Consider the following 230,686-nt stretch of genomic DNA (forward strand, 5'->3'; position numbering starts at 1 on the left):
TTTGTGCTTCAATCTTGTCACCATCAGTAACGGCAACATTACGCATCTTGTCCGCAAATGAAGCAACCTTGATCTTGAATGACTCGTTGTATGCAACAGCAACGTCCATCCACTTACCAATCTTAGTTTGAACTTCTTCATCAGCCCAGTGACCATAAACAATCTTGTTGTTTAATTGCAAACGAGCATTGATAAATGCGTATTCACGATCACCGTGAGCTGATTGGTTTGCATTCATGTAGTCAAAGTCGATGTCATCATATGGCAATTCTTCTAGGTATTGTGTTGCGAAGTGTAGCAAAGGCTTTTGTAGCAATTGCGTACCACGGATCCAGTTCTTTGCTGGAGAGAATGTGTGCATCCAAGTAATGACTCCGGCAACAGAATCATCATAGTTAGCTTCCTTCATAACACCAGCAATATTCTCTGAAGTTGTTGCAACCAACTTAAACTCTACTGGGTAAGGCAAGTTTCCTGACTCGTTCAACTTGTTAACGATATCCTTAGCGTCAGCTTCAACTTTGTCTAATACTTCTGGACCATAAAGGAATTGTGATCCTGTGATAAACCAAAACTTGTAATTCTCTGTGTTAAACATGTTCTATTTCCCCCTGAAATATATAATAACAACGACTAGTCCTTAGACTTTTGACCATAATATGCATTTGCACCATGCTTACGCAAATAATGCTTGTCCAACAACGTCTGTGAAACATGGATGTTGTGTGGGTTTAACATAATTGTGTGGTAAGCCATCTTTGCTGACTCTTCCAACACAACTGCATTATATACTGCTTTATCAGCAGATGGTCCCCACGTGAATGGTCCATGATCTTGTGCCAAAACTGCTGGCACAGCCATTGGATCAATACCACGTTTCTTAAACGTTTCAACAATAACATTACCTGTTTCAAGCTCATACTCACCATTGATTTCCTCATCGGTCATCTGGCGAGCTACTGGCACATCACCGTAGAATGTATCTGCATGTGTTGTACCAGCAGCTGGCAAGTCAATCCCAGCTTGGGCAAATGATACTGCCCATGGTGAGTGCGTATGCACGATTCCACCAATTTCTGGGAATGCCTTGTACAAAACACGGTGCGTTTCCGTATCACTTGATGGGTTAAGGTCACCCTCGACAACCTTACCATCAAGATCAACAACAACCATATCTTCTGGCTTTAATTCATCATATGGTACCCCTGAAGGTTTAATGACAAACAAGCCACTTTCACGATCAATTTCAGAAACGTTTCCCCAAGTAAATTTAATCAAGCCATGCTCTGGCAAGGCCATGTTAGCATCATAAACACGTTGCTTAACGTCTTCTAACATTGTTAATTAATCCTCCTTAGATGTCTCAACTGGCATCTTATCAATTGCTTCTTGTTCAATTGATAGACCAGCTTTATATTGATCCATAAACTTACCAAATCCAGCTACATCTTCTGGGTCTGGCTCAATTGTCGTACTTTCTTGAGACTGGAATACCTCATCTTCTAGGTAATCAGCAAGTGATTGACCATCCTTGTGGCTGACAACGAATTGTGACAAAACTGCCATTCCCCAAGGACCACCCTCACCAGCATTCTTCATTAAGGTTACAGGTGTGTCCATTACGCCAGCTAAAATCTTCTGGGCAACAACTGGTGTTGTGAAGATTCCACCTTGAGCAACAACTGAGTCCATGGCAACCTCTTCCTTTGCCAAGACATCCAAACCAATCTTCATAGCACCAAAGGCACTATACAAATGCATACGCATCAAGTTGGCAAGCGTGAACTTAGCATTCGGTGTGCGAACAAACAATGGACGACCTTCGTCCATACCAGTAATGTTCTCACCTGAGTGATAACCGTAGCTTAACAAACCACCAGCATCTGGATCTGACTTCAAAACACTGTTGAACAATGCGCTGAAGATTTCACCACCAGTAACAGTTGCGCCAATGGCAGCCGCAAATTCAGTAAAGACACGAGCCCATGAATTGATTTCTGATGTACTGTTATTAATGTGCACCATGGCAACTGGTGATCCATCAGGTGTCGTAACCATGTCAATGTTCTCGTTAACTTGAGATAGTTCCTTTTCCAAGACAACCATGGCAAATGCTGAAGTACCTGCGGATACATTCGCAGTACGCTTCTTAACTGAGTTCGTTGATACCATTCCTGTACCAGCATCCCCTTCAGGAGCTGCAGCAACGGCACCACTTTGCAAATTACCAGATGGATCAAGTAACTTTGCACCAGCTTCAGTCAAGCGACCAGCTTCTTCACCAGCTAACTTAATTGTTGGCAAGATATCTCGTAACTGCCACAAATATTGTTGCACTGACTTGTATGAATTGAACTTATCCATCATTGATTGGTTATAATCATGAGTCTCCTCATCGATTGGGAAGATTCCTGAAGCATCACCAATACCGATGACCTTTTCACCAGTTAATTGCCAGTGAACATAACCAGCCAACGTTGTTAAGAAACTAATTTCCTTAACGTGTGTTTCTTGATTCAAAATTGCTTGATACAAATGAGCAATACTCCAACGCTGTGGAATATTGAAGTCAAATAATTTCGTCAATTCTGATGCTGCTTCACCAGTAATTGCATTACGCCATGTACGGAATGGTACCAATGACTTATCATTTTTATCAAATACCAAGTATCCGTGCATCATCGCTGCAATTCCAAATGATGAAAGCTTTGTGACTTGAACATCATATTCATCTGCAACAACTTCTGTTAAATTCTTATATGCGCTTTGTAATCCTGACCAGACATCTTCCAAAGAATATGTCCAAACACCATTTTCAAGCTTGTTCTCCCAATTATGACTACCAACTGCAATAACTGATGAATCAGATGCAACTAGCACTGCCTTAATACGAGTAGAACCAAACTCAACACCCAAGGCTGCCTGCCCTGTAGTAATTTGTTCTTGAATCTGTTCTTTATTCATTAATCTGTTCCCTTCAAATGAGAATCAAAGTTATTTTTTGTAACCGTTTACAAGTATTATAATAAAACATTTGTGCGGACAAATCAAGCAAAAAGATAAAAATTTGTACGCATAATTCCATACATCTTTTAAAAACATGATAATACCGCTATTTGTAGCAAATAATTTTTTATTTATTTGCTCAACAGTTCACCATAACTAGGCACCTGTTTGATCATAGGTTATGCTTCATTGCTAAATATCACCATAAACAACTTAATATCAGTGATAAATAGCTTTTTAACCATGTGATTTTTTTGTATAATGAAACTATTATTACGTTTTAGAAATGGAGCTACCAAAACATGGACACGAAATACGACATTGTCAAGAAAGGGCTCCGCAACGATATTATTTCTGGCAAGTTTGCGATTGGTGATAAATTACCAACTGAGGCAAACTTAACTGAACAATACAATGTGAGCCGTTATACTGTAAGACGAGCCACTGCGGGATTAGAACAAGAGCATTACTTATACCGTATCCAAGGGGATGGGATGTATGTTAATGATTGGAAGAAAATTCCAGCTGCAAAAACTGAAAACAAAGTTATTGGTGTCATTACAACGCATTTGGCTGACTACATTTTCCCAGAAATCATTAGTGGTATTGACCAAATAATTTCTGATGCTGGCTATGCTTTATTTATCAGTAATACCCACAATACGTTTGATCGTGAACGACGCAGCCTACTAAGAATCATTGAAACAGGGATCAGTGGTTTAATCATCGAACCAACCATGTCTGCATTACCCAATCCCAATCAAGATTTGTACGATCAAATCAAACAGTTACATATACCGACTGTCTTTATTAATTCTAAATATGAAAGCTCAGACTTCAATTATCTAGAAGTCAATGATATTGATTCTGAAGCGCAACTCGTCCGCCACCTAATTGCGCAGGGTCATAAAAGAATTTTGGGTGTATTTAAAGTTGATGATATTCAAGGGGCTCATCGTATGCAAGGCTTTTACAAAGCTTTTCAAACGCAGCCAGATTACGCGCTGGATAGTAATATCATCATGTACCAATCTGATGATGAAGAAAATAATGCCCTCATCTTGAATAAAATTGAGAGCTATTTAGAATCACCACATCGCCCAACAGCTTTAGCTTTATATAATGATTCGTTAGCCATTCAAGCCATTGACTTGGTTAAATCATTGGGATTCAGAATTCCTGAAGATGTTGCTATCGTAGGTTTTGATGATTATAGCTTGTCAACCTACATGACGCCTAGCTTGACGACGAACCGGCACCCAAAACGAAAGATGGGCCGAGATGCCGCACAAATTCTGCTGGATCTTATCGATGGACAACCTGGTCACGATGTCATTTATGAACCTGACATAATCGTTCGTAACTCGTCCGCAACGCCGTTAATTTCAGATGATGATGATAAAGACTAAAAGATTAAAAAAGAAGTTGGAACAAATGTTTTTGTTCCAACTTCTTTTTGCTTTAATTTAAATTCTCTTCTATTGCTGCTGGTTTAATTAATTGACGTAATCGTTTGACCATTCGCAACCATGCTGGCACCAAGAACAATAATGAACCTAACCAAGCCAACGGATTTGCTAAACTAGCTCCAAAGAATCCTAACCAACCAACTAAGGCAAATGCGGTGATTGTTCGCATGACCATTTCACCCATCCCCGCAAACGTTGGTGTTCGCACATCGCCAAGTCCTTGTAATGTGTACCGTAAAACAAATAAGGTACTCAAAATGAAATAGAATGGCCCATTTGCCCAGAAAAACTCTTGCGCCAAATCCATCACTTCATGTTGGCCTGCACCCACGAATAATGTCACTAAAATACGACCAAAAATAACTTCAATGGCACCTAAAACAAAACTCATACTAATCGACATCTTCAAGGAGCTCTTAACCCCCTCTAGAATACGATCATATTTACCTGCACCAAAATTTTGAGCGGTATACGTTGCCATTGCCACACCAACTGACATCAATAATTGCGTACTGATTTGATCAACTTTTGAGGCCGCAGTATTTGCCGCCACCGCATCAGTTCCCAAAGTATTAACAGCCGTTGCTAATGTGACCGACCCGATGGCAATAATTGATTGCTGAAACCCCATTGGCAGACCAGCCATCATGTGTTGCCGTAAATCACCTTTTTTTAACTTAAAGTCTGACCAACTCAAACGTAATGTATCTGTGTATCGGGTGATGTGCCAATGTGAAATAACCACGGTCACAAATTGTGCAAACACAGTTGCCGTTGCAGCTCCCTCAACACCCCAATGGAATTTAAGAATCAACAGCAACTCTAAGGACACATTTACGATCATTCCAATAATTAAATAATATAATGGCGCTTTACTGTCACCAACGGCGCGTAAGGCATTGGAAATCACATTATATCCCATTGTCATGACCGTCCCTGCTAGAATAATGCCGATGAATAACTTAGCTTGCCCATAAATAGCCGCTGGCATCTGCATAGCATGCATCAAATTGTCGATGAACACCAAACTAACTACAGTTAGAATCAGTGACATAATTAATGCAGCCACAATACTGGCTGCATATGATTCACGAACACCACGAACATTCTGGGCACCATACCGTTGTGCCGTAATAATCGCCATTCCTGAACTAAAACCTTGCACAAAACCCATAACTAAAAATTGAATACTACCCGTTGCCCCTACTGCTGCCAATGAATTAACGCCCAAGGTCTGCCCAACAATCAACGTGTCCGAGATATTATATAATTGCTGAACCATGTTTCCAAGCATTAGGGGAATGGCAAACATTAGAATGACCTTTGCCGGCTTACCACTTGTGAGATCTTGCATGCTTACCGCTCCTTAACTTACCAAATATGTATTAAAATTAAGTATAGAATAGCTTTTATTCGTTTGTCTATTGATAAGTTTGTTTATTTAATAAACAAAAAAACTCGGAAAATATTTTCCGAGTTTTGTTTGATTATTATTAGTTAGATAATCAATTTGATTACTTAGCTTCCTTTTCGGCACCGAACTTTTCGATTTCCTCAAGTGAGTGACCACGTGTCTCTGGTACACGGAACATAACGAACGCAACGGCAACCAAGCAGATAACACCGAAGATAGCGAACACTGCTTCTTGTGACATTGATGCAGTCATAATTGGGAAGATCAAGGCAACCGCAAATGAACCAACCCAGTTCATTGATGAAGCCAAACCTGATGCACGACCACGAATAGCTAGTGGGAATACCTCACCAACTAGAACCCAAGTCAATGGTGCCCAAGTGAAGGCATAGAAAGCAACGAAGATACTTAGGAATACAACGATCATCATTGGATTTGTATCCATAAATGAGTTGATAACTGCTGGCAAGATGAATGATAGACCCATGACAGTACCACCCATCATCAACAAACCACGACGGTTAAACTTTTCGGCGATTGCCATGTATAGCAAAGCACCTAGAACCAAGATAACACCTTGGATGATTGGCCATAACAATGCGTCAGAAGCAGCTTGACCTGAAGCCTTCTCAACAATCAATGGAATGTAGTAGAAGATTGCGTTGGCACCCATGAATTGTTGGAAGAAGGCAACCATAACACCAGCGATAACTAGGTAACGATAGCGACCTTCTAGCAATGAACCCCATGAAGTTGACTTTTCAGCTTTTTGCTCAACCTTTGCAGTTTCATTAATGGCCTTGATTTCGCCATCAATTTCTTCTGGACGACGAATCCAAGTCAACACTTTATGAGCCTCTTCAACACGACCAGCTTTGATCAAGAAACGAGGTGATTCTGGCAAACGCAAAACACCTAAGAACAAAATCAATGCAGGAACAGCAGCCAAAGCAAGCATCAAACGCCAAGCAATATGCTCAGGAAGACCCTTTAGCAAGAAATCAACAACATATGAAATCAACATTCCAGACACGATCATCAATTGGTTAATTCCTGAAAGACTTCCACGCTTCTCAGCTGGTGCCATTTCAGACATATATGCTGGTACCAAAGCAGAAGCAGCACCAACCGCAATTCCCAAAAGCACACGGGTGAAGATCAAGTATGCAACACCATCATGAGGTGAAACACCGGCTAGCAAAGCACCAACCATGAACAACAATGCTGAATACAAAACCATCTTACGACGACCCAAACGGTCAGATAGTTGACCAGCAATCGCACCACCAAATACAGCTCCTAACATCAATGATGATGTAATCCAACCAGTGACACCTCCACCAGATAGATTCCAGTCACTTTGCAAGAATGGTAATGCACCGGTCATAACACCAATATCGTATCCGAATAAGATACCTCCAAAGGCTCCGAAGAAGTAAATAAATTTACTTGAAATTTTCTTCTCAGACATGAACTAATCCCTCCAAAATCATGTTTTCACATAATCCTAAACTTAAAAATTTTAAATTGAAAACGATTACGAGTTCCCCAAAACAAAGTTCAAAAATGAATACCTGCAATGATTTAAATCTAATTGAAACTTTGTGAAAATTTGTAACCGTTTTCATCAACAACATTATTATACATGTTGTGCGGACAAATTAAAAGAGTTTTGTTCAAAACATACAAATTTGCGTACAAATTATTAATGCAAACGCTCCCAAATGTCTGTTAAATCGCGGTTTCAGTCCATTAATAAGCTAAATATTAAAATTTTCTAAACACATTGCATATGCACAAAAAAATCCTACGTACAAATTCGTCAACAGAATTATACGTAGGACGCCATAATGAAAACAAGCCAAAAGCTGGTTTACTTTTCATTACTATTTATTTTTACAATGAAATATTTTTTGCAGCTAATTGTTTTTGTACTTCTGGATGATTCATGAACTCATCATAAGTTGTTTCAGCACGATCGATCACACCTTGATCAGAAACAACAATCACATGATCAGCAATAGTTTGCGCAAAAGTGTGGTCATGTGAGGTGAAAATTAAACCACCCTTGAAATTAATTAAGCCATCATTCAATGACGTAATTGATTCCAAATCCAAATGATTAGTAGGATCATCAAGAATAAGCACATTGGCTTTTGTCAACATAAGCTTTGACAACATCACGCGAACTTTTTCTCCCCCTGAAAGGACATCCAGGGTCTTCTCTGCATCCTCACCCTTAAAGAGCATGCGACCTAGTAAACCACGTAAGAAAGTATTGTCACTTTCTTCCTTAGATGCAAAATCACGTAGGTAGTCTAAGATTGGGCGTTCAGGATTGGGGAAATTCGTTCCCATATCCTTAGCCAAATAATCTTGGCTAGTTGTCACACCCCAAGTTACACGACCAGAATCAGGTTTTACCTTACCAGCAATAATGTCTAAAATCATGGTTGCAGCAACGTCATTTTCAGCCATAACTAAGGCTTTTTCATTTGGATTAACAGTGAATGAAATATTATCCAAAACTTTCACACCATCCACACTTTTAGAAACACCCTCAACACGCAGCATATCATTACCAATTTCACGTAACGTTTCAAAGTTGATATATGGATATTTACGTGATGATGGTTGAATGTCATCAAGCGTAATCTTATCTAATTGTTTTTTACGTGAAGTTGCTTGCTTTGACTTTGATGCATTGGCTGAGAAACGCGCAATAAAATCTTGCAATTCTTTAATTTGTTCCTCTTTCTTAGCATTTGCTTGTGATTGTAAACGCTGAGCAAGTTCTGATGACTGCTTCCAGAAATCATAGTTACCCACAAAGAGCTTGATTTTACCAAAATCAACATCAAGAATCATAGTTGCAACCGCATTCAAGAAGTGACGATCGTGGGAAACAACGAGCACTGTGTTTTGATAATCTGCTAAGAAATCTTCTAGCCAAGCAATTGTCTTCGTATCCAAACCATTAGTTGGCTCATCCAAAATCAAAATATCAGGATTACCAAAAAGTGCTTGGGCCAACAATACCTTAACTTTAGTAACTTCGGGCAAATCTGACATCAATGTTTGATGTTGACTTTCAGGCACACCAATACTTTGCAAAAGTTGTATTGCTTCAGTTTCAGCTGTCCACCCATCTAGCTCTTCAAAACGGGCCGACAACTCACCCACACGAATACCATCTTCGTCGGTGAATGGGTCGTGCAAATAGATCGCATCCATTTCAGTTTTGACATCATATAGTTCTTTGTGACCTTGCATAACAGTATCTAGCACTGTAAATGCATCAAACGCAAAATGGTCTTGCACCAATGATGACATACGCTCATTTGGATCCATCGAGACATTACCAGTAGTTGGTTGCAATTTACCTTCCAACACCTTCAAAAAAGTTGACTTCCCAGCACCATTGGCACCAATAATGCCGTAAGTGTTACCAGGCGTAAACTTTAAGTTAACATCGTCATATAATTTTTTCCCAGTGAATGAAACTGAAACATTCGAAACGGTTAGCATATTTATTTCTTCTCCTACAAATTATCATTTTATTTTTGCATATAAATTATCACTTGTGAAATACAAGCATACCACTAATAACTCTATCAAATGGCTTATTTATAAGCAAGCTTAATGACTTAATAACGTAGGCTAAACTATCTTTTTCTAATGAGACTGCTAAAATAAACACCCGCTTCGATAATGGCAATGAAAAATGATACTGGCAAATTTAACCAATATGACAAAACTAATGCAAGCCAAACACCAAGAACTGAAAAGGTGATTGCTAGACCAATAATTTGCCAAACGGTTCGTCCCCAACGCATCGCCGAACTTGCCGGCAAAATCATCAAAATAAAAATCAATAATGAACCAACAATTTGTGCAGAAACCGCAACCGTCACCGCCATCAATCCGAGGAATAACACCTCAACCAGCTGAATATTTTTTAAACTAAAACTCGCCGTTGTATAGTCGAAGGCAAAGTGGCGCAATGGTCGGAACATCATCAAAGTTATCAAAATAACTAATGTCGCTAGGATAATGACCTCCCAGACATCCGTTTGGTTAATACTGAAAATAGAGCCAAACAAAATACCTGTCGCTGCTGTTGCATTTTTATTAGACAATGACAGAAAGGCAATTCCTAATCCAATTGCCACCGCACTAACTGCGGAAATCAGGGATTCCGAACGCTGCTCTTTCATACCAAGTTCACCCACACTCATCGAGGCAACCACTGAAAATAGTAACATACCAACCAATGGTGACCAGCTCATGAACAGTGCAAATGAAGCGCCAGCAAAACCAATTTCACTTAACGTATGTGCAAGAAATGACATTCGTCGAGCAACAATAAATGGCCCAATAAGGCCACTCATGATTGCAATCAATGTTCCGGCAATAAAAGCATGTTGCATAAAAGGAAAACTAAACAAAATTCTCGCCTCCTTCACGTAACTTTGCGATGTCTAATTGGGCAATATTACCATACTCGCTACCTTGCTTTGTTAATAGTAAATATTCATCTGCATATCGCTGCATAATGTCAATATCATGACTAACCATGATCGTTGTTAATTGATAACGTTTTTGATAGGCAGCAACAACATCCATCAGACCATACTTAGCAACATTATCTAAATTTGCTGTTGCCTCATCTAATATTAAGATATTGGGATTTTGAACTAATGCCTGTGCCAAATAAGCTCGCTGTCGTTCACCACCTGAAGCATGGTCAATTCGTTGTTCAGCAATATTAGTTAAATTAGTTATTTCAAGGATATGTTGCAAGCGGCTTTTTTCTTCTTTAGACAACCAAGGTCGTAGTCCTTGATCAAAAGTTAACGCAACAAAGTCCTTAATACGTAATGGGAAAGCTTGCATATCAGGACGATATTGTGGCACATAGGCAATTTTATGTTGTTCTGCATCGTACCACTTGAATTCACCCGTTGTTAACGGTATTTTACCCAACATCGCACGAATCAGGGTCGTCTTACCGACACCGTTATCTCCAATCAAGGCTAGGTTATGTGCTTGGTTTAATTGGAAATCCACTTTTTGATAGAGCCATCTGTTATCAAATTTGATACCAATGTTCTTTCCATCTAAAATCATCATTTTTGTAATGCCTCATTCAATGCATTTAATTGTTGCATCTGCCATTCTATATAAGTTGTATTAGCTGGTTTAGTCTCACGTGCTTTCACAACAGGTACACCATGTGCCTTGGCATAGTCAACACCTTGCTTAGCCAATTTGCCAGATGCCTGTGGGTTGTCAATCACAACAGCAATTTTACCTTGGTTAATTAGGTTCTGCCACTCTCTAACATCACTTGGTGTCGGATCATCGCCTTCTTCAATGGCACGAGCAAACTTTTGATCTTGCATGTTAGCACCTAAAGCTAATAATGTATTATCAAATACTGGTTCAGTTGCCAGTAACTTTTTACCAGTTAACTGCACCTTCACTTGATTTTGCAAATCGACTAATTTCTTAGCCTTATCTTGATAAGCTTGCGCGTTCTTTTTAAAGTATGCTGCCTTCTTTGGCAATAATTGACTATATTGCTTTACCAATTGATTAGTCAAGCGCGTCGTAATATCTGTCTTGTACCAAAAATGTTCATTACCACCACTTTCACCATCTTTATAATGATAAAGATTCGCAATATTAATTGTCTTCGCATCTTTATTTTGTTTTGCAAAATTCACACTCCAATTATCAAAGCCACCACCATTGGAAATAATCACATCAGCTTTTTGATATTGTTTAGCCACACTGGTAGTGGGTTCATATTCGTGTGGATCCATATTAGGTTTATTGATAATGCTTGTCACACTACCTTGATTACCTAACACCGCCTTGGCCATCTCACCATAACTGTCTAAACTGGTAACAACGTTAATTTTATCCTTATTTGTATCAACGTTAGTTTCTTGGTTTTGCCATGTGTGATAGAAAATTATGCCTATTAAAACAAAAACTAAGATAATTGGCAACCAGATAAAGCGTAATTTTCTATTTTTCATTTGTTATCTCCCTCTAGACGTTCAGATAGTTCGATTAGAAACCGACTAATAACTGCTTGTTCGCTGTCCGAAAAATTCTCTAATAATTTTTGATATTCATCAACTGTTTCACGATGTCGCTGCGTATGGGCCGTCGCTAATGAAATACCCAAAGTTGTTAATGACCATCGACTAACCCGGCCATCTTCTGGATCCGGAATAACATTCACCATCGGCTCATCACGGATGTACAAACTCTTCATTGCCTTTGTAACTGCTGCACCGGATACATGTAAGGCACGTGCTAACTCAGAATTGGTCTGTGGACCATGCTGAGCCAGTAACATTAATAAGTGTCCTTGGGTGGTGGTAATATCGGTTGTATTCTCTCCAATTAAGACTTCTCGTTGATTTTCAGAAAGTAATTTTAAATGATTTAAAAATTGATCAATCTGTTTTGCATATGATTCTACTGTCATTTTCGCATCTCCTTAACTGGTTAATTAACCAGTTAATAATAACACGCACAAAAAGTTAGTGCAACTCTTTTTAAAAATTAAAAAAAGAGCGAGACAAAAGTTGTTTTGAAGCCGATTGTAACAATAATTAGGTGGTTTTGGTTCGTAGCAAAGCGAAGATCCAGAAATCCCTAATTGTTGTTACAGCAAGGCTTCAGACTTTTGGAACGCATTAAAAAAATCATCGACCCACCAGTTTGAACTTGGTAGATTGATGATCTTAAGCGTATTCTAAAAGACTGAAGCCGATTGCAACACTCTCATCGAAACAAATTTCATTTACTTTTTTTGACTTTGTTCAGCCATTGTTTTCGCAATTAAGCTTGCATATTGTACCGAACCATTTGTATTTGGGTGGACATGGTCATCTCCTAACCATTCCGGATGATCCTTAGCTAGCGACGCCCAGTCAACAATGTGTAAGTTTTTATGCGTTTTTGCTTGTGTACTCAAGAAATTATTATTTTGCGTTACCCAGTCACGACTAGCATAGCCATTAATCCAATAAACTTGACGGTCTTTGCCAACAATATCCATAACCTTATTAAAGTCATTGTCACCAATTAGCCCATTGGTCCCAATTGAAATCACAATATTTTGTGACAATAAGTTTTGACTATCATATGATTGTAAGATTTCTGGCACTGAGTATGGTTGCCGACCAACCGTTGCATTAGCAACTGTGTTTGGCATGAGTTCTTGCAAATCAGGTGCAACATCGACCATAACTGAATCACCAACCGCTGTCACGCGATTATCACGGATTGCTGTAAATTGATCAGCGTTAAGACCATATTTACCCATCAAATCACGCTCTTGTTGTGTTAGTGAATTTGGATTGACTTTTTGGCTAGAAGATTTTGCACTACTTTGCTTACTGTTGGATTCTTTTTGCGCCTTTTTTGCCTGTGCAACTGCTCGTTTATTCGCTTCGTTAATGCGACTTTTATTGCTATCTAATCGTTTTTCAAGCGTGTTTTTGGGTTTCGCCTGTGCCGACTCATTTGCCGAGACAGCATAACCCGTACCGGCAATCAACATAACTGCAACAACTAACATCGCTTGTACGGAGTGTGAACCGAAAAATGTTTTGTACCATGAAGTGCCAGAACCTAAGGCTGGCTTCTTGACCCTGCGGAAAACATTTTCAACATAGCGATAGCTAAGTTCTGATAAAATAAGTACAATAATAATTTTTAAAATTCCCATCAAGAATGTATCATGTTGTGGGACTAGCTTATCAAAGAATACAAAAACTGGTAATTGATACAGATAAATACTGTACGAGCGTGTCCCTAGGTAGTTCAAAAATTTATTATCTAATGCATGACTAAGAAACGATGCTGGATGAGCAGTAATGGCAATCAAACTGGTAATGATTGCGGTAGCAACAAACATCAATCCCATATAAGTTGTACGCCATTCTCCATTTAAGCCGAAGAATGTGATGATTGTTAAAGCTAAAGCAATTGCTCCCAAAGTATTTAAATTACGTTTCACACGCGGCGATAGAATATACTTCATACGCCTTGATGGCCACCCAAAGGCAAGGGCTGCTCCAAATAATACTGCAAATATCCGGGTATCTGAACCATAATAAGCACGGTTGATATTCATGGGATCATATAACACACCGAGCAGAATGGCAGAAATTCCTGCTAAACCAATCAATGCTGCCCCAATAGAAATTCTACGAATACGCAAACCCAGTAACAACATGACAATAATTGGCCAAATCAAATAAAATTGACCCTCAATTGATAATGACCATAAATGCGTAAACGGTGAAGAACCGCCCCACGAATCAAAGTAGGAATCACCATGTTTTGTTGCCCAAATATTATAAATATACAGCATATTACTAACTAAAATTGCTCGTAAATTATATAGTAAATCTCGCGCAAATAGTGCAATATATGTTGCCGTTGCAAATAGCATCATCAAGAGGGCTGGATATAACCTCTTCATACGACGACGATAAAAGCTCAACACATCAATATGCCCATTCCGATCATATTCCTGAATTAATAGATCAGTAATCAAGTAACCTGATAGGACAAAGAACAATGGGACTCCCATCCAACCACCAGGCAAAACTTTTGGCCATAAGTGAAAAATAATTACGCCAATAACCGCAATTGCTCTAAGCCCATCAAATCCAGTAATATAACGTGGCTTATTTGTTACATTTTGGTTCATTTTATCTCTTCCTAAATAAATATTCTACTCTAATAAATTAATAACTTAGATGGACTAATTTTAATTATTATTTAAATAACCGTACCTTGCTAATTTTAGCGCTGTTTTGCAGTCACCACAAACAAAACGTGTCGTGTTGATACGACGCTGCCGGTATATTTTATGCCCATTTTCACACACATATATCCAATATTTTTTGGGTTTCTGCGGCTTAGTGACTGTGGGTGCATATCTCAATCCATCAACTTGTTTTAGTAACTGTTTAAAATTTTTATCACAATGCATATGTGGTAGATGACGAGTATGTAGATGATAATGCACTAATTCATGTTTAATAATGCCAATCAGATTATTTAAATCAAACGCCGTAAGCATTAAGGGATTAATTTCAATATCATGTGTTGCTAACAAATACCGTCCACCAGTTGTACGTAAACGTGTATTAAATGTTGCTTGATGTTCAAAAGGCTGTCTAAACTGCTCGACAGATATTTGTTCAACTAATTGTTGTAACTCTTGATTAGTCATCTGATCACTTAATAATTATAGTTCATCATTTTCATCAGCGCGCATCGTTTCCCTATGTACTGTTTGTCCGTTTCGCACCGCTAGATAAAATTCAGCCATAGTTGCCTGATAGTATGGCACCACGAATATTGCCGCAACGCCATAGGTCAATGCCGAGAAAATCCACCACAGAATAAAGCTCACTTGTAACCAGAATAATTTCATCCGATAACCACGCATCATCTCTTCTGATTTTTTCAAATAAGCCGTGATTGATGAAATTTCACGACCAGCACGCACATCATCAGCATATAATAATGGTGCTTGTGAATAAGAATATGTTTTTATAATGCCAGGAACTATCAGCAAAAATGTCCATAAAACAGTGAAGATAAATCGTAGCCCTAACAAAACAACGATGTCCACGATCGTCCGCTTGCTCCAAAATTTAAAACTCTCTTGTAAGGGCTTCTCAGGTGCTTTACCATTCCGACGCCATTGAACAAATGTCCAAACAACTCCTAAAGTAAAAACACCTAGAATCACTTCAGATAACAGACTCGTGGTAAAAATCTGTGTCGCTGCCGCCATTGATTCCCGTGCTAAATCCGAAGAGTATTGAACGGTCGCGCTATCTGAGTTATTGGTCATCTGATTTGTAGCATCTGATAATGCTTGATTATTTTCACGAACTAATGTGACAATTTGATAAATAATTAAGATAGCCGATAATTTTATAGCTGTACCAAAGTTACTACCAAGCACATGCATTTTCGCTTGTTTTTTTAAATCATAATTTGTAAACATGGGTCACCTTTCATTAGTCAATTTCTATTAAGTTTACCATATCTCAGCGTGCATTTTATGGGTTTTAAACAAACATTATATCTTATTGGCAATCAATTTTTTGTATAACCCAAACACTTTAAATGCTGTATTTTGCCAACCAATTTTTTTGATACGCAATAAAAAAACACCTGTTCAACTGGACAGATGCTTTGATATACGATAACTGGGATAGCTGGATTCGAACCAGCGAATACACGGTACCAAAAACCGATGCCTTACCACTTGGCCATATCCCAATGATTGCGACTTAATTATTTTAGTGCAATTTATTTTTACTGTCAATATTTATTATTGTAAATAAAAAGCCAACAAGCGTAATCGCTCATTGACTCTTTGTAGCTGGGATAGCTGGATTCGAACCAGCGAATACACGGTACCAAAAACCGATGCCTTACCACTTGGCCATATCCCAATAATAATGGGGGCTATAGGATTCGAACCTATGAACCCGAAGGAATGGATTTACAGTCCACCGCGTTTGACCGGACTTCGCTAAACCCCCATATTTGTATCAAGCATTTCTGCCCCGACAACTCTTATATCATACCAGTAAAAAAAATAGATTGCAAGCACTTTTTAATAGTTATTTATTAGATCACAAAAAAAGCCACCAATCTACCAATTCTAAGTCGGTAGATTGATGACCATAAATAAGTTTCAACTATATATAAACTATTTCACACCAGCCATCAAACGTTTGATGCGTGGTACCAAGAATACTAATAGAATTCCTAGTACAACTGAAGCTAAACCAAACCACATAAAGTAGGCAACTTCATTGTCTGGTGAATATAACGTTACTAATTGTGCATTCAATGCTGATCCAGCAGATGAAGCCAGGAACCACATTGACATCATTTGTGACATAAATGCCTTTGGTGCAAGTTTAGTCGTGACTGATAGTCCAACCGGAGAAATCAACATTTCACCGATAATAACTAAAGCCCATGACCCAACTAGCCACAATGGTGACACACGTCCTGAGGTACCAAACAACGTACCTGGTAATGCCATCAATAAGAATGAAGAGCCAGCAAACATTAGTCCAATGGCAAACTTCATTGGTGAAGAAGGCTGATTCTTTTGCCATTTCACCCATAGCCAAGCAAAGAATGGCGTATAAAGCATAATGAACAATGGATTTAATGACTGGAACCAGGCAGCTGGGAACCATGAAGTATCAACACGTTCAGCAGCAAATGTTGCCAAAACAATTGAACCTTGTTCCTCAATGGCCCAGAATAATACAGCCGCTAAGAACAATGGAATGTATGAGAATACGCGAGAACGTTCTTCTTTTGTTACTTTGGCTGATGTTGTCATTAATACAAAGTATGAAATTGGCAAAATAATTGCAACAATGGTCAATAAGTTAACATAGTTTTGTAGACTATTCCAACCCATCAAGTTCATCAAAACAACAATCAATACAAAGAATACAATCCCCAAAATGATCTTAATAACTAGAGGCTTAACTTCCTCCTCTTGTAATGGATCAGGTGCATAATTTGAATCTTCATGTAAATGCTTGCCACCAAAATGGTACTGCAACAAACCAAAGAACATACCAATGGCTGCTAGTGAAAATCCAGCATGGAATCCAACACTGTTTTGTGTCCAACCAACTAACAATGGCGAAATAAATGAACCTAAATTAATACCGAACACAAAGATTGAGAATCCAGAATCTCGAGAACTGTCACTGTCTTCATATAATGACCCAACCATTGAAGAAACATTTGGCTTTAGCAACCCAGTTCCTAATACAATTAGAATCATTGAAATAAACATTGCTGTTGATCCAAATGGTAGTGCCAATGCAATATGACCAAACATAATCAGGACACCACCCCAGAACACCGTCCGTCGCTGTCCTAGAATTCGATCGGCAATAAAACCACCAACAACCCCTGATAAATAAACCATTGAAGCATAAATAGCCATAATTGATGCGGCCGTCGCTCTAGTAATATTTAAATCACCAGTGCTAATTAAATGCCACATGTAATATAGCAAGATGGCTTTCATACCATAGTAACTGAAACGCTCCCACATTTCGGTCATAAATAACGTTTTTAGACCGTAGGGTTGTCCCAGAAATTTCTTTTCCGTTTTCATGATAAAAACTCCTCATTCAAATAAACTGTTCTTCTACTCTGAACATGATGACAAAAACGTCACTTGTTAAATTCTACTTGAATTTATAACTTTCTACAAGCGCTACTATCATTTCCTACTAATTTTTTTATCACTTTTGTTATAATCAATTTATGAGATAGTGTGGTATAAGGAGTTTCTATGACTAAAATTATTGTATCAAGTGATAATCATCTTGACGTTAATAAGCAAGATGTTGAAAAAATACTTGTTCAACAAGCAACAGCGCTTCATAAATTACAACCAGATTATTACCTAATTGCTGGTGATTTATTTAATGATTTCGAAAAGTCATTAAAATATGTTCATGATTTACAAGCTGCTTTGGCAACAGAAACAAAAATATTATTTATTGCTGGTAACCATGATATGGGACGTAATATTTCATTTTCAGAATTAGAAACCAATCTCGATCCACTTTATCTTCATAATCAATATGTTGACATTCCTAATTCTAATTGGCGAATTATCGGTCATAACGGTTGGTATGATTATAGTTTTACGCCTGATATTGATCCCACAGCCATTGTACGTTTCCGTTCGGGATTCTACTATGATCGCGTCATCGATCAGCCAATGAGCGATTTAGAACGAATGGCGTTAGGCCATTATCAAATGAAATTACTATTGGATGATGCCGTTAAACACCACAAACAGGTTATTTTCTTTACCCACTTTGCACCAATTAACGACGAAATTTTTTATCCGAATAATAATTCTCGTTGGGCATTGGTCAATGGTGTCCTTGGTTCAACCAAAACAGGCGAATTACTGGCACAATACAATAATGTCCAACATGTTTTCTACGGACATATCCACGTGACCGTCCCACCACGCAAAAAAAATTTGATTACTTATTACAATCCTAGCGTTGGTTATAATCGCCATAAATTGCAAGAATGGACCGCTGATACTTTTTACCAATCGTGGTTAAACAAAATAATTCAAATAGTGTTGACAAGTAAATAAGTATTCTGTATAGTATATATTCGTTGAGGTGATAATTTAATTATTACTTTTCATACATATGGGGGTTTAGCGAAGTCCGGTCAAACGCGGTGGACTGTAAATCCATTCCTTCGGGTTCATAGGTTCGAATCCTATAGCCCCCATTATTATTGGGATATGGCCAAGTGGTAAGGCATCGGTTTTTGGTACCGTGTATTCGCTGGTTCGAATCCAGCTATCCCAGCTACAAAGAGTCAATGAGCGATTACGCTTGTTGGCTTTTTATTTTGTTCTAAAAATGCAAATAAAAAGTTGAAACAAAAGAAAATGTTCCAACCTTTATTAACTAAAAATATATTATATATAAACACGTAAGTTTGATAATCATCCTGTCAGACATTTCACTGCATTGTTTCAGTTTCAAATTGTGCTGGCATTTTTGCTGATTTGATAATTGTGCCCATGGCAACCAACGTCCCAACCATTAAAATTCCTGCCATACCCCAATCATTTGTAAACTGTGATAATGAAACCATCAATCCTGAGATAATATTACCTACGGGACGAGTTGCTGAGAATGCACCAGAATAAGCACCAATTTGCACAGGATTCATCATGTCTGCACGCATGGTCTGACTTGATGGCACATTAATAATTTCTCCCAACGTGAAAACAACCGAAATCATGACCAATGGCCAGAAATCACGCAACAAAAATGAAATAGCAAAACCAAATCCTTGAATAAATGTACCAATTGCAAAACTTCGAATTAACGGCCAACGATTAGTATAACGATTGATCCAATTCATCACCAACACAATCATGACAGTATTTATTACTAGCATAAATGACAGCATACGTTGTCCATAAAAATGAATACCCATGAAGGTGTAATCATGGAAAGATTGCGTTAAGTGAGCAGCTAAATAAAAATCTGGCTGTGAATAGATAACAACTGCAAAAATCGAGCCAAACATAAACAATACGTAGCGCTTATCAGATAACACTTGCCCATAAGATTTGACAGCACTCCAAACGGATGAGTTTGCGTGTACATTATCCATATTCAGCGTCTCCGACATACCAAACTTAATGATTGCCGCATTAATTATGCCCACGACAACCGAACCTAACAACAGTTCAAATAGATAATCACGGAAGAACCAACCACCAATGGCTGCCCCTAACATTACACCAATATTAATAATCCAATAAATCAACGCATAGACAAACTTTCTATTTTTTATCGTTGATGCATCAATCATCATTGCTTGTTCGGCTGGGTCTGCTAATGACGAACCAATTGATGCCATCAAAAACCCGATAAAAGTGATGTATGGATTCGTAAACCATGGTGCATTCATTAACATAGCCAATGCGTAGCCAGATATAATTAATGCCGACCCGGTCAACATTGTTCGTTTACGTCCCCATACATCCGATAAATGACCGCCATACAATCCGGCAATAAAACCAGCCACAGAAACAACCATTAACAAAAATCCAGATACAAAAGCACCAAAATATTGCACATAATAAATTGTCATATTGGGGCCAATTGAACTACCAAGTAAGACTGTTAAAAATACGGTTAACGTTCTTAGCTTTAAATTTCGATTTAAAGCCATAAATTCCTGCATAACAAAACCCCTCCCATACTTAAAACTCAAATTGTACCCATATTATCACAACCTCAGGTCCCTTGTCCCCTTTTCCTCAATAGTTTTAATTTATCAAACAGTAAATTTTTTTAGACCAGATATAACTATCATTTAGTTTCATGGTCTAGGTGTGATATAATATTGAGGTAAAATCTACAATGATATGAGGTTACAACTAATGACTGTAAATACGTTGAAAAAAAATAATTTTGAAGACATCGTTTTCCCACATTGGGATGACCTACCAAATTTTGACCTCTATATGGATCAAGTCGTTGAATATATCAATCAGGTGTTAGCACCACTTGAAATGCCTACTGTTACTTCAACGATGATTAACAACTACGTCAAAAAAAAGATGATTTTAGCACCTGTAAAGAAGAAGTACCAAACACTACAAATTGCTGATATTTTGATTATTTCATTGCTAAAACCAATCTTTTCATTGGATCAAATTCGAGCAGCAATCGATCAAATCACCGTTGATGATTATCCCAAAAAAGCTTATGACTCATTTGTTGATACGCTACTAGGATTTTTCAAAAACCCAACTAATCAACCACTGGAAGGCGTATCATTGGAAACGCAACTCATGCAATCTGCTGCTAGTGTGCTTTTCCACAAACTGGAAGCTGAAAAAATTCTAAGCACTTTGCAACAACAACATCCTATAAAAGAAGTTCCCACAACTAAGTAATAACCGCGTCTGGGACATAAATGTGTATAGATGAAAAAGGAGGCTGGGACAGATGTTGTCTCAGCCTCTAATTTTTGTGCTAAAAGATATTAATTTGGTAATTCATCGTCTTCCGGTGTTAATGGCAAATTAATAATAAAACTAGTGAGTTTATCATCTGATTCAACCCGCACTTGACCACCATGAGCATTGACAACCCCATTGACGATGGCAAGTCCCAATCCTGTACCACCCGTTTTCGTATTGCGCGAACTTTCAACACGATAGAATCGGTCAAATAGGCGCTTGATTGATTCATCAGGAATTTTAGCACCATTATTCGTCACGCGAATCTCCACTTGATTCTCTTCAGTGACTGCCTTTGCAGATAGGCGGACAAAGGTTGCCCCTTCACCATACTTCAAGGCATTATTGATCAAATTCATAAATACACGCGCTAATCGATCAGGATCACCGACCATTTCAATAACAGCCGGATTTGACACAGCAGAAATGACAACACCCTTTTGTTCTGCCTCGAGCTCGTAATTCACCGCAAGTTGCTGTAACATAGCTGCCAAATCTAACGGCGCCCAATGAAGTTTAAAGTCGACTTGATGAACTTGTGTATAATCAAATAAATCTTCAACCAATGATTTCATTTGACCGGACTTATCAAAAGCTGTTTGCGCATATTTCATAATTTCCTCACGGCGCAATTTTTGTTGGCCATTATCATTAATAATTAACCCTAAATAGCCTAAAATCGATGTCAATGGTGTTCGTAAATCATGTGATACATTCGTCACCATTTCATCTTTCGAACGCTCAATCTCATGTTCTTCCATCATCGCTTGTTGCGCCGCTTCAAATACACCGTTAATATTTTCCGCTAATGGTTGCAAACGATGGCCCCAACGTTTAACTTCCAACCCTTTACTCTTTGTATCACCCACTTGTGGCACTAATTTATTTACTGCTATTATCAACTCTGCTAATTTTGTTCGTTCATAAAACTGCCACAGCAGACCCAGCCAGATAATTAATAAGATACCTCCGACAATCGTAACAGTTGCTAGCGATCGTTGTGATATGTTAATTAGTTCTGATACTAAATTATTTGTGTGCCAATGCGGTTGCATCATGAGAATGATACCAATTCCCATGCATACAAAAAGCAGGGCGGAAACCACTGCTTTGACCGTTAACTTTAGCCAACTCAGTACTCTTAGTTTCATCCCCACTGCCTTTCTGTATTAAAGTACTTCAATCTTGTAACCAACACCCCAAACAGTTTGCACAACTTGGTTACCATCAGTTGCATCTTCCAACTTATCACGCAAATGTGACACATGGACCATAACCGTTTTAGCTGAAACAACGGATTCTTGCTGCCAGACACGTTCAAAAATGTCATCAGCACTGAACACTCTATTTGGATGTGATGCTAATAAGTACAAAATACCAAACTCTAATGCTGTTAAATTAATGTCAACACCATCAGCAGTTCGTACTTCATGACTATCCTTATTGATTGTCAATGGACCAACATCTAATACTTCTGGCGTGGCTTGTGCCAACCCATTTTGGGCACGACGTAATAATGCTCGAACACGAGCCATGACTTCTAATGGATTAAATGGCTTGGTCACATAATCATCAGCACCTGTAATCAATCCTTGGATCTTATCCATAGCACCTGATTTTGCTGACAATAATAAAATTGGTACTGGGTTGTCTTTACGAACCTCTTTCAAGACCTCTGTACCACTCATCTCAGGCATCATGATATCTAGAATAATTAGTCCAATATCAGGATTTGTTCGGATTTTTGTAAGTGCTTCTTTACCATCGCTAGCAATAACTGGCTCATAGCCTTCATTTTTCACATAGATTTCTAGCAATTCCGCAATTTCATGGTCATCATCAACAATCAAAATCTTCATTAATTTACCCTCACTGCTTCTTTAGCTATTTCTTTTGAGATTGTGGCTGAGCATTCGCTCCAAGGAAGCCACCCTTAATTCCTGTCTTTGCACGCCAATAGCGGAATCCTAGGAATGCAATCACTGCAATGACAAGATATACCCAACCTGGTAGTAATGGGTTGATTACTGCTGGCAAGAAGGCAAAGCCTAGATATGCTAAGAACCAAATTGCAAAAGCCCCAACTGTAACAATTGCTTTTTTCCAAAATGATACACGCTTGCCGTCTCGACGTGGTGCAAGTGTTAATGTAACAGCTGAGAAGAAGATACCACCTAAGATCGATGTCAAAACCAATGAAGTAATACCGGCTGCTCCAGCAGAACCAGCTGATGATGATTTCACACCACTAAACAATAACGTTAGCCCAAACATGAAACTAAACATCATAAAGAAGGCAATCGCATTATCAATTGCAAGTGGCCAAAAGCCATAGCTTGCATAACCGCGATTATCATCACTCTTTTCTGCCTCAGTCTTCATTCCCATTGCTTCAGCTGGTGAATTATATAATTGCTTTGCTGTGACCCCTGTTTTTTGAGCAGTCAGTAATTTTGCACCAACTTCTGTAATCAACTGTGCCTTTGACTCATCCCCATTAGCAAGAATTACCATCTGACGAATAAATTCCTGATTACGATTGGTCAATCCTGATGTTGCCAGTTCTTGCACTGTTGGCAGCGTTGGCTTAGGCGCTTGTGATTGTGTTTGTTCCTTTGACTCTGTCATAATTTTCCCCAATTAAACGTTAAACAAGAATTCAATGATGTCACCATCTTGTACAACGTATTCCTTTCCTTCTGAACGTCGACGACCAGCTTCTTTAATCGCCTTCATTGACGCATATTTGTCCAAATCTTCAAATGACACCGTTTCAGCACGAATGAATCCACGTTCAAAATCTGAGTGAATAACTCCCGCAACTTGAGGCGCTTTCATACCTGCTCGGAATGTCCAAGCACGTGTTTCCTTACCCCCAGCAGTGAAGAACGTACGTAGGTCAAGCATATGATAAGCAGCGCGAATCAAGCGATTCAAACCGGGTTCCGAAATACCTTGTAGTTCCATAAATTCTGCTTTATCTTCATCATCCATTTCAGCAATTTCTTCTTCAGCACGGGCAGAAATACCAATTACATCTGCACCCTCTGATTCTGCATATTGCTTAATTTGTTGATAATATTCCGATTCTGAAGGATCAGCCATGTCATCTTCTGAAACATTAGCAACATACAGGACTGGCTTTGAAGTCAACAAGAACAAATTATGAATAATTTTTTGTTCATCTTCATCCCAGTCAATTGACCGAGCAGGCTTACCAGCTTCTAATGCTGGTTTCAATTGTTCTAAAACGGCTAGTTCAGCAATAGCTTCTTTATCTTTAGCTGACTTAGCTGATTTTTCAACCCGGCTGTAACGCTTGTCAATAGACTCTAAATCAGCCAATACTAACTCTGTATTGATCGTTTCAATGTCTTCTAATGGGTCGACCTTACCAGAAACATGGGTGATATCATCATCATCAAACGCACGTACAACATGCACGATTGCATTGACCTGGCGAATATTTTCTAAGAATTTATTACCAAGTCCCTCACCTTGCGAAGCACCCTTTACAATACCCGCAATATCAGTAAACTCGAATGTTGTTGGCACAACCTTGTCTGCTGGAATCAATTCTTGAATACGATCCAAACGATCATCAGGTACTTCAACCATCCCAACATTTGGTTCAATGGTTGCAAATGGATAATTCGCCATTTCTGCACCCGCTTTAGTAATTGCATTAAATAAAGTTGACTTACCAACGTTTGGCAAGCCAACAATTCCTGCTGTAAGAGCCATTTTATTTACCCATCTCTCTTTTCATTAATCTTGTGCACTCTTTAATACACGTTTAAATCTTTTGTCAAAATCATGTCGTGTCATGACAACCTGTCGTTGACATCCCTGACACACAATCTTCATATCAGCACCGACACGCATAATTTGCCATTCATTCACACCACATGCATGCGGTTTTTTCATTTCAACAATATCATGTAAGTTGTACATCACTGCCCCCACTATTCCGCATCTAAATCTATGCCTAATGTCTCGAAAATCCGATTAAGATCTTCATCCGACAAATAAGTGATTTCAATTTTCCCACCGCCCTTACGGTTACGGGTCATATGCACCTTAGTCCCAAACTTATTTTCTAAAGCTGTCGTTGATGCCTTGATATAAGGGGACAAACTTGGTTGATTTTTGGTTGCCGTTGACTGCTCATTCAATTTGTTGACTAATTGTTCTAATTGACGAACTGTCATGCCCTCGGCAATCGCACGTTTGGCAACTGGTACAATACGTCGCTTATTACGTAAGCCCAGTAATGTTCGTGCCTGCCCCATGGATAACTGACCTGCGTTTAGCAAATCTTTCACTTCATCAGGCAAGTTCAACAAACGTAAAAAATTAGCAACCGCTGACCGTGCTTTACCTAAACGCTTTGCCACTTGTTCTTGTGTCAAATGAAGACCATCCATCATATCACGATATGCTTGTGCTTCTTCTAGCGGTGTCAAATCTTCACGTTGCAAGTTTTCCAAAATGGCTGCCTGCAACATTTGATCATCATCCAACTTACGTACAATTGCTGGAATAGTTTCTACATTAGCAATTTGCGAAGCACGCCAACGACGTTCCCCAGCAAGGATCTCATACTGGCTACTGTTCTTAGGATTATGCCGTACAATAACTGGCTGCAAAACACCATTTTGCTTAATTGATTCAGCTAATTCCTGTAATTTGTCTTGATTGAATACCCGTCGTGGTTGAAAGGGATTAGCAACCATCTTGTCAACGGCAATTTCACGCACTTCATCACCAGTAGATACCGAAGCATCAAGCCCTTGATCAGCAAATAAAGCACCTAGACCGCCACCTTTTTTACCAAAGCCGCCTAATCCTGTTTTCTTAGATTTCACCATGAGACTCTAGGACCTCCTTTGCTAGTTGTGTGTATACCTCAGCACCCTTTGATTTTGGATCATAATCAATGATAGCCATACCACGAGATGGTGCTTCAGAGAGGCGAACATTACGTGGTATCACAGTCTCATAGACCTCACTACCAAAGTACTCGCGAACATTCTCAATAACATCAGCTGACAAATTTGTACGAGGATCGACCATTGTCATAAGAACCCCTTCAACCTCTAAGTCTGGATTGAAGTGGCGCTTCACTAATTTCATATTATTCATTAGTTGACCCAGCCCCTCTAATGCATAATATTCAGCTTGGACAGGGATCAAAATTGAATCAGCAGCTGAAAAAGTATTAATTGTCACTAGTCCTAGTGAAGGTGGATTATCAATTAAAATATAGTCGTACTGCTCTCGAATATCTCCTAGAGCATTCTTTAATCTCAACTCACGTGCCATTACAGGTGCTAATTCCAACTCTGCACCAGCAAGCCTAATCGTAGCCGGTACAATATCGACCCCTTCATGTGAGGTTGGTAAAATGACATCTTCTAATGGCACGTCATTAATTAACACGTCATAAATATCTTGTTCAATATTCGATTTATGCACACCAGTTCCCGATGTTGCATTACCTTGAGCATCGGTATCAATAATTAATACTTTTTTGCCAAAAGATGCTAACGAAGCAGCCAAGTTGACTGTTGTGGTTGTTTTACCAACACCACCTTTTTGGTTTGCTAATGCAATAATGTGTCCCATTATTTTCCCCTTCCTACAACGGTTTGCGTGCTGGATCTCCTGGTTTGCGAGGATAACGATTTGGTGTCGCACTAACCTTATCAATGATGATAATTGTCCTAGGATCACCATTAGGTAAGTTAACTGGTACTTCTTGACCAATCTTACCACCTAGTTTTGTAATCGCTCCCTGCGCTTCATGCAATTCTTCACTGGCAGCACTACCTTTCATTGCTAGTAATGCACCACCCACCTTAACCAGTGGTAATGTCAGTTCACCCAATACATTTAATCGAGCCAAAGCCCTAGCAGTCGCTACATCAAATTGTTCACGATTTGGCGCTTTTTTATGACCAAATTCTTCCGCTCGCGCATGAACAACTGTCACGTCTTCAAGACCCAGTTCGGTAACTAGCTCCTGTAGAAATTTTATGCGCTTATTCAATGCATCAATGATAGTAATTTTTAATTGTGGAAACGCTATCTTTAATGGCAGTGATGGAAAACCAGCTCCTGCACCAACATCAATCATACGAAGTTGATCAGTTTGTAGCTTAGGATACGCCCATGCTAAAGTTAGTGAATCATAAAAATGCTTCAAATACACATCGTCACGATCAGTAATGGCCGTTAAATTCATATGTTCATTAACCGATACCAAACGATCATAATACGTTTGATATTGTGCCAATTGTTTATCGTCTAAAATAACGTTTTTATCGCGTAGTGCCGCCGCAAATTCTTCGGGGTTCATTATCTTTCTCCAAACTGATTCCAATACTAAAAGAATACCGCAAAATGCCTATCTATTCAATAGATTGACCGAGTTGAATCTAAAAATCAGGGACTAGTGTTTCACGTGAAACACTAGTCCCTGATTTGTTAAATAACAGAAATTTTTGTCATAAATTATTCATTAGGGCGCCATGACTAGATACATTTTAGCTTAACCGTTGCCATATTTTCTCTTGTATTTTAGGCTGTGGGTCACTTTGAATATCCTCAATTGCCCGCCATTGTCCGCGAACAAGTCGCTGCGGTGCCACCTCTGCAGTTAAAATAGTTACTGTCCACTTTAAATGTGTGTATACGTGGGTAACTGGTCGCCCAGCCACTTTCTTTAAATCAGCCACAACACCATAATCTGTTGCCAATCTTTTTTGCGTCGCTGCAATCATTTCTTCTTCGGTCCAGTTTGCATCACTGTCCGTTATAAAATCAGTTAATGCATATAAGGGCATTGTCCAAAAATTCCCCAACAATCCATCAGATGGACGTTGTTCCCATAAATAACCTACTGAAGATCTGATAGCGATGGCAAAATAGGTCACTGGTTTGGGTTTAGGCGCTTTTGTCTTTACTGGATACAAATCCTCGGTCCCATCTAAATATGACGCATTAAATTCCTTAACCGGTGAATGTTCACTATCATAATTTTTTGCACTCATATATGATGATCCCAAATCCATTATCGCTTGATTAAAATCACCTGGACGTTCAGGGTCAATTAATTGTTGGCCCACTTCAAAGAAAATTTTTCTTGTTTTTGCTTGCGCAATATCTGCATCAATTTTGAAAAGCCGTGCAAAAACACGAAATGCATTACCATCAATGGCCGGCACTGGCTCATCAAAAGATATACTAGCAATAGCTGCTGCAGTATATGGACCGATACCCGTTAACTTTTGTAGAGATTGCATATCACTCGGCCAAACACCATCGTAATCATTAACTACTTGTTGCGCTGCTTTTTGCATATTTCGAACACGCGAATAGTAACCTAGCCCTTCCCAAGTTTTTAATAATCGTTGTTCTGGTGCCATTGCTAAGTCTTTTATCGTTGGAAAGTTTTTCATAAATCGTTCGAAATATGGAATGACCGTTTGAACTTGGGTCTGTTGTAACATAATTTCTGATACCCAAACATGGTAAGGTTCCTTGTCTCGACGCCAAGGTAAATCTGCACGGCCTTCTCTATCATACCAATCAAGTAACGTCTGACGGAATGCTTCTATTTTTTCTTCATGCCACATCTCAATCATGAAATTTTGCCACCTTTTTTAAAAGTTATTTATCCAGTGTAACATTTTCTAATTTCATATTTGCCTAAACCCTATTTAATGAGAGATAATAGAAACAAGAAAAAATTTAAGAAAGAGGCATTATCCTTATGGCAGATCAAACTGCACTTAAAAAATTAGCCGGTTATCGTGCAGCTGAATTCGTTGAAGATGGTATGGTAGTAGGTATTGGGTCAGGTTCAACCATTGCCTTTGTTATTGAAGCGCTAGGTAAACGTGTGGCGGAAGAAGGATTGAAAATCAAGGGGATTCCTACTTCTGATAAAACACGTCGTACCGCGGCAAAGCTTGGTATTCCCATGCATAATGTTGACGATGTTGACCACATTGATTTGACAATTGACGGTGCTGATCAAATTGATGAGAATTTTGCAGCAATTAAGGGTGGTGGGGCCGCCTTACTTTGGGAGAAAATCGTTGCCGTTAATTCACGTCGTAATATTTGGGTTGTTGATGACACAAAATTAGCACCACAATTGACTCATTATCTTCCTGTAGAAGTCATCCCCTATGGTGCTGATCAACTATTTAAGCGTTTGAAATATGCTGGTTATCAACCAACTTGGCGCTTGGACCAAAATGGTAACCCAGTTCGAACAGACTCAGCCAATTACTTAATTGACTTGCATTTCACTAAAATGCCTGATCCTTTTAAGTTGGGACGTGAGTTGACTAGCATGGTCGGTGTTGTAGAACATGGCTTGTTCCTAAATATTGTTGACCAAGTTATTGTTGGTCGTGCAGATGAGACGATTGCTGTTTTTGATGCTCACCCCAAGCCTTTAATCTAAACTAATTAAAAAGGGAGTTGAAACAAAATAATTTGTTCCAACTCCTTTTTTGACCATTAGCCAAATTTTAGGATGCACCTTTTTGATTCTTAGGAATTAAAATCTTAAAAATTGTCCCATGTGGTTTGTTATCCAAGATTTCGATCGTCCCACGATGCCCTTGAACGACCCACTTTGCAATCGATAATCCCAGTCCATGACCACCTGTGGAACGAGAACGTGCCTTATCAATTCGATAGAAACGATCAAACAAGTGCTTCTTATCTTCTTCTGAAACACCTTTTCCAGTATCAGCAACCGTTATCTTAATACCGCTACTTGTTGCTGTTGCGGTAATCGTAACACTAGCCCCTTCACCTGCATATTTTTGCGCATTATCCGTAAGAATCACAAGTAATTGGCGCAATCGCTGTGCATCGCCAATAATTGGTAACGTTTTCGGTACATCAACCTTTAGCGTTTGGTTCTTTTCATTGGCATTGTATTCATAAATGTCACCAACCTCACGTACCGTCTCTGCTAAGTCCATTTCCTCAAATGCAAACATTGGAATATCCGCATCGGCCTGTGATAACGTCAATAAATCACCAGTTAAGTGATTCAAATGTCTGACTTCAGTCAACGCATTAGCAACACTTTCAACCTGGTCCATAACAGTATCATTCGGATGCTCTAACATCCGTTCTAAATTATTTTGAATAACCGTCATCGGCGTTTTAAATTCATGAGCTGCATCAGCGACGAAGGTTCTTTGCTGATTCCATGATCGAATAATTGGACGCATATTAGCTCTAGTCAATGCCATTCCCATCAATAGAAGGGCCAGCTCAGATAACACATAAATCCAGAATAAACGTGTCTGGTATGACTCAACCAATTCATGTTCAGCCGTGACATCCACATATGCTAATTCGTCGCCATGTCGATTAAAGAAATACCAACTACCTCGATATTCACGCAAATAAACCCGATTTGCTTTTGGCAAGTTCAATGTGTGTTTAAACGAGTCAACATAGTCAGTGATTTGTGCCGTTTCAGTTTGGACAACTGGACGATCAAAACGATTTGCTTGAATATTAAAAGCATTGTCTACACGTGACTCTGCGTTGCCATACATCACTGTTCGAAACTGACTAATTGAAAAACTACCAATTAAAACGAACACTAATGTAAAACCAACAACCATTAAAATAGTCATTTTAACTTGTTGTGACAACGAAGCGCGGATTCTTTGCAGCCACTTTGGTAATCTCAACTTTTTAAAACGATAACGTCGTTTTTCTGCTGATTTAACTTTAGCCATTAGTCCTCAGTCGTCGCGTTTAGTGTGTACCCCACATTACGCAATGTTTTGATATTAACTTGCGCCTCCGCTTGACGTAAGTTTTTTCTCAAGTTTGACATGTACACTTCAACAACCGTTAATGATGTATCAGAATCAAATCCCCAGAGACGATCAAAAATTTGATCCTTCGTCACAATTTGTCCGACATGTTGTACCAAGTAAACTAGTAGACCAAATTCACGTCCCTGTAAACTAACCTCTGTATCATCAACTAGTACCTTGTGTTGATCCACATAGATCTGCACATTACCAACTTCTAAAGCACCATCTTGTCCCAGCACACCTGTATGACGTAATAGCGTCTTCAAACGTGCCAAAAGTTCTTCTTTATAAAACGGCTTTGTAATGTACTCATCCGCCCCTAAATCAAATCCCTGCATTTTGTCGGCTATTTCACCCTTGGCTGTCAGCATAAGGATTGGCAAATTGGGAAACTGTTCTTTTGCCTTCTTTAAAATAGTAAATCCATCTTGACCAGGTAACATAACATCCAAAACGACCGCATCATATACACCTGATTCAATTTCAAACCAACCTTCGTCCCCATCATGTACTTGAACGACTTCACCTAATTCAGAAATTGTTTCTTTCACCGTATCATTCAATGCATAGTCATCCTCGACAACTAATAATTTAATCGTATTTTCTGCCATAATATTACCGTCCCTCTTGCACTTGTGTTTGTTTTGTTATTTTTAATATAGACGCTGAACCTTAAAAACTGCCTATCCTTAGCTTACTCATACCTTAAATATTTAAGGTTTTTACCTAACATTATAGGATAATTTATTTAACAAAAGAAGAAATAATTATATATTAAAAAGTTATCAATCTACCAATTCAACGAAACTGGTAAATCGATAACTCTTAACTGTGTACCTAAAGATTACATACTTGCTGTCATAACACTTGCGTTATTTTCGGCCAGCGAAGTAACTGATTAAGCCAATAATAACCCAAATTCCCAAAATAACATATTCATATGGCCAAACTAATGACACACCTGTTCCAGGAATAAGCGTTGCCACCGCGATAAGAATAGCAATCACACCACCCAATATTGGTAGCCACAAATGTTTATTACGGAAACCACCCTTTAATTCGGGGTACTTTCGCCGAATAGCACACAGGTTAAAGGCATTGATTCCCCATGCTAAGGCAGTCAAGAAACCACCAATGTCTAGGAAGTAAGTCAATGCACCCTTACCTAACCAGCCAAGTGATAACACCAGTACGAGAGTCATCACAATGGCACGGCTTGGCGTACCATACTTTGGATGTACTTTTGCAAAATATTGTGGCAAAATTTTTTGTTCAGCTAGTGAATAAATCAAGCGTGGTGCTGCTGAGAACAATGCTAGGAAACTTGTTCCTAATCCTAAGAACGAAATCACAAAGGCTGCTGTGCCCAACAATGGGAAACCTTCTGCTTTAAAGGCATCAATTGTTCCCATTTCCATTTTTGCTGTACTCTGCCAAGGATGAATCCAAGCTGATGCTAACAATACTAATAAATAATAAGCTGCCGCAATCATAATGGCAATCACAACAATTCGTCCAATTTTTCGAGCTGGGGTTTTAACCTCTTCAGCCATAACACCAATCGATTCCCAACCTGTCAGGAACGTCATGGCTGGTAGGATAAATCTAAATATCTCAGGTGTCTTTGATTGTCCATCATAGAATGCGGGCCAAAAATTGCTAGGCTTACCATGACTAAAACCAACGACAACCAACACGACCCCAATGATAACCAGTAAGATAAACAATACAATTTGTACGTTACTCGTTAGACTAGCACCGCGGTAATTAATTGCGAAAATAAATAATGTAATCAATACGCCCAATGCCAATTCCGTATAATGAACCTTCATACCAGCAAATGAATAAGCCGGTCCAGTAGCAATTTGTGGAATAATCTGCGAAAGTAACATGCTGGATGCTGTCACGTAAAATGCCAAAGCACTCAAATATGAACCTAGCAATGCCCACCCGGCAAACATACCACCTTTTTCTCCAAATGCTTCATATCCATAAACAACTTCACCACCGGCTTTCGGATAAACCGTTGATAATTCGGCAAATGATAGTGAAACTAAAATCGCGAGTACTGATGCCGCCAATAAGCCAAAAATTTCTCCACCAGCGCCATATTGATGAAAAAACTGACTATTCGTGTAAATCCAACTACTACCAATTACACCACCGGAACCCAAGGAAATAATTCCTAATGTGCTAATACTTGGCTTAAGCCCATTCTGTGCCATAAATAATCCTACCTTTCCCAAAACCACCTTAAACATCATATCCAAGAAGCGAATGTTTTTACCCTAACTTGCCTACTATTAGGGAACCGCTTAGTGACATATAATAATCCCTATTTACCACAATAAAATGCATTTATTAAGACTTATTTTACCAAAAAATCCCAACAATGGGACTCCCTTTAGAAAAAACAAATTATTTATAGTAAAATTTGTTTAATTTGCTCATAACTGTTTGCCGTATAAGTCGGCTGATAGTCAAATGTATTATCCATTTCATTAGGATTGTACCAAATGCTTCGCAGACCCACACGATTTGCTCCCAAAATATCTGACTGTAAACGATCACCAATCATAAATGTATTTTCCCGTGTTAATTGCTGATACTTTTTAAAGATTGGTGAAAAGAATTCTGTACTTGGTTTAGAAAAGCCAATATCTTCAGAAATAAAATAATCATCAAAATATTTCAGTAAACCGGAACCTTCCAGACGATCAAATTGTGTTTTTTTAACCCCATTGGTACCAACAAATAATGTGAAATCATTTTGCTTCAAACTATCTAGTAAAGCTGCTGCACCAGGTAATGTATAAAAATTATGATTTAACATTTCACGATACTCGGCCTCTAATTTCACCCCGTTAGCATCAATGTCAAAAAGAGCTAACGTTTTTGAAAAACGGGTATCCAATAATGGTTGCCGTGGCACGCCACTTTCAATCTGCTGCCAGACTTTTTGATTAATGGTTTGATAAGTCGAAAACCCTTGATGAATATCAGCAACACCATTCGTTTTTAGAATTTTTTTCACTCCTTCAACTTCACCTTTTTGAAAATCTAATAAGGTATCATCGAGGTCAAAAATAATATACTTTGACATACTAGCTCCTTTACACTGAAAATCTGTTTTTTAATATCTTTGTTCCTTATCATAAATAAAGTGCACTAAAAATAAAAGTCATTTCATAATTTATTATGATAAACACAAAAGAGAGCGAGACAAAAGTTGTTTTGAAGCCGGTGTGTAACGTGATTTGCGCAATTTTTGGCCGTAGCAAAGCGAAGGACAGAGATTGCGCAAATTGCGTTACATTGAGGTTTCAGACTTTTGGAACGCGTTTATGCTATCAAACTGACATGCTTTTAATTAATACATTTTTAACAAAAAGAAGTTGGAACAAATTCTTTTGTTCCAACTTCTTTTTGCTAAAAATATACTAATTTATTGTGCACGACGGATAACCGCATCAATTGACAATGTCTGCATGGCTTGCAAGTATTCCGTTGCAGAAACTTCTTTTGTCGTTGCCAATAGATGGAAAACGCCACCAGAATTTTCAGAAAGCAATTGCTTATCCTGGAAGCCATTCCGCATGTAAAATGCATAGCGCTTAACACGTTGTTCTTCGTTTTCTGCTTGTTGGCCAGTTTCTTCAGCCTCCAAGATCAGCCCTTCTGGATAACGTTCCTTCAAAATAGCTAAGGCACGACTACCATAGCCCTTGCTTTGAATTGCTGCATCCATAGCGAAATATAATACAAAAGCCTTCGCTACTCCTATTTCACACAAATACAAGACACCAATTACTTGGTCTTCATCAGTAATTACTTGCATTCTTGTGCCACTCTGTTGCTCAGACATCGCAACTAAATCCGCAATCGGACGTTGCTCATATTCCGGAAAAGCCTCAAGATAAATACGTTCCCAGTCTGCTTCAGTCTTTGGCGTAACATCAATGATTTCCATTTTTAACACCTCATTCTATCGACATAAATTATAAACTCCTCATGATTATAACATGAATCTGCATTTATAAAAAAAGCATCAAGTTCGTCACTTGATGCTTCCGATTATGCTGTTAAATTACAATCCGCATAATCTTTTTAGTAGTTGCCCACTAAACTATACAGAACGTATCGCCCTTGTTTCCTTTTACAAGGGCGATACGTTTTGTTGATTGTGTATATCTGTCAAAACGTATCACCCCCTTTCCTAGATTACCAACCATTATAGTCGCTCATCTCAAAAATTCAAGGTAAATGCTTATTTTACTTCTGATGCTTTCGCAATCAAATGCGGCAATTTATGTCGTTGCACTTTGCCGCTCGCTGTCCGTGGTAATTCTGATACATTATAAAAGTGTGCGGGTACCTTATAATGCGCTAACATGTCTCGACCAAAATTGCGTAACTCTTGTCGAGATAATGACTTACCATCCGTAAACGTAACAAAAGCGACTGGTACCGCACCCCATTTTTCATCGGGTACACCTACCACTGCAATTTGCTTTATTGCATCTAGTTTCGCATAGATTGATTCAATTTCATCAGGGAAGACATTTTCACCACCTGATGAAATCATATCTCCTTCACGACCATCAATATATAAGAAACCTTCGTCATCTAACCAACCCATGTCACTCGTATCAAACCAGCCATTTTCGAATGTATTAGCATATTTCTCTGGTTGATTTAAATAGCCAACCGCTAATGTTGGCGATTTAATTTGGATGCGACCATGACGATTTTCATCCTGATGTGCAATACGAACTGAAACAGGGAACAGTGGCTTACCAGCTGACCCAATTTTCCGTTGCGCATTTGCCGCATCCAAGGCAATCACTTGTGATGCAGTTTCTGTCATACCATATGATTGTACAACTTCGATACCTGCTGCTGTTGCTCGTTGTAAAGTTGTTAAGTCAGTTGGTCCACCACCCAACAACATCGTACGAAAGTTTTTGTGGTAACGAGTTCCTTCTGGCAAATCACTCAGTAGTTGTGTCAACATCATCGGCACAACTGAAATCGTTGTCACTTCTCCACTTAATAAGGTTTTGTTAATGGCATGAACATCAAATTTTTCAAACAGACGCACACCCATACCATAAATAAGTGATCTCATCATAATCGACAAACCACTAATATGAAAAATGGGAACAACTGCCAACCAAACATCCTCAGTCATAATGCCCAAATTTAACGCTGAGCCAATAGCTGAATAAAAATGGTTACCAAAGGTTTGCATGACCCCTTTAGGATTACCGGTCGTTCCTGATGTATACATAATTGATGTTACTTTATTTAAGTCAAATTCAGCAACGGGATTAATTAGTTCAGTAACCGGTATTGCCAATACTTCGGCAAAAGAAACTTGCTTATTAACTGATAGCGTTAAGTGAAAATCATTATCTTGCACGACAACCTGAATACCAGCATCTTGTAATTGAAAATCAATTTCTCGTGCAGATAAACGACGATTAATCAGAACGATTGTTTTACCTAATTGTTGTACAGCTAGAATCATCAAATAGCCTTGCAACTGATTTGAAGTAATTACTGCAATCCGTTCTTCATTTTGAGCAATCTGCGCCAATTGTGTTGCAATATGTTGCACCTGGTCGTTCATCTGCGCAAAGGTCAACTTTGTTTCCTGATACTGAACAGCCAAATGGTCAGGTGATAATTGTGCCCGTTTTGTTAGCCAATTTTCCATGAATATTCCTTCTATATATTTTTAAAGTAAAAATCGAATAAAAAACCCGATAGCTGACATGACCTGTCGCTTACCGAGTCTTCATTATTTTTATGGGAACTTTGGATACTTGGTAAAATCTGGTTGGCGCTTTTCAAGAAAGGCATTCTTACCTTCTTTTCCTTCATCCGTCGTGTAATACAACATTGTGGCATCCCCAGCAAATTGTTGCAAACCAGCTAAACCATCTGTATCAGCATTCATCGCAGCTTTAATGAAGCGCAAAGCAGTTGGTGACTTTTGTAGAATGATATTAGCCCACTCTAACGTTGCATCTTCAACCTCAGCCAATGGTACGACACGGTTAATCCAGTTCATATCGTAAGCTTCTTGTGCTGTGTAGAACTTATTCAAGAACCAAACTTCCTTCGCACGCTTATGACCAATAACACGAGCTAAGTAACCTGAACCATATCCTGCATCAAATGAACCAACCTTTGGTCCAGTTTGACCAAACATGGCATTATCAGCAGCAATCGTCAAATCACAAACCAGTTGCAAAATGTTACCACCGCCGACTGACCAACCCTTAACCATCGCAATAATTGGCTTAGGAATAATACGCATCAAGTGTTGCAAATCCAAAACATTCAAACGTGCAATGTGATCATGGCCAACATAACCACCATTACCACGTACTGATTGATCACCACCAGAAGAAAAGGCTTTATCCCCTTCTCCAGTTAAAATAATCACACCAATTGACGCATCATCACGTGCAATTGAAAAAGCATCAATCATTTCTTGCACCATATCAGGTGTAAACGCATTATGATGACGTGGATTATTCATCGTAATCTTAGCAATTGCATCAGCACGCTCAAAGAAAATTTCTGAGTATTCTTTAACTGTTGACCATTCTACTGTCATATTTATTTTGCCACTTCCTATTTTTTATATCTGTACAATAAACACTACTAGTGCATTATAATCTTTTCTATTATTTTTTCCAAATTAATATTAAAATGAGGATTAATCTGATACTACTTTGAAAACGAGGGACAACCATGGATGCATTACAATTTTTAAACGTTGAAAACAAACTCGTAACTGCTGAAAAAACAATCATTCAACTACCAATCACCGACCAGATCAAGCAACCTTATGGTATCGTGCATGGTGGAATTAATGCTTTTCTTGCTGAAACAGCAGCCAGTCTAGGTGCTAACGCCAGTTTAACAAATCCCAACCAAATTCCTGTTGGTGTTGATATTCATACACATCATTTAAATGCTGCAACGACTGGTACATTACTTGCGATTGCGACACCCATCAAGTTAGGTCATCGCATTCAGACGTGGACGGTAGATACCATTATTGCAGAAACTAAGCAACAAACCTCAACATCAACTGTGACTATTATGATAACCACGAAACATTAATTTTCGCTTCAAGCTAACTTTTTTAAAACTTTGAACAAAAAATACCCCAATGGTTAAATTCACTTTAACCATCGGGATATATCTCAAATTTGGTGTTAGCTTGGGGGAGCTTACATCTCGTCCAAACGACCCCATTTAGGTTGCTCATTTGTTTGTTCATCAGTATCTGCAACATCATCTGTGACATCTGTTACAGGTGCGTGTTCTGCTGCTAATACATTCGTTAATACATCGTACAATGCAACCACCTCATCATGAGATAAGGTTAACCCTTTACCCATCTTACTATTGTCTGGTGACCATGAGCGTAAGTCGAATTTAGGTTTATTTTCACCCCATTGCACAAAGTTTAATTGCAATTCCCAACCACTTTTACTAGTTGATAATGTACCAAATTTTTCTAAAATATCGTATGATAATTTTGCCATTTGCGCCTCCTCTTTAACTGCACATTAGACGAATCCAATATCATGAGCCGTTTGCGTCTGAATCATCTCTGTGATTCTTTGCGGGTCGCGTGTTTGATCTAATACCCACATCAACTTTGCTACGACTGCTTCAGTATTCATATCACCAACTGTAACACCACCGGCATCCGCAACTCGTTTACCGACTTCATACAAATTAATATCTTGACCTTCTTCTAAAATTTGTGTCGTGATAATAACTGGAATATCTGCAGCAATAAGTTTCTCGATACCCGGAATCAAATTACGTCGTTGGAACGGTAAACCACCATTACCAAAACTCTCAATAATGACACCATGTGTATGCGCAACTAGATAATCAAATATATCTACTGAAAGTCCTGGAAAGGCCTTCAAAACAAAAATATTTGGATCCAAAGACGTATGGGCCTTTAATAATGGTTCTTCTGGCTCTGGTTCATATAATGACACCATTTCCCCAGCGTTCACACTTGCCAAATAAGGATAGTTAATACTCTCAAACGCATCATAACTCTTTGTCTTGGTCTTAACAGCGCGCGTCCCCATCATGACCAAACCGTTAAATACGAGATACACCCCCGTCAAATGTGTTTTACTAGCAAACGTGACAGCATCATCTAGGTTTCTAATAGCATCTGACTGCATTTCACCTAATGGAATTTGTGATCCGGTCAACGCAACTGGTTTTTTAATACCATATAGCAAGTATGACAGGGCTGCTGCGGTATAACCCATTGTATCTGTACCATGAGTCACAATAAAACCATCAAATTCGTCCTGATGTTCTAGTATGCGTCCGGCGATAATCAACCAATCTTCAGGTTGCATATTAGTTGAGTCTTTTCCCATGATGTTTTCAACAGACATCATCACATCATCACGTGGTACAACATAGGTCATCAATTCATCAGCTGTCATTCCTGGCGCTAAACCTTGAGCAGTTTTTGTTGACGCAATGGTTCCTCCTGTAGTTAAAACCAATAATTTTTTCATCGGCTTTTCTCCCATCAATTTAAACGACTAGTATCTAATTATTATCGCACACTTATATTTGTGAACATACTACTAATCATAAAAATAATACTATCCTGACTTTACTTAACTATGATGACTACCGTAGAAAAGATACACAATAAACCCAATTACCAACCATCCGACAGTTAAATAAATAGCAGTCGTATTTAACGAACATAGTAATAATAAAGCAGCCAATGCAGCTAATATCGGCAGTATTGGGTACCACGGCATTTTATAACCACTATGATTAATATCAGCCCGTTTACGCAGTTTCAAAACTGCCAAGCCAGCTACAATAAAGGCGATCAACGTACCTGCAGACACCAAATTTGCCAACATGTCAATTGGGAAAACACCTCCCAGAATAATCGCAATTGCTGTAATAATCCCAGTCGCGACTTTGGGTAGCCCCGCATTGTCTAATTGTGCAAATTGACGTGGCATCAGGCCGTCGCGACCAAACGAATACACCAATCGTGACCCACCAATCAATAAAGCAACTAACCCCGAAAACATCCCCACTAATGCGACAACTGACAATAAATTAGCTGTTAATAAATGTCCTGATTTACGCAACGCCCATGCCGCTGGTTCAGCGTTACCAGCAAATTTTTCATATGGATACATCCCCGTTAAAATTGCTGCGACACCCACAAATAAAGCCGTTGCAATGACTAATGTACCAACGATTGCTTGTGGCATTGTTTTCTGTGGATTTTTCACCTCTGCTGAATTAGCTGCAATCGTATCAAAACCGATGTATGAAAAGAAAATTTGCGTTGCCCCGGCAATAATCCCAGTAATGCCACCAAAATGAGTGCCCGTTTGATGATGGGGAATAAATGGCAGCCAGTTTTTCACTTGAACTGCAGTAGCCCCCACCACAATAAAGATAATAATGACAGCAATTTTACCAACGACAAGCCAATTTTCAATTCGAGCAATATTTCTCAGCCCGCGGGAAGCCAGGACACCGACCACTAAAATTGCTATGGCACCAAATAAATCAAAGCCTGTTCCTTTTGCTAAATTGAACGATGCTTGAAAAAATTTTGGTAATTCGAAGCCAAAGCTTGCTAAAAAGCCTTGGAAATACGAGGACCATGCCGACGAAACTAGCGCCAAAGCAATCAAATATTCTGCTAAAATTGCCCATCCCGCAATCCAACCAATGAATTCACCAAAAATAACATTTGCCCACGAATAAATTGAACCAGCAAATGGCATGGCTGATGCTAACTCTGAATAGGCTAAAGCGGATAATCCGGCAATTAATGCTGCAATAACAAAAGAAATCACAACTGCTGGACCGGCATATTCGGCTGCCACAATGCCTGGCATAGTAAAAACACCAGCACCAACTACCGTACCAATCCCCATTGCAATCATTTCTCTTTTTCCTAATACCGGCTGTAGTTTGCCGTCTTTATCTGCATAACTACTCGGATTTTCGCGTCGAATCATTTTTTGCCATAATTTCAATTGTGACATAATTAAACCTCTAATTTCTTGCGTACGATATCGCAAATTTTTAAGACACTTTTTAAATATCTCGAATAACGACTATTTCAATATATAATAGCTAGTTATGATTGATTTTGTTGACTTTTTATTATTATTTAATTAATAAATTAGTCACTCATATCGATGAGATTTTAAATTTTCTCTTGTCATCCTGGCATAATAATGATATTCTTCTAATTATTAATTAATGCACGGAGGAAATCGTTATGTTAGTTTACAAAGTAAAAAACTTAATCTTAGCAGATCATCTAACGACCACCACCTCAACCACCCTTTTGGCTGGTTGGGATATTTAACGTGCTGTTAATAACTATTGATTGTTAACAAACCGTCCAATCAGCTCGACACCCGCTTTGCGGTGCAAGTTGATTGGGCGGTTTTTTGTATACTTTTTTAGGAGAAAGAGGAGTGTCAGATATGAAAAGTGAGCAGATAAAGTCTGAACGTCAGTTAAAACGTTCGTTAACGAGTGGTCAAATGCAAATGATTGCCTTAGGTGGCACAATTGGTGTCGGTCTATTTATGGGATCAACATCAACCATTCAATGGACTGGTCCATCAGTCCTATTAGCCTATGCCTTTGTTGGTATTTTGCTATATCTTGTGATGCGCGCTTTAGGTGAAATGATTTTCATTAATCCAACAACTGGGTCATTTGCTGACTACGCTTCAAATTATATTCACCCTTTAGCCGGTTACCTCACAAAATGGAGTAATGTTTTTCAATATATCGTCGTTGGTATCAGTGAAGTTATTGCTGTCAGCACTTATTTAAATTATTGGTGGCCCCACTTGCCTGGTTGGATATCGGGTGTGGTTGTCATCGCGACATTAACACTCGCTAATCTAACTTCCGCTAAAGCTTACGGTACCATGGAATTTTATTTTGCCATGATCAAAGTGGTAACGATTATTGTGATGATTGTCTTAGGTGCGATGGTCATTTTCCTAGGGTTAGGTAATCATTGGCACGCAATCGGTCTTTCAAATTTATGGTCACACGGTGGCTTCTTCACGGGTGGCTTTAAAGGATTTATCTTTGCCATGTCAATTGTCGTCGGGTCTTATCAAGGAATTGAGGTACTGGGTATTACGGCTGGCGAAGCTGAACATCCTAAACATGCCATTGTTTCATCAATTCGTTCAATCGTTTGGCGTATTTTAATTTTCTATATCGGTGCTATTTTTGTCATTGTGACAATCTACCCTTGGAACCAACTTGATGCAGTCGGTTCACCATTCGTAGAAACATTTTCAAAAGTTGGTATTTCAGGTGCTGCTGGTATCATTAATTTTGTGGTTCTAACTGCTGCCATGTCAGGTGCTAATTCTGGTATCTATAGTTCAAGCCGTATGTTGTTCAAACTATCAAAAGATGGTGAAACAGCTAAGCCATTATCAAAATTATCATCACGTCAAGTACCTTATGTTTCAATTCTTGCCATTTCTGGTGGTATTCTACTGGGATTGATTTTAAATACTGTCTTCTCTGCATATAATAAATCAACTGCTGACTTGTTTGTCTTAGTATATAGTTCAAGTGTATTACCTGGTATGGTGCCTTGGTTTGTTATCCTATTTTCAGAATTAAGGTTCCGGGCTTCTAATAAAACACTGATGGCTGAGCATCCTTTTAAAATGCCGCTATATCCATTAACAAACTATTTTGCACTACTTTCATTGTTGGTTATTGTTGTCTTTATGTTTATTAATCCAGATACACGTGTTTCTGTCAGCATCGGTGCTGGTTTCCTAATTCTGCTATCTGTTATCTTTTTCGTTCAAGAAAGAAAGAAAAATTAAAATATAAAGGAGGCTGGGACAGATGTTGTCTCAGCCTCTAATTTTTATGCTAAAAGATATTAATTAAACGCATGTTAGTTTGACAGCATAAACGCGTTCCAAAAGTCTGAAGCCTCAATGTAACGCAATTTACGACATTTCTGTCCTTCGCTTTGCTTCGGCCAAAAATGACGAAAACTACGTTACACACCGGCTTCAAAACGACTTTTGTCTCGCTCTCTTTTTTCATTGCGTCTATTCAAAATTATTTAACCAACACTACCAACCATCTGAAATTTGATCAATCGGTTCAATTCAACAGCGTACTCCATTGGTAGTTGTTTTGTAAATGGATCTAAAAACCCCATCACAATCAGCTGTGTTGCGGTTTCTTCATCTAATCCCCGACTTTCTAAATAGTAGAGCTTTTCTTCTGAAACTTTGGAAACACGTGCCTCATGCTCGATCGTACCATCACTAGTTGCAATATCATTCACCGGAAATGTATCACTACTGCTTTGATTATCCATAAGAATCGTGTCACATTCTACATGAGAATGTGCGTTTGTCGCTCGTTTTGTATACTTTACCAAACCACGATAATCAGCACGACCGCCGTCATGGCAAATGGCTTTTGAAATAATCGTACTATGCGTGTCGGGTGCCATGTGAATCATCTTGGCACCAGTATCTTGATGCATGTCTTTACCGGCCGCAGCGATTGATAGCATCGAGCCAGTTGCACCACGACCAACTAAATAAATACTAGGATATTTCATTGTCACTTTAGAACCGAGATTTCCATCAACCCATTCCATCGATGCTGCTGCTTCAGCACGTGCCCGTTTAGTTTCCAAGCTATAAACATTTGTTGACCAATTTTGAATCGTTGTATAGCGACAATATCCGCCTTGTTTCACAAATACCTCTACCACGGCCGCATGTAAACTGTCTTCTGAATAATTTGGTGCGGTACAGCCCTCAACATAATTAACCGAACCCCCTTCATCAACAATGATTAACGTTCGCTCAAACTGTCCGGTTCGACCGGCATTAATCCGAAAATAGCTTTGAATGGGCACATCCGCATGCACTCCTTTTGGCACATATAAAAAAGTTCCCCCAGACCAAACCGCCGTATTTAAGGCAGCAAATTTATTATCGCTGGCCGAAATTAAGGTACCAAAATATTGTTGTACCAAATCAGGATGTTCGCGCAGTGCCGAATCTGTATCCATAAAAATAATTCCTTGTGATTCCAAGTCATGTTTCAAATTACTGTACACTGCCTCAGATTCGTACTGAGCTGCTGAACCTGCCAGATACTCTCGTTCAGCTTCAGGGACACCAATACGTTCAAAGGTTTCTTTAATCGTGTCTGGTACATCTGACCATTGCCGCGCCACATGATCTGTTGCTCGTTGAAAATATTTAATATGATCCAAATTAATTTGACTTAAATCAGGTCCAAATTTCGGTAAAGGCATTTTTAAATAGATTTGGTAGGCTTTCAGACGTAACGCTAACATCCAATCAGGCTCATGCTTAGCACCAGAAATTTTACGGATGGTATCCTCACTAATACCAACACCTGTTGAAAAAACTGGATCAATTTCATCGACAGCGCCGCGTTCTTCATTGGCCTGCTGATCTTTCACTGATATGGAATCTTCAGCCATTGGTTGTCCTCCAATCATTAATAATTTCTGACATTGCGTGCCAAGCTAAGGCACCACATCGAACACGTGTTGGAAATTCGCTTAAAGTACTAAAAGCAACACTATCACCTAAATCATCAGCATCAACTGCTTGTCCCATGATTAACTTGCTAAAACTTTGCATACGATCAAGCGCAACATCGACAGACTGATTAATTAATATATCCATTAGCATACTTGCAGATGCTTGACTAATGATGCAGCCATTTCCTGTAAAGGATACGTCAATAAATTGACCGTCAACAATTAGTGCAAATATTGAAATGGTATCGCCACAGTCTGGATTACGACAGGTTTTTTTATAATTTGCCGTCTTGAGTTCACCATAATGATGCGGATAATTGGCATGATCAACGATAATCCGCTGATAAAGTTGTCGAATATCACTCATGTCAATAACTCCTTTACCTGACGAACACCTGCCAATAACTTATCAATTTCAGACAACTTATTTTCAAAACTAACACTGACTCGTACAACACTTTCAGTACCCAAAAAATTCATTAGGGGCTCCGCACAATGGTGACCTGATCGGACAGCAACACCTGCTGAATCCAAAATAGTTGCAACATCATGCGCATGTACATTGTCTACGTTGAAGCTCACAACCCCTTGGTGGTCACTTGCGATTGGTGATCCATACACCGTCACCAAAGGTATTTGAGCCAACCCTGCCATTAAATGATCTATCAATTCATGATCAATCTGAGCAATTGTTTGGTAGCCTTTCTGATAAATATACTTAATCGCCGCACCTAACCCGAGTACACCAGCAATATTTGGTGTTCCTGCTTCAAATTTTAATGGTGCTGGTTGAAAAGTGGCCGTTGTTTTGGTTACTTGATCAATCATTTCACCACCGAACCGCGTTGGATTTGTCTCAGCTAGTAAATCCGCACGTCCATATAGTACCCCGACACCTGTCGGACCAAACATTTTATGTCCGGAAAAGGCCAAAAAGTCGGCAGCCATCGCTTGCACATCAATCGGTATATGGGCAACTGCCTGAGCTGCATCAACTAGTAACACAGCACCAGCTTCATGCACTATTTTTGCGATTGGGTGCATATCTGTATACGTTCCTAAAACATTTGAAACTAATGTTAGTGACACAATTTTGGTATGTTTATTTAGCATTTTTTGCAATGCCATCATATCAATCCGACCATCTGTTGTGATGTCAACAACGCGTAGTTTACTCCCCGTTATTTTGGCAACTTGTTGCCAAGGTACCAAATTAGAATGATGTTCCATGACACTAATAATAATCTCATCCCCAGCATGAAGATGTGTCATACCATAACCAAACGCCACCAAATTCAGCGCATCGGTTGCACCACTAGTAAACACAATATCTGCAACATCGGGCGCATGAATGAAATCAGCTACCTGTTGACGAACCTGTTCATATTGTTTGGTCACCTCATTAGCTAACATATACATGCCACGATGCACATTGACCTTTTGTTTTTGATAATAATTATCAATCACTTCAAGGACGGCATCTGGCATCGGCGTGGTTGCAGCATTATCTAAGTAAGCTAACTGATTATAAACTGTCATGGAGATCTTCACCTGCACCTTCTTCAACTGCTGCTATGACCTTTTGTTGCAAATCATCATTGAGCTCATGGAGCACTGGTGCAATAAAATCATAGACTAAAATTTTTCTGGCTTGTTGTTCAGTAATTCCTCGACTTAATAGATAGTAAAGTTCTTCAGGATCATACTGACCAACACTAGCCGCATGGCCAGCATTGACGTCATTTTCATCAATAATCAATAACGGATTAACGGTCCCTTGAGCACTTTTACCAACCGTCATCAAGCGCCCTTCTTGCTGTGAGTCTGAACCATAGGCACCGTGATAAATTTGCCCGACGCTTGTAAAATTAACCTTTGATTGGCCAAATAACACGCCACGCATGTTGATGCGACTAGTTGTGTGCGTTGCCAAATGATTCACACGTCCCTGAAAGCCACTGTAATCTTGACCGATGCCGATTTTGACCGCATTGAGTTTTGCGACGCTACCTTGACCATTCAAGTTCACGGTAACATCCCCCAATAATTTACCGTAAGTTCCCGGTACCAGTGACCAATCTGCCACGCAATCTCTGGCCACATCAAGTTCCCCAAATAATGATAAGTTGATGGGTGTCTGATTGCTGAGTGCAGTCATTAATTTTAACTGACTATTATCTGCTTGATGCCCAATTATCACACAACTAGCATGAGCTACCTGACCATTAATATTGATAGCCTGTTGCAGAGTCAACTGACTGCCTTCACCAAGGATCAACACTATCGTCAATGCAATTGGTTGGGTATCTCTTAAATCTATCGTCAAATTTAATGGTTGTTTAATAACCACATGATCAGGAATCATAATTTTCAAACCGACGAGCGGTTGTTGAAAATGTTGTACGATGTACTTATTTGTTTGATGTTTCTGTATATATGCTGTGACTTGTTTGGATAACTGTGCCTCATCTTCAAGACGCGCAATTGTACCACCATGGTGCTTAAGTTCTGTAATCGTTGCATCATCTGCTGACCATTGCCAATGAACAGCCTCATTGTGACTAACAAATTCGTAATCCTTTGTTGCATACTTAATGCCCATATAATAAGGATAATTAGCTTGCTCTAAGACATCTGTTGTCATCGCATGATTCACCTCCTCACACCTGATCAAGTCCTTCATAACCATTTTTTTCGAGTGCTAACGCCAATTCTGGTCCACCCGTTTTAATAATGTGGCCACCCATCATAACATGCACAACATCAGGAACAACATAATTGAGCAGTCGCTGATAGTGTGTCACCATCAAACAGCTAAATGATTCACTGCGCATCTTATTGATACCACGGGCAACAACTTTTAAGGCATCAATATCGAGACCAGAGTCGATTTCATCTAGCACTGCCATTGTCGGTTGCAACATCATTAGTTGTAAAATTTCATTGCGTTTCTTCTCACCACCAGAAAAGTCTTCATTTAAACCACGATCAGCATAGTCTTCATCCATATCCAAAAATGCCATATTTTGGTGTAAAGCATTAAGAAATTTTAGTACTGGGACAGCATCATGATTATTGCGAGCGTTCATTGCTGAGTGAATAAAATCTGCGTTCGTAATGCCAGCAACCTCAACTGGATATTGCATTGCTAGAAAAATACCTGCACGGGCTCGTTCATCAGTTGCCATCTCAGTAATATTTTGACCATTTAATAAGATTCGCCCACCCGTAATTTGATAACGTGGATTTCCCATGATGGTTTCTGATAATGTTGATTTTCCCGTACCATTTGGCCCCATCAGTGCATGAATTTCACCATTTTTAATCGTTAAATTAACATCATTTAAAATGGTTTTATCTTGCACAGCCACCGAAAGATGGTCAATGATTAATTCAGCCACTGTTTTCCCTCCTAAACTACCTAACTAATTTATCCCAAATAACAACATCGTCAGTTGCTAAGGACTTTGGTACATCAATGATTCTTTGATTTGAACTCCCACGAAATTGTAACGTCAAATCTTTCTTTTCTTCTAAGAAACGACCATCTACCAAAATATCAATAATGCTTAACAATTCTAATTTGTCATAGGATTCTTGCATCAACTCATCCCAGGTATAACCCGTCCATGACCAAATATCCTTTGTATTTCCAAATTCTTGCCGAATTCGCCGACATAATTTCAAACAAACTTGGGTATTTAAAAACGGTTCGCCACCAAGTAATGTCAACCCTTGGACATAACTATGCGACATATCAGTAATAATGCGATCCTCGAGTGCTTGCGAATATGGTTTACCATAATGAAAATTTTGAGCAACCCGGTTGTAGCAACCAGGACAATTAAACAAACAGCCCGATACATAAAGACTGCATCGAATACCTTCACCATCAACCATATTAAATGGTTTATAACTAGCCACATATTGTAAACTGCGTTCAGATGCTAACCATTCTTGGGGTTTCGGATTGTTTGGTTGTCTAATATGCCGTGGCCGATTAGATTTCGCCATCTTCAAGGCCTCCTAACTGCATATGCTTAACACGTGACACAATTTCCTTATGACGACCATGAACCATTGGACGAATCATTGGATTTCCTAGATAACCACAGGTCCGCTTAACAACATCACATGTTTTTGGATCACGATTACCACATTGTGGGCATTCAAATCCTCTTGCAGTTGGTTTAAATTCACCATCAAAACCACATTCAAAACAGTGATCAATCGAAGCATTTGTTCCTAAGTAACCTACGCGATCATAAGCCCAATCCCAAACTGCTTCTAACGCAGCTGGATTTTGCTTCAAATTAGGGTACTCACAATAATGGATAAAGCCACCTGCTGCATATTTTGGATAGTCTTGCTCAAATGCTAGTTTTTCAAACGGTGTTGGGTTTTTACGAACATCGTAGTGGAAACTATTCGTGTAGTATTCCTTAGCCGTAATATCCGGGATCATACCAAAACGCACAATATCATCCTCACAAAAAGTATCAGTCAATGACTCAGCGGGTGTTGAGTAAACACTAAAGTGATAGCCGTATTGATTCTCCCACTTCAAGCAATAATCATGTAAATACTTAACAATAGCGACTGTAAAATCATGGGCTTCTTGATTATCTTCCCATTCACTACCATAGAAGGCTGTACCAACTTCATATAATCCAATATAACCAAGTGAAATGGTTGCCCGACTATTTTTAAATAATTCATCGACCGAATCCGTTGGCTGCAATCGTTTACCAAATGCACCATTTTCATATAAAATCGGCGCATTTTCTGGTTTTGCTTCCTTACAACGACTTAACCGGTTCAATAATGCCTTTTTAGCTAAGTGAACCCGATCATCCATAATTTCCCAAAATACATCCTTATCACCTTTGGCTTCAATGGCGATTCTTGGCAAATTGATCGTGACCACTCCTAAATTCATACGACCACTATTAACTTCTTGACCATTCTCATCCTGCCAACCTTGTAAAAAGCTACGGCAACCCATTGGGCACTTAAAACTACCTGTCAATTCAATAATTTTGTCATACATTAAAATATCAGGATACATTCGCTTGGTTGCACACTCTACTGCTAGTTGCTTGACATCATAATTTGGATCAGTCTTGTCTAGATTTAATCCTCGTTTAACGGTAAAAATCAGTTTTGGAAAAATTGCCGTTTGATGTTGTTTACCCAATCCCTTAATTCTGACCTGTAAAATGGCTTTTTGAATTTCTCGCTCGATCCAAGAGGTTCCTAGTCCAAAACCAACTGTCGTAAATGGGGTTTGTCCGTTCGATGAAAACAGCGTATTCACTTCATATTCAAGCGCCTGCATTGCATCATAAATATCTTTCTTTGTTTTATCACGCGCAAATGATTCTCGTTTTTCTGGTAAAACCCACTGTTCAGCTTCTGCAAGATGTTTTTTATAATTTAACTCTGCATAAGGTGCTAATACCTCGTCCGTTCGGTCAGATGAACAACCACCATATTGACTTGACGCAACATTCGCAATAATCTGTGACATTTGGGCCGTTGCTGTTTGAATTGACTTAGGTGGTTCCACATTTGCATTCCCAATTTTGAAACCATTGGCTAACATATCTTTAAAATCAATCAAACAACAGTTCGTCATCGATGTCAGGGGTGAATAGTCCAAATCATGATAATGAATATCACCACGTAAATGTGCCTTAGCAACAGTCTGTGGCATTAAAGTTAATCCTAATGATTTACCAACCATCCCTGCTGTTAGATCTCGCCGTGTGCTAAAGATATTACTATCTTTATTAGCATTTTCATGGACAACAGTATCTTGACCGTTAAATAACTGATTCAATTTATGACCAGGATCAATAACAGACTCCCATTTTTCAATATCATGCGTTCGATAATCAACATATTTATCAGCTAATGCAACTTCTCCCATAGAAATCAACGCACTAATAAACATGTCACGAATAGTGGTTGATGATAATTCGTCACCGGCTTCACTAACTTGCGAAAAAATACGTTGCCGTAATTCATCTTTTAATTCATCATTATCCGTCAGGGCATCAATAACCAAGTCAATCTTGTACGCATAAAATGGTGTCTTCTCACCATCACTTTTTTCAACTGTTATTTGCTTTAATAACCGCCAATCAATTTTTTGTACTGTTTCTACATAATCCATAAAATAACTCCTTTCTAGACTTACCAAATGCCAAGTGTTGGTCCAACCATATACATGCCAAAAATCATCACGACGAGACAGGCACTAGTGACAAAAAATCGATACAGACCATGCATCCGATACTCTTTTGGTAATGCTTTTGCTTCTAACATCAATAAAAATCCCAAGACGATTGGTAATAATAACGCGTTCATCACTTCAACTGAAACGGCGATATCAACTAAATCGATATTCATTAATACGATAACTGCCCCAATGATATGAGCTAAACAATAAATGGTGTAAAAACCAACATTTGATTTATTTAGTCGTTCGTTCAAACTATGTCGCCAATTTAGAACCTCAGTAACTCCCCAAGTTCCTGCTAAAGCAACAACTAATGCTGCAACTAACGAACCACCCATCAAACTTAGACCAGTAAAAATCTTTGCTGGTTTCGATCCAATATACGGTGAAATTGCAGTCGCTAGATCACTAACTGAACCTAGCGATACGTGATGACCAACGACACCAACTGTTGCCGCAAAAGTGACAACAAACATGATCATGATTCCCTGTGTTAACAGCGTACCGACCAATGTATCATGTTTTTCTTTTGGAATATCCTTCTTGCTAAGGTGTTTATCAATGACTGCACCTTGTTGATAAAAAATCATCCATGGCATAATAACCGCACCCACATTGGCGGCAACAAGATATAAATAAGAGGAATTTTTCCAAGGAACGGTTGTTAAACCTTGTAAGAAATCACTGGGCTGCGGTTTGGCCATAAACATTGCCACGAGGAAAGCAAGCTCAGCTAGACCGATCATAACCCCGATTTTTTCAACATGATGATAACTACCACAAAAGGCAACCCCAATTAACAATATTGTTGCTGCTGGAATGGTCAACCACTTCGAAACACCAAATAATTCTCCCACACCAGCGATACCAATAAATTCAGTTAATAAAGCACCAACTGCTGATATGCCTAACGTGCCTGCGGACAACCATGCCCAGCCTTTACCAAAATGTTGTCGGATTAATTCACCATGGCCTTGTTGTGTCACGATGCCCAGACGAACCGTCATTTCTTGCGCTGCATACAAGATTGGAATGAGTAGTAATTGTGGTAAAACCATTGCATACCCCCATTGCGCACCAGACTGAGCCGCTGTAATTAGACAACCAGCATCAGTATCAGCTAACATCACAATCAATCCTGGACCATATACTTTTAAAAAATGACCAATTTTTAACTTCACATCCTGATGATTAACAATTGGTCCCTCATTGATAACTTCCGTACTACTTTCTTTCATATTCTCAATCTCCCCTACTTAACTGTTAGGTACTAAGTGTAGTTTGAGAAAAAGAATATATCGCAACGGTATTTTTTATTTTTTGTGAATTTTTTAAAAATAAAATTAAAATGCTTTTATACCAACGTTTACAGCCATTAACGAATACACCGAAAACATAACATAACGTTATCTAATAACAGAAAGGCATAAAAAAAAAGCTGGAACATCAGGAAGTGTTACAGCTCTTTTCGCTAAAAGTGTATTAATTATAAAATTGAAATTTTGATGACAAAACCGCGTTCCAAACCAACTGCTAAACGACTCTTGTCTCGCTCTCGCTACTTAGGTTGCTCGGCAAAATATTGCGTCATGCAATATTTAAAGTTATCAATCAAAAATTGGTTTGCATCATTTGCCAATTCAGCATGCTTAATTATATTGAATGCATGGTAAGCCCCTGAGTATACCTTGAAATACGTTGGCACGCCACTAGCTGCTAAACGATCAATAAAAGTGACTGTCTCACTATAGAATGGATCTAAATCACCAACAAATGAAATCATTGGTGGCAACCCACTTAAATCAGTGGCCCGAGCCGGTGCTGCATACGCTGGTATTGCATGAGTGCCATACAAATCACCCAGGTATAAACGCCACGATACCTCATTTGATTTTGTATTCCAAATTGGTGCATCATTGTTTAACGAGCTTGCTGTTGGTTGATCGTCTAACATCGGATAAAACGCAATCTGAAAAGCAATCGCAATCTCTCCCTTGTCACGAGCATACAAATTAAGTGCTGCTGTCAAACCACCACCGGCACTGCCTCCAGCAACTACCAATTGATCGCTACGAATACCATACTCATCTGTATGATCACGTAGCCACTTTAAAGAGGCATAACAATCTTCTAATGCCGCCGGATAAGGACGGTCTGGTGAGCGCGTATAATCCGGTGCCACGATAACTGCCCCGGTTTCATTGGCTATTTGTGCAAAAGCACTTGCCTCTAATTCCGGTAATTCTAATGCATAACCCCCACCATGAATCCATAAAACACCTGGCACGTTTTCTTGAGGTGTCTGTGGTGAATAAACGCAAATGCGTAGTTTAGAGCCATCCGTACGCGTAATATAATGCTGTTCGTAATTTAAGTTAGTTCGATTAGTACCACGTAGTACATCCGTTGCTTTGTTTATTAGCTTAATTCTAGTTGGTGTAACATACGGCATCATCTGGCGAATTGCTTTCCCTGTTTTGCGTAACTCAGGATCCATCATTTCTTCAGTAATGTGCATTATCCAACCTCCTGATCATTGTGAGTCATCTCAGCTTTTTCATCAGCAGCAATAATTTGGCGTTCAAAAGCATCATTACGTTCTTTAGCGACCTTTAACGCCAAAAATAATACGAGATTACCGATTAAGCTTAATAACAAAGTAACTTTTTTCATTTTTCCCCCTCATATTATAACGATCAATTCTTTAAACAAGTCATTAATGACGCTTGCCAATTTTAGATGTCACACCTTTTGCAATCATCATATCCTCTATCTGATCAACCATTGCCAATACTTCATCATCCCCGATACGTTGTCGCGCACGACTTAAAGTTGATGAACTAAATGGCCGCTGATAAACATAACCAGACTGTCCCACAAAATACTGTAAATAAGGATTCTCTTTAATTTGTTCTAGTGTTTCTTCATCAGTTAATTCAAGTAATTGCTGAATCATCAATGCACCAAACACCAAGCGAAACGGTAATGGTTTAGGTCCGCGATTACTTGTAAAAACCAATGCATATTGTTTCTCTAGATCATGCCATGGAATATTATCTGCGCGCACAACCCAACGATTGTCACGATCGATTGGTAAACCTGATGGCTGATTAAAATCATCAAACGACATCTGTTCATAATTCGTCACATGATACTTTCCCATACTGACATACTCCCTTATTAATAGATTCTTTTACATCTATTATCGCATATTTTGTCAGGAAGCAACTAATTTCTGATTACATGCCTAGAACTATCTGTCTGACTAACCATTAGCGACGCTTTCGTTTGTAATAATAATAAACCGGGATACCAATGGCGACGAAGATAAACGAAATGAGCACCATTGAGAAACTTGCAATTAGGGTATTAATCAATACAAACAATGCACCCCCAATGGCAACTATTGGCATAATTGGATACAAAGGCACTTGAAATAGTAGTTCATTAGGCTTAACAGCAGCTTTTTTGTCCCGTAAACGCAAGATAAATACACCAAAAAATGTTGCTGCATAGAATAACCAAATAACAAAGACAGCCATATCTGATAACCAATCAGCCCCTGACATGACAATTAAAATAGCAGCCAAACCTGCTGTCGTCCATAATGCTGTGATCGGTGCCTGCGCACGGTTAGTCTTTTTTAAATAACGTGGCAACACGCCTTCATTTGCCATGGCATAAACCATTCGTGGAAAGGCAAGCATTTTTCCATTAAGCGTTCCCGCCATAGAAACTAAAATACCAATCGCCAATAATTTACCACCTAATTCTCCAAACGCTTGTCGAGCAACTGTGTAAGGTACTTGATTATCAAGCGAAACGATTTGGTTTGCAGGTACCGCCCGATAGATACCATAAGTCACACCCACATAGACCAGAATAACGATTAGTAATCCGCCAATGATTGCTCGCGGTAAATTTCGACGCGGATTTTTTAACTCACCACCTAAGTTAGCTAATGTCGCCCAACCATCATAGGCAAACAAAGTTGCCAAAATAGCTAATCCAAAATTGCCCGATGTCGTTGCTGTCATATGATGGACTGTTTGACCCAAGGCATCTGCCTTTCCAAAAAACATACCAAAGATAACTAATGCAAAGATTGGAATTAATTTGATTGTTGTTGTTGTCACTTGGAAAGCACCCGCAATCCGATTATCTAATGAATTCATCGCTGTAATTAACAGTAACGTCAGGATACCAATTGTAGGTACCCAATGTGTCGATATGTTAAAAAAATCCGCAAATAATTCTGCAAAATAAGCTGAAACTGATGCAATAATAGCAGGCGCATATATGGCAACTTGTGTCCATCCAGTGAGGAAACCAACAAATTCGCCATAAAGCTTTTTCATATAAATATAAATACCACCAGTTTCTGGTATTCGTGAGCCAACTTCCGATAACGTTAAGCCACCAGCTAGCGTGATTAGTCCACCCACTATCCAAGCAGCCAATCCTGCCGTTGTGCCCCCAGCAGTTTCCAACACTTGACCTTGCTTAAAGAAAATTCCTGAACCCACAACCGTCCCAATAACTACCGAAATACCTGTCATAACGCCCATTGAACGTTTTAAACCATTTTTCCCCGTTTCCATGCTCTTCTCCTTAAATCAAAATAAAAAAGCCGTCCAATCCAGGTAATACAAAAGTTTCATGTATTACCCAGGTTGAACGGTTTTCGTTAGCGACAATTTATTAATCACCTCAAAACACTCAACTGCTTGGTAATACAGTTGAGTCAGAGGACGTCAAAATATTAATTTGTATGTTATCTAAATTAGTCATAATTGATATCCTCTCTTTGTTGCGATTTAACATATATAAATTATCATACCCCTTATAAATTTGCAACTGTTTTTTAATTTATTTTTCATAATCATATGGAAAGTGTTAATTCCCTAAGACATCATTTCTTATAGACAGAAGCATTCGGATGGTCATTTTGATACCACTCTTCAGCTTTTTTAGTTGCTATCGCAATAATCCGTTGCTCATTATATTTTTCTTCTCTTTGTAGCGCATTCATGATTTCAATCGCTTTATTTCGCACTGTCGGTTTAAGATTTTTCAATGAATCTGGGTAATTTTTGTTTGTCCATGGCATGATAAACATCTCCTTTGACGTAATTACTAGTTCAATTGTAAATAATATTCAACATGAAACTACCTGACCGTCTATAATACTATTCTAACGTACCTTTTTGATAAGATAAATTAATTCGGTCTTTTGTCTCACCAATGAAATTAGGTTAGACTATAGTCATATAAGAGAAACTAGGGGGAATTTTTATGAAAGCTATTCAATTAGAAAATTATGGTCCAGTAACTGGCTTAAATGAAATCAATACTGACACACCAAAGTTATTAAAAAAACAGCTTTTGGTTAAAAATCATGCTGTAGCCATTGATCCTTACGATGTTAAGTTCATTGCTGGCAAGATGGGAACTTCAGAAGAACTACCATTAATTCCTGGTTCAAGTGTTGTCGGTGAAGTTGTTACTATCGGCTCAGATGTCACTGATTTTAAAGTTGGTGACCGCATCGCTGCTACTCGCCATCAAAAAACATATGCCGAATTAGTCCCAGTTGGTCAATCTGTCGCAACAAAAGTTCCAGATGGTATTGATGATGTTCATGCTGTAGCTGCTGTCATTGGAGCTGCTACCGGTTATCAAATGATTCATCGCGATTTAAATGTCCAACCTGGACAAAAAGTACTAATTCAAGGTGGTGCAGGTGCAGTTGGTTCGGTTGCTGTGCAAGCAGCTTTAAATATTGGTGCGCAAGTATATGCCACAGCTAAGCCAGCTGATTTCGATTATCTCAGATCGTTTGGGGATGTAACGCCAGTCGACTATCATACAGCATATGAAAATAAATTATCTGGCTTTGATGCAGTATTAGATACTATTGGCGGCTCAGTCTCTGTACAATCAGCAAAAATCTTAAAATCTGGCGGTATTCTACGTGGCCTTGCTGGACTAGATGAGGCTGCCCTGTCGGCTTTTGATATTGATGCTGCTAACACCTTCTCGGATGGTAAACGACCAAATCTTGAAGCACTATTTGCAGACATGGTTGCAGGGAAAATTAAACTTCGAATTGGTCAGATATTACCTTTTACCTTAACTAACCTGCGCAATGTTCATGAGCAAGCCCGTCAACATTCATTGCAAGGAAAAACTGTTTTAACATTCGACACATTTTAAAAGAGTCGGCTTTTTGATACAATAGTGCCATTGTCAAATGAGGGAGCATAATGGGAAATGTTATTTACTGAGCGTGATTACTATGAAGATGTCGTTAAAATGTTACAAGACCGGGGTGTCGAATTACCTGACATCGCTGAATTGGTTGTAGATGGTCAAAAAGACCATATTCCTGATTTATCAATGGCTACAGCAATTGACTCTGTACAACATGTGCTACACAAAACTGAAGTTCAAGATGCCGTAATGACCGGTTTAGCACTTGATGATGTTGCCGAGGCTAAACAGTTGCCTAACCCATTACAAGAGCGAATTAGTGGTGACCACGGGACGTATGGTATCGATGAACAACTTGTCATGTCTATTTTGGGAGTCTATGGTACGATTTCATGGACAAACTTTGGCTACCTAGACCGCTTAAAGCCCGGTATTGTTGGCAAATTAAATGACGAGCAACATAACGGTGGTCGTGTAAATACCTTCATCGATGATATCGTCGCAGCAATCGCTGCCGCAGCTGAAGCAAGAATCGCACATGATTAAAAGAGCTGATAAGCTACCGTTTTGGAGTCTAAAATAAGTGATCAATTTGGCACTCTGCCGGAGTGTCAGCGTAGGCGTGTGACATATTGATTGCTTATTTTTGACGGACTGGTAGCTTATCGCGTTTATGGAGAGCGTGACAACAAGCGTTTAGCGTTCCGGTATAAGACCTGTTTTGTGCCCTGGCGCTGCAAGCGGCTGGGTCAAAAATGGACTTATATAAGGAATACTGCTTGTTGGAGCGCGTTTATGAAAGAGCTGATAAGCTACCGTTTTGGAGTCTAAAACAATCAAAATTTCAATAAAAAATACCAAGGTAGAACGTTATCATTCAACCTTGGTATTTTATTTTGATTTTAGAACTTCACTTATTAACTGGTGCAAAACCTTTCAAGAATACTTCTGTCCATTCTGAAATATATGGTAAGACTTGTTCATAAATTTTGGGATTTGACACGCCTTCAACAAATGATTGAATGTAAAGCAACAAAAACTCATCCGAATACTTCGAATCAATTTTTCCTTCTTTACGCCCACGAGCGAACAAATCTATTATCATATTTGACGTTATATGCGTATACTCATTCATTAATATTGATATATCACTACCTTGTTTCGAAACCATGTAGGCCATCATATCTAAATAAAACTGCCGATTTATTTTTTGCAATAAGCGTGCTTTGTTTAAACTCAATGCAATGAAAGTTTCTTCGAATGAATCATTACGATTAATGATTGCCGTTGCTTCTGTAGTCATCTGATTTATAAATTGTTTAAACACTTCTTGTATAACATTTTCCTTGTTACCAAAATAATTAAAAATTGACGTTTTACTGACGTTTGCCTGCTTAGCTATATCATCAATTTTAATATTTTTTATGCCACAATCAGTGTTCATTAAATCAAAAGTAGCTTGTAAAATTTGCTGTTTTTTTGTTGCTGCCGTTTGTCAAATCCGTTCATATTATTTTTCGCTCCTGGGATATATTTTTGATAAATTAATCTTCAAAAAGTCCATAATTTTCTTTCTATATTATAGAGCCATTTTATGAACTATCAACATAATATTAGTTCATAACCCACCCGTCTTTTAATTGACCATGATTTTTAGCATTACTATAATATAGAAAAAATCATCATAATGAATGACATTATTTATGCCTTTAAGGAGAACGATTATGACAGATGAAATTGTAAGTATTACTAATTTGCAAAAAAATTTTGGTAAATTTCAAGCTCTTTCAGATGTATCTTTTACTATTGATCGTGGTGAAGTTGTTGGTTTTATTGGGCCAAATGGTGCTGGAAAGTCAACAACGATCAGAATTTTACTTGGTGCAATCAAACGTTCCGGAGGTGATGCTAAAATATTCCAAAAAGATGTTTGGCAAAACAGTTTAGCAATTCACGAAAATATCGCCTACGTCCCGGGTGATGTAAATCTATGGGGTAATCTAACCGGTGGTGAAATTATTGATTTATTCATTAAATTACATGGTAAGGGAGACAAATCAAAACGTGATCGCTTAATTAAGCGTTTTGAGTTAGACCCTAAAAAGAAAGCTCGTAGTTATTCTAAAGGAAATCGTCAAAAGGTTGGCCTCATCGCTGCCTTATCAGTTGATGCAGAACTATATATTTTTGACGAACCAACTTCTGGATTAGATCCATTAATGGAAACCATTTTCCAACAAGAAGTCAATGAATTAAAGCAAGCTGGTAAAGCCATCTTGCTTTCATCTCATATCTTGAGTGAAGTTGAACATTTAGCAACTAAGATTGTTGTTATTAAACAAGGAAGAGTCGTTGAATCCGGTTCACTAGCTGACCTACGCCACCTTACTCGTTCAACCATTACTTTGGAGACGAGCCAGCCAGTTAGCCCATTAACATCATTAACATCTGTCCATGACTTTAAAGCAACCACAGATAATACTGCCACATTTTCAGCAGATAGTGCTGCAATTAACGAAATTTTAGTTCACGCGACGAAACTCGGCATTAAGAAAATTGACATTGTACCGCCAACTCTAGAAGACCTCTTCTTGCGTCACTATCAATGATAAGGAGGCAATAGACATGTCTGAAAAATTTGCAAATACTGTCGTTTTATTACGGCACTATCTGAGACGAGATTGGTTAAAGATTGCCCTTTGGGTTATTGGATTAAGTATTTTTTGTAGTAGTTATATTACTGCAATTACCGATGTTTCAAAGGGATCTGCCCTTATTGGTCTCTATGAAACAATGAAAAATCCAGCAATGATTGCCCTGGTTGGTCCATTACCCGTCCAACATGCGGTTGATTATACCGTTGGTGGTATGTACGTTAGTAAAATGTTGATGTTTTGCGTCATCATCTCAATGGTTATCTCAGCTATCCACGTGAATAGCCGTACCAGAAAAGAAGAAGAATCAGGTTTAGCCGAATTAATTCGTTCATATCGAGTTGGTAGATATGCTAGTACATTAGCTGTTATGTGCGAAACACTACTAATTAATCTCTGCTTGGTTGGTCTGATGACTTTGTTTATGATGAGCTTTCATAATAGCCACTTTAGCAATGAAGGAATTTTGCTATTTGCTGCTAGTATCGGATTTGCTGGTATGCTCGGTGCCACACTGACACTGTTTTTTGCCCAATTTTTTCAATCTGCAAGCAATAGTAATGCCAGTACAATGGGTTTTATTGGTTTGCTTTACGCGCTTCGTGCTTACAGTGATTCATCAAATATCCATCTATCTTACCTTAACCCATTTAGCTGGACATATTTGACCTTCCCATTCACAAAAAATAATTGGTCACTTCTTATCTACGGTGCTATTTTCGTCATTGTTTTGCTCATTGTGACATTGATTCTTCAAGGTCATCGTGATTTAGGAACAGGCTACCTTCCCGAACGTGGCGGTCATAGCCATGCAGGTTTTAGTTTACAATCAGTGACCGGACTTTTATGGCACTTAAATAAAGGAAATATATTGGCTTGGATTGCCGGCACAACCTTTTTAGGTATTGTCTATGGTTCAATATACGGCGATATGCATAAATTTGTTACTAACAGTGGCTTAATTGGCCAACTATTTGTTCACAATAACATATCAATCGAAGCATCATTTACAAGTACAATCATTGTTGTTTTGATGGCTTTAGTGGCCGTATTACCTACTTTACTCGTTAATAAGTTATTCACTGAGGAGACTCGTGGCCATTTTGACCAACTATTCGTTTCTAAAGTGACCCGCACACGTCTCTTTGTCACAACCATTATGCTCGCTATTCTAGTCAGTCTCATTAGCACATTATTTGCCACTGGGGGACTAGGGCTAACAGCCATATGGTCTATCCATAAGAACTTTGATCTATCACTAATGGACTTCATCGCATCTGGCTTCAATATGTTTCCTTTTAGCATCTTGTTAATTGGTATCGGTTCTATATTGATTGGTTGGTTACCAAGAATAACTAAACTAACTTATCTATACTTGATTTATGCCGCTATGTTGTCTTATTTCAAAGATTTATTAGACTTGCCTGACTGGTTATCAAACACATCTGCACTTAATTGGTTTGCAACCATGCCGGTTAAAGATTTCGACCTCACACCTTGGTTAATCATCCTAGTAATCGGTATTGTTTTCATCATTATTGGTTACTTTGGCTATCAACGTCGTGATTTAAAAATTGGATAAATTAAAAACCACTTGTTAGCATAAAATCGCCTAACAAGTGGTTTTCTATTGTCATTTATTATAATTAATTATTCTTCTGAACCAAGACCGTACTTAGCAACCAAGGCTGCCAAAGCACCACCGACCAAAGGTCCAATGAAGTATGCAGCAACGTGTGTTAATGAAGTTGCTGAACCAAACATTGCGAAGAATACGGCTGGGCCAAGTGAACGTGCAGGGTTCAATGAAGCACCTGTCACTGAGATACCAACTGTGATCAATGCAGCCAATGTCAAACCAATGATCATTGGTGCAGCAACTGAAGCACCTTCAGCTTTCTTTGAAGTAACCATCAAAATTACTAGTACAAAGAAGAATGTCAAAATCAACTCAATAACTGTTGCGCCGAAAAATGAAACTGGTGTGGTATAGTCAGTTTGACCAAAACCAACTTGCTTGATCATTGCTGCGCTTGCACCAACACCCTTCATAATTGCCCAGACAATTGCTGAACCAGCTAGTCCACCAATCAATTGTGCAATAACATAACCAACAAAGTCCTTCCATGAAATACGACCGTTAATGGCTGCTCCTAATGAAACGGCTGGATTGAAGTGACCACCTGAAATTGGGCCAAAAGCGTAGGCACCAGCAGCTAAGGCGATACCAAAGGCTAAGGCAACAGGAAGTGGACCGGTTTGTACTCCGACCAAAACAACTGCACCAGTACCAACGGCAACTAACAACAAAGTTCCAAAGAACTCTGCTAGGTATTTACGTGTATTACTTTCCATAAAAATAATTGCTCCTTAAATGAGATTGACTTGTTTTTAATAACAAAATAAATAACTAACTCTAACTATATAACACTATTGCACTTAAATTCAGCTTTATTAACTAATTTTTAAACTTAGCGTCCAATAATCGCAAGTGCCTCTTTATCTAAAGTAAACCATGTATTCGTTGCATTAATTTCGAATTGCTTGATAAAATCAGGCCCATCATCCTTTGGTGTTGCTGAACCAACCAGTTCATTATCAATACCAAGGACTTGCAAATCATGAAATGATTCATCCCAACGCACAGTATAATAGTTACCATCCATTTTTTCATCTACGATTGATTGAAAACCTAATTTCAACGCTTCTTTGATGACATCTTCTTCAGATACTGTGAATCCACGTCCCGCCATTAAAGCAACACGGTCACGGACATCTTGCATATCTTCCGGAATTTTTTGCGTATCCATCTCTATCTCCTTTACTAATTTTGCCTACTTAATGTAAAAAAACATTGCACTAGAAACATTTTAACAGTCAGTTGCGATATAATAAACACTGAACGTCATAATTAACAATTAAAATAAAAAAAATTAAAGGAGATTGCTTTTCATGATTGAATCAGTCACTGCACAAGAAATGCAACGATTTAGTCACTACACCACTGATGAAATTGGTGTCCATCCCCTAGTCTTAATGGAACGAGCAGCCATCTCTGTGATGGAAGTACTCGGTGCAGGTACTTTTGACTTAACCAATGTTCTCGTCATTGCTGGGTTAGGTAACAATGGTGGTGATGGTATTGCGGTCACGCGTATGTTGGCACAAAAAGGTGTAAATGTTGATTTATTACTACTCGGTGATGAACATCGTGCAACACCTAATACAGCTAAGCAGCTAGATATTGCTCGTAAGTATGGGATTATGCCACACAATCGTGTTCGTGACTTCCGCCACTATACGGTGATTGTAGATGCCTTATTTGGTGCCGGACTATCAAAGCCTGTCCCTGTTAAACTAGGCGAAATCATCAAACGCGTTAATGCTGCTAACATTCCGGTCGTTTCTATTGATATTCCATCCGGTCTGAATGCAACATCTGGTGCAATTTTAGGATCTGCCATCCGCGCATCAGCTACGGTCACTTTTGCCTATCCTAAAAAGGGATTACTACAGAATGAAGGACTGAAACGTGCTGGCAATATCTATGTTAAAGATATTGGCGTCTATTCCCCAGAAGAATTATCAAATTTTAAGAAAGAGAGCAGCAACCAATGAAGATTGTATTAGTTGGTGCCGGACCACGCAACTTAACCCTATTAGAACGTCTGATGGCTTATGCAAAAGAAACAACAAAGCCTGTAGATATTACTTTATACGACAGCTTTCCCATTGGGGGTCGTGTTTGGAATCCGGATCAAAATCCACTTTTCCTTATGAACACAGTTACTCGTCAATTAACTTTGTTCCCAGATCCCTCAGTACCCAATCATGCAGCCACGGCTACCTATGGTCCAAATTTTTATGAATGGGCAATCACCTATGGTAAAGAGTATGTTCAGCGTCGCCACTTTGTTAATGGTGAACATTTTCTTGATGAAATCGCCCGAATAAATCCTAATCGATTTACTTCTCGTGCCTTATTTGGTGTTTATAGTCAATGGTTTTATGAGCGTCTTGGAACGCAGGTTCCTAGTAATGTCATGTTATCCTACGAACGTAAAATGATTCTAGATGTTACACCACAAGATGATCAGTATGAAATTACTTTGGACGATGGCACAAGCTTTATGGCTGATAAAGTTGTGATGTCAACCGGTATGGTCGACAATGACTTGTCGGAAGAACAACAAACTTTTGCAGATGCCGCTAATGAACATGCAAACATGCTCTATATTGGTCCGACACATCCTGCAGAGGCTAATTTAGATGATATTCCGGCCCGTCAAAAAGTGGTTCTTCGTGGACTAGGACTAAGCTTTTTTGACTATTTAGCTAAACTGACAATTGATCGTGGTGGTCGTTTTGCGCGTGATAACAATGGCGTACTTTATTACTTACCATCTGGTAAAGAGCCACATATTATTGCTGGTTCTCGTCACGGATTACCCTTACATGCTCGTGGTATTAATCAAAAGGTTAACGAAGGCTATCAACCATTGTTCTTTACAAATAAGAACCTTGATGAGCTAGCTGCTGCCAATGATGGTCAATTATCCTATGCTGATTTTTTCAAATTATTGAAAAAAGAGCTAGAATACAAGCATTATCGTAATACAATCAATGACTTTGGTATTACTTGGCCGTTCAACGCTGATCACTTTATGACCGCGCTTGCCGAAAGTGACGATTTGAACAAAACTGCGCGTCAATATGGTGTCGCAGAGGAGTACATCATGGACTGGCAACGTATCCTAAATCCAGTAGCTGATGTTCCTGAAGAAGTCGAATATAGCGATTTCATGATGAACTACTTGACTTGGGATATCAATGATGCCTACAAGGGAAATAATGATGCACCTTATGCTGGTGCGTTTGACATGCTTCGTGATATTCGTTCGGTCATTCGTCATTACTTAGATGCTGGTTATCTAAACGCTGATGAGTACGAAAAGTTTTTGAAGCACTTTAACCCACTAAATACCTTAATTTCTGTTGGACCACCAATTTTACGCATTGAGCAAATGCGTGCCTTGATTGAAACAGGTTTGCTAACTGTTGCTGGTCCTGGACTTAGTGCAACCATTCAGGATAACCACTTTGTTGCCAGTGACAATCGTAACAACAAATGGACTGTTGATAATTTAGTTGAAGCGCACCTATCAGCACCTTCACTAGCACATACCATCAATCCATTGATGAGCAATCTACGTGAAAAGGGCATCCTAAGTGAAGCAACCTATACAAAATCAGATGGCACAACCTATTCTGTTGGTGGTACACGGATGAATAAACAAACGATGACGGTCATTGATACAAATGACCAAGAAGTCCCTGGCTTATTTATTTGGGGAGTTCCAACGGAAGGTTGGTCATGGTTTACAACTTTCTCTCCACGTCCAGGAATTAGCGATAAGAATCTATACGATGCTGAAAACATCGCTCAAACGATTTTCAGATAAATCTATTAAATACCAAAAGAGCCGTTATTCTCCAAATGGAGAATAACGGCTCTTTTTATTAATTATTGGACAACACCTTGATCCTGGTGTTTTAGATTATATACAAAGGCCAAAACCATGCAAATAACAGCAACAATAAAAATGTTACGTAGTCCTGTGTGATAAATATTATGCATAATTGGCACAAGATTATTTGGCAACTCATCAACCGTATGTGGATTAATCATTTTATTAAACATATCCACCGTTACGTGTTTATTCGGATGTTGTGCAACACCATTTTGCAAAGATTGATTCATAACAATTCCAAAAATTGATATAAAAATACTTTGCGACAAACTACGAATCAATGTATTAAATGATGTTGCCATACCGATATGTTTAAGTGGTACAACACTCTGTGAAATAATCGTTGACCCAGTAACTGTAATACCAAAACCGGTTCCTAAAAAGACACCAATAACTAAGAACACAATAAACGGTGTGTTTGCTGGCAAAAATGCTAAGATTGTTCCAGTAACAACTAACAAACCCATACTAATCATTAAAATCTTTTGTGGTGTTAGCCGTGACAGCATCTTACCGGCAATAAATGACCCAACAATCCAAAAGATTGAACTAGGTGTCGTTGCAAACCCAGCAAAGGTTGCTGGCAATCCTAAAATTCCTTGTGTCCATGATGGCACGTATACTTCATAAGCAATTAAGAAAATTGCCATCATACCAGCTGCAAAATTTTGAATGACAAATGTCTTGTTTTTAAACAAATCTAATAAAATAATTGGATCTGCAGCTCTTTTTTCCTGCTTAACAAATAACAAATAACCAACAACGGCTACCATAAAGACAATTAGCACCATTATCCAATTAATTTGCTCTTTATTAATTAATTCAACACCATATAAGATGCCTGAAATCGTCATCGATAACCAGACAATGCCCCAAATATCCAAACGCCCTTTGGTAGCATGTTTTTCCTCTTTAAGGAATAGCAAAATCAAAATCATTGATAATAAGCCGAATGGCAAATTAATAAAGAACACCCAACGCCAACTAAAATTATCAACAATCAAGCCACCTAACAATGGTGCAACCACGGAAGCTATTCCCCAAGCTGAATTATTGATTCCCATAATTTGGGCACGTCTTTCAGGTGGATAAATATCGGCAATAATCGTATTTGAAATTGGTAAAATAGCCCCTGCGCCAATTCCCTGAATTGCACGCCAAATAATTAATTGTGGCATACTGCCCGAAAAGCCACTTAATACCGAACCTGTTAAAAATATAACTAGTCCAGCAATAAATATTGGTTTACGACCAATATTATCAGCCAATTTCCCATAAATTGGTGTAGTTAGAGTACTTGTCAATAAAAAAATTGAAAACACCCAATTCATTATTGAAATACCCTCTAGGTCACCGACAATGGTAGGCATCGCTGTGGATACGATTGTCCCTTCTACCGCACTTAAAAACGTTGCGATGAATAAGGCCAATGTTACCATACCTTTATTCGTTTTTTCCTTCTCCAAAACTACTGCTCCTATTCCCTATAAATTCCATAACAACCAATCTTATCACACGGTAGACAACGACCACAAGCAACATCGAATCAATCCAATGCTTGCAGATTTTTAATATTAGGTTTATCCTAATATTAAGTTAAAATTAACGCTAGGAGGTCGTACACATGATTGATGTTTACCAGCACGAGCCCAGACGTACTATTTTTGTCATTGACTCCAAAAGTTTCTATGCCAGTGTAGAATGCGTTGCTCGTAATAAACACCCTTTACAGACAATGCTCGTCGTCATGAGCCAGCAAGAAAATACAAATGGTGGTCTTGTTCTTGCTGCTTCGCCATTGGCTAAAAAAGTACTTGGCATCAGCAATGTTACCCGACGAAGAGACGTCCCTTACCATCCAGATTTATTAATTGCTGAACCACGAATGAAATATTACATACAAAAAAATCAAGAAATTAATGATATCTATCGTCAATTTGTCGCTGATGAAGATCTTCATATTTATTCGATTGATGAATCTATTCTAGATATCACTGATAGTTATCAATACATTATTTCAAAGTTTGGCAATGGTCACGATTTAACACTACAACAAATAGCGCGCATCATTCAAAAAAAAGTTAAACAAAAAACTGGTATTTACACCTCTGTCGGCATTGGTGATAATCCTGCAATGGCTAAACTAGCACTTGATTTAACCGCCAAACACGCTCATAGCCTGATTGGTGAGTGGCACTATGAAACAATTCCACAATTTTTATGGCCCATCGAAAACCTATCTGACGTTTGGCACATTGGTTCACGTACAGCCAAAAAACTTAATCGCTTAGGTATATTTTCAATGCGGGATCTAGCTTTACATAATCCGTACCATTTGATTGAAAAATTTGGTGTTATTGGTAGTGAACTCTATGCACTAGCTTGGGGGATCGATCGTAGTTTAGTTAGGAAAAAGTATCACGCCAAAAGTCGCTCTTTAAGCAATAGCCAAGTTTTACCACGTGATTATGACAACCCTAATGAAATCGCCGTAATTATTAGAGAAATTGGTGAACAAATTGCTAGTCGTTTACGCTCCAAAAATTTGGTAGCCAATCAAATTTCGCTTGGCTTAGGAGTTGGTTATCATAATCCAATTAATAGTCAGGGGTTTCATGCGCAAGTGACAATAACCCCAACAAATCTTAATTATCCAATCACGCAGGCACTTCATCAACTTTTCATTGCCCATTACCAAGGTGAAGTCATTCGTCACATTGCTGTAAGTGCTGATGGTCTAGAACCTGCTGGTGATGAGCAACTTGATCTCTTTATTTCACCAGATGACCTGATGCAACAACGTCAATTAGATACAACAATTGATGTGATTCGCAAGAAATTTGGCATTGATGCTATCTTTAAAAGTTCAAGTTTAGCAGGTGGTACAATGCTCGATCGTGTTGGTCTGGTTGGTGGCCATAACGGCGGTAATGCTTATGGATAAAACTGACGATATTGACGAGACAACGCTTAAACAAGCCGCAAATTTTTTTAAATATGATTATCATGATCGTGGCATGGTAAAGTGGCAAGGCTACTACTTATCCGACCATACTGAGCATGTTAACAAGGTAGCTCACCAGGTAACTGATGCGAATAACCGTGCCCGTCAACCAGAAATGACGCCTGAAGCCATTGCTCAAATTTTATTTGAAGCATACACCCATAATGATACTGTTACCGCTCAATTAAACACACAATCAGATACTGGGATTATTCCACCGATGATAACCGGTCCCGTCATGGGCTATACTGACGAGTTTATTATCATCGGCAAACAATTTATCCCCCAACATAATTTATGGTGGGTAAGTAAAAATGAACCTTGAGACATAAACAAAAAGAAAGTGTTCTAAAATCCAATCTTCAAATAAGAGATAATTACTTGACTAATAGTAGGAAAGAGGTTGGGACAAAATGTCCCAACCTCTTTGTGCTAAAAGTGTATTAATTATAAGCTTGTAAATTTAATAGCATAAACGCGTTCCAAAAGTCTGAAGCCTCAATGTAACAACAATTATTTATATATCGATTATTGATTCATTCTTGAATGACGAACACCATATGTCGTGTATAAGATAATACCGATAATAAACCAAATTCCTGCAGCAATCAGTGTCTCAACATGTAATTGTGTAATCAAAAACGCTGATAATAATGCTGAAATTATTGGCATTACGGGATAGCCCGGCATCTTATAACCATCATGATTAACATCTTTACGGTGACGTAATGGCAAGATACCTAATGATACAACAACAAACGCCAACAAAGTCCCAACGTTAACCAAATCAACTAATTTATCTAATGGTACTAACCCACTAAACAACGCAATGACAATCGTTGCAATAGTCAACGCACGATTAGGGTTACCTTGTTTGTTTAATTTACCAACACCACCTGGTAATAAACCATCACGACCAACTGCATAAATCAAACGAGATGCAGCGTAGGTCATTGTGTACATCATCGTTGCCATTCCAATTAAGGCACCGATTGTAATAATTAGTGATGCCCAATTTTGACCGACTTGTTGCAATGCAAAGGCTGCCGGATCTGCAACATTTAACTTTGTATAATGTACCATCCCCGTCAAAACAAGGCCCATAATACCATACAATACTGCTGCAATAATCAACGTGCCAATAATACCAATTGGCATATTACGTTTTGGATTCTTCACCTCAGCCGCTGACGATGACAACGCGTCAAATCCAAGGAATGCAAAGAAGACCATTGACGTTCCCGTAATAATTCCTTGCCAACCAAACGCCCCATTGACACGTTTTGGAATTAGCGGATGGTAGTTACTACTCTTGATAAAGAAAAATCCGATGATGATAAATGCCAAAATAATAATAACTTTGAACAAAACCATCGCATTTTCAACACGCTTTGATTGTCGTAAGCCACCTCGTAGCAATAATCCAATTAACAAAACAATAACAACTGCCACAATATTAATGTAGGTACCACCTGCTGGATTATATGCACCTGATAAGGCTGTCGGAATCTTAACTAACGGTGATATCAGGTTGGCGAAGTAAGCCGACCACCCTGTTGACACAGCCGACACACTTAACATGTATTCCAAAATTAAGGCCCAGCCTAATACCCAACCAACGACCTCGCCAAAAATCACATTACCATATGAGTAAGCTGATCCGGCCACTGGCATTGCTGTTGACATTTCAGAATAGGCCATTGCTACCAAACTAGATACCAAAGCTGCCAAAATAAAACTAAAAATAATTGCTGGCCCTGTTGTAGTAGCTGCAACTGTTCCGGGCAAAACGAAAATTCCTGAACCAATCACTGCACCAATTCCTAAAGCAATTAAATCCTTTGCATTTAATGACTTTTCAAAATGGCCATCGCTACGCATATAGGTGTCCAACGACTCCTTTTTAAACATTCTCTGCCACATTCCCATTTATCTAACTCCTTTTCACGGAAAAATATGCTAAAACCCATTCATCATCAATGCTGAAAAAATTCTAAAACAATAAAAAAACACGCACTGGATAGCATTAGTGTATCCAATACGTGTACATGCAGACAATGCATTACAAGTTACTTACTTGCCTTCACACATTTGGATACTTTACCGTCATCCAAATGTACAGCGCAAACAACTCTACGCAGACTTCGGATGACTAGCCGAAATACGTAAAGTAACTAAACGCTTGTGCTACTGACAAATAATTTTGCATATCTACATTTCCTTTTCTTTTAGCTTACCTTGTAGATATTAAGCTCATTTACATGTAAAGTCAATTGTTTTATGAAAAAAATCTCATAAATATATTAATCTACTAATAATTGGTAACCTAGGCGATCACCAAATTCAAACGGTACCATGCCTCTATATGTGAAATCAGTTTTCGTAATAACATTCTGCATAATGATATTTTCTGGAAATGTATCAATACGAATATCACGATAACCACGAGCTCGAGCTAAATTAACCAAATCTCGTGTCAGCGTCTTGCCAACACCTTTCCCACGAATGTGTGAATTAATCGTTACACGATGAATGGCAACATATTCTGGCTCATCGCCAACCCATTCACCTTGTAGAATTTCGTACTCTGCTTCTGGTCCTGGTACTAATGAGCCATAACCAGCAACTTGACCATCATAAATCAGGACAATTCCCCAGCCATTAGCGATATCTTTTTCAAATAAAGCCTTATCTGGTGCACCCTCGCCCTGCCATTGCGATGCGCCTTGCTCGCCCAAGTATGCAACGCCATCTTGAAACGCAGCCCAAATTGCTGGAAAGTCTTCTGGCTGGGCTGGTCTTGTGTACATCAACATAATCGTATCCTCCGCGTCTACCATTTAATTATCTAATCATAGAACGTTTCTTATTTAATACCTACTAATTATTAAATAGCAGAACATTATATTAACAAATTCAAAACAAAAACCCAACCCTTTTTTGAATAATATATTTATTTTTTGGGATTGGTTACTACGACATTTGATGTACTCGTTACTTTCATTAAACCAGCTAAGAATTTCAAATAATGACCCAGTACATAAATGATCATTAATGTAGCAACAATCCATTCAATTCTTGCTAAAATCACTAAACCACTAGCCAGATTTAATTGATTTGATAATACAGTCAAAGCAGTTGATGAAATGACCAACGGAAATGTAAATGCCGCAAAGCTTGGATAAAATTTCAACATTGAATGTTTAGCAGAAATGTAAATTCTTACGATTAAAAACAACGTCGCAAAATATAAACATTGTGCAAAAATAACCAAGCTAATGGCAAAAATATGATTAATTTGACCAAAGCTATTTAAATATCCAGTCAAACAAAGCGATGCCGGTGCTGCCATGATCGTTAATAATGGTAACGCACCTTCGACCATTTCTTGTACCCGTATTAATCGGAAAATAACAATTGGAAAAATAATGATATATAGTGCTAATGCCAACCAGAAAAAGATTTGACCAATCGTCAGATTAAACATCGGTGCACTCACTGGAATCACACCAATACCGACAAACATCACAAACCAACTGGGATAAACTGCTTGCAACTGTGGCTTAGTTTTAATTAAATTCAGCCAACAAAATGCTGCCATAATGACAAGATGAATGATAATTGCAACGGACCACAAAATAATCGCAAAACGTGTAAATCCCCATCGGTGCCAATACATTGCCATTAACATTAATGCCATTGTAAATGTTGGTAACGTTCCTGCTGCCACTGGATTCAATATTTCACTGTAGGCACTCTCGAAAACAAGTACAAGTTTGGCAAGTACCAGCAGCATCAATAACATTCCTGCTATACCAACAATATTACCTATTATCGAAAAATTATTCATAATAAACAAATTACCCAATGCTTCCATACCTAAAATCAAACCGCATAGTGCCATTGGAATTTTCTTTAATGTCTGTATCATGACTCTCTCCTCCAACTTCTTTTCACCTTTAGTATAACTTTCATGTTAAGATAAATAAAATTAATCATTTATATAATAGTTATAAAAATAATTAATATAAAAGGAGCTAAATATGAATCAATATCTTGAAACATTTATTATCGTTTATGAAACGAGAAGTTTTTCTTTAGCTGCCAAAACCCTCTTTGTGACGCAACCAACCATTTCAATTCAAATACAACGGCTAGAAAAAACAATTGGCCACCCATTATTTATCCGTGATCAACATCGCACAATCGAGCCAACAGCCGAAGGCAATTTACTGTATGAAAAAGCTCTAAAAATCAGAAGTATTTGGCAAGAGACACAAGACCAACTGGAGCATTTAACAACTCCTAATCGTAAGTTAATTCGTATCGGATTCTCCCAAACAGTTTCTCAAATGCTTGCCGCCAACTTTTTGAAACTTGCACAAAAAAAGTTACCTACCATTGACTGGCATGTAACCGTTGGCAATTCAAATTATATTGCGAAACAATTAGAACAAAAAAACTTGGATATCGGTATGGTTGAAAAACCACTTCTGATTGACCCAGAAAAAATGTACCGTAAAAAAATTGCAGATGATCAACTCGTACGTATTGGGAAACATACGGGTACCTGGTTAGTTCGCGAACCAGGATCAGGAATTGCCCACTATACGCAACAATTCTTCCAAGAGTACGGCATTATGCCAGAAAAAACAATCCAAATTAATCGAAATGAACTAATTATCTCTCTTGTACAGCAAGATATCGGCGAAACCATCATGTCTCAAAGTGTTATTCCTAATAATTTACCCAATACAATTATCAATGATCATTTCAAAAGAACCCTATATAGTCTCACAGCTAATGACTTAGAAAAATCATTAGCTGATAAAATCAACACATTATTAAAGCAAAGTGTGCCACTTGAATAATCGCTAACGCCATGCTTTTTTCATTGCCAAAAAGATTGCCAGTGTTTCTTTTGCATCCGGTAAGGCCCGATGTTTTTGCTCCCCTAGATCAACGCCATACATTTCTGCCAGATCCATTAATGAAATATCTTGGGGGTTACCTGCAATAGCGCCATGGATTTGTTGTGTATCATATAATTTACCCCGTGTGTCCCATTTGCCAAGGTTATTATGTTGTAGTCCTTCTTTAATCAGTTGGACATCACCATCAACAATTGCATGGCCAACAATTGCATAATCACCAACAAATCGCATAAACCGACTCAATGCACGCTCTTCAGAAATACCATGGCTAATCATATCCAATGTAATCCAACCATTTTTTCCACCCATTGATTTTGTAATGTACTTAAATGATTTCATGGCACTACCAACTGGTGGATTATTTACAATGACCGAAAACTTTTCAATATTTTGGGATCCAGTTACTTTAATCGCACCAATCTCAATAATCTGATTACTACCATTCATTTCCAAGTCAAATACGACATAATTCTTTAAATTTGTGAACAGCATACTTTAATTCTCACCCCCAAAAATATTTACTGTTAGATAAGTTCATTTTAACAGTAATCATGCTAACTTTGAAAATCAATTCTTTTTATTGAATGGATTAGCTAATTTTATTCAAACAACATAAAAAGAGAGAGAGCGAGACAAAAGTCGTTTTGAAGCCGGTGTGTAACGTGATTTTCGTTATTTTTGGCCGTAGCAAAGCGCAGGACAGGAATGGCGTAAATTGCGTTACATTGAGGCTTCAGACTTTTGGAACGCGTTTATGCTATCAAACTAACATGCTTTTAATTAATAACTTTTAGCACAAAAATTAGAGGCTGAGACAACATCCGTCCCAGCCTCTCTCCTTGAGAAAATTATATTAAACTAAGCATGCATCAATAGGTAAATTAACGCAATTGCAACAACGACTTGGAAAATAATCGTTACCAGTCCATAACCCAAGAATTTAGCACCCGATGATTTGATGGTTGCCCATTTTAAATTCAACCCAATACCAGCTAAATTAACAATACCAAAAAAGCTTGTAATACTTTGCGCTGTATGTGTCACAAGATGTGGTAATGACACAAATGAATTAATTAGCATAAAAATAATAAATGCCGTCACAAACCAAGGAATGCCCATCTTTGTTTTAATAGCTGTATCAGTTCCTGCTGATAATTTTGCAGCATGACGTGCCATAAAAATGACAACTACTGACAACATAATCACACGCAACATTTTAAAGATTGGTGCATAAGTGACAACACTACCACCAACAAGTGATGCAGTTCCCGATACTTGTCCAACTGACTGAACAGTTCCACCAATCAACGCACTAACCATCATGTTATTTGGTAACACTGCTGGTCCTAGGATTGGTAAAACAAATAGTAAAACCACACCTGCTAGTGATACCGTGGCCACAGAAGTTCGCCGCTGGTCATCAGTGGCTCCAACAGCGGGTGCAACTGATGCAATCGCACTAGAACCACAAACCGCATTTCCTGCGCCCATTAACATTGCTGAAGCGGGTGCAACTTTAAAAACACGACCACCAAGCCACATTACGAAAAAGATAGTCAATGCCATTTGCAGTAAAATAAACAACACGCCTTGCCAGCCCAGTGATGCCATATTTTTCAAAGTAACATTTAACCCCAGGCAAGCAATACCAATTTCAATTGGATATTTTTCAGCCCATTTAACACCGGCACCCCAACGCTGATTGATAAAAACAGTGTTTCCTAAAACAATCCCCGCTAACATCGCCAATGCTTCCGCACCTAATGTTGGTAAAAATGGTGATAATAATTTTGCAACTAAAGCTAACAGAAATGTTAAAATGATTCCTGCTACCATATTCTTTTTAATAACCATGTAAACTCCTAAATAATTTTTACAGCAAATCGAAATTATTATACACCTTATTAACCATCACACTGATAAAATCATATTATTTGCCCTAAATATGTCTATTATTTACTTTTAAGAAGTTAATATCTTGAAAATTATGCGAAATGTCGCTAATATGGATAAGGTTTTAAAAAAAATAATTAGCACATCAAAAAATACATATTTCATTGAGAAAGGAACTTGAAATGGTCCAAGTAAAATCTCCTTATTGGCAAAAAGTCGTTGATGACGCACAAAAACATCCTGCTGTTCCAGGCTTAGAAACAATTCCCTTCTTCACGATGGCTCCGATGGAAGCTGTTACGGATTCCGTTTTCCGTCGTGTCGTTGCAGCAGCTGGTGGTCCTGATGTTTATTTCACTGAATTTACAAATGCACGCAGCATCACACACTCCAAGGCCAAGTTTACCGTACAAGGTCGTTTACACGTTGATAAATCAGAAAAAATGCCGGTTGCCCAATTATGGGGTGATCGTGCCATTGATTTTGAAGCTGCGTGCTTTGACTTAAAAGAACGTGGCTATGAAGCCGTTGATATTAATATGGGATGTCCTGCTGCAACTGTTGTTAAAAATGGTGGTGGTTCTGACCTGATTCGCCATTTTGATAAAGCTGAAGAAATTATCGCTGCTGCTAAAAAGGCTGGTTTAGCAGTTTCTGTCAAAACGCGCTTAGGTTTCAATCAAATTGACACTTTCGAAGAGTGGATTCCATTTATCTTAAAACAAGATGTACCACTACTAACTGTTCATATGCGTACTCGTAAGGAAATGTCAAAAGTACCAGCGCACTTTGAATACATTGACCGCTTAATCCAACTCCGCGATGAAATCGCCCCTAATACGCTATTGCAAATTAACGGTGATATTAAAGATCGTACCGAAGGACTAGAACTAGTTCGACAACATCCTGGTGTTAACGGCATTATGATTGGTCGTGGTATCTTTGAGAACCCCTTTGCTTTTGAAATCACACCCAAAGAGCATACATTAGATGAAACCCTTACCTTATTGCGTATGCAATTAGACTTGTACGACCAATTTACCGCTGAATTTGGTCCAATGCACTTCCAAAAGTTAAAGCGTTTCTTTAAGATCTACGTACGCCATTTCTCATATGCTTCTGATTTACGAGTTGCATTAATGGATACCACGAACACCACTCAGGTTCGTGAACTACTTGATCAATTTGATGAACAATGGGCTGCTCAAAAAGCCTCAGACACCATTGCAATTACGACGAAGTAACCAAACCAAAAAGCTGATGACCTTCAAAATTTGAAGACCACCAGCTTTTTTATATTACTTTTTACTTTGTTGGTTCAAAAATCAAATGCTCATTAACGAAAGCATTCAAACCTAACTCACTTAACTCTCGACCATACCCTGAGTTCTTAACACCACCGAATGGCAATTCAGGTAATGAGGCCCATCCTGAGTTGATAAATGACATACCAGTCTCAATCTGTTCAGCAACACGTTGTGCGTGGTCAATATCACTTGAGAAAATGGTATTTCCAAGTCCATAACTTGAGTCATTAGCCAATGCAATGGCTTCTTCTTCAGAATTAACCTTATAAACTGAAGCAACTGGACCAAACATTTCCTGATTATAAATCGGATTGTCCTTCGTAATATCTGTCAAAATGGTTGGCTGGAAGAAGAACCCATCCCCATCGACTGGATCCTGGCTATAAACTAAAGTCGCTCCCCCAGCAACAGCAGTATCCACTTGCTTCTGTAACTTCTCTTGCGCACTCTTAGATGATAATGGTGCCACAACAGTTGTCGGATCCATTGGATCGCCAACCTTAGCTTTTGAGAAGGCATCCTTCAGAATATCAATAAACTCATCATACTTGTCAGCTAACACAATGAACCGCTTTGATGACGTGCAAACCTGACCCGCATTATACAAGCGAGCCCCTGGTGCAACGGCTTTAACTTCGTCCCAATCAGCATCATCTAAAATAATGAATGCATCATTACCACCAAGTTCCAGTGTTGACTTCTTCAACGCTTCACCAGCTTCTTTGGCAACAGCTGCACCACCACGTTCAGAACCTGTCAAACAAACACCCGCAACACGTGGATCGTGAATTGCCTTAGCAACTAAATCATAATCAATAAATAGATTTGTCAAAGCTCCTTCTGGTGCTCCCGCTTCAATCACTAAGTCGGCGAATAACTGCGCTGACTTTGGACAAATTGAAGCATGCTTCAAAATGATTGGGTTACCAACAATAAAGTTTGGCGCAAAGACACGCACAACCTGGTACAATGGGAAGTTCCATGGTTCAACCGCAACAATCACCCCAGTTGACTGCTTCACATAGTGAGCATTTCCTGCGGGTGACTCTAGTGGCGTATCAGCCATGAACTCTTCACCCTTTTGTGCATAATAAGAGACAATATTTGCGCACAAATCAACTTCGCCTTCGGCTTCAGTTAATAACTTTCCCATATCATACGTCATTGCCTTAGCTAATTCTTCTTTGTGTGCCACAATTGTATCAGCAATTTTCTGCAAAATCGCAGCTCGTTCACTAACAGGTGTCCCACGCCATGTTTTGTATAATGCATGTCCAGTTGTCAGTGCTTTCTCTAAATCTTCTGCAGTTGCGTTAGCATATTCCTGTAAAACTTCCCCAGTATATGGATACGTTGTCTTGTATGTCATAATATCCCCCTTAGTGTAAATGACAATTATTAACATTGGTCGCTACGCCATCATTATAACGCTAATTAACAAAAAGTGGGCTTAAATATTTTCACAAAGTTATTCTATTTATGTTTAAATAATCACAATTTTCCCTTTAACGGCGCCTTTTTCTGCGACGATCTCTACTTGTGATTTTTTTAAAATTAAACGCTGGCCGCCGTCTAGCTGCAGGTCGCTTAGCAGCTATTGGTATAGGTTCTTTAGGGTTCAGACTAGTAGCAAAAAGTCCTTCTAACCAGGCAATCAAAATCTGCCCAATTACCATGATTGTCCCAATTAAATTTAAATAGACAATTAGCACAAGCAACGACCCTAACGATTGGTAAAAACCAACATTTTTTACAGTAAACTTGGCATACCACCCAAATGAGTAGTTTAAAATAATCATCAAAATAACTTCAACACCAGATCCAATAATCAAAGGTTTTAAAGCAATGCGTTTCGCTGGTAACGCTGCATTAAATACGCACATCATAACCCAGAGTCCTGCTAAAGTAATGATCCAACGTTGCTTAGTAATAAATTCTAGCCAACCGATACCTGGGATTGCTGCAATAATTGCTGGCAAAATCGCACTAACAAGCATTACTACAACCGCTGATACCAAAATAACCATCAACCACAGAAAACTAAAAACACGAGTCAATAAGCCACTGACCCGTTCAGGCACATCATATACAGCATTAAATGACTTACGAATAATTGCTAATACCGAACTGGCTGCCCAAATTGTTGTCAAAATTGAAAATGATAGAATTCCCACGCCACCTTTTAATACCGATTGAATAATCGGCGCTAAAATTGACATAATATTACTAGGAAGTTGCTCTGAAAGTAATGTAATCAAGTCACTTGCATTCATGCCTGCCAGACTAGCAACAGCCCCAACGCTCATCAAAATAGGGACCATTGACAATAAGGCATAATAAGTGATTGTTGGTCCAACCATTTTCAGATTTCCTCGTTTAAAAAAGGTTTGTAGTTGGTCAATCTGAAATTTTTTTGTCAGGCGGTGAACATCAACAAGAATTTGTCGCATGCGTACTTCCTCCTTCACGAAATCTATATCCAGTATCGCAATGTTTGATGTAGATAGCAAATACTAGGTCATTATATTTTTATGTTATTTACCACAAAATAAAAACTGATAACAAATCCATATAAAGATTTATCATCAGTTTAAAAGTTAATTATTTTTAGTTAATTAATGGAATTGCATACCACCATCGACTTCGATAGTCTGTCCAGTAATGTAATTTGAATCTGGTCCAGCTAGAAAGGCTACTGCCGCAGCAACATCTTCTGGTTCTGATAGACGCTTTAATGCAATGTCCTTTGCGAAGGTCTGCATACCCCACTCATCATCCTTACCAGCATTCTTACCAACCTCATGGGCAATATCAAACATCATTGGTGTCTTAACAATACCAGGTGCATATGCATTAACTGTGATGTTTTGCTCAGCTAAATCACGGGCAGCAACTTGTGTTAAACCACGTACAGCGAACTTTGTACTACTATACAAAGCAAGGTTTGGATTACCAACGACTCCAGCTTGTGAGGTTGCATTGATAATCTTTCCACCGTTACCATTCTTCTTAAATTGTTCAACAGCTGCTTGAATACCCCAAATATCACCAGCAACATTGATATGATAAACCTTATCAAATAATTCAGGAGTAATTGTATCAATTGGTGTCGTAGGACCAAGGCCAGCATTATTAACTAAGACATCAAAGCCACCTAATTTTTCAGCCACTTCTTTAACAGCTGCAAAGAATCCTTCGCGATCAGAAACATCTAGCTTGACCGCAATTGCAGTACCACCATTCTTTTCAATATCAGTTGCGACTTCTTTACTTTTAGCTTCATTCAAATCAGCAACTGCAACTGCAAATCCATCTGCACTTAGGCGACGAACAATTGCTTCACCAATACCTTGTGCCCCACCAGTAACCATTGCAACTTTCTTTGTCATTACTAATTCCTCCAATAGTATTATTCGAAACAACTATAGTCTAGCACAATGTTCCTATTTTGTTAAATTTTTCACAAATTATTTTGTTTTAATTTACGCAAAACAAGCACTTAATTAGTGGTAGTTAAACTAATTAGACGCTCGCTTTGGAACTTTATTCACAAAAAAAATTTACAAAACTAAGCTACCACCCCAATATTGGCTGAATGACACTATTATCATCCTATGTTAATTTTCATGGATAATTCTGTACCTTCACTCTTACTAATTAAATCTAATTACTAAAATGCTAACTGCCAAATCAAAACTTTAACAACTAAATTTAGTAAATTTGAAAAATACAGATCAATCTGTTCTACAAAAAAGTATTGATATCATTTTTTATTTGATAATAAACTCGAACTTCCAAATAAACAACAATAGCAAATGCAATATAAGTTCGTAGGGTTTCTTCCAGCACAAAATTATCGCTTTTTATTAACTCACCTACTTGAACACCTGTAATTACTAACAATAAATGTAAGGGCAACAATCGTCGATATTTTTTTGAAAACAGCATGACAATTTTTAATATATCAAAAAAACGACTGATATATTAGTACTCACCTCCTTTACTAAAAATAATGATACCCACTATTTAAATAATTGGATGAATGACAATTGAACGTAGCCTTTTTTATATTAACCGTTAATTGACGTGATTTATTCGTTGCCAAACCTTCTTGAAATTTTGTTTTTTTCGAACAGATAATGGGCACCATATTTGATTTTCATCATCAAAATAGACACGATTCAAACGAATGTCAAAATAATTAACTGACATTAAATTAATAACAAAGCCTTTGTGCGATCGAAAAAAATTTTGATGGCGTTTTTCAATGCTCGATAATGAATCGTTAATCTCAACAATGATATTTTTTGCGTAGAGTACAACTCGATTCACATGATTAGGCTTGGATGCAATATAAAGCACTTCTGACATCGGAATATCATAATAGCGTGCCCGCAACTTATAAACAAATTTTTCTGGATTACTCTTCATATGACTGACAACCAACTCAAGAGCAACGTTAATATCCTGTCGAATAGCCTCTTCAATGACATAAACAGGCTTAATTTTATAAATACAATCTAAAGGTACCAACCGTTGTTCTAAAATTAATGTTGATAAATTATCTTTTTCAGTTATAAAAACAAGACTAGCTAGTGGTAAACAATGCCTAATATACTTTCCTAATTCAACAATATTGTGATCGTTTTCTATCGATCCAACATCTAAAAAAAGCAAAACATTTTGATCAGTGCATAATTGCACAATTTTTTTGATTTCTTGAACATCATTTGTTACAAGCTTAATGTTGGTATCCAATTCTTCAAATTCTGTATATCGCTTAATAAAATTAGATATCCAAGTTAATTTATGCTGCCAATCCTCTAATATTATTATTTCTAGCACCACAGGACCTCCATCTAATTACTTTGTTTAAAATATAATTTCTAATTAAATTTATTTTTTAGGTATGTATAACGCCTATCTATCCATAGAAAGAGAGAATTTTACTAAATTTCTAGCTACTTAAAAAGACTTCTTTAAGGAAAAAAAGTCCAATACAAATAATTTCAACTCTGAATGAGTTCTTTAGTTTTACGTAGCCGTGCTTTTTTATAAAATAGTCATTATTTCATGACAAACCAACTGACCTCCTTCCTACATATATCCTAAAACGCTTTAATCGCATCGTTTAAAAAAATATTAACCGTTCGTTTTTTATTATTTAACGTTAAAAAAGCAGATCACTCTTAGAAGAGTCATCTGCTTTATTGTGAAATGTTCCACGTGGAACATTATTTATTTTTTTCAGATTTATTATCCTTAACGTAATTCCAAAAACTACCAATTGCTGAAACTAAATCAAATCCTGGCAGGATAAGAATGTACAACCATAATGAAAATGTATCAGTTGGCTTAAAAATTACGTACCACAAAATATCAATCATTAATTGCATAAACAATTGCTGTGGCGTTGCTCGAAAAAAAGTTTTACCAAAAGCGCCTATCATTTTATAACCTCAATTTATAGCCATTTTTTTAAAAAATTAGCCTTAATTTCTGTGTTCTCAGGCGTCATATACGCATCCGGTCCATGACCTGTGCCATCAACAATATGGATTTCTGCTCGATCATCGCTAACGACCTTCCGAGCAGCGGCTATCATATTTACCGTCTGTTGATATGGTACAACAAAATCTGCCGTCCCCGCAAATGCTAGTATCGGTGGCATTGCTGGATTAAAATAAGTGACTGGATTATATTCTTTGACTTTATCCGGCACGTCTTTTGGTGCTTGTTTCTTAAACATTTGGCCTTCAAAAGACTCAGCCGTTCCAGTCTCTGGATATTTAGGTATCACACCACTTTCCTCAAACTGATCTGAAAATTTATCAAATTCATAGGGACCATATAAAGCGATAATTGCGTTTACCTTCTCAGATTGATCAGCAGCATCCCCAAATTCATGGTTTGACATGGCATTTACCGAGGCTGTAACACCCGACAATAATGCTAGATGGGCTCCTGAAGATTCTCCCATTAAAGCAACACGATTCATATCTAATTGATACTCATCAGCATGTGCCCGTAAGAAACGAATAGCAGCTTTAACCTCATAAATCTGCGTTGGAAAATCCGCATTCTGAATCCAGGTATACGAAACACTAGCAACTGCATAACCCTGATCCAACAATCGCAATGCTGGTTCTAATTTATGCGAACTTTTGTCACCAAAAATCAAACCACCACCAAAGACGTCCACAATCACTGGAAATGGTCCCTGACCTTCATTTGGTAAATAAATATCTAAGTCATGACGTGCACCAGCCATGTAAGACACATCTTGCCATTGTTGTTTAATATAATCTGTTTTTGCAACCGTGCGTTGATAATCACGATCGATAAATCTCTCTGCCATATTAACCCCCTTAAAAACTATAGACAAAAAGGATAATTGCCTACACAACTATCCTTTCATCATACACTACTTTTTACTCTTTATTCGCAAACTTATGATAATCATTATGACAAACCATACAAGTGCCAAAACCGTTGTTGGCATTGTTTCTGGCGTGAACAACAAAATCAAGAAGATACCAATTAAGAATGCAATCGTTAAATAATTTGTCACTGGTGCACCAGGCATTTTAAACAATTGCTGGCCATTTTTGAAATCTGCTGTTCTACGATATTTCACATGCGCGAACACTAAAACAGCGTACATGACAACAAAGGCTGCTGATGCAATTGATGTTACCAAATCAAAGGCGTTTTTGGGGAAGAAGAAGTTTAACACCACTGCTAATGCAATTAATGCTGTTGAAATGTTAATGGCATTAAATGGAATATAACGTCTATTTAACTTACCAGCGTAACCTTTACCTTTTGACAATGAGAATAACATGCGACCAGTCGTAAAAATGGCACTATTCAATGACGATGCTGCGGCAGTCAAGACAACGAAATTAATAATTCCGGCTGCTCCAGTCACACCAATCCCAGAAAAGACCTGAACGAATGGTGACTTGCCTGCACTGTAGTTTGTCCATGGTTGAATACACATAATTGCTATCAATGCGCCAACATAGAAAATCAAGATACGAACAATAATGGAATTAATTGCTTTTGGAATATTTTTATAGGGATCTTGAGCTTCTGCAGCTGTCATACCCACAAACTCAATTCCTAAGAAAGCGAAGAATACCATTTGGAATGCTGACAATAGGTGACGACCACCGTGAGCCACAAAACCGTGTTGCCATAAGTTACTGATTGTTGTGACACCTGATGACGTCTTTGTATGCAAGACCATCATAATCACCCCAGTGGCAATCATTGCTAGTATCGCAATGATTTTGATCATCGAGAACCAAAACTCTGTCTCACCAAAAGCAGCAACCGCAATAATATTAACACCATATAAAATAGCTAAGAAACATAATTCCCATATCCAAATAGGTATATTAGGGAACCAAAAACTCATATAATTTCCAACGGCTGTTAATTCTGCCATCGCAATGGTGATCCAGCCAATCCAGTATGTCCAACCGATAATGAATCCTGCTTTAGGTCCAACGTATTTTTCAATAAAACCGACAAAAGTTGCCCGGTTTGGATCAGTTAACAATAATTCACCCAATGCCCGCATCATCCAAAACATGAATAAGCCAACAATAATATACACTAGTAAAATAGCTGGCCCTGCGGCACTGATGGATCGACCTGCTCCTAAGAACAGTCCGGTACCAATTGTTCCTCCTAAGGCAATCATCTCAACATGACGGCCAGTTAAACCTCTTTCAAGTTTCTGTGGGGAACCTTTTTGTTGTGACATTTTCACACTTCCTTTTTTATTAAATAATCCATACTTCTCTGCTGAATCTCACACAGACATATTAACTAGTATATAAGAATTTTCAAATTTTTCAAAACCAGAATTAAATTTATCTTTAATTATTTTGAAAAAAATAAGCGCTCATGACGTAAATAATTACTATACAGTAAAAGAGGTTGAGACAAAAGAAAATGTTCCAACCTCTGTGTGCTAAAAATGTATTGATTAATAATTAGGACCAGGAAAATCATCTGGTATTTGTGATTGTAGTCTCTGTAATAAACGACGCAGAATTCCTTTTTCTAGCATTGCGGCCCATAGACCTTCTAAACGAACCTCACCATGGATCACAACTGATGTTACTGCACGTAATTCACGAAAATCATGGCTGGTCCGAGCAATTAAATCAACATTTTCTTCTAATAATTGATCGTGCGCTTTCTGATGTAAGGTACGATCAAAATTCTGATCGTAAAAGTCGGACCACTCAAAAGCTTGTGCTAAAGCTACCATCCGCTTATCGTAATTTGGATACGTTGTCATATGATCCCCAGCTACCCAATCGACTGATACATCCTCAGCTTCAGCTAGATACTTATCCCATTTTTCAAAATCAAATGGATGTTGTTTTCTCACTATCAAAATCCTCCAAGTTGTTTAATAACTAACTGTCATTGTACCACTTATTTAAAGTTAGTAAATATTCAACTCTGGAAACAATTCATTCAAATTTGTTGGTTCCGTCACGACTTCTGCATGGTTGTCAAACTGCAACAACACCTGGTTTGAATCATACTGTCGTACACGTACCCCAGCTACAATCGCATCACGAATCACCTGAGCAAGCGGTCCCTTACCAAAGTAGATCTCGAACAGTTCTTTTTCATGTGTTTTAAAATAATCCGTTCGTTCGTTACCGAGCTTTGTTGCCCATAATTGCATTTCAGTCGCATCAGATGCTGCCACAATCATTTTAGCAGCTGGTGTTTTAGACGGCGTTAACACACGGTCAGTAATTAATGATAAGCCATCATTAAAACGCATCCCAAAATGATCAGCTAATTGCGAAATATCTTGCATGATTGCTAATGCATCTTGTTTATTGAGCAAAGTTTCTGTCGGTTGCTGTAGTGAGATCTTATTTGATAAATCTTCATTATGTTGTAATGCACTTTCGGTTAATTCGTCATCTTTTACCAAAAAGTAAATCAATAACAAATGAATTAAGTTTAAATCATTCTCGGAAATACCAGCAATATCAAATGGATCAGTGTCCAAAATACGAATTTCTAAATATTTGATCTCATTTTCATCATCAATTTTTCGCTTGAATCGGACTGGTCCGTATATTTCATGCTCAGAAAATAGCTTTCCTTGTGATACCAACTGTTCGATCTGTTGTTGATGATTGGCGTAATTACTATCGTATGTTAGTTCTTCACCCTTATCATTGACAAAGCCGTATTCACTTGTGCGTAATGAACGCACCGGTTTGGTAAATTGTGGTGTTCTGGAATCTGAATCATTTAAATTAAATGGTGTTGCACCAAATAAATAATTGAATAGCCAACGGTGCGCAACGATTTGACGAGCAATATGAAAATAAACATCATTTTTAAACGCTTTAAAATTTGTACGGTCACTAGCATTAAATAAATGCTGCAAAAATTCATCCGGCAATGAATAGTTAAGGTGTAATCCTGTCATAATTTCATGGGTCGAACCATATTTATGCTGTAACCAATCTCGATAATCTTGTACCCAGGTTCTCTCAAAAGTTTCATCTAACCATTGCAGATCATCCTTTTTTAGTTCCGGTGGCATACTTAGTGGCCATACCGCCTCATCATCTCCCATATGACTACGTAAGACCCATTGCAATTGCAATAAACGATCACGAGCTTCTTCAAATGAACCAACGGCTTCTGTAACTAATTCCGCTTGTGTCTCACTGTAATCAGTTTGCAGATAAGGATGAATACGTCTTGATCCCAACTTTGATGAATGACTAGCTCGACTCAATCGTCCTTTACGAGTAACCCGGTGCGTCTCAAGTTCAATGCCGAATTTACCGTTAAGGAGTTCCGCATACAAATTATTTTCTTCTACTAGTTTTCCTAAATTTAAATTAGCTCCCATAAGTAACGCCTCTCAATTATCTGACTACAGATAGATAAAAGGCCCAGTCCATGGTAATCTACCACACACCAGGGCCACATTTCGTTGTTTTCTTAGGAATATGTTCTTAATTAATTTGTTTCTTCCTCTACTTCCACTATAGCTGTTTTTGTCTCTACTTCTGGCATCTGTTGTAACTGCCACAATTGCCAAGCATAAACAATAATGGTACGAATAACTGCATAAAATGGTACTGCCAAAATCATACCCGCAATTCCAGCTATATTACCAGCGGCTAATAACAGAACAATGATTGTCAATGGATGAATATGCAATGATGCTCCCATAACACGTGGATAAATCAAATTACTATCAATTTGTTGAACAATCAGTACAACAGCAATCACCCAAACAACCTGCCAAATTGAATCTGTTATCGCAACAAATAATGCTGGCACCAACCCAATATAAGGACCGACATAAGGAATCATATTGGTTATTCCGGCAAAGACACCTAATAGTAAAGCATATTTTTGACCAATGACAAAATAACCAATAGCTGTAAATACACCAACAAAAATCATTTCCACAACTTGACCACTAATATATTGTGCAAGTGTTTTGTTTAAACGTCCTAATATGTCAGAGATTCTTGATCGTTGCCGTTCAGGAAATACCTTTTGAACGAATGGTGATAGTTTATGACCATCATTTAACATGTAAATCGTCATGACAGGTACCGTTATTGCTGTTACTGTAAACCCTGTTAACTTCGCAATCACTGCACTCAAACTAGTCGCCATACCTGATACAACAGTTTTCCCAATATTTTGTACCTCTTGTTGTAACTTATCCAAGTTAAAATCAATCCCATATTCCTTAGAGAAATTAATTTTACTAAGTTGATTACCCCAATGTTGAATGGTGTCTACTAATACTGGAATATTTTTTATCAAACCAGAAATTTGATCAACCAACGCAGGTAGTAATGTTAATACCAAGGCAACCAGAATACCTAATAATAGCAACATAACAATCGTAATTGCCCAACCCCGACTAACATGCTTCACCTTGCCTAATGGAATTTTTTGTAGCGCCACCACTACTGGATTTAGAATATAATACAAAAAGCCTGAAATAATCAACGGTACAAAAACAGCGCCAATAAATTGACCAATCGGTTCTAGAATAAAGCGCAGTTGTGTCACAATCAAAATTAATAACGCAATGGCCAATAATTCTAGTGTCCAAAATAATGTTTTTGATTGCTTTATGTGTTCTAACACTTCACACCCTCACTTTCATTTTTTTCTAATTATAACAGATATTAAGTAATCATAAATTATCGTTCCTTAATTATACATGCACCACCGGGTTTGTGAAACGCATCACTTTCTAATTCGTTTTAACCTAATTTTTATAAAAAGTTTTGCACAGTTTATCCACAGGATCCCATGCTTTAACCAGACTAAAAAAACGTATTTTGATAGATAGTTACCATCAAAATACGTTTTCATTTTTATGATTAATTAAAAATTAACGCTAAAATCAAACCAATTGCTAAGGTCAACGAAATAATAACTGCGTTTTTTATGGCATATGGAAAGTTAGGTTTAATTGGCTTTGCTTGAAATGCCTTGACGTTTTTCATCACAATTGGCAATGAAACCAATGCTACCAAAGACAACCATGGTAAGATACCAAAAATGACGGCAACGATTAACATAAGATAACCAGCCATGTATACCCAGCCAAATGCTTTTACTGCACGATCTTTGCCTAAGTACCAAGCTAACGTATGTCGCCCTTCAGCAACATCTTCATCATAATCACCGATATTGTTAGCGAACATAATATCACCAATTGCGAACCATGCAATAGCAGAAGCAATAACCGCCTTAAATGCTAGTTCCTCATTAAAAGTTGGCGCGATATTAACATAAGTCGCACTCAAAAAAATAAGGTATCCCATGGTCAATCCTGATGCTAATTCGCCAAATGGGGTCCGTGACAATGGTAAAGGCGTTCCAGCATACCAATAAACGACCCAAAACCCAATTAGACCCATAATTAGTAATGGCCAACCGGTTTGTACTGCTAACCATAATCCACCAATTGCCGCAATCAATGCCAAAATCAATAATGTTGCCCAACCTTGACGTTGTGAAATCCCACCATTACCAATAATATTGTTCACACCATTTTTCCATTCTTCACTGGTTGCTGATTTAAAATCTTGTATATTATTCCAAACATTTGCAACCATTTGCAAAGCGAACACAACAATTGCAAAAACAATTGCAAAACCTGTATGAAATTTTTGATATGTGATTGCCGCATATAAATTACCTAAAATTAACGGTAATACGCTAGCAACCAATGATTGAACCTCCACGAATTTCAACCACGTTTTAATACTCATCTCTCATAACCTCCTAAAAACTCTCAACATCTCAGCTTACACGAAAAAAATCAGTCACGCAATGTAACATTGCTGACTGATCTTCATTGTATGCAACTACAACGTTCTGAAACGATGCAAATGTTCATTTACTGGTATATCTTTACTATTAACTGAATCTACTCGTGCATAAGGCGATGGCGATACACTAATCTTTGCCATAAAATCTGATATGGCATCACTTTCTGCCTGTGCTTCAATATGCACAGAACCATCCGTTTCATTCCAGACTCTGCCTTTAACTCCTAATTTATCAGCAATAATTTTTGTAGAATATCGAAAGCCGACACCCTGCACGCGTCCACGTACAATAATCTTTTTCGCAACTAACATTTATATCCCCCCCAATAGCACAAATTGCGTTACATTGAGGCTTCAGACTTTTGGAACGCTTTTATGCTATAAAACTTACAGACTTATAACTAATATATTTTTGGCTAAAAAAGGTTGGAACATATTCTGTTGTTCCAACCTCCATTATAACGTTAAGTTATGGTTTCTTTGTCAAATCTGAACCAAAGTACTTCTCTGAAAGCTTTGCCATCGTACCATCTTTTGCTAGTTGCTTTTGGGCCTTAGAAATTTTCTTTGCTAAGGCCTTGTTCTTCTTGTTTAGCATTGGCGCTGCTGATGTATCACCCAAAACATTCGTTACTTTCGCTGTTAACTTAGTCTCTGGATGCGCTTTTTTATAGACACCCCAAGAATCTTGTGAGTTCAACGTCACATCCGCCTTACCAGAATTAACTAAATCAATAGCTTCAGCAAATCCTGGGACTGACACAACATTGGTACCAGCCTTCTTGGCTGCTTGGCCGAAGTTAGATGATGCCGATTGTGCAGATTTCTTTCCCTTCAAATCAGCAGCTGATTTGATATCTGAGCCTTTTTTAGTGATCATCACTGTCTTAGTATACAAGTAAGGTGCCGCAAAAGCGTACTTCGCTGCACGTTCCTTTGTTTTTCCCATATTGTTGTATACAACATCATACTTGTTTGATCCTAATCCAGCGACTAACGAATCAAATTTTGTTTGTGAATATTCAACTTTTAAGTCTAATTTCTTGGCAACAGCCTTTGACAAATCAACTTCGAATCCAGTCAATTTACCTGACTTATCACGATATGAATAAGGTGAGTAGGTTCCCTCTAATCCAACTGTCAATGTTCCTTTTTTGTGTAAGTTCTTTTGATAAGCTGGTACAGATTTAGCAGATACACTTGGTACAACTACAGAGACACTACTTGCGGCCATTAACGTAACAGCTGCAACAGCTGCGATTTTTGTATATTTATTCATTTTATATTTTCCTAACTGATGTCCATTTTTTAATATTATTTACTGCCCAAAATATTTATTATTAATACACCTGTTAATTTAACATCGCATCCCCAAACTCATTATCGTTACCCCTTTTCGTTTCTGACGCAAATCATAACCCGCTCATTATCCGTTTGTCAACCACTCTCATTTTTTAAAATTTTACTTGCATTTAATTAGTAACACCCCTAAAATGAAATCAGTTAGTAATTCGAAATTTTCAATTTTAGGGAGTATCACTATGATTCACATCACATCAAATTATATTGTTGCTTGTGAAAGCCTAACGCGTTTTTTGCGGTAGGTTATCTTGGTGTACACCAATTTAATAATCGTCAAAAACGTGTTAGGCATCTTACGACTAAGATTGTTTAACACTTTTTTTGTGCTCTTTTTTGAAAGGAAGGCTCATGTTTGAATTCATTGCAACTTATGCACCACAATTAATTATTGCTGGCATTAAATACACTATTCCGCTAGCATTAATTTCTTTTGTGATTGCTATTGTTATAGCAGCTATTGTTGCTGTCTTACGTTCCTACGTTCCACACGCTACCGGCCTGGGTAAATTTGGTTGGCAAATCCTAAAATTTGTTTTATGGTTCTATGTTTGGATTTTCCGTTCAACACCAATGCTAGTGCAATTATTCGTTGTCTTTTATGGCTTACCAAAATTAGGCATCAGTTGGTTATCACCATCTGGTTGGATAGCTGCTATTTGGGTGCTGTCACTCAATACTGGTGCTTATGCTTCAGAAGCAATTCGAGCCGCTATTTCATCAATTCCAGATACACAACGAGAAGCTGCTGCTGCGCTTGGTATGACCGATCGTCAAATTTTTATGCGCATTATCTTGCCCCAAGCCACACGTATCTCTATCCCAACGCTAGCAAATTCATTCATTTCATTGGTAAAGGATACATCATTGGCCTCAGTGGTGACTATCGTGGAGATGTTCTATCTATCACAACAACTTGCTGCCGTTAACTTTGAGCCACTAAAAATGTATTTATTAGTTGCTGCTATCTACGCCTTGTTTGTAACTATCTTGTCAATTCCTCAACGTTATATCCAACGCTGGGCCGACCGTTTTGTAAAAGATCAGAGGTAAATCATGCTGAAATTAGAACATATTGATAAAAACTATGCTGAACACCACGCATTAAAAGATATTAACGTGACATTTAATCCCCATGAAACAACGGTTATTGTTGGACCATCTGGATCAGGAAAGTCAACGCTTTTACGCTCACTAAATTTATTGGAACGTCCAGATAGTGGCCAATATACGATTGATGATCGTGTCATTGACCTTAACAAGCCAGTAACAACAGATACTTTACTTTGGGTGCGTCGTAAAACTGGCATGGTTTTCCAACAACCGCGTATGTTTGATCATCTAACGATTATGGGAAATATGATTGAAGCCCCTGTGCATGTTCTAAAACAGTCGAAAGCTGTTGCCACAAAACATGCACATGAACTCTTATCAGCTGTTGGCTTAGATGAAACGGCTAATCGTTATCCTTATCAATTATCTGGTGGTCAGACGCAACGTGTTGCGATTGCTCGTGCCATGGCTATGGCGCCAGACTACCTGTTACTTGATGAACCAACTTCAGCACTTGACCCTGAACTTGAAGCCCAAGTATTGCGCGTATTAAATAATTTAGCCAACGAAAACCAATCAATGATTATTGTGACCCATAATATGGACTTCGCTCGTCATGCAGCTGACCGTATGTTGTTTTTGGAAGACGGTGAAATTGATTTTGATGGCACTCCTGATGAGTTCTTTAATAAACCTACCGAACGTATTCATCGTTTCCTAAATGCTTTTAAATTTGATCAAGATGAACACTAAAATAATAAAAGCCGCTTTGGAACGCGTTTAAAGGAGAGCGAGACAAAAGTCGTTTTGAAGCCGGTGTGTAACATGATTTTCGCTATTTTTGGCCGTAGCAAGGCGAAGGACAGGAATGGCGTAAATTGCGTTACATTGAGGCTTCAGACTTTTGGAACGCGTTTATGCTATCAAACTAACATGCTTTTAATTAATAACTTTTAGCACAAAAATTAGAGGCTGAGACAACATCTGTCTCAGCCTCTTTCACGTTACATTGTACCTGATCTTATCGACCAGTAATTAATCCAGCAACAAAATTAATAATTATGGCAATCAACATCGTACTAAAGACAAAAGATATTAATGCATGACCTAAAGCAACTTTTCGGAAATGAGTGGTAGAAAAATTATTATCCGAAACTTGGTATGTCATACCAATCGTATACGCTAAATACAAAAAGTCCCACAAATTAGGTGAGTCATCATTATTAAATGTCACCCCACCACCATTTTTATAATAAATTTCTGCATAATGCACTGTATACAATAATTGGATGCTATTCCATGACAAGAAAATACTGAAGATACAAAATATAATTTCTAATTGATTCCGATTGCTAATGTTTAAAAGAAAAAAGACAATGAAGACACTCATAATACCGGCAAGGATGACCAGTAAATCAATCAACGGATATCGAATACCTTTTAGAACAATTTGCTTAGTCTGTTGTCCGCTGGCTAATGGAAAAAACAGATAGATCATTAAAATAAAGAGCATTAATATTGCCATATCCCATCCCAATAAAATTGGAAACATGCCCTGTATAAAAAAAGTAGACAGCCATGAAAAAATAATACCGCAAATCACTGAGATGCTGAAAATGTTACCATGGTTCTGTAACAAGAGTTGCAATTTTTTTCTCTTCATAATCCTATCCTTTCCTAGTTGCCCAGTACAACGAACTGAGGTAGCGCAAAATCGTCTTCATATTACGCCAATTATATACAAAAAAGTGACTGAACTCACGAATAAATTCAGTCACTTGATGCATTATTATATCCTAAAAATCAGCTTGTGAAGCATCTTGATGCGTGCCTGCAACGCCTTCTAGTTGATCTAGCGCTGCAATTTCTGCATCAGTTAACTCAAAGTCGAAGACATCAGCATTTTGGCTAATACGTTCAGCATGCGTTGATTTAGGCAAAGGTAGGAACCCATGTTGTAGCGACCAACGAATGAGAACTTGTGCAGCTGACTTACCATACTTTTCAGCAATGTCATTGATTTCAGGAACTGCAAGTAGCGATCCTGTTCCAAGTGGTGAATAGGCCTCGGTAAGAATATCATGAGCTTCGTTGAAAGCAACAATATCTTGTTCCAAATCAGATGGATTGATAAATAATTGATTAACCATTGGTCTGATGGTTGCCGTCTTGAGTAATGCTTCAACGTGCTCAATTTGGAAGTTAGAAATACCAATGGCACGAATTTTTCCTTCAGTATAGGCATCTTCCATGTAACGCCAAGCTTCTGCATTAGCTTTATCCCAATTACGTCGATTAATTAATGGATTTGGCCAATGAATAAGGTATAGGTCCAAATAATCTAGACCCAGCAATTTTAATGATTTATCCAACGCTATTTTAGCAGCTTCGTAACTGTGGCTGTCATTCCATAACTTTGATGTGATAAATAGTTCTTCACGTGGAATACCTGAGTCTTTGATGGCACGTCCTACTGATGCTTCATTACCATAAGCAGCAGCCGTATCTATATGACGATAACCAGCTTTCAAGGCATCCAAAACACTTTGGTATGCGACATCCCCATCGGGTGTTTGCCATGTTCCAAACCCGACAACTGGAATTTCTACACCATTTGCCAAGGTAAATGTATCTGTTAATGATGAAATAGTCATATACTTACACCCCATATTCAATAAAATTCAGTCATTTTTGCTGACTATCTACCGTCAAGTATAACAAAGAATATTAATAAACTAAATTAGATAGTTTGTATCCATTGAAGAGTTGGGTATAATAATAAGGACAATAAATTGAGAGAGGAAGCAAGATGTCAAAAGTTACAAAAAAAGCAATTTTTGAGGCAACGCAAGCGGTCTTAACAGAAAAAGGTTATGAAAAAGCACGGCTTGCTGATGTGGCACGCAAATTATCAATTACGCCAGCTGCTTTATACAAACATTTTGCCAACCGCGATGCGCTATTTGAAGAAATGGATAAAGATTGGCTCAAAGAAGTAGACGCACCTATTATTGAAGCTAGTGAACGTGTACCAGCGGAGAATCGTGTACAAGCACTTCATGATTGGCTATGGTTACTCTCAACCCGACGTCAAACAAGTTTTGCAGCGGCACCCGAAATGTTAGCATTTTATAAGTTTGAGTTAGGTCGACATGATAGTTTGATCGAACCACGACTGAAAGAATTTGCGACAGCGGTAGAAAAGATTATGGCCTGGGATACATTCCGCCAACAACGTGGCCAAACAGTGATGCAAACATTTACATATTTTTATCATCCATTTTTTGCAGGTCGTTGGGATGATAATTTATTTAAGACTATTTTCGAAACAACTTGGCAAGAATTACTACCAGTTATCCAACAGGGATTAACTGATACACATGATAATTAAAAAACGTTTTAAGAACTTTCGAAACACACTCAAGGTCATCAAATCGCCGACTTCAAATTGGTGGATTGATGACCTTTTCAGTCGGTTAATAACTACCTATATCCCATTGCTTTTTATGCATAAATTTGCATTTTTTATTTTATATAAGAAAAAACTAAAAAATAAATGTGAACAAAATGTGTTTTAAAGAATAAAAAGCGTTACAATAGATTTGTGAAAGCGCTTTCGTTATTATGTTTCTGTTGGTTTTTATACTTGGGAGGTATGATTATGTCGAAGAAAGTTGCCGTAGTTACTGGATCAGCTGGGGGATTAGGTAAAGGTATCGCTGAACGTCTACTTAAAGATGGCTTTAGTGTCATGATTCATGACATTAACCAAGACGCCTTGACTAAGACTGAGACAGAGTTAAAAGACTTAGGTGACGTAGCTAGCTTTGTTGGGGATGTTTCTAAGAAAGCAGACCAAGAAGCATTAGTTGCTGCAACAGTTGAAAAGTTTGGGCAGTTAAATGTTTTTGTTAATAACGCCGGTGTTGAAGCCGTGACACCATTCTTAAAGATCGATGAAAGTGAACTGGAACGCACATTTAAGATCAATGTTTTTGGAACTGTTTACGGTACACAAGCTGCTGCTGAACAATTTATTAAGCAAGGTACACCTGGTAAGATCATTAATGCTTGTTCAATTGCTGGTCATGAAGCTTATGAAGTCTTGGGTACTTATTCTGCTTCAAAGCATGCTGTTAAGGCCTTTACACATGTTGCAGCTAAGGAACTTGCTTCAAAGCACATCACAGTGAATGCTTACTGCCCTGGTGTTGCTAAGACCAAGATGTGGGACCGTATTGATGCGGAAATGGTCAAGGCAGATCCTTCATTGAAACCAGGAGAGCCATTTGCTAAGTTCTCTGGCGAAATCGCTTTGGGACGTTACGAGACACCAACTGATGTTGCTAACTTGGTACACTTCTTAGCTTCTGAAGATTCTGACTATATTACAGGTCAAACAATCTTGGTTGATGGTGGCTTGGTTTACAACTAATCTTAGTTCACCTTGATATCAAGGTGAAACAATTACAGCTAAAAATAGAGCAGGACAGAATTTTTTCTGACCTGCTCTTTAATTTGCTACTATATTAGATATTTTTCTAATACACAACCTTATAGTTCTTTTGCCGCATAATTGATTTCATACAACATTGAACCATCAATGACCTCTGTTTGACCATTGCGCGTTATCTTTAATTCTGTCGATGCAAGATAACGAGTATACGTTGGTTGCAATCCCATGGCATCAAATTGCTTCTTTTGTTCATCTGAAGCCATACCATAGATATTAATTAAATTAATTTCCTTTGGATCATAAATTTTGTACTCAACTTCAATATCATCTTGTGTAAAGATGTAACGAATAGTTTTTGGCGTGACCTTGTTCGTTTCTTTTTGAATATACGTTTCTAAAATATCCACCTGAGCGTTAGCTGAACTAGTATTTTCAAACACACGGTTACCCTTGCTATCATCAATGGTGAACAGTGGAATTTGTGGTTCACCGAAGCGATCAGCTCCAACCATATCATAAATTAAGACGTTATAATCACCAACATTCTGACGACCCCAAATCCAGTGGTGGAAAGCAACTGATGGATGGATGTTAAACCATTGGTGGTTGTAATAAGCAGTTCCGTTGACTTGCTTCTTTTCACCATTAATCGTTACCTCACCACTAACAGTCAAACTTGTCACACAGATAAAGTTATAATAAAACTCATCATTCTCACCAAAAGCAATGTATCCTGAACCTGGTCGGAATGGCTTTACTTGAGCTTCAAAATGTAAATCAACTGCGGTTTTGTGCTCAACAGACTTCTTACCTTCCATCACAATTTCTTGATCAGCTTCTGGTTCAATATGAATATCATAAGTATGCCAGTTATCTCCAACTAGTGTACTAGGACCCCACTTCAAATCTAGTTGATCTTTGCTAGAATGTGCATCCTTGACATCATAAAGACGATAATCATAGAAAGGTTGTCCATCTGCTGATGTATAGTTGATTGCAACATTAGGATTGTCACCCTTATAAACAACTTGATCTGTTGACTTTGGCCGGAATCCTAAGACCAATGTTGACTTATCATCAAAACTACAATCTAAATACCAAACCTCAGCATGTCCTGCCTCGTCAGTATCACGTCGTCCATCTTCCCAATTTTCAATTTTATTAGGATTAATACCCAACTTTTGATAATCTGCTGGACGATCCATAATTCTTCCTTGTGCCATAAATAAGTCCCCCCTTATATCATATACAATACTATTAGTTACTTTTTAGTTAATCATTTTCGTGTAATTCAACATGCAACTCTGGTATTTCTTGCCAAACCACATGTGCCAAGCCAACTTCTTCACCTGAAAAAGGTTTATCAGGTATAACCATATCAATAAACTGTTGGCGGAAATCCCCAGCTGTTACATCACTCTCAGCAGTCTTCATTGTTTCTGCGTACTTCTCATGATTACTTGATTCATCCATCAACATCCAAATTTCTTGTTCAGGATTATCAGGTGCTTCACGGAACCAAGTTCTTGACAAGGAATAATTAATCAAACTAGGATTAGCTTTCTGGTAATCTAAAGCTTTCACTAATGTCTCAATCATCTTGTCATGATTTTTCTTTAAAACTCGATAATGCATTGTTTCAACTTCTGACATACAAATACACTCCTTTTGTGCAAATAATAAAGTGAATATCTGATTAACTAACTGTAGTATAATAGCCATATATCAAGGGTTCAACCAACAAAAACAGCATAAAAGTTTATTATTAACGACCGAGGTACACGATGACAGCCAAAACAGACTTACGCATTAAAAAAAGTAAATATGCGATCGAACACGCATTTTGGAAACTATTACTTGCTGAAGGTTTTTCGAAAATTACTATTCAACAAATTATCGATGAAGCGCATATCAATCGTGCAACACTGTATAAATACTATGCTAATAAATACGAATTATTAGATAGAGTAGAAACGACATTAATTAACGAATTCAAAGATGTCACTGAAAAAGCACCCGATTTGATTAAGAAAACAAACATCAGTCAAGAAAGTCTCCAAAGTTACTATAAAGATATGGTGCGCTATATCTACAGTAACCGCGATAAATTTTCAGCATTACTAGCTTCCAATGGTGATCCTACTTTTATCAATAAATTAATTACTGCTGATGAGGAAGTTTGGCAAAAAAATAATATTACCCAGCATCTGCCAATTCCTGAACACTACGCATCTGCTTCAATAACGGGGATGGTCATTAGTTTAATAGTGGAATGGATTAAATCGGACTTTAAAGAATCAGCCGATGAATTTATGGTTATTTTACAAAATACAATTATGCCCTTATTCTCACAAGAAACATTCTTTAAAACAAAATAATATTCAACATGATAAACAAAATTAGGCGATAAATTGTCAAAAATTGACAACTTATCGCCTAAAATTTTATAATTTCAACTATTTATCCAATGTTTTCTGTTTTCGTCAGTTCAGAAATAACCTCTTCATAACGCTCACGAATGAAACCAGCTGAGGTGTCTAGCTTTGTTTGCGCATCAGATGATAAATCTAATGATACATGATCAATAACCCCTTCACGACCAACAATGACCGGGTAAGAAACATAAACACCATATTCAGGTCGGAAATTAGATACTGGCAGTTCTTCATGACTATCCGTCAAAATGGCTTTTGTTAGCCGGCTAGCCGCACTTGCAATACCATAACTAGTAAACTTCTTACCATGGTAAACTGTATATCCACCAATTCTAACCTCATCATTTAGTTCTGATAGTGGTAGTTCATATGATGTAATTGGCTTGTCTTTTACTGTAACCGTTGACCATGCTGTAAATTGTGAATCACCGTGCTCACCAACATTATAGCCACTAACTGATTTTGGATGAACACCGAGTGCCTTACCTACAGCACGATGCATACGAGCCGTATCCAATAGTGTTCCTGTCCCAATCACACGTTCCTTTGGGAAACCAGTATAGTGTTGATACATTGTAGTAATGACGTCAACTGGATTCGTAATCACAACCAAAATCCCTTTAAATCCAGATGCAACTAATTTTTTAGAAATATCTGCAATCTGAAGCTTATTATACTGTAACTCGACAAAACGATCGTCTGTCGTAATCGTCTCCTGTAATGAAATTTTACCAACTGAAGAAATAACCACGTCAGCATCTGCTAATGCTGACCAATCATTAACAACATAATTTGCATTAAATTCCAAGTTTGCCATGGCATCTTCAAAATCCAATGCTTCGGCATTCACTTTGTTATCATCAATATCAATAAAAACAAATTCGTCAACTGCACCTTGTGCGGTTAAACTGTGGGCAATTGCTGCGCCAACGTGTCCCAATCCAATAATCCCAACTTTACGAGTCATTGCGTTCCCCCATTATTTCACTTGCTTAATAATTTTCCAAAAAATTGCTAATGCGCTTCACAGCCTCATGAAGACTGTCCAAGGATGCGGCGTAGCTAATACGAATGTAACCTTCACCACCGACGTTGAAAACTGATCCTGGAATCACAGCAACCTTGCCACGCTTTGCTAAATCAACACTAAAAGCATAATCATCTTGTTCATATGCTGCTGGTATCTTGGCAAAAACATAGAATGCCCCATTTGGTTGAGGAATTTCAAAGCCTAATTTGCGTAAAGCTGGTACTAAGTAATCACGACGTTCGCGATAAGCCTCACGCATTGATTTAGAATCCAATTTTCCTTGTGCTGATCCTAACGCTTCGGCGGCTCCTGCCATCGCTGGATTCGAAGCGGCAGTAACTGTAAATTGATGTAACACTGCTGCAGGTTGTACGAGTTGCTTAGGTCCGACAATAAACCCGATACGATAACCAGTCATAGCGTGTGACTTTGACACACCATTCAAAATAACTGTTTGTTCTGGTAAGAACTTAGCAATTGAAGTATGCGGTGCATTGTAAGTTAGTTCAGAATAAATTTCATCAGCAATCACGGTAATATTAGTTCCTTGCAATACATCAGCTAGGGCAGATAATTGCTCTGCAGTATAAGTAACCCCCGTTGGATTTGCTGGATAATTCAACAAAACGGTCGTCAACTTTTCACCATACTCATCAATGGCTGCTTGGAGTTGTTCAGGTGTTAATAAGAAGCCCGTATCAGATGTATCAACAAAGACGATCTCACCACCAGCTAACTCGATAGTTGGATCATACATTGAAAAATTAGGTGCTGGCAGTAACACTTTATCTCCTTCATTAATAAAGGCTGTGAAAGTATCATAGATTCCCTCAGTTGCTCCCAATGTCACAATAATTTCAGAATCAATATCATATGATAATCCATAACGATCTAACATAAAATGGTGAATAGCTTTTCTCAAAGCAACTGAACCAGCAGCAGGTGCATAATGTGATTCATCCGCCTCGATACTAGCAATCGCTGCTTTTTTCACATGTTCTGGTACTGTAAAATCAGGTTCCCCAAGAGTCAACTTTAGAATACCTTCAACACCACTTGTCTCATCATCAAATGCTCGAATAGCATTTGGCTTAATTGCGGCAACACGCTTATTTATTCCCATGTTTGTTCTCCTAATTTTCTAAATCTTACGGCCAGGATTCAAAATTCCTAGTGGATCAAATGCCTGTTTCACTTGCTTTTGCAACACTCTGACATTTGCATCTAATTGCTTTGGTACCCATGCATTCTTTAAGCTACCAATACCATGTTCGGCACTAACCGTACCATTAACCTGAATAACGAAGTTCAGTAACTCATCAATAAATTTTTGCGTACCTTCTGGTAATTCGCCATCTTTATCTTCCAAGATAATGTCGGGATGTAGGTTCCCATCCCCAGCATGTCCTAATAACAATAATCGTTGTTGATATTTATCAGCTAACTCCTCTGCCTTATCAGCCACTTTTGCTAACTGTCCTAACGGTACGGCAATATCCTCGACAATTAATCGACCATATTGTGCACCAGCCGCAAAAATATCTTGGCGGATTTTAATAATTTCTGCTGTACGCGCTGCATCTTCAGTAACATCGATCTTGGTTGCACCGTACTCATGTAATAATTTATCAACCTTTTCCAATACACCAGATACAGCAACGTCAATTTGGAAAATCAATAACGCCTGTTCACCATGGCTACCTAGATGACTATGTTCATATTCATCTAATGCCTCAATGGAAACGCGATTCAAAATTTCTAACATTGAAGGGTTCACACCACTAGCCTGCACAGCTTGAACAGCACGCATCAACTCATGGATTGTTGGGAAGGTTGCCAATCCTGTAATGGCACTACCTAATGGCACAGGTACCAAGCGAACCGTGGCCTCAACGATAATTCCAAGGGTTCCTTCTGAACCAACTAACAAATCGGTTAAATCATAGCCAGCATTATTCTTAAAGGTTTTACCACCTAGTGTTACCAATTCACCACTAGCTAATACAACTTTCAACCCCAATACAGACTGCTTCGTTGTGCCATATTTTAACGATGACATACCACCAGCGTTGGTTGCAATATTCCCCCCAACTGAACTGATTCGCTTTGATCCTGGATCTGGTGAGAAAAAATAACCAACTTTGCGGGCTTCAGCATCTAAATCACCATTTAACACCCCAGGTTCAACAACAGCAACTTGATTTTCTGGTTCGATTGATAAAATATGATTCATTCGAGATAAATTCAAAATTAAACTACCAGTTAAACCAGCAGCACTATTCACAATTGATGTTTTGGCACCTTGTGGTACAACTGCAATTTGATTAGCAGCTGCAAAACGAATCGTCGCTTGTACATCTGCAATGGTTTCTGCAAATACCACGGCATCCGGTAATATCTCAGTTGTTATTTCTTGTGTGTAGTGGTTTGTCCCATACTTTTTTAGCGTTTGCTCATCTAATGCAATTTCACCATTTGGCAATTGCAAGGACGAAAAAATTGTCATTGTCATATTGCTCCTTTAATAAAAAAATCCCGTCGTTCCATAATGGAACGACGGGACGATAAAAATCGTGTTACCACCCGTGTTTCAGACTGCATCACCACAATCTGCTTATCAAGTATGACAAACATACTCACATGCGATATCGGTCATCACCGGAAATTACTAATAGTCAACACTACTCATAACTTCAACCACTCCTAGGCCAAATTCATTTGCTGAATCGGTTGCCTTACACCAACTACAACTCGCTTTGCGTATCCATCACAAACTACTCACCTAATCATCATGTTCACTCATATAATGGTAATTCGGTAATAATGAAAAGTCAATAATAAAATTAAAAAAATCTCATTTAACTCACATTTGAAGGAATTATGAAAATGGATACCAGAAGCGACTACCTGTCAGTTTCATCAACAAAATTTCTAGAATGACTAGCACTGCAACACCAATCAAAAAATACCAATCTTGACGTTTAAATTTTTGTTCATAATACCAACTACGTCGTCTTTCTTTACCAAAACGGCGTAAATCCATGGAACGACTTATTTCGTCAATTTTTGATAGTGAAGAAAAGACAAGTGGCATCATGATACCGAAGGCTCCTTTGATTCGCTGTGTAAATGGCGCATGTTTAGACATATCGAAACCACGTGCCTGTTGTGCATGACTAATCGTCACAAACTCTTGTTGAATCGTTGGAATATAACGTAATGTCAATGCAACAGCATACGAAATCCGGTATGAGACACCAATTTTATTCAATCCTGCCGCAAATTCACTAGGATTAGTCGTAAGTAAAAAAATTAATGCCAACGGCAAGCTAAAGAAATATTTCGCTAACACAATAAATTCGTAGAATAATTGCTCTAAGGTTAACGCATAGAATCCATGGCCCAGTAACAGTGTTTTACTATGAAATAAAGTTGTTCCATACTGTGGGGCAAAAATATAAATTAATAGCAAATTCATGAGCGCAAAAACGGCAACAAATTTAACAATTGTTGACACATTTTTCCAATGAATACCAGCTACTTTTAAACCAATAATGGCGATTAACATTAGCAAAACAAGATAACGTACATCAAAGCTTAACATACCACTAATCGTCAACAATAAAAAAATCAATAATTTGGTACCACCGCTTAATTGATGAACAATGGACCGTCCTGGCTGATAGCCAAATATATTATTCATCGCCATCTATCCTTTCCCAATCAACGCAGTTAATCCTGCTGGATTAGCTAAATCATATTGTTGTGCTAACTCATGAATTGTCGTAATATGCAGGTCTGCTTGATCCACTAAGTTTTGATCATTTAGTAATTTAGCTGGCGTTGTATCAGCAAGCACCTGACCATCCACTAATACTAGTGCACGATCCGCAATTTCTAACATCAATGACATGTCATGCGTAATCACGACCACTGTTGTGTTAAATGTCGCATTTAGGTCTTGCACAAATTGCATAATTGCCTGTGCATTAGCATAATCCTGTCCTGACGTTGGTTCATCTAAAATCAATACCTCAGGTTCGAGCGCTAGCACACTAATAATCGTCAATCTTTTCTTTTGCCCATAGCTCAGTACCGTAACTGGCCACTCACGCATGCCATATAATCCCGCTAGCTTTAACAATTGGTTCACACGCTCCTGAATATCACTTTCTGATTTTCCGCGAAGACGTAGGCCACTTGCGACCTCATCATAAATGATAGACTGCGTAACCATATCATTTGGATTCTGAGAAACATAACCAATATAGTCAGCACGCTCTTTAATTGAAAGTTGCGCAAGATCTCCAACACCATTTAGCAGCATTGAACCACTAGATGGTTGCATAAAGCCAGCAACTAACTTACTTAGCGTTGATTTTCCAGAACCGTTCTTACCAACTAAGGCAACCAACTCACCCTTAAATAACTGCAGTGAAACATCTTTAAATAATTGTTGGTCACTATATTGGAACCCCAAATGATTGACGGTTAAAATAGTTTCTCGTTTATTCTCTTGATGCGCTACTTGCGGCCTAGGTACCAATGCTTGCAGTTTACTTTTAACATCCGGTCCCGTCACATTTTCCGGCTGGGTTATTTGTGTTAATGCGGTTAAATCAACACCCGCCAATTCTAACAGTTGCAAATATCCTGGCATGGCCAAGCCATATTGATGTAACGTATTTGAACGTAAAATAGTTTCAGGTGTGCCATCAAAAGTCACTTCACCCTTATCTAGCACAATGACTCGGTCAAGACGGTGTTGTAAAACATCTTCTAAACGATGTTCAATCATGATAACCGTTAAATGATATTTCTCTTGTAGCTCATCCAATAATGCTAACATGCGATGACCACTAGCTGGATCCAAACTAGCCAGCGGTTCATCAAAAAGTAAAATAGGACTATCGTCTATCAAGACACCCGCCATGGCAACCCGTTGTTTTTGTCCACCAGATAGCTCTTGTGGTGCCGCCTTCAGTAATTCATCAAGGTGTAACGTCTGCGCCCACTGCTTCACTTTGGTTAGTAATTCATCATGTCCCACATGATCATTTTCTAATGCAAATGCGATATCTTCAGCAACTGTCAGACCAACAAATTGTGTATCTGTATCTTGTAATACTGTACCAATATCAAAAGAACGCTCAAAAATTGAAGCGTCCTTAATATCATGACCATTAATTTTAATGTTTCCGGTTACCTCACCTTGATAGGCATGCGGGATGAGACCATTAAGTAATTGACCTAAAGTCGTTTTCCCTGAGCCAGATGGCCCAGATAATAACACCCGTTCACCAGGTGCAATCGTTAAATTAATATGATGCAAAGTCGGCTCAGATTGTGAATCATATTTAAATGACACATCCTGCAATTCAATCGCTGCTACCATGTGTAACTCCTTCAATTTCTTATATGTATGAGGAGGTTGCAATAAAAATGCCGTACCCTCCTCTTTTTTCGTGCGCAGTTATAAACTAATCTTTTTCTTTCAATGATCCTTGTTTAACTTGTGTTTTATTGTAAGCAACCAATAGTAAACTACCTAATATTGCCACAGATAAGAAATTGACACCTGTTGAAACAAATCCCTGCAAAAATACCTTAGTTGCAGGTTCACTATAAATTAAAATATCACCTAGTGGCGCAATAATACTCCAAGCGACAATATTCGCAAGCAATTGCCAAATATTGAATGCAACTAACTTTTTAGTTGTCAAATCACCATTCGTCAATTTCAACTTCTGTACAGCGAGTCCCAAAATAACACCGAATAGTGCATCGGCAATTACCCAGGTCCACCAGACCGAACCATACGAAATAGCATCATTCAAGGCATGGCCAATAAACGCAACTAGTCCACCAACAATTGGACCAAAAATAGCAGTAATTAATGACAACCATGCTTCAGCAACATTGATTTGTGTATTAGGAATACCGGTAGGAATAGCAACAAATTTAAATAAAATTAAAAATACAGCAGCCCCAATACCCGTTGCAACAACTGAACGAGTTGACAGTCCTTTGTGTTGTTTCATCATTCTCTCCTCCTGATGTGTTATAAAAAAGGCAACACTAATCATTGTTAGCATTGCCTTCAAGCGCACTCTGTTCATTATCAATAAAATAATCAACTTTATTTGCCGACAACCAACATACTAACATAATAGCATTATCGTCAACATTTGCTGAATCATTTTATTTCTTCGTAAATTTTACGATACCTTCCCAACGTGCCGTTTGCGGGAACATATCAATAGATTGAATATAATCAACGCGATAAACCTTCGCCAAATCAACTAAATCACGGGCAAGGGTTGATGCATTACAAGAAACATAAACAAACTTTTCTGGCTTTGTTTCTAGAATAGTTTGTCGTAAGGCTATATCTAACCCTGTGCGTGGCGGATCAACAACGACTGCATCTGCAATCCACCCTTCTTGCGCCCACTGTGGTATCAACTCTTCAGCTGCACCAACATAATAAGTAGCATTCGTCACGTGATTATCAATAGCATTTTCATTTGCATCATCAATAGATTCTGCCACCGTATCCATTCCGCGAACCTCACCAGCATGATCAGCCAATGAAATACCAATTGTACCAACACCAGAATAAGCATCAATTAGTTTATCTGCCTTAGTCAAATCCAAGGCTTTAATGGCTTCTTGATACAGACGCTGTGTTTGGCGCGGATTTAATTGTAAAAATGCCCGAGGTGATAACTTAAATGTTTTACCATTAATTTCTTCAGTAATATAATCTTCACCCCAGATTTGACGTGTATCATCGCCCCAAATTAATGAGGATTGGCCACGATTAATATTTTGATGAATAGATACAACCTCAGGCAATGCCTGATGAATTCTGTTAATTAGCTCATCCGCATCCGGTAGTGATCGCCCATTGGTTACAATTGTCAGCTGCACGTCCCCAGTGGATTCTGAGACACGTGCAATTAACGTTTTCACAACACCTTTATTTTTCCGCTCATTATAAATTGGTAATTGCATATCTGCCAAGATATCACGTACGCCACGAACAACTTTTAGCGTTGCCGGATGTTGCGTCGTAACAACTGGCAAATCAACCAATTTATGTGAATGACGCTTATACATCCCCACAGCTAACTGACCATCAACCTCACGAACAGGGAACTGGGCTTTATTACGGTATTCCTTTGGATCATCCATACCTATCGTTGGCAATAATTTATAATGTGCATAGCCCGCTGGCTTGTACTTTTCTAATGCCTGCCGGATAACATCTTGTTTGAAGGTTAGTTGACCTTCATACGCCAAATGTTCCAACTCAAAACCACCAACCTCTTGATTATCAACTGGGGTCACACGTTGTTTTGACTTTTGTTTAAATTTATGAATATTTGCTTCGATAAATTTTTCAGTGACGTTCGTTACTTCAACCTCAACAACTTCACCTGGCAAAGCACCTGGAATGAAAGTTATCTTACGCTTATAATAACCAATTCCTTCACCATTAATACCTAACCGTTTAATCGTAATTAATAACTGATCACCAATCGCAACCTGTACTGGTGCATTATTGCGTTTTTTTGTTCCACGTGAAACATGGTCACCCTTCTTAAACCGTTGGTGATTATTATATTTTTTGTGTTGTTTATTGTCCATAATTCGTTCTACAATAGCTCTTTTCTTTATAATTGATGATGTATATCTTGGAAGTTTTGTTCAATTTCAAATAGCGCATTAGCATTGTCTACTAGGTTAGATGCAAATTCTTCCGCACGGTCAACATCTGTCTTATAACGCAATTCATGCTCAAGACTCGCCCACATATCCATACCGATTGTTCGAATTTGAATTTCAACCGGTACTGTTTCAACATCATGAGCTTTAAATACTGGCACCTTTACAACTAAGTGTAAACTGCGATAGCCACTCTCTTTAGGATTTTTAATATAATCCTTACGCTTAATTACCTCAACATCATCTTGTTGTGAGAGTAATTTTTCAACAGTATAGATATCATCTATATAATTCGTGATAACTCGCAATCCTGCAATATCAAAAATATTCTTCTTAATAGAATTAACTGATCGATCAAGACCTTTTTTTTGAATTTTCCCCATTAAACTTTGTGGATCTTTCATACGACCATCAATATGATGAATCGGATTATGATTATAGTTCACTTCAAATTCTGCGTCCAAGTTTTCTAGTTTTGTGGAAATTTCATGTTGTGCAGATTCATAAAGTTGATACATCTGTGCAACGGATGTTAATTGATCTGCTACCCAATCAAGACCAGCTTCTCCACCAATCATTTGACGTATTTTTTTAACACTCATTGTGTTTCGTTTCGTATTCATATTAATAAGTTCCTTCTTTAGTCTGTCACTTTTATCGGACTATCGTAGTCCATTATACTTAATCCTGTCATATTTTTCGCAACACTTGCTCATAAAAGATAGCATATATTGAAAATATACAGTGGCACCAAAGAAGATTCAAAACTACTTCGAACACATTTTTAATACATCTTAGATACACCTGCCGTGACTATTTTGTTGGTATTGTTGGCACTTTAATATCACCATTAATGATTTTACTTTTAGCAAAATCAACCGACTTTTTCTCATCATCGTTTAGATTTTTAGTAACAACACCAACACCACCTTCTTTCAAACCATAATAAACGGTTTTACCACCGGGGAATTTATGATGCTGTGCATCCTCCGTAATGAGTTGTACACCACGTCCGATTCCCGTTAGTGAAGACGTCAATGTCAAATTATCTTGCTTACCATCTTTGGTTTTGTAGTTACCCATGTTTGTTTGATCAAGATCAACACCAATGACCCAAACTTTTTCTTTTGAACCAGAAACCAAAGTCGCACTTTGATCTTTTGCAGCTTGGAATACACCATTACCAACACCACCAGCAGCTTGGAAAATAACATGTTCTCCTTGTGCAATTTTAGCCTTGGCAATCGTTTGGCCCTTCGCAGGATCAGAGAACGTCCCTGCATATGTTGCATCGACCTTAATACTTGGATCAACCGATTTTACACCCGCTTGATAACCCGCTAAAAATGATTCAATTACTGAATTTCGCATACCACCAATAAATCCAACTGTTTTATCACCAACTTCTTGGGCTTTCTTTGCAGCTGCCACACCTACTAAATATGACGATTGTTCCGAATGAAATTTAACTGAAGCAACATTTTTATACTTTTTATCAGCTTGCTCGTCAACCAAAACAAACTTTGTCTTTGGTTGCTTATCAGCAACTGTTTCGACAGAATCCTTGAATGTATTGCCAATGGCCGCTACCAAATCATATTTTGCTGTTGCAGCTTGCGTTAATTGCGTATCATAATCCGCAACTGTCTTAGGCTGGAAATAATCATAGCCATCTTTACCCTTGACTAAGTGATTTTGCTTACCCCATTTTTGCAATCCTTCCCACGCACTTTGATTGAACCCCTTGTCATTCACACCATTTGTGTCAGAAACCATCGCTGCAGTAAAGTGATTTTTACTTTTTGATTGATCACCATTCATTGACGCAATACCGATACCAGCGATAGCAACCACCACGACACCACCAACAATCATCATTCGACGTGAAACCATTTTTATAATACCTCCAAGTATTAAGCCCTCAACCCAACCACTCATTTAAGAGTTCTTTAAGAATATATAATTTTATCTACTATAGCGGTCTAAAAGATGAAATGCAAGCTAATTTTTACATGAATATAAAATATAAATAAACGTTTTACTTAATGAATAAACAATTAATTTACATTAATTTTAGCTATATTAATCATTAGAGATTTTTAATTAAATTGTTACTTTAATAACGAACATTAATTTAAAACCACATTGAAATTTATCACAAATTACGTATAATAGAATTATCAATTTAAATGGGGGATATCATGGCCAACACAGATATACACGATAGTATTCTTGTTTTGGACTTTGGTTCTCAATATAATCAACTCATTTCACGTCGTATTCGTGAATTGGGTGTATATTCTGAATTAAAGCCACACACTATTACCGCAGCTGAAATTAAAGAACTTCAACCCAAAGGCCTAATTTTCTCGGGTGGTCCTAATTCTGTTTATGCTGACGGTGCATTTTCTATCGATCCAGAAATTTTTAACCTTAACATTCCAATTTTGGGTGTCTGCTATGGTATGCAACTAATGGCACACATGTTGCCTGGTGGTAAAGTATTACCTGCAAACAACACATCTGAATACGGTGAAACTGTTTTAAAGGTTACTGATGAGCATTCAACACTATTTGCTGACACACCAGAAACACAAACTGTTTTGATGTCACACGGTGATTACGTTGGATCTGTACCAGATGGATTTACTGCTGTCGCAACTTCAGATAGCACACCAATTGCCGCAATGGAAAACCCTGAGCGTCAACTATACGGTGTCCAATTCCATGCTGAAGTTCGCCACACAGTCTACGGTATGAAGATTCTGGAGAACTTTATTGACCATGCTGTTCATGCAAATCGTGATTGGTCAATGGATGATTTCATTGACGAACAAGTTGCTAAGATTCGTGAAACGGTCGGTGACAAGCGTGTCCTATTAGGCCTTTCAGGTGGTGTTGATTCATCTGTTGTTGGGGTTCTTTTGCACAAAGCTATCGGAGACCAATTAACATCAATTTTCGTTGATCATGGTTTACTACGTAAAAATGAAGCTGATGAAGTAATGGCTGCACTTGGTGGTAAATTTGGTTTGAACATCATTAAAGTTGATGCCCAAGAACGTTTCTTAAACAAGCTAGCTGGTGTTACTGATCCTGAACAAAAGCGTAAAATCATTGGTAACGAATTTATTCGTGTCTTTGATGAAGAGGCTGTTAAACTAGACGGTATTGATTTCTTGGCACAAGGTACGTTGTACACTGATGTCATTGAATCTGGTACTGATACGGCACAAACAATCAAGTCTCACCACAATGTTGGTGGACTGCCAGAAGATATCCAATTCCAGTTGATCGAGCCTTTGAACAAACTATTCAAAGACGAAGTTCGTTCACTTGGTGAAAAGTTAGGTATGCCTCACGAACTTGTTTGGCGCCAACCATTCCCTGGACCTGGTCTTGGTATTCGTGTCCTTGGTGAAGTAACGGAAGATAAGTTAGAAATCGTCCGTGAATCCGATGCTATCTTACGTGATGAAATCGCTAAACAAGGATTGGATAGCGAAGTTTGGCAATACTTCACTGTTTTGCCTGGTGTGCGCTCAGTTGGTGTTATGGGTGATGGTCGTACCTACGACTACACCATTGCTATTCGTGCCATTACCTCAGTTGATGGAATGACCGCTGACTTTGCTAAGTTGCCATGGGACGTTCTAGAAGAAATTTCTCGTCGTATCGTCAATGAAACTGACCACGTTAACCGCGTAGTCTACGATATTACAGCTAAGCCACCTGCAACTGTTGAGTGGGAATAAAAAGTAAACTGAAAAGGGCAAGCTACCGGAAAATTATTCCGTAGCTTGCCTTTTTTCATTTCCTAATTTGTCCTTGACCTAAGATGACATATTTTGTTGTTGTTAACTCTTTCAATCCCATTGGACCACGTGCATGTAACTTTTGCGTTGAAATACCAATTTCCGCACCAAAACCAAATTCAAAACCATCTGTGAAACGCGTTGATGCATTCACATAAACGCAAGCTGCATCAATTTGTTGCGTAAATCGTTGACTATGTTCATAGTTAGTCGTGATGATGGCTTCGGAATGTTTCGTATTATGTTGATTAATATGGCTGATAGCTTCATCCAGTGTATGCACCACTTTAATAGCAATAATATAGTCATTATATTCAGTGTCCCAATCCTCTGACTGAGCTGGACGTGCCTGATCACCCAAGATCTGACAAGTTTGTTCATCACCGCGAATTTCTACATGGCTGTTAGCCAGCGCTGTCGCAATTTGTGGCAAGAAATCAGCAGCAATTTCTGCATTAACTAGCAGTTTTTCAGTTGCATTGCAGACAGATGGTCGCTGTGTTTTCGCATTAATTATAATATTTTCAGCCATTTGCAAATCGGCTGTTTCATCAACATAAATATGACAATTTCCCGCACCAGTTTCAATAACCGGCACAGTCGCATTTTGCACAACCGTCTGGATCAATCGTGCTGAACCACGTGGAATCAATACATCAACATACTGATTCAACTGCATAAATTGTTGTGCTAATTCATGTGACGTCTCTGTAATCACCTGGACTGCATCTTGTGGCAAATTAAATGCTGCTAAAACATCGCGCACGACCGCAGCAATCTTGATATTTGTTTGTAGTGCTTCCTTACCACCACGCAAAATAACCGCATTACCAGATTTAAAACAGAGCGCTGCAGAATCAACTGTCACATTTGGCCGTGCTTCATAAATAATCCCAACGACACCCAGTGGCACCCGCTTCTGACTTATTTCTAATCCTGATTCTGTTGTCCAGCCGCGATCAATATTACCTAGTGGATCAGGCAAGTTAGCCACCTGTCTAACACCATCAGCAATACCAGCAAGTCGATCTGCAGACAACGTTAATCGGTCAATGAACTTATCTTCTAAACCTGTCGTATCTGCTAAATCTTCTTGATTTGCTACTAAAATGTCGGGTGTTTTTTCTTCCAAAGCGTCAGCCATTGCTCGCAACACTTGATTTTTAGTTGTTGTCGACAATTGCGCCAATGCTTGGGCAGCAGCTGTTGCTCGTTGTCCAATGCTATTTAACAACTCTGTCATCATTTGATTCCTCACTATTTTCTTCTGAAATAAAGAGCGTACCAACTTCTTCACCATTCATGATATTAAAAATAATTGATGGGTTAGCCCCATTTGCCAAAACCATCATCTGCTTGTGCTTCAAAATATCGGCAGCTGCTGTTAATTTTGTTGCCATGCCCCCCGTACCAAATACGGTGCCAGCACCACCAGCTCTTTTAAGTGAATCAGCTGTTACTTGATGCAACTCTTTAATTAATTTAGCCTGCGGATCCTTATGGGGATTGCCAGTATAAAATCCGTCAATATCTGACAACATAATCAGCAAGTCTGCATGTGACCGTACCGCGACAATTGCTGATAGTTTATCATTATCACCAAAAGTTGTCCGATGATCCAGCTCATCAACCGCCACGGTATCATTTTCATTAACAACTGGAATAACGCCCCAATCCAGTAACTGTTCCATCGTATTATGAACATACTCTCGGCTCTGCGGATAGTCCAAGACATCATGCGTTAATAGCACCTGGCTAATTCGTTGCCCATAAGCTGCAAAACGTTGTTGATAGACCGTCATCAACTCGCTCTGACCAATTGAAGCTAGGGCTTGTTGTTTTTGAATTTGTTCCGGTCGTTCTGTCAAACCCAATTGACCCATTCCAGCACCAATTGCACCCGAACTAACTAAAATAACTTGTTTCCCTTCGTTAACCAAACCTGTTAATGTGTAACTCAGCTGATCAATTGCCCGCAAATTTAATTTACCATTACCATGCATTAAGGAGCTTGTCCCAATTTTCACAACAATCCGCGAAACGTTTTCCATGTGGCGATTTGACTTCATGGCAATTGCCCTCCATTTCCCAATAAGTTTTATCATAATTTTACAATAGTCGGTAAGAATAACCTAGATATAAATAAATATTATGTATGTTATGTTCCCTAACACAATTACGTGTATTATCATTTCGCCGCGTTATAATAATTTTAAATTTAAAGGTGAAAGGATTGATAGCACATGAACTTAGAAACGTTGGTCACAGAGTATCCCCAAATCAAAGATTTAATCACTGAACAACCAACTTTTTGGCGCAATCCAGACTACGCTTTAAAAGCTGATCTTCCCTTTTCAAAAGCTGATATTTTTGATGCCGTCGCCCGTTTAGACCGCTTTGCACCCTACTTAGCCAAGGTTTTCCCAGAAACAATGGTGACAAATGGCATGATTGAATCGCCATTGATTTCATTGGATAATATGCAGACAGCTTGGGAACAGCAGAATCACCATGAGCTTGCTGGTCATTTATATTTAAAAGCTGACAGTGAATTACCCATCTCAGGATCAATCAAATCTCGTGGTGGTATCTACGAGGTGCTAAAATTTGCTGAGAAAATCGCAATAACTCATGGCAGCTTAGCTTACATGGATGATTATAGTGTTTTAGCCACCGATGAATTCCGTCAGTTATTCGCTGATTACGGCGTCATCGTCGCTTCAACCGGTAATCTTGCCCTCAGTGTCGGTATTGTCGCTGCCACATTTGGATTTAAAACAACCGTCTACATGTCACACGATGCTCGTCAATGGAAAAAAGATAAGTTACGCGAAAATGGTGTCACAGTTAAAGAATTTAACACCAATTTTTCGGCTGTTATTCCAAAAGCACGTGCTGATGCTGCGTTAGATCCTAACATCCATTTCGTAGATGATGAAGGATCGAATGATTTATTCTTAGGTTATGCGGTTGCCGCTGTTCGCCTACAGAAACAATTAAAGGAGCAGCAGATTAAAGTTGATCAGGAGCATCCCGTCATTGTTTACTTGCCAGCTGGCGTTGGTGGCAGTCCAAGTGGCGTTACTTTTGGCTTAAAAACAATCTTAGGTCCACATGTTCATGCCATTTTCTGTGAACCAACCCATGTCCCTTCTGTCACACTTGGGATGATGACAAAATTAAACGACCAGATTTCTGTTTATGATATTGGCTTAGATGGTTTAACTGCTGCTGATGGTTTGGCAGTTGGTCGTCCATCACGTTTAGCTGGTAAAGTCATGCGTACGTTGCTATTTGGCAGTGTCACTTTCCCAGACAATGATATTTATCGATACGTCACTCAGTTACAAGATACCCAGGATATCATCGTTGAACCTTCAGCTGCTGCCGGATTTACCGGTATTGCACCAACCATTAAAAATATGCCAACATTTAACACTCAGAATGCGACCCATATTGTTTGGGCAACTGGTGGTAGCATGATGCCTCAGAGTGAACGTGAGGCAAACTATGCAAAGGGAAAGCAGCTAATTAACCCTATTTTAGCCCATGTATAAACATTCATAATGCTCAAGTGTGTTATTAGCATGCTTAAATCCATTAAAAAACAACAGATAATTACTAGCCATAATAATAAGACTAGAACTATCTGTTGTTTTTATTATTGTACTATTAAATTTGCTATCTTTAATATTGATAAATCAGACTTTAAATAAGAAAACATCATGTGTGTCTATTTCTACTGACTTCGCATCCAACAAATTAATTTGCTTTTCTTGCCAAATATCATATCCTGAGTTAGGCACATTTAACTTATCAATTTCTTCATTACTCAATTCAATTGATACATCAGAAATATTGAAAATAGCATAATACTCATGTTTATCACTTCTACCATACCAAATAATTTTTTCACTATCCCTATAAGTCTGGTATTTTTCAAGTATATTGTTGTCCATATTTAATAACTCAATATTAGTTAGTAATGATTTTGTCCACTCATCTAAGTCGATCAATTCACCACCCATAATTAATGGCGATTGCATCATCGACCAAAGCGACATCATTGTTTTTTGTTCAGCCTTTGTAAATCGCGTTTGTCGATCACCACCAGGACCGTCAACGGACCGAATACCAATATGTCCTAATGGCAACATATCGCAATCTGGCCAATTACCTAATCTTGACAATCCAGACCATCGTTCTGCACGATCAAACATATTTAGTAGTAATGACCAGTCATCCCAAAAATCATCTGTTATACGCCACATGTTAGCATTCTGTTGCAAAAATGATCCATTATCTAGTGGTGCTGGACCTGGTGATAGTGATAAGACCATATCACGCTCACTTTTATCAATTGCTTTTCGTAATGCCTCAACCTCTTTTCTGTGAGTACCGTTATATATAACAGAATTAGCAATATCATCGCATTTTATGAAATCAACACCCCAACTAGCATAAAGTTCAATTAGTGAATCATAATAGGCCTGTCCTTCGGGTAAATCAACATCAACACCATACATATCTGAATTCCATGGGCAAATATTATTTAATGCAATCTCTTTAGCCGTCTTGTCTGTTCCTTTAACCGGCAACCCCTCATACACTGCTTGTCTTGGTATTCCACGCATAATATGAATTCCAAATTTTAATCCCAAACCGTGTATATAATCAGCTAATGGCTTAAAACCCATACCATTTTTCGCTGAAGGAAATCTTTTTTCATCCGGCATTAGCCTTGCGTACTTATCCATGACTAAATGCGCAAAATCATGATATTTAGATGAATTAGCAGTTGGCTCATACCATTGAATATCAACTGTTAAATACTCCCAACCAAATTCTTTTAAATGCTCACTCATGTACTCTGCATTCTGTTTTATTTCTTCTTCACGAACTGAAGCACCATAACTATCCCAACTATTCCATCCCTTTGGCGGTACAGTTGCAAATTTCCTAAAGTCCATCATCAAAATTCCCCCTCTAACGTTCTTAGTTTCCAAGTTCAATTGTGCACAACTTTATAGTAATTTATAAAGAAAGCGGTTACAACGTCGAAAATAATAGATTTAGTGGCAAAATGTACCCTTATTTATACTATTTTATGAGCGCTTTTATAACATATATACAAAAAATGATAGGTTAACATCACCTATCATTTTTTGCTTTTAAGTTTATTTTTTCTTTTAAGTTTAGTTTTGAAGATCAGTTTTACTTTTATTCACGAGACTTTGCTAAATCATCAATAATTGTAGACTCCATCTTTTCATATTTTTTGTACATGATAGCTGGAATAATGGCCAAGCCATAAACAATAATCGTAACCCAATTAAATGAAATTTTAATTCCAGTAAGTGCATTCAATGTCTGTGCATGACCAGCAACATAACCGAAAGCTGACATGATTTTACCATTCAAAGCACCAGCAAGTCCCATTCCCATTGACATACAGAATGCTGAACCAACCGTGGTTAGAATTCCCGCAGCATTAACACCATTCTTCCATTCACCATAATCAACCGATGATCCTAGCATAGCGAATGGCATTGAAACAGCAATTCCTGATCCAACGTTTGCAAGTAACCATCCGATAATGACACCAGCAACATTTAAGCCTGATATAGTAATGACAATTTGACCAGCTACAGCTAACGCTAGCCCCATTGCCCAAATCGTACTCTTTGATAGAATTTTATTCAAGAATGGGATTGAAATAACCCCTAATACTTGAATAATAGCAATTGAATTAAACAACGTCACCATGTCTTTACTATGGAAGTAATACGTGAAGTAGTAAACCATAGACTGTTGTCTTCCTTGTTGCGCAACCCAGAACAAGAAGTTACCTACAACAATAATAAACCAAGGCCAGTTACCCTTCATTGCATGAATACTTTGGGCCAAGTTAACTTTGTGACTATTTGGTACGACAACACGTTCACGAATATGATAGAACGAATATAAAGTACCTATTAAATTCAAAATTGCAAAAATAACAACGAAAATTCTAAATCCTAAAACATCATTTCCTCGACCAAAGAAAGCCACCAAAGGAAGAGTTAGTGAATTAACAACAAAGACACCAAGATTTGATCCGACCATTCGCCAAGAATTCAACACGACACGTTCACGTGGCTTAGATGAGATTAATGGTAATACTGTCGTAACAGGAGCATTAATTCCTAAGTAGAGAATTCCATAAATCATATAAATAATGGCACAGTACCAAATCCTACCGGTCATACTTAGGCTCGGAGCCCAAAATAGTAGAACTCCACTCGCTGCATATGGAATAGATAACCAAAGAAAATAAGGTCGAGCTTTTCCATGCTTACTATGTGTCATATCAATTAACGTTCCCCAAACTGGGGCACCAATTGCATCAACGATACGCGCAACAAGCAAAATTGTTCCTGTTGCTGCGGCTGAAATCATTGCCACATCGGTGAAGAAATACATTAGGTAACTATTTACAATAGTTGCAACTAATTGTCCTGCAAAATCAAGATTTGCATAACTACCGCGTTCCAGAATCCCGACTTTTTCCCTAGTTGATCCCTTGGGATATTTAACAAGATCGGGATTAATAATATTTTTATCTGCCATTTTATTTTCTCTCTTGTTCCTTATAACATCCAGAGTATTAATAAATAGAATCGATTCAATCTATTTGTGCACATTCTTATAATAAGGCGTAAAGAAAGCGGTTACAATGTCGCAAAGTATAGATTTGGTGTCAAAAAGTACACTTATTTTTGATTCTTATTTTGCTTATAATTACGCTTTTCTAAAAAAAATAGTGATGAATTATCCTAAGAAAATTCATCACTAAATATTTTTTAAAACTATTTATTTTAGTGTTACATGATACAATCGAGCAATTTTCGACTGACTAAATGACAACTTTAATGATTCATTGTCATAATTAAATGTACTATGAGGTACATTTACTGGATAAATTTGTTCAATTTTATCTACTTCACCATACTTCTTCAAACCTACCTGATAATCTGTCATGTTAGAATTACCTCGCCATACTGCCAAGTACAACTCATGATCACCTTTTAACCCATAAGTAAACCAACCGTCATCTAATTGGCCTAATCCTTCTGGCCAAATAGGTAACATTTCCGGTATTTTCTCACGATACGTTTTATAAGTTTCAATTCCTTCTTTAACTAGTTCTAAACGATGCCCTTTTACTTCATTCAACAAACCGCTTTGATGAATACGTAACAACATCGTATTAACCATATTAAAAATAACTTCCTCATCATCACCAGATTTCAAAGGATATGACCAGATTGCGCATTGTTCAGGAGCAACAACTGAAGACCCTACAGCAGCAATATTACCATTCCGTACATAATCCGTTTGATCTGTCATTGATTGGATACTGTGTCGTTGTAACATTGCATAATCGTGACGCATACCACCACTACCACAGTTCTCAATAACCAAATCTGGATAACGTTCAAAAACTGAATCAATCCACTGCAAATAAGCCCTATTGTGCTTTAAGAGACCATCCCCATAACTATCAGAATTTTGCTCTGTCCCAATACCGGTTGTAATATTATAGTCCATTTTAATATAGCCAACACCATATTGTTCTACTAATCTATCGATTACATCATTAGCAAAATTTTGAACATCTTGATTTGTAAAATCAAGATGATAGCGGTCAGCATCAATTACTCTTTCACCATGGCGCGTAAAGAACCAATCGTCTGGTAATTTATCAGCTAATGGTGAGTTTATACCAACAACTTCAATCTCTAACCATAGTCCTGGCGTCATACCTTGATCTTTGATGTACTGAATTAATTTTTCAATACCATCTGGAAATCGCTCCTTAGAAGGTTGCCACTCACCAACACTATCCCACCAATATCCTGGCGCATACCAACCACAGTCAATAACAAAATATTCACACCCTACTTTCTTGGCCGCGTTGATCAAAGGTATCTCTTTATCAGTAGTTGGGTCTCCTGACAATCCGTTCATATAATCATTAAAAATCACTGGTAGTGCTTGATTATCATCATTAACCCGTCGAATATTTCGACGATAAGTTGTCATCTCATCAATTGCATCTTCTGCGTCTCCCTGAATTTGCCCAAACGCAACTTTTGCTGTTGTAAAAATATCACCAGGTTGAAGTTTTCTCCACCAATGATTATCTAACTCTTCGGGACCAGATAAACGAATTGCTAATAAGTTTCCCCTACCAATATCAGTTAGTTCATAGTGCCAAGCGCCATTATTTTCAATTTGCCAAATAGCACTTTGTTTCGTTTTCGTATTAACTAATATGCCATTTGGAGAATATTCCGATGCCGACCATGATGAATTATTCGTAATGCTTATCCGCTTTGTAGATGCCTGATTTTTTTCACCATCTACCCAATAGTCCAGCCCTGCCGATTTTAATGTCTCTGACTTCCATTGGGCCTCAGCAGTCCAATTATTATGTGGTAAATAGAATACATTGTCCTCTGAATAATTTCCATCTAAATCATCAGCCTGATTAATGCCTGTTAATGCAAAAGAAGAAACATATTCAACGCCCAATGGCGTCTTACCAACATTCTTAATGTCAACCCATGATTTAATAATGGCTGTGTTTTGATATAGCTGATAATAATTAGTTACTTCAAGTTGCTTGTCGGTATCAATTTGTTGAATAACTAATAACTTTCCCTCAGTGTTTGCATGAATTTCATGATTAATGTATTTTAAATCTTTTCCTGGATTTGTATCAACAAAACTAAGTCCCTTATGATGGAAGTTTTTCCCCGTAATTTGTATCTCAGTTAATGTCATATTTTTCTTTAATTCTAAATCTGATCGCGACAAATCATTAGAATTAACAGTTGTCAGAATAATTTTATTATTTTCTAAAACTTCAAAACCTAATTTAGCAGTCTCAGTTTCAACGATAAAGGTATTCACAATAATTCCACCCTTCTTTTTTTAAAAGCATTGCAATATGTAAATTACACCATTTATTGTAATCGCTTTCACAATTTTGATAAATGGTGTATTCTATACGAAAGGTGTCATTTTATCATCTTTTTTTGGAATATACTTTACACAACGTAACATATGGAGTTAATGCTATGTATACAATATCTTGCCTGCCTGTAAATGAACCCGTTTTACATATATCATCTGGTAAATTTCATACAAAAGCTCATTGGAAACATAAATATATGTATCATGATGGAAACTTTGAAGTTATCATAATTATTAAAGGTACTCTCCATTTAAAAATTGATGATAATTTATATGATATTCATGAAAATGAAATTTTTACTTTACCTCCATACCATCATTTGGAAGGATATAAAGAATCTCCAGCTGATACTGAATATTTCTGGTTCCATTTTTTCGTCAAGGCACCTCAATTCGAAACAATCGAACTAGAGGACAATATAAATTGTTTATCAAGAAACGTATTTAAAACTGATCAAATTGTCCTACCAATTCAATTTAAGGTTGAAGACATGGCACAGATATTTGTTTTATCAAATGAAATACTGGATGTATCTCAGAGTAATTATTTTACTCCAATGTCAACAGATTATATCTTAACAACACTACTTATTGAGCTATCTGAACAGTTTTATCAACAAATACATGATAAATCTACTTCATTTAAATCTGAACGAGTTGAAGAAATAAAAAACTGGATTAAAGCCAATTTAACTAGCAATCTTAGAGTAAGTGACATTGCCAATGCTTTTAATCTAAACACACACTATCTTGTTCGTATTTTTAAAAACGAAACAGATTCAACGGTTATTCAATATATTAACCAACTAAAACTAAAACGTGCTCAGGAACTTCTATTACGAACAAAATTATCTATCAAACAAATTGCTAATTTGTCTTATTATTCTGACGATAAGCGATTTATGAAAAGTTTTAAACAAAGCACCTCATTAACACCTTCAGAGTATCGACAAGCTTATGCTAAAAAATTTTTAGATAGTAGCAATTTTGATCCTGAAATACCTATTACGCGAAATATAGATTCATATAGAAAAAAATTTAACGATTTACAACAAGGGGACTAGCAATGAAAAAACATGCACGACTTATTACATTTATACTTCTAATTATCATCATAGATATTATTTTCATTGCCATATCTTCTTTTATGAAACATTAATTGAAAATAAATTAATAAAAAGAAGATAAATCTTTTTGGCTTAAACAAGAGCCGTTTAGATTTATCTTCTTTTTTATGTGTTGAAATTTATTTTTTTATTTTTAAGTTTTAAAAGGATATCAATAATGTTTATATACTCTATGCTTTTACATTAATTCGAATCATATTCCAAGAAAGTGGTTCTAGTTGTGCATCAATGTGGTTTCCATCAATATGCACGGTTTTTAGAGATTCTAAAGTCATAGATTGATCTTCATTTGTTTGGTGTATGCCATAGCCAGCAAATTGTGTTGCTTCCACGATTTGATTCAACTGTGCACTATCAATACTCATGCTAAACTCAGTTTGTTCTTTTGCCTTATTAACAATAAACACTACTACTTCATCCATATCAGAATTATAAACAGCAATTGAGTCTATATAGGGCACTTCATAGTTTTTTGCTTGATACGTGGGAACTGTTTGAGTTGGTGTTAGCGCAACTCCTTGACCATAATTTGATACTTGCATAAATGGATAGAATATAGTTTGATACCAAACAGACGGTGTACCTTCTGTATTTGTCATGATAGGTGCAATCACATTAACAAGCTGTGCTAGGCATCCAATTTTAACACGATCAGCATGTTTTAACAGAGTAATAGCCAAGCTACCAACTAATAATGCATCCTCAAAATCATAATGATCTTCCAACAAGTGCGGCGCCTGAGTCCAAGGTTCTTGTGCGTCATCTGCTCCCATTGAATGGTACCAAACGTTCCACTCATCAAAAGCTAAGTTAATTTGTTTTTTGCTATGCTTACGTGCTTTCACAGCATCACTAATTGCAACAACTTCGGAAATAAAGTTATCAAAATCAACTGATTTACCTAAAAATTCTGCCAAGTTGTCATCAAAATTGTCATAATACTGGTGTAGAGATAAATAATCAACATCATCATAGGCATTTTCTAGAACTGTTTCTTCCCAACTACCATAAGTTTCATTTTGATGATTAGAACTACCACAAGCGACTAATTCAACAGTAGGATCAACCAATTTCATTGCCTTTGCTGTTTCATGAACCAAACGACCGTACTCATGAGCAGTTTGATGCCCAATTTGCCAATCACCATCCATTTCATTTCCAACTGACCATACTTTAATATTAAAAGGATCTTCTGCCCCATTTTTTCGTCGTAAATCACTCCAGTATGTTCCTTTAGGAAAGTTACAATACTCAACCAAGTTGCGGGCTTCATCAATACCCCGTGTTCCAAGATTTACAGCCATGTCTGGTGTAGCACCAACTTTCTGACACCATTTGATAAACTCGTGAAGACCAAACTGATTAGTTTCTACACTACGCCAAGCTAAATCCAAACGTACTGGTCGTTGATCTTTAGGGCCAATACCATCTTGCCAATTATAGCCTGAAACAAAATTACCACCTGGATACCGAATAAGCGGTACCTTCAGTTTTTTAACTGCTTCAATAACATCTTCTCGAAATCCATCTTCATCAGCAGTTTCGTGATTTGGTTGATAAATTCCTTCATAGATACTTCGACCTAAATGCTCTGTGAATGAACCCCATAATCTGGGATCAATTTCAGAAATTTCATTTGTTAAATCAACTGATAACGTAGCTTTCATACTTATCCCCCTATAATTTTCTAGTAAAATTACTCATCCCAACGATATTTTTTAAATCATTCTTTTGCTATGACAGTATCGATATCATCAGACGTTTCAATTGTTGTTAATTTATGCCCTTTTTCAAGGAATATAGCTGCAATCAATGTTATTGCAAATACAATTCCCCCTAAAATAAGATACGTGTGTTGATATCCAATTGCATCATACATTGACCCAGCTGCTGAAGAAAAAATAAAGACCGAAATTTGCTTTGCAAAATTTGATGCCAGAGCATAAACCGTTGCATACAAACGGATATCAAAAGCTTCTGAGATATACTTCATAATTGAAACAAGCAATAATGGCATCTCAAGTCCGGCTAGTAAACGGAAGAACACAATCCAAATCCATGAAGGTGACAATGCTGACCCAACAATCCGTAGGCAAGTTAAGAATCCATAAATAATCAATCCGTTACGGGCACCAATCTTATTAATAATGTATGGCATTGGAATCATTAGTACTAATTCTAATGCAGTTTGTGCAGAGCTCATGTATGAGTATATTAACGTTCCTTGTGCATCTGTCTCAAAGAAAGTTTTAAAAAATACAATAAACTGTTGATCAAACACATCAAACAGGGCTGAAGCTCCCATATAAAATAGTGCTAAAATCCAAAAGTTACGTAGCTTAAAGATTGAGAAGATATCTTTTTTGGTCATCTTTTCATCTTTATTATCACCCATAACAGCTGCAGCATTATCAAAATTAATTTTAGTCGAGAATAACAATAATAACGTCAATAGCACAGCTGATGCGGATGTTGCCCACCAAATTGCATTAGGTTCCCACAAAAATAGACGTCCAGCAACAATCGCAGCAATAACACCAGCAACAGAACCTCCCATACGGGCATGACCATATTCAAATTTATTTGCTAATGAAGCTCGTTCAACATATTGCTCAATAACTGAAACACCACCATTTAGGATAAATGCCAAGAATACACCTGTCACAACCGATACTAGTATTGGACTAATATTAAAAAGTGGCATGAAGAGCCATTGAAAGTATGGTCCAGTTAGTATGGCAGCAACAGCAATTGTTATTAATAGATTTTTCTTAAATACCAACTTGTCCGAAACCACGCCAAATATGGGTTGGAATATTAATGACATACCTGCCATTAATGAGAAAATAATTCCAGCTTGGGAACCTGTGACGTGGGCAACTTTTTCTAACCACAATGTTAAGAATCCATATGTTATTGCCCAAACAAAGAAATAACTAAATTCTGAAAGTGCAAATCCCCAAAAATGGCGACTTTCTTTTACCATATTGCTCATGTTATTACTCCCCTTTTATTGTTTAATTAAATGAAAACGGTACTGGCTTACCAAATGTTGGAAATCCCTCATCATCCCAAGTAAATGGTTGCACCATCGTGTGGCGATTAGGGTCATATAATGGATCCCCTTTTATATCTAAGTAGTTACGGACGTGATACACTAACAAATCAGTTTCGCCATCTTCCGCAACGGTAAATGAATTATGTCCTGGACCATACAAACCGTTCGCCATATCCGATTGGAAAATTGCATGATCAAGCTTTTGCCATTTGTTTGCGTCTAGTACATCGTCATTTTCATCAATCCACAACATTCCCATGGCATAATTTTCATCGGTCGCCGATCCAGAGAAAGTAATAAATATTTTCCCATTATGTTGCAGAACTGCTGGTCCTTCATTTACTGAAAAAATCTGTGTTTCCCAATCAAACTCTGGTTTTGAAAGCATAACCGGCTTGGTTTTAAGGGTCCACGGATTACTCATTTCAGCAATATATAGATTAGAATTTCCTGCAATGGCTTTATCCTTTTGTGCCCAAACATAATACAATTTATCATTATGAGTAAAAGTTGTTGCATCTAAGCTAAAAGTATCTTTGTCAGTGATAATTTGTCCCTTTTCGTGCCAAACTTCTTCACCAACCATTGGATCAGCACTATCACATGCAATACAGTACATGCGATGTGTAAACATACCTAACTCATCTAATGCTGTTGTATCTGTCGCAGCAAAGTAGATGTACCATTTATCATTGATGTAATGTATTTCTGGTGCCCAAATCAATTGACTCATTTCGCCATGATCGTGTTTACGCCAAACCGTCCTTGGCATCGCATGGGCTAATCCATTAATTGTTTTCGCACGGCGAATTTCAATTAAATTATAAGCAGGGACAGAGGCCGTAAAATAATAATAACCATCCGTATGTTTATAAATATATGGATCAGCTCGCTGAATAATTAACGGGTTGATATAACTGTCAGTCATTTTCATACCACCTTCTTAAATTTGTGATTTATTTCTCAACACGTTTATTTTAAATCATCATGCAAGCGCTTTCAATACATTTTTGTTAATCTTTTCAACTAATTTTATGATATAAATAACTATTATGTTGTTTTAAATATGCTAAATAATGCTGTTTGTTTATCTAAAAACAACAATTATGTTATTATTACATTAATAAGAAACGTTTTTGTTATTTAAGGAGTTTATCAATGCAACTAGATATTTCTGATAATTCATTACCCGTTTATAAAGCCCTTGCCAATCCAATGCGCTTGAAAATTATTCAAATTTTATCTCATGAAAAACTCAACGTTAGGGATATTGCTGCTCATCTTGGTATTAGTACAACCATCACACTTAAACATCTGCAAATTTTAGCCGATGCTGGTATTATTGCTTTTGAAAAAGATGGTCATAACAAAATTTCCATGTTGAAAGTGGATAATATCTCAGTTAGATTCCCCGAACGAATTTATCCATCTTTTGATATTCACGAAACTAACATTCCCGTGGGTCATTATACTGACTTCTCCGTCGAACCATCTTGTGGTTTAGCAGGACCAGATGATTATATTGGCAAAGTAGATAATCCTGCCTATTTTATGGATCCACAACGAATCGATGCTGGCATGATCTGGTTTTCTAACGGTTTTGTCGAATATCAGTCTCCTAACTTTTTAACCAAAAATGAACATCTTGAAATGTTAGATCTAGCTGTCGAGTTAGGATCTGAATTTCCGTTTTCAAATAATGTCTGGCCGTCAGATATTACGTTCTACATTAATGATGTTGAAATTGGTACTTGGACAAGCCCCGGTGATTTTTCTGATACACGTGGTAAATACACACCTGATTGGGTACCTGATAACGTTAATCAATATGGTATCCAAAAAATTCTCCGAATCACTGATCATGGGACATATCTGGATGGCCAACCATTCACCCCAATTTCTTTATCTGATATTGATATTTCTAGGCAAACATTTAAAATTCGTTTCGCAATAAAAACTGATGCTGAAAACCAAGGTGGTTGTACCTTATTTGGTAAAGGATTTGGTAATTATGACCAAGATATTAATTTAAAGCTTTTCTATAGTTAAGTTAATAAGATATACAGCAAAGCGGTCAGGACATGCTATTGCTGTCCCGACCGCTTTGCTGTATATCATATCTATGAATTTGTTGTTGACCCACCTTTATAACGTAACAGGCAAGTATATACCAAGGATGCATACTCGTCTTTTTTCCCATTTATTACTAATGGGTGATTACTTAATTGATAGTGGTATGTCTTAGTCACATCAACCGCTTGATTTTTTTGCGATATATTCTTCATAACAATCCGATAATTGCCGGGTTGAATATTTTTATGCAAGCGATAGACATAACCCGCACGATACATTTGGTATCGTTGCTGTGTTTGCTTATTCTCTAGAGCTACATGAACCCTCGAACCCGCATGGACTTGCACTGAAAAATAATTTGCACGTCCATTTAAATCAACATCTTCTGTCATTTGTTTACCAGGCGCCAACATGAATGGCTTTGCTTGGTATTGCGCCGATAATTGACTTCGCTGTGCCGCAATGACCGTATTTTTTGGATGCTCATGGCTCAATCCGATTGCAAATCCTAAACTAACGAAACACAATGTTATCAATGAAGGTACCGCAACTATCCGCAAATCATTAAATCGTCGTTTCCTATTTGTTTTAGGTGCTGGTGTCGCTGCCAAAGCAAACCAAATTAAGGGTAAGATAACCTGTCCATAACGTGTTTCTGCTTCCCAGAGTAGCGTGTGAAATGCTAGATATCCTAATGACGTAACAATAGCCAGCACAGCGACGACTTGTTGACTATTCTGGAAGTCTGGTCGCCATGATAACAAGCGCAAAATCAGGGTAAACCAAAGTACTATCGTCGCAGCCGTATAACTCAGAATAACAATAACCCTAATCGGTTGTGCTATTTGTTGATACCAATTGGGTGCACTACGATAACCACCGTTATACCAGTCCTGAATGCTCCGAACATTAAGTACAACACCTAGCTTTACCACCCATAATTTAACCATGCCACCAACACCTAATTTTTCAAATCGCTTAGGAATCTCCTTTAGATCATATTGTTGGCGCACCTTTTTATTGGGTTGCTGAATTGCTCGGCGTACATCGTTACCACTATACATCCCCTTATGTTGCGCATTTGCTCCCATCAAAATCCAATGACTGACCGGAAATTCATATTTTGTTTCAGTATGAAAATGACTGACTTGATAAATACCATGGGTTGCCGGCACACTTAATCCAAATCCAAATATAATCAGCAATGTTGGTAGTAATAATTTACTTTGTTTCAGTAACTTCTTATGCCACAAAATAAACATAAGAATCAGCAATGCTGGAACTAGTACAATAATGTTTGACTTGAGAAGCATTCCCAATGTACTAATAAATACTAATCCAATACCTGTGAACAGATGATTTTTTTGAGATTTGCCTGGCCATTGCATCATTATGCGCATGATAAGCAATAATATCAGCATACTTGGTAAATCTGAATAAAATACTTGTAAGTAATAGGTATAAGCAAATGGTGTCAGAACAAAAAAGGCAGTTGCACCAATCAATAAGCTTTTACGATGGCTCAACTGCCAAATCGTCCGCAATGACAAAACGATAAAGACATCAAGAACCAAAATACTTAACGTATGAATAGCTACATTTGTACTCAAATGAAATAACTGTGTTAATTGCAACCAGAGAGATATTAAATATGCTAAGGGGACATTATTTGCATAACGCCAAAAATAAGTAATCCCCCATGTCACATGACCCGCTGCCATTTGATCAGCTTGTGATAGGACACGATAAGGATCATGGTATACTGTGTTCGGCATAACTGATAATATAACGATTTGCCCAATGAACATGGCAATTAATCCAATACCCACAATCCATTTGACACGTTTGACTGATAGTTGATTAATACCACCCGCAAAAAGATGTGCCGTCAAGAACAAAATTAAGGTAACAACTAGTACCGCAATCCCTGAATATCTTATCAAATTCCCAAGTGTGCCAATAATCAAACAAATAACCAACACAACTGAGAAAAACATTGGGTAAATTTTACGTTTCATTATTTCCCCTTTTTATTAGTCCTACTCAATAATCGTTTGAATTGTATAACGTGGTCGACCCTTTACTTCATTGATCACTTTACCAATATATTCGCCAATAACCCCTAAGCTAATCATTTGAATCCCACTCACAAACCATAACGAGACCATCAGGGATGACCATCCATGCTCCGTCAATCCTAAAGTTTTCATCACAATAGCGTATATGACCATCCCAATTGAAAGGAGGCAAGCAAGGACGCCAAGACATAAAATTAAACGGACAGGAGCAATCGTCAAGCTTGTAATCCCTTCCCACGCGAATGACAACATTTTTTTCAATGGATATTTAGACTCACCCGCTAATCGTGGGGTACGTTTATAGTCTACTTCACCCGTTTTAAAGCCTAATTTTGGAATAATACCTCTAATAAAAAAATTACGTTCTGGATAAGACAATAAAGTATTCACAGCCCGCTTAGACATTAATCGGAAATCAGCATGGTTCGGTACTAATTCAACTCCTAATGCGTGCAATGTCCAGTAATATCCCTGCGCGGTCGTCCGCTTGAACCAAGTATCGGACTCACGGTTATTTCTTACGCCATAGACGATTTCGTCGCCGTCCATCGCCATAGAGACCATGTCTAATATTTTTTCAGGATCATCCTGTAAATCAGCATCGATTGTCACCAGAAAGTCAGCTGTTTTAACGGCTTCTTGCAATCCTGCCAACAGCGCTGCTTGATGACCAAAATTACGGGAAAATTGTAATCCACGAATACGTGGGTTTTCCTTATGTAATTTTTCTACCAATGACCAGGTTTGATCCGTTGAGCCATCATCAACGATGACAATATCAGCACGCATTCCCAACATATCGGCATGTTGCTCGGCAACCTGATCTTCAATAGCTAACAATCGATGAACAGAATTTACTAAAATTTCTGATTCATTGAAAGCTGGTATAATGATCGTTAACTTTTGTATTTTCATAATGATTTCATCCTTTCTGGCAGAAAACGCTGAATGAAGGTTTTTATTGGTACTTCATATGCAGCGCACAACAACCAATAGCCTGTCGCTAAAATCACACTGGCCAGCACATCTGATCCAAAATGATCACGCAAGTAAACTCTCGATACAGCCACGAAGCCAATCCAAACAATCCCAATCAATCTAACAACTAATTTATTTTCCTCATCATGAATTTTCGGTAGTAATAAACTTAAAACCGATAAGACCAAAATCGTCGTACAAAATGTATGCCCACTGGGGAAACTAAACCCTGTATCTGGTACTAATTGATTAATTGGTCGTGGACGAGCAACCACTTGCTTAACTATTTCAGTAATGGCAGACCCAGATAGTTGAATGCCACCCAACCAGAGACTTGTTATGACTTGCTTTTTAAAAAACAACCAAACACATAACAAAACCGTTAAAATAATGACTGTTAATGGACTACCTAAAAACGCCACGATGTTAAAAATTGCTGTATTCAAAGGAAGGTAAGCATTTGCCATCAACTGTGTTACTGACGAATCAAATGCATTCACCCAATCTGAATTAAATGCCACGCTAACGGCCAGAATAATAAAAATAACTAATAATCCTGTACCGAAAAGTTTTTCCCGTCTATTCGTCATCAGCTACACCCCTCGATTACGTATTGCCATAATAAGAGCTGGTAACAATGAAATAACGATAATCGCAATCATGATTAATTCAAAATGAGCTTTAACAATGGCAATATTACCAAAGAAATATCCCGCACCAACTGCAACTGCCACCCATGTCACACCACCTAAAATGTTATACTTCGCAAAATCACGATATTTCATGTGGCTAACACCCGCTGTAAACGGGATGATGGTTCTAATAATTGGCATAAATCGTCCTAAAAAGATAGCTGGCTTACCATGGCGAGCAAAAAAGATTTCTGATTGTCTTAAATATTTTGGCTTAATAAACCGACGTAATCTCTCATTACGCATAATATATGCGCCAAAATGTTCACCAATTTCAAAATTCAAGGAATCACCAATTACCGCAGCTATACTAAGTGCTAGTAACAAAATCCAAATATTCAAGGAATGATTGCTCATTGCGGCAAGTGAACCACATAAGAACAATAGCGAATCACCTGGTAAAAAGGGCAATATCACAATACCGGTTTCAATAAAAATCAATGCAAACAGACCAACATAAATCCAACTACCATATTGGCCAATTAAATCCGGCAATAATTGATTTAAATTTGGCACCAGGCTTGTAATTAATAAGACAGACATATATCTTCTCCTTTATGTTTAACTTTCTCAGTTATCGATATTTAAAGGATAAACAACTTTTGCAACCCGTCCCATCTACAGAAAATAAATCAAAAATGAAATTTTTTCAGATTTAATTGGCTAATCATTACTAATACAACATCTATTTCTGAATAAAATTCAGATTAACTAGTCACACAAAAAAAGTTTCTCAAAAAATTTGAGAAACTTTTTTGTCAACGATCATGCGATATGTGCAGATATCGTCAATATAAAAATACTACCTTGCGGATGATTATCTTTCACTTGGATGGTCCCGCCCATCAATTTAATCAATTGATCAGCAATTGCCAACCCTAATCCGGTACCCTTTACCGAACCTCGAACTTCTGCGCTACGATAAAATCGTTCAAAAATATGTGTTTTATCTTCATCACTGATACCTTTACCTTGATCTTTAATCGTAATGACATAATTACCCAGTGAATTTGTTTCAAGCTGAATTTCAATCGTACTATCTTCAGGTGAATATTTTGATGCATTTGTCAGCAAACTATTTAAAATTTGATCAATCGCATTTGCATTCCCAATCATATGTACATCTGGTTTAATGGTCATTATAAATTTCTGTGGGAACGTGTTGTTGAGCTTTTGAACAGCATACGTAACCGTGTCACTTAAATCGATATCATGCACGTCCAATACCAACTGATCTGCTCGTGACAATGCCAATAATTCATCAATCAATTGTTGCATTTGTCGTGATTCATCTGTGATATAACGTACAGATTTCTCAATAATTTCCGGATGATCTTTACCATGTCGCTCAATTAATTGCGCATGGCTTCTGATTGTCGCAATCGGTGTCCGTAACTCATGCGCCGCATTCATCACAAATAACTTTTGTTGTTCCTGCCTTTTATTAAGCATTGCTAATAATTCATTAAAGTTCGCCGCTAATTCAGTAACCTCTGTTGGTTGTTCAGGAACTGGTAATCTCATTGACCCAGGCTCTTTAGCAGACGCAATGACCTTAGTATTCTGCGAAAGATCAGCTATTGGATTTGTGAGACGTTTAGTTAAACGACGAATGTATAACGGCATAACAATTAGTGTTACACCTAAAAGTATCGCTGTTACTAAAATCACACGTAATAATACTTCCAATTGCGAATGCATACTCTGCCAAAGTGTATAGTAAATGCCCTTAGCATGAACGACACGATGATACAAAAAACCAAACGCTGGACGATAATACAGATTTGGAATAAATGGTACTTTTACAGGTTCAATCTGTAAAATATACTGTGCATTTGGCGAAAAATAACGTTCGCGTTTCGCATCTTGTCGTAAATTATGCACATAAACATAACTAGCACTAGTATCCAATGTGTTATTACGACGCCATTCCTGCCAATCATCGTCGCCATCAATATTTGCTTTTTTTAGACTAGTTGTAATGTGATCGGTCGTCTGATGAACTTCTTCCAGCAGTTGGTGGCCAACGGCAATAATAATGCACACACCTAAGGAAATGGTCAATATCGACACCATTGTAATTAAGTTACGTAGCATAATCGTTGCACTCGATTGCTGTTGTTTTCTATGATTCATCATAGGATTCACCTAGCTTGCACATTTTGTGACAGCATATAACCAATGCCACGTACAGTATGAATTAATTTTTGATTACCAGGGTCAGCATCAATTTTTGAACGTAAATTTCTAACGTAAACATCTAAAATATTTGGTTGACCTTCAAAATCAACACCCCAGACTTCATCTAGTAAGCCATCACGAGAACAAGCCTCATCTTCATTAGTAACAAGGACAACTAATAATTCATACTCTCGTTGCGTTAATGGAATAATTTTATCATGACGAGACACCCGTTTTGTGGTCGTATCAACAGTTAAATCCCCAACTGTATAAACTTTAGCTTGATGATCTGTTTTCTGACTATGCCTTAAACTAACTTCAATTCTGGCCAATAATTCTTCTACTTCAAAGGGTTTAGTCATGTAGTCATCAGCACCACCAGTTAACCCCGCAACCTTATCACCGATATAATCACGGGCGGTTAGCATAATAACTGGTATTTGACTATTTTTCCTAATTCTTCGTAGTACACTGAATCCATCTAGTTTTGGTAACATCCAATCTAAAATAATCAAGTTTAATTCTTGTTCGTGCTCATGAAATAAATCCAACGCTTCTTGACCATCTTTTGCCCAAATCACAACCATATCTTCCAATTCGAGTTCTGTCTTTAAAGAATCTGCCAATCCTTCTTCATCTTCAACCAGTAAAATTTTTGTTTTCAAGATTTGCCTCCAATTGAGTTAGTCAAAATAAACGTTATTTTTGTATTATAGTATGCCACATTTTGAAACACATGCCATAACTGCTGATACCAACGCATTTACCTTTTTAATAAGATAAACTAAACGAGTTAAGTATGCCACTAGACAAAAATAAATGAAAACTAAATTTTTTTCAGATTTGTTAGTTCAAATTGACATGCTTCTAATTAAGAAATTTTTAGAAAAAAAGTTGGCACATTTTCTCTTTGTCCCAACTTCGTCAAGTATTAATAGATAATTATGCTGTTATTTCATCAGCTGTCATTGGTCGAACTCTTAACGCTGACCAAGCTTCATTCAATGCAATTTGGGAATTTGGTCGCCAATTATACTCAGCTATTAAAAACCGTATCTTATCTCGGTTTAATTCCACCTGATTTCCCTTTCTATAACAAATCCAAATAATTGCATCATCCTTTAAGTCACTAATTTCTGTTGTCATGATACGAGATAGCTCATCTTTAGTAGATACTGGAATTAATACAACATCTGCATCCACAGCTGATACTATCGTTGTTTCAATTTCTAAATCTTGTGTAACAGAAGGAAAATCCTCATAAGTATCCCCATTTATTAGCCCAAGTGTACTTTTATCTTTAACCCCAAGTTTTTGTGCTGCCGTTCTCATAATAAATTCTTCCTTTTTTTCGGGCAATTATACCATGTAACAGACTGACTGAAGTAAAAATAAACTCAAAATTTTGCCCGCCACCCCATTATAAGGTAATTATTAATTTCATATGTTACTATGTGGCATAGCTTGAAAAGTGCGCATGCTTAGTTCGGCAGAAAGGAGTCAACATTGAAATTTTTAAAAGGTATTATTTTAATCGTTGTCGCTGTTTTTGTCTATAATTGGGCTAAAACGCCAGCTGTTAGTCAACAAATTAATAATCAACTAGTCACTTTAACGACCGATTTAAAAACCTGGTCAGAAAAAATCCCTTTCTTAGTTGATAGTAAAACCGAAACACATTCTGACTCTCAGAATTCAACATCAACTGACAATTCTGGCCTAGAGTCTATCGTTATCAATAAGAAATTATCAAATACGTATACCTACTATTTTGATAATAACGTTCCATCAGAAACTCGCCAAATATTCTTACAGGCAATTGCTGTATACAATCAGACGGGTATCGTTAAACTAACTGCTGAAAAACAAAACGAATCAAAAAACACTTTACGTCTTGGTATTTATAATAAAACAGCCAGTGATGCCAACAATATGCAGGAACTAGGCATCGGTGGGCCAAAAATTTATTCACAATATGGTCTGATTAGATCTGATTACAACCATGGTAAAGCGACACTTAACACTGCTTATCCAGCAAGGCTCTCTGCCGCCATTCATGAAATTGGCCATGCACTTGGGCTAGATCACACCCAAAATAAAGACTCCGTCATGTATCCTGTTGATCAAGGTAAAACAACCTTATCTGCACAAGATGTGGCTAATCTGAAAAAAATTTATCAATAATATAACTAACAGTGAGTTATATTATTGTTTCACATGGAACATACATGATAAAAAAGCTGAGGCGTAAATGCCCCAGCTTTTTTTAAATACTACCCATTTATCCACCAGTCACATAAACGGTTTCACCTGTCACATAAGTCGCATCCGCCGAAGCTAAATACACATAGGCGCCTGCAACTTCTACTGGCTGACCTGGTCGACCCATTGCTGTATTTTTACCAAGCTCAGGAATCTTTTCTTGTGGTTGACCGCCTGCAATCTGTAAAGGTGTCCAAATTGGTCCAGGTGCTACACAGTTTACACGAATATGTCTCGGTGCCAGTTGTTTTGCCAAGCTCTCAGTTATATTACGAATAGCTGCTTTGGTACTGGCATAATCAACCAAATATGGCAGAGGCTTCTTAGCTTGTACTGAGCTTGTTGTAATAATGCTACCATTTTCATTCAGATGTGGTAATGCTGCCTTAATTAACCAAATGATGCTAAAAACATTCGTTGTATAGGTATCAACTAATTGATCTGTTGATAAATCTTCAATATTGAATACAGCATGTTGCTTACCTGCTACGAGTACCAAAATATCAAAATCACCAAAAAAGGATACCGCATGTGCAACCAATTCTTGACTAAAAGATTCCTCTCTAAGATCACCAGGCATAAGTAAAATACGACGACCCAATTTGGTCACACTCTCTTTAACATCTTGCGCATCGGACTCTTCCTCTGGCAAATAATTTAAAACGACATCAGCACCTTCATGAGCATATGCAATCGCCACTGACCGACCAATTCCTGAATCACCACCTGTAATCAATGCCCTTTTGTCCTGTAAGCGATTATGACCAATATAGCTCTTACTACCATCATCTGGAATGGGAATCATCTTGCTTTGTAAACCTGATCCAGATTGTTCTTGTTTAGGCAAGTCATTTTGTCCACTATCAGTTTCATTCATACTTTTTGTCATCGGCAAACCTCCTGACAAACATTCTGAAAAATAAGCAACACTACTTTTTCTTGATCACTAATTATATGCACTTTATCATTTTCAATATCAAACATCAAAATTTCGAATTTTACAAGCTAAAATAGTTAGTTTGCATAATGCTGAATAATATTATTTAAAGCTTCTGCACTGCCAATGTCATTTCTATCGTAATAACTTTTAAATCTGTCATCTCCAACATACATTTCACCAATTCCCTTGTGGATTACTGGTGAATAATTGGGTAGTGTATAACTCAACCAATGTTTGTGCAGATTAAATATTTCTTGTGCTAATTCACTATTAACATCTACCTGTGTAAGATATGTTTTTAACTTATGAAAAAGTAATTCTTCCGTTGATTTCATATCTTCTAATTCAACTTCTGTTAATTGCAAAAACTTTCTGTTAGCTGTTTTAACTTCATCTTCACCATATTTTTCTCGAATTTCTTCGCCATACTGTTGCTCATTTTCTAAAATCTGTTTTTCTTTAAATGCTGTAAATTTCTCAGTATCTGCCATTTTTATTTCTCCCCGATAATATTTCATTGTCTTTTCTATACTCGCTATTAAATTTTCAATCCGCACTTTTTTCATCAGAAGTTTTTGATAATGTTTTTTCAAAGCACGTTCGACACTGAAATTTGGTTGATCTAAAATCAATTTAATATCTTCTAATTTCATGTCTAACTCCCGATAGAATAAGATTTGTTGTAGTCGATTAATTTCTTTTTCACCGTAAAATCGATAACCAGACTCGTTAGTTTGTGCCGGTTTTAATAGCGAAATTTCATCATAATATCGTAAAGATCATAATATCGTAAAGTGCGAGTACTAACGCCCGATATTTCAGCTATTTTTTTAATCGTATATAACATATGTTATTCCCTTCCTTTCATCATAAATAAATGATAAGGGTTAACGTAACGTGAAGGTCAACTAAAAAGGTTGGAACATCTTCTTTTGTCCCAACCTCTAGTTTCAAAATATTTTCAGTTATTCAATCTGAGTACCACGGGTTTCTTTACCCATAGCCAAAATCACAATAATCGCAATAATTAAAGCAACGCTGAAAATACTAAATATATGTGCAAATGTAAAATGTAAACTCAAAAAGAAACCAATTGATAGCGGTCCTAAAATACCACCTAAACGACCAAACCCTTCAGCAGCACCATTGGCTGTTGCTCTAATAGATGTTGGATATAACTCAGGTGAGTAAGCATACATGGCTCCCCAAGCGCCTAGATTGAAAAATGATAGTAGCATCCCCGATATCATAATCATTGTTAAACTAGATGAGAAGCCAAACACTGTTGCAAAAATTGCCGTTCCTGCTAAAAATGAAGCAATCACTGGCTTGCGACCCCACTTTTCAACTAACCAAGCCGAAGTAAAGTATCCTGGCAATTGTGCTAGTGTCATAATCACAACATACCCAAAACTATTGACCATGCTAAATCCCTTACCGACTAACACACTTGGCAGCCATAGGAAAATACCATAATAAGAAAACATAATCATAAACCAGGCAATCCAAAGCATAATCGTTTGTTGACGATGTTCTTTATGGAACAATTGCGCTAATTTTTCACCAATTGATGCCTTAGAACTTTGTGAAAGAGTGTTTTTCTGACGATCACTAGGTAAATGACGTCGCAGAACTAACACATAAAATGCTGTCAGCGCTGAAATAACTAATGTTATTCGCCAACCAAATTTTGGCATGACAAAGTAAGCTAACAAACTAGCAATTAACCAGCCAATGGCCCAGAAACTTTCCAATAGTACAATAATCCGACCACGTCGCTCTTTAGGTACACTTTCCGATACAAGCGTGGATGCAACTGGTAGTTCACCACCTAATCCAACACCAACAAAAAAACGTAAAATAATAAAACTAACAAATCCCACTGTTAAAGCAGATAAGCCTGTCGCAATTGAAAAAATCAATAATGTTGCCATTAACATCATCTTACGACCCTTTTGATCTGCTAAAGCCCCAAATGTTAAGGCCCCAACTGCAAGGCCAATCGAATTAACTGATCCAATCCAACCAACTTGTACCGAAGATAATTGCCATTCTTGTTGAATCGCAACCAAAATAAATGATAATAAACCAACATCCATGGCATCAAATAACCATGCCAACCCCGTAACTGCTAACAGTTTCCGTATCTTACTCATAACGTTCCACAATACTGATTAATGTACAACCAGTCTACTCCCATCTAGGTGTCTTGACACCTTTCAATGGTTAAATCATAGCAACGTGGGGGTGTCTTGTCAACCTAACTAATTTTCATATAAAATGTGTAATTTTCTCAAAGCTGTTTTTGCTTTTTCTAAATCCGCAACTTCTGCATATTCAATTTTGTGCATATGTAGCCCATTTGTCAGTGTAGATAGTGGTTCACCACTCGTTTGTTTCAAATGATGGATAAATTGCTTCACATCAGCATTAGTTTGAATCGCTAATTCACCCTTTAACAATCCATAAACCGGATGATCTACTTGCACATCTGCCACAATGACCCCTGCATCAACTAAGGCAGTAAGTTCTTGTTCAATTTGATCAGCGGTATGTTGTACAACTAAAATCGTATGATGTGGTTGGTTCATTTGATATCGATATCCTTGTGGCGTTGCAATGATTTGCTCGCCTCTTGCTCGCAACAAAGCAATATCACCCACGATCGTCTGGCGTGATACATTAAATTGTTTGGCAAATTTGTTTGCACTAATAACTGTATCAGGATTACTTAGCGCTGCTTTAATTGCTTCCTGTCGTTGAATACCAGTCATGTATTTACCCCTTTAATTCTTAATCTCTTACGTATAAATATAACCCGAACAATATGATATGCAAATCATTCTGTTATATTTTTTAAATCTTTAAATAACAAGCACTAAAAAATGATAGAATAATTAAAAAAAGTTAATATAAATTCGGAGGATACAATTATGGCGGTTATAAATGGTTATGAATTAAGTGAACGGGAACAGTCTTTAAATGTTATTAATTTACCATCATTGGAAAATTTAGCTAAATAAATTTTACCAAAAGGTGGCTTTGAATTTATCAGAGGTGGTTCAGAAGATGAATGGACTTTGCGCGAAAATACAATCGCTTTCGACCGGGTTCAAATTCTTCCACATGTATTATCAAATATTAGCGAACCAGAAACCAAAACCAGTATCTTCGGTTTGCAGTTGGACACACCACTTGTCATGGCACCAGCGGCAGCACAAGGTATTGCACATATTCGTGGCGAAGCCGCTACGGCAGAAGGTATGGCCGCTACCGGATCACTAATGACACAAAGTACATACTCATCAAAACTAATTGCGGATGCTGCTGCCGCAGGACATGGTGCGCCTCAATTTTTTCAACTATATCTTAGCCAAGATAACGATCTCAATAAATTTTTATTAGATAAAGCCAAAGAAGCCGGCAGCAAAGCCATCGTCATCACGACCGATCTGACTGCTGAGGGCTATCGTGAGGCAGACATAGTCAACGACTTTCACTTTCCACTACCCATGGCCAACTTGGAAGATTATCAAGTCGGATTAGGACAATCAGATGCTGGTGTCGGTCACGGTAAGGATGTGTTCGACAATGAAGCCCATCAAATTGGTGTTTCTGATATAAAACGTATTATTGATTACACTGATTTACCTGTGATTATAAAGGGTATCCAAACTCCTGAGGATGCCCTACTCGCAATCAGCGCTGGTGCCCAAGGTATTTGGGTTTCTAACCACGGTGGTCGTCAATTAAATGGTGGTCCCGCATCATTTGATGTTTTAAAAGGAATTGCCACAGCAGTTAATCATCAAGTGCCAATTATCTTTGACGGTGGTGTCCGTCGAGGATCACACGTTTTTAAGGCATTAGCAGCTGGTGCTGATTTAGTTGCCTTGGCTCGTCCAATTATTTACGGTCTAGCCTTAGGCGGTGCTCAAGGCGTAACGGATGTTGTTAATCATTTAAACCATGAACTAAAAATTACCATGCAATTAGCTGGTACAAAAACAATCGCCGATGTCCAGCATACGCAATTATTTAAATAATTAAAAAATGAAAGAGCCCGCAATCTACCAACTAGAAATCGGTAGCATTGCTGGCTCTTTTTTAAAATCATATGCTTTAGGAAACTATTTTCACCTTGTCATTCATGAATTCGCTTATTCAGCCAATGCCAAATCAGTGTATTGAATGAGTTCATTCTGGTGTTCATCAACAGAATGTTCATCAATAACATAATTAAATTCTGTTAGCATTTGTTCAACATCGGCTGGATCTTTAACAACAATAGTTATCTTTGGACCAATATCTGATGTTGTAAAATAGCCATCTGCTGATTTTTCAAAAAATATCTTCCCTTTTAGTGGCAAAACGGTCATCATAGTTGCGATTGAAATACGAGGTGTTAGTGTCATGACAATTATCCTTTCAAAGGAAGCCTGGTGTTTCCTTTTTAATTTTGCGATTAATTTTAATTACTTATTCTAAGTATAGCAGATTTTTACCAACTATTTAAGCGCTTACATTTTAAGTGTCAATCAATAAAATAAGCGACTACTCATCGAATCGTTCGATAAATAGTCGCTGTTATTTAGATATTACCCAATGCAATAATTAATTAATCGTGCCAAATTTTTTCAGCCGTTTGAATAACGAATTTGAGCTTATCCCACTGCTCTTGCTGAGTCAATTTATTACCTTCTTCAGTTGACGCGAAGCCACATTGCGTTGATAAAGCAAGGTTCTCTAATGGCACAAATTGTGCTGCTTCATGAACTCTATCAATGATGTCATCCTGATTTTCTAATTCTGGTTTTTTTGAAGTAATCAAGCCAAGTACTATTCGCTTATTTTCATCACCGTGCCAAATCTTAGCCAGTGGCCCAAATGATCCTGAACGACTATCATCATATTCCAAAAAGACACCATCATAATTTAGTTGTCCTAAATATTCAGCAACGTCATCATATCCACCTGAGAATAGGTATGTTGATTTAAAGTTTCCACGACAAATATGCGTAGTGACTGTTAAATCCTCTGGCAAGTCTGCCAACAAGTCATTGATGACTTTGACTGAATCTTGTGCAATTTTCAAATATTTCTGATGTTCTGTAGGATTATCTGCCGTTTCATGTAACTTACTAATCAAAAAGGCCCATGTTGTATCATCTAATTGCACATAACGTGCGCCTAATTCATAAAAGCGTAAGATTGTTTGATGATAGGCACTTGCCAAATCTGTTAGATACTCCTCATAAGTATCATAGAATTCTGACCAATTATCACTGCGGTTATCACGGAAAAGCATTGAAGGAGAAGGAATCGTTTGTTTAGGTGTAATCCCATCTGGTGTAATCGATGCGAGATATTTAAAACTATCAAAGAAGGGATGATCAGGATTATAAGCGACCTTGCCAACTAATTTAACATTGTCAGTTCGCGTTTTACTACCATGAAATTTATAACTTTCTTGATAGTCATAGGTTGCCACACCATTTAATCCCCACAAAAAGTCGAGATGCCACCACGAACGATTAAACTCTCCATCAGTGACGTCTTTTAACCCTAGTTCAACTTGTTTGTCCACAATCTTCTTGGTTTCTTCATACTGGATTGCTGTCAGCCGCGCCTGTGTAATTTCACCGGCTTCAAATTTTTCTCGTGCTGCTTTTAATTCATCTGTTCTTAGAAAACTACCAACAATGTCATAGCGATTTGGAAACTTGATTTTACTTGCAGTTGCTTCGGTCATAGTATATACCCCTCAAAAATTCTTTAATTTATTAAAACAACAAAAAAATTCGACCCAAAGATAATTGCTTACCTTTGGGCCGAATTTTCGCGTTACCACCCCAGTTCACATTATTCTATAAAAAATAATGCCTCAATGGAATCATAACGGTTCCACCCGTTCAAATTGCGTTAACAAAGTGAAAATTATCAGAGCTCATCTTCATCGCCGTTCCCCATGCCTTATCTCATCCCCAAGGCTTTCTGTTAAAGCGTCGTAGCAATTACTCTTCTCATCATATTTTTAATGTTGTTTTAATTAACAATGAGTTTACCACTGTAATATATAATTCGCAAGTAAATTAAAATTCACTATTTTTCTCATTTTAAAAGTCAGTAACCTGTTTAGCTTTGCTTCGTCAAAGAACCATCCGTCATTTCGTAAACATGATCAGCCGCGTTAATTAAACGCATATCATGGGTGACAACGATAACAGATTTGTGATGTTTAATCGCTAAATCCTTTAATAACTTAGCGACAACTGTCACTCTTGCACTATCTAAGGCCGCTGTTGGCTCATCCGCAAGAATAATTGATGGGTCTGGGTATAAAGCTCGTGCAATTGCGACACGTTGTTGCTGTCCGCCTGAAAGTTCATTGGGAAATTTATGCATCAGTGACTTAATATCCAAAGTTTCCAGTACATCATCAAGAGCTTGTGCTGATAAATTCCCCTCTGGCTTTACTTTATCAACCAGTTTAAATTGATCTGCTACCGTTAGATATGGCAAGAGATGATACGTTTGTAACACGAAGCCAATCGCATCTAGTCGCATCTGGTCACGTTCTTTTTTGGAACGTTTCGCGTAGTCAACGCCATTAACTTCAACATGCCCACTTGTTGGTGTTAACAGACCACCAATAATGGTTAAAAATGTACTTTTACCTGAACCAGATGGTCCCATAATCAAACTCAACGTTCCGGGTTCTGCCTCAAAATTCACATCATGCAGTACATGTACTTTTGCCGTACCTTCACCATAAATTTGATTAACATTTCTTACAGAAAATGAATTCATTGGTTAACCTCCTATCGCAGAAACTGGATCGACATGCAGCACCGACCTAATTGGAATTAAACTACCAATTAGCGCCATCAACAATAATCCAAGACCTACACCGCTAAGGGCCGGCACATCAAATGCCATCGGTACAGTTGCTGGAATTGCTAATGCTGTCACTGTTGTTAAAGCTGTCGCAATGATCAAACCACTAATTACTAACAATACTGACTGCCAAATTGTAGCCCAAACTAACACCTTGCTTGGTACACCCTGTGCTCGTAGTACTGCATAATTTGGAATTTTTTGCATGGTGAGTATATACAAAAAGACGGCAATAATAATCAAAGAAATAACCATCAAGAACCCAATCATCAACACAAAAGTTGCTGTTTGTGCCTGATAACCTGGCAGTTTATCAATAACTTGCTGTTTCGTGTAGGTTTTAACACCATGATGATCATTTTCATATTTAGCATCTTGAGAAACGATTGCTGATGCAACTGGACCATCCGTCAAACCACGTAAACTTTTCCATGTTTGCATTTGACCATATACGATTGGCGCAATATTTAATTTCGCACCTTCTGTAAATCCAACGATCCTATATTTCTGTTTGTCATCGTTCAACTTAATTTGGTCACCCAACTTATAACCTGATGTCTTGAAAGATGTATCTACGACAATATCATGTGACTTTTTAACATGATGTCCACTTTCAAGTTTGATATTTTTATAAATGAACTGTGATGACTTAAGTCCAATAAACACTGCTGATAATTGCTTATGATTTTTTGCTTTAGCGACGACTGATGTTTGCCCAATTAGAGCTTCTCTCTCACTGAGACTACCAACTTCATCAGCCGTTAGAAATGATTGACGCATATCTACATTAGCATTTGCGTTTAAAGTTATTTGATTAACGTGCCACGAGTTGATACCGTCTGTATTTTGTCGTGCTAATCCCAAAGCCAAACTCGTCAAAATAAAAATCAGATACCCGATTAAAACAATCATCGCAACAATTAAACTTGATCTTAATTTTTCCTTCTTAATCTCTTTCAGAGCTAAGAACATGCCATACCCCCTCTAATGTTTGCCTGTCAAAATTGTACGTAATTGTGTTATTCGTTCAGTCATTGTATCCGGATCTAAAATAATGTCACGAATCGTTTGATGATAAAGAACTGTAATCGCCCATTGCTCTGGACCATTATCTCCCACCATTAATTTGGTTGGTTCGTTACCTAAAAATCCTTCATTATACCGATAATGTTGTGTCATTAGACTTCTGTATCCAGTCTTATCTGTTTCTAAAACGAACGCTTCAATGGTTGAAATATAAGTTTCAACGTTATCAACTGTGGGTGTTTCAGGAATCATACGATGAATTTCATATAGTGCGACACCCAATACATAGTTATAGGCATCCGTTAAATCTTTAAAGTATTTATAAAATGCACCTCGCGCAATACCAGAATCTGCAACTATTCGAGCCACTTGTGCCTCTGCTAATGGATGTGTTGAAAATTCTTTCAATAAAGCATGACGAATACGGTGCTGTTTTTCTTCAGCCAAATTTTCAAATGTTTTTGAAACCATTGTTATCTCTCACTTTCTAAAAATGACACGGTGTCACTTTTCTACATCTTCAGTATAACAAAAAGTGACACTGTGTCAACTTAGAAAAACAAACACTGAATACACATATTGTTGCTTAAAATAAAAATTCTAATAAAATCACTTTTAAGTTTGATTTAACAGTTTTCTAGACTATTTTATGTAACCTTTTTGACACAATAAAGACACTTATTAGTAACATTTAACGTCATTCTTTGTTAGAATTAATAATATACAAAGGAGGAACACAAAATGAGAAACAGATTTATTAGTAAAGCTTCATTAGTGTCAGCCTTAGTAGGAGGTGCCGTTCTAGGTGGATTGGCTATTGCACCGACAGCACCTGTTTCTGCAGATACTACTGCAAGCACCACGCAACAAACAAATACACAACAAGATAATCGAACAGGTTACGTTTATTCACCAGAAGTTTCAACTGCAAACGGTGGATATAATTGGTTAGAAAACGGTAAACCATATACCGGTGTACGTTACTATGCCGGCTCATATTATTGGTTCGACAATGGTGTTCGTCAAAATAATCAGTGGGCACATGCTTACGGATTAACCTATTATCTTGATAGCAATGGACGCGCTGTTCAAGGTTATCAATTTATTAACGGTCGCGCCTACTTCTTCGGTTCAGATGGTACCTACTACCTTCGTGAAGAAGTACCAAGTGGCTACATTAACTTTGAAGGTGTCGGTTGGCGCTGGATTGAAGACGGACAACTTTATACAGGATTCCGCATGTTAAACAGTAGATACAACTACTTCGAGAATGGTATTCGTCAAACAAGTAGATGGGTGAGTGCTTATGGACATAAGTACTTCATCGAAAGTGATGGACAACCAGTACAGGGTTACCACTACATTGATGGTCATATGTATTACTTCGGTAAGGATAACACTTACTACCTTCGATACATGATGCCTGATCAGTAAAATTAACCCCCTATTTTAAACCGATACCAATGAGAAATCGTTGGTATCGGTTTTTTGTACTTATATCAATTTAAATGGAAATTTAAGCATATAAAAAAAGTTGAGACAAAATAGAATGTCCCAACTTTTTGTGATAAAAATATATCAATTAGCCGTAGATACTGAAGCGACTGATTTTTTAGTTGATAATAATAAATTCAAAACAACAGCTGTAATTGCTGCTACCGTAATTGGTGAGCCTAACAGGTATTGCAACATTTGTGGTGCATCGTTGACCACCTTTTCTGGCAAGAATACTAGTGCCAAAGTCATGACAATTGGCACACCGATAATGTAACCCTTATTTCCTGTCATGTTCAAATCACCAATAACATTCAAACCACTTAACATAATGATAACAACGATGACTGCAAACACACCACCGATAACTGCTGCTGGAATTGCAGCCAGCAATGCTGATAACTTTCCGAAAAATCCTAAGATAACAAACCAAGTTCCTGCAGCAACAAATACCCGACGACTAGCAACACCAGTAATTGAAACAACTCCTGCATTTGTTGAGTAACCTGTCATTGGTGTGCTACCTAGTAGTGCAGAAACTAAACAACTTAATCCTTCACCAATCACACCACGATTCCACTGCTTATTTGTGATATTTTCTTTTGTAACAGCACTCATTGCAAACCAAGTACCAGTTGTTTCAGTTGTTAAGACCATAAAGATAATAATAAATGTAATAATAGCTGATAAGTTAAAACTGATACCATAATGTAGCGCTGTGAATTGTGGCAAACTGAACCAGTCAGCTTTTGCAACTGTTGACCAATCCATCAATCCCATAAAACTTGCAACGATTGTTCCAACTGCCAATGCAATGACGATTGAACCAATTTTAAACACTCTTTGTAATTGTGGGAAATGCGTACCAATTGCAATTGAAATTAGCAACGCAATCATTGTAATAGCAGCTAATTCGATATTCTGATAAATATTACCACTCGCTTTGAAAATATTATCATTCAATGCTGATGGCAATAATGACAGTCCCACACAAGTGATAATCGTTCCACCAACGATTGATGGAATCAATGTATTAACTATCTTTTGATAAACACCCGATAATCCTAGCAAAATCAGCAAAATTGCTGCAACAGCACTTGAACCAATAACAGCAGCCATACCGCCATTAGCAGCACCATTAGCCATAAACACACCCACAATAGCACCGATTGGCACATATGAAGGGCCTTGTGACATTGGCATTTTCATAAATATAGACGTCTGTAACAACGTCCCAATACCACACGCCAGAAAGGCAACTTGCAAAAATCCTGACGTTTGTGTGGTACTCATTGAGAGCAATCCAGCAATAATTAGTGGTGGCACATATACATCCATCGCCAGCACGTGTTGCAGACCTAATAATCCTGCTTCCACTACTGGTACCTTGTCATTTGCACCAATTAATAAACCACTTTTTTCTTCAGCCATGAACTTTCTCTTCTCCTTTTAGTTCACTATGTTCCACATGAAACATCCTATTTAACAAAAACACCTTGCGTCATCACATGATCAATCTCTGATACTGTGGTTTGATACATAATTTTTTCAAACGTATCTTCTGGTCCTTGATGACCAAATGTTGGATACTTTTTATGAACAATTTGCAAATCTGCCGCATATCCTTGCTTAATTTGTCCGGTTGTCAAATTCAAACTTTTTGCACCACCAATTGTTGCCATATAAAATGCATTTTTGGCAGTAATTGCTGCCTGATGTTTACCACGTAAATCAGGTGATATCTCACTATCTACCCCTTCATCGAGCATTCGTGACGACATAATCGCTTGGCGAATATTTTGGTAGACACTCGGATCGTAACCACCAGAAATGTCTGTTCCCAAACCTACTTTAACCTCTTCACTAAGTAGTTTCTTAGCTGGGAAGACCGCATTACCAAAATAAACATTTGAAATCGGACAATGGGCAACACCAACGCCTCGGTCCTTGAATCGTTTAATATCTTCATCGTTTAATAAGGTACCATGTGCCATGACCGACTTATCTGTTAATAAACCAAATTCATCCAACACAGCTGCATCTCGTTTACCATGTGTTTCTAATGCATACCCATTTTCCCAATCACTTTCACTACAATGTGATTGGATTGGTAAATTGTATTTGTTTGCCAATTTTCCTAGTCCAGATAGTACCTCATCCGTACAAGATGGTAAAAATCTAGGCGTAATAACTGGTGTTACTGGTATAGGCTGATCTTTATTTAATTTTTCAACTTCATGGATAAAGTTTTCCGTTTCATCTAAAGCCACCGCAGCTGATTCATCACGATAATAGTCCGGCGTTTGCTCTGGATTGTCCATAACGACCTTACCAACAAAACCGCGCTGATGATGTGACAAGCAAGATTTAACAAGCTCTAAATTACCAGTATTATCAACAGAACCGAAATAAAGTGCTGTGGTTGTCCCATTTGCCAATAAAGTTTCGACAAGATTGTCGTAAACCAAATGTGCATACTTAGCATCTTTAAACTTAGCCTCTAATGGAAAAGTATATTCTTCCAACCATTCATATAATGGTCGATCCAATGCTAATCCAGCATTTGGCCACTGCGGTGCATGAACATGTAAATCAATGAATCCAGGTAATATCACCTGGTCATCAGCTAATGACACCAGTGTGCCAGTCTGTTCAGCGGTATGAATAATTGTCGTATAGTCTTCCTCATCTGCCAGAACGACTCGGGCAATCGTCCCACCATTGTCAATACAAACTAGACTATCTGGTTGGTAATCGACTTGATTTTGATCAATTGCCGTATAATAACGACCTTTTAAAACTGTTTTATAAATCATCATCACCTCAAAAATATTGCTACCCTTTAATCAATAAAATTATAACAAACATTAACTTAATTATCACTGTTATTTTCACAAAAATAACTAACTTAACAAATAAAAGTCGTTTAATTGTTCGTATTAATTAGTTAGTAACCTTTATATTGATTTATGGGTTACTAATGTCTATAATGAAACCATTCTCAAATTTATCAGAACGGATATAAAAATTAACATGAAAAATCAACAGACTCGGAAACTGACCCTAGCGGCTATGATGACCGCCATATTAATTATTCTTGGTGTTTTTCCTGGAATTCCCTTGGGATTCATCCCCATTCCAATCATCATTCAAAATATGGGTGTCTTACTAACCACTGAATTATTAGGGGCAAAATACGGCACACTATCCATCTCGCTATTCCTCGCCTTAGCACTTTTTGGACTACCAGTATTATCTGGCGGGCGCGGCGGATTTGCTGTTTTTCTTGGACCAACTGGTGGTTACTTAATTGCCTGGTTACTTGTACCAGCAGTTTTGGGCGCAATTCTTTACCTACTTAAACAGAATAACCAACTTTCTTGGTGGGCTGAATTAATCGTTGTCATTGTTGCTGGTGTCTTTTTTATTGATGTTATTGGTTCAATTTGGCTAGCCATTCAATCACACATGTCATTAACTACTGCACTACTTTCTAACATTGCTTTCTTACCTGGTGATATGATTAAAGCAATACTATCAGTTATATTGGCTAGACGATTAAGAAAACTTCCCGCTCTACAAGGGATTTTCTAGAGGGAGATTATTTTGACAACAACCAAACAAAAAGTATTATTCGAGCTACTGGCTCATCAAGGCGAATGGCTTTCAGGCGATGAGTTAGCAACAGATCTGCAAATCAGTCGGGAAAGTATTTGGAAAGCGATTAATGCTTTAAAAAAGAAGCATCATCAAATTGAAAGTCGAAAAAACTTAGGCTATCAATATATTGAAACACCAATGCTCGATGAAGACGTTGTTCATTATTATTTAGATAATCGTCTCGTCGATGATGTATTTGTTGAACAAGAGGTAACTTCAACCCAGCATCTGGCAAAGCAATATTTGACATCACACCATATCCAAAAACCCGTTATTTTCGCTGCTGAATCTCAATCTAACGGCTATGGTCGCCGTGGTCGTGCCTTCTATTCACCAGCAACCAGTGGGCTATACTTCACGATCATCCTGCCAAATACGACAGATGATTGGTCACAAGTTGGTTTACTAACAACTAGTATGGCTGTTGTGATTGCCCAAACCTTAGAGCAATTCTTCCCTGATGAACAGATTGATTTAAAGTGGGTCAATGATTTATTCATTCATGATAAAAAAGTTGGTGGCATTATTACTGAGGCAAATATTGAGCTAGAATCAAAATCAGCTTCAGCATTTATCATGGGTGTTGGTTTAAATTTAACGACTGATAATTTCCCTGAAGAATTATTAAACATTGCTCAGGGCATCAACAGTCAAGTTAAAGTAGATCGCAATCAATTACTGGTTACTTTGGCTAACCGCATTATTAACACCTATGAACATGGTGACATTCCCACACTTCTAGCAGAGTACCGACGCCGTTCTAACGTCATTGGGAAACGCGTCACTTTAAAACTAGGCAATAAAATGATAACCGGTACGGCAAAACAAATTGCCAATGATGGCGGCTTAATTATTGAGGATGAAAATGGCATTACAAAATCATTTACAAGTGGCGAAGTTATCAAAACAACCGTCTTCAGATAAAAACGACGCAAGCATAGTGATACATGGTATCCAATTGGATTCATACGGACGTTGTCTGCATTACCATACCAACAATGATATTGTCGCCCTAAAATGTGCACAATGTCATCAATATTTCGCTTGCTACCAGTGTCATGATGCAATCATGTCACATGAATTCATGCCTGCCAAACCGGAAGACAAATCCGTCATGTGCGGGGTTTGTCATCATATTATGAATTATCAGGATTATTCACAAAATTCATGTCCAAACTGCCATCATGCATTTAATCCACGGTGTGCGTTACACCATGAAATTTATTTTGAATCATAATTATCTTGGTACAAAAATAGCTAAGCTATCATTTTTTGAAATCTGTTCAGAAAATGACTAGCTTAGCTATTTTTAATTTAAATATTTATTAGAACCGAGAGCGAGACAAAAGTTGGTTTGAAGCCGGTGTGTAACGTGATTTACGTAATTCTTGGCCGTAGCAAAGCGAAGGACAGGGATTGCGTAAATTGCGTTACATTGAGGCTTCAGACTTTTGGAACGCGTTTATGAGGGAGTGTGAAAAAAGTTGGTTTAAAACCGATTGTAACGATAATTAGGTGGTTTTGGTTCGTAGCAAAGCGCAGGGCCGTAATCACTTAATTGTTGTTACAGCAAGGTTTCAGACTTTTGGAACACGTTTATGCTAGACAACTTTCATGACTATAATTAAGACATTTTTAGTAAAAAAAGGTTGGGATATCATCTTTTATTCCAACTTCAAAAAGGTATGATTCCAAATGCCTTCAAAAAATTCCCCAGTCTCTTCAGCAGTCATAAATTCATTATCGTTAGTGGCTACTAACCCACGATGCATGCTCAGCTGATAGTGCCTATCATGGGCAACTTTAATCGTTGTATCAACACAGTATTCCGTCTGTGCACCACAGATTTCAATTTCCTGCACATTTAAATTTTCTAAAATTGATTGTAGTTCCGTATTAAAAAAGGCATTAGGGTGTGTTTTCTGAACGAAAAAATCCGTTGGTAAAACATCTAGCTCAGGAACTAATTCCCACGCTACCGTATTTCTGACAAGTTCTGCATCGTTGTGTTGCACAAATATTATAGGATCTGCTGTCTTTCTGTATGCTTTGATACGCTCATTCACACCTTGAATCAAAGAATCATAATTATAAATACGTCCATCTTCGTTACAAACACCATTCTGTAAATCAATAACTAATAATGCTTTCATCAGTGCCTCCTTTTTGCATACAGTCAACTTAACTTTAATTTAGAATACAATATTCTTATCTGAGTCACTAGTATTAGCAATTATTGTTTAGTGTTGACTTCTAAAAATTTTTATATAAAAAAGCACAAACCCAAATGACTTAGGTTTGTGCTATCTATTGACTAGATTATGATTTTAACTATACCGACGTTCAATCAGCTTCTCTAGTATCTGATTCTTTTTAGCTTCACGAACCGCTTCTAACTGGCTTTCCTCTAACCCATTAAAATCTTGAGCTACTAATAATGCTTCAAGGTATAGTGTTAGCTGTCGCTTAATATAGGTTTTATTTTCTTCGTTCTTTTCTTTTAAATTTCCACCTAAAACAGCCAATGCAAATGCTTCAGGATTTAATGTAAGCTCATCTTTTTTCATAATCAATATCTCCCAATTAATTTACTTCAGCTGAATTATCGCCCAATTTCTGACGTAGCGCTTTGACCACATCAGCATGTTTTTCTTCAGTAAGAGTAACCTTTCGCAAGAAAATAATTGCTGAAATAATTAAGAGTACCATTGGTATGTAGAACATAAATGCCTTAAATTGGAATAATCCTGATGACGTAATATCACTAGGCTTCACATTTCCAGTCATTCCTGCTCCAACTGCAACAAGTCCTACAATTCCATTTGAGAACGCTCCTGCTAATTTATCAATCAATGGACGGACAGAAAGCGTCACCGCTTCATTTCGTTTACCACTTTTCAATTGGCCATATTCAACCAAATCACTAATTGTCATTAATGTTGACAAGAAGATCATTGGGTATGGGAAAAATATAATCGATGCTGCTAACAAGGCTAAGAATAAGTTCTGCCCTGCCAACGTAAAGATAATAAAGCCGATGAACATGACACCAATTCCACCGATATAAACAAACTTACGTGAAATTTTTTCTGCTAACATTGGGAACGCTGCGACAGAAATAACACCTAATACACATGTAATAATTCCAATATATGAATATGCTTCAGCATGTCCAAGGACATAACGGAAGTAGTACAACAATAATGAATTATTAATAACGTAACTAAACGCAAACAAGAAGTAACTTAATGCTAACCACATTAATTGGTCATTTGAGCCAATAACTTTAAACACATCTCTAAACCGAGTATGCTCAACATTCTCACGAATCAAGTTCTTATCTTCTTTCACGTTTCGTGCTAAGAAGATGGCACCAAATGATGCTAACAAACCAATGACAATTGCATAGCCTAACCATCCCATCGCGTTCTGATCACCATGCTTTGCGCCAAACCAACTAGAAAACAATGTAACTAACGGAACAATAACAATGATGACACTTTGTGCACCTAAAGTTGAACCAAAACGTGAGAATGTACCAAACTTAGTACGCTCTTTACTATCCATAGACAAAGCTGGCAACATTGACCATAGCGCAATATCACTAAATGAATAAAAAACATCCAAGGTCAAAAATGCGATACCAAACAAAACCAAGTAAAGTATGGGTTTACTAATCGCAATGCCACCAAAATCAGTGAAAATTAACGCCAACATTAACGACGCCACAATTGTTCCTGCTAATAACCATGGTTTAAATTTACCCCATTTTGTTTTCGTATTATCAACTGCCCCACCAATCATTGGATCAAACATGATTTCTGCAATACGAATAACAGTCATCAACAATGTAACATATCCAATCATGCGGGTATTAAAAGCGGCATCATTAGTCGTAAACAACTGACTAGTAACAAACATAACAAAATATAGGCTCAATGTATTATAAAATGCATCGTGGCCAAATGCGCCAAGCGCAAATGATACATATTTTTTCATTATTTTTCCTCAGTATGTGAATTTTTAGTGCAGGTTCCTAGGCCGCTAAATAAAAAATCTTGACATTACTGTTTAAGTAATCATCCCGATTAATATTTCTAAAAATCCATAAGCACCTGAAGAAAGCGCTTACTCAGTGTATACTAGCAAATCAATTAATAATGTGCAACCATTTTTTCACAAAGTTTATTTGTAACTATTAATCATTTTTATAAATTACATATATTTTTTTGTACTAAATTTCTTCAATAAAACGTTGAACTAATGGTAATGCTGCCCCGAATGCTACTGGATTTGTGTGAACCTCTCCTAATTCCAAATAATTTTTTTCTTCTGGAAATGCACTAATTTGTGAAATTCTTTTTTCCAAATAACCAATAGTTTTTTCTGTTAAATAATTAGTTATTTCTCCAGCTAATATTATTGGTGAATCAGCAAACATGTGTAAATTGACAATGGCTTCAGCGACATTATTTAAATAGTGATGCCACCGACGCAATGCATCACTATCGTCTGAATGAATTAAATCAAAAAAACTAGTTAATGTTTCTTTGGATGCATCTATTAGCGTACTAATAGCCACGTAAGTTTCAATACATCCATGTCGCCCACAATAGCATAAGCGGTTATCATCCATCGCAATTGTGATATGTTCCATCGTGCCAGAACGTCCTCGTGCACCATTATATATTTTACCGTCAACCATCATCGCAGTTCCCAAATGCTCCCCAATTGAAAGATATATCGCATCTTCTGTTCGTTTGGAGGCATGTTGTTCAGCTAATGCAACAGCGTCAGCATCGTGTAGAAATGTCACCGGAAATGGTAAGTATTTTTGAAAAGCCGCTGTTGTTAAATCTGCCATTGGTAAGATTTTACTATATACAACCCGTCTTTGATCATCCGACACTAACCCTTGAATACCAATTCCCAAGCCAACGATTCGATCAATATCAAGCTTCTTAGAGTCCACAAACTTCTTAAGTTCATCAGTAATCTTTTTATAATATGTATCCGTGTTCTCAAAAATAATATCTATGCGTTCTTTTGCAGATAATTCTCCCCGTGCATTTAAACTAATTATTGTTATGTAATTACCAAAAAGTTCCATTCCTAAGCTGGTAAAAGCACTCTCATTTAATTTATACGCTTGTGCGGGTCGTCCCGTCTTTTGTGTTAAAAATTCACCATCTTTAACAATCAATTCGCGGTTTAATAATTTTTTTAAATTACTCGTAATCGTAGGCAAACTATGGCCTAGGTTATCTGAAATGACTTGTTTCGAGACTCTGTCATACCGATAAAATAAATGAAATGTCTCAGCAAAATTATTCTTTTGAACACTTTTCATGCCTTGGTCTTTCATAATTTTCCTCCAAAAAAATATCTTTACCAAAGCTTATCACTACTGAATTTTATAAGCAATTCGAGCATTTATGTAAAATGATTTTATATAAATGTGTTGACAAGATGAAAGCGCTGTCATAAACTTATTCGTGTATTAAGCAAAGTGATTTTACATAATTAACGTTTAATTAAAAGTCACATTGTGTTTTACAAATTATTTTATTTTATGTGAGGTTTATTATGACTACGATTAATGATCGCTTACGCCTAGACGGTAAAAAAATTTATGTTACCGGTGGTGCGCAAGGATTAGGTAAGGCAATGGCACAAGGTTTAGCCGAAGCTGGTGCTGATATTGCAATTGTTGATATTCAATTAGAAAAAGCCCAAGAGACGGCTCGAGAGATTGCTGAATCAACTGGACAAAAAGTTATTGCTGTCAAAGCAGACGTTACAGATCCAGATAGTGTTAATGCAATGATCGATACAATTGTATCTGAACTTGGTGGATTAGATGTTGCGTTTAATAATGCTGGTATGGTTATTAATACTCCTGCTACAGAAACAACATTTGAGCAGTGGCAAAAGGTTATCAACTTAAACCTAAATGGTGTATTTCTAACTTCTCAGGCCGCTGGTAAATATATGATCGAACATGGCGGTGGTTCAATTATTAACACTGCCTCAATGTCAGCTCACATCGTCAACCGCCCTCAACCACAAGCATCATACAATTCTTCAAAGGCTGGTGTTATTCAACTTTCAAAGTCACTAGCTATTGAATGGGCAAAGAAAGGTGTGCGCGTAAACACAATTTCTCCTGGTTACATGGCAACAGCTTTAACACAAAACTCAGAAGAGCTAAAGCCACTAATTAAAATTTGGAATGATTGGGCCCCAATGGAGCGTATGGGCAAGCCCGAAGAGCTCCAGGGAATTGCAGTCTACTTAGCTTCAGATACAAGTAGTTTTGCAACTGGAGCTGATTTCCAAATTGATGGTGCCTTTACTGCTTGGTAAGCATCAAATTAAGTTAGAAAATATTTCCTAGGCCGCTTAATATGCTTTCTAAAATTTATTTACAAGGACATTGATATGAACTATCTAATTGGAACTGATGTCGGAACATCTGGTGCAAAAAGTGTGTTAATGAGTACTGAAGGAAAACTTATTGCACAATCTTTAGTTGAATATGATGTTCTCACACCCAAAAATCTATGGGCTGAACAATGGGCCCATGTTTGGCTTGAAGCAGCAAAACAAACTATTAAACAAGTCATTAAAAAAAGTGATGTAAATGCCGCTGATATTAAAGGAATTGGTATTTCTGCCCTTTATGGTGGAGCTGGTGTACCTGTCGATGACAAAGATAATGAAGTCCGTCCAACACTAATCTGGATGGATAGACGAGCGGAAAAACAAGTAGCGTGGGTCAAAGATAATATTGATCTCAATCGATTATCAGAAATCACTGGAAATGATGTGGTCGACCCTTACTATGGATATACAAAAATGCTTTGGATCAAGGATAATGAACCTGAAAACTGGCAACGTATAAAGGAATTTCTGCCTCCAGATACATTTATAGTGAAGAATTTAACTGGTGTAACGGCTGTCAACTACTCAGCTGCTGGTAATATTGGTGGTGTCTATGATATTAACCAAAGCACTTGGTCAACTGAAATGCTTGATGCATTACACATTCCACGTACAATGATGCCTAATAAGCTAGTTGCAGCTAATGAGATTGCCGGTTATATAACCGAAAAAGTTGCTGAGGAATTAGGCTTATTACCAAATACACCAGTGATTGTTGGTGGTGTGGATGTTGGTGCAGCCAATGTTGGTATGGGTGTTTTAGAGCCTGGACGATATGTTGCAGCAATTGGGACATCAATGAACGCAGCCCTAGTAAGCAAAAAACCAATTAAGAATAAGGGACTAATTGTATGGCCATATCCATACAACTCCCAACACCTAACCTATAACTTTAGTGGTTCAGCAACGGCTGGGGGTATCACAAAGTGGTTCAGAGATAATTTTGCACAAGCTGAATTTGCTGAACAAAAAAACGGTGGTCAAAATGCCTACGTTTCATTAGGGGAACAAGCTAAAAATATTCCAGCAGGAAGTAATGGACTTGTTGTCTTACCATATTTCATGGGAGAACGTGCACCTATTTGGAATTCAGATGCTAAAGGATTGATTTTTGGATTATCGTTATCGCATAGCAAAGCTCATATCTACCATGCTTTCCAAGAAGCTGTTGCTTATGCATTACGTCATTCAATTGAATTAACTGGTCAAGATCTAGGTGATTACATTGTCATTGCTGGAGGTGTCACAAATTCTAGTGATTGGGTGCAAATGTTCGCTGATGTTACCGGGTATGCCGTACGTACACCTGTAGAAGATGCTGAAGCCAATCTAGGAGATGTCATATTAGCTGGTCTTGCTACTAAGACACTGACACTGGATCAAGTTAAAAATTGGCAAGTTCTTGGTGAAAAAGTGTTACCAAATCCAGAACGACACGCAACGTATAATAAATATTTTGAACTCTACAAAAAATTGTATACTGATTTAAAGGATGACATGACTCTCCTGACAACAATTGATAACCAATTATAATTTTTAGATAGAACTTTACCTGTATAAAAAAGACCAGAACATTTTTATGTCCCAGTCATTGTTTATTTCCATACCTATTTGTGCAGCTCTCTTACAAAACGTTCCGTAATCTCTTTTGGTCGTGTAATTGCTCCACCAACAACAATCCCTGCAACACCCATTGCTTGAATCTTTTTTGCTTCTTCAGGTGTATGAATTTTGCCTTCTGCAATCACATCAATGCCGTGGTCAACTAATTGTTGAATCAACTTATAATTTGGACCATCAATCTTTTCACTATCTGCAGTATAACCCGCCAGCGTTGTACCAACAAAATCAACACCAGCTTGCCATGCATTCAGCCCATCCGCAAAAGTTGCAATATCAGCCATTAGCAATTGACCAGGATATTTTGCTTTAATTTGTCCAATAAATTCACTGACTGTTAACCCATCATGCCGTGAACGAAGTGTACCATCAAATGCAATCACATCAGGTTTAACTGTCATCAACTCATCAATTTCTTGCATAGTCGCCGTAATATACGGCTCTTCTGGTGGATAATCACGCTTAATGATTCCAATAACAGGTAAATTAACCAAAGCTTTAATTTCTCGTATATCTCTCACTGAGTTTGCACGAATACCGACTGCACCACCTTGTTGTGCTGCTAGTGCCAAAAGTGGCATCACACCACCTTTTTCAGTATACAATGGTTCACCTGGCAACGCCTGACACGAAACAATCAGTCCATTGGCAATTTGACGCATTAATGCTTGTTTATCCATTTCAAGTTACTCCCCCTAATCGTTAAACAATTGATTATTTTTTGTCCCCTAGTTTGGCCAACTCATCAATCTTGTCATAAAAGGCCTCTGCATCAACACTGGTAACAAAAGTAATTTCGCGTCCCTCATCAGTTTGATATGTTCTACCTTCGGAAGCACCAGTTGTGATAACATCAGTCTTTACTTGCACTGATTCAACTAATTCCGGATAACGACTAGCAAGCGTTGTCAGAACATCCCATAAATAATAAATAGAGTTTGCTTCAAATGAATGAACTAACGAATATCCTTGACCAATTAAATCTAGGGCTGGGTGCTGACGTTGTGTTGCCCAACGCATCCGCAATTCAGAAGTTAACGGCACTTGATCAGTACTATCAAGTCCCACCATGATAATCTTCAAATCAGAATCCCAAACTTTTTTTACTGCTTCCGCATCCCAGTAAGCATTCCATTCCATCGTGTCATCAGCTCCTGGTTCAGCAACGTTACCCTTGCTATTCAAAGCACCACCCATCCAATGTACACTTTCAATGTTTTCAGTAATACTTGGATCAACCTCTAACGCACGTGCTAAATCTGAAAGTGGTCCAGTCATCACCACTGTTACTTTATCATCAGATGATTTAATTTTATCAATCATATCTAAATGACCTGGTTTTGCAGCAACTGGCGTCTTTGGTTCACCATGCTCATTTAAAATAGGGAAATCATCAAAGGAGAAGGAACTCAAACGCCACTCCTTTGGAAACTGATGAACAGCTCGCGAGTTTGATTTGGCAATTTCCGCAGGTTGACGACCTTCATGACCAAATAGATCAACAATTTTACGTGATGCTGAGACTGATGGATCAACATACCCATCCGCATCTGTCACGCCGACACCTAATAAGTTAACATCTGGCATTTGCAACAAAAGTAATAACGACACTAAATCATCAACGTTCCCATCATGATTGAAATACACATTCTTCATTACAATTTCCCCACCAATTTGATTATTTTCTTTAAAGATTACGGAATTTCGTTATTATCGTCAAGTTAAAGTTATCTCTATCTGAATAATGATAGTAAATTATCGTATTAAACTTGGATATATTATGACTAAGAATATGCTAACATTAAGCATTAGAGACCTAAATTTTTTCAGGAGGCAAAATTAATGATGTCAGAAGTTACCCTTAATATTAAAGATACTAGTGAATTGACCGCTTCAGAACTAATTACAATTATGCAAGCACGTACCAAAGTTTTTGTGGTCGAACAGAATTGCGCCTATCAAGAAGTTGATGATGCAGATTTTAATGCTCGTCACGTATATTTTACAAATCACCAAGAGCTAATTGCCTATACACGTATTATTTCTGATGACAATCCAAACTACATTCGCTTTGGGCGTGTACTAGTCGCTGCACCTTATCGTAAACAACATTTTGGTCGCCAAATCGTAACCGAGACCATCAAAGAAATCCAACATCTTTACCCAGAAAAAAGCATTAAAATTGGGGCACAGAATTATTTACGTAAATTCTATGAGTCATTTGGCTTTCAGGCTGTTTCCGACGTCTATTTGGAAGATGATATTCCCCATATTGACATGATTTTAAGTGGAGGACATTAATTGTGCAATATCTTGTTTTAATTGGGGCACTATGCTCAATTGTATTTGGATCCGTTTATCTCATTTCAACCATCCAGGGTAAAGTACAACCCAACAAGGTAACGTGGTTATTATGGGCAGTGTCTCCAATGATTTCAGTCATTGCGACTATTTCTGCAACGGGGTTTGACTGGGCTATTTTACCAGTATTTATGGCTGGATTTATGCCTATGTTAGTTTTTATCGCATCATTATTTAACAAATCCGCCTACTGGCAATTAAATCTACTTGATTATCTTTGTGGTATTGTTGCTATCTTCGCAATAATTATTTGGCATCTAACTAATGATCCCATTCTTGCCATTGTTTTTTCAATTCTTAGTGACGCAATTGCCTCCGTACCAACGTTACATAAGGCTTGGTTTTATCCGAACAGTGAAGCACCCATTTATTACATGGGTGGTGTTTTCTCATCCACTACCGGAATTTTAGCTGCTACAACTCATTGGTCATTTAGTACGGCATCCTTCCCCATTTATTTATTAATATTAAACACTTCATTAATGTTAATTGTGATACGTAGAAAATCTGCATTAGCAAACAATAAAATGATGTTCTAATCATGCAACGCATTACTCAACATAATTCTGGTAAAATAGATATGTAGACGTGAAAGCGTTTTAAAAGAAAGGATACATCATGAAAATAGCAATTGCAGGTAGTGGCGCAATGGGGAGTCGTTTTGGTTATATGCTGCATCAAGCAGGCAACCAAGTTACCTTGATTGATTTATGGCCTGAACATATTTCAACTATCAATACAAAAGGACTTTCAGTAGAATCTGCTGGTGAACAAAAATTTGTGAAAATTCCAGCCGCTTTTCCGGAAGACGTTCACGATGATTTTGACCTAGTTTTATTATTCACAAAAGCTATGCAGCTAAGTGATATGTTAAAGAAAATTGCACACTTACTAACTGAGAATACTGCTGTCCTATGTTTATCAAATGGTATTGGAAACTTAGAGAACATCCAAAAGGTTGCACCTCACATAGACTTATTAGTCGGTACAACGCTTTGGACCAGCGAATTAGTTGGACCAGGTTCGGTTATTCTAAACGGTTCTGGCTATATTGAATTCCAAGCAATTGAAAATGTTTCACATGAAACAGTCAATAAAATTAATGATGTTCTAAATGCAGCTGGCTTAAATGCTCGCCCAAGTAACAACGTCTTATTATCAATTTGGAAAAAAGCCTGCCTAAACGGAGTACTGAATACTCTCTGCACGATTCTAGATTGTAAAATTATGGAGCTTAACAAAAGCCAATATACATCAGTATTAACAAAACGCATTGTTGCTGAATTTGAAGCTGTCGCAAAGGCTAAAGATATTCCTTTAACTGCCGAGCTTGCTTTAAAAACTATTGATGCATCACTAGCACCAGATCAAGCGGGCGACCACTATCCATCAATGCATCAAGATATTGCATCTGGACGACGTACTGAGATTGATTATTTAAATGGTGCAATCGCAAGAATGGGAAAAGAACTTAATATCCCCACTCCTACTAACACATTAATTACTGAATTAATTCATGCTCGTGAAGATGTTGCTGTTAAAAATTAAACAAAAACAAGTGGTTGGAACAGATATTTTGTTCCAACCACTTGTTTTTAAATTCATTAATTAATTGCCAATGGCACTTTATGATTTGGTTTTGGATACTCTTGATCTAACCGTTTAAGCTCTGCAGAGGTTAGTTCGAGTTTGGTTGCTTGCATATTTGCTGCAGCATGTTCTGGGTTATTGGTCTGTGGAATGGCAATCGTCTGTCCATTTCGTATGATCCAAGCTAGCAACAACACGTATGGTGTCACATCATGTTGATCAGCAATTTCTCTAACTACTTGGTTAGTCAACATTGAAGTACCTAGCTCATTTTGTTTACCACCAACTGGACTATAAGCAATCAAGGGTACATGATGTTCATTCTGCCAAGGTAGCAAATCATACTCAATTCCCCGTTCCTCAATATTATAAAGATCTTCATTGACAGCTGCGTACTTTCCGGCAGGCAACTCCCAGAGTTCTTCCATATCCGCAACATCAAAATTTGAGACACCCCAAGCTTTAATTTTACCAATTTGCTTCATACGATCTAATTCGGCAATGGTTTCAGCTAAGGGAACACCACCACGCCAATGATAGAGGTAAAGGTCAAGGTAGTCTGTTTGTAACCGATGTAATGTCTCATCTAAATGATGAGACAATTTCGCCTGAGATGCATTACTTGGTAACACCTTTGAAACTAAATAAATCTCATCACGTTGATAGGGTTCCAACGCTTTCCCAACCAACGTTTCTGATTTACCTGAACCATACATCTCGGCTGTATCAATTAACCGAGCACCTGCATCTAATCCGCTACGAATGGCATTGATTTCACGTTGTTCTTGTGATGGATCTTCTCCCATATGCCATGTTCCAATTCCAATTGCTGGTACTTCCACACCTGCTAATGTCACTTTCTTCATCGCATTCTCCAATCTAGCATATTCCATAGTGACTACACTTCGTAGTCTAACTAAAAGCACCATTAAATACAATCAATACCATTTAAAAACTATTAATAATCTAACTTATTCGTCTTATTAGAAATTCTATACTCAACAATTAATACGATAATTAAAAAAAGTACAAATAAACCAATTACGGTCATTAATGATTGGTTAAAATTCAATAAATGGTTCCATTTCAATTGGATTCCTAACTCTTCAGAAAACTCATTTCGTTGTGCCACTTTAGGGAAAAGGTCTATCATATCATCGTTCAAAAGTGTCTGACGATAAAGTGACGCAACGTACGATCCAGGAGTCAATTTAACTAAAAATTGGGCAAATTCAGGTAATATACCAATTGGTATATATGCACCAACTAAAAATCCAGAAACTGTTCCAACAAGGCTAGCAATAGCATTTAAGGTATTTCTGTTATGAACAAATATCATAATAACAGCACTAACAAGTGCATTTACTACTGATCCCAATACCATCAAACTAATCAACACAACAATTTTTGGCAATGCGATGCTCAAATCATCCACAAAATGAAAATAAACATACATCACTACAAAAACGACAATCTGCATGATGTAGCTAATTATCGCTGCACTCAAAACGTAGCCAAATGTTAATTTAAATCGACTAGTTCCTGTTAAAATAAAATCATTTTCTGTATCTTTTTCATGATCTTCAACTTTTTGACTCAAAGCGGACAATGTCGTTGTAATAGCTGTAATTCCCAACGTGCCACCAATCAGCCATAGATCTAAGAATGCGGTATGACCAGGTATTCTACCCCAATCACCGGCAATCGTATCTTTTAAAAACGCAATGTATAAAATAAAAGAGATTATAGCCGTTAGTAATGAAAAGAACACACCCGATTTATTACGGAAGTACAACAGCAAATTTCGGTAGCATAGTATAAACATATCAATGCATCTCCTTTCCTGTTAAGGCAATGAACGCATCATCAATCGTACCCTCTCGATATTCAAAATGCGTTATGCATGGTTCACCCTCACGTAAAATACGCAAGGTTTCTTTCGTATTCTCTGGCATAAGTCGCAATTTATTTTTTGCAATAACGGTGTACTGTACTGAAGATAACTTCTCTTTAATAGCTGCCACATCGTTGGTTTCCAAAATAAGTTGATTTTTAGCATATTGATATTTCAAATCAGTCGCTGAACCATGCGCAATTAATTTTCCTTGATCAATAATAAAAATCATATCTGACTGGTCTGCCTCTTCTAAGTAGTGTGTTGTCAAAACAACTGTTAATTTTTCTTCTTGGCGTAATTTCGTCAAAATTTCCCAAATCGCTTTTCTGGTCTGAATATCTAATCCAGCCGTTGGTTCATCTAAGAACAAAATATCTGGATCACCTATTAACGCCCGTGCAATGTCAGTCCGTCGTCTTTGCCCACCAGAAAGCTGACCATAGCGCTTATTAGCAAATGAACTAACACCTAATTTATGCATCACTTGATCAATTTCTGATTTATCTGCTTTACCTGTCATTTTCTGACGAATATTTAAATTTTCCGACACTGTTAACTCTGCATCTAATACACTTGTTTGGAATACCACACCAATCTTTGGTGTTTTTGTATGATAAATAATTTTGCCACTTGTTGGTGACAATAAACCAAGTAACATCGATATAGTTGTGGATTTCCCCGCACCATTTGGACCAAGAATTGCTGTAAAACTCCCCTGATCAATTGACATATCTAGCTTATCAACAGCAACTTGATCCCCAAAAACTTTCGTAAGCCCTTTTGTTTCTAAATACATCCTACTCCCCTTTCAAATGATAATATTTCCCACTAGCTTGCCTACTATTATACCGGCATTTTTACTACATTCTGTCATTTACAATGATTGGTCTATTTATTTAGAAAATCGGTCATATTTTAGACATAAAAAAGACGATAGGTCATCGATAAACATCGATAAGCTACCGTCTAAAATTTTCATTAATTATCTGACAGAATCACCATGTTCAACTGATGTTTCTTTGATAAACCAAACGCTCAGTCCACCAATAATAAATAGCACTGCTGATATCATAATCATATGTGGCATTTGATTTCCTAATAATGGATAAAGAGCAAATGACATAATTGATGCAACAATTTGTGGCAAGCAGATCCATGTGTTAAATAAGCCCATGTAAGTGCCATCATGCATACCATCTAAAGCATTGGTCAAAATCGTAAATGGAATTGCGTTCATTGTTACCCAAGCAATTCCTAACAAAATAAATGATAGTGCTGAAACTGTCTTTGAACCAGTTGTTGCTAGCATAAAGAACCCAACCGCTCCTAAGAACAAACCAAGTGTATAAGCTGGCTTACGTGTTTTATTGCTCAAACGTGAAATCACTAGTCCCCAAATAATAGCGGCTATTGTCTCAATTGATGATAGCACACCAAACCAATTTCCAGCAGCTTGGAAGGCCCCTGAAGAAGCATCAGTTGTGTGCCAAATGTTATCTGCTACCGCACCTGTACCATATGTCCACAAGTATTGGAATCCTGCCCAGCAGAAGAACTGTACAATCCCCAGTGTCCAGAATACTTTTGGCGCATTTTTAATAATTTCCACAACGTTAGTTTTTTCTGTTGTTTCAGTTAATCCATGATATTCTGCATATTTACTTGGCTCATATTCATCAACCTTCCAGATAGTAAATGCAGCAGAAATGGCAAGAATAATAGCTCCTAAATAGAATGACCACTTCACAGATGATGGTAACTCACCCTGTGCTGCAACGTTTGCAACACCAATTGCAGTAAAGAAATATGGGAATAGGTTAGCAATCACACCACCAATATTTCCCCAAATCGTTTGCCATGACCATGCCATATCCTTCTGACTATCATTAACCATGTCTGAGATCATCATCTTAAATGGTTGCATTGACATATTTGATGACAAGTCCATGAAGAGAATAGCAACAGCACCAAACCAAAGGGCTGTTGATGCTTTGAATCCAAATGATCCCGCATTCGGCAATAATGCCATCACGACAATCGCAACGATTGATCCTAAAATAAGATATGGTAATCGACGACCAATTTTAGGAATCCATGTCCGATCTGAGAAATAACCAACTAACGGTTGAACAACCATACCAGCTAATGGTGGCAAAATAAAGAAGAACCCTAACTTCGTTGGATCAGCTCCTAAGGTTTGAAAGATACGTCCCATATTGGCACTTTGTAGTGAAAAGGCCATTGATGTTCCTAAATTTCCAAAGGTCATTAACATTAATGTTGCGATTGACAACGTTGGCAAATGTTTTTTACCAAAAGTATTTTTTGACTCTGACATGTTTTAACTCCATAATCATAAAATTTTATATTTGCATTCAATATATGAAAGCGCTTTACTTACAAATAAAACTATACGTCTTCAAACACTGTTATGAAAGCGCATTCTTTATGTTACCGGTAACATGTTTTCTGACCCTGCGTAAAATTACGCGCCAAATAACAATCATGGTATGATGTAATAAGGAATTTTAGAAAACGTTTTCAAATAAAGCATCGAGGTCAATATTATGGTTTCAATATCTGACGTGGCTCACGAAGCACATGTTTCAAAAATGACTGTCTCACGAGTCATTAATCATCCTGAACAAGTATCACCCGAAATTAGAGAAGATGTACAACGTGTTATTTCACAATTAGGATATGTTCAAAATCGTGCGGGTAGAGCATTGGCAAATAATCGTCATTACAACATCGCATTTATTTTATTAGACAATGTGAATGAAATTGAACCCTATTATGCTCATCTACTCATGCATTTAACAGATGCCCTCCGTGAAGAAGGCTACACATTAGAAATGCGCCATGACCGTAATTTTGATCTAACAAATGTCGACGGTTTTTTGATTTGTGGGGCACGTCATAGTGATTGTGCTGTCTTACACAATTTACCTATCCCAGTTGTGATATACGGTACGGAATCCGGCATTACCTCAGTAGATATCGATAACAAAGCTGGTACCCTTCTTGCAACAAAGTTATTAATTAGTCAAAAATACCAACGCTTGTTATTTTTGGGTATGGATATTGACGAGCCATTTGCAACTAATCGTGAAATGGGTTATCGCCAAGCAATGCGTGAAGCCGGTCGTGAAGTTGAAATCTATCGTTTACCTAACAACGAACATATTGTGCAACGCTTTTTACAAAATGATGATTTGAGCGCTAACACAGGTATTATCGCTGCAACTGATCGCCTAGGTCTGGGAGCCTTAAGGGCAAGTCGACAGCAAGGATTACAAGTTCCAGATGATATTGGTATTGTTGGCTTTGATGGTATTTATATTCATCAACTAGCAGAGCAACCACTGACTACAGTCCAACAACCACTTAAAGAAATTGCAGGACACATGGTGCAATTATTGCTAGCTGAGTTATCTGGTAAAACTGTCGAATCAGTATATGTTGTACCTAAACTCATCCATGGTGAAACAACAAAGTAAAAAATAAGAAAATAGCAAAAATAGGCCGGGACTGAATCATCCCGGCTATTTTACATCTAACTTTGAATTATTTTAAAAACCACTGCTAAGACTGACCAAATTACTAGTCCAACAATCGCAAAATAGAGAAAAATCAATAGTGCATCCTTTAAATTATTTAGCGGAAACCAACCACTGAATAACAATACAGGATAAACCGTGATAAACATTAGCAAAAAATGAATTAAACTTTGTTTAGCAAAGCTCCACTGATCAATCTCATAAATAACCGTTGTCACTCCCATAAATAATAATATCAATGCTGTAAAAAAGGTTCCTTTTGCCTCCTGGAATTTATTTTGAATATTCAACACAAATGCAATACTACCCAAAATAATAAAAGGTATGCCCCCACGCATAATTCCTGAAAATAATAATTTCATCTTGATTTCCCCCTTATGGATTTTCAAGATTGATGTACTGTATGCTATGTATACCTTAATTATAAGTGAACTCTCTCACATAACATAAAAATACGTTTCAATATTATTGATTACTTGAACAATATAATGTTCCTAATACCGCAAATCGAGAATGATTACTTTCTGCGTATAATTTTTTGTGTGCTATACTGAGAAAAATTGCAAAAGGAAGTAGCTATCATGACAAAAATTGTTCTTTTAGACGGGTATGCATTAAACAACGATTTAGATTGGCCTCAACTCAATCAATTAGGTGACTGTACCTTCTATGATCGAACGAATGTTGATGATAAATCCGAAATTTTGCATCGAATTGATAATGCTGAAATCGTAATCACTCACAAAACACCACTAGATGATGACATCATCAGTCATGCATCCAATCTTAAATATATTGGCATTATGGGGACTGGTTATGATGTTGTTGACATTGATAGTGCACATAAACATCAGATTACTGTAACTAACATCCCCACTTATGCAAGTGAATCAGTCGCGCAATTTACCTTCTCACTGTTACTGGAAGTTACCGGACAGGTTGGACGCCACAATCAACTAGTTCACGAAAATAAATGGTCACAAGTTCCAGATTTTACATTTTGGGACAAACCTTTATTTGAATTACAGGGCAAAACATTGGGATTGATTGGTTACGGACATATTGCACAAAAGGTTGCCAAAATTGCCCACGCATTTGCAATGAACGTCATTTTCTATAATCATCATCCAAAACCCAATGCTGAAGAATGGGCAACACAAGTCTCTTTAGATGAACTATTAGCACAATCAGATGTTATTAGTCTGCATGTGATACAAACACCTGACACAATCAACATAATCAATAAGTCAACAATTTCTAAAATGAAGCGTCATGTCATCATATTAAATACTGCCAGAGGAAAGCTGATCAACGAAGTGGATATGGCAGATGCCTTAAATCATCAGCGTGTTTATGCATTAGCAACCGATGTTGTACAAAGGGAACCGATTAAAGCAGACAACCCCCTATTAACCGCTCAAAATTGTATCATCACACCACACATTGCTTGGGCTCCCTTGGAAACCCGAGCAAGATTGCTGAATATTACAATTAATAACTTAAAAGCATTTCTAGTTGGAAAGCCAGTCAATGTCGTTGACTAGTTATCATTTTTTGGAGGTAACAATATGGCACGCATTTCAGGACTGTTTTCTTTGATTATGGCAATCGCCATCCTTAATAATTTTTTTGTTGATAATCACCCGGATATCGTCAGAATATCTCTCATTATCATCATTATTGTTTCTTTGATTGGTATTTTTTATATTCAAAAAATTTTTCCGAAAGACAACTAACATCTAGCTAAGGAAAATTATCCGTAGGAACAATCAACATATATCAATGAATTATTAAAAGTGTTAGCATGAACCATATCAATATGTCACAATACCATGATGTTTATTATTGAATAAGAACAAGGACAGGCGATCTATGGAAAATAAAAAATTAGGCGTTCAATCTGGCTTATTAGCATATATATTCTGGGGTGTATTAGGTGTTTTTTGGGAACTTATGCATACTGTACCTGCAATGGACATTTTATCCTACCGAATTGTCTGGTCAATGTTAACAATCGCCATTATTCTGACAATTCGGCGAGACTGGCCCCTGCTATTTAACACAATTAAGCAATTAATTCATACTCATAAATTAAAGTGGCTTATTCTAGCTTCATTTCTAATTTCAGCTAACTGGTTTATCTACATTTACATGGTGACTCATCAAGCAGCTACTGAAGCAAGTCTCGGATATTACATCATGCCGCTCATGAATGTAGTTGTTGCCGTCCTATTCCTACATGAACATCTATCAAAAACGAGAATCGTTGCATTGACCTTTGTTGTTATTGGCGTTGCGATTCTAACATTTCAAACAGGTTCATTACCTTTGAACACATTATTAATGGCTGGTACGTTCTGTTTGTATAGTTTAATTAAAAAGAAAGTACCGCTACCAGCCCTTATCTCATTAACTTTAGAAACCCTTTTCGTTTTTCCAATTGCTATCATCTACCTACTACTAACCCCTTATAACATGCTACAAGGTAGCCCACATGTTACAATACTCATTATTCTCAGTGGATTAGTGACAATCATTCCCCTATTACTATTTGCTGTCGCTGCTAAGAACATTGACTTCATTACACTCAGTTTCATTCAATACTTGAATCCAACCATGCAATTACTAATGGCCATATTCGTTCTCAATGAAGCATTTACTTGGCATAAAGCCATTGTTTTCATTTTAATTTGGATTGGTATTGCAGTGTTCATTTATGGCAGTATACAAAGTGCGCGCCAAACACGCCAAATTCAAAATAAATCAAAAGGAAGAAATGTATGATTATCAAGCAACGGCTCTCCTTAGATGAAGTAGTTCCTGGTGAAACTTACGAGGATTGTTTATTTCTATATTCTTCGGAAAGAATCCACGTTGACTCAGTAAAATTTAAAAACTGTGAGTTTCAGCAAACGGACTTTTCAGATAGCGAATGGCTTGACTGTCAGATTGAAAGCTGTCATTTTCTTAACAATGATTTCTCATCTAGCGTTTTTTACCGTACCATTTTTAACAAATGCCAACTAATGGGGACGGATTTTTCAAATAATCACTGGAAAAACACAATCATTATTGATTCAAAGGCAGACTACCTCAATCTATCTGGATCTAAGATAGAAAACAGTCAATTTGAAAAAAGTAGTCTAGTTAGCGCCTACTTTCAAGACATGCAAATAAAAAAAGGATTGAATTTTACCCAATGTGAACTCGATAAAGCTGATTTCTTAGATACTGCTTTAGTTGGCGTAGATATTTCTAAAAGTTTTTTTGAAACATTAAATGTGACAACTGATCAAGTTCGTGGTTGCATAATCAGTCCGGTACAAGCCATTGCATTTATTGGTCTGCTTGGTGTTAAAATTAATGATGAAGATGCTTAGTGATTGTAAGATCATTATGCTAAATTAGAACTAATACTCAATACTGGGGGTTATTATGAAAATTGATGTTGCCTTAGATAACAATTTAATTCCTGATAAGTACGCAAAATTTGCACCAGATCAATATCGTCTTGAAGATACACCAGTTGTAAATTTTCCGATTAGGGTCAGTGATGTTCCTACTGGTACCGAATCATTGTCTGTCGTCTTTATCGATTACGATTCAGTGCCGGTTGCTGGTTTTGTCTGGATTCATTGGTTAGCAGCTAATCTACCAGTTGGTGATATACCTGAAGACCTTTCACATGCTAATATTTCGTATGTGCCTGGTACCAACTCGCAGTATTCACAATATCGTCTGGACAATCCAGCACTAACACAAAGCTATACTGGTCCAATGCCACCGGATAAAACTCATGATTATACACTTAAAGTTTTCGCCTTAGATACGACGTTAGACTTAAAAGCTGGCTACTTCCTCAATGACTTCCGCCGTGCAGTTAAGGGACATGTATTAGATACTGTCTCATTAGACTTACCAGCTCGTAGCAAATAATGTTTCATGTGGAACAATGAATTTTTATAACCATAAAAAGTAGGTCACTTCATTTGAAATGACCTACTTTTTCCTTAGCTAACTGTATGTTCACTTGCCTTACCAGATAAAATAGCTACCGTATCATCTAAACTAATATCCACCATGTTTTGGACAGCAATATTAGTATAGAAACCAACATGTGGTGTGATAATAACATTGTCGTACTGACGTAATTGAATTAAATCTTGGTTAGGGAGCTCTTGACCTCGTAAATCAAAATTGAAGAATGTTTCTTCACCAACCATCGTATCCAATGCTGCACCAGCTAGCCGTTGCTCTGCCAATGCAGCTAACAAAGCACTTGTATCCACCACTGGTCCACGACATTCATTGATTAAATATGCAGTTGGTTTCATTAAAGCTAATGCAGCTTCATCAATCAAACCTCGTGATGTCTCATTTAAATCAACATGCAAACAAATGACATCTGCTTGTTGAAGAACTTCTTCAAACGACAAGAAAGTGAGTACATCATCTAATTCATGATTAGGTTTAATATCATAAGCGATAACCTTTGCATCTAAGGCATGAAATAGTCGCGCTGCTGTACCGCCTATTCTTCCGGCACCAATAATGCCAATTGTTAATGAGTGAATTTCACTTCCCTGTAATCCAGCCCAACGAAAATCTTGTTCACGGACACGTTGGTCAACTAATTCTTGCTTTCTAATTAAACGTAATGTGTGTGTTAGTGCTAATTCGGCTACTGATCGAGGTGAATATGCCGGTACATTGCTGACAATCAAATCATTTTCAGCTGCAGCTTTTAAATCAATCACATCATACCCAGCTGTTCGCGTTGTCAGTTGTTTGATGCCCAATTCGTGCAAGCGTGGGTAGACATCCGATTCAATCTGAGTTCGTTGCTGAATAACTAACCCGTCAAAACCAGCTACCTGATCCACGGTCTCTGAATGTAATTCCCATTCTGCAATGGTTAACGCCACATCTGGATGACGATTACCCCACTTCTCGATTGCCGCACGCTCATCTGGTCGAACACTCAATAATAAAATTTTCATTTTTAAATTCTCTCACTTTCATTCCTTTGATCAGCAACATATTGTCGTAATTGGGTCATCCCCCTTGTAATCTCAGCCATACTAGTTGCATAGCTAAGTCGTAAGTAGTGCGCTCCTCCTGGACCAAAATATGAACCTGGCACAGCAGCTACTAATCCTGTTTTAGCCAAATCATAAGCAAATTTCTCATCATCTTGTTCTAAATCAGGAGCAATTTTCGTATAAATATAGAATGCACCACTTGGTTTGGCCGTTTGAAAACCTAACTCATTTAAAGTTTCTAAAATGACATCTCGCCTTTTCTGATACTCTGTCTTCATTGGTAATGCATCATCTTGACCGTTTCCTAAAGCTTCCGCCGCAGCATCTTGCATAACTGTTGCAGTACTCGTAATTGTAAATTGGTGGATCTTACTTAATTCATCAGTAAGTACTTTTGGTGCACATAGTAACCCAATTCGCCAACCTGTCATCGCATGAGACTTTGAAACTCCAGTAATCAAAATTGTTTGTTCTCGTAATGTTTTCGTCAATGACGCATGTGCCTGGTCATAATTTAATTCACTGTAAATTTCATCACACAATGCAAATATTGGTTTATCCCTTAAAATATCAGCCAATGCATCTAATTCTGCCTGCGAATAAGTGATACCTGTTGGATTACTTGGATAATTCAACACAACCATTTTGACCGCTGGTCCTTCATGAGCAATTGTATCTGCTAATAATTCTGGGGTTAGTTTAAAATCTGTTGCTGAAGTGTCCACCAAAATAGGATGGCCACCAGCCACTGTGACATCGGCAATGTACAATGGGAATGTTGGTGTTGGAATAATCACTTTATCACCAGGATTCAACACAGACACAATTGCTGTATAAATTGCTTCAGTTGCACCTTCAGTAACAATTATTTCTTCAGGTGCATAGTGTTGACCATACTTGGTTGCTAAAAAGCCACTCGCATTTTGACGTAGCTCCTGCGTCCCATTTGATGGCGCATAATGTGAATGATTTGCTTGAATACTACGAATAGCTGCCTGTTGCACATGCTTCGGTGTGTCGAAATCCGGTTCACCTAATGTAAAATTCACAATATTTGGAATATCAGCAGCAAAATTTGCAAAAGCTAAGATATTTGATGGTTGCACATTGACTAACTGTTTATTTAAATATTTTGTCATTTTCATAACTAATTCACTCCTTTAATGCTTAAAAACGAACAATATTATTTCTACGAAAAAAGACCCTCTCGATTGAAAACAATCTAGAGGGTTTTATAATCTTTTATTACCCCTTGCAGATTATTTTCAAACCTGCAGGGTCTTTTAACTCAAGCCAAATAGCTTTCATTTCCCACAGGTACAAACATGTGTGACATGTCTGCACCTGCTAATAACTAGATGCAAACACTATCTAATAGAAACGAAAGTTATAGTTCCAACTATTCAATTGTGATACACGACGTAATTTCATGAATATCAGCTCCTGGCTTTAATGATATTCTAACCATACTCTAATGTTTCGGATTGTGTCAACCCTTGCAAACGATTTTATTTTTTATGATATCCTGATACTAATGACTTGGGGAGAAAAATAAATGAACTTAGATGAAAAATTTGCCTATATGGCTACGGGTCAAACTTATAATGATTTAGATCCAATATTAGTGTCTGCCAGAAAAGAATCAACAAGGTTAACAACCGCCATCAATAATGAGCAAGATATGGCAAAGAAAGAAGTGCTCATTCGCAATCTATTTGGTAGTGCAGGTATTGCACCAGATTTGAATCCAAATTTTCGTTGTGAATTTGGTCGCAATATTCACGTTGGTGATTACTTTTATGCAAATTATGATACCGTCATTCTAGATGGCGCTAAAGTTACCATTGGTGATCGTGTCTTATTCGGTCCTAAAGTTGGACTCTATACCAGCAATCATTCATTTGATGCTCATGAACGCGAACTTGGCGGTTGCATCGCCAAACCAATTACGATTGGTAATCGGTGTTGGTTAGCAGCTAACGTCACTGTGTTACCTGGTGTCACAATTGGGGACGACGTTATCATTGGTGCAGGTAGCGTTGTAACTCATGATATTCCAAGCAACGTTATCGCAGTTGGTAACCCTTGCCATGTATTACGAGAAATTACTGAAGCAGACAAAACTGGCTTCAACGGTCAAGATTTTATATAAAAAAACTGAGAAGTAGATACTGGTTCTTACCAGATTATCAATACTTCTCAGCTTTTTTATTTATACGTGGCGAATAATATGTGCCGGATTTCCAGCAACAACGGTATTACTTGGTATATCGTGGGTAACCACACTGCCAGCGCCAACAACGACATTGTCACCAATTGTAACTCCTGGCAAAACAATCACCGATCCACCAAACCAGCAGTCATCACCAATCGTAATTGGCAAATCATATTGCCAACCTTCACGACGTAATTCCTTGTTATTTGGATGGTGATTTGGTGTGTACAACTGCGTATTAGGTCCTAAGAAGCAGTTTTTACCAATGGTAATTTTACCAGCACTCAAAATAGTGAAATTCAAATTAATAAAAGTTCCTTGGTCAATAAATAAATTGTCAGGGTACTCAATATTAGTAATTGGGAAATAAACTTCCACATCATCAGCCATATGCGGTACTAATTCATGTAATTGTTTTAGCGCCTCATCAAAATCATCTGTCGCAATTTTATTCAATTTTTGAATCGCTTGCGTACTTGATTTAACAATGGCTTGTAATTGGGGTTCCTTCCCATACTGATACCAATCTCCATCCGCAACCTTCTCAAATATAGGTTTCTTTGCTAAAGCTTCAATATCTGGTTCGTCTAGTTTTTTAGGCATATTCTTCTCCGACTCACGATAAAAGCTAAAATCTCCACTTCATTATAAGTGTTTTAACGATTATTTAATACCTTTTTTAGCAAAAAAAGATTGGAACATTTTTTGTTCCAATCTTTTCAACTAAAAATATATTAATCATAATCCAAATGAAACCAACAAGACAGCTGCCATAACGAAGTTTAACACCATGAACAATTTCAAAAAAGTTGATGATGAATCTGGTTCAATTTGGCGATACACACGGAAACCAATCAAATTTGCCATCGAGGCAATCATCGTTCCTAGCCCACCAATATTAGTACCTAAGAATAATTCATGGGCATGATCCGTAAATGTTGAAATTAAAATTGTTGACGGTACGTTGGAGATAATTTGACTTAGAGCAAAACTACCAAACAGCACATGTGCTGGCGTATCAAATAGTGAGCTAACAAGCGTCTGTACCATATGTATATTGGCTAAATTATTTGTTGCAACAAAGAAAAACAAGAATGTTGCTAATAAACCATAATCAACCATTTTAAATATTTTGCGATTATAGATAAAGAAGACGATCAAGATAAGTGGTACCACAACATTAAATGGCAACCAGCCAAAAATTGTTGCAATCAAAACAACACCTGTACAAATCAAGAAAACTAATTGGCGGTTTTCAACGTGCTCAGCTGGTTTTAAATCAATTGCCAGTGGCTCCATTTTAATAAAACGTGTAATGATAATCATCAAAATAAGTGATACCACTGTCAATGATGCAGACCAAGTGAAGAACTCACCAACACTCACCCCGTAATGACCAAATAAGTATAGGTTTTGTGACTTACCAAATGGAAATAAAATAGCGCCAGAATTAGCAGCCATAATAATCAAGGTTGAGCCAATAATTTTTAATTGCGTTGATAGCCCTGATGCTAATCGTAAATAAATCGGCATTAACGTTAAGATAGCAATATCATTGGATAACAACATTGCACCAAAGAATGACAACAAGGTCACACTAGTCATTAACGCCCGCGCATGATGGCTTCGACTAACTAACCAGACTGATACGGCATGTAAAACACCTGCATTCTCTAACAAGCTAACCCAAATCATCATTGTCATTAAACTGAAAATAGTGTGCCAGTTAACAGCACCTAAATCTGGTACCACGAAAAAGGACGTAACGACCGCTAGCACCATGCTAACAGTAAACATTACGTCGCTCTTTAAGTACGTAAAAATACGATTAACCATGTGCTTATTTCTCTTCCTCGATAGCTTTACCACGGGCATTCGCTAGTCGAATAATTTCATACGATTTAGCTGCCATTAAAGAAGTAATTCCTGCCGATATCGTCATTGCCGGAATCAATAAAACAGCAAGCTTAGCAGTTGTCACTTCAGTATTATCATGATGCCTTTTAAAAATCATACCTATCTCCTTAGTTGATTCGCAAAATAATAAAGATGCAAGTATATTATCGAAAAAACTCGGCCAATACGCAACAAAACTCCTGTAACATAATACCTGCTAAAAATGCTTATTTTTTCACTTTTTAATTTAAAAACGGATATGAATTTATAATATCTTTCGTATAATTCGTTATATAACGAACGAATGCCTCATAAATAGACTTTAAGTTAGCGTTTCATCTGTAATAATCTTTACAATAAAATTACTGTTTATCTATAATAATCAACAATTCGTTACAAGTATCACTTACTTGAAATATAAGCGCTTTCAGTTGTTTTAAAATCAAAAAACATACTTATTATATCCAATAAATTCGTTTTACCAAGGGAAAACCGCTTTGATTTGGTATTATCCCATAAGTTTGTTACAATAGTTGCTATTGTCAAAAGGAGGAACTATGAAGTCCGACAAAACAACAAAAATTGGCTTATTCCAGCTCATCATGCTAACACTAGGATCATTAATTGGTTCAGGTTGGTTATTCGGGTCTTGGGAGGCCACCCGTGTAGCGGGGCCCGCTGCAATTATTTCATGGGTAATCGGTGGTCTTGTTATTGCCGCGATTGCCTACAATTACATTGAGTTGGGGGCCATGTTTCCAGAAGCTGGAGGCATGAGTCGTTACGCACAATATTCGCATGGACCTTTATTAGGCTTTATTGCATCTTGGTCCAATTGGGTATCATTAATCACTTTGATTCCGATTGAAGCTGTTGCCGCAGTGCAATACATGAGCTCGTGGCCGTGGGCATGGGCAAATTGGACCCAACAATTTTTTAGCAATGGTACGATTACGACACCAGGGTTACTACTGGTATTTGGATTTATGCTAGTCTTTACCCTCATCAACTTCTGGTCAGTTACCTTGCTAACACGCTTTACGAATTTTATTTCCCTTTTCAAAATTGGTGTGCCAACAATTACCGTTATCATGCTAACATTATCAAGTTTCCATCCTGGTAACTATGGTCATTCATTACATGAATTTATGCCTTATGGCTCTGCACCAATCTTCTCAGCAACGGCAACGGCAGGTATTATCTTCTCATTTAATGCCTTCCAAACAGTAATCAATATGGGAAGCGAAATTAAAAATACCAAGAAAAATATTAGTCGTGGTATTTTCTTATCATTACTAATTAGTGGTATTATCTATATTTTGATTCAAAGTGCCTACATTATGGCAATTGAGCCATCAACCATAGCACAACACGGTTGGCACGGTATCAACTTCAGATCACCATTTGCCGATTTAGCAATATTGCTCGGTATTCATTGGTTATCTGTCTTACTTTACCTTGACGCCTTTATCTCACCTGTTGGAACAGGTGTGTCATTCGCAGCCTCGACTGGACGTGTACTTTTCGCCATGGAAAGTAATAAACATATGCCAAAGTTCTTAGGGAAACTAAGTTCTAAATTCTATATGCCTCGTGCTGCGATGTTAACAAATCTAATCATTAGTATGATTATGGTTTCGGTATTCCGATCATGGTCAACCTTAGCAACCGTTATCTGTGCTTCTACTTTGATTGCCTATTTAACAGGTCCGGTGACTGCAGTCGCTTTCCGGCATACCGCACCTAACTTTAAGCGTCCTGTTAAATTAAAGATGCTATCATTCATGGCACCTGTCGCTTTTGTGCTAGCATCATTAGCAATTTATTGGTCAATGTGGCCAACTACGATTGAAGTTATCTTAGTAATTTTGCTAGGTTTGCCGATATATTTCTACTATGAATACAAGGCTAAAAACAATGATACATGGAAGGCTTTCAAATCAGCTCTTTGGTTGATTGTCTACCTTATCTTCATTTCATTGATTTCATTTGCCGGTAGTCATGAATTTAATGGTGCGGGTTGGATCAGTTATCCATGGGATTTCGTCGTTATTATTGTCATCTCATTAATCTTCTATTACTGGGGTGTCAAAAGTGCTCAGATTTTCCCTGATTACTATCAAGCTAAAAAACTAAATGATTCTGTTAAAGAATAAAAAATATGGCCGATACTGAAAAAATTCAATATCGGCCATATTTTTTTATACAATACCAAAAATCCCCTGAGTTGTAATAATACTAATAACCTCCTCAATATCTTTCCTTGTAAAATGATCCGGTTTACTACTCCACAGACTGATTAAACCAATAATTGCAGAGCTGGTACTCATGGCAAATAATTCGCGTTGTTTATTAGAAATTTTATCAGTACTACCCGCATACTTATTAATGGTTGTTAGTCCTTCCTCTAATAAAAATTCTCTAAATTTCACCGCAAAATGATTATCACCTAAACGGTTCAATAAAACATCCATCATTTCTAAATTATCACCAATCGTTGTGAGCAAGGGTTCAATAAGACTAGGATTTTCCCTTATGTCCTGCACGGAAGATACCGAGTGTAGAATAGTTTCCCGACTTAAATATACTTTATTGAGAATGTCTTCCTCACAGTCTTCAATCAATGCATCCTTACTCTCAAAATAACGATAAAAAGTCCCACGATCAACGTTAGCTTGCCGTGTAATATCTGAAACTTTAACTTGTAATGCTGTCTTATATTTCAAAATATCCATGAATGCTTTAACGATATTTTGTTTAGTTTTCATAGTTCTATCTAATTGTTTCAAAATTTCACCTCTTTTTACAACAAAACATCGTGAAGTGTTGCGTCCTTTTTTCTATCCACATCATATAATACAACATGTTGTTTTATAAATAAATAAGGGAGAGGTTATTTCTATGTGGAAAGTTATTTCAAGTAAAATGTTCTGGCTTTACGCTGTTGCTGTATTTGCTGTTTTAGCAATTTTTTCATTCGCACAAATCGGCGCTCGTAACTCTGTAGAACTTAAACAATTACCAATTGCTGTTGTTAATGCATCTGGTAATCAACAAAGTAAAAAAATTATCAGTCAACTTGAGGACAAGTTCTCTGATTCAGACGCACAGCTTAAGTTAATCGAAGTCAAAAAGGAATCGAGCTTAAAGCAAGGATTCAATGACAAAAAATACTATGGGGCATTTGTCATTGACAAAGATTTTGACAAAAGTTTAACGAGCCAACAAGACTATCTAAAGGGGCTCGTCATCCAAGCAAAGACTAAGGATGTACCTGAACAAGCACTTGCAGCAAATGCGCAATTAAAAACACAAGTTGAAGCTGCAAAAACAATGACGCAAACATTGCCAACTCAAGCAAAAATTCGTGTCATTACTAATCAAGGAATGAGCGCACAAGCATCAAGTGCTGTAACCACAGCACTACCTAAGATTGCCAATGCTTTGAGCCAAGGTATGTCTCAAAAAATGCAGGGCGTATTAAAGGAAAACAATGTCACACTATCATCTAACCAATGGCAAATTATCAATGAGCCAGTTAAGGTGACAACACAAGTTAAAAACAAGATTCCTAACAAGAGTGTCAGCGGTATGGCACCAATGTTGCTCGTTATGCTTTCTTGGATGAGCGCCTTGATTGGCTCAATCTTACTATGGCGTGAGCATAAGAAGCGTGCTGAAAATGGACTCTTCACCTTGAGCACGATCAACAGTCAGATGATTACTGGTATTGTATTAGCAATCGTTGCTAGTTTATCAATCTATTTCTTCGCTCATACAGTGTTTGGTGTCCCAGTACCAGACGCAGGCAACTTTATCCTAATTTTGATGTTTAATGTCTTTGTGTTCTATCTCATTCAGACTTGCATCTTAGACTGGACTGGATTTATTGGTTGGCCACTAGTTGTTCTAATTATGCTATTCTCAATGGGTGTTATTTCTTATCCAAAGGAAATGTTATCACCATTATACTTGAATGGTATCTACAGCTGGACACCACTAAGATTTACGATGGACATGTACACAAACGGTCTTTATATCAACGGTACATCATCTACAATGACAACCGACCTTACTGTATTAGGTTGCGTAGGTCTTGGCGCACTCGTATTGATTTATCTATCAAGTCTACTAAAGCGCAAAGAGAAATAATAACGTCATTCTCTATTGTTACTAAAAAGGCGAAAGTTCCATGTGGAACTTTCGCCTTTTTTTAATGCCCTAGAATTCTTAGTAACCAGTCTGCACCATATAACATCCCCAAACTATAAATGAAAATTGATAATGGTTTACCAGCCAATATAATTATCGTAAATTCACGCCACGTCATCTTTGTCAGACTTGTTAATAGTACCAACGCATCATCTGGTGCAACCGGTGAGAAAATCAGCAAAGCAAAGGTCCAATGCCAACCTTTAGAATCTAAACGATCCATATACTTATTCAGTGTATCCTCGCTGACAAAGATATCAATGACACGTCTACCATAACGACGTCCTAGCCAGAATAGAATCATAGAACCTAATACGATGCCAATGTAATTATACAAAAACCCTAGCCAAGGGCCGAACATAACAACACCTGCTGCTAATGAGACGCCTCCTGGTAGTATTGGAATAACCACCTGCACAATTTGGACAAAAACAAATAAAATTGGTGCCCAAATACCATATTTCTTCAGTAGCTTAATCAATGAATCCGTATCATTAAAGACGCCAATTCGATACAAATGGACGACTAACCAACCGAGTAGTACAAGCATAATAACTGATAATATTTTTATTAATAACCGTATGTAGCGTGTCTTCATGTCATCCCCCAAGACTACCGCCAAACTAATTTGGACTCATAAATTATTCTAAGGTTAAAATTATGATGTTAATTCAACCTTTAACGGATAGTATGGTTGAAAAATAAATAGCCATTCAAACATTTTTTCTCACCCTATCATTTAAGAAAACATTTTACCTAAAAATTTCACAAAAATCTATATCATTTTCTGTGCGTAGTATCCCAACAGTGCAACTAACATTAAAAAACGAAATGTCCTTATTGTGAATGACCTATCAACAGCATGTTATACTAAGGCATATAAAGGCAATCATTCCATATGGAGGTATTATCCTATGCTAGCAGTTTTAAATTTCAAAAATTTAGTTGATTTTGAACAACAAAAACAATTTTTAGCTGATCTCAGTCAGGCAACTGTTGATGTTGACTTAAAGATTGCACCAACACTACCGGTACCAAACACTTATGATAATTTTGAAGTTGTCAGTCAAAACTTAACCATTAAACAACGCACGGTCGGTGAAATTTCGCCCAGTGTTTTACAATCATTAGGTATAACAACGAGCTTTATTGGTCATTTGGAACGTCGTAAATCATTGAATGAAGGTTTGCTGATTGTTCGCAAGCGTCTTGAAAATGCTTTAGAAAATAACATCACACCAATTCTATCAGTTGGTCAGTACAGCAACATTGACATGGTTGTTGAAGAATTAGGAATTTTACTAAAAGATGAGCCAATCACAAAGCCGATCATTATTGCCTATGAATCACTAGCTTCAACTGAAATGGGGCGTGCACTCTACTCTATTGACGAAATCCGTGATATTCATGATGCTATTCGAAAATTTATGAAAACTAACTATCCAGAAATTTCATATCAATTAATTCTAGGTGGTCACATGGATGAAGCCGGTTCTCCAATCGCAAATGCTATTGGCTATGATGGCGTCCTAATTGGTGATCGTTACCATACCCTAGCCGCTTTTCAACCTGTACTAGATGTACTAAACAAGCTTAGTCGCTAAGTTGTTTTGAAGCCTCAATGCAACACGTTTATGCTATCAAACTGACACGCTCATAATTAATATATTTTTAATTGGAAGAGGTTGGGACATTTTCTTTGTCACAACCTCTATTTCTTATGACTTAATTGAAATTTAACGTTATTCGCGAGATAATGAAAGCGTTACCAAAAAAGAAAAGGGGATACATCATGAGTAAGGTATATCTGTCAGCAGAATTACCCGCGTTGGCTACAAAAACATTAATTGATCATGGATTTGACGTTTCTATTTACGATGGTGAAGGTTTAGTTTCACATGAAACATTGCTTGAAAGTGTCCGTGATATTGACTTCTTAATTACACCACTATCAACCAAAGTAGATCGTGAAATTATCGATGCAGCACCTAAATTAAAATTAATCGCTAATTTTGGGGCTGGTTTCAACAACATTGATACTGCTTATGCCAAAGAAAAAGGTATTCCAGTCACAAATACGCCAGCTGTCTCAACTAACGCTGTTGCTGAAGTAACCATCGGACTAATGCTTGCATTGAGTCATCGCATTGTTGAAGGAAACTACAAAATGCATCGTGATGGATTCCTCGGCTGGGCACCATTGTTCTTCTTAGGACATGAGATAGCTGGTAAGACACTAGGAATCGTTGGGCTTGGTGACATTGGTAGTGATGTTGCTCGAAAAGCAAATGCGTTAGGTATGCACGTGCAATATTATAAGCGTACGCCTTTGTCTGATCCGGAAGAACGTTCAATGAAGGTTACTTACCGGCCATTTGATGAATTAATTGCAACAAGTGATTTTATCTCAATCAATGCACCGCAAACTGATGAAAATTATCATCAATTCAACGAAGCGGCTTTTAAAGCAATGAAGTCTACAGCAAACATTATTAACGTTGGGCGTGGTCCAATCATTGACGAAGCTGCTTTATTAAAAGCGCTCAAAGAAGGTGAAATTGCCGGTGCAGCACTAGATGTCTACGAACGAGAACCTGAAGTTGATGATGGCTTTAAAATACTTCAAAACGTTATCCTAACACCACACGTTGGTAATGCCACCGTGGAAGCTCGTGATGCGATGGCTAAAATTGTCGCTGAAAACGTCGTGTTAGTTGATAATGGCCAATCAGCAAAATTTATTGTTAACCATTAAGATTTAACCCATTTAAAAAAGACATTCAGGTTTTCAGAACACATTTAAGGCCCCAAACTACCAATTTGAAATCGGTAGCTTGGGGCCTTTTCAGGCTATCATGACTAACTTATGTCTTAGTACACTAACTGTTCATCTAATTTTCTCAATAGTTCCTAGTATTGGATTGTTTTAATAGTCAACTTGGTAAGTAATTTCCTTTGTCTTAGTTTCACCTGCTTTAAGTGAAACATCCCCAAAACTTGGATGATTGACCGCATCCGGAAGGGTTTGTGGTTCGAGTGCAATTGCGGCATGTTGTCGACCCGGGCCAGATTCAAACTGCAGTTTCTTATCAATTGCATTACCGGAATAAACAACAAGGGCATTACGCTGCGACAAGAAAGTTACTGAACGATCAGTTTTAGGGTCAGATAATTTAGCAATTTGATCATTATCACCCTGACTGACTTTGAACATCGTATCAAATCCCTGCTCCTTGGTCTTCATTAACGGATCAAGATGATCTTTAAGTGGCTTAGCCTTAGAAAAATCATATGCACCAGTATTTGCGAGTAGCTTGCCAGTTGGTACTTTTTCTTTATTTAACTGCAAACGTTGTGTTGAATTCATTGTCAATTCCTGATTTTGAATTGTCTTCTCTTGTCCTAAGTTAAAGTATGCGTGAATTGTCGGATCAAAAACTGTATCCTTCGTACTTTTAGCACTCATTAGAACTTTAACCTGATTATTATCAGTCACGACATATCTAGTTGTGGCTTGAATATCACCAGGGAAACCAGTGTACTTTGAACTAAAGGTGTGGCGCAAAGTAATTGCTGGATTACCTTCATAAGTACCAACTTCACCTTTCCAGCGTACAGAATTAAACCCATGATTACCACTATGTAAGGTATTCCCGTTTTCATTGGTTGGAACCGAGACTGTCTTTCCGTCTAGCTTAAATTTACCATTTCGAATCCGATTACCAACTGGGCCAATCTGCTGACCCACATAAAGCGATGCCGCATTTTTATCATAATACTGCTTCGTATGCTTAAATGACATTAAAATATTACGCTTGTCATTAGCCCCTTTAGGTACGTAGATACCATGCAGTGTCCCACCTTGACTTAAGACCGATACTTTCAATCCAGATTTATTCTGAATTGTATATTCGTACACTTGATGTCCCTTATACTTATCAAACTTCTCAACTTTGTTACTATCTGTATCCGCTGCAAAAGCTGTTTCACTTGAAATAACCTGAGTGACACCTGCACCTAAACATACAGTTAACCCCGCTACTGCCGTTCTTATTAGTCCACTACGTTTCACCATAAACACGTCCTTTCATTAAAATATCCTTAACAACGTCAGGGTAACACTTATAGAAAGCGCTTACAAACAAAATGCATTTGAAAAAAATATGAATGAAATATGAACAATATTTGGTAAGTGAAATAGACACTTCATTTGTCAGTCCTAGCGTACCCTGATAATGAGTCTTGCTAACAAGCCAACAATGCCACCCCAGATAATATTAACAATAATGATTGAGATAAAGGCGAATGGATTAGTGAGTGGACCTTGCAAATGTCCTGTTAAAATTGGCGATAATATGGCACTTAAAATAATTGCACCAAGTGCGTAAACAACACCAGAACTTGCTAATACAATAACGGGATATTTACTTTGTCAATTTGATCCAAACCTTCCCCATATCTTAGGAGTTGAACCATTATTATATGTATTAAAATACATTTTTTTGTATATTTTTCGATTTCCTCTGCACAACCGCTTAAAAAAATGTATAATACTATTAAAATAAAATGAGAATTTATGGGGGATTTCACATGACACGTAGCCTTTCAAACTTATTTCAAAACCCAACACCTAATATTATGTCTGACATTGGTAAGAATGCAGCATTAATGACCAATGTCATCAATCTATCTATTGGTGATCCAGATATGACAACCCCCGAACCAATTTTAAATGCTGCTGAAGAAGCTTTAGCTGCCGGGAAAACACATTATACCGCTAGCGATGGTGATCCAGAATATCTTGAATCAATCATTAATTTTTATCAAAAAAAATTTAACCTAACCTATGCCAAAGAAAATGTTCGTGCAACTGTTGGTGCCGGGCACGCAACATTCTTAGCTTTTGGTGCCATTTTAAATCCAGACGATGAAGTTATTATTTTTGCACCTTACTTCTCACCTTATGAAGTACAAATTGAAGCCCACCATGGGAAAGTAGTCGTTGTAAACTGCACGGCCGAAAATAACTTCCAACCAACTAAGGCTGACATCGCTGCTGCTATTACCGACAAAACAAAAGCAATTTTAGTTAATACACCAAATAATCCAACTGGTGCTGTTTATGATCAAGAGACGCTACAAGCACTTGCCGACTTGGCAAAAGAACATGACATCTACTTACTCGCTGACGAAGTTTATTGGCCATTTGTTTATGGAGACAATGATTTCATCCCCCTAGAAGCACTTGCGCCAGAACATACCTTAGTAACTGGATCTTTGTCAAAAGTATTCGCAATGACTGGCTTTAGAATTGGTTATTTAATTGGTCCTGCGGATGTCGTAGCTGCGGCTGGACTGCTAAATGAGGGCATTGATTTTTCTGCGCCGAGCGTTTCTCAGGCAGCTGGTGCTTATGGACTACAACACATTGACGAAATTACACCAGCACTCAAAGCACAATTTGGTGAACGTTTAGAGTACGTGGCAACTGAGTTGAACAAATTACCTTGGTTAAATATCTTGCCAGTTGCTGGTAGCATCTATCTTTTTGCCGACATTTCTGCAACTGGTATGGATGATATTAAATTCAGTAATTACCTACTTGAACAAGCTGGGGTGCTAGTTATCCCTGGTCAAGCATTCGGGGATGCAGGTAAAGGATACATCCGTATTGCAGTCACAAAAGACATGGCTACTCTTGAAAAGGCAGTTCAGGCTTTTTCAAAACTATCATTTTAAATCAGGGTTTAATAACTAAGGGGGATGTTTAATGAAGAAGGTTTTACTGTACAACATCATGGACGATGAAGCTGCTGTTATCAAAGAATGGATAAAAACACATCCCGATGTTGAAGTTCACTCTAATAAAGTTACTTTAAATCCTGATACCGTTGATTTGGCTAAAGGATATGACGGTATTTCTACTGAACAAGATAATCTAATTGATGACCCAATTGTCTATCAAAAGTTACATGAATTTGGTATTAAACAAATCACCTTACGTATTACTGGTTACGATACGATTGATTTGGACTTAGCCACGCAATATCAATTAAAAGTCACCAATGTACCGGCTTATTCACCCCGTTCTGTATCTGAAATGGTCTTAACACAGGTCATGTGGCTACTGCGTCATTTAAATGTTGCGCAACCGCGAATGCATGCATACAATTTTACATGGGATGGCTTACAGGCGCGTGAAATTCATGATTTAACGGTCGGTATTATTGGTGCCGGAAAAATAGGTAGTGAGGTGGCACGTATTTTCAAAGCGCTGGGTGCAACTGTCATTGCTGCTGATCCAGTCCACCGACCAGAACTCAACAGTGTCTTAAAGTATGTTGATCATGAGACTGTCTATAAAGAAGCTGATATTATTACAACCCATACGCCATTACTAAAAAGTACTTACCACCTATTTAATGAATCAGTGTTTAAACAGATGAAATCTAGCGCCATTTTCATCAATGCTTCACGTGGTGCTGTGGTGGATACACCCTCACTAATTACCGCTTTGCGAAGTCATGAAATTGCTGCTGCAGGTTTGGACACAATTGAAGGTGAAGCAAATATATTTAGTGCTGATTTCTCAGAAACGCCATTTGAAAACGATTATTTGAAAACAATTTTAGAATTACCAAACGCCATTATCACACCACACATTGGTTTCTATACGGATAATGCCATCCGAAATATGGTTGAAATTTCCATGAAGGACATGTTGGCTATTATTGATGGTAATACCAGCGAACACGAATTAAATTAGGAAAAAGAGTGTGACAAAAGACGCTTAAAGGGGCATCAATCTACCAAAATCAAATAGGTAGATTGATGCCCCTTTCAGTTTATAATGATTAATTATGTCGCAACTGTTTTTGTTTCACGTGAAACTATTAACCATTTGTTTGTAAGATGTAAACAAATATAATGAAGATCAATCCTAAAGCATACATGATAGGATGAACTTTCTTACCACGTCCTGTCACTAGCATCAACAATGGATAAACAATAAATCCTAAGGCGATACCATCAGAAATTGAATATGACAATGGCATACCCAAAATAGTTAGGAATGATGCTGCAGCAACTGGGAAATCATTCCAATCAATTGCTGACAAATTGCTAGCCATCAAAATTCCAACAATAATCAATGCTGGTGCCGTCACATTAGATGTCACAACTACTAGCAATGGTGAAAAGAATAGTGACAACAACAAGAAGATTCCTGTAAAGAATGATGTCAATCCTGTACGACCACCAACAGCAATACCTGTTGATGATTCAACATAAGCCGTTGTTGGTGATGTTCCCAAAAGTGAACCACCCAACATACCAATGGCATCGGCCATCAATGCTTTACCGGCACGTGGTAATTCATTATTTACCAAGAATCCACCAGAACGGGCAATTCCAATCAATGAACCAGCTGTATCAAAGAATGCAACTAGCAAGAAGGTTAGAATAACCGGTATCATTTGCCAAGTAAACACATCTTGCAAGCCAAAAATAGCTTGTCCAAAAGTTGGTGCCAAACTTGGTATACCAGAAACAATTGATGAAGGTAATGGAATTAGACCTGTTACCAATCCAATAATTGATGTTGCAACCATACCAATAAAGATTGCACCTGGCACCTTACGTGCATACAATGCAAAAGTAATTAACACACCAGCAATCGTTAGCAAGACTTTAGGGTCACTCCAATCACCCCAACCAATAATCGTTGATTTGTTTGCAGCAATCAAACCACCATCAACCAATCCAATCATGGCAATGAAAAGTCCAATACCACCAGCAATGGCAGCCTTTAAGTCCGCTGGAATTGCATTAATGATCGTTTCACGAATTTTGAAAACGGTCAATAGCCAGAAAATAACACCGGCAACAAAGACACCAGCTAAAGCTGTTTGCCATTTTACGCCCATGCCAATAACAACACTGTAAGCGAAGAAGGCATTGATACCAAGTCCAGGAGCAATTGCAAATGGATACTTTGCAACAACACCCATAAAGATGGTTGCAATAGCAGCAATTAGACCCGTTGCAACAAAGACAGCATTTTTGTCCATACCTGTTGCACCAAGTACTGAAGGGTTAACGAATAAAATATAAGCCATTGATAGGAAAGTTGTTAAACCTGCTAGTAACTCAGTTTTAACAGAAGTTCCTGACTCAGACAGCTTGAAGTAACGCTCAAACATGTAGATCAGACCCCTTAATAAAAAATTCAATTTTAAAACAACCACCCTATTGTATTATATTTAACCGTAAAAAATCAAAGAATATCTTATTTTTTTCGTAAAACAATACATGAATGGGCTTACAAAACGAACTTTAAGTATCATTATCCGAACAATTAGTAAAAGCGTCTACTATCCGATGCTCAGTCAAGCTTATCCAGCGCTTGCTGCAGATCAGCAATCAAATCATCAACATTTTCAACACCAACGGATACACGAATTAAATCAGGTGTTGTCCCTGTTGCCGCCAACTCTTCTTCACTTAATTGCGCATGGGTCGTTGAGGCAGGATGAATGATCAATGATTTTGCATCGGCTACATTAGCTAGCAATGAAAATAGTTTCAAATTCTTGATCAGTTCTTTGCCAGCTGCTTCACCACCCTTAAGTCCAAGTGTAAAAATTGATGTCACCCCATTTGGAAAGTATTTTTCAGCTAGTGCATGGTACTTATTGTCTTGCAATCCTGGATAATTGATCCAAGCAACCTTGTCATGATGACTCAAAAATTCAACAATCTTCTTTGTGTTAGAAACATGTCGTTCAACGCGTAATGACAATGATTCCAATCCTTGAAGCAACAAGAAAGAATTGAATGGCGAAATCGTTGCTCCTAAATCACGCAATGATTCGGCACGTACTTTAGTTGTAAAGGCAGCTGGTGCTAAATCAGCAAAGACCAAGCCATCATATTGAGCGTTCGGTTCGATAAATCCTGGATAGCGACCACTCTTACGATAATCAAATTTACCATCTTCAACAATGACACCACCCATGGTTGTACCATGTCCACCAATAAATTTTGTTGCTGAATGAATCACAATATCAGCACCATGCTCTAATGGACGCACTAAATAAGGTGTGCCGAAAGTATTATCTACTAGTAGTAGCACACCATTTTCATGCGCAACTTCTGCTACCGCTTCAAAATCAATCAGATTGATTCCTGGATTACCAATACTTTCAATATAAACAGCTTTTGTATGCTCATTAATCGCATCCCCAAAGTTTTTTGGATCATCTGGATCAACAAAGTGCGTCTTAATGCCCAACTTTGGCAACGTGACATTAAATAAATCGTATGTTCCACCATACAATGTACTGGCTGCAACGATCTCATCACCTTCACCAGCAATATTAAGAATAGCTGCCGTAATTGCAGCAGCTCCTGTTGCCAAAGTTACGCCCGCCGTGCCATGTTCTAAGGCAGCAACCCGTTTATCAACCACATCAGTTGTCGGATTCGTTAAACGAGTATAAATATTACCTGGTTCAGTCAACCCAAATCGACCTGCTGCTTGTTCAGGATCTTTAAATACATATGATGTTGTTTGGTAAATTGGTACTGCGCGTGCCCCCGTTTCATCAACTGTCTGTCCCGCATGAACTTGTAATGTTTCAAAGTGTAGGTTTTGATTTTCTTCTGTCATAAATTTTTCACGACTTTCTTTTGCATAACTTGCCCTACCCAATTCCGATAAAATTGACGGCTAGTGGTAAGCCAAGAATAGTTGACCTGTTCTTTGGAGTCATTTAAATAGTAATTGTGTGGTGGATCAACTACTAAACCACGCTGATAATCACGCTGATACTCCCGATCTAAAGTATATTGCGTGTACTCCGGATGCCCTGTCACAAACACTGCATTAGTCAATGAGTCTGTCAAAACCATTGGTCCAACTTCTGGTGCTGAAGCTATCACCTCAAGTTCGCTTGGCAGTCCTGATTGTGGCAAAACAAGATCAGTGTGGCGTGACTGCGGCATTCGAAAAAGCCCTCCGACACCAAAGCCATAAATTAAATGTGACTTGCTAAGAATGGTATCCGCTGCAAAAATACCACTAAGTTTGCGTGCCCGTAGTGCTTTTTGAAAACCATACTGTTGATATAATGCTGCCTGAGCTGCCCAACATTCATAGATGACAGGTACTTTTTGTTCACTAAAGCTCGTGATGACTGCCTGTAGCTCGTGCCAGTAATCCACCATCTCAAATGGCAATTTTTCTACTGGCGCTCCGGTAACTATCCACCCATCCATTTTCTGTTTTAATCCATTCGCCAACGTTTCATAATGGCTTTTAACAGCAGCAGCCGAACTATATCTAAATTGGTGTGTTTCAGGATAGAAAAAGGACAGTGCAACATTTTGTTTATCCTGACTGAGTAAACTAATAAATTGTTCTTCTGTCTCTTGCCTGTTTGGCATTAAATTAATAATACCGATCTCCAAAGTTTGTATTGGCACTTCACTATGTATTTTTTTGGATAAACCATTTCTTAAATATACGGTCATAATGACATCACACCTCCTTTATCCAACAAATAAAAAACCTTCACCCTGTACCATTAAAAAGTACAGGGCGAAGGTTTCGTGTTACCACCTGATTTTCCTATTCGTTCACACAAATAGACTCATTAAGTTCACTATGCAAGTAAACTCGGTATTTTTAACGTGTACCACTCCGAAAGTATCAGACCACTGACCAATATTTTGACTCTAAGCTCATCTTCACTACTCACATGTATCGTCCATCTCACCAATTGGACTTCTCTGTCTACTAGCTTATAGCTACTCTTCTTTTCACAGTCTCATTTATTTTTAATTTTTCTCATACTAACATTGCCCTTTTTGATTGTCAAATATTTTTGAAAATGCCCATTTATTTTAATTCGCACGCAAATCATAAAAACTCATCAATCACTTTATCAAAAGTTTGTTAGAATGAACACGAAGGTTATTTATTCTAGAGGTATTTTTATGTATAACGAACATGGGCAACTGCGACGATTGTCTTCACATGAAATCGTCATCTATTTTCTAGCAGGATTACTTTTCAATACATTTGGAAATGGTATTACGGTTGCCGCTAACATGGGATCAGCCCCATGGACAGCATCCGCAGCCAATCTTGCTAATCTCACAGGCACTTCAATCAGTGTATTTTTATTCTTCTACGGTGTTTTTGCTGCAACCTTAGTTTGTATCTTACAACGAAACATCGACTGGCCTCACGTCATTGGTAACATTATTTTCGTTGTTGCCTTTAGTAGCATTATTGGTATTGTGTCAACACGTCTAACCGCACTTGGCGTGGGAGCACTACCGATTGCTTGGCGAACAATTATTGATTTTATTGGCGTCATTTTTATTGGCTTTGGTGTATCAATCACACAACGTCTACAATTTATTCTTCACCCCATTGACGATTTAACTAATTTGACGCGATTTATGTTTTTCAGAGGAAATGCTGCCATTTCACAAATCATTAACTTCTCATTTCCTATGCTGATTTCAATGATTGTTTGGGCATTTTCAGGTGAATTAGTGGCTATTAATATTGGTACGCTATTTTCATTTTTCTTCCAAGGCATGTTCGTTGGTTATGCTGATCACCATGTTTTCGGTCATTTGGCACACAAGCTCAATAATATTAAAGTCAGCCACTAAATATGATAAAAGTACAAATAATGCCGCCAATCGACTAAGATTGGCGGCATTATTCGTGTTTAATTACTATTTAGCCTCATTATGATAACGTAACAAATACCAAATGAGCACCAGCATGACAATATCAACAATAATATCTGATACCCAGTTATCTGGTATCCAAGATATAGCGTACCCCATAACAAAAATCATTGTAATTAGCCCTAACACTTTAACTCGTTGTTGCCATTTATCACTGACGAATCCCATCAACCAATTATTAGTAACTACAGCTAAATTAACAAATAAATACAGTGCTATCGTCGCATCAAACGCAATACCAATTTGAGACAATGGAATGGTGGTTAATACGTCCACAATGGCATCATGATAGGAAGAATTTAAAAACCATTCGAGCCCCAAAAAGGCAATACTGGTAATAAGCATCGCAAATATACCAACCACAAAGCGTGCAATGAGGTTCCAAATGACTAACTGCTCGACCCTTGCTGGTAATAAAACATATTTTGATTTATTCCAAGATTTTGCGGCAGAAACAAACGTTCGCACACCAAGAATTAAATTAATACAAATGACTAGTGCGCCTTCATAAACAACCAATCGATCTTTAAACGTAGTTGGCTCAATCGTGCCAGAGATCTCCGCATGTGACACAAATGGTAATAATTGCCAAATAAAAATGAAAACCCCGACGATTGCACCAATCCCCATGATAAACATCGCACGGTTCAAAGAATCCTTCGCAAAAATTTTAAAGAGTCGTGTGTTTGTTAACATTATTCACGTCCTCCATTATCTTCGATATATAGTTGTGTATAGTACTGTTCCAATGATAGACCTTCTTCCTTACGAATCTTTTCAACTGACTCATAAGCTAATAAACGACCATCCTTCAAAATAATTGCATCATCCACAAGACTTTCAATCTCCTGGATGTAATGAGTTGAAACAAGGACGGTTGCTTCTTCAGGCAACCAATGTAGCAATGACTGCATAATCTTTTTTCGTGCTAAAACATCAACACCACCAAATGGTTCGTCTAATAAATAAACGGATGTATCACGTGAAATAGTCAGTGCAATGAGCAGTTTTTCAATGGTTCCTGTCGATAGTTTTGCAATCCGTTTCGTACGATCGATCCGCATGAACTTAATCAATTCTTCCATTCGATGCTCATTAAAATCAGGATATCCCATCTTAAAATAGTCTACGATATCGCTGACACGGTCATAATTATTTGCCCAGTCTAGTGTTGATACATATGATAAATTGGCTTTAATCTTTGCTCCCATCTTGCCATCAATCATAATATCTGAATGAGGATTGGGCTCAATTAGACCAGAAATTAAGCGCATTAAAGTTGTTTTACCCACACCGTTTTCCCCCAACAAGGCGACTGTGCGATGTGATGGTATCTTAAAGCTCAAACCACGTAGAATGACGTGTCGGCTTTTTGTATAGTGCAAATTATTAACCTGTAACATTACCCCTCCTCGTCTGTTCATCCTCATACTCTTTAATGGCACTTGCAATTAAGCCCGGTATTTCTTGTGCTTGTGCAACATGCATTATCTCATTAATATACTCTTGTGTGACACGCATTTTCTTATTTAATTTAATGATATCAATCTTAGTAGCATCCTCAGTCACAAAATTACCCTGTCCTCGTTTCGTTACAATCAACCCGCGTGTAACTAACTGATTAACGGCATTCTGCACTGTACGCGTGCTAACAATTAAATTAACTGCTAAATCGCGGACACCGGGAATCTTATGACCAATTTGGTATTTTCCTTCAAGAATCTGTTGTTCCAACCAAGTTGCTACTTGTAAATATATGGGCTGATTTGAACTAAATTCCATATTGGCTCCTTTCAGTGTTGCACTGTTATACTACACTGAAACAATAAGCACTGTCAAATTGGAAAACCATTATAAAATACGCTATTATTAGGGCAACAACTTCATGATTAAAGGTGATTTAAAATGAAAACATACGCAATTGTTGGTAATAAATACGAAGGTCTCTATACCAAACCTTGGTCAGAGGTCAAAGCTTATACACAAACAAAACCAGCTCCCAAATTTAAAGGTTTTACAACAAAAGCCGAAGCTCAAACCTGGTTTGATAGCCAAGTATCCGCGAAAAACGACACATCACGCCAATATAGTACTGCCTACAATGGCACATTTCAAGCAAATCCCAACCAATATTATATTTTTACTGATGGCGGTAGCCGTAATACTGGTAATGTCGCTGGTGGTCATGTCAAAACTACCGATAAAGCCGGCTGGGCAATTGCCATTTATCATGGTTCTAACCTCAATGAGCCCGTATATACCGATAGTGGCGCAGACTGGGGTCGCACCAACAATGAAATGGAAATGTTGGCACTGATCAACGCCTTGCTGCAAACTGCTAAAGTATCAACACCCGTTACAATTGTTAGTGATTCTAAATATGTTTTAGATACTGCAACAAATTGGATGTATAACTGGGCAGCAAACGGTTGGCGTAAAAGTTCTGGTGAAATTGCCAATCTAAAAGCTTGGCAACAAATTTACGCACTGATCAAACCACTGGCAGCACGCTTATCATTTATTTGGGTTAAAGGACATGCAACAAGTCATGGTAATATCACCGTCGATCATCTATTAAATGATGCCATGGATCAATTATCATAACAAAAGATAGTTTACATCATATTGTAATGTTTTTCACAAATTAGGGTTAACGTTTTTCACAAGCGTTCTATAATAGGGGAACAAAAGATTAACAAAGTTAATAAGTACACTCTAAACAGAAAGTGTCACACATTTATAAATTGTATATTTATACATAAAAGGGGATCGGAACATTTTCATTTGTTCCGATCTCCTTTTTATGACCTTTTTTATAATAAGGTATCTACAGTTTTTAATACGCCATCATGATTGTTATCATCAACAGCTGCTGGATAAAGTGCTTTTAATGATTCATCACCATTAATCATGGCAAAGGGATAGGCAGCGGCATTTAACATTTCTGCATCATTTAGACCATCACCAAAGGCAACCAAATTTTCATTCAATTTTAAACCATAATGACTCGCAAGAACTTGCAGGCCATTGGCTTTATTGATATTTGGTGCGACGATGTCTACCGAGCCGTAGCCAGACGTTGTAACGTGCGCTCGACTGCCTAACCGAACCCGTGCCAAATCAATGAATTCTTGCGTTTTTTCCGTCTCATAAGTTACGGTTACTTTCAAAATTGGTTCATGAATTTGATCAACAAAGTCAATGAACTGCAAATTATTATGCACTTTTTTCATTCTTGCTTTATGCAAAAGATTTAAACGCGCTTGTGATTGTAACATAAAGGCAGTTTCTGCACCGGTAAAGACTGCACCATGCAAAGGTTTAAATGGCATTTCATTAACCACCGCCATGATATCTGTCACATCTACCACGTCTAAACCGACCATTTGTAGTATTTCACCATCTGCCGTTCTAACAACAGCACCGTTATCAGCAACTAGATCATAACGTCCTGCAAAGGATTTAAAGAATGGATCCACTGAATCAACATCACGACCAGTTGCAACAACAAAATAGCCACCTTGCAACGTTATCTTATCCAAAACATCTGCAAAATGTGTTTTATGATAATGTTTCTGATCATTAAAGAATGTACTATCCAAATCGGATGCAATCATCTTGATTTCTGACATGCTCAAAGCTCCTATCATTTTCTACCTTATAGTTTACGCAATCAACAGATTTTTAGCCAATAATTACTTCCTCAGTTGGATACTGGTAACTACTTGGCTTATCACGAATGTTCATTACTGAAAACATTACCGTATATAGTCCAACACGACCGATAAACATCACAATCATAATAACGATTTCACCAAAATTGGTAAGATGTGGCGTTAAGCCTAATGAAAAACCAGTTGTTGAAAAGGCTGAAATAACTTCAAAAACAATATATTCCATGCCTTGACCTTTAGGAATTGTTTCCGTCACTGTCAACAATAGTGAAACTGCAGCCACAAAAACAATTGAAATAACCGCTAACATCATCGCTTTAATAACAATTTTAGGACTAAAGCGACGACCACCAAAATTAACTTGTTCCTGACCGCGGAGTGCTGCAAGTGATTGCATCCATAAAATACCCAATGTTGTTGTCTTAATACCACCTGAAGTAGATCCTGGCGTTCCACCAACAAACATTAGTAGTGTGATAATCATAATACCTGCTGCAGAAATATTAGATAGTGGTACAACCTCAAGACCCGCCGTACGAGGTACAACTGCTAAAAACAAATTATCAAGAATTCGGTGACCCAGCGATGAAGTATGGGCTAGGGGTGCCAAAACATTTTCAGTAAACAAAAACATGGCAAAACTCAGCCCAATTAACCATCCTGACACATTTAGCGCGACTTTAGTATGTAGACTAACTCGGCGCTGCCTGTGGAAAAGTAATAGATCTCGCCAAACAAGGAATCCTAAGGAACCTGCCGTAATCAGTAACATCCAAATGATTAAAATATAGGGATCATTCTGAAGAAATGACACTGGTTTATCAAAGAAGGTGAAGCCTGCATTTCCAAATGCTGAAATTGAAGAGGCAACACTCAGGTAAATTCCTCTACCAATACCAAAACGGGGAATAAAGTCAGGCAACATCAATACGGCACCGACAATTTGAATAATCGCTGACAGCGAGAAGACGTACGACAATACACTCTTAACATCTGCTAAATTCCGCAAATTCAATGCCTGTTGTGCCATTAACCTTGCTTTTAAATCCAAACGTTGACCAGTTATTGCAAATAACAATACCGCAAACGTCATGAATCCTAATGCACCAATTTCAATCATAACCAGCAGGACAATTTGCCCAAACGTCGACCAAGTTGCTGCTGTATTAACAACTGTTAACCCCGTAATAGCCGTGGCTGATACGGCAGTGAACAGGGCATCAAGAAAATTAACATGCACACCGGTTTGCTGCGAAACAGGCATCCTTAATATAAAAGCCCCAACAAATATAATCGCCAAAAATCCAAACGTTAATACCTGTGGTGGCGTTAATTTGCTAAATATTTTTTTCATAATTAAGTATCTCCCAACTTTCTTATATTATACAGGAGCATGGCAAAAGTTTTTCACAGATTTTTGTGGATAACTTGAGGAAAAGTCCACGTATTCCACCGCTTTCTGTGGAAAACATGTGAATAACTCGTAATTTATTGTTGAGAAACCCTATTAAATCAATGCATATGTCAATGTGGATAACCTGTTAAAACTAATTGTAATGAACAAAAGGTTATTAAATTAGGCTTTTAGCTTTAAATTAGGTTAAACCTTGCACGAAAATTGAAATTTAACCTAATCATCGTTCAATTTATCAAAATTATACGTTTTTAAACCGTTTTATCAGAATTATAAAGCTTAATTATTCCTATAAAAAGCAAAAATATCGAATGTTATCTTGGTTTTAGCTTCATATATTTTGTAAAATGATTTAAAAGCAACTTTTTATATTGTGTATAACTTTTTTCATGCTTATTTATTATGAGTATAATTTCACTAATTTAGCGTTTACAAATGCCGTTATCATCACTTTTCACAAGTTATCCACAACCATTATTCACAACAGTGGATAAATGTCTAAAAATATTCACAAAGATCGCTGTACACTCTGGTATAATAATGCTCGCAGGCATTTTTTAGGTTGTGGTTAACTTGTGGATAACGTATTTTTTACGATTTTTTTTAGTACTTATCCACATCTTATAAAACAGTTTATAAAATTAACGAACTATTTAAGAAAGGCACACAAACAATGAACATAAAAATTATCGGTGTTGGCAAATTAAAGGAAAAATACCTGAAAGATGGTATTGCAGAATACGCAAAACGTTTGCATAAATTCGCAAAAGTAGAAATTATTGAAGTTCCTGACGAAAAAGCACCCGAACAATTATCACAGGCCCAAATGGATCAAGTGATGGCAAAAGAAGGTAACCGTATCCTTAATAAAATTAAAGATAAGGAGTACGTTTTTGCATTAGCAATTAAAGGAACAGAGCGCTCTAGTGAAGAACTTGCTGCTGAAATCGATCATTTAACAACCACAGGTAAATCTGATTTAACTTTTGTGATTGGTGGATCATTAGGGTTAGCACCAGAAGTTCTAAAACGTGCCAACACACAAATAAGTTTTGGTCGTTTCACATTACCACATCAATTAATGCGTCTAGTATTAACTGAACAAATTTACCGTAGTTTTATGATTAATGCACATACGCCTTATCATAAATAGTCCATACGAATCGCAAATTTTTTGACCAAATTTTGTATATATAAACATTATTAAATACATTTTCTAGTTTCCATGAAATGTCCCATATGTGATTAAATAAACAATGATTTTGCATGATAAACGATATTAATTTTAATATTAAATCTTGTATTCAGGAATTAAATAGTGTAAGGTACTCCTTGTAGGTTCGATGTAAACGCTTACACTAATTGAGAGTTTATTTAATTTTAAGGAGATTTATACATATGGCAGAATACATTGCTAGTGAACGTGAAGGAAAAATTGATTTTGTTAATACAAATGATTTAGAAGAAGCTGCTGCAAATGTGATCCCAAAAGGTGGGTATGGGTACATTCAAAGTGGCGCTGGTGATCTAATCACGTACAAGAACAATATCAAAGCATTCGATAAAAAGGTAATTGTACCTGGTGTCTTACGTGATGTTGAAAATCCAGATACATCCGTTGATTTCCAAGATATGCATCTAACAGCACCAATTATTATGGCACCGGTTGCTGCACATGGTTTAGCTCACGTTGAAGGTGAAAAGTATTCAGCTAAAGGTGTTGCAAACTTTGGTTCAATTTTCACGGCTTCATCATTCGCATCAACAACACTAGAAGATATTCGTGAAGCTGGTGGTCAAGATGCTAACCAATGGTTCCAATTCTACATGAGTAAGGACAATGGTATTAACGACCAGATTATTGCAACTGCTGAACGCAACGGTTCAAAGGCAATCGTTTTAACTGCTGATGCAACCCTTGGTGGTAACCGTGAAGCTGACAAGCGTAATCACTTTACTTTCCCATTGGCGATGCCTATTGTGGCTGCTTACCAATCTGGTGTTGGCCAAACAATGGATGCTGTCTACAAGTCCGCTAAGCAAAAGTTAGCACCTCGTGATGTTGAATACATTGCCAGTCATACTGATATCCCTGTTTATGTTAAGGGTGTTCAATCTGCTGAAGATGTTTACCGCTCACTAGATGCTGGGGCGCGTGGAATCTGGGTAACAAACCATGGTGGTCGCCAATTAGATGGTGGACCCGCAGCCTTTGAATCATTAGAAATTGTTGCTGAAGCAGTTAATGGTCGCGCACCCGTTGTCTTTGATAGTGGTGTTCGTCGTGGTCAACACGTCTTCAAGGCCCTTGCTTCTGGTGCTGATCTTGTTGCTATTGGTCGTCCTGTTATTTACGGTCTATCACTTGGTGGTGCAACTGGTGTTGAACAAGTCTTTAACTTCTTTAAGGATGAGTTGGCTCTAGTTATGCAATTAGCTGGTACTCAAACGATCGATGACGTTAGAAAGTTTACTTTACGAGACGCTTGGTAATAAAAAATAAACTCAAATAAAAATATTGACTGATATATTAGGAGAAGACATGGATATACCACAAGATAGAGATTATGCTGCTGAAATTCCCAGTGTAGCAGCAAAAGAAGCACCCGTTGAGAAATCACCGTTATTTAAAAAAATCGATGATGCCTTAATGAATAAAGTTGCATTATTTAACAATAGTTATGCGCGTTATGCAGCTCGTTCAATGTTGGCAACATTATTCTTAACGTTAGGTACTGCGGCAGCCTTTGGTACTGCCATACAAGCCGAAAAGTTTTTACCAGGATCTGGTAAGTTTACCTTTGCCTTTATGTTTAGCTGGTCACTGGTTATGATTATCTTTATGGGAGCCGAACTAGGTACCTCTAATATGCTTTTCATGACGGTTGGTGTTTACCGGAAGAAATTAAAGTTCTCTAAAGCCGCTAAAATTCTTGGCACAACACTATTGTTCAACCTAATTGGTGGTATCATTTTTGCTTATATGGTTTCCTTAACCGGTCCATTCCAAGACTTACCAGCTGGTAATTACTTGTTTACCGGAATCGCTGCCAAATTAAGCAAGTCATCAATTCAAATTTTCGTTGAAGCAATCTTTGCTAACGTCATCGTTAACACAGCATTCTTTATCAACTTACGTATGAAGGATGATGCAGGTAAAGTTATGGCCATTATTTTCGTCATCTTTATCTTCGCATTCTTGGGATACGAACACGTTATCGCTAACTTCCCAGCATTCTCATTAGCATTTTTCGCATCACATGGAACAATTCCTGGCATGACACTTGTTAGTGTTATTCATAATTTGTTCTTTGCTTTGATTGGAAACTATGTTGGTGGTGGCTTGTTGATCGGTATGACCTACGCTTGGTTGAACCGTACAAAGACATCATACGTTGACTAATAAACATTTCATAGAAATGTAAAAAGCATTGCAGCTGGTGGGGCTGCAATGCTTTTTTAGTGTTATCTTTTACATCCTTGAAACCGCATATTTAGCAAGCCTTTTGGCGATATTTTCCTATTTCAAATCTGCAATTTCTCAAAACAAATTCAAATAAAACTCTTTACTTACAAAAAGTAAGTGTTAAACTAGAATTTGTTCGTTAATTGAACACAACTAGGAAAATAAAACTAAGAACGATTTTATACCGCTCTTTCAGATTTGAAAGGAAGTATTTGCCATGTCAAAGATGATAGCAGGACAAGCATTAGCAAAAGTTTTAGAGAAGTGGGACGTTGATCACGTCTACGGTATAACAGCAGATTCAATCAATAATTTAGTTGATGGTTTGTACTTAGAACGCGAAAATATTAAATATGTTCAGGTACGCCATGAAGAAATTGGCGCTTTATCAGCTGCGGCCGATTCAAAACTAACTGGTACAATCGGGGTTGCTTTTGGTTCAGCAGGACCAGGTTCAGTACATATGTTAAACGGTTTGTATGATGCAAAAATGGATCATACACCTGTTTTAGCTTTGGTCGGTCAATCAGCAACTGGAGTAATGAACACCAATTTCTTCCAAGAAATGAATCAAGATCCCATCTTTGCGGATGTTGCAACATTCCATAAGCAAGTTGTTAGTGCTGATCAAATTCCTAAGGTGATTGATGAAGCCATTCGTTCAGCTTATGCTACTCGTTCAGTATCCGTTGTTATCTTGCCAGATGATTTATCTGGACAAGAAATTGATTACACTGAGTTCCAAACTGCTAATTTGAAGCAAACCCAATTGGACTTAGCAATCTCCGCAGATGACGTTGCTCGTGTAGCAAAGGCAATTAAAAACGCCAAGCGACCAATCATGTACGTTGGGCAAGGTGTCCGTGGTGCACGTGAAGCAGCAGTTGCTGTTTCTGAAAAATTTGGGCTGCCCGTCTTATCAACAGCACCCGCAACTGATGTTTTCCCAACGAATCATCCAAATTACATGGGTGTCCGTGGTCGCTTAGGTACGAAATCTGGTTTTGAAGTTAGCCAAGCCAGTGACTTGATCTTATTTATTGGTACTAATTATCCATTTGCACGTTACATGCCACAAGACAAGACAATTATTCAAGTGAATAACAACTTGGCTGATTTAGGTAAACAAATCGACGCCAATATCACTGTATTGGCTGATGCACACCGTTTCTTATCCGCACTAGCAGATACTGATTACCAAGCTGAGCCAACTGCTTTCCTAAAGGCAGCACAAAAAGACCGTGTCTTATGGTTAAACTGGCTAGATAAACTTGCCAACGATGACGAAAAGGGGCTACGTGCTGAAGGCGTATTACAGGCTATTAAAGAGAACGCCACCGCCAATGCTGTCTTTGGTCTTGATGTTGGTAACAACACTGAGTGGTCACTTCGCCAATTACCTTTTGATAAAGATCAAAAGTTTACGATGTCAGCTTGGTACGGGACAATGGGATTTGGGCTACCAGCCGGATTAGCCGGTAAATTAAGCTTCCCAGATCGCCAAGTTTGGTCTATTTCTGGAGATGGTGGTTACGCCATGGTTATGCCTGATCTATTGACTGAAGTAAAGTACAATCTACCAGTTATCAATGTTATCCTAGAAAACCGTTCATTTGGTTTCATTGCTCACGAAAAAATCCAAGCAAACCAAGCACCTTATGGTATTGATCTATTAGGCGCCGATTGGGGAAAGATGGCTGATAACATGGGAGCTATTGGTTTCACTGTGACAAACCTTGCCGAATTGCATGACGCCATGATTAAAATCAATGATCTACAAGCAAACGGCAATACAAAGCCAATTGTACTGGATGCCAAAATTCAAGATATTGACCCAATTGATACAAGTTTTATGCCTCTTGAAACCAGTATCTTTGGTGAAGAAATGGTTCAAAATTACCGTGACACTTATGATCTATCTGCAGATGAACAACCTGCATTTAGTGATATTCTAAAAGAATTTGAAAATTAATATAATTAGTTGAAAATCTCTCACTTCCTACAAAACAACTAATTAAATACACCCACAATTACTAACCGATAAGTAATTGTGGGTGTTTTTCGTCATTTTAGAACCAGCCTTGACATACATCAACTTTTTAAAATCCTAATACTTTCCAGAAAAGTAAATTTCAAAAATTTTTTCCCTTAACGATACGGCGGACAGCACAATAAGAAACTTTTTAGCCCATTCTGTTGGTTGAGTACTCAACCAAGGGGGTTTTATAATGACCATATAGTAAAGTAAAAATAATTGATAATTTACAACGTTAAGAGGGGGATTTTAACATGGCAAAAGCACGTTTAATGGACCAACCCGCAGATTTTGAAAAATTAGGCATTGATCCTAATCAAGTTCAAACTTGGGAAGATGGTCGACGCGACACCGACACACCTGGTACATCTGAAGTTTGGTACTTTGATGCAATTTTAGATGATGGTAGTAAAGCTGTTTTCTACTTCCATCCAAAGTCACCATATAAGTTACAAGAAGCTGGCGATCATCCAGATATTGGTATCCTTGTGACATCACCTGAAGGCGAAACTTACGGACAACAAATCATTGATTATCCTGCCGAAGATTCATACTTTGGTAAGGATAAGTGTGATGTCAAGGTTGGTCCACACAGTGTTGTGGGTGACTTCAAAAACTATGATATTCATATTGATCCTGTTGCTGGTGTTGCGGCTGATTTACATTTCCATGCAGTTGTTAAGCCATTCCGACAAGGAAATACTGGTATCATTGCCTTAGGAGACAATGATGAGTATCACTATACTGATTTAAGTGTTGTCAATAATCAAGTAACTGGAACATTAACTTACAATGGTGAGACACATGAAGTTACCGGTTCTGGTTATCATGATCACCAATGGGTTAATATTTCACCAATTGTTGCTTGGCATCATTGGCTTTGGGGTCATCTGTACACAGAAAACTACACCGTATTGATTTATGATTTTGTGGCTTCTAAGCAATATGATTATAAGCAAATCCCATTCTTTGGCGTCATGGATAATAAAACTGGTGAGGTGATTTTCCAAACAGATGGTCACTTTACCCTTGAAACTGAACTGACATTACAACCAGAAATCAAGAAGCATTTCCCAAAGACTTCAAAGTATACCTTCTCAAATGCAGATGGCGAAACAGTTACCTTTACAACAGAATGGCAACAAGAACTTGAAGTTCGTAACATGTACTGGGGCGCAACTGATGAAGTTCGTGCTAACTACGATAAAATGGGCATTCAACCCGGTTATATGCGTTACTTCGCAAAGGGAACCTTATCGTTTGAAAAGGATGGGGAACAAGTCACTGAATCAGGTGATATGATCTACGAGTACAATTATGGTGGTAAAGAAGATCCTGAAGCACACGTTTAATATCAGCAATTAAAAACTAAAAAAGGACAGCTAGGTAGTCATCTGAAATGCATTCAGTGACTACCTAGCTGTCTTTTTTATTAAATATAATGTACATTGACTTGGCCAAAACTTACCTGACCACGTAAATGAACTGTAATACCTTCTACATCAGAAATAATGCTATCAGGGACATCTACTGTCCCCATTGTATACTCTAGTTCATTCGATACTTGCCAATCTTTTGGTATGAATAGTTCTGCCTGGCCCATCGACACATTCAAATTTACGACCAAATCTGATTGCGCAGGCACAACATCATCAAAGTATGCTTTTAAATCTCCTAAACTTACTTCAAAAGTCACTTGTTCTAACTGCTTATTGTGCAAATATCGCGTACTAGAAGTCACTTTGTCCACAAAATACAAAGCCGTATCAGTATCTTCGTTGGTGTGTGCATTAAAATGTCTGCTATGAATATTTTCCTCGAAGTAGTGTGAGCCATGATGATAACTCATCATTCGCTTACGATGGTGCTTTGCAATCCAGGGATGAAAAATCAGTGACAATCCAATATTCACAAGAATAGCAATTAAGATAATCATCCAAACCGAAATATGAGCAATTCCCAGCGCACTAGCATATACAATACTCAATGCCGCTAACGAAAAAACAACACCACTTATCCAAAGGCTGACCAAACTAGTAATAAAAGTTGCTACTAAAAACAATGTAAAAATTAACGTCCAGGGGCTATACGAGTATGTGAACCAACCGAGTTGGCTACCTAACAAAATTGCTGCACCAATCAGTGCAAAGCTTCCCCAAAACCATCTACCTTTTTTCAAATCAATTAACTCCTCTCATCTAACTGACGTTTAAATTCTTGATAATATGCTCGTGAAACATAGAGCTGTTTGTGACTATTCCGAAACCTAACTAAGTTTCTACGTAATGAATGATCAACTGAAAAAATTTGTTCCAAATTAACAATCGTTGATTTTGAACTACGTATAAAAGTCAGTGGCAAGCTTTCTTCTAACTCATATAACTTTAGCGATACCGAGTAAGTACTGTCAGCTGTATGCGCACAAACTTTTCGGTCAACTGTCTCAAAGAATAAAATATTTTCTAAATCAATAAAATAACGAATACCTTCCTGATAGAAAGCAATTTTAGGCTGTTCTTTAAATTGCTCAGTTATCTCCTTTATTAAACGATTTATCTGTTCATTCACGTCAGGCGTACGAATTGTTATTTCAGTGTCCGTCAGTCGTTCGTCGACTTCAAGATTGATTTTCACTCGTGCCACCTCCTTCTTTAATCAAAGCTTTGATGTTTATTATTTAACACTGAAAATCGCAAAAAGGAAAGGTAATTTGCCTATGTGGTAAGATTCCGTGCGTAACAGGTGCATATATTACGGTAAATTCAACTCAACAATATATAGATTAAAAAAGTCGCCAATCTAATTAAAATTGGCGACTCTCTAAGTATCTTATAACTACTGGTCCGAGCACTATAAAATTCAACTAATTTCTTTCACATAAACTCTAGAATTGCGATCTGGATAAGGATACTGAACAGTTAATTGCTCCTTGGTAATTTGTGTAAAGCCTTGTTTTTCATAAAAATAATGTGAGCGTTCTTCAGCCTCAGGTGTATCTAGTACCAATTGCTTAAAATCTTTATTTTCCGTAAATGTTATGAGTTGGGAAAATAATTTTGCTCCTAATCGTTCTGGATTACCACGATACTTCGGGTACGTAAAAAATTTTTTAAGAACCGCAACTTCATCCGTTATTGGTAGCAATGCAATTGTCCCAACAACCTGATTATCATCCAAGGCTATCCAAAATTGACCACCTTTTTGCTGATAATATTCTTTAATCATAAATAAATCGCTCTGTTCAATCATTTTAATATCTAACTTGGCTTCAATGTTTTGACAATAATTAACAAGATCAACAATACCCGCTAAATGTGTTGCACTCTCATCGTATGGTTGAATAATAACCATTCTTATTCCTCCTCAAATCAGATAGATAGTTGGCCATCAATACAAATTTCTGCAAAGCCACCTAATAAGATTTGACCATCATCAGAAAACTTGACGCTAACATAGCCGTCTCGTCCTAAACAAGATCCCTGACTAGCCACATACTCTGATGACTTTAATAACTGATGGTCTCTAACCATAACCGCGACACAGCCATTGCCACTTCCACAAACCGGATCCTCATCTGCGCCTTCATTGGGAGCAAATGACCGTACTTCAAAATTTGTCTGACTATTTTCTGGATATTGACCAAAGACTGTCACACCAGTCACACCCTCTGCAATCGCTTGTGATAATAGATTCATATCTGGTTGCAGAGCAAGCACTTGTTCGGCACTAGATAATTGCAGCGTATACCAAACTGCTCCCACATCAATTGTTTCCGCTAAATGAATCTCGCTAGCAGATACACCAAGAGCCCTGCTAAAAGCTTTAACTTGTTCTGCCTGCAACGGACTTTTTTTAGATTCAGGTAACGTCAAAAATAGCCCCGCATCAGTTACGTCAATCCGTACCAATCCCTGTTGACATTCCTGAACTAAATACTGCCCGTGTTTTGGTATCAAACCTGACTTTAAAACTGCGTAAGCTGATCCAATTGTTGGATGTCCTGCAAACGGCAATTCATTTTGTGGTGTAAAAATACGTAACCGATAATCTGCTTGTGAATTAGTTGGCGTACAAACAAAAGTTGTTTCAGACAAATGAATCCAGTTTGCAATTTGTTGCATTTCGGCTGTTGAAAGTTTATCACCATCTAATACAACAGCCACTGGATTACCTTTAAATGGTACCTGAGTAAAAACATCGATTTGTTTGAAAGGCGTTGCTCTCTTTAACATACTTTTGCCCACTTTCTTATATAGACTTATTCAAAAATTATTTTTTGTTAATTCACATACCTAATCAATCTAACACCGGATATGCTGCCGTCATTGTTAACTTTTCTGTACTTTTTAATTTTTCAATCATTGTCCGAAACTGTTGCACAGAAATTGATTTGGTCTTATAGCTCAACTCGGTCGCTAAATTATTTTTTTGTTTGCTAGGGGTTTGTTGATGTTTGTGATGATTAGGGGTTAGCGTTACGCGTACTTCATCTTTTGATACCAGGGTTAAAAAATAATGATCCTTTTGTTGTTGCGGTACTAATAAATCAGTTGTTCGCCTAAAGTTGTTAAACTTCGCACCAGTTTGATGCAGCTGCAAATCCTTTACTGTCGCAAGAACGTCACTCAAGACGCTGTTAGCAGTAGGTAGTTCGCCGGCACCGGCACCATAAAACATGACTTCACCAACAGATGAACCTGTCACTAACACCGCATTGTTTTCATTTTTGATTGTTGCAAGTGGGTGATCTTTGCGGACAAACATTGGTTCGACAGAAACCGATAACTTATCATCCACAGGTCTGGCTTGACCAATCAGCTTAATGACATATCCCCATTTTTGTGCCCGTAAAATATCTGCCTTTGTAATTTGCGTAATTCCTGTCACAAAAATATTTTCCAAAGGAACAGTCACACCAAAAGCAAATTGCGTTAAGATGGCCATCTTGTATGCTGCATCTTTGCCGCTGACATCATTCGTTGGATCTGTCTCAGCTAATCCCAACTCCTTCGCCTGTTGAAGCGCCTCATTGTAAATCAGTCCATTTTCACTCATTTGTGTCAAAATATAGTTACTTGTTCCGTTGATGATTCCTGCAACTGACGTTATTTGGTCAGCAGCAAAAGATGTTGCGATGGTTCTTAAAATAGGAATACCACCAGCCACGCTTGCTTCATATAGGAGATTGACATGATTTTCCTGTGCATGTTCAATCAATTCATTACCATAAGTCGCCAGCAAGTCTTTATTAGCCGTAATCACATTTTTACCACTATCAAGTAGCGCTTCAATGTATGATTTAGCCGGCTCAATTGTCCCCATAACCTCAATCACAATCTGAATTTCATCGTCATTAACGATGTCAGCGATATGATTCGTTAGTTTAATACCTGCTAAATCAACATGACGTTGTTTTGCCAAATTTGCAACAACAATCGTTTTAATTTGTAGCTGACACCCACTTGTTGCGAGTATCTTTTGCTGGTTATTTTGGATAATTCGTACGACACCTGTACCGACAGTACCTAGACCAACAATGCCAAGTTTAATTGTTTTCATCAAATCTCCCTCTAACTTACTTCAAAATCTTTTATTAACTAAAAAACGCCCTGGAAACTAATTCCAGGACGCAAAATGCGTGATACCACCCTTGTTCTCAACCAGTTCACACTAGTTGACTCAGTAAGTCCCATCAGACTCAGATACGGTAATGGGTATCAAACACACTAATTTTACCAACTCGACTCAATCAGTGAAGATTTCAAGACCATATTCGTAAATCGTTTGTCACTTACTCTCAGCATAGGTAAGCTCTCTGTAGGAAACGGCTATTACTACTCATCTCTTCATTATCTTTTAATATATTGAGCTAAATTATAGATTTCAATTTTTTATTTGTCAATCGCAATATTCCAATTAAAATAATGATTTCACGTCTAATATTCATAAATCAGAAACTAAATTATCACACATAATTTTGTTTGACAGGAAAAATAACAAGTGATACTATGAGAAAAATTAAAAATAAATTAGACATTGAAAAGAAGAGTAATTGTTTAAACTAGTAGACAGAGAAGCCCGCTCGGTGAAAAGGGTAATTCGTGCGAACAATGAAGATGAGCTTAGAGTCTAGATATTGGTCATCCGGCTGATATTCTCGGTGTGGTGCCCGTTACAATCACCGGGTTTACTGAAAAGTGAACTTATTGAGCCTATTTAGTGTGAACTAATGGGAAACTCAGGTGGTACCACGAAGCTTTCGCCCTGTGCATTTATTGCATAGAGTGAAAGCTTTTTTATTTTGCTACGCAGCTATATTAGAAAGGACGTATAAATAATGGCCAAACAAGAACAACTAGAAACATATTTAGTACAATCTGGTAACAGAACTGATGATCAAAAGACGGGTGCTGTCTCGACACCTGTGTATTTTTCAACTGCCTTCAGACATCCTGGACTGGGGGACTCAACTGGCTATGACTATGCTCGTGAGACAAATCCAACACGTGATGTTCTGCAAAATACGCTCAGCAAACTAGAAAATGGTTATCAGGCTTTTGCGCTAAGTTCTGGTATGGCTGCTATCCAGTTAGCTTTTTCGAAATTTAAAACTGGCGACAAAATCATTATCTCTGATGATTTGTATGGTGGTTCATTTCGATACTTTGATGATTTACATGAAAATTATGCCATCGACTTTATTACTTGGGATGGGCAAGATTTCAGATTTTTGGCTGATGCGGCTGCTGATCCGGCAGTAAAAGCAGTTTGGTTAGAAACCCCATCAAATCCCACAATGAAAGTTATTGATATTCAGAAAACAGCTGCCATTGCTCATCAATATCAAACAGAAGTCTTTGTCGACAATACTTTTTATACACCAATTATCCAACAACCATTAGATGACGGTGCTGATGTTGTTGTGCACAGTGCGACAAAGTATTTGGGTGGTCACAACGATATATTAGGTGGGGCAGTTGTGTGTAAAAGTGCCGAAAATGCTGAGATCTACGAAAAAAATCTCACAACAACTGGTGCGGTCCTAGATCCATTTTCGTGTTGGTTATTAATTCGTAGTCTTAAAACTTTACCCTTACGTATTGAAAAACATGAAAAGAATGCTCAAGCGATTGTGGCCGCTCTCCAAACCAACCCTTTGATTACACAGATTTTATACCCTGGTCGCGGGGGCATGATCAGTTTTTATATTCATGATGAAAGCTTAGTTGATCCATTTCTAAGACATCTAAAAATCATCTCTTTTGCTGAAAGTCTTGGTGGTGTTGAAAGTTTAATCACGGTACCAGCCACACAAACGCATGCTGATTTAAGTGAAGAACAGCGTCAAAAGAAACATATTACGAAGAACTTACTGCGTTTCTCGGTCGGCATCGAGGACAGTGAGGACCTAATTCAAGACATTCAGCAGGCATTGGCACAGGCAGAAATAGCGTTAACCGCTAATGCAACGGAGGTTTAAAATATGAGCGAATACAAATACAATGATGCAACAAAAATTATTCATGACACTGTCCGTCCTGATCCACAAACTGGTGCGGTCAATGCACCGGTTTATTTTTCTTCAACCTTTGCACAAAAAGACCCGTTAGATCTGGGAAAGTATGACTATGCCAGAAGTGGTAATCCAACTCGTGATCAGGTAGAAGAGAGCATCGCTAATTTAGAAGGGGGTTCTCGTGGTTTTGCCTTTGCAACTGGCATGGCGGCAATTACTGCTGCATTTTTGACCCTACATCAAGGCGACCACATTATTATCACTAAAGATGTATACGGTGGCACTTTCCGCTTAGTAACTGAGTTATTACCTAACTATGGTATCAGCCATACGTTTGTTGATCTTAACGATGAAGATGCACTAGAAGCGGCTTACCAAGAAAATACAAAAGTGGTGTATGCCGAAACACCCTCTAATCCAACACTCACCGTTGTCGATTTACAAGCAACTGCCAAATCAGCACATGCCCATGGTGCCTTGTTATTTGCCGATAACACTTTTATGACCCCACTTTATCAAAAGCCATTATCACTTGGTGCTGACTTAGTCATTCACAGTGCAACAAAATTTCTTTCTGGTCATTCGGATATTCTGGCTGGACTTGTCGTTACCAAGGATGCAGCTTTAGGGGATGCTATCTACTTCATTCAAAATGCAATGGGGGCAACGCTCAGTGTTGGTGATTGTTGGTTATTATTACGTGGTCTAAAAACGCTAAAAGTTCGCCTACAAACTGAAACAGAGACCGCAACAAAGCTTGCCCAATGGTTAGAACAACAACCCGCCGTTAAAGCAGTTAATTACCCTGGGTTAAAAAGCTATAAAAACTATGCCATCCAATCTAAGCAAGCATTGTCTGGTGGTGCTGTTTTATCATTTGATATTGCTAGCGAAGATAACGTTCGAACCCTGGTACAACATCTAAAGTTACCTATTTTCTCTGTTTCTTTGGGCGCTGTTGAAACTATTCTTTCATATCCCTGTACAATGTCACACGCAGAACTTAGCCCGGATGAACAACAAGAAAGCGGCGTAACACCTGGCTTACTGCGCCTATCTGCCGGACTTGAAGATTTTGAAGATTTAAAACAAGATTTTGCCCAAGCACTGGCTTATCTACCAGCCTCAGCAACCACAACACCCAAGTCCGTTGTTACCGAAGGCTAGTGATGGCAACCATTAAAATTAAAAATAGTTTAGGAGAAAACACATGTGGGAAATAATTACGACTTCTCTCCCGCAATTAATCGTGGCCGGCATTAAATACACCGTGCCTTTGTCATTGATTTCTTTCGCGTTGGGCTTGATTCTCGCTCTCATTACCGCTCTGGTTCGAATTTCCCAAAAAGGAAAAGAATTTAAAATTATCAAAGGAATTTTCAATTTTTACGTTTGGCTTTTCCGTTCAACGCCACTGTTAGTTCAATTATTTATTGTCTATTTTGGCTTACCTTATTTAGTTATTCCAGGCATCCTTGATGAGGGAATCAAATTAACACCATTTGTTGCGGGTGTTATTACCTTTTCCTTAAACACTGGCGCTTACGCATCCGAAACGATTCGAGCAGCTATTACTTCGGTTCCTCAGGGTCAATGGGAAGCTGCTTCTTCAATTGGCATGACTCGCGGCCAAACATTACGACGTATCATTCTACCCCAAGCAATCTATCTGTCTGTACCGCCATTAGCCAATAGCTTTATTAGCTTGGTTAAAGATACATCACTGGCTGCAACCATTACAATTGTTGAAATGTTTGAAGTTAGTCAGCAAATTGCGGCTGAGAATTACCAGCCACTTATTATGTATTCTTTGGTGGCCTTGATTTATGCTGTCTTTTGTTCGTTACTAACCATTGGCCAGCATTATCTTGAAAAACACTCACACAGGCATTTAACCAAAACAGTGGGAGGTGCATAAGTTGCAATTAGAAGGATTAAATAAAAGTTTCGATGGACAACAAGTTTTAACAGACATTACCCTTGAATTGCCAGAGAAGCAGACAACGGTCATTGTTGGGCCCTCTGGTTCAGGTAAATCTACTCTTTTACGTTCATTGAACCTACTTGAGCGTCCAGAAAGTGGTCATTATAACTTATCAAACCTAGCCATTGATTTTTCACACGATATCCCAACCAAACAAGTATTAAATGTCCGCAAGAAAACAGGGATGGTTTTTCAAGACTATAATTTATTCCCACACAAATCGGTCATTCAAAATATTATTGAAGGACCAATCCAAGTATTAAAGAAAGACAGGAAAGAAGCGCTACAAGAAGGGCAGAACTTACTGGATAAAGTTGGTTTAAGGTCTAAATCTGACGCATATCCTGAACAGTTATCGGGTGGTCAAGCGCAACGTGTTGCCATTGCGAGATCATTAGCCATGCGTCCTGAATACATCCTACTAGATGAACCAACCTCTGCCTTGGATCCTGAACTGGAAGCAGAAGTATTACAGGTTCTGGCTGAATTAGCACACGAAAAGCAATCTCTTGTTATTGTCACCCATAACCTATTCTTTGCCCGTCAGATTGCCAATAAAATTGTCTTTGTGGAGGATGGCCAAATTATTTTTGACGGTAATCCACAGGAATTTTTCAATGAAAATCAAGAAAACACTCGGATTAATCGGTTTATTTCAGCAATGACGTTTTCCGATGTTGAAGCAGAAGCATTAAAATAATTTAGATATAGTGAGAGGAACTACACAGATGAAAAGAACACGGGTCATTTCTTATTCAATTGCCATTGTTATATTACTAATTTTGGCAGTTGTTTATTTCGGTAATCGAAAAAACGCCACACAAAAGGATGCGTTTCAATCAGAATTAAAAACTAAAGGCAAGTTGACCATCGGACTCGAAGGTACATATGCACCCTATTCCTATCGAAAAAATGGCAAATTAACTGGTTTTGAGGTTGAAATGGGGCGTGCCGTTGCTAAAAAGATGGGTGTCAAAGCAGATTTTGTCCCAACAAAGTGGGATTCATTAGTTGCTGGCTTAGGTTCGCAAAAATATGATGTCGTGATCAATAATATTTCCGAAACGCCCGCTCGGAAAAAAGTTTATAAATTCTCTAATCCATACATCTATTCACGATATGCTCTGATTACACCGAAAAATAGTCAAATCAGTCATTTAAAGGATATTAATGGTAAGAAATTTGCAGAGGGAACTGGAACAAACAATGAACAGGTGGCTAAAAAGTATCACGCCAAGCTAGTTTCTTCAGGTGATTTTTCAACTACCTTATCACTATTGCGTACTGGTCGTGCAGATGGAACAATTAATGCTGCTGAAGCTTGGTATGCCTACAAAAAAGACAATGCCACAGACGGTTTAAAGTATAAAGATTTGTCTGGCGAAATTGACCCAGTGAAAGTTTCAGCCATGTTTAATAAGAAGGATCCTAAAACTCGTGCGAAGTTTAATAAAGCGCTCGCCGCAATTAGAAAAGACGGTACATTGAAGAAGCTGTCAATTAAGTACTTTGGCGCAGATATTACTAAAGAAAACAATTAATTCTATACAATATAAATAGCGTGCGGAAACCATCATTGATTTCTGCACGCTATTTATATTAATTTTTAACTGGCAAACTGCCATGAACTAATTTCTTTTCATCAGCAGCAATCATAATGGCTGTCGTCGTATCACCAACCACATTAAGTACGGTTCGGAATATACCCGCAAACCAATCAATACCTGCTAATAGAGCAATACTTTCTAAAGGTAATCCTAGTGTTGGTACAATAATCGCTAGCGCAACTAAACCACCACCTGGTACAGCAACCGTACCTAAACAAGCGACAATGGCTAACATAACGATTTTTAACATCATAATAAATGATAATGATAATCCGTAAAATTGGGTCATTGTGACACAAGCTAACGCCAAATACATGGCCAGACCATTACTATTCAGTGCCATCCCCAAAGGTAATACCAGCTCACTAATTTCCTTCTTAATACCTAATCGTTTTTCAGCATCATGCATTTCAACAGGTAGGGATGCTGCTGAAGATGTTGTTGTCATTGCGATAATTAAGATATTAGCAAACCCATGCATGACGGTTCGTAAAGTCATATGCGCACGTATCATGATCATACCGAACAAGATGGCTAAGAAAAATAATGTACCCACTCCGAATAATATTAAAAACTTCAACAGTGGAATTAAGACTGTCAGCCCATTTTCAGCAATAACCGAAGCAATTAATGCACCAATTCCAACTGGTGCTAAGCACAAAACTAATTGGATCAAATCAATAAATAATTGATTTAATTGTTCTAATCCATTAATGATATGTTGATACTTTTGTTGACTATTTGCTTTGCTTAGAACGATTCCCATGCATAACGCAAATATAATGACTTGAATCGTATTACCTTTTACCAAAGCCTCAAAAATATTAGTCGGAAAAAAGCCTAATATCATGTCTGAAGTTGAAACAGGATGGCTAGTAAATTTTTGGACAAGTTCAGGATTCAGTTTTAAATCAATACCCACACCTGGCATAAACCACCAGCCAAGCAACAACCCAACTAAAGCAGCAATAAGCGTCGTGCCTATAAACCAAGCAGCTGTTTTGATACCTAATTTTCCTAATTGCTTGACTGGTAATTTACCAATCGCTGCAATTACCGTACAAAAAACTAGTGGCATGACAGCCATTTGAACCAGCCTCAAAAAAATATCACCAATAATTTTGATTCCCGCAATTTTAGTGCCAAAAACTGCACCTAAAATGATACCAATCAACATACCAATAATAATTTGAGTCGTTAGATGAATTTTTATCCGCATTTTTACGCCTCGTTTGCTTGAACAGATAGACTAGTAGCCAACAATGCAACGCCATATAATAAATCAGACATTTTTGTATATTCAGTCGGTGCATGACTAATACCAGCTTCACTTGGCACAAAAATCATGGCTGTAGGGGCGACTGTACTCATCATTTGACTGTCATGACCTGCACCTGAAAATAACTCTTGGAAGGGGAAATTCATTCGAGTTGTTATCTCAGCATTTTGTTTCCTTAATGCCTGTGATAAAGGAGTTGCAGGAACATGCAGTGTCTGTTTTACTGTGACATTTTCAAAGTGTTGGATGCCTACTTGCATATCTGTCAAAAATGTAGCTAATCGTTCATCCGATTCTTCACGACAATCTATGCTAAATGTGCACCTTTCAGCAATGACATTACTAACATTAGGTGATACGTGAATTTCACCAATCGTAAATGACAAACTTTTTGAAGATTTATTCGCCAAATCATACAATTCAGCCATCAGATGACTTGCAGTTGCCATCGCATCTTTACGTTGTGCCATCGGCGTTGTACCAGCATGATTTGCTTGTCCATATACAGTCACATCATAGCGATCTTGTGCAACAATTCCTGTCACTAACCCAAGTGACTGATGTGCTTGTGCTAAACGTGGACCCTGTTCAATATGCAATTCCGTAAAACTTGCCGGTAAGGGCGCTCGCTGTCGCCTAACACCAGGAATAGTTTGCAATTGTCTGACCGCATCGCGTCTAGCTTGATCAAATGTGATACCCATTTCATCAACTAATGGCGTGACTTGCTGGTGTCCTGTATAATAGTTCGATCCAGTAAAAGCTGCTGGAAAACGGCTACCTTCTTCTTCGCTAAAAGAAATCAAACGTAACGGTTTTTTAGGCAAATGTCCTTGTTGGTAGAGTTTTTGTATCGCACAAAAGCCACCTAAAACCCCATATAGCCCATCATAACGACCACCTTGACGCACAGTGTCCATATGAGAACCAGTCGCAATCGGTGCTGATATTTCTTGTCCTGGAAAATCTAAAGACACATTACCATAATCATCAACCGTTGCTTGCGCACCATGTTCTTGGCCGAGCAAAATCAGTGCTCGTTGATTCCGTACCCATTGCTGATTATAAACTAACCGATTCTGGCCAACTTCATCCGATGTATTGAATTGATCCAGCAAATCACCCAATTGTATGGTTTCATTCGTCATAATTATTTGCTAATGCCAGCAATTGGTGATGATGCCGCTGCTTTTTTATCTAAAACACGACCGGGGTGGGCAAGATAACCCTTACGTCCAGCTTCTACAGCTAACTTAAATGCCTCTGACATCAACGGAATATCACCTGCTGTTGCCATCGCTGTATTAGCCATTACTGCTGCTGCTCCCATTTCCATGGCTTCAGCAGCTTGACTTGGACGACCAATACCAGCATCAACAATGATTGGCGCATCAATTTCGTTAATTAAAATCTGAATCAATTCTTTAGTTGCCAAACCTTTGTTTGTACCAATTGGTGCACCTAATGGCATCACAGCCGCAGCACCAGCTTCGACCAACTTACGGGCAGCATTTAAATCAGGTAACATATATGGCATCACGATGAATCCTTCATCAGCCAAAACCTTCGTTGCCTTAATTGTTTCTTCGTTATCGGGTAACAAATAAGTCTTATCAGGCACAACCTCAAGCTTAATAAAATCACTGCCACTTAATTCACGAGCAATGCGCGCCATGCGAATAGCTTCTTCAGCATTGGTGCAGCCAGATGTATTTGGCAAGATTGTCACATCATCTGGAATATAATTCAAAATATTTTCTTCATCCGTATTCGTACGACGCAATGCCATAGTAATAATCTGAGCACCTGCGTGATGGATTGCTGAATCAATTAGTTCATACGAATACTTACCTGATCCTAGAATAAAACGTGAAGAAAAATGGTGACCACCAATAATTAAATCATCATTACTTTCGACCATGATTGTTTATATCTCCTATTCTGCTAAAACGGGTTGCTTGGTTAGTAAACGTAAGATAGCATTGGCTTCATGTCCAGCACATACCATTACGCGTGGTGCCATCAGTCCTTCGACACCTTTACTATAGCCATCCCCACAAATATATACATTTGATAACTGTTGTTTTGTTTGCATCTCATTAGTCATATGTAATCCGGCCATACCGTTACCCATAACAAGTGGCTTGTCAGGATAAAAATTCGTTACACCATCCAATAACATTGCTTTGGCCATTGGGTTATCAAAAGCCTCACAGACGATATCACAGTCCGCAAATAGTGTTTCAATATTGTCAGGTGTAATTTTAACCTGATGAATCTCAATATCGATAAATGGATTAAATTCTAATAAATTCTGCTTTAATGCCACGACTTTCGGCATGCCAACCTGACTAACTTTATATTGTTGTCGATTAAGATTGCTCATTTCAATGACATCAAAGTCAATTAAAGTTAGATGACCAACACCGCTGCGAGCTAGTGCAATTGCAATATTTGAACCTAGACCCCCAGCACCTGCAATAGTCACACGCGCATCTTTTAAAGGTTCAGTCGTACCAGCCACATTACGCTCTTTCATGCCCATAAAAAAATCAGTAACTGCTACACCTTGAAATTTTGGTGTCATTTTATTTTTTCCTCTTTTCTAACCACCACCGACAAACGAAATTAGTTCAACGTGATCATTTTCTGACAACGTTCGGTCTGCTAATTCCTCACGATGAATAATCTTACCGTTTAATTCCACGACAACATTTTGCATCATCTCTGTTTTTTCTTGTAATAAATCAGCCAATGTTTTACCAACCATGTTTGCTGTTTGTTCACCATTTAAAATAATCAAAAAAATGCCCTCCTTTCTGATCTTGAAAGAAGGGCATTTGCACACAGTCAAATATCGCACTTCCTTCGATCGTATTACCGACATCAGGTTCATGGGTATATTCTCAGCCTTTCAGCACCCCAGACGATGATTGTTTAGATTTAGTTTTTGCCAATTGCTCTATGCAATCCTCATAAAATATAAAATAGCAGTCTTTTTGCATTCACAAAAAGACTGCCCATTAATCTCTATATATGGACTGTATCTTCCTGCGCAGGTATTAACCAAATCAGGTTCAGTGGGTATATTCTCAGCTTTTCAGCACCCCAGATACGTTAATTAACTTAACAAGATAACCATAGCATGTTTAATTATGAAATACAACTCATTATTGAAATCGCTTTCAAAATTAGCAAAAAAAAATAACCGTCTTAGCTTGGCAGAGCTAACGGTTATTTAAACTTTAGATTTGCTACCGTCTAACGGTTCTACAAGGAGTCCTGATTGCACAGGGCTCCTTTTTTTCTATTCACATTATAGCATGACATATTACCAGTGGGAAATGACCTACCCACTTAAAATTTTCCTAATATAAAATTCTAAATTGTTATTTTTATTATACTGTTGTCGGCTTAACTGTCTGCTCTAAACGACCCATCCACCAACCTAGCCACGTTCCTAGCGCTAACAGAATAATTGAGAACGCATAATGCCAAACAGTAAAACCAGTGTAATCTAGCGGGATAATCATGACTGTTGATGCCATCACAATTCCGAAAATCATATGGAATAACTTTGCATAAGCAACTTTAAAAATATAGGCCATGATTTTTGCAAACACTAAAACAATCCCAATTAATCCCAAAATAAGGGGGATCAAAACTGATAAATCACCTGTTTTAATACCATCACTCATCCCTTTGTACAGACCTAAGTAAATTAAAAAGTTAGATGGGCTTAATCCTGGTACAAGAAGACCTAAGCCAATTAATCCACCAGCTAAAAGCCAGGCACTCATACTAGGCTCAATCGTTGAGAATAAAGGTCGGCCAAACCATAAGAATAATAACATTAAGCCTCCCGCAATAACGGAAAGGATAATGTCCCATGTTGAACGTCCCATTTTCCCGGCCTCATGCCATAGTGTGGGAACAGTTCCTAAGATAGCCCCAATAAAGAACCAGCGTGCGACACTTTCAACTTCTCCCAGCATAAAGCTAATTAAAAACGAGAGTAAGAAGATGCCAACAACTGCTCCGATGCCAACGGGCATAAAGAAACGGACATTGGATTTAAAATTTTTCAATGGATTCGCCATGAACAAAATCAATCGTTCATATAATCCAAATACGGCAGCTAATGCACCACCACTAATTCCTGGTAAAATAAATCCTGATCCAATTAATGCACCTTTAACAGCACGGAAGATAATATCTCCTGGTCGTTTTTGCATTGATTATTTCCTCATTTCATTTAGTTCATCGTTTATTAGTCTTTGTGAGTAAAATCCTCTCAAGCTCATTATATCCAACGAACCTTTTAAATTCTTAAACTGACACCATGTTAATACATATATCCAAAAAAGTTGTTCTTACTAGTTCTTTTTTTTATTTTGCTGTAAAATCATATTTGTGAAGGGGGTCACAAATATGACAAATCTTACAAACAAAGTCGCGATTGTAACCGGTGCGGGATCTGGTATGGGAAAAGCAATCGCACTGACTTACTCTCAAGCAGGTGCTAAAGTTGTATTAGCTGATGTTAATCAACAAACATTAGCTGAAGTCGAAAATGAAATCACTAGTCAAGGCAGACAGGCACTTAGTTGTATCACTGATATCTCCAAGGAGTCTGATATTGAGGCATTAATCAAGTCGACTACAGAAAAATTTAATCGTATCGATATCTTAGTTAACAATGCCGGTATCATGGATAGTTTCCAACCTGTCGGGCATGTCAGTAATGAACTCTGGCATAAGGTTATGTCAATTAATCTAGAAGGTCCTTTTATGGCTGCCCGGGCAGCCATTAATGTCATGGAGAAACAAGAACATGGTGGTATCATCATTAATAACGCTTCTGTTGGTGGTCTATTTGGTGGTCGTGGTGGGGCTGTTTACACCGTTTCAAAACACGGTTTAATTGGTTTAACCAAAAATATTGCTGCTACTTACGGTCGCTTTGGTAAAATCCGTGCAAATGCAATTGCACCAGGTGGTGTAAATACTAATATTAGTTCTACAATTTCACAACCTGATAACCTAGGTATCCAAGCATCACAAGCTGCTGGTCAACCACCGATGGGAAACCCAGACCAAATTGCTGCCGTTGCTCTTTTCCTAGCTGATGATGAGGCAAGTTTTGTTAATGGTGACGTTATCAAAGCTGACGGTGGTTGGACAGTCTAACTGTAAAAAGAAACGCCTTACTTTTTAATTTTTTGCTATAATTAAGTACAAAATTTAAACAAGTAGGGGGATAATTCCTATGTCATTAACTTATACTCGTCAAGCAAAGCCCTCAGATGTTGATGCGATCTATCGCATCATTCAACAAGCTGTCGCGTATCTTGGCAGTCAAAATTCACCACAATGGCAAGGATCAGCCGAACCAAACCGCAAAGAATTCGAAGATGATATCAATAAGGGCATCGTTTATGTCCTCATCTATAATCATCAAGTTGCTGGTGTCGGGAAACTAGTTCCTGGTCCGGAACAAGCATATGAAGATATTGATGGGTCTTGGTTAGGTAATGAGTCCCAATATATGAGTTTGCATCGGATTGCGATTGATGCAGATGTTCGTGGTCAAGGTCTTGCTCATCAACTCATTCACGATTTAGTCATGTTATCGTTAGATCATGGTTATCGTGATATTCGTATTGATACGCATGAAATCAATAAAGGCATGCAAAAAACAGTTAAAAAAGCCGATTTTGATTACCGTGGTCATGTTCAAATGCCCGTGCCAAACGGTGATCGATTAGCTTTTCAACTGTTGTTAACGGATTAACAAACACAAAAAACAATCTACTATCAAATCCTGTTAGTAGATTGTTTTTTTTACTATCACTCGAAATTAGAGTCAATCACTGCCCGCTTCCACCCGTCAATAAAACTCATTATAAAATCATTAATCGCTGGGATTAAGAACATAACTACCGTAATCGCAATTAATATAATTACATTTCTCGAAACAATTTGATCAAGTTTATGCCAGTCTAATTTAAACATGACAATTATAAGCAAAATGGCTCCAAAATCCGTAAAATACGAACTAATGTCATAAATATTAATACTAGCTATTTTCATTCCAATAAATACCATGAATGCGATTAAAGCACTCACGGTGATTGCATGTAGTATTTTTGACATCTTCATCTTTGCATCAATTTGTTCTGCTAATTGTGTGTCGGATTTAATAAATTCGTCTAAAGAAATATTAAACAACTCACTCATTGCTACAATATTTGTAAAGCTAGGTAGTGCTGTATTTTGTTCCCACTTAGAAATTGATTGACGCGAAATATGTAACTTATCAGCCAAGATTTGCTGCGACCATTCCTTTACTTCCCGTTGCCTTTTAATTTGTGACCCTAAATCCATACTCTTTGTTCCTCCTATACTAATAAATCTATCGAATTCCTACAAAATTACCAAGCACCAAATAGTTGCATTCCCTATATAATCAGGTTTTTACCAAATAAAAAATTGATTGGAAAATTTTTTACACTTTCCAATCAATTCAATAATTTATATTTTTTGTGAGCGTTTTGCCCATAAACTATAGCCAACTAACATCAATACAAAGAATATAACTGTTAAGAAAACAGATAGTCTTGTTGATGGGTCAAGTGCCAAAATAATGAGAACGGCCACGAAGAACCCAATTGTTAGATAACTAGTTGCTGGAAACCAGGGCATCTTATACGGATTATTTACTGCTGCTGTCGTTTGCTTATATTTAATATGGGCAACCATGATAAGTATCCAAACAAAAATAAAACTCATCGTTGCAACACCGGTAATCATGGTAAAAATCTTTGATGGGAAGAAGTAATTAAGTAATACAACTGCCAAAAAGACAATTGCTGAAGCCAACATTCCCGTTACTGGCACCATATTTTTTGAAACACGCGCCAATGATTTTGGTGCTTGGCTATTTTTTGCCAAGACATATAATGTCCGTGATGTCGAGAAAATTGCCGAGTTAGCAGCAGACAGGGCAGCTGTTAACACAACAAAGTTTACTAACGTTGCAGCAAAATTAATGCCCATACCGGAAAATACTTGTACGAATGGTGATTGTGATGTGTCAATTTGATTCCAAGGATAAACTGACATAATGATTGCAATTGCACCAACATAAAACAAACCAACTCTCACTGGTACAGAGTTAATTGCCTTGGGCAAATCACGCTCTGGATCCTCTGTTTCACCAGCAGTTAACCCAACCATTTCAATACCAGTAAAGGCAAAAATCACCATTGGAAAGGCCATGATAAAGCCCTTAAATCCAGTTGCAAAGAATCCACCATGTGAAACTAGGTTACCAAAACTTGCAGTGTTACCACCTGTATGGAACCCTGAGATAATCAAGCCGATTCCAACAACAATCAATGCCAATATCGCAAAAACTTTAATTGAAGCAAACCATGACTCTAACTCACCAAACCATCGCACATTAATTAGATTAAACGTGACCAATACAATAATAACAATTAATGGCGTTACCCATTGTGGGAGTGAAGGAAACCAATACCGTAAATAAATACCACTCGCAGTTAGATCCGCCATCGCTAAGCTTGCCCAACTTAACCAGTACGCCCAACCAATGGCGAATTCCCATTTGTCACCCAAATAAATACGGACAAAATCAATGAATGATCGTATCTTTGTATTTGAAAGCAACAATTCACCAACTGCTCGCATCATTAGATATGCAAATAAACCAGTTAGTGCATACGCTAGAATGAGTGCTGGACCTGCTGCTTTGATTGCCGATCCCGATCCTAAGAAAAGACCGGTTCCAATCGCTCCACCAATAGCTATCATCTGCACATGGCGTGCTTTAAGACCACGTGATAATTCACGTTCCGACTGATTATTCATAAATATACCTCACTGCATGAGGATATAAAAAATCCCCATGCCAAATTAAATTTGACATAGGGACGTTTAATAACGCGGTTCCACCCTAATTCTTAGTCGCTGACTAAGCCACTTAATTACAGGTAATTTTCGTTTCTCCAAAAGCGCCACTACTAGCCGATAATAATTTGCTTTCACCAAACACAAACTCTCTAAATATTATCAATAACCAATAACTTCTTTTTTCATCAAAACACAAATTAGTATGGTTAACTATATGCTGTTTAAACTTGATAGTCAATAGCTAGTCAACAATAATTACTTAATTTTGGCTACTAGTGATTCAAAATGCTTCACATCCTTTGTTTCACCAGCCACTGTCAGCACATCCCCAACTTGAATGATTTCATCGGGTTCTGGCGTAATCACCACACGATCCTCAGAACGAATGGCAATGATATTAAGGCCATAATTTTTCCTAATATCTATCTCTTCAATGGTCTTGTTGGCAAAACGCAAATTACCAATTTTAATTTCACCTAATGAATGTTTATCACCTAAGTCAATAAAATTAAGTAGGTTAGGTGTCATTAATTGTTCAGCTAAACGATGCGCCATTTCATTTTCTGGTCTTACAACCTGATCAGCCCCAACTTTATCTAGTACACGAGCATGCAAATTATTCTCAGCTTTCGCAATCACATGACGTACACCAATATCTTTCAGTAAGATTGTTGTCAAAATTGATGCCTGCTGATTATGCCCAATTGCTACCACAACATGATCAAAGCTTGCTAAATCTAAGTCTCGCAAAGCATCTTCATCTTGCGCATCTGCAATCACTGCATGAGTTGCAATATCCATATAGTTTTCTACTAACGTTGGGTTTTTATCAATGACTAAAACTTCTTGATCAGCATCTATAAGTGATTCTAGTAATGAGCTACCAAAACGGCCCAAACCAACAATCGCATATGTCTGTTTCATATCGGTAACCTCTCAAATTTTCTATAATTTATTTTATCACTAATCTTATACTGTCTTTAATTTTAAATAACTTGATTAACCTAAAAATAACCTTTAAAATTGTCTATGTTCAATTATGAACTTTTCATGAAAATTATGTGAAGTCTTATAAATGGGACAAATTAAGAATAATAGAAGGAGTTTTAGGACAGGTATGAGTACTTTTTCACGAACTGCAACACTGTTTTCAACAGTTGTTCTTGGAAGTATGCTAACAACAACGACTGTCTCAAGTGTTAACACAATTGTTAATGCTGCTGAGACCACGCAAGCTGTAGCAACTAAAAAGAATTATGATTTGAAAATTTTGCAGGGTAACAGCGATGCAACATCTACTGCATCACAATTTTATTTAAACACGATTTCACTAGAGAAGCAGGCAAACGGAAATTATTATGCTTATTTAACATCTAATACACCCGTTAATCTCGGTGATGAGCCCATTTCAAGTGAGGATACACAACATCAAGTTGTTAAAATGGGCACCACACAAAAAAATGGTTATAACCAAACCATTTATCGTCTAACGTTGACAGCAGATGAATTGGCTAGTGGGCAACCAATCAAGACCAAGATTCATGTCAACATTCCAATGATGAATTATGATCACGACTATGATATTCGTTTAGCTATTCAAGGATTTAAGCCGGAAGCTGCTTCTAGCTCAAGCTCTAATTCTTCTTCAAGTACAGCAAATTCAAGTCATTCAGTAAGTTCTTCTTCAAACAATGCAAGTACTTCAATTGCTGATTCAAGTACAACAACAAGTGTTGTATCATCAAGTTCAAGCCAAACAAGTAGCAGCGCACAATCATCTAACAATGATACAGCTACCTCTAGTGTGGTAAATAACGGGCAAAATAATAGTAGCGATACAGCATCATCTGCTGTTGTTTCAGATGATAAGACTACTTCATCTTCATCAACAGATTCAACAGTGAACATTGCAGCAGACCAGGGGATGTCACGCTTTTTGAAGCCAACCGCTCGCATTAATGTTAAAGGTGAGCAAACAGATATCACATTGAGTTTAAACGATGCATCATTAGCAAAAATGATTCCATCACTAACACTTGATGGTCAGACAAAATCAGTTAGCGGTCAGGATACTACTTTTACTGTTCCAACTAAAGATCTAACCCCTGACAAAGATGGTAAGTTGACTCTTAAGTCGCTAACCCATGTGTCTGCCCAAGGTTATACACATGATTATCCATCAAACATCACTTTTGATGTTAGTCAACTTATTGCCCAAAATAACCTAAAAGCTGGAAGCTACCAAATTGCGGTCAGTCCTGATAGTCATATGGATAGTTTCTTTGCCAAAGAATTTAACGTCAAGGTTGGCGCACTAACAAGTGTCGTTAGTGTTACTTATCAAGTCCCAAGTATGATGGGGATGATTCCATCAGTCACTTTTGATGGTCAGACAAAATCCGTTGTTAATAAGTCAACAACCGTTGATTTCACTATTCCGACGAAGGATCTGGTACCCGGTAAAGATGGTAAAGTAACCTTGAAATCATTTACCAGTGTACCAATGAGTCCATCTAAGGGTTATAACTCAAATATTACTTTTGATATGAACCCTGCACTTGTTAAATCAACAAGTGATAGTAGTAACTCATCTAGTTCATCATCAGAATCAGCATCATCTGACAAAGACATCTTGCAAGACGGCACTTATTCTATTAATTATAATGTCTACAAGTCAGGTACAACTACTGATTCAACGATGAAGACTTATATGAAGTCCCCAGCAAATGTTGCTGTTAAAAATGGTCAAGCAACGATTACATTTGCGACCCAAAATGATGCCATGTCTATGATGAAAGAATTTTCCGTCAATGATGTTGCCGCTAAGGCTGACGGTAACAACTGGGTCGTCACTGTACCCGTTTCTGCCTTGTCAAAGACCATGACATCTAACATGACGATTTCTGTTCCTCAAATGGGCTTCACTGAAAAGCCAAGTGCGGATATTGTCTTTGATATGAGTAGTGTTAAGAAGACCGGTAACAACGGCGGTGGTAGTGCTGCTAGTTCAAGCTCAGCTTCGAGTGCTTCATCTTCTAGCAAGGTAAGCTCTGCTAGTTCATCGCATGCTTCGAGTGCTTCGTCTTCTAGCAAAGCCAGCTCTGCTAGTTCATCGCACGCTTCAAGTGCCTCATCTTCTAGCAAGGCCAGCTCTGCTAGTTCATCGCACGCTTCAAGTGCCTCATCTTCTAGTCAAAGCAACTCTAAGACTGACATTACCAAGGATGGTAAGTATTCTGTAAACTACCATGTTTATAAATCAGGCACTACGACAGCTTCAGCCATGGAAAAGTATATGACTTCTTCAGCATCGGTCGCGGTTAAGAATAGTAAAGCCACAATTACATTTGCGACCCAAAATGATGCCATGTCTATGATGAAAGAATTTTCTGTCAATGGTGTTGCCGCTAAGGCTGATGGCAACAACTGGGTCGTCACTGTACCCGTTTCTGCCTTATCAAAGACGATGACATCTAACATGACGATTTTCGTGGCCGCAATGAACTTCACTGAACATCCAAGTGCCGATATTGTCTTTAATATGAGTAGTGTTAAGAAGATTGGTAACAACGGCGGTGGTAGTGCTGCTAGTTCTAGTTCAGCTTCAAGTGCTTCGTCTTCTAGCAAAGCTAGCTCTGCTAGTTCATCCCATGCTTCGAGTGCCTCATCTTCTAGCAAGGCCAGCTCTGCCAGTTCATCGCACGCTTCGAGTGCCTCATCTTCTAGTCAAAATAACTCTAAGGCTGATATTACCAAGGATGGCAAGTATACTGTAAACTATGGCATTTACAAGACGGGTACTAAAACAGATTCAACGATGAAGACTTATATGAAGTCTCCAGCAAATGTTGCTGTTAAAAATGGTCAAGCAACGATTACTTTCGCTACCCAAAATGATGCTATGTCTATGATGAAAACATTCTCAATCAATGGTGTTGCTGCTAAGGCTAACGGCAATAGTTGGGTCGTAACGGTACCAGTTGCTGCGTTGTCAAAGACCATGACATCTAACATGACAATTTTTGTTTCAGCAATTAACTTCACTGAGCATCCAAGTGCCGATATTGTCTTTGATATGAGTAGCGTTAAGAAGACCAGCAACAACGGTGGTAGTGCTGCTAATTCAAGCTCATCTTCTAGTGCTTCATCTTCTAGCCAATCTAATTCTGGTAGTGCATTATCAACAAGCCGTCAGACACTTGTTCCAAACGCTACCTTGCACCAACTAACAATTTTGCAAGGTAACAGTAACAGCACATCAGTTGCTGCGCAATATTTCTTGCCAACCATTCAATTAGTTAAAAATAGTAATGGCTCATATACTGGTTATGTGACAACGCATACGCCAGCGATGATGGGATCAGCGCCAATTACATTTATGGATGGTACCCACCATGTCACACGTATGAGTAACTTTAAAACTGGTAACTATTACCAGGCAGTTTTCCGATTCTCGTTATCTGCAAACGAAATTAAGGCACCGATTGCGACAACGATTCATGTTCATTTCACAGCGCCATTATCGTATGACCACACTTACACAATTCGTTTCGTTATTGGTCGTACACTAAATAATGCTAGCGAGGCAACTCAACCAACGACTGGCTTGCCAAACATGTCTGATAACACGTTGACCACTGCGTTAAACACTAGTGATGTTTCACGTGGAACATCTGATCCTGTGGCAACCGGAACATTTGAAAATACTAGTGCTAATACTGACTCTGCATTTAGCCAACAATCTGATGAAAAGGCCAATAAGCCTAAACATTCAGACAAAAAAGATACTGTTAAGTCAGATACAAATGTTTCAAAAGATACTAAAGCTGATCAAAAAGACAACACAACTCGCCGTAACATTCTCATTGTTGCTGGTGGTGTAATTGCTGCTGCACTAGGTTATGTTGGTGTGTCATTGTTGACCAACTTCTTTAAGAAGGGGTAAGCAGATGCACAACAAAAAATATTTACGTTATTTGTTGAGTATGCTGGCACTCTTACTTTTCATGATTGGTGTTCAAATACCAGTGCATGCGGCCTCATATAATGTGCCTTTGCAAGTATTAGAAAATGGCTCATCGAATACTTCCTATGCAGCCGCATACTTTGCTAATTCAGCAACAGTAACACCCAATGGTAATGGCAGTTATACTGTCACATCAACAGTTACGACTCAGAAGGATTTAGGTAATTATCCTGTGCAAGTACTAAGTATTGACGGCGCAGGTGCTAATGTATCACGCAGCGATTCCGGCAACTCACAGACAATTACTTACAGCTTCGTGACATCGAACTTAAGTGCTCGTCACAATGCTGCGATTAAAGTTGATGTTAATAGCATTAACTATCATCACAACTATGTTGTTGGTTTATCATTGAACGCATCTTCAGTACCTGCTGCAACATCATCATCGAGTTCATCTGCAACTAGTCAGTTATCAAGTTCAAGCAGCCAAGTAGCTAGTTCACAAACAACTAGTTCGAGTTTTGTTGCAAGTAGCTCAAGCTCATCTGAATCAAGCCAAAGTTCTGCGACAACGACTAGTTCTAGTGCAACTAGTAAACACGCTGCATCTAAGAGCAGCCAAAAGTCAACAAAACAAGTTGCTGAAGAGACTCACAAAGACAAGCAATTACCTGTCGCTGCTATTGTAGGTGGTGGTCTGGCAATTGGCGTTATTCTTGGATTAGTCATTAATCTTAAAAAGAAGTAATTGCCTATGCGAAAACAACAAAAAATCTTAACTGTTTTATTACTCGTGCTATTAATTATTAGTGCTGGTTGGATCTGGTTAATGATGCGCCCAACTCATGAAACAACCGTTTCAAAAAGAATTGTCGTGACGACCAATGCGCAAGCTCAGATATTTAATAAGCTAGATGTCCCTTTAGTTGGCGTACCAACGCCCGGAGAGCAACAATCGCTACCTAAAAAGTACCGTGATTTACCACAAGTTGGTAATCATGTTGCCCCAAACTTAGAGAAAATTGGTCAATTAAAACCTGATCTGGTTTATTTGGATGCTGCCATTGCTTCTGATTATCAACAAAAATTAGATAGTGAGCATATTAAATATCAACAATTGAAATTTAATACATTATCTGATTTACAAACAACGGTCACTTCTCTTGGTAAGACTTACCACCGAGAAGCTGCTGCTAAACAATTAAATCACTCACTTTCATTGCCACAACAACATCCCAAGAAAAGGCAAAATGTCTTATTATTGATGGGGATGCCTGGCGGTTCATTTTTAGTTGGTACTGAGCATAGTTATATTGGTGATTTAATTACCCAAGCTGGTGGTCATGTCGTCGGGTCTGGTTCAAGTCCATTTGTCACAATGAATGCTGAACAGATTGCACAATCACAACCAACAGTTATTATTACAATGGCACATGCAATGCCTGATAGTGTCTTCAAAAACTTTGATGCACTGTTCAAACAATCAACATGGCAAGCAGTGCCTGCTGTTAAGGACGGTCATGTTTACCGTGCTAAAGAACCAACATTCAGTATGACTGCTAATTTAAATGCACCGAAAGCCTATCAACAAATTCGGACTTGGCTTAAAAAATAGGAGGAGATAATGTCTAGATATTATCGATTTATTTTGGTCATCTTAGTGATTGTCAGCATCATGATCGCACTGGTTGTTGGTAGTACACCGATTTCTCTGATAAAAATGATTCACGGAAATCACGACACTTGGCAGCTAATTATCAATTACCGTTTACCAAGAATCCTTGTCGCAGTACTTGGTGGTGCACTCATTGGTATTAGTGGCTTGCTGCTACAAAGTGTTCTACGAAATCAACTCGTTGATACATCTATTCTAGGAATTATGAACGGTAGTCAGTTTTTACTAATTGCACTCTTAGTTCTTTTACCTAGTTTCTTAAACGTCAACGTTTTGCTAGGTAGTTTTGCAGGATTAATACTAACTGCGGTTTGGTTCGTTGTGCTACCTAAACATCAGCCACCATTGCGGTTGATTCTACTAGGAATCGCGACTGCTATGACTTTTCAAGCGCTAACAAATATTGCCAGTGAAGGTTTGGGTGTCCCATTACCCTCACTAAGTACGGTGAGCTGGCCACAAGTTATGCAGTTAATGATGGTCATGATTATTGGTTGTATTTTGATTACGCTGGTCTGGCAAAATCTAAAATATTTTGCTCTCCCTTCTCGCCAAGTAAAATTACTTGGTATTTCGGAAGAGAAAACGATTTGGATCGTCCTACTGGCAATTGGCCTATGGACGGGTGCTCTGACTAGTCTCATTGGTATTGTTTTTTTCCTAGGTGCCATCTTGCCAGAAATTGCTCGCTTTATGAGTCCAAAACAAAAAAGCCAACATTTAATCTGGCCAACTGCTTTGTGGGGCAGTCTATTGCTACTTAATGCTGATACGATTGCACGCACGGTGGTCGCACCCAAGGAATTACCAACCAGTGCCATTCTGCTAGCTATCAGTGGCCCACTATTTGGTCTAATGTTAATCAAAGGAGGTCATCATGCTCGACATTAATCATCTATCTTTTAGTCGTGGTAACCATAAGTTACTAGATAATGTGTCTGCCCGATTACCTACAAATCAGATTACGGCATTAATTGGACCGAATGGCGTTGGTAAATCAACTTTGATCCAGTTATTAACTGCTGAACTATTGCCAGACAGTGGCTCAGTGATTAACCAAGCTAAACATGTTGCAGTATTATCGCAACATAATCAGTTATACGAACCTTTAACTGTTCGTGAATTATTACAGCTTAGTCACGCAACAATGGACGAAGAAGTGATTAACACACTGCAACTGACACCGTTACTAGATCAAGAGATGACTGATTTATCTGGTGGGCAACAACAACTTGCTTGGTTAGGTTTTGTTTTACAGCAACAACCCGATTTGTTGATTTTAGATGAACCAACCACATTTCTTGATTTACATTTTCAAGAATTGTTTCTCAAAACGTTACAACAGTTACAAGAAAAACGACAAATGACGGTCTTAATGGTACTCCATGATTTAAATCAGGCATTCCGTTACAGTCAGCATATTTGGCTTTTACGACGTACAGCCGATTTAGTCAGTGAAGCTGCTGTATTAATGCAAAATCAAATCGATTTACTTTCTGAAGCTTTTGAGACACCGTTACAATTAATAAAGACACCTAATCAGACGATTATTCAACCAAAATAACTTGATCATCTGTGTGGTAAAGTAAAAAAACACTAATGGATACTATTTCATCCATTAGTGTTTTTTACTTTATGAGAGTAGCAATGCTTTTCATTAATCAATCATTGTAGAAGTGATACAATACACCATAAAGGGGGAGCTTGATGGTTGATTGGAAATATGGCGCATATATATCTATTTCGTGGCTTATAATATTATCTATTTTTGCCATTGCAAAAGGACTTACCAATAATTTTGGCTGGTATTTCCTAGCGTCTTGCCTAGCAATACTGATAGTGCTAGTCGCTAGTTATTTTTATGAGCATAAACATCCACAATTTAAAGATAAAAACAGACTAGCCACTATTCGATACTTTAGAGTATTTTGGGTACTACTCATTTTTATTATTTATCTCATTGTCGCTCTAA

General features: G+C 37.8%; 217 protein-coding genes, 5 tRNA genes, 2 pseudogenes, 2 riboswitches and 1 other annotated feature (2 of these 227 cut by a window edge). Of the genes and pseudogenes, 71 read left to right on the plus strand and 153 right to left on the minus strand.

Features of this window, described 5'->3' with window-relative positions; translation table 11 throughout:
* The 3 genes in view from araA to QRX23_RS08700 are tightly spaced (at most 35 nt apart) and all read right to left on the minus strand, a layout consistent with a single transcriptional unit that may run on beyond the window.
* Window positions 1-598 carry the 5' portion of an L-arabinose isomerase gene (gene araA / locus QRX23_RS08690; RefSeq protein ID WP_330155314.1) on the minus strand. Its footprint begins 830 nt before the window's first position, so only the first 598 of its 1,428 coding nucleotides appear in the window; the start codon lies at window positions 596-598; the stop codon falls past the left edge of the window.
* 35 nt (window positions 599-633) lie between these two features.
* Window positions 634-1,338: an L-ribulose-5-phosphate 4-epimerase gene (locus QRX23_RS08695; RefSeq protein ID WP_002828076.1), complete on the minus strand. Its 705-nt coding sequence runs from the start codon at window positions 1,336-1,338 to the stop codon at window positions 634-636.
* A 6-nt stretch (window positions 1,339-1,344) separates the two neighbouring features.
* Window positions 1,345-2,964, minus strand: coding sequence for a xylulokinase (locus QRX23_RS08700; RefSeq protein WP_330155315.1), 1,620 nt, complete (start codon window positions 2,962-2,964; stop codon window positions 1,345-1,347).
* A 344-nt stretch (window positions 2,965-3,308) separates the two neighbouring features.
* Here QRX23_RS08700 and QRX23_RS08705 point away from each other — a divergent pair, with 344 nt between their 5' ends.
* Window positions 3,309-4,415, plus strand: coding sequence for a GntR family transcriptional regulator (locus QRX23_RS08705; RefSeq protein WP_330155316.1), 1,107 nt, complete (start codon window positions 3,309-3,311; stop codon window positions 4,413-4,415).
* Window positions 4,416-4,467: 52 nt separating this feature from the next.
* Here QRX23_RS08705 and QRX23_RS08710 read toward each other — a convergent pair whose 3' ends face one another.
* The 14 genes from QRX23_RS08710 to QRX23_RS08775 all read right to left on the minus strand — a co-directional run bounded on the left by QRX23_RS08710 (window position 4,468) and on the right by QRX23_RS08775 (window position 18,106).
* Window positions 4,468-5,829, minus strand: coding sequence for an MATE family efflux transporter (locus QRX23_RS08710; protein WP_330155317.1), 1,362 nt, complete (start codon window positions 5,827-5,829; stop codon window positions 4,468-4,470).
* Between the two features lie 160 nt (window positions 5,830-5,989).
* Window positions 5,990-7,360, minus strand: a complete 1,371-nt coding sequence (locus tag QRX23_RS08715; RefSeq protein ID WP_330155318.1) for a sugar porter family MFS transporter — start codon at window positions 7,358-7,360, stop codon at window positions 5,990-5,992.
* Window positions 7,361-7,785: 425 nt separating this feature from the next.
* Entirely contained in the window at window positions 7,786-9,417 is a 1,632-nt protein-coding gene (locus QRX23_RS08720; protein WP_330155319.1) for an ABC-F family ATP-binding cassette domain-containing protein, read from the minus strand.
* Between the two features lie 137 nt (window positions 9,418-9,554).
* Entirely contained in the window at window positions 9,555-10,337 is a 783-nt protein-coding gene (locus QRX23_RS08725; protein WP_330155320.1) for a metal ABC transporter permease, read from the minus strand.
* The gene (locus tag QRX23_RS08730; RefSeq protein ID WP_330155321.1) at window positions 10,330-11,022 is read right to left on the minus strand and encodes a metal ABC transporter ATP-binding protein; all 693 of its coding nucleotides are present in this window, start codon (window positions 11,020-11,022) and stop codon (window positions 10,330-10,332) included. The genes QRX23_RS08725 and QRX23_RS08730 overlap by 8 nt, the downstream gene beginning before the upstream one ends.
* The gene (locus QRX23_RS08735; protein WP_330155322.1) at window positions 11,019-11,936 is read right to left on the minus strand and encodes a metal ABC transporter solute-binding protein, Zn/Mn family; all 918 of its coding nucleotides are present in this window, start codon (window positions 11,934-11,936) and stop codon (window positions 11,019-11,021) included. The genes QRX23_RS08730 and QRX23_RS08735 overlap by 4 nt, the downstream gene beginning before the upstream one ends.
* Window positions 11,933-12,394 carry a MarR family transcriptional regulator gene (locus tag QRX23_RS08740; protein WP_140836532.1) on the minus strand — a complete coding sequence of 154 codons (462 nt, stop codon included), beginning with the start codon at window positions 12,392-12,394 and terminating at the stop codon, window positions 11,933-11,935. The genes QRX23_RS08735 and QRX23_RS08740 overlap by 4 nt, the downstream gene beginning before the upstream one ends.
* A 318-nt stretch (window positions 12,395-12,712) precedes the next feature.
* Window positions 12,713-14,632 (minus strand): acyltransferase family protein, encoded by a 1,920-nt coding sequence (locus QRX23_RS08745; RefSeq protein WP_330155323.1) that lies wholly within the window; start codon window positions 14,630-14,632, stop codon window positions 12,713-12,715.
* Between the two features lie 60 nt (window positions 14,633-14,692).
* Window positions 14,693-15,160, minus strand: coding sequence for a SprT family protein (locus QRX23_RS08750; protein WP_330155324.1), 468 nt, complete (start codon window positions 15,158-15,160; stop codon window positions 14,693-14,695).
* A gap of 15 nt (window positions 15,161-15,175) precedes the next feature.
* Window positions 15,176-15,946, minus strand: coding sequence for a DUF975 family protein (locus QRX23_RS08755; RefSeq protein ID WP_330155325.1), 771 nt, complete (start codon window positions 15,944-15,946; stop codon window positions 15,176-15,178).
* A gap of 205 nt (window positions 15,947-16,151) precedes the next feature.
* Window positions 16,152-16,224: transfer RNA gene (locus QRX23_RS08760), tRNA-Gln, on the minus strand.
* 103 nt (window positions 16,225-16,327) lie between these two features.
* A tRNA-Gln gene (locus QRX23_RS08765) sits at window positions 16,328-16,400 on the minus strand.
* A 7-nt stretch (window positions 16,401-16,407) separates the two neighbouring features.
* Window positions 16,408-16,490 (minus strand) — tRNA-Tyr (locus QRX23_RS08770).
* A gap of 170 nt (window positions 16,491-16,660) precedes the next feature.
* Entirely contained in the window at window positions 16,661-18,106 is a 1,446-nt protein-coding gene (locus QRX23_RS08775; protein ID WP_002828092.1) for a peptide MFS transporter, read from the minus strand.
* Between the two features lie 180 nt (window positions 18,107-18,286).
* On the opposite strand from QRX23_RS08775, the gene QRX23_RS08780 reads away from it, so the two are divergent.
* The 3 genes from QRX23_RS08780 (at window position 18,287) to QRX23_RS08790 (ending at window position 19,337) form a co-directional block, all read left to right on the plus strand.
* Entirely contained in the window at window positions 18,287-19,114 is an 828-nt protein-coding gene (locus QRX23_RS08780) for a metallophosphoesterase (protein ID WP_330155326.1), read from the plus strand.
* Window positions 19,115-19,174: 60 nt separating this feature from the next.
* Window positions 19,175-19,257: transfer RNA gene (locus tag QRX23_RS08785), tRNA-Tyr, on the plus strand.
* A 7-nt stretch (window positions 19,258-19,264) separates the two neighbouring features.
* Window positions 19,265-19,337, plus strand: a tRNA-Gln gene (locus QRX23_RS08790).
* Window positions 19,338-19,494: 157 nt separating this feature from the next.
* On the opposite strand, the gene QRX23_RS08795 is transcribed toward QRX23_RS08790, so the two are convergent.
* Window positions 19,495-20,733 carry an MDR family MFS transporter gene (locus tag QRX23_RS08795; protein WP_330155327.1) on the minus strand — a complete coding sequence of 413 codons (1,239 nt, stop codon included), beginning with the start codon at window positions 20,731-20,733 and terminating at the stop codon, window positions 19,495-19,497.
* Between the two features lie 199 nt (window positions 20,734-20,932).
* Between QRX23_RS08795 and QRX23_RS08800 the strand changes: the two genes are divergently transcribed.
* Entirely contained in the window at window positions 20,933-21,451 is a 519-nt protein-coding gene (locus tag QRX23_RS08800; protein WP_050755312.1) for a DUF1836 domain-containing protein, read from the plus strand.
* Window positions 21,452-21,540: 89 nt separating this feature from the next.
* On the opposite strand, the gene QRX23_RS08805 is transcribed toward QRX23_RS08800, so the two are convergent.
* From QRX23_RS08805 to mutY, 9 genes are all read right to left on the minus strand, one after another.
* Window positions 21,541-22,668: a sensor histidine kinase gene (locus QRX23_RS08805; protein WP_330155328.1), complete on the minus strand. Its 1,128-nt coding sequence runs from the start codon at window positions 22,666-22,668 to the stop codon at window positions 21,541-21,543.
* 18 nt (window positions 22,669-22,686) lie between these two features.
* Window positions 22,687-23,376, minus strand: a complete 690-nt coding sequence (locus QRX23_RS08810) for a response regulator transcription factor (protein WP_330155329.1) — start codon at window positions 23,374-23,376, stop codon at window positions 22,687-22,689.
* A 25-nt stretch (window positions 23,377-23,401) separates the two neighbouring features.
* A complete protein-coding gene (locus QRX23_RS08815) occupies window positions 23,402-24,145 on the minus strand; it encodes a DUF1129 domain-containing protein (protein ID WP_330155330.1) in 744 nt (247 codons plus the stop codon).
* Between the two features lie 12 nt (window positions 24,146-24,157).
* A complete protein-coding gene (gene ychF, locus QRX23_RS08820; RefSeq protein WP_002828099.1) occupies window positions 24,158-25,261 on the minus strand; it encodes a redox-regulated ATPase YchF in 1,104 nt (367 codons plus the stop codon).
* A 24-nt stretch (window positions 25,262-25,285) separates the two neighbouring features.
* The gene (locus QRX23_RS08825; RefSeq protein WP_040760599.1) at window positions 25,286-25,471 is read right to left on the minus strand and encodes a DUF951 domain-containing protein; all 186 of its coding nucleotides are present in this window, start codon (window positions 25,469-25,471) and stop codon (window positions 25,286-25,288) included.
* Between the two features lie 11 nt (window positions 25,472-25,482).
* A complete protein-coding gene (locus QRX23_RS08830) occupies window positions 25,483-26,388 on the minus strand; it encodes a ParB/RepB/Spo0J family partition protein (protein ID WP_330155331.1) in 906 nt (301 codons plus the stop codon).
* Window positions 26,375-27,145, minus strand: a complete 771-nt coding sequence (locus QRX23_RS08835) for a ParA family protein (protein ID WP_002828102.1) — start codon at window positions 27,143-27,145, stop codon at window positions 26,375-26,377. The genes QRX23_RS08830 and QRX23_RS08835 overlap by 14 nt, the downstream gene beginning before the upstream one ends.
* Before the next feature lie 13 nt (window positions 27,146-27,158).
* A complete protein-coding gene (gene rsmG, locus QRX23_RS08840) occupies window positions 27,159-27,878 on the minus strand; it encodes a 16S rRNA (guanine(527)-N(7))-methyltransferase RsmG (protein ID WP_002828103.1) in 720 nt (239 codons plus the stop codon).
* 187 nt (window positions 27,879-28,065) lie between these two features.
* Window positions 28,066-29,166, minus strand: a complete 1,101-nt coding sequence (mutY, locus tag QRX23_RS08845; RefSeq protein ID WP_330155332.1) for an A/G-specific adenine glycosylase — start codon at window positions 29,164-29,166, stop codon at window positions 28,066-28,068.
* A 128-nt stretch (window positions 29,167-29,294) separates the two neighbouring features.
* Between mutY and rpiA the strand changes: the two genes are divergently transcribed.
* Complete coding sequence (rpiA, locus tag QRX23_RS08850; protein WP_330155333.1) at window positions 29,295-29,996, plus strand: ribose-5-phosphate isomerase RpiA; 702 nt, start codon at window positions 29,295-29,297, stop codon at window positions 29,994-29,996.
* A 67-nt stretch (window positions 29,997-30,063) separates the two neighbouring features.
* Here the strand turns inward: rpiA and QRX23_RS08855 are convergent, their stop codons facing one another.
* From QRX23_RS08855 to menB, 7 genes are all read right to left on the minus strand, one after another.
* Window positions 30,064-31,299: a sensor histidine kinase gene (locus tag QRX23_RS08855; protein ID WP_330155334.1), complete on the minus strand. Its 1,236-nt coding sequence runs from the start codon at window positions 31,297-31,299 to the stop codon at window positions 30,064-30,066.
* The gene (locus tag QRX23_RS08860; RefSeq protein WP_002828107.1) at window positions 31,299-31,994 is read right to left on the minus strand and encodes a response regulator transcription factor; all 696 of its coding nucleotides are present in this window, start codon (window positions 31,992-31,994) and stop codon (window positions 31,299-31,301) included. Before QRX23_RS08860 ends, QRX23_RS08855 begins: the two co-directional genes overlap by 1 nt.
* Window positions 31,995-32,255: 261 nt before the next feature.
* Entirely contained in the window at window positions 32,256-33,608 is a 1,353-nt protein-coding gene (locus QRX23_RS08865) for an APC family permease (RefSeq protein WP_330155335.1), read from the minus strand.
* A gap of 197 nt (window positions 33,609-33,805) precedes the next feature.
* Window positions 33,806-34,486: a YjjG family noncanonical pyrimidine nucleotidase gene (locus QRX23_RS08870; RefSeq protein ID WP_330155336.1), complete on the minus strand. Its 681-nt coding sequence runs from the start codon at window positions 34,484-34,486 to the stop codon at window positions 33,806-33,808.
* A 342-nt stretch (window positions 34,487-34,828) separates the two neighbouring features.
* Window positions 34,829-35,353 carry a GNAT family N-acetyltransferase gene (locus QRX23_RS08875; protein ID WP_140836556.1) on the minus strand — a complete coding sequence of 175 codons (525 nt, stop codon included), beginning with the start codon at window positions 35,351-35,353 and terminating at the stop codon, window positions 34,829-34,831.
* Window positions 35,354-35,650: 297 nt separating this feature from the next.
* Entirely contained in the window at window positions 35,651-37,102 is a 1,452-nt protein-coding gene (locus tag QRX23_RS08880) for an o-succinylbenzoate--CoA ligase (protein WP_330155337.1), read from the minus strand.
* Window positions 37,103-37,192: 90 nt separating this feature from the next.
* Window positions 37,193-38,011, minus strand: coding sequence for a 1,4-dihydroxy-2-naphthoyl-CoA synthase (gene menB / locus QRX23_RS08885; protein WP_002828112.1), 819 nt, complete (start codon window positions 38,009-38,011; stop codon window positions 37,193-37,195).
* Window positions 38,012-38,148: 137 nt separating this feature from the next.
* Between menB and QRX23_RS08890 the strand changes: the two genes are divergently transcribed.
* On the plus strand, window positions 38,149-38,523 hold the full coding sequence (locus tag QRX23_RS08890; RefSeq protein WP_140836558.1) for a PaaI family thioesterase: 375 nt from the start codon (window positions 38,149-38,151) through the stop codon (window positions 38,521-38,523).
* A 110-nt stretch (window positions 38,524-38,633) separates the two neighbouring features.
* Here QRX23_RS08890 and QRX23_RS08895 read toward each other — a convergent pair whose 3' ends face one another.
* The 3 genes from QRX23_RS08895 to QRX23_RS08905 all read right to left on the minus strand — a co-directional run bounded on the left by QRX23_RS08895 (window position 38,634) and on the right by QRX23_RS08905 (window position 41,480).
* On the minus strand, window positions 38,634-38,951 hold the full coding sequence (locus QRX23_RS08895) for a YdbC family protein (RefSeq protein ID WP_330155338.1): 318 nt from the start codon (window positions 38,949-38,951) through the stop codon (window positions 38,634-38,636).
* A 24-nt stretch (window positions 38,952-38,975) separates the two neighbouring features.
* Window positions 38,976-39,965 carry an asparaginase gene (locus tag QRX23_RS08900; RefSeq protein WP_330155339.1) on the minus strand — a complete coding sequence of 330 codons (990 nt, stop codon included), beginning with the start codon at window positions 39,963-39,965 and terminating at the stop codon, window positions 38,976-38,978.
* A 105-nt stretch (window positions 39,966-40,070) separates the two neighbouring features.
* Window positions 40,071-41,480 (minus strand): APC family permease, encoded by a 1,410-nt coding sequence (locus QRX23_RS08905; protein WP_330155340.1) that lies wholly within the window; start codon window positions 41,478-41,480, stop codon window positions 40,071-40,073.
* A gap of 450 nt (window positions 41,481-41,930) precedes the next feature.
* Here QRX23_RS08905 and QRX23_RS08910 point away from each other — a divergent pair, with 450 nt between their 5' ends.
* Window positions 41,931-43,316, plus strand: coding sequence for an amino acid permease (locus QRX23_RS08910; RefSeq protein ID WP_002828121.1), 1,386 nt, complete (start codon window positions 41,931-41,933; stop codon window positions 43,314-43,316).
* A gap of 248 nt (window positions 43,317-43,564) precedes the next feature.
* Here QRX23_RS08910 and sufB read toward each other — a convergent pair whose 3' ends face one another.
* The 13 genes from sufB to QRX23_RS08975 form a co-directional block, all read right to left on the minus strand.
* Window positions 43,565-44,974, minus strand: coding sequence for a Fe-S cluster assembly protein SufB (gene sufB, locus QRX23_RS08915; RefSeq protein ID WP_330155341.1), 1,410 nt, complete (start codon window positions 44,972-44,974; stop codon window positions 43,565-43,567).
* On the minus strand, window positions 44,967-45,404 hold the full coding sequence (sufU, locus tag QRX23_RS08920; RefSeq protein ID WP_330155342.1) for a Fe-S cluster assembly sulfur transfer protein SufU: 438 nt from the start codon (window positions 45,402-45,404) through the stop codon (window positions 44,967-44,969). Before sufU ends, sufB begins: the two co-directional genes overlap by 8 nt.
* Window positions 45,401-46,576, minus strand: a complete 1,176-nt coding sequence (locus QRX23_RS08925) for an aminotransferase class V-fold PLP-dependent enzyme (RefSeq protein ID WP_330155343.1) — start codon at window positions 46,574-46,576, stop codon at window positions 45,401-45,403. The genes sufU and QRX23_RS08925 overlap by 4 nt, the downstream gene beginning before the upstream one ends.
* On the minus strand, window positions 46,563-47,681 hold the full coding sequence (locus QRX23_RS08930; protein WP_330155344.1) for a SufD family Fe-S cluster assembly protein: 1,119 nt from the start codon (window positions 47,679-47,681) through the stop codon (window positions 46,563-46,565). The genes QRX23_RS08925 and QRX23_RS08930 overlap by 14 nt, the downstream gene beginning before the upstream one ends.
* Before the next feature lie 16 nt (window positions 47,682-47,697).
* Entirely contained in the window at window positions 47,698-48,438 is a 741-nt protein-coding gene (gene sufC, locus QRX23_RS08935; protein WP_140836568.1) for a Fe-S cluster assembly ATPase SufC, read from the minus strand.
* A 16-nt stretch (window positions 48,439-48,454) separates the two neighbouring features.
* On the minus strand, window positions 48,455-49,051 hold the full coding sequence (gene nrdG, locus QRX23_RS08940; protein ID WP_330155345.1) for an anaerobic ribonucleoside-triphosphate reductase activating protein: 597 nt from the start codon (window positions 49,049-49,051) through the stop codon (window positions 48,455-48,457).
* On the minus strand, window positions 49,038-51,215 hold the full coding sequence (nrdD, locus tag QRX23_RS08945; protein WP_330155346.1) for an anaerobic ribonucleoside-triphosphate reductase: 2,178 nt from the start codon (window positions 51,213-51,215) through the stop codon (window positions 49,038-49,040). The genes nrdG and nrdD overlap by 14 nt, the downstream gene beginning before the upstream one ends.
* Window positions 51,216-51,235: 20 nt before the next feature.
* Entirely contained in the window at window positions 51,236-52,519 is a 1,284-nt protein-coding gene (locus QRX23_RS08950; RefSeq protein WP_330155347.1) for an NRAMP family divalent metal transporter, read from the minus strand.
* 320 nt (window positions 52,520-52,839) lie between these two features.
* Window positions 52,840-53,799 (minus strand): alpha/beta hydrolase, encoded by a 960-nt coding sequence (locus QRX23_RS08955; protein ID WP_330155348.1) that lies wholly within the window; start codon window positions 53,797-53,799, stop codon window positions 52,840-52,842.
* Window positions 53,799-53,954, minus strand: coding sequence for a hypothetical protein (locus QRX23_RS08960; protein WP_330155349.1), 156 nt, complete (start codon window positions 53,952-53,954; stop codon window positions 53,799-53,801). The genes QRX23_RS08955 and QRX23_RS08960 overlap by 1 nt, the downstream gene beginning before the upstream one ends.
* Window positions 53,955-53,997: 43 nt before the next feature.
* The gene (locus QRX23_RS08965) at window positions 53,998-54,444 is read right to left on the minus strand and encodes a transposase (RefSeq protein WP_140836574.1); all 447 of its coding nucleotides are present in this window, start codon (window positions 54,442-54,444) and stop codon (window positions 53,998-54,000) included.
* Window positions 54,445-54,553: 109 nt separating this feature from the next.
* A complete protein-coding gene (locus tag QRX23_RS08970; RefSeq protein ID WP_330155350.1) occupies window positions 54,554-55,882 on the minus strand; it encodes an APC family permease in 1,329 nt (442 codons plus the stop codon).
* Window positions 55,883-56,193: 311 nt separating this feature from the next.
* Window positions 56,194-56,391 (minus strand): DUF2188 domain-containing protein, encoded by a 198-nt coding sequence (locus QRX23_RS08975; protein ID WP_040760608.1) that lies wholly within the window; start codon window positions 56,389-56,391, stop codon window positions 56,194-56,196.
* Window positions 56,392-56,576: 185 nt separating this feature from the next.
* On the opposite strand from QRX23_RS08975, the gene QRX23_RS08980 reads away from it, so the two are divergent.
* Together QRX23_RS08980 and QRX23_RS08985 are read left to right on the plus strand one after the other, a co-directional pair.
* Window positions 56,577-57,497 carry an NADP-dependent oxidoreductase gene (locus QRX23_RS08980; protein WP_330155351.1) on the plus strand — a complete coding sequence of 307 codons (921 nt, stop codon included), beginning with the start codon at window positions 56,577-56,579 and terminating at the stop codon, window positions 57,495-57,497.
* Window positions 57,498-57,554: 57 nt separating this feature from the next.
* On the plus strand, window positions 57,555-58,040 hold the full coding sequence (locus QRX23_RS08985; protein WP_330155352.1) for a phosphatidylglycerophosphatase A: 486 nt from the start codon (window positions 57,555-57,557) through the stop codon (window positions 58,038-58,040).
* Window positions 58,041-58,404: 364 nt separating this feature from the next.
* Here QRX23_RS08985 and QRX23_RS08990 read toward each other — a convergent pair.
* Window positions 58,405-59,003: pseudogene (locus QRX23_RS08990) on the minus strand (TetR/AcrR family transcriptional regulator).
* A 215-nt stretch (window positions 59,004-59,218) separates the two neighbouring features.
* On the opposite strand from QRX23_RS08990, the gene QRX23_RS08995 reads away from it, so the two are divergent.
* Both QRX23_RS08995 and QRX23_RS09000 read left to right on the plus strand, forming a co-directional pair.
* Window positions 59,219-60,103: an ABC transporter ATP-binding protein gene (locus QRX23_RS08995; RefSeq protein ID WP_330155353.1), complete on the plus strand. Its 885-nt coding sequence runs from the start codon at window positions 59,219-59,221 to the stop codon at window positions 60,101-60,103.
* A gap of 16 nt (window positions 60,104-60,119) precedes the next feature.
* A complete protein-coding gene (locus tag QRX23_RS09000) occupies window positions 60,120-61,730 on the plus strand; it encodes an ABC transporter permease (protein WP_330155354.1) in 1,611 nt (536 codons plus the stop codon).
* Window positions 61,731-61,798: 68 nt separating this feature from the next.
* On the opposite strand, the gene QRX23_RS09005 is transcribed toward QRX23_RS09000, so the two are convergent.
* Both QRX23_RS09005 and QRX23_RS09010 read right to left on the minus strand, forming a co-directional pair.
* Window positions 61,799-62,503, minus strand: a complete 705-nt coding sequence (locus QRX23_RS09005) for an MIP/aquaporin family protein (protein WP_002828141.1) — start codon at window positions 62,501-62,503, stop codon at window positions 61,799-61,801.
* Between the two features lie 116 nt (window positions 62,504-62,619).
* Entirely contained in the window at window positions 62,620-62,958 is a 339-nt protein-coding gene (locus QRX23_RS09010) for a hypothetical protein (protein WP_002828142.1), read from the minus strand.
* Between the two features lie 142 nt (window positions 62,959-63,100).
* On the opposite strand from QRX23_RS09010, the gene QRX23_RS09015 reads away from it, so the two are divergent.
* Both QRX23_RS09015 and QRX23_RS09020 read left to right on the plus strand, forming a co-directional pair.
* Window positions 63,101-63,766 (plus strand): NAD(P)H-hydrate epimerase, encoded by a 666-nt coding sequence (locus tag QRX23_RS09015; protein WP_140836590.1) that lies wholly within the window; start codon window positions 63,101-63,103, stop codon window positions 63,764-63,766.
* Window positions 63,763-65,610, plus strand: coding sequence for an FAD/NAD(P)-binding protein (locus QRX23_RS09020; protein WP_330155355.1), 1,848 nt, complete (start codon window positions 63,763-63,765; stop codon window positions 65,608-65,610). Before QRX23_RS09015 ends, QRX23_RS09020 begins: the two co-directional genes overlap by 4 nt.
* 62 nt (window positions 65,611-65,672) lie before the next feature.
* Here the strand turns inward: QRX23_RS09020 and QRX23_RS09025 are convergent, their stop codons facing one another.
* Window positions 65,673-67,145 (minus strand): MDR family MFS transporter, encoded by a 1,473-nt coding sequence (locus QRX23_RS09025; RefSeq protein WP_330155356.1) that lies wholly within the window; start codon window positions 67,143-67,145, stop codon window positions 65,673-65,675.
* 158 nt (window positions 67,146-67,303) lie between these two features.
* Between QRX23_RS09025 and QRX23_RS09030 the strand changes: the two genes are divergently transcribed.
* Both QRX23_RS09030 and QRX23_RS09035 read left to right on the plus strand, forming a co-directional pair.
* On the plus strand, window positions 67,304-68,623 hold the full coding sequence (locus QRX23_RS09030; RefSeq protein ID WP_330155357.1) for a Y-family DNA polymerase: 1,320 nt from the start codon (window positions 67,304-67,306) through the stop codon (window positions 68,621-68,623).
* Entirely contained in the window at window positions 68,616-69,008 is a 393-nt protein-coding gene (locus QRX23_RS09035; RefSeq protein ID WP_330155358.1) for a hypothetical protein, read from the plus strand. The genes QRX23_RS09030 and QRX23_RS09035 overlap by 8 nt, the downstream gene beginning before the upstream one ends.
* 203 nt (window positions 69,009-69,211) lie before the next feature.
* Here QRX23_RS09035 and QRX23_RS09040 read toward each other — a convergent pair whose 3' ends face one another.
* The 3 genes from QRX23_RS09040 to QRX23_RS09050 all read right to left on the minus strand — a co-directional run bounded on the left by QRX23_RS09040 (window position 69,212) and on the right by QRX23_RS09050 (window position 72,614).
* On the minus strand, window positions 69,212-70,612 hold the full coding sequence (locus QRX23_RS09040; RefSeq protein WP_330155359.1) for an APC family permease: 1,401 nt from the start codon (window positions 70,610-70,612) through the stop codon (window positions 69,212-69,214).
* A gap of 374 nt (window positions 70,613-70,986) precedes the next feature.
* A complete protein-coding gene (locus tag QRX23_RS09045; protein WP_330155360.1) occupies window positions 70,987-71,523 on the minus strand; it encodes a GNAT family N-acetyltransferase in 537 nt (178 codons plus the stop codon).
* Between the two features lie 113 nt (window positions 71,524-71,636).
* Window positions 71,637-72,614, minus strand: a complete 978-nt coding sequence (locus QRX23_RS09050) for a TDT family transporter (RefSeq protein ID WP_330155361.1) — start codon at window positions 72,612-72,614, stop codon at window positions 71,637-71,639.
* 112 nt (window positions 72,615-72,726) lie between these two features.
* On the opposite strand from QRX23_RS09050, the gene QRX23_RS09055 reads away from it, so the two are divergent.
* Window positions 72,727-73,554: a LysR family transcriptional regulator gene (locus tag QRX23_RS09055; RefSeq protein ID WP_330155362.1), complete on the plus strand. Its 828-nt coding sequence runs from the start codon at window positions 72,727-72,729 to the stop codon at window positions 73,552-73,554.
* Window positions 73,555-73,557: 3 nt separating this feature from the next.
* Here the strand turns inward: QRX23_RS09055 and QRX23_RS09060 are convergent, their stop codons facing one another.
* The gene (locus tag QRX23_RS09060; protein WP_140836607.1) at window positions 73,558-74,109 is read right to left on the minus strand and encodes a 3'-5' exonuclease; all 552 of its coding nucleotides are present in this window, start codon (window positions 74,107-74,109) and stop codon (window positions 73,558-73,560) included.
* 366 nt (window positions 74,110-74,475) lie between these two features.
* Entirely contained in the window at window positions 74,476-75,471 is a 996-nt protein-coding gene (locus QRX23_RS09065; RefSeq protein ID WP_330155363.1) for a YeiH family protein, read from the minus strand.
* Between the two features lie 221 nt (window positions 75,472-75,692).
* Between QRX23_RS09065 and QRX23_RS09070 the strand changes: the two genes are divergently transcribed.
* Window positions 75,693-76,754, plus strand: coding sequence for a tRNA dihydrouridine synthase (locus tag QRX23_RS09070; RefSeq protein ID WP_330155364.1), 1,062 nt, complete (start codon window positions 75,693-75,695; stop codon window positions 76,752-76,754).
* A 61-nt stretch (window positions 76,755-76,815) separates the two neighbouring features.
* Here QRX23_RS09070 and QRX23_RS09075 read toward each other — a convergent pair whose 3' ends face one another.
* From QRX23_RS09075 to QRX23_RS09140, 14 genes are all read right to left on the minus strand, one after another.
* Window positions 76,816-78,186: an NAD-dependent succinate-semialdehyde dehydrogenase gene (locus QRX23_RS09075; protein ID WP_330155365.1), complete on the minus strand. Its 1,371-nt coding sequence runs from the start codon at window positions 78,184-78,186 to the stop codon at window positions 76,816-76,818.
* Window positions 78,187-78,322: 136 nt separating this feature from the next.
* Window positions 78,323-79,267 carry a YihY/virulence factor BrkB family protein gene (locus tag QRX23_RS09080; RefSeq protein WP_330155366.1) on the minus strand — a complete coding sequence of 315 codons (945 nt, stop codon included), beginning with the start codon at window positions 79,265-79,267 and terminating at the stop codon, window positions 78,323-78,325.
* Between the two features lie 165 nt (window positions 79,268-79,432).
* Complete coding sequence (locus QRX23_RS09085; RefSeq protein ID WP_330155367.1) at window positions 79,433-80,206, minus strand: (S)-acetoin forming diacetyl reductase; 774 nt, start codon at window positions 80,204-80,206, stop codon at window positions 79,433-79,435.
* Between the two features lie 355 nt (window positions 80,207-80,561).
* Window positions 80,562-80,765, minus strand: coding sequence for a hypothetical protein (locus QRX23_RS09090; RefSeq protein ID WP_330155368.1), 204 nt, complete (start codon window positions 80,763-80,765; stop codon window positions 80,562-80,564).
* A gap of 129 nt (window positions 80,766-80,894) precedes the next feature.
* Window positions 80,895-81,662 carry a LytR/AlgR family response regulator transcription factor gene (locus QRX23_RS09095; protein ID WP_330155369.1) on the minus strand — a complete coding sequence of 256 codons (768 nt, stop codon included), beginning with the start codon at window positions 81,660-81,662 and terminating at the stop codon, window positions 80,895-80,897.
* 389 nt (window positions 81,663-82,051) lie between these two features.
* The gene (locus tag QRX23_RS09100; protein WP_002828161.1) at window positions 82,052-82,267 is read right to left on the minus strand and encodes a hypothetical protein; all 216 of its coding nucleotides are present in this window, start codon (window positions 82,265-82,267) and stop codon (window positions 82,052-82,054) included.
* A 14-nt stretch (window positions 82,268-82,281) separates the two neighbouring features.
* Window positions 82,282-83,175 carry an alpha/beta hydrolase gene (locus QRX23_RS09105; protein WP_330155370.1) on the minus strand — a complete coding sequence of 298 codons (894 nt, stop codon included), beginning with the start codon at window positions 83,173-83,175 and terminating at the stop codon, window positions 82,282-82,284.
* Between the two features lie 66 nt (window positions 83,176-83,241).
* Window positions 83,242-84,591: an amino acid permease gene (locus tag QRX23_RS09110; protein ID WP_330155371.1), complete on the minus strand. Its 1,350-nt coding sequence runs from the start codon at window positions 84,589-84,591 to the stop codon at window positions 83,242-83,244.
* Between the two features lie 225 nt (window positions 84,592-84,816).
* Window positions 84,817-85,227 (minus strand): DUF6508 domain-containing protein, encoded by a 411-nt coding sequence (locus QRX23_RS09115; RefSeq protein WP_164223694.1) that lies wholly within the window; start codon window positions 85,225-85,227, stop codon window positions 84,817-84,819.
* 57 nt (window positions 85,228-85,284) lie between these two features.
* A complete protein-coding gene (locus QRX23_RS09120; RefSeq protein ID WP_330155372.1) occupies window positions 85,285-86,730 on the minus strand; it encodes a glutamate--cysteine ligase in 1,446 nt (481 codons plus the stop codon).
* Window positions 86,731-86,840: 110 nt separating this feature from the next.
* Window positions 86,841-87,995, minus strand: coding sequence for an AI-2E family transporter (locus QRX23_RS09125; protein ID WP_330155373.1), 1,155 nt, complete (start codon window positions 87,993-87,995; stop codon window positions 86,841-86,843).
* Between the two features lie 239 nt (window positions 87,996-88,234).
* Window positions 88,235-89,131 (minus strand): UbiA family prenyltransferase, encoded by an 897-nt coding sequence (locus QRX23_RS09130; protein WP_330155374.1) that lies wholly within the window; start codon window positions 89,129-89,131, stop codon window positions 88,235-88,237.
* Between the two features lie 96 nt (window positions 89,132-89,227).
* On the minus strand, window positions 89,228-89,503 hold the full coding sequence (locus QRX23_RS09135) for an acylphosphatase (protein WP_330155375.1): 276 nt from the start codon (window positions 89,501-89,503) through the stop codon (window positions 89,228-89,230).
* 157 nt (window positions 89,504-89,660) lie between these two features.
* Window positions 89,661-90,470, minus strand: coding sequence for a transporter substrate-binding domain-containing protein (locus QRX23_RS09140; RefSeq protein WP_131474140.1), 810 nt, complete (start codon window positions 90,468-90,470; stop codon window positions 89,661-89,663).
* 431 nt (window positions 90,471-90,901) lie between these two features.
* Between QRX23_RS09140 and QRX23_RS09145 the strand changes: the two genes are divergently transcribed.
* Both QRX23_RS09145 and QRX23_RS09150 read left to right on the plus strand, forming a co-directional pair.
* The gene (locus QRX23_RS09145; RefSeq protein ID WP_330155376.1) at window positions 90,902-91,603 is read left to right on the plus strand and encodes an amino acid ABC transporter permease; all 702 of its coding nucleotides are present in this window, start codon (window positions 90,902-90,904) and stop codon (window positions 91,601-91,603) included.
* Window positions 91,604-91,606: 3 nt separating this feature from the next.
* The gene (locus QRX23_RS09150; RefSeq protein WP_002828171.1) at window positions 91,607-92,356 is read left to right on the plus strand and encodes an amino acid ABC transporter ATP-binding protein; all 750 of its coding nucleotides are present in this window, start codon (window positions 91,607-91,609) and stop codon (window positions 92,354-92,356) included.
* A 268-nt stretch (window positions 92,357-92,624) separates the two neighbouring features.
* Here QRX23_RS09150 and QRX23_RS09155 read toward each other — a convergent pair whose 3' ends face one another.
* Both QRX23_RS09155 and QRX23_RS09160 read right to left on the minus strand, forming a co-directional pair.
* Window positions 92,625-93,266: a DUF1345 domain-containing protein gene (locus QRX23_RS09155; protein ID WP_131474137.1), complete on the minus strand. Its 642-nt coding sequence runs from the start codon at window positions 93,264-93,266 to the stop codon at window positions 92,625-92,627.
* A gap of 133 nt (window positions 93,267-93,399) precedes the next feature.
* On the minus strand, window positions 93,400-94,257 hold the full coding sequence (locus tag QRX23_RS09160; RefSeq protein ID WP_150177087.1) for an aldo/keto reductase: 858 nt from the start codon (window positions 94,255-94,257) through the stop codon (window positions 93,400-93,402).
* A 155-nt stretch (window positions 94,258-94,412) separates the two neighbouring features.
* Between QRX23_RS09160 and QRX23_RS09165 the strand changes: the two genes are divergently transcribed.
* A complete protein-coding gene (locus QRX23_RS09165) occupies window positions 94,413-94,994 on the plus strand; it encodes a TetR/AcrR family transcriptional regulator (protein WP_002828174.1) in 582 nt (193 codons plus the stop codon).
* Between the two features lie 270 nt (window positions 94,995-95,264).
* Window positions 95,265-96,038 (plus strand): acetoin reductase, encoded by a 774-nt coding sequence (locus QRX23_RS09170; RefSeq protein WP_140836632.1) that lies wholly within the window; start codon window positions 95,265-95,267, stop codon window positions 96,036-96,038.
* A gap of 119 nt (window positions 96,039-96,157) precedes the next feature.
* On the opposite strand, the gene QRX23_RS09175 is transcribed toward QRX23_RS09170, so the two are convergent.
* Together QRX23_RS09175 and QRX23_RS09180 are read right to left on the minus strand one after the other, a co-directional pair.
* Window positions 96,158-97,282, minus strand: a complete 1,125-nt coding sequence (locus tag QRX23_RS09175) for a lipocalin-like domain-containing protein (RefSeq protein ID WP_330155377.1) — start codon at window positions 97,280-97,282, stop codon at window positions 96,158-96,160.
* A gap of 49 nt (window positions 97,283-97,331) precedes the next feature.
* On the minus strand, window positions 97,332-97,712 hold the full coding sequence (locus tag QRX23_RS09180; protein ID WP_330155378.1) for a hypothetical protein: 381 nt from the start codon (window positions 97,710-97,712) through the stop codon (window positions 97,332-97,334).
* 131 nt (window positions 97,713-97,843) lie between these two features.
* On the opposite strand from QRX23_RS09180, the gene QRX23_RS09185 reads away from it, so the two are divergent.
* Window positions 97,844-98,437 carry a TetR/AcrR family transcriptional regulator gene (locus tag QRX23_RS09185; RefSeq protein ID WP_330155379.1) on the plus strand — a complete coding sequence of 198 codons (594 nt, stop codon included), beginning with the start codon at window positions 97,844-97,846 and terminating at the stop codon, window positions 98,435-98,437.
* 82 nt (window positions 98,438-98,519) lie between these two features.
* Here the strand turns inward: QRX23_RS09185 and QRX23_RS09190 are convergent, their stop codons facing one another.
* The 9 genes from QRX23_RS09190 to QRX23_RS09230 all read right to left on the minus strand — a co-directional run bounded on the left by QRX23_RS09190 (window position 98,520) and on the right by QRX23_RS09230 (window position 109,148).
* A complete protein-coding gene (locus QRX23_RS09190) occupies window positions 98,520-99,461 on the minus strand; it encodes an L-lactate dehydrogenase (RefSeq protein WP_330155380.1) in 942 nt (313 codons plus the stop codon).
* A gap of 25 nt (window positions 99,462-99,486) precedes the next feature.
* Window positions 99,487-100,647 carry an aminotransferase class I/II-fold pyridoxal phosphate-dependent enzyme gene (locus tag QRX23_RS09195; protein ID WP_330155381.1) on the minus strand — a complete coding sequence of 387 codons (1,161 nt, stop codon included), beginning with the start codon at window positions 100,645-100,647 and terminating at the stop codon, window positions 99,487-99,489.
* 18 nt (window positions 100,648-100,665) lie between these two features.
* Window positions 100,666-102,030, minus strand: a complete 1,365-nt coding sequence (locus tag QRX23_RS09200) for an FAD-binding oxidoreductase (RefSeq protein ID WP_277380070.1) — start codon at window positions 102,028-102,030, stop codon at window positions 100,666-100,668.
* A 48-nt stretch (window positions 102,031-102,078) separates the two neighbouring features.
* Window positions 102,079-102,323: a binding site (T-box leader), on the minus strand.
* Window positions 102,324-102,402: 79 nt separating this feature from the next.
* Window positions 102,403-103,227, minus strand: a complete 825-nt coding sequence (locus QRX23_RS09205; protein WP_330156141.1) for an energy-coupling factor transporter transmembrane component T family protein — start codon at window positions 103,225-103,227, stop codon at window positions 102,403-102,405.
* Window positions 103,228-103,233: 6 nt separating this feature from the next.
* Window positions 103,234-104,919 (minus strand): ABC transporter ATP-binding protein, encoded by a 1,686-nt coding sequence (locus tag QRX23_RS09210; RefSeq protein WP_330155382.1) that lies wholly within the window; start codon window positions 104,917-104,919, stop codon window positions 103,234-103,236.
* Window positions 104,920-105,004: 85 nt separating this feature from the next.
* The gene (locus tag QRX23_RS09215) at window positions 105,005-105,565 is read right to left on the minus strand and encodes an ECF-type riboflavin transporter substrate-binding protein (protein ID WP_170945069.1); all 561 of its coding nucleotides are present in this window, start codon (window positions 105,563-105,565) and stop codon (window positions 105,005-105,007) included.
* Window positions 105,566-105,725: 160 nt separating this feature from the next.
* Window positions 105,726-107,177 (minus strand): 23S rRNA (uracil(1939)-C(5))-methyltransferase RlmD, encoded by a 1,452-nt coding sequence (gene rlmD, locus QRX23_RS09220; RefSeq protein ID WP_330155383.1) that lies wholly within the window; start codon window positions 107,175-107,177, stop codon window positions 105,726-105,728.
* Between the two features lie 26 nt (window positions 107,178-107,203).
* Window positions 107,204-107,878, minus strand: coding sequence for a GTP pyrophosphokinase (locus QRX23_RS09225; protein ID WP_330155384.1), 675 nt, complete (start codon window positions 107,876-107,878; stop codon window positions 107,204-107,206).
* A 190-nt stretch (window positions 107,879-108,068) separates the two neighbouring features.
* On the minus strand, window positions 108,069-109,148 hold the full coding sequence (locus QRX23_RS09230; protein ID WP_330155385.1) for a BMP family lipoprotein: 1,080 nt from the start codon (window positions 109,146-109,148) through the stop codon (window positions 108,069-108,071).
* Between the two features lie 308 nt (window positions 109,149-109,456).
* On the opposite strand from QRX23_RS09230, the gene guaA reads away from it, so the two are divergent.
* Complete coding sequence (gene guaA, locus QRX23_RS09235) at window positions 109,457-111,010, plus strand: glutamine-hydrolyzing GMP synthase (protein ID WP_330155386.1); 1,554 nt, start codon at window positions 109,457-109,459, stop codon at window positions 111,008-111,010.
* A gap of 55 nt (window positions 111,011-111,065) precedes the next feature.
* Here guaA and QRX23_RS09240 read toward each other — a convergent pair whose 3' ends face one another.
* Together QRX23_RS09240 and proB are read right to left on the minus strand one after the other, a co-directional pair.
* Window positions 111,066-112,313 (minus strand): glutamate-5-semialdehyde dehydrogenase, encoded by a 1,248-nt coding sequence (locus tag QRX23_RS09240; RefSeq protein ID WP_330156142.1) that lies wholly within the window; start codon window positions 112,311-112,313, stop codon window positions 111,066-111,068.
* Window positions 112,294-113,139, minus strand: a complete 846-nt coding sequence (gene proB, locus QRX23_RS09245; RefSeq protein WP_330155387.1) for a glutamate 5-kinase — start codon at window positions 113,137-113,139, stop codon at window positions 112,294-112,296. The genes QRX23_RS09240 and proB overlap by 20 nt, the downstream gene beginning before the upstream one ends.
* 174 nt (window positions 113,140-113,313) lie before the next feature.
* Here proB and QRX23_RS09250 point away from each other — a divergent pair, with 174 nt between their 5' ends.
* On the plus strand, window positions 113,314-114,627 hold the full coding sequence (locus tag QRX23_RS09250) for a D-serine ammonia-lyase (protein WP_330155388.1): 1,314 nt from the start codon (window positions 113,314-113,316) through the stop codon (window positions 114,625-114,627).
* 144 nt (window positions 114,628-114,771) lie between these two features.
* Here the strand turns inward: QRX23_RS09250 and QRX23_RS09255 are convergent, their stop codons facing one another.
* The 3 genes from QRX23_RS09255 to QRX23_RS09265 all read right to left on the minus strand — a co-directional run bounded on the left by QRX23_RS09255 (window position 114,772) and on the right by QRX23_RS09265 (window position 120,028).
* Window positions 114,772-116,040: a glycoside hydrolase family 27 protein gene (locus QRX23_RS09255; protein ID WP_330156143.1), complete on the minus strand. Its 1,269-nt coding sequence runs from the start codon at window positions 116,038-116,040 to the stop codon at window positions 114,772-114,774.
* Between the two features lie 250 nt (window positions 116,041-116,290).
* The gene (locus tag QRX23_RS09260) at window positions 116,291-117,679 is read right to left on the minus strand and encodes an MFS transporter (RefSeq protein WP_330155389.1); all 1,389 of its coding nucleotides are present in this window, start codon (window positions 117,677-117,679) and stop codon (window positions 116,291-116,293) included.
* Window positions 117,680-117,922: 243 nt separating this feature from the next.
* Complete coding sequence (locus tag QRX23_RS09265; RefSeq protein WP_330155390.1) at window positions 117,923-120,028, minus strand: alpha-galactosidase; 2,106 nt, start codon at window positions 120,026-120,028, stop codon at window positions 117,923-117,925.
* Window positions 120,029-120,195: 167 nt separating this feature from the next.
* Between QRX23_RS09265 and QRX23_RS09270 the strand changes: the two genes are divergently transcribed.
* Window positions 120,196-121,155: an AraC family transcriptional regulator gene (locus tag QRX23_RS09270; RefSeq protein WP_150177118.1), complete on the plus strand. Its 960-nt coding sequence runs from the start codon at window positions 120,196-120,198 to the stop codon at window positions 121,153-121,155.
* Between the two features lie 233 nt (window positions 121,156-121,388).
* Here the strand turns inward: QRX23_RS09270 and arfA are convergent, their stop codons facing one another.
* The 3 genes from arfA to QRX23_RS09285 are packed head-to-tail and all read right to left on the minus strand — an operon-like array spanning window position 121,389 to window position 125,210.
* Window positions 121,389-122,885: an arabinosylfuranosidase ArfA gene (arfA, locus tag QRX23_RS09275; RefSeq protein WP_330155391.1), complete on the minus strand. Its 1,497-nt coding sequence runs from the start codon at window positions 122,883-122,885 to the stop codon at window positions 121,389-121,391.
* Window positions 122,886-122,941: 56 nt separating this feature from the next.
* Window positions 122,942-124,213, minus strand: a complete 1,272-nt coding sequence (locus QRX23_RS09280; RefSeq protein ID WP_150177122.1) for an oligosaccharide MFS transporter — start codon at window positions 124,211-124,213, stop codon at window positions 122,942-122,944.
* Window positions 124,214-124,235: 22 nt separating this feature from the next.
* On the minus strand, window positions 124,236-125,210 hold the full coding sequence (locus QRX23_RS09285; RefSeq protein ID WP_408068648.1) for a glycoside hydrolase family 43 protein: 975 nt from the start codon (window positions 125,208-125,210) through the stop codon (window positions 124,236-124,238).
* A gap of 224 nt (window positions 125,211-125,434) precedes the next feature.
* Here QRX23_RS09285 and QRX23_RS09290 point away from each other — a divergent pair, with 224 nt between their 5' ends.
* Window positions 125,435-126,325 carry an ArsR/SmtB family transcription factor gene (locus tag QRX23_RS09290; RefSeq protein WP_330155393.1) on the plus strand — a complete coding sequence of 297 codons (891 nt, stop codon included), beginning with the start codon at window positions 125,435-125,437 and terminating at the stop codon, window positions 126,323-126,325.
* 71 nt (window positions 126,326-126,396) lie between these two features.
* On the opposite strand, the gene QRX23_RS09295 is transcribed toward QRX23_RS09290, so the two are convergent.
* The 7 genes from QRX23_RS09295 to QRX23_RS09325 all read right to left on the minus strand — a co-directional run bounded on the left by QRX23_RS09295 (window position 126,397) and on the right by QRX23_RS09325 (window position 133,610).
* The gene (locus QRX23_RS09295; protein ID WP_330155394.1) at window positions 126,397-128,367 is read right to left on the minus strand and encodes a hypothetical protein; all 1,971 of its coding nucleotides are present in this window, start codon (window positions 128,365-128,367) and stop codon (window positions 126,397-126,399) included.
* 21 nt (window positions 128,368-128,388) lie between these two features.
* The gene (locus QRX23_RS09300; RefSeq protein ID WP_330155395.1) at window positions 128,389-129,342 is read right to left on the minus strand and encodes a glycosyltransferase family 2 protein; all 954 of its coding nucleotides are present in this window, start codon (window positions 129,340-129,342) and stop codon (window positions 128,389-128,391) included.
* Window positions 129,339-129,995 (minus strand): phosphatase PAP2 family protein, encoded by a 657-nt coding sequence (locus tag QRX23_RS09305; RefSeq protein ID WP_330155396.1) that lies wholly within the window; start codon window positions 129,993-129,995, stop codon window positions 129,339-129,341. Before QRX23_RS09305 ends, QRX23_RS09300 begins: the two co-directional genes overlap by 4 nt.
* A 3-nt stretch (window positions 129,996-129,998) precedes the next feature.
* Complete coding sequence (locus QRX23_RS09310; RefSeq protein ID WP_330155397.1) at window positions 129,999-130,640, minus strand: VTT domain-containing protein; 642 nt, start codon at window positions 130,638-130,640, stop codon at window positions 129,999-130,001.
* Between the two features lie 222 nt (window positions 130,641-130,862).
* Complete coding sequence (locus QRX23_RS09315) at window positions 130,863-132,233, minus strand: sensor histidine kinase (protein ID WP_330156144.1); 1,371 nt, start codon at window positions 132,231-132,233, stop codon at window positions 130,863-130,865.
* An 8-nt stretch (window positions 132,234-132,241) separates the two neighbouring features.
* Window positions 132,242-132,943, minus strand: coding sequence for a response regulator transcription factor (locus QRX23_RS09320; protein WP_330155398.1), 702 nt, complete (start codon window positions 132,941-132,943; stop codon window positions 132,242-132,244).
* A gap of 277 nt (window positions 132,944-133,220) precedes the next feature.
* Window positions 133,221-133,610 (minus strand): hypothetical protein, encoded by a 390-nt coding sequence (locus QRX23_RS09325; protein WP_330155399.1) that lies wholly within the window; start codon window positions 133,608-133,610, stop codon window positions 133,221-133,223.
* 174 nt (window positions 133,611-133,784) lie between these two features.
* On the opposite strand from QRX23_RS09325, the gene QRX23_RS09330 reads away from it, so the two are divergent.
* Window positions 133,785-134,462 carry a matrixin family metalloprotease gene (locus QRX23_RS09330; protein ID WP_330155400.1) on the plus strand — a complete coding sequence of 226 codons (678 nt, stop codon included), beginning with the start codon at window positions 133,785-133,787 and terminating at the stop codon, window positions 134,460-134,462.
* Window positions 134,463-134,559: 97 nt separating this feature from the next.
* Here QRX23_RS09330 and QRX23_RS09335 read toward each other — a convergent pair whose 3' ends face one another.
* From QRX23_RS09335 to QRX23_RS09350, 4 genes and pseudogenes are all read right to left on the minus strand, one after another.
* Window positions 134,560-135,429, minus strand: a complete 870-nt coding sequence (locus tag QRX23_RS09335; protein ID WP_330155401.1) for an SDR family oxidoreductase — start codon at window positions 135,427-135,429, stop codon at window positions 134,560-134,562.
* A 125-nt stretch (window positions 135,430-135,554) separates the two neighbouring features.
* Window positions 135,555-136,327, minus strand: a pseudogene (locus QRX23_RS09340) (MerR family transcriptional regulator).
* A 118-nt stretch (window positions 136,328-136,445) separates the two neighbouring features.
* Window positions 136,446-137,636, minus strand: coding sequence for an MFS transporter (locus QRX23_RS09345; RefSeq protein WP_330155402.1), 1,191 nt, complete (start codon window positions 137,634-137,636; stop codon window positions 136,446-136,448).
* Between the two features lie 108 nt (window positions 137,637-137,744).
* Window positions 137,745-138,254 (minus strand): transcription repressor NadR, encoded by a 510-nt coding sequence (locus QRX23_RS09350; protein WP_002828213.1) that lies wholly within the window; start codon window positions 138,252-138,254, stop codon window positions 137,745-137,747.
* Window positions 138,255-138,560: 306 nt separating this feature from the next.
* On the opposite strand from QRX23_RS09350, the gene QRX23_RS09355 reads away from it, so the two are divergent.
* Window positions 138,561-139,526: an alpha-hydroxy-acid oxidizing protein gene (locus QRX23_RS09355; protein ID WP_408068649.1), complete on the plus strand. Its 966-nt coding sequence runs from the start codon at window positions 138,561-138,563 to the stop codon at window positions 139,524-139,526.
* Window positions 139,527-139,640: 114 nt separating this feature from the next.
* On the opposite strand, the gene QRX23_RS09360 is transcribed toward QRX23_RS09355, so the two are convergent.
* From QRX23_RS09360 to QRX23_RS09380, 5 genes are all read right to left on the minus strand, one after another.
* Window positions 139,641-139,895 (minus strand): hypothetical protein, encoded by a 255-nt coding sequence (locus tag QRX23_RS09360; RefSeq protein WP_002828216.1) that lies wholly within the window; start codon window positions 139,893-139,895, stop codon window positions 139,641-139,643.
* A gap of 203 nt (window positions 139,896-140,098) precedes the next feature.
* Window positions 140,099-141,232: a vitamin B12 independent methionine synthase gene (locus tag QRX23_RS09365; RefSeq protein WP_330155403.1), complete on the minus strand. Its 1,134-nt coding sequence runs from the start codon at window positions 141,230-141,232 to the stop codon at window positions 140,099-140,101.
* 383 nt (window positions 141,233-141,615) lie between these two features.
* Window positions 141,616-142,290: an ABC transporter ATP-binding protein gene (locus QRX23_RS09370; protein WP_330155404.1), complete on the minus strand. Its 675-nt coding sequence runs from the start codon at window positions 142,288-142,290 to the stop codon at window positions 141,616-141,618.
* A 3-nt stretch (window positions 142,291-142,293) separates the two neighbouring features.
* Entirely contained in the window at window positions 142,294-143,349 is a 1,056-nt protein-coding gene (locus tag QRX23_RS09375) for an ABC transporter permease (RefSeq protein ID WP_330155405.1), read from the minus strand.
* Window positions 143,350-143,361: 12 nt separating this feature from the next.
* Window positions 143,362-143,874: a TetR/AcrR family transcriptional regulator gene (locus tag QRX23_RS09380; protein ID WP_330155406.1), complete on the minus strand. Its 513-nt coding sequence runs from the start codon at window positions 143,872-143,874 to the stop codon at window positions 143,362-143,364.
* A gap of 270 nt (window positions 143,875-144,144) precedes the next feature.
* Here QRX23_RS09380 and QRX23_RS09385 point away from each other — a divergent pair, with 270 nt between their 5' ends.
* Window positions 144,145-144,837 (plus strand): 1,4-beta-N-acetylmuramidase, encoded by a 693-nt coding sequence (locus QRX23_RS09385; protein WP_330155407.1) that lies wholly within the window; start codon window positions 144,145-144,147, stop codon window positions 144,835-144,837.
* A gap of 144 nt (window positions 144,838-144,981) precedes the next feature.
* Here QRX23_RS09385 and QRX23_RS09390 read toward each other — a convergent pair whose 3' ends face one another.
* Together QRX23_RS09390 and guaD are read right to left on the minus strand one after the other, a co-directional pair.
* Window positions 144,982-146,328: a uracil-xanthine permease family protein gene (locus tag QRX23_RS09390; protein ID WP_330155408.1), complete on the minus strand. Its 1,347-nt coding sequence runs from the start codon at window positions 146,326-146,328 to the stop codon at window positions 144,982-144,984.
* Window positions 146,329-146,375: 47 nt separating this feature from the next.
* Window positions 146,376-147,716 carry a guanine deaminase gene (gene guaD / locus QRX23_RS09395; RefSeq protein WP_330155409.1) on the minus strand — a complete coding sequence of 447 codons (1,341 nt, stop codon included), beginning with the start codon at window positions 147,714-147,716 and terminating at the stop codon, window positions 146,376-146,378.
* A gap of 214 nt (window positions 147,717-147,930) precedes the next feature.
* On the opposite strand from guaD, the gene QRX23_RS09400 reads away from it, so the two are divergent.
* Genes QRX23_RS09400 through QRX23_RS09410 form a run of 3 tightly spaced genes read left to right on the plus strand, consistent with a single transcriptional unit; the run spans window position 147,931 to window position 149,794 of the window.
* Window positions 147,931-148,491: a biotin transporter BioY gene (locus QRX23_RS09400; protein WP_140836677.1), complete on the plus strand. Its 561-nt coding sequence runs from the start codon at window positions 147,931-147,933 to the stop codon at window positions 148,489-148,491.
* Between the two features lie 12 nt (window positions 148,492-148,503).
* The gene (locus QRX23_RS09405) at window positions 148,504-149,481 is read left to right on the plus strand and encodes a biotin--[acetyl-CoA-carboxylase] ligase (RefSeq protein WP_330155410.1); all 978 of its coding nucleotides are present in this window, start codon (window positions 148,504-148,506) and stop codon (window positions 149,479-149,481) included.
* A complete protein-coding gene (locus tag QRX23_RS09410; RefSeq protein ID WP_330155411.1) occupies window positions 149,423-149,794 on the plus strand; it encodes a CHY zinc finger protein in 372 nt (123 codons plus the stop codon). Before QRX23_RS09405 ends, QRX23_RS09410 begins: the two co-directional genes overlap by 59 nt.
* Before the next feature lie 427 nt (window positions 149,795-150,221).
* Here the strand turns inward: QRX23_RS09410 and QRX23_RS09415 are convergent, their stop codons facing one another.
* The 4 genes from QRX23_RS09415 to QRX23_RS09430 all read right to left on the minus strand — a co-directional run bounded on the left by QRX23_RS09415 (window position 150,222) and on the right by QRX23_RS09430 (window position 153,922).
* Window positions 150,222-150,710 carry a cysteine hydrolase family protein gene (locus QRX23_RS09415; protein ID WP_330155412.1) on the minus strand — a complete coding sequence of 163 codons (489 nt, stop codon included), beginning with the start codon at window positions 150,708-150,710 and terminating at the stop codon, window positions 150,222-150,224.
* Between the two features lie 174 nt (window positions 150,711-150,884).
* Window positions 150,885-151,130, minus strand: coding sequence for a hypothetical protein (locus QRX23_RS09420; protein ID WP_131474101.1), 246 nt, complete (start codon window positions 151,128-151,130; stop codon window positions 150,885-150,887).
* 10 nt (window positions 151,131-151,140) lie between these two features.
* Window positions 151,141-152,556 carry a glycoside-pentoside-hexuronide (GPH):cation symporter gene (locus QRX23_RS09425; RefSeq protein ID WP_330155413.1) on the minus strand — a complete coding sequence of 472 codons (1,416 nt, stop codon included), beginning with the start codon at window positions 152,554-152,556 and terminating at the stop codon, window positions 151,141-151,143.
* A gap of 235 nt (window positions 152,557-152,791) precedes the next feature.
* Window positions 152,792-153,922, minus strand: a complete 1,131-nt coding sequence (locus QRX23_RS09430) for an ROK family protein (protein WP_330155414.1) — start codon at window positions 153,920-153,922, stop codon at window positions 152,792-152,794.
* A 221-nt stretch (window positions 153,923-154,143) separates the two neighbouring features.
* Between QRX23_RS09430 and QRX23_RS09435 the strand changes: the two genes are divergently transcribed.
* Complete coding sequence (locus tag QRX23_RS09435) at window positions 154,144-154,923, plus strand: SDR family oxidoreductase (protein WP_140836687.1); 780 nt, start codon at window positions 154,144-154,146, stop codon at window positions 154,921-154,923.
* Between the two features lie 75 nt (window positions 154,924-154,998).
* Complete coding sequence (locus QRX23_RS09440) at window positions 154,999-156,534, plus strand: FGGY-family carbohydrate kinase (protein WP_330155415.1); 1,536 nt, start codon at window positions 154,999-155,001, stop codon at window positions 156,532-156,534.
* Between the two features lie 74 nt (window positions 156,535-156,608).
* Here QRX23_RS09440 and QRX23_RS09445 read toward each other — a convergent pair whose 3' ends face one another.
* Together QRX23_RS09445 and QRX23_RS09450 are read right to left on the minus strand one after the other, a co-directional pair.
* Window positions 156,609-157,301, minus strand: a complete 693-nt coding sequence (locus QRX23_RS09445; RefSeq protein WP_330155416.1) for an N-acetylmannosamine-6-phosphate 2-epimerase — start codon at window positions 157,299-157,301, stop codon at window positions 156,609-156,611.
* 34 nt (window positions 157,302-157,335) lie between these two features.
* Entirely contained in the window at window positions 157,336-158,277 is a 942-nt protein-coding gene (locus QRX23_RS09450; protein WP_330155417.1) for a nucleoside hydrolase, read from the minus strand.
* 186 nt (window positions 158,278-158,463) lie between these two features.
* On the opposite strand from QRX23_RS09450, the gene QRX23_RS09455 reads away from it, so the two are divergent.
* The 3 genes from QRX23_RS09455 (at window position 158,464) to QRX23_RS09465 (ending at window position 160,530) form a co-directional block, all read left to right on the plus strand.
* Window positions 158,464-158,922: a GNAT family N-acetyltransferase gene (locus QRX23_RS09455; RefSeq protein WP_330155418.1), complete on the plus strand. Its 459-nt coding sequence runs from the start codon at window positions 158,464-158,466 to the stop codon at window positions 158,920-158,922.
* Window positions 158,923-158,924: 2 nt separating this feature from the next.
* Complete coding sequence (locus QRX23_RS09460) at window positions 158,925-159,521, plus strand: hypothetical protein (RefSeq protein ID WP_330155419.1); 597 nt, start codon at window positions 158,925-158,927, stop codon at window positions 159,519-159,521.
* A gap of 79 nt (window positions 159,522-159,600) precedes the next feature.
* The gene (locus tag QRX23_RS09465; RefSeq protein ID WP_330155420.1) at window positions 159,601-160,530 is read left to right on the plus strand and encodes a 2-dehydropantoate 2-reductase; all 930 of its coding nucleotides are present in this window, start codon (window positions 159,601-159,603) and stop codon (window positions 160,528-160,530) included.
* A 56-nt stretch (window positions 160,531-160,586) separates the two neighbouring features.
* On the opposite strand, the gene QRX23_RS09470 is transcribed toward QRX23_RS09465, so the two are convergent.
* The 4 genes from QRX23_RS09470 to QRX23_RS09485 all read right to left on the minus strand — a co-directional run bounded on the left by QRX23_RS09470 (window position 160,587) and on the right by QRX23_RS09485 (window position 164,807).
* Entirely contained in the window at window positions 160,587-161,438 is an 852-nt protein-coding gene (locus QRX23_RS09470; protein ID WP_330155421.1) for an aldo/keto reductase, read from the minus strand.
* A 92-nt stretch (window positions 161,439-161,530) separates the two neighbouring features.
* Window positions 161,531-162,397, minus strand: coding sequence for an ABC transporter permease (locus QRX23_RS09475; RefSeq protein WP_330155422.1), 867 nt, complete (start codon window positions 162,395-162,397; stop codon window positions 161,531-161,533).
* A gap of 1 nt (window position 162,398) precedes the next feature.
* Window positions 162,399-163,265, minus strand: coding sequence for an ABC transporter ATP-binding protein (locus QRX23_RS09480; RefSeq protein ID WP_330155423.1), 867 nt, complete (start codon window positions 163,263-163,265; stop codon window positions 162,399-162,401).
* A 186-nt stretch (window positions 163,266-163,451) separates the two neighbouring features.
* Window positions 163,452-164,807, minus strand: coding sequence for an SLC45 family MFS transporter (locus QRX23_RS09485; RefSeq protein WP_330155424.1), 1,356 nt, complete (start codon window positions 164,805-164,807; stop codon window positions 163,452-163,454).
* A 229-nt stretch (window positions 164,808-165,036) separates the two neighbouring features.
* Here QRX23_RS09485 and QRX23_RS09490 point away from each other — a divergent pair, with 229 nt between their 5' ends.
* On the plus strand, window positions 165,037-165,969 hold the full coding sequence (locus QRX23_RS09490; RefSeq protein WP_330155425.1) for a LacI family DNA-binding transcriptional regulator: 933 nt from the start codon (window positions 165,037-165,039) through the stop codon (window positions 165,967-165,969).
* 56 nt (window positions 165,970-166,025) lie between these two features.
* Here the strand turns inward: QRX23_RS09490 and QRX23_RS09495 are convergent, their stop codons facing one another.
* On the minus strand, window positions 166,026-166,391 hold the full coding sequence (locus QRX23_RS09495; protein WP_330155426.1) for a DUF3021 family protein: 366 nt from the start codon (window positions 166,389-166,391) through the stop codon (window positions 166,026-166,028).
* Window positions 166,392-166,610: 219 nt separating this feature from the next.
* Here QRX23_RS09495 and QRX23_RS09500 point away from each other — a divergent pair, with 219 nt between their 5' ends.
* From QRX23_RS09500 to QRX23_RS09520, 5 genes are all read left to right on the plus strand, one after another.
* The gene (locus tag QRX23_RS09500; protein WP_330155427.1) at window positions 166,611-167,573 is read left to right on the plus strand and encodes a D-2-hydroxyacid dehydrogenase; all 963 of its coding nucleotides are present in this window, start codon (window positions 166,611-166,613) and stop codon (window positions 167,571-167,573) included.
* Window positions 167,574-167,597: 24 nt separating this feature from the next.
* Window positions 167,598-167,765, plus strand: a complete 168-nt coding sequence (locus QRX23_RS09505; protein ID WP_330155428.1) for a hypothetical protein — start codon at window positions 167,598-167,600, stop codon at window positions 167,763-167,765.
* 136 nt (window positions 167,766-167,901) lie between these two features.
* Window positions 167,902-168,813: an EamA family transporter RarD gene (gene rarD / locus QRX23_RS09510; protein ID WP_330155429.1), complete on the plus strand. Its 912-nt coding sequence runs from the start codon at window positions 167,902-167,904 to the stop codon at window positions 168,811-168,813.
* Window positions 168,810-169,409 carry a pentapeptide repeat-containing protein gene (locus tag QRX23_RS09515; RefSeq protein WP_330155430.1) on the plus strand — a complete coding sequence of 200 codons (600 nt, stop codon included), beginning with the start codon at window positions 168,810-168,812 and terminating at the stop codon, window positions 169,407-169,409. Before rarD ends, QRX23_RS09515 begins: the two co-directional genes overlap by 4 nt.
* A 55-nt stretch (window positions 169,410-169,464) precedes the next feature.
* Window positions 169,465-169,965: a YbhB/YbcL family Raf kinase inhibitor-like protein gene (locus QRX23_RS09520; protein ID WP_330155431.1), complete on the plus strand. Its 501-nt coding sequence runs from the start codon at window positions 169,465-169,467 to the stop codon at window positions 169,963-169,965.
* A gap of 74 nt (window positions 169,966-170,039) precedes the next feature.
* Here the strand turns inward: QRX23_RS09520 and QRX23_RS09525 are convergent, their stop codons facing one another.
* Window positions 170,040-171,029 (minus strand): D-2-hydroxyacid dehydrogenase, encoded by a 990-nt coding sequence (locus QRX23_RS09525; protein WP_330155432.1) that lies wholly within the window; start codon window positions 171,027-171,029, stop codon window positions 170,040-170,042.
* A 2-nt stretch (window positions 171,030-171,031) separates the two neighbouring features.
* Window positions 171,032-172,216, minus strand: a complete 1,185-nt coding sequence (locus tag QRX23_RS09530; protein WP_330155433.1) for an aminotransferase class I/II-fold pyridoxal phosphate-dependent enzyme — start codon at window positions 172,214-172,216, stop codon at window positions 171,032-171,034.
* 410 nt (window positions 172,217-172,626) lie between these two features.
* Here QRX23_RS09530 and QRX23_RS09535 point away from each other — a divergent pair, with 410 nt between their 5' ends.
* Entirely contained in the window at window positions 172,627-173,223 is a 597-nt protein-coding gene (locus tag QRX23_RS09535; RefSeq protein WP_330155434.1) for a sugar O-acetyltransferase, read from the plus strand.
* A 60-nt stretch (window positions 173,224-173,283) separates the two neighbouring features.
* Here QRX23_RS09535 and QRX23_RS09540 read toward each other — a convergent pair whose 3' ends face one another.
* From QRX23_RS09540 to QRX23_RS09550, 3 genes are all read right to left on the minus strand, one after another.
* A complete protein-coding gene (locus QRX23_RS09540) occupies window positions 173,284-173,889 on the minus strand; it encodes a sugar O-acetyltransferase (protein WP_330155435.1) in 606 nt (201 codons plus the stop codon).
* A gap of 135 nt (window positions 173,890-174,024) precedes the next feature.
* Entirely contained in the window at window positions 174,025-175,122 is a 1,098-nt protein-coding gene (locus QRX23_RS09545; RefSeq protein ID WP_002828248.1) for an SLC13 family permease, read from the minus strand.
* A 4-nt stretch (window positions 175,123-175,126) separates the two neighbouring features.
* On the minus strand, window positions 175,127-175,300 hold the full coding sequence (locus QRX23_RS09550) for a hypothetical protein (RefSeq protein WP_002828249.1): 174 nt from the start codon (window positions 175,298-175,300) through the stop codon (window positions 175,127-175,129).
* A gap of 439 nt (window positions 175,301-175,739) precedes the next feature.
* Between QRX23_RS09550 and QRX23_RS09555 the strand changes: the two genes are divergently transcribed.
* The gene (locus QRX23_RS09555) at window positions 175,740-177,338 is read left to right on the plus strand and encodes an APC family permease (RefSeq protein ID WP_330155436.1); all 1,599 of its coding nucleotides are present in this window, start codon (window positions 175,740-175,742) and stop codon (window positions 177,336-177,338) included.
* 45 nt (window positions 177,339-177,383) lie between these two features.
* Here the strand turns inward: QRX23_RS09555 and QRX23_RS09560 are convergent, their stop codons facing one another.
* Window positions 177,384-177,950 (minus strand): TetR/AcrR family transcriptional regulator, encoded by a 567-nt coding sequence (locus QRX23_RS09560; RefSeq protein WP_330155437.1) that lies wholly within the window; start codon window positions 177,948-177,950, stop codon window positions 177,384-177,386.
* 133 nt (window positions 177,951-178,083) lie between these two features.
* On the opposite strand from QRX23_RS09560, the gene QRX23_RS09565 reads away from it, so the two are divergent.
* Complete coding sequence (locus tag QRX23_RS09565) at window positions 178,084-179,334, plus strand: ABC transporter permease (RefSeq protein WP_330155438.1); 1,251 nt, start codon at window positions 178,084-178,086, stop codon at window positions 179,332-179,334.
* A gap of 61 nt (window positions 179,335-179,395) precedes the next feature.
* Here QRX23_RS09565 and QRX23_RS09570 read toward each other — a convergent pair whose 3' ends face one another.
* Window positions 179,396-179,992 (minus strand): TVP38/TMEM64 family protein, encoded by a 597-nt coding sequence (locus QRX23_RS09570; protein WP_330155439.1) that lies wholly within the window; start codon window positions 179,990-179,992, stop codon window positions 179,396-179,398.
* Window positions 179,993-180,308: 316 nt separating this feature from the next.
* Here QRX23_RS09570 and QRX23_RS09575 point away from each other — a divergent pair, with 316 nt between their 5' ends.
* Window positions 180,309-180,998 (plus strand): triose-phosphate isomerase, encoded by a 690-nt coding sequence (locus QRX23_RS09575; protein ID WP_002828252.1) that lies wholly within the window; start codon window positions 180,309-180,311, stop codon window positions 180,996-180,998.
* A gap of 188 nt (window positions 180,999-181,186) precedes the next feature.
* Window positions 181,187-182,149, plus strand: coding sequence for a 2-hydroxyacid dehydrogenase family protein (locus tag QRX23_RS09580; protein ID WP_330155440.1), 963 nt, complete (start codon window positions 181,187-181,189; stop codon window positions 182,147-182,149).
* Window positions 182,150-182,320: 171 nt separating this feature from the next.
* Here QRX23_RS09580 and QRX23_RS09585 read toward each other — a convergent pair whose 3' ends face one another.
* A complete protein-coding gene (locus tag QRX23_RS09585; protein WP_330155441.1) occupies window positions 182,321-183,469 on the minus strand; it encodes an aldose epimerase family protein in 1,149 nt (382 codons plus the stop codon).
* 515 nt (window positions 183,470-183,984) lie between these two features.
* Between QRX23_RS09585 and QRX23_RS09590 the strand changes: the two genes are divergently transcribed.
* Complete coding sequence (locus tag QRX23_RS09590; RefSeq protein WP_330155442.1) at window positions 183,985-185,133, plus strand: aminotransferase class I/II-fold pyridoxal phosphate-dependent enzyme; 1,149 nt, start codon at window positions 183,985-183,987, stop codon at window positions 185,131-185,133.
* A gap of 31 nt (window positions 185,134-185,164) precedes the next feature.
* On the plus strand, window positions 185,165-186,160 hold the full coding sequence (locus QRX23_RS09595) for a D-2-hydroxyacid dehydrogenase (protein ID WP_330155443.1): 996 nt from the start codon (window positions 185,165-185,167) through the stop codon (window positions 186,158-186,160).
* A 127-nt stretch (window positions 186,161-186,287) separates the two neighbouring features.
* Here the strand turns inward: QRX23_RS09595 and QRX23_RS09600 are convergent, their stop codons facing one another.
* From QRX23_RS09600 to QRX23_RS09610, 3 genes are all read right to left on the minus strand, one after another.
* Window positions 186,288-187,595, minus strand: coding sequence for an NCS2 family permease (locus QRX23_RS09600; RefSeq protein WP_251939283.1), 1,308 nt, complete (start codon window positions 187,593-187,595; stop codon window positions 186,288-186,290).
* Between the two features lie 182 nt (window positions 187,596-187,777).
* On the minus strand, window positions 187,778-189,064 hold the full coding sequence (locus QRX23_RS09605; RefSeq protein WP_330155444.1) for an O-acetylhomoserine aminocarboxypropyltransferase/cysteine synthase family protein: 1,287 nt from the start codon (window positions 189,062-189,064) through the stop codon (window positions 187,778-187,780).
* Entirely contained in the window at window positions 189,061-189,927 is an 867-nt protein-coding gene (locus QRX23_RS09610) for a homoserine O-acetyltransferase/O-succinyltransferase family protein (RefSeq protein WP_330155445.1), read from the minus strand. The genes QRX23_RS09605 and QRX23_RS09610 overlap by 4 nt, the downstream gene beginning before the upstream one ends.
* A 465-nt stretch (window positions 189,928-190,392) precedes the next feature.
* Between QRX23_RS09610 and QRX23_RS09615 the strand changes: the two genes are divergently transcribed.
* Window positions 190,393-191,082: a hypothetical protein gene (locus tag QRX23_RS09615; protein WP_330155446.1), complete on the plus strand. Its 690-nt coding sequence runs from the start codon at window positions 190,393-190,395 to the stop codon at window positions 191,080-191,082.
* Between the two features lie 66 nt (window positions 191,083-191,148).
* Here the strand turns inward: QRX23_RS09615 and QRX23_RS09620 are convergent, their stop codons facing one another.
* From QRX23_RS09620 to QRX23_RS09630, 3 genes are read right to left on the minus strand one after another with little or no spacing between them, the layout of a single operon-like run.
* Window positions 191,149-191,859, minus strand: coding sequence for a hypothetical protein (locus QRX23_RS09620; protein ID WP_330155447.1), 711 nt, complete (start codon window positions 191,857-191,859; stop codon window positions 191,149-191,151).
* Complete coding sequence (locus QRX23_RS09625; RefSeq protein ID WP_131474071.1) at window positions 191,859-192,566, minus strand: ATP-binding cassette domain-containing protein; 708 nt, start codon at window positions 192,564-192,566, stop codon at window positions 191,859-191,861. The genes QRX23_RS09620 and QRX23_RS09625 overlap by 1 nt, the downstream gene beginning before the upstream one ends.
* A complete protein-coding gene (locus QRX23_RS09630; RefSeq protein WP_330155448.1) occupies window positions 192,553-192,945 on the minus strand; it encodes a GntR family transcriptional regulator in 393 nt (130 codons plus the stop codon). The genes QRX23_RS09625 and QRX23_RS09630 overlap by 14 nt, the downstream gene beginning before the upstream one ends.
* A gap of 123 nt (window positions 192,946-193,068) precedes the next feature.
* Here QRX23_RS09630 and QRX23_RS09635 point away from each other — a divergent pair, with 123 nt between their 5' ends.
* Window positions 193,069-193,767 carry a ribonuclease H1 domain-containing protein gene (locus tag QRX23_RS09635; protein WP_330155449.1) on the plus strand — a complete coding sequence of 233 codons (699 nt, stop codon included), beginning with the start codon at window positions 193,069-193,071 and terminating at the stop codon, window positions 193,765-193,767.
* A 209-nt stretch (window positions 193,768-193,976) separates the two neighbouring features.
* Here the strand turns inward: QRX23_RS09635 and QRX23_RS09640 are convergent, their stop codons facing one another.
* Together QRX23_RS09640 and QRX23_RS09645 are read right to left on the minus strand one after the other, a co-directional pair.
* Window positions 193,977-194,795: an HAD family hydrolase gene (locus tag QRX23_RS09640; protein WP_330155450.1), complete on the minus strand. Its 819-nt coding sequence runs from the start codon at window positions 194,793-194,795 to the stop codon at window positions 193,977-193,979.
* A 52-nt stretch (window positions 194,796-194,847) separates the two neighbouring features.
* Complete coding sequence (locus tag QRX23_RS09645) at window positions 194,848-196,191, minus strand: TrkH family potassium uptake protein (protein WP_330155451.1); 1,344 nt, start codon at window positions 196,189-196,191, stop codon at window positions 194,848-194,850.
* A gap of 733 nt (window positions 196,192-196,924) precedes the next feature.
* Here QRX23_RS09645 and rlmH point away from each other — a divergent pair.
* From rlmH to QRX23_RS09670, 5 genes are all read left to right on the plus strand, one after another.
* Window positions 196,925-197,404 carry a 23S rRNA (pseudouridine(1915)-N(3))-methyltransferase RlmH gene (rlmH, locus tag QRX23_RS09650; RefSeq protein ID WP_330155452.1) on the plus strand — a complete coding sequence of 160 codons (480 nt, stop codon included), beginning with the start codon at window positions 196,925-196,927 and terminating at the stop codon, window positions 197,402-197,404.
* Window positions 197,405-197,649: 245 nt separating this feature from the next.
* On the plus strand, window positions 197,650-198,744 hold the full coding sequence (locus QRX23_RS09655; protein WP_330155453.1) for an alpha-hydroxy-acid oxidizing protein: 1,095 nt from the start codon (window positions 197,650-197,652) through the stop codon (window positions 198,742-198,744).
* Between the two features lie 49 nt (window positions 198,745-198,793).
* Window positions 198,794-199,654, plus strand: coding sequence for a formate/nitrite transporter family protein (locus tag QRX23_RS09660; RefSeq protein ID WP_081443724.1), 861 nt, complete (start codon window positions 198,794-198,796; stop codon window positions 199,652-199,654).
* A gap of 280 nt (window positions 199,655-199,934) precedes the next feature.
* Window positions 199,935-201,689, plus strand: a complete 1,755-nt coding sequence (locus QRX23_RS09665; protein ID WP_330155454.1) for a thiamine pyrophosphate-dependent enzyme — start codon at window positions 199,935-199,937, stop codon at window positions 201,687-201,689.
* Between the two features lie 317 nt (window positions 201,690-202,006).
* On the plus strand, window positions 202,007-203,104 hold the full coding sequence (locus QRX23_RS09670) for a lipocalin-like domain-containing protein (RefSeq protein ID WP_330155455.1): 1,098 nt from the start codon (window positions 202,007-202,009) through the stop codon (window positions 203,102-203,104).
* Window positions 203,105-203,184: 80 nt separating this feature from the next.
* Here the strand turns inward: QRX23_RS09670 and QRX23_RS09675 are convergent, their stop codons facing one another.
* The 5 genes from QRX23_RS09675 to QRX23_RS09695 form a co-directional block, all read right to left on the minus strand.
* On the minus strand, window positions 203,185-203,931 hold the full coding sequence (locus QRX23_RS09675) for a LiaF transmembrane domain-containing protein (protein ID WP_330155456.1): 747 nt from the start codon (window positions 203,929-203,931) through the stop codon (window positions 203,185-203,187).
* A 5-nt stretch (window positions 203,932-203,936) separates the two neighbouring features.
* Entirely contained in the window at window positions 203,937-204,386 is a 450-nt protein-coding gene (locus QRX23_RS09680) for a LytTR family DNA-binding domain-containing protein (protein WP_330155457.1), read from the minus strand.
* 225 nt (window positions 204,387-204,611) lie between these two features.
* Window positions 204,612-205,103: a GNAT family N-acetyltransferase gene (locus QRX23_RS09685; protein WP_330155458.1), complete on the minus strand. Its 492-nt coding sequence runs from the start codon at window positions 205,101-205,103 to the stop codon at window positions 204,612-204,614.
* Between the two features lie 17 nt (window positions 205,104-205,120).
* Window positions 205,121-205,984: a PhzF family phenazine biosynthesis protein gene (locus QRX23_RS09690; protein WP_330155459.1), complete on the minus strand. Its 864-nt coding sequence runs from the start codon at window positions 205,982-205,984 to the stop codon at window positions 205,121-205,123.
* Between the two features lie 64 nt (window positions 205,985-206,048).
* The gene (locus tag QRX23_RS09695) at window positions 206,049-207,311 is read right to left on the minus strand and encodes a homoserine dehydrogenase (protein WP_330155460.1); all 1,263 of its coding nucleotides are present in this window, start codon (window positions 207,309-207,311) and stop codon (window positions 206,049-206,051) included.
* Between the two features lie 778 nt (window positions 207,312-208,089).
* Here QRX23_RS09695 and QRX23_RS09700 point away from each other — a divergent pair.
* From QRX23_RS09700 to QRX23_RS09720, 5 genes are read left to right on the plus strand one after another with little or no spacing between them, the layout of a single operon-like run.
* Entirely contained in the window at window positions 208,090-209,232 is a 1,143-nt protein-coding gene (locus tag QRX23_RS09700; protein ID WP_330155461.1) for an aminotransferase class I/II-fold pyridoxal phosphate-dependent enzyme, read from the plus strand.
* Between the two features lie 3 nt (window positions 209,233-209,235).
* Complete coding sequence (locus QRX23_RS09705; protein ID WP_330155462.1) at window positions 209,236-210,435, plus strand: aminotransferase class I/II-fold pyridoxal phosphate-dependent enzyme; 1,200 nt, start codon at window positions 209,236-209,238, stop codon at window positions 210,433-210,435.
* A gap of 43 nt (window positions 210,436-210,478) precedes the next feature.
* The gene (locus tag QRX23_RS09710) at window positions 210,479-211,186 is read left to right on the plus strand and encodes an amino acid ABC transporter permease (protein WP_330155463.1); all 708 of its coding nucleotides are present in this window, start codon (window positions 210,479-210,481) and stop codon (window positions 211,184-211,186) included.
* 1 nt (window position 211,187) lies between these two features.
* Window positions 211,188-211,952 (plus strand): amino acid ABC transporter ATP-binding protein, encoded by a 765-nt coding sequence (locus tag QRX23_RS09715; protein WP_330155464.1) that lies wholly within the window; start codon window positions 211,188-211,190, stop codon window positions 211,950-211,952.
* Window positions 211,953-211,980: 28 nt separating this feature from the next.
* Window positions 211,981-212,793, plus strand: a complete 813-nt coding sequence (locus QRX23_RS09720; RefSeq protein ID WP_330155465.1) for a transporter substrate-binding domain-containing protein — start codon at window positions 211,981-211,983, stop codon at window positions 212,791-212,793.
* Between the two features lie 58 nt (window positions 212,794-212,851).
* Here QRX23_RS09720 and QRX23_RS09725 read toward each other — a convergent pair whose 3' ends face one another.
* From QRX23_RS09725 to QRX23_RS09750, 6 genes are all read right to left on the minus strand, one after another.
* Window positions 212,852-214,078 (minus strand): dicarboxylate/amino acid:cation symporter, encoded by a 1,227-nt coding sequence (locus QRX23_RS09725; RefSeq protein ID WP_330155466.1) that lies wholly within the window; start codon window positions 214,076-214,078, stop codon window positions 212,852-212,854.
* Window positions 214,079-214,080: 2 nt separating this feature from the next.
* Complete coding sequence (locus QRX23_RS09730; RefSeq protein ID WP_330155467.1) at window positions 214,081-215,286, minus strand: hydantoinase/carbamoylase family amidase; 1,206 nt, start codon at window positions 215,284-215,286, stop codon at window positions 214,081-214,083.
* Between the two features lie 2 nt (window positions 215,287-215,288).
* Window positions 215,289-216,059: a thiazole synthase gene (locus tag QRX23_RS09735; protein ID WP_002828301.1), complete on the minus strand. Its 771-nt coding sequence runs from the start codon at window positions 216,057-216,059 to the stop codon at window positions 215,289-215,291.
* A 15-nt stretch (window positions 216,060-216,074) separates the two neighbouring features.
* A complete protein-coding gene (thiF, locus tag QRX23_RS09740) occupies window positions 216,075-216,725 on the minus strand; it encodes a sulfur carrier protein ThiS adenylyltransferase ThiF (protein ID WP_140836767.1) in 651 nt (216 codons plus the stop codon).
* Between the two features lie 18 nt (window positions 216,726-216,743).
* Window positions 216,744-216,941 carry a sulfur carrier protein ThiS gene (gene thiS, locus QRX23_RS09745; RefSeq protein ID WP_330155468.1) on the minus strand — a complete coding sequence of 66 codons (198 nt, stop codon included), beginning with the start codon at window positions 216,939-216,941 and terminating at the stop codon, window positions 216,744-216,746.
* A gap of 42 nt (window positions 216,942-216,983) precedes the next feature.
* Window positions 216,984-217,073, minus strand: a riboswitch (TPP riboswitch).
* Between the two features lie 96 nt (window positions 217,074-217,169).
* A riboswitch (TPP riboswitch) is annotated at window positions 217,170-217,259 on the minus strand.
* A 277-nt stretch (window positions 217,260-217,536) separates the two neighbouring features.
* Entirely contained in the window at window positions 217,537-218,373 is an 837-nt protein-coding gene (locus tag QRX23_RS09750) for a DUF368 domain-containing protein (RefSeq protein WP_330155469.1), read from the minus strand.
* Between the two features lie 196 nt (window positions 218,374-218,569).
* On the opposite strand from QRX23_RS09750, the gene QRX23_RS09755 reads away from it, so the two are divergent.
* Both QRX23_RS09755 and QRX23_RS09760 read left to right on the plus strand, forming a co-directional pair.
* A complete protein-coding gene (locus tag QRX23_RS09755; protein WP_330155470.1) occupies window positions 218,570-219,328 on the plus strand; it encodes a glucose 1-dehydrogenase in 759 nt (252 codons plus the stop codon).
* A 79-nt stretch (window positions 219,329-219,407) separates the two neighbouring features.
* Window positions 219,408-219,932 carry a GNAT family N-acetyltransferase gene (locus QRX23_RS09760; RefSeq protein WP_002828306.1) on the plus strand — a complete coding sequence of 175 codons (525 nt, stop codon included), beginning with the start codon at window positions 219,408-219,410 and terminating at the stop codon, window positions 219,930-219,932.
* A 56-nt stretch (window positions 219,933-219,988) separates the two neighbouring features.
* Here QRX23_RS09760 and QRX23_RS09765 read toward each other — a convergent pair whose 3' ends face one another.
* The 3 genes from QRX23_RS09765 to QRX23_RS09775 form a co-directional block, all read right to left on the minus strand.
* Entirely contained in the window at window positions 219,989-220,525 is a 537-nt protein-coding gene (locus tag QRX23_RS09765) for a helix-turn-helix domain-containing protein (protein ID WP_330155471.1), read from the minus strand.
* 147 nt (window positions 220,526-220,672) lie between these two features.
* Complete coding sequence (locus QRX23_RS09770) at window positions 220,673-222,031, minus strand: amino acid permease (protein WP_330155472.1); 1,359 nt, start codon at window positions 222,029-222,031, stop codon at window positions 220,673-220,675.
* A gap of 297 nt (window positions 222,032-222,328) precedes the next feature.
* The gene (locus tag QRX23_RS09775; RefSeq protein WP_330155473.1) at window positions 222,329-222,997 is read right to left on the minus strand and encodes a potassium channel family protein; all 669 of its coding nucleotides are present in this window, start codon (window positions 222,995-222,997) and stop codon (window positions 222,329-222,331) included.
* 193 nt (window positions 222,998-223,190) lie between these two features.
* On the opposite strand from QRX23_RS09775, the gene QRX23_RS09780 reads away from it, so the two are divergent.
* The 6 genes from QRX23_RS09780 to QRX23_RS09805 all read left to right on the plus strand — a co-directional run.
* On the plus strand, window positions 223,191-227,018 hold the full coding sequence (locus tag QRX23_RS09780) for an NEAT domain-containing protein (protein WP_330155474.1): 3,828 nt from the start codon (window positions 223,191-223,193) through the stop codon (window positions 227,016-227,018).
* Between the two features lie 4 nt (window positions 227,019-227,022).
* On the plus strand, window positions 227,023-227,787 hold the full coding sequence (locus tag QRX23_RS09785; protein WP_330155475.1) for an NEAT domain-containing protein: 765 nt from the start codon (window positions 227,023-227,025) through the stop codon (window positions 227,785-227,787).
* 6 nt (window positions 227,788-227,793) lie between these two features.
* Window positions 227,794-228,654, plus strand: a complete 861-nt coding sequence (locus tag QRX23_RS09790) for an ABC transporter substrate-binding protein (protein WP_330155476.1) — start codon at window positions 227,794-227,796, stop codon at window positions 228,652-228,654.
* A gap of 9 nt (window positions 228,655-228,663) precedes the next feature.
* On the plus strand, window positions 228,664-229,605 hold the full coding sequence (locus tag QRX23_RS09795) for a FecCD family ABC transporter permease (protein ID WP_330155477.1): 942 nt from the start codon (window positions 228,664-228,666) through the stop codon (window positions 229,603-229,605).
* Window positions 229,592-230,278: an ABC transporter ATP-binding protein gene (locus QRX23_RS09800; protein WP_330155478.1), complete on the plus strand. Its 687-nt coding sequence runs from the start codon at window positions 229,592-229,594 to the stop codon at window positions 230,276-230,278. The genes QRX23_RS09795 and QRX23_RS09800 overlap by 14 nt, the downstream gene beginning before the upstream one ends.
* 143 nt (window positions 230,279-230,421) lie before the next feature.
* Window positions 230,422-230,686, plus strand: partial view of a hypothetical protein gene (locus QRX23_RS09805; protein WP_330155479.1) — the 5' portion only. 92 nt of this gene lie beyond the right edge of the window; 265 of the gene's 357 nt are visible here — the first part of the coding sequence; the start codon lies at window positions 230,422-230,424; its stop codon lies off the right edge, out of view.

The sequence above is a fragment of the Weissella paramesenteroides genome (assembly GCF_036327715.1).
Lineage (GTDB): Bacteria > Bacillota > Bacilli > Lactobacillales > Lactobacillaceae > Weissella > Weissella paramesenteroides.

What these genes read in the sequence shown, in the direction of transcription:
- QRX23_RS09015 (WP_140836590.1), top strand. Translation starts at nt 63,101, where the DNA reads ATGATTGAATCAGTCACTGCACAAGAAATGCAACGATTTAGTCACTAC.
- QRX23_RS09670 (WP_330155455.1), top strand. Translation starts at nt 202,007, where the DNA reads ATGGCAAAAGCACGTTTAATGGACCAACCCGCAGATTTTGAAAAATTA.
- QRX23_RS08715 (WP_330155318.1), bottom strand. Translation starts at nt 7,360, where the DNA reads ATGTCTGAGAAGAAAATTTCAAGTAAATTTATTTACTTCTTCGGAGCC.
- QRX23_RS08875 (WP_140836556.1), bottom strand. Translation starts at nt 35,353, where the DNA reads ATGGAAATCATTGATGTTACGCCAAAGACTGAAGCAGACTGGGAACGT.
- QRX23_RS09525 (WP_330155432.1), bottom strand. Translation starts at nt 171,029, where the DNA reads ATGAAAATTTTATTATTGAGTGTTCGACCAGATGAGCGTGCGGCAATC.
- guaD (WP_330155409.1), bottom strand. Translation starts at nt 147,716, where the DNA reads ATGATGATTTATAAAACAGTTTTAAAAGGTCGTTATTATACGGCAATT.
- QRX23_RS09705 (WP_330155462.1), top strand. Translation starts at nt 209,236, where the DNA reads ATGAGCGAATACAAATACAATGATGCAACAAAAATTATTCATGACACT.
- QRX23_RS09185 (WP_330155379.1), top strand. Translation starts at nt 97,844, where the DNA reads ATGACAGCCAAAACAGACTTACGCATTAAAAAAAGTAAATATGCGATC.
- QRX23_RS08910 (WP_002828121.1), top strand. Translation starts at nt 41,931, where the DNA reads ATGAAAAGTGAGCAGATAAAGTCTGAACGTCAGTTAAAACGTTCGTTA.
- QRX23_RS08835 (WP_002828102.1), bottom strand. Translation starts at nt 27,145, where the DNA reads ATGGGACACATTATTGCATTAGCAAACCAAAAAGGTGGTGTTGGTAAA.
- QRX23_RS08985 (WP_330155352.1), top strand. Translation starts at nt 57,555, where the DNA reads ATGTTATTTACTGAGCGTGATTACTATGAAGATGTCGTTAAAATGTTA.
- QRX23_RS08830 (WP_330155331.1), bottom strand. Translation starts at nt 26,388, where the DNA reads ATGGTGAAATCTAAGAAAACAGGATTAGGCGGCTTTGGTAAAAAAGGT.
- QRX23_RS09720 (WP_330155465.1), top strand. Translation starts at nt 211,981, where the DNA reads ATGAAAAGAACACGGGTCATTTCTTATTCAATTGCCATTGTTATATTA.
- QRX23_RS09685 (WP_330155458.1), bottom strand. Translation starts at nt 205,103, where the DNA reads ATGGTTATTATTCAACCATACGATGAGAGTGCAACACATTTAGCGGGT.
- QRX23_RS09080 (WP_330155366.1), bottom strand. Translation starts at nt 79,267, where the DNA reads ATGCGACAAATTCTTGTTGATGTTCACCGCCTGACAAAAAAATTTCAG.
- QRX23_RS09645 (WP_330155451.1), bottom strand. Translation starts at nt 196,191, where the DNA reads ATGAAAAAAATATTTAGCAAATTAACGCCACCACAGGTATTAACGTTT.
- QRX23_RS09140 (WP_131474140.1), bottom strand. Translation starts at nt 90,470, where the DNA reads ATGAATAAATATACAAAAATCGCAGCTGTTGCAGCTGTTACGTTAATG.
- QRX23_RS08805 (WP_330155328.1), bottom strand. Translation starts at nt 22,668, where the DNA reads ATGAAACTAAGAGTACTGAGTTGGCTAAAGTTAACGGTCAAAGCAGTG.
- QRX23_RS09145 (WP_330155376.1), top strand. Translation starts at nt 90,902, where the DNA reads ATGTTTGAATTCATTGCAACTTATGCACCACAATTAATTATTGCTGGC.
- QRX23_RS09110 (WP_330155371.1), bottom strand. Translation starts at nt 84,591, where the DNA reads ATGTCACAACAAAAAGGTTCCCCACAGAAACTTGAAAGAGGTTTAACT.
- QRX23_RS09690 (WP_330155459.1), bottom strand. Translation starts at nt 205,984, where the DNA reads ATGTTAAAGAGAGCAACGCCTTTCAAACAAATCGATGTTTTTACTCAG.
- QRX23_RS09270 (WP_150177118.1), top strand. Translation starts at nt 120,196, where the DNA reads ATGTATACAATATCTTGCCTGCCTGTAAATGAACCCGTTTTACATATA.
- QRX23_RS09345 (WP_330155402.1), bottom strand. Translation starts at nt 137,636, where the DNA reads ATGAGTAAGATACGGAAACTGTTAGCAGTTACGGGGTTGGCATGGTTA.
- QRX23_RS09060 (WP_140836607.1), bottom strand. Translation starts at nt 74,109, where the DNA reads ATGCTGTTCACAAATTTAAAGAATTATGTCGTATTTGACTTGGAAATG.
- QRX23_RS08745 (WP_330155323.1), bottom strand. Translation starts at nt 14,632, where the DNA reads ATGAACCAAAATGTAACAAATAAGCCACGTTATATTACTGGATTTGAT.
- QRX23_RS09630 (WP_330155448.1), bottom strand. Translation starts at nt 192,945, where the DNA reads ATGGAATTTAGTTCAAATCAGCCCATATATTTACAAGTAGCAACTTGG.
- QRX23_RS08740 (WP_140836532.1), bottom strand. Translation starts at nt 12,394, where the DNA reads ATGACAGTAGAATCATATGCAAAACAGATTGATCAATTTTTAAATCAT.
- QRX23_RS09160 (WP_150177087.1), bottom strand. Translation starts at nt 94,257, where the DNA reads ATGACTATTTCATCATTAACAGATACATTTACCTTGGCAAATGGTGTA.
- QRX23_RS09480 (WP_330155423.1), bottom strand. Translation starts at nt 163,265, where the DNA reads ATGTATTTAGAAACAAAAGGGCTTACGAAAGTTTTTGGGGATCAAGTT.
- QRX23_RS08950 (WP_330155347.1), bottom strand. Translation starts at nt 52,519, where the DNA reads ATGAAAGAAAGTAGTACGGAAGTTATCAATGAGGGACCAATTGTTAAT.
- QRX23_RS09710 (WP_330155463.1), top strand. Translation starts at nt 210,479, where the DNA reads ATGTGGGAAATAATTACGACTTCTCTCCCGCAATTAATCGTGGCCGGC.
- sufU (WP_330155342.1), bottom strand. Translation starts at nt 45,404, where the DNA reads ATGAGTGATATTCGACAACTTTATCAGCGGATTATCGTTGATCATGCC.
- thiF (WP_140836767.1), bottom strand. Translation starts at nt 216,725, where the DNA reads ATGACACCAAAATTTCAAGGTGTAGCAGTTACTGATTTTTTTATGGGC.
- QRX23_RS09475 (WP_330155422.1), bottom strand. Translation starts at nt 162,397, where the DNA reads ATGTTTATACTATGCTACCGAAATTTGCTGTTGTACTTCCGTAATAAA.
- QRX23_RS09725 (WP_330155466.1), bottom strand. Translation starts at nt 214,078, where the DNA reads ATGCGGATAAAAATTCATCTAACGACTCAAATTATTATTGGTATGTTG.
- QRX23_RS09775 (WP_330155473.1), bottom strand. Translation starts at nt 222,997, where the DNA reads ATGAAACAGACATATGCGATTGTTGGTTTGGGCCGTTTTGGTAGCTCA.
- QRX23_RS08730 (WP_330155321.1), bottom strand. Translation starts at nt 11,022, where the DNA reads ATGATGATTTTAGATGGAAAGAACATTGGTATCAAATTTGATAACAGA.
- QRX23_RS09465 (WP_330155420.1), top strand. Translation starts at nt 159,601, where the DNA reads ATGAAAATAGCAATTGCAGGTAGTGGCGCAATGGGGAGTCGTTTTGGT.
- QRX23_RS09610 (WP_330155445.1), bottom strand. Translation starts at nt 189,927, where the DNA reads ATGACCGTATATTTAAGAAATGGTTTATCCAAAAAAATACATAGTGAA.
- rpiA (WP_330155333.1), top strand. Translation starts at nt 29,295, where the DNA reads ATGGCAGATCAAACTGCACTTAAAAAATTAGCCGGTTATCGTGCAGCT.
- QRX23_RS08855 (WP_330155334.1), bottom strand. Translation starts at nt 31,299, where the DNA reads ATGGCTAAAGTTAAATCAGCAGAAAAACGACGTTATCGTTTTAAAAAG.
- QRX23_RS08780 (WP_330155326.1), top strand. Translation starts at nt 18,287, where the DNA reads ATGACTAAAATTATTGTATCAAGTGATAATCATCTTGACGTTAATAAG.
- QRX23_RS09400 (WP_140836677.1), top strand. Translation starts at nt 147,931, where the DNA reads ATGAAAAATCAACAGACTCGGAAACTGACCCTAGCGGCTATGATGACC.
- QRX23_RS09375 (WP_330155405.1), bottom strand. Translation starts at nt 143,349, where the DNA reads ATGTTCTTAGCTCTGAAAGAGATTAAGAAGGAAAAATTAAGATCAAGT.
- QRX23_RS08890 (WP_140836558.1), top strand. Translation starts at nt 38,149, where the DNA reads ATGGATGCATTACAATTTTTAAACGTTGAAAACAAACTCGTAACTGCT.
- rarD (WP_330155429.1), top strand. Translation starts at nt 167,902, where the DNA reads ATGGAAAATAAAAAATTAGGCGTTCAATCTGGCTTATTAGCATATATA.
- QRX23_RS09780 (WP_330155474.1), top strand. Translation starts at nt 223,191, where the DNA reads ATGAGTACTTTTTCACGAACTGCAACACTGTTTTCAACAGTTGTTCTT.
- QRX23_RS09785 (WP_330155475.1), top strand. Translation starts at nt 227,023, where the DNA reads ATGCACAACAAAAAATATTTACGTTATTTGTTGAGTATGCTGGCACTC.
- QRX23_RS09560 (WP_330155437.1), bottom strand. Translation starts at nt 177,950, where the DNA reads ATGAAAACTAAACAAAATATCGTTAAAGCATTCATGGATATTTTGAAA.
- QRX23_RS08860 (WP_002828107.1), bottom strand. Translation starts at nt 31,994, where the DNA reads ATGGCAGAAAATACGATTAAATTATTAGTTGTCGAGGATGACTATGCA.
- menB (WP_002828112.1), bottom strand. Translation starts at nt 38,011, where the DNA reads ATGACAGTAGAATGGTCAACAGTTAAAGAATACTCAGAAATTTTCTTT.
- QRX23_RS09765 (WP_330155471.1), bottom strand. Translation starts at nt 220,525, where the DNA reads ATGGATTTAGGGTCACAAATTAAAAGGCAACGGGAAGTAAAGGAATGG.
- QRX23_RS09010 (WP_002828142.1), bottom strand. Translation starts at nt 62,958, where the DNA reads ATGGATACGCAAAAAATTCCGGAAGATATGCAAGATGTCCGTGACCGT.
- rlmD (WP_330155383.1), bottom strand. Translation starts at nt 107,177, where the DNA reads ATGGACAATAAACAACACAAAAAATATAATAATCACCAACGGTTTAAG.
- QRX23_RS09430 (WP_330155414.1), bottom strand. Translation starts at nt 153,922, where the DNA reads ATGAAAGACCAAGGCATGAAAAGTGTTCAAAAGAATAATTTTGCTGAG.
- QRX23_RS09500 (WP_330155427.1), top strand. Translation starts at nt 166,611, where the DNA reads ATGACAAAAATTGTTCTTTTAGACGGGTATGCATTAAACAACGATTTA.
- QRX23_RS09230 (WP_330155385.1), bottom strand. Translation starts at nt 109,148, where the DNA reads ATGGTTTCACGTCGAATGATGATTGTTGGTGGTGTCGTGGTGGTTGCT.
- QRX23_RS09030 (WP_330155357.1), top strand. Translation starts at nt 67,304, where the DNA reads ATGATTGATGTTTACCAGCACGAGCCCAGACGTACTATTTTTGTCATT.
- QRX23_RS09070 (WP_330155364.1), top strand. Translation starts at nt 75,693, where the DNA reads ATGGTCCAAGTAAAATCTCCTTATTGGCAAAAAGTCGTTGATGACGCA.
- QRX23_RS08880 (WP_330155337.1), bottom strand. Translation starts at nt 37,102, where the DNA reads ATGGAAAATTGGCTAACAAAACGGGCACAATTATCACCTGACCATTTG.
- QRX23_RS09315 (WP_330156144.1), bottom strand. Translation starts at nt 132,233, where the DNA reads ATGAATCATAGAAAACAACAGCAATCGAGTGCAACGATTATGCTACGT.
- QRX23_RS09020 (WP_330155355.1), top strand. Translation starts at nt 63,763, where the DNA reads ATGAAGATTGTATTAGTTGGTGCCGGACCACGCAACTTAACCCTATTA.
- QRX23_RS08775 (WP_002828092.1), bottom strand. Translation starts at nt 18,106, where the DNA reads ATGAAAACGGAAAAGAAATTTCTGGGACAACCCTACGGTCTAAAAACG.
- QRX23_RS08965 (WP_140836574.1), bottom strand. Translation starts at nt 54,444, where the DNA reads ATGGGAAAGTATCATGTGACGAATTATGAACAGATGTCGTTTGATGAT.
- QRX23_RS09600 (WP_251939283.1), bottom strand. Translation starts at nt 187,595, where the DNA reads ATGTTTGAGCGTTACTTCAAGCTGTCTGAGTCAGGAACTTCTGTTAAA.
- QRX23_RS09755 (WP_330155470.1), top strand. Translation starts at nt 218,570, where the DNA reads ATGACAAATCTTACAAACAAAGTCGCGATTGTAACCGGTGCGGGATCT.
- QRX23_RS09585 (WP_330155441.1), bottom strand. Translation starts at nt 183,469, where the DNA reads ATGGTGAAACGTAGTGGACTAATAAGAACGGCAGTAGCGGGGTTAACT.
- QRX23_RS08710 (WP_330155317.1), bottom strand. Translation starts at nt 5,829, where the DNA reads ATGCAAGATCTCACAAGTGGTAAGCCGGCAAAGGTCATTCTAATGTTT.
- QRX23_RS09470 (WP_330155421.1), bottom strand. Translation starts at nt 161,438, where the DNA reads ATGAAGAAAGTGACATTAGCAGGTGTGGAAGTACCAGCAATTGGAATT.
- QRX23_RS09545 (WP_002828248.1), bottom strand. Translation starts at nt 175,122, where the DNA reads ATGGTTAATCGTATTTTTACGTACTTAAAGAGCGACGTAATGTTTACT.
- nrdG (WP_330155345.1), bottom strand. Translation starts at nt 49,051, where the DNA reads ATGGCGAAATCTAATCGGCCACGGCATATTAGACAACCAAACAATCCG.
- QRX23_RS09505 (WP_330155428.1), top strand. Translation starts at nt 167,598, where the DNA reads ATGGCACGCATTTCAGGACTGTTTTCTTTGATTATGGCAATCGCCATC.
- QRX23_RS09655 (WP_330155453.1), top strand. Translation starts at nt 197,650, where the DNA reads ATGGCAGAATACATTGCTAGTGAACGTGAAGGAAAAATTGATTTTGTT.
- QRX23_RS09370 (WP_330155404.1), bottom strand. Translation starts at nt 142,290, where the DNA reads ATGAATTCATTTTCTGTAAGAAATGTTAATCAAATTTATGGTGAAGGT.
- QRX23_RS09795 (WP_330155477.1), top strand. Translation starts at nt 228,664, where the DNA reads ATGTCTAGATATTATCGATTTATTTTGGTCATCTTAGTGATTGTCAGC.
- QRX23_RS09450 (WP_330155417.1), bottom strand. Translation starts at nt 158,277, where the DNA reads ATGAAGAATGTGTATTTCAATCATGATGGGAACGTTGATGATTTAGTG.
- QRX23_RS09325 (WP_330155399.1), bottom strand. Translation starts at nt 133,610, where the DNA reads ATGAGAACGGCAGCACAAAAACTTGGGGTTAAAGATAAAAGTACACTT.
- QRX23_RS09425 (WP_330155413.1), bottom strand. Translation starts at nt 152,556, where the DNA reads ATGAAAAAATATGTATCATTTGCGCTTGGCGCATTTGGCCACGATGCA.
- QRX23_RS09415 (WP_330155412.1), bottom strand. Translation starts at nt 150,710, where the DNA reads ATGAAAGCATTATTAGTTATTGATTTACAGAATGGTGTTTGTAACGAA.
- QRX23_RS09555 (WP_330155436.1), top strand. Translation starts at nt 175,740, where the DNA reads ATGAAGTCCGACAAAACAACAAAAATTGGCTTATTCCAGCTCATCATG.
- QRX23_RS09635 (WP_330155449.1), top strand. Translation starts at nt 193,069, where the DNA reads ATGAAAACATACGCAATTGTTGGTAATAAATACGAAGGTCTCTATACC.
- QRX23_RS09000 (WP_330155354.1), top strand. Translation starts at nt 60,120, where the DNA reads ATGTCTGAAAAATTTGCAAATACTGTCGTTTTATTACGGCACTATCTG.
- QRX23_RS09590 (WP_330155442.1), top strand. Translation starts at nt 183,985, where the DNA reads ATGACACGTAGCCTTTCAAACTTATTTCAAAACCCAACACCTAATATT.
- QRX23_RS09105 (WP_330155370.1), bottom strand. Translation starts at nt 83,175, where the DNA reads ATGGCAGAGAGATTTATCGATCGTGATTATCAACGCACGGTTGCAAAA.
- QRX23_RS09770 (WP_330155472.1), bottom strand. Translation starts at nt 222,031, where the DNA reads ATGAATAATCAGTCGGAACGTGAATTATCACGTGGTCTTAAAGCACGC.
- QRX23_RS09300 (WP_330155395.1), bottom strand. Translation starts at nt 129,342, where the DNA reads ATGAAAATACAAAAGTTAACGATCATTATACCAGCTTTCAATGAATCA.
- QRX23_RS09800 (WP_330155478.1), top strand. Translation starts at nt 229,592, where the DNA reads ATGCTCGACATTAATCATCTATCTTTTAGTCGTGGTAACCATAAGTTA.
- QRX23_RS09045 (WP_330155360.1), bottom strand. Translation starts at nt 71,523, where the DNA reads ATGGTAGACGCGGAGGATACGATTATGTTGATGTACACAAGACCAGCC.
- QRX23_RS09205 (WP_330156141.1), bottom strand. Translation starts at nt 103,227, where the DNA reads ATGAATAATATATTTGGCTATCAGCCAGGACGGTCCATTGTTCATCAA.
- QRX23_RS09165 (WP_002828174.1), top strand. Translation starts at nt 94,413, where the DNA reads ATGTCAAAAGTTACAAAAAAAGCAATTTTTGAGGCAACGCAAGCGGTC.
- QRX23_RS08870 (WP_330155336.1), bottom strand. Translation starts at nt 34,486, where the DNA reads ATGTCAAAGTATATTATTTTTGACCTCGATGATACCTTATTAGATTTT.
- QRX23_RS09305 (WP_330155396.1), bottom strand. Translation starts at nt 129,995, where the DNA reads ATGACGAATAGACGGGAAAAACTTTTCGGTACAGGATTATTAGTTATT.
- QRX23_RS09085 (WP_330155367.1), bottom strand. Translation starts at nt 80,206, where the DNA reads ATGACAAAGAAAGTTGCAATGGTTACTGGTGGGGCACAAGGTATTGGT.
- QRX23_RS09495 (WP_330155426.1), bottom strand. Translation starts at nt 166,391, where the DNA reads ATGAAATTATTATTTTCAGGAATTATGCGTGGGGGCATACCTTTTATT.
- QRX23_RS09605 (WP_330155444.1), bottom strand. Translation starts at nt 189,064, where the DNA reads ATGACAGAAGAAAATCAAAACCTACACTTTGAAACATTACAAGTTCAT.
- QRX23_RS09190 (WP_330155380.1), bottom strand. Translation starts at nt 99,461, where the DNA reads ATGACTCGTAAAGTTGGGATTATTGGATTGGGACACGTTGGCGCAGCA.
- QRX23_RS09445 (WP_330155416.1), bottom strand. Translation starts at nt 157,301, where the DNA reads ATGGATAAACAAGCATTAATGCGTCAAATTGCCAATGGACTGATTGTT.
- QRX23_RS09290 (WP_330155393.1), top strand. Translation starts at nt 125,435, where the DNA reads ATGCAACTAGATATTTCTGATAATTCATTACCCGTTTATAAAGCCCTT.
- QRX23_RS09250 (WP_330155388.1), top strand. Translation starts at nt 113,314, where the DNA reads ATGAACTTAGAAACGTTGGTCACAGAGTATCCCCAAATCAAAGATTTA.
- QRX23_RS09565 (WP_330155438.1), top strand. Translation starts at nt 178,084, where the DNA reads ATGTGGAAAGTTATTTCAAGTAAAATGTTCTGGCTTTACGCTGTTGCT.
- QRX23_RS09150 (WP_002828171.1), top strand. Translation starts at nt 91,607, where the DNA reads ATGCTGAAATTAGAACATATTGATAAAAACTATGCTGAACACCACGCA.
- QRX23_RS09580 (WP_330155440.1), top strand. Translation starts at nt 181,187, where the DNA reads ATGAGTAAGGTATATCTGTCAGCAGAATTACCCGCGTTGGCTACAAAA.
- QRX23_RS09195 (WP_330155381.1), bottom strand. Translation starts at nt 100,647, where the DNA reads ATGGGAATAAATAAGCGTGTTGCCGCAATTAAGCCAAATGCTATTCGA.
- QRX23_RS09570 (WP_330155439.1), bottom strand. Translation starts at nt 179,992, where the DNA reads ATGAAGACACGCTACATACGGTTATTAATAAAAATATTATCAGTTATT.
- QRX23_RS09435 (WP_140836687.1), top strand. Translation starts at nt 154,144, where the DNA reads ATGACTACGATTAATGATCGCTTACGCCTAGACGGTAAAAAAATTTAT.
- arfA (WP_330155391.1), bottom strand. Translation starts at nt 122,885, where the DNA reads ATGAAAGCTACGTTATCAGTTGATTTAACAAATGAAATTTCTGAAATT.
- QRX23_RS09730 (WP_330155467.1), bottom strand. Translation starts at nt 215,286, where the DNA reads ATGACGAATGAAACCATACAATTGGGTGATTTGCTGGATCAATTCAAT.
- QRX23_RS09595 (WP_330155443.1), top strand. Translation starts at nt 185,165, where the DNA reads ATGAAGAAGGTTTTACTGTACAACATCATGGACGATGAAGCTGCTGTT.
- QRX23_RS09485 (WP_330155424.1), bottom strand. Translation starts at nt 164,807, where the DNA reads ATGTCAGAGTCAAAAAATACTTTTGGTAAAAAACATTTGCCAACGTTG.
- QRX23_RS09390 (WP_330155408.1), bottom strand. Translation starts at nt 146,328, where the DNA reads ATGGCTGAAGAAAAAAGTGGTTTATTAATTGGTGCAAATGACAAGGTA.
- QRX23_RS09175 (WP_330155377.1), bottom strand. Translation starts at nt 97,282, where the DNA reads ATGGCACAAGGAAGAATTATGGATCGTCCAGCAGATTATCAAAAGTTG.
- QRX23_RS09040 (WP_330155359.1), bottom strand. Translation starts at nt 70,612, where the DNA reads ATGGGAATGTGGCAGAGAATGTTTAAAAAGGAGTCGTTGGACACCTAT.
- QRX23_RS09130 (WP_330155374.1), bottom strand. Translation starts at nt 89,131, where the DNA reads ATGAGTATTAAAACGTGGTTGAAATTCGTGGAGGTTCAATCATTGGTT.
- QRX23_RS09660 (WP_081443724.1), top strand. Translation starts at nt 198,794, where the DNA reads ATGGATATACCACAAGATAGAGATTATGCTGCTGAAATTCCCAGTGTA.
- QRX23_RS09335 (WP_330155401.1), bottom strand. Translation starts at nt 135,429, where the DNA reads ATGACAAAAAGTATGAATGAAACTGATAGTGGACAAAATGACTTGCCT.
- QRX23_RS09005 (WP_002828141.1), bottom strand. Translation starts at nt 62,503, where the DNA reads ATGGAAAGTAATACACGTAAATACCTAGCAGAGTTCTTTGGAACTTTG.
- QRX23_RS09665 (WP_330155454.1), top strand. Translation starts at nt 199,935, where the DNA reads ATGTCAAAGATGATAGCAGGACAAGCATTAGCAAAAGTTTTAGAGAAG.
- QRX23_RS09530 (WP_330155433.1), bottom strand. Translation starts at nt 172,216, where the DNA reads ATGAAAATGACAAAATATTTAAATAAACAGTTAGTCAATGTGCAACCA.
- QRX23_RS09075 (WP_330155365.1), bottom strand. Translation starts at nt 78,186, where the DNA reads ATGACATACAAGACAACGTATCCATATACTGGGGAAGTTTTACAGGAA.
- QRX23_RS09695 (WP_330155460.1), bottom strand. Translation starts at nt 207,311, where the DNA reads ATGAAAACAATTAAACTTGGCATTGTTGGTCTAGGTACTGTCGGTACA.
- QRX23_RS09380 (WP_330155406.1), bottom strand. Translation starts at nt 143,874, where the DNA reads ATGGTTTCAAAAACATTTGAAAATTTGGCTGAAGAAAAACAGCACCGT.
- QRX23_RS09200 (WP_277380070.1), bottom strand. Translation starts at nt 102,030, where the DNA reads ATGACAATTTTTTCGTCCTTGCAATTGCCAAATGGTGAAATTGCATTA.
- QRX23_RS09440 (WP_330155415.1), top strand. Translation starts at nt 154,999, where the DNA reads ATGAACTATCTAATTGGAACTGATGTCGGAACATCTGGTGCAAAAAGT.
- rsmG (WP_002828103.1), bottom strand. Translation starts at nt 27,878, where the DNA reads ATGAACCCCGAAGAATTTGCGGCGGCACTACGCGATAAAAACGTTATT.
- QRX23_RS09455 (WP_330155418.1), top strand. Translation starts at nt 158,464, where the DNA reads ATGATGTCAGAAGTTACCCTTAATATTAAAGATACTAGTGAATTGACC.
- QRX23_RS09260 (WP_330155389.1), bottom strand. Translation starts at nt 117,679, where the DNA reads ATGGCAGATAAAAATATTATTAATCCCGATCTTGTTAAATATCCCAAG.
- sufB (WP_330155341.1), bottom strand. Translation starts at nt 44,974, where the DNA reads ATGGCTGAAGATTCCATATCAGTGAAAGATCAGCAGGCCAATGAAGAA.
- QRX23_RS09625 (WP_131474071.1), bottom strand. Translation starts at nt 192,566, where the DNA reads ATGTTACAGGTTAATAATTTGCACTATACAAAAAGCCGACACGTCATT.
- QRX23_RS08900 (WP_330155339.1), bottom strand. Translation starts at nt 39,965, where the DNA reads ATGAAAAAATTATTGGTTTTAACTACAGGAGGAACCATTGCGTCAACA.
- QRX23_RS08795 (WP_330155327.1), bottom strand. Translation starts at nt 20,733, where the DNA reads ATGCAGGAATTTATGGCTTTAAATCGAAATTTAAAGCTAAGAACGTTA.
- QRX23_RS09280 (WP_150177122.1), bottom strand. Translation starts at nt 124,213, where the DNA reads ATGAGCAATATGGTAAAAGAAAGTCGCCATTTTTGGGGATTTGCACTT.
- QRX23_RS09255 (WP_330156143.1), bottom strand. Translation starts at nt 116,040, where the DNA reads ATGGACTTTAGGAAATTTGCAACTGTACCGCCAAAGGGATGGAATAGT.
- QRX23_RS09090 (WP_330155368.1), bottom strand. Translation starts at nt 80,765, where the DNA reads ATGCTGTTTTCAAAAAAATATCGACGATTGTTGCCCTTACATTTATTG.
- QRX23_RS09285 (WP_408068648.1), bottom strand. Translation starts at nt 125,210, where the DNA reads ATGAAAATGACTGACAGTTATATCAACCCGTTAATTATTCAGCGAGCT.
- nrdD (WP_330155346.1), bottom strand. Translation starts at nt 51,215, where the DNA reads ATGGATTATGTAGAAACAGTACAAAAAATTGATTGGCGGTTATTAAAG.
- QRX23_RS09155 (WP_131474137.1), bottom strand. Translation starts at nt 93,266, where the DNA reads ATGAAGAGAAAAAAATTGCAACTCTTGTTACAGAACCATGGTAACATT.
- QRX23_RS09365 (WP_330155403.1), bottom strand. Translation starts at nt 141,232, where the DNA reads ATGACCGAAGCAACTGCAAGTAAAATCAAGTTTCCAAATCGCTATGAC.
- QRX23_RS09700 (WP_330155461.1), top strand. Translation starts at nt 208,090, where the DNA reads ATGGCCAAACAAGAACAACTAGAAACATATTTAGTACAATCTGGTAAC.
- QRX23_RS09360 (WP_002828216.1), bottom strand. Translation starts at nt 139,895, where the DNA reads ATGACACTAACACCTCGTATTTCAATCGCAACTATGATGACCGTTTTG.
- rlmH (WP_330155452.1), top strand. Translation starts at nt 196,925, where the DNA reads ATGAACATAAAAATTATCGGTGTTGGCAAATTAAAGGAAAAATACCTG.
- QRX23_RS09515 (WP_330155430.1), top strand. Translation starts at nt 168,810, where the DNA reads ATGATTATCAAGCAACGGCTCTCCTTAGATGAAGTAGTTCCTGGTGAA.
- QRX23_RS08865 (WP_330155335.1), bottom strand. Translation starts at nt 33,608, where the DNA reads ATGGCACAGAATGGGCTTAAGCCAAGTATTAGCACATTAGGAATTATT.
- QRX23_RS09620 (WP_330155447.1), bottom strand. Translation starts at nt 191,859, where the DNA reads ATGTTAACAAACACACGACTCTTTAAAATTTTTGCGAAGGATTCTTTG.
- QRX23_RS09575 (WP_002828252.1), top strand. Translation starts at nt 180,309, where the DNA reads ATGCTAGCAGTTTTAAATTTCAAAAATTTAGTTGATTTTGAACAACAA.
- QRX23_RS08995 (WP_330155353.1), top strand. Translation starts at nt 59,219, where the DNA reads ATGACAGATGAAATTGTAAGTATTACTAATTTGCAAAAAAATTTTGGT.
- QRX23_RS09750 (WP_330155469.1), bottom strand. Translation starts at nt 218,373, where the DNA reads ATGCAAAAACGACCAGGAGATATTATCTTCCGTGCTGTTAAAGGTGCA.
- QRX23_RS09295 (WP_330155394.1), bottom strand. Translation starts at nt 128,367, where the DNA reads ATGAAACGTAAAATTTACCCAATGTTTTTCTCAGTTGTGTTGGTTATT.
- QRX23_RS09760 (WP_002828306.1), top strand. Translation starts at nt 219,408, where the DNA reads ATGTCATTAACTTATACTCGTCAAGCAAAGCCCTCAGATGTTGATGCG.
- QRX23_RS08975 (WP_040760608.1), bottom strand. Translation starts at nt 56,391, where the DNA reads ATGCCATGGACAAACAAAAATTACCCAGATTCATTGAAAAATCTTAAA.
- QRX23_RS09790 (WP_330155476.1), top strand. Translation starts at nt 227,794, where the DNA reads ATGCGAAAACAACAAAAAATCTTAACTGTTTTATTACTCGTGCTATTA.
- QRX23_RS08955 (WP_330155348.1), bottom strand. Translation starts at nt 53,799, where the DNA reads ATGCACATTACTGAAGAAATGATGGATCCTGAGTTACGCAAAACAGGG.
- QRX23_RS09180 (WP_330155378.1), bottom strand. Translation starts at nt 97,712, where the DNA reads ATGTCAGAAGTTGAAACAATGCATTATCGAGTTTTAAAGAAAAATCAT.
- QRX23_RS08755 (WP_330155325.1), bottom strand. Translation starts at nt 15,946, where the DNA reads ATGTTTACAAATTATGATTTAAAAAAACAAGCGAAAATGCATGTGCTT.
- QRX23_RS09490 (WP_330155425.1), top strand. Translation starts at nt 165,037, where the DNA reads ATGGTTTCAATATCTGACGTGGCTCACGAAGCACATGTTTCAAAAATG.
- QRX23_RS08700 (WP_330155315.1), bottom strand. Translation starts at nt 2,964, where the DNA reads ATGAATAAAGAACAGATTCAAGAACAAATTACTACAGGGCAGGCAGCC.
- QRX23_RS09735 (WP_002828301.1), bottom strand. Translation starts at nt 216,059, where the DNA reads ATGGTCGAAAGTAATGATGATTTAATTATTGGTGGTCACCATTTTTCT.
- QRX23_RS09385 (WP_330155407.1), top strand. Translation starts at nt 144,145, where the DNA reads ATGAGAAACAGATTTATTAGTAAAGCTTCATTAGTGTCAGCCTTAGTA.
- QRX23_RS09310 (WP_330155397.1), bottom strand. Translation starts at nt 130,640, where the DNA reads ATGTCTGTCTTATTAATTACAAGCCTGGTGCCAAATTTAAATCAATTA.
- mutY (WP_330155332.1), bottom strand. Translation starts at nt 29,166, where the DNA reads ATGATTGAGATGTGGCATGAAGAAAAAATAGAAGCATTCCGTCAGACG.
- QRX23_RS09410 (WP_330155411.1), top strand. Translation starts at nt 149,423, where the DNA reads ATGGCATTACAAAATCATTTACAAGTGGCGAAGTTATCAAAACAACCG.
- QRX23_RS08970 (WP_330155350.1), bottom strand. Translation starts at nt 55,882, where the DNA reads ATGGAAACGGGGAAAAATGGTTTAAAACGTTCAATGGGCGTTATGACA.
- QRX23_RS09535 (WP_330155434.1), top strand. Translation starts at nt 172,627, where the DNA reads ATGAACTTAGATGAAAAATTTGCCTATATGGCTACGGGTCAAACTTAT.
- QRX23_RS09055 (WP_330155362.1), top strand. Translation starts at nt 72,727, where the DNA reads ATGAATCAATATCTTGAAACATTTATTATCGTTTATGAAACGAGAAGT.
- QRX23_RS09170 (WP_140836632.1), top strand. Translation starts at nt 95,265, where the DNA reads ATGTCGAAGAAAGTTGCCGTAGTTACTGGATCAGCTGGGGGATTAGGT.
- QRX23_RS08810 (WP_330155329.1), bottom strand. Translation starts at nt 23,376, where the DNA reads ATGAAGATTTTGATTGTTGATGATGACCATGAAATTGCGGAATTGCTA.
- QRX23_RS08735 (WP_330155322.1), bottom strand. Translation starts at nt 11,936, where the DNA reads ATGAAAAATAGAAAATTACGCTTTATCTGGTTGCCAATTATCTTAGTT.
- QRX23_RS08930 (WP_330155344.1), bottom strand. Translation starts at nt 47,681, where the DNA reads ATGACAACAGATGTCTTAGAGCAAGCTAATTATCCTTATTATATGGGC.
- QRX23_RS09120 (WP_330155372.1), bottom strand. Translation starts at nt 86,730, where the DNA reads ATGGGAGCTAATTTAAATTTAGGAAAACTAGTAGAAGAAAATAATTTG.
- QRX23_RS09550 (WP_002828249.1), bottom strand. Translation starts at nt 175,300, where the DNA reads ATGATTTTTAAAAGGCATCATGATAATACTGAAGTGACAACTGCTAAG.
- QRX23_RS08960 (WP_330155349.1), bottom strand. Translation starts at nt 53,954, where the DNA reads ATGAAAAAAGTTACTTTGTTATTAAGCTTAATCGGTAATCTCGTATTA.
- QRX23_RS08800 (WP_050755312.1), top strand. Translation starts at nt 20,933, where the DNA reads ATGACTGTAAATACGTTGAAAAAAAATAATTTTGAAGACATCGTTTTC.
- QRX23_RS09050 (WP_330155361.1), bottom strand. Translation starts at nt 72,614, where the DNA reads ATGATACAGACATTAAAGAAAATTCCAATGGCACTATGCGGTTTGATT.
- QRX23_RS08925 (WP_330155343.1), bottom strand. Translation starts at nt 46,576, where the DNA reads ATGACAGTTTATAATCAGTTAGCTTACTTAGATAATGCTGCAACCACG.
- QRX23_RS08750 (WP_330155324.1), bottom strand. Translation starts at nt 15,160, where the DNA reads ATGACTAATCAAGAGTTACAACAATTAGTTGAACAAATATCTGTCGAG.
- QRX23_RS09100 (WP_002828161.1), bottom strand. Translation starts at nt 82,267, where the DNA reads ATGATAGGCGCTTTTGGTAAAACTTTTTTTCGAGCAACGCCACAGCAA.
- QRX23_RS09210 (WP_330155382.1), bottom strand. Translation starts at nt 104,919, where the DNA reads ATGGTAGCAGCGATTGAATTGCAGGATGTGTCATTTAAATATGATTCA.
- QRX23_RS09540 (WP_330155435.1), bottom strand. Translation starts at nt 173,889, where the DNA reads ATGCCTAAAAAACTAGACGAACCAGATATTGAAGCTTTAGCAAAGAAA.
- QRX23_RS09350 (WP_002828213.1), bottom strand. Translation starts at nt 138,254, where the DNA reads ATGACTGGTATTCAACGACAGGAAGCAATTAAAGCAGCGCTAAGTAAT.
- proB (WP_330155387.1), bottom strand. Translation starts at nt 113,139, where the DNA reads ATGAAGTCAAATCGCCACATGGAAAACGTTTCGCGGATTGTTGTGAAA.
- QRX23_RS09520 (WP_330155431.1), top strand. Translation starts at nt 169,465, where the DNA reads ATGAAAATTGATGTTGCCTTAGATAACAATTTAATTCCTGATAAGTAC.
- QRX23_RS08825 (WP_040760599.1), bottom strand. Translation starts at nt 25,471, where the DNA reads ATGTACAACTTACATGATATTGTTGAAATGAAAAAACCGCATGCATGT.
- QRX23_RS08980 (WP_330155351.1), top strand. Translation starts at nt 56,577, where the DNA reads ATGAAAGCTATTCAATTAGAAAATTATGGTCCAGTAACTGGCTTAAAT.
- QRX23_RS09035 (WP_330155358.1), top strand. Translation starts at nt 68,616, where the DNA reads ATGGATAAAACTGACGATATTGACGAGACAACGCTTAAACAAGCCGCA.
- guaA (WP_330155386.1), top strand. Translation starts at nt 109,457, where the DNA reads ATGGCCAACACAGATATACACGATAGTATTCTTGTTTTGGACTTTGGT.
- QRX23_RS09135 (WP_330155375.1), bottom strand. Translation starts at nt 89,503, where the DNA reads ATGTTAGTTGCGAAAAAGATTATTGTACGTGGACGCGTGCAGGGTGTC.
- QRX23_RS08815 (WP_330155330.1), bottom strand. Translation starts at nt 24,145, where the DNA reads ATGACAGAGTCAAAGGAACAAACACAATCACAAGCGCCTAAGCCAACG.
- QRX23_RS08895 (WP_330155338.1), bottom strand. Translation starts at nt 38,951, where the DNA reads ATGGCAAAATTATCATACGATATTTTAGAAAAATTTGGTACATTATCA.
- QRX23_RS08720 (WP_330155319.1), bottom strand. Translation starts at nt 9,417, where the DNA reads ATGCTAACCGTTTCGAATGTTTCAGTTTCATTCACTGGGAAAAAATTA.
- QRX23_RS09225 (WP_330155384.1), bottom strand. Translation starts at nt 107,878, where the DNA reads ATGAATACGAAACGAAACACAATGAGTGTTAAAAAAATACGTCAAATG.
- QRX23_RS08695 (WP_002828076.1), bottom strand. Translation starts at nt 1,338, where the DNA reads ATGTTAGAAGACGTTAAGCAACGTGTTTATGATGCTAACATGGCCTTG.
- QRX23_RS09065 (WP_330155363.1), bottom strand. Translation starts at nt 75,471, where the DNA reads ATGGTTATTAAAAAGAATATGGTAGCAGGAATCATTTTAACATTTCTG.
- ychF (WP_002828099.1), bottom strand. Translation starts at nt 25,261, where the DNA reads ATGGCTCTTACAGCAGGAATTGTTGGCTTGCCAAACGTTGGTAAGTCA.
- QRX23_RS09240 (WP_330156142.1), bottom strand. Translation starts at nt 112,313, where the DNA reads ATGACAGAGTTGTTAAATAGCATTGGACAACGAGCAACAGCTGCTGCC.
- QRX23_RS09215 (WP_170945069.1), bottom strand. Translation starts at nt 105,565, where the DNA reads ATGAAACAACACAAAGGACTGTCAACTCGTTCAGTTGTTGCAACGGGT.
- QRX23_RS09615 (WP_330155446.1), top strand. Translation starts at nt 190,393, where the DNA reads ATGTATAACGAACATGGGCAACTGCGACGATTGTCTTCACATGAAATC.
- QRX23_RS09640 (WP_330155450.1), bottom strand. Translation starts at nt 194,795, where the DNA reads ATGTCAGAAATCAAGATGATTGCATCCGATTTGGATAGTACATTCTTT.
- QRX23_RS08905 (WP_330155340.1), bottom strand. Translation starts at nt 41,480, where the DNA reads ATGTCACAATTGAAATTATGGCAAAAAATGATTCGACGCGAAAATCCG.
- QRX23_RS08705 (WP_330155316.1), top strand. Translation starts at nt 3,309, where the DNA reads ATGGACACGAAATACGACATTGTCAAGAAAGGGCTCCGCAACGATATT.